The organism is Patescibacteria group bacterium, from assembly GCA_041659905.1.
Taxonomy (GTDB): Bacteria; Patescibacteriota; Kazan-3B-28; order Kazan-3B-28; family UBA10110; genus UBA10110.
This window is the reverse complement of the sequence record JBAZXK010000001.1, coordinates 29,704-260,389: the sequence shown is the minus strand read 5'-3', so window position 1 is coordinate 260,389 and position 230,686 is coordinate 29,704. Positions and strand designations below refer to the sequence as shown.

Below are 230,686 nucleotides of genomic sequence, written 5' to 3'. Positions count from 1 at the left end.
TGTACTGGAATGACGGCAAGTGGAACTGGAACTACAACTGGCTCGACAACGACTGGAATGCCAATAACCCGTCTGCGGTGCTCGCTACTATCTTTGTTTCTCTCCTGGACATCCGGGAGAGTTTTGTTTATTGAGTTGGCCTAACCAACCGCCCAACATTTTTCCGATTTCATCCAAAGGTGTAGACAGGGCTATATACTTTTTGCCATCTAATGATTCAGTTTCCCAGAGAATCATTAAAAACACCTTGATGGTATCCAGTTTACGAATTGCCAATTTTACATAAGGAGCTTTCTCAGTGCGCGGAAGAAAACCTGCTTCAGCTACCGCCTCAATTATGGCAGTAAATAAGTTATCCACCTTTATCCCCAAAGAGTACCGATGGGTTTTAGGCAAGGTGTTATGATAGCCGTGCCAGAGGATGTAAGCATCCTTCAGCTTTTGTAATACCGGCAACAGAAGTGTGTGTGTGTGTGTGTGTGATTGCTTTTACCAGGCATATCCATATGAAAACTATTAAAGATTATTATAACCGTATTATATCGTTAGAGAATCTCCTGGAAGCCTGGCAGGAGTTTGTGATAGACAAACGTTCAAGAAAAGATGTTCAGCAGTTCCAAAGAGATTTAATGGCTAATATTATCAAGTTGCACCGAGATTTAGCATCTGGCAAATATTATCATTCAGCTTATAGCCCATTCAAGATATCTGATCCGAAGCCAAGAAATATCCATAAAGCTAAGATCAGGGATAGATTGCTGCATAAGGCAATCTATAGAATGTTGTATCCGATTTGGGACAAAACTTTTATTTTTGACAGCTATTCTTGTAGAAATAATAAAGGTACTCATAGGGCATTTATTAAACTGGCAGATGTATCTAGAAAAATAAGCAAAAACTACACGAGGCCTTGTTTTGCTTTGAAGTTGGATATCCGCAAGTTCTTTGACAGTGTTGACCATAAAGTTCTAATAGATTTGCTTTCGGAAAGGATAGAGGATAAGGAGCTACTAAAACTGCTCCATAAAATTATCTCAAGTTTTGAACATTCGCCTGGCAAGGGTATGCCATTAGGCAATCTTACTTCTCAATTATTTGCCAATGTTTATCTAGACCCCTTGGATCAGTTTGCCAAACATTGCTTAAAAGCTAAGTATTATCTCCGTTATGCCGATGACTTTGTTTTCCTGTCTAATAACCCAGATGAATTATTAGGTTATCTGGTGGAAGTAAATCAATTCCTCAAAACCGAGCTAAAACTCAAGATGCACCCGGATAAGATATCTTTCAGAAAATTGAATTGGGGTATTGATTATGTCGGTTATATTGCCTTGTCTCATTATCGGTTGCCTCGGGCAAAGACCGTAAAACGTATAGATAAGAAGATCTCCCAAAGTTTGAAAGCTGGCGATCTGGATTACATCGCTAAAGCCATGCCCTCATATCTCGGCTATCTTGGCCACGCTGATGCGCATAAACTTAGTGATAATTTGCTAAGAAAAGTTATGAAATGGCATAGTTTAGATACCATAAATTAGTCTGAAATCTAGCCCAAAAACAGCCCCCTCTGCCACTGTCTCATTTGTCTCATTTCCTCCTTAGGTTCTATAATGAACCTGTCCCCCTAAAGACCTATCTAAGGTACTCTAATTATCTCCTTTGGGGGAGGGTCTGAACCCGTCTGTCCTGCCAGACTGTGACATGCCATTCGTCCAGCAGACCTAGGGCGACTGTGCGTTTGTCATCATTCCCGCAGGCCTTCTAAAAATCAGCGCCCAGAGCGTAGCTCTTCGCAGAGTTTGGTTTTATGCTATGATTTAAGTGCTTAATTAAGCTGGTAACCTATTAACAAATTATTTGCCTAAACCTTACATTTTTGTAGGGCATGGCATAGAGAAAACCCATCCCTGATACTGAACCCCGCATTCAGCGACTCAGGGATGGGTCATACCCGAAAGGGTGTGGAGCCGAAAGGCTCAGCTGGTGCGGGGCTTTGTGTTCAAAGCCTGCATCATACAGGTGAGTTTTGGTGATGCTTAAATCTTAATTTATTAAAATATATTAATAACCAAAATAAGATGAAGAAAAATATGTTTTTGAAAATATCGTTGTCGTTGTTGCCTGCGCTGTTGTTTACTCAAAACTATGCCTGGATGACCCAGAATCGTCTGGTTGGATGGGGGTTCATACTTATCTGGTTATTGATGGTAGCCACCGTTTGGAGTCTTCAAAACAGCACACAAGTGTTGAATCGGTCATTTAGATTAACTGAGATATCATTGTTCTTAATGCCTATATCAACAATGATAATGTCTCTAGGGCTGGGCAGCAGCGCTATTAGTTCAACAACGGATGCCGCAGAACAAGCAGGAACTGCTATTGGCACAGCTATCGGAGGAACACTAGTTACTATTCTGGCATTTATCTTTGGAATTACCGGTGGTATCATCTTTCACATTATTGCCAATAATTATTCCAAAAAATTGTCTACTTCGGGGACAGAAAAACCCAGGGACTTCTTGGGCAAACACGGATTAGTGACCGGATTTATTGGTGTTATTCTACTTGCCATTATCTTGGGTAGTATTGGTGGTGGGATGAGTGGTCAGAAGAATGCAGCCAACACATTAGCCCAATCTAAGGCTACAGATACTAAATCAGAGGAGGCAATAAAAGTCACAGCAGTTGCTTTGTATAATGCTTATAAGAACAATGAGGTAGCTGCTAATCAGCAGTACAAAAATAAACTAGTTGAAATTACTGGAGTTGTAGATACCATCGGAGAAGATATTACTAGTAACCCATACATTAGTTTTAAGGTTCAACAGTATCAGATCACTTCTGTTCAATGTATGTTTGCCAAGAAGTATGCCGATCAACTAGCTACGGTTTCCAAGGGCCAAAGTATAAAACTTAAAGGCACAGTTTCGGATAGTTTGGCTGGTCAAGTGATTGTAAGGGATTGCCAAATTCTAAGTTAAGGCATTTGTATTTTACCTGATCAATATTATAAAAGGTTAAAAAACACTATGTTTACATCAACTCAGATAAAAAATTTTGCAGTCAAGCTTAAAACTTACAAGAAAAGGTACCTGAAGAAACTATACGAAGATTTAGATGAATCAGCCACCCGAATAATGGTTAACAGCTTGCTTACTGATGTACTGGGGTATACGGAATTAGAAGAGATAAAAACAGAATATCGAATTAGGGGTGAATATGCAGATTACATTATCCAGGTGGGCAGACAAAAACATTTTGTTGTAGAGGTGAAATCTATCCAATTGGATATTAATGAAAAACATCTTCGTCAAAGTATCAACTACGCCGCCAATGAGGGGATAGACTGGATTATATTAACTAATGGCAAACAAATAGAATTATATAGGGTATTGTTTAGTAAGCCCATTGAAAGCCGAAAGGTTTTTGGTTTTGATGCTGACAACCAGGAAGATTTTCTAAAAATGCCAGAATTTCTAATCTATTTGACGAAAAGAAGCGTGCAAAAAGGTGAACTAGAGAACTTCTGGAAGAGATTTGAAGCGCTTGAGCCTAACCAGCTTAGTAAGAATTTGTATGATACCCATGTGATCAAGTTTCTCAAGAAAGTTCTAAAAAAGAAAACTGGCTTGTCGTTCGGAGAGGACGATATCCTCGAGTCGGTTTATAGGATAATTAGTACTAAGATAGAAACCACTAAACCAAAATTACCTACGAACATTTTTAAGAGCAAGGTGAGCAATCAAGCTATTGCTTCGTTAGATAAGCTGGATCCTTCCGTTATCCAAAACTAATTTATGATCTATACAATTTAGGATCTCTCGCTTTTCTTCGGGAGATCCTTCTCGTAGGACGTATTTAGCGTATTTTCTCACATCGATCTTAGGAGTTTTGAGTTGTTCTGGATTAAGCTTTAATACTCCAAAGGCAAACCGATTAAATCGATCTATTTCATCTTGTAACCTCTGTCTTAAGTTATTCTTGTCCAAAGCCACCATATCTAGAATATCTAAGAACTGTTGAACCAATGACTCTTCTCTGATGAATCCGCTTTTACATTTTCTATTCCTTCCACCGGTGCAGTGGTAATATACATATCGTTTGATAGTTCCATTCTTAAACTTCTTGAACTTCTCTTCAGCCGTGATGCCAGTCCCGCACTTAGCGCAGGTCATTAGACGAATAAAGGCGAAGTCGACCCTGCCGGTACCTTTTCTAACCCCAGTGGCAATTCTAGCCTGTACTGCATCAAAGCGTTCTTTGGTGATGAGTGGTTCATGCGATCCGTCATACCATTTACCACTATCAGCTGGGTATTCAAACTTGCCATAGTAGAAAGGATTTTTTAGCATTAGATATACTCCGCTCAATGCTAGAGATTTCCCAGTGCGAGTTTCAAATTTAATATCATCTTGCATCCAATCAAAGATCTCCCGGCCAGTGCAACCATCTTCCGCTATTTTACGGAAAGCTTCTTTAACTATTTCAGTTCTCTCTTGATCAATATAGATAGTGTGCTTTCCTATGTCGTTCAAATATCCGATAGGAGCTGTACCTGGTCTCCATCCCATCTCCACTTTATTTTTCAGTCCTCGTTTGACATTAACCCCTCGGTTATCATTCTCGAGCTTGGCTTGGCTACAAAGGATCATCAATAAGAACTTCTCGTTAGGGGAGTTATGGAATATTTGTCCGGGGGTTCTGATCTCGGTTAGTTTGCCAGCATCCATTAGGTCTACCACTGTGCCCAAGTCTCCTGCGTTACGGCTGATCCGGTCAGCTGCCCAAGTCAAAATGCCGTTAAATTTACCTGCCTTAATTTCCTCCATTATCTCGGCAAAAACCGGTCTTTGTCCCGAATCCTTAGCCGAATGGCTCTCCTTGAGCGTCTCCACGACCTCTAAGCCATCTCTTTTGGCTACAGCCAGCATTTCCTTTATCTGTGAGTCGATAGATAGTGCTTGGCGTTCGTCTACCTCCGATGATTTTCTGGCGTAAAGGCAGTATTTTATGCCATTTAAGGTTTGTTCAGTCAAGTTGGCCTCCCGGTGAGGTTAAGGGTATATACCAAGAGGAAGGATGCCTGAAGTGGTTGATAAGTCCAGACTCAGTAATCCGAGTGTTAACCTGCTAATATAGGGATATGAGCAACAAAAACGCGTATCTCTTTTGGGTTTTCCCGGTTGTTGTCGGTGGGTTAATAGCCATCCAAAGTCTTGTATTAAGCCATATCCCAACGGGGATCATAGGTATTAGTTGGGAGGCAGTTTCAGATTTGCTGGTATTCTTGCCAGTATCTGTGTATTTCCTTTGGCAAATGAGTCGGATAATAGATCCGAATAATAAATATTCAACCTGGTTTCTGATATTAATCGGAGTGTATATAGTTGGAATTGGGATTCATCTTTCCTCCAATCAAATCCACAATGTTCTAGATATTCCGAGTATTTCGGGAGATGCTAGTAAAGCCGCCTATGTCTGGGATGAGTTAATCGGACATTGGCTAATTCATTTAGGGTTAGCAGGTTCTTTATATTTATTGGCTAAAGTTTCGCAAATCAATCTCTCTGGTGGTAGGATAGTTTATGGTATTACCGGTTTTCTACTTGGTGTGTTTTTGGCAGTAGCTGCTATAGAGGGGCATAGCATTTGGATATATGCGGCTTGTTGTTTATTGGTCTGGAAAACTTTCTACAAATCCCAAATAAACGATATTAAACTTTATATTCTATCTTCTACTGCCGGAATTGTTATTTTGCTGATTGCCTGGTATTTAATTTTTAATTCATTTATAGAACCATCCGTATTGCTTAAATAGGTATGTTAAAATCATTATTTTCCGAACCGACAATTCAATATTGCGAAGTTGCTACCAAGGGGCTCATAAAAAGACCCTATTATGCTTTTTCCAATCTGGCCTTCCTTTTTGTTGGGATAGCCATTTTATTAAAAGGTAATGGGTCAGCATTATCTAAGGCCTTTGGATATATAGCTATATTAGTAGGGCTACTTTCCTTTGCTTACGACTCAAGTTATTTATATATCACCCAACTAATTGACCTGACTGGGATGTTGTTGTTAATAAGCTTTCTGCTGTATCTTAACCTCTCTGTGTTATATAAAAACAAAATATTAATTACTACCATTCAAGTGATAGCAATGTTGCTGGGGTTAATGTCTATAATAGTTTTTCAAGCGTATTCGGGAGATATTGTTTTTGGCATATTTGTGTTGTTGTATGTGATATCTGAAATATATTTACTAATGGTAAACAAGCATAAAAATTATATGATGTGGGTGTTGCCGCTTGCAGTCTTTCTGATTGGATTTACTTTCTGGATATTAGATGCCTCCAAGATTTATTGCGTAAACTTTGGTTTGCTGAATGGCAGGGCTATATTCCATTTTCTGAATGCGATTGTTATCTATCATTTGTATGATTATTACAGGTCGCAAGAGTTGCAAGGTAGTTAATTTTTACCATCAATCATGGAATTAGAACCTGATAAAATCAATTTATGAAATATCCAAGTTACATAGTGATGATCGGCTTCTCGCTATCTGGCAAAACTACAGTAGCCAAACTGATTGAAGCTAAACTTCCCAACCCCAAGATCAGGTTGGATACCAGCAGGGTTCATGATTTTCTTAATTCGTATCCGATATTTCAAGATGACAACACCATCACTGGCAAGTCTTTCGATTTAAGACAGAGCTGTAGCAAAGCTATTAAGAAAGGATTATTAACTGAATTAGCTAAAGCGTCAGTCAATATTATTGATGATGCGGCTAATCTAACCAGGAAGGAACGACAAGATAAGGTTAAATTAATTCATAAGATAAACCCTAGTTACAAATTTATCTATATTACAATCGATATTTCTGAACTAGATTTATTAAAGCGTCTGAGCAAGTTTGACGCCAAGAATATCCAGAAAGGTCATAAACCGGCTTGGGGAGACCTTTATTTTAAGATTCAGAAGCCTCAATATCAGCCGGTGAGCAAAGACGAAGGGATTAGCCATACAGTGTCAGACACAAGAAATCCTAAACTACCAGGAGTATGAAGATAGTGCAAGCCAAAGAAGAAAATGGCCAGACATTAACTAACCTGTTTAAGGTACTCTACAAACCAGAGTCGCGTTGGTCAGAACAGGTTATTCGGCAAAACATTCAGAAAGGAAAGTATGAATATTGGATTATTTTTGACGATGAACCAGTGGGTGTAATTTCTCTGAAATTCCCTGATAGTACCTGCGAAGTTGAAGCAATTGCAGTCAGTGATCCCTGGAAAGGGTATGGTTCTAAATTGATTGAGTTTGCAGAAGAATTGGCCAAAAAACGAGGGTGTGAAACTATCTGGTGCCATAGCTTAGAACTTTACCAAGCAGGAAAATTCTATAAGAAATTGGGTTGGTTAGAAGAATATTTTATGCCGGATTACTGGGATGGGCAGCATTGTTACAAATACTCAAAGTCATTGGCGAGCAAGTAAAATATAAGTATGAGTAATCCAATAAGTTCGCAAAAATTCAAAGAGCATGTGAAACTACTTTTGCAACAATATAAATGGGGCTTATTGAGCCAAGAGGAAGTAGCCCGGGAGATTATGGCCATTCCTAGAGAAAGGCTGGTTAGAGAGGACGCTAAGTATATTTATGACGATACTGATATTGGCAGGATTTTTGATATCGCCTGGGAATACGATGTTCCTCCAGAGCACAGAAAAGAAGGTTGGGGAGATGAATGGAAGGAGTTAAATCAGATTATAGATCAATGGTAATGAATTTATGAACCCAGGAGAATATTTAAATACTCTAAGACAAATTTTTACTAGCTCTGGTGATTCTGTTGGAGAATTAAACTATACTTCTGGCAATTATGATGATAAAGGCAATCTGATTTCTGGTTCAATCCCAACTATTACTACTGACGCCTGCGAAATAGGCATATATGACGATACAATTTATTTCACTTTCATTATTCTAGCCAGTGATCTCAAAAAAGAAGTGTTCGATCTGTTGACCCAATACAATAATGTACAGATTTATCCGTTCGAGGATTTTAATAACACCCTGTATCCCAAACCAGACTTTAATTATCCAGAATTTGAGCAACAACTCAAAAATGACAAATACCTACAGATAAACTTCAACGATAACTACAAAGGATATTCTGTGGAGGAAATTATGAAGAGATATTTGGAGTATAAGGATATATTTATAAAGGTTGATATTAAGCCAACTAACCAACTTAAAGATAAAGTAAATCTATGATAATTCTTAAACAAGTTCTGCCAGAAGATTGGCAACAAGTATTAGCTATTGAGCAAAGTGCAAATTCTCCTCTCTATTTTCCTTGCACCGATGAAGATATAGTCAAGAAGTACATGGATAAGAGTTTGGTCTATTTCATTATCAATAATGATAACCAGATTGTTGGAACTATATCTTTTGAAATTAAAGGAGACAATGATTATTACTGTGACGGTCTGGTGATTATGCCTGAATACAGAGGCAAAGGTTATGCTCTGGAAGCAGTCAAAGAAATGTTAAAGCTTATAGGGGGACATAAACATATCCATCTGGTCGTACATCCCCACAACACCCCCGCCATCATCACTTACCTTAAAGCTGGCTTTGTAGTTTCTGGCTGGAAGGATAATTACTTTGGTGACGGAGAACCCAGAATAGAGATGGCAAGATAAACTTATGAATAACATTTCTAAATATCAAGGGGTTAGTCAATTTGGGTCAGCGTATAAAACCATGCTTGAAAATGATACACATGCACCCGGCTCGATAGACCGAGTTTTGACAGAAGGTATGATTCGATTATGTCCGGAGACAATGGCCTATCTTTATGGTGGATATACGCCAACAAAGAGTTTATATATAAAAGGATCAAGGCCCGAGCTAGAACAGTATCTGGATCAAATGATCTTAGTCAACCATTCCAAAGAAGAACAAATTCAAGAGATTATGAAATTTATCAGTAATCTGCAGCATAAGATTAGCGACGATTTGGATTTAATACAATTTGGCGGTACTGAGGAAGAGATTATTGCTAGGGGTTCTGATTGGTGCACCGATTTGGCTAGAGTCGGTTGCGTACTCTGCCAGATAGCTGGATATCCTGCTCGAGTTGTTCATCTGTTTGATTTAGAGAAGCCATACAGTGGGCATGAGATCGTAGAAGTCTATAGAGACAAGGTTTGGGGTGCTGCAGATCCATTGAGAAATGTTGTCTATCATAACTCAAAAGGAGAACCGGTTTCTGCTTTGGACTTAATGAACGATCGTCAACTTATTGAAAATAATTATTTGAATGATCAACTAACTGCATTGAGAGCAGTGGGTCAGTTCAGCGGAGCGGCAATATCCAATTATTATGTGTGGCAGTGGAAAGACATGACTATACAGTCAGTAAACTAAATGGTTACTGCCGTCCTATACTAGAAAATGCCAACCAAGGATGGCCAGGTGGGCTAAGATGGCTTCATGAAGAGGATAGGTAGGATTAGCAAATTTCTAAGACCTGTTACCTAATAACTGTTGTCATCCCGCCAGATAAAAACCCATGTAATGTCGTACCAGTCAATAATATGATTGGGAGTTGTAGTACAAGCATGTTAAACAAAAATATATCGAAAGGGAAAAACTTCCAAAAGAATAATGTAGAGAAACTTAATGTATAAAGAAAGTTATAGATAAGCATCTGGATCAAAGGATAGTGCTCTTTCCAGTATGTCTTAAACAGAATCATTCCCAGGTCTCTCCCATTATTAAAGAAGATAAATATCAACCCATATAAAAAGAATAATCCGATTATAATTAATTTCTTTTCCAGGACAGATGATTTCAAGATAAGTATCGGCGATGAAATCAACAATACTATCGCGACATTAATTATTGATGGCACTAATTTCTCTATAATAGATGTGTCTTGCATGTTCATATTATAGCCCAGAGGATTAGTATTAGACCTTCGATAAGGCCAGCACACAATAGAAATGCCTCTCTTTACAAGTAACGATATTGTCCTATAATCTAGGGGCAATGACTATTGGTCGATGCTTCTTCTCACAGGGTCTTAACCACTCTGTGAAGGTACTGTCTTGGTGACACGAGTAGTACCAGCCCCTGGCACACAGCCGGGGGTTCTTTTTTCAGAGTATTTACATCTTCATTTCTTGGCAGGGGATATAGATTGGATTTTTCTAGCATAGTATTGTTGCAACTCGCTATAGATTTTTGGGCTTACACCAGCCAATTTATCCGTAATGTTCTTGAAGTAGCTCTCTTCCATTTCAAATAGATGTTTAGATCTGACCATTCCGAACCAGTAGTTATAGAAATTATCACTAGATACCTTGTCTGTTCGAGGGATCAAATCCATGAAGGCCAAAACTGCAGAAAAGGGATATCCATAGAGTAAACCTGCCTCCATTGAACTCATGGAGGTAGCATATTTATTCACGAATCGGTCGATCCTCTCGTTCGCTGACACCTGTAACCATTTAATCTTCCCTTTCTTGGAATGAATTCGACTCTCCACATGGAACGGCAACCCCAGCTTTAGAAGTAACTCTGTTTTTTCCTTTTTCTCAGAAAATTTTAGCTCGATTGTGAACTTATAGCCGAGAAGCATCAGAAGCAACTCCTTTTTCTCGGGGAGTGTTAGGATAATACTGTCTTCAATCAACCTGATCTTTTTAGTTGTTAAAACTGGCAACCCATTTCTTAAAGAGGTTGTTTTCTTAAGTAACCAGTTATCCATGCGATTTATTTTTGTCGGCAACATAAAATAGATATTAGTAATCTATGGCATTTAAAGCATAGCATTAAACTCCGTTTCGGCGAGGACAAATAAGGAGTTAAGGGAGGCAGCTAGGCAAAGAAGACATTTGGGAGGGGCTTATTTTTCTCCATGGCTTTAATAACTAACATAGAAAAAGAATCGGCCAAGTCGTCATGCTTCTCTACTCCAAAACCAATTATTTGTTCGATGAGTCGCTCACAGCCTCGTCTAGGGAAAAGAACCTTTCCTGAGTTTACCATCACGCTGGTTAATGCTAAGCGGGTTCTTTTGTCTTGAGTGCCCGGATTAAATCCTTCTATATCCGCAGGGATGTCCTCATACCTAACTTGTTGACCAAAGGCAGCTTGGTAAGCTACTTCCTCGAACCAGACATATTGGTTAGACCACGAGTAACCGAAATGAAAGCTGTTTTGAAGATTCTTAGTTATTTCACCAATCAGGGCTACGGCTTCAGGGAATTCCAATCTAGCATTAATTGGATTTGGCAATATGTAGATTTTCATATTTTCTTCGCTGCCAGTAATCACGGCCGACACCATGGCCGTAAAATCAGCGGATGTTTTAGTGGAAATGGCCAAATCGATGCTAGTAGCAGAATATAGGGGATTCTCTGGTAGCTCATCATAGAACTGGATCCATTCTGGATGAATCACTCTTTCTTGATCAGAAATAATATGCAAAAGATATTCCCGATGCCAAGATATATTACTACCGATGCTCGATTTCAACCTACTGATCTCATCCTCGTTGGGATATTTCCCGGGCCAGTTGCATTCCCCACTATCTCGCAGTAGTGGATAAGACCTAAAAACACCATCCATAGCTCCACTCTCGATTCGTTCTTTTAGTCGAACAATTAAAGAATCCTCATGCAATAGGTTACCCACTACTACAATCTTGGTATTCTTGTCACCAACTGGAAAAACTTCGCTAGTTAGCCAATCAAAAGTTTTATTACGGCTTTCTCTGGTTTTAACAGAACTTGAGTCCTCGATATCATCGCAGATAATTAAATCTGGTCGATACTGACCATGCCGGATACCCCGAATACTCTGATCCATCGATACGGCTGTAATTCTGGCATTGTATTTAGGTAGAACAATAGTGCCAGCACTCCAATCCTCATCTCGCTCTTCGAAGGGTCCAAGGTCAGCTCTTAGAATAGTATTGGCCTCTAATTCCCGCTTGATATTATCCAAGTGCTGTCTGGCCTGGGGTTGGGTTTGGCCCACGATCAGGATGTGTTTCTTTTGCAGTTTTCCCAGCACGGCCCAGATTGGGTAAGACAGATTCAGGATGGTAGATTTACCCGAACCTCTAAAGGCACAGATAACTGCTAATCTTACATCCTCTCGTTCGCTCAACAGAAACATCTCTTTTTGGAAAGGAGCGGTCGGGTAGGTAACATAATGGGAAAGATACAAACTAAAGAACCATTCATGGCTACTTTTAGCCACAGTTGATCTTACCCGAGGGTCTTTAATAATGTTGTTTATTTCGTTAATGTTAGCTATGTTGTTCTCCATTTTCTGGTTTATTAGTTACTAAGTCTGCTTGATGTAACGATGCCAATTCCAAAGCTTTTTTAATTAACTCTTCTTGCTCGGGCGTCAAAGGATCCTGATTATGTAGTTTAGCAGTCACTTCTACTCTGGTGGCATATTGCGGATGATGATTTTTGAGCCAAAAGATAATTGCTCCCAGATTCTTATCTTTAATGGCGGAAATTAGTTGAGATTCAGCCATATCGTTGATTAAGCTGGATCCTTCTTGGAGAGATTCGTCGCAAGCCAAAGCAAACTCCGTATCTTCTTTTCGCCACCGGTAGTAGGTAGCTCTCCCTACTCCAGATTTTTCACAGGCGACATGAATAATGGGGGTTTTCTTCAGCTGTTCCAACAAACTTTCTTTATGCGTATCTCGTTTCATAACTTTATCGCTTTTAATCCAGTAAGTTTCTCCCAGCGGTTCATTATAACTTCAGCATAAACAGGGGATTTCTCCATCAGACAGCATCGCCGGTTCATTTTTTCGCAAGCAATCAAGGTGGATCCAGATCCCCCGAAAGGCTCAACTACTAGGTCTCCCCGCTTAGTTAGAACTTTGATGTAGGGGATTAGGATTTCTAATGGTTTCACGCCGAAGATAATGGCTTGTCCGGAACTTTTTTCATCCGCCGCATTAAATTCGATAAAATCCGTCGGTTGATATTTCTTCCCGTGTTTGTATCCTTCCCATTGAGGCTTGCCAGATATGGCATACAAAGCAGTTTCGTATTCATTTTGGAGCAGATCTTCTTCGGGATTTGAGTTCTGTTCTGGGTTGCCACCTTGCCCAACCATTGCTATATCATGTTTACTAAAGAATTTATATTTCGCCGAGAACCCTTGATTTCTGTTAGGCAAATGCCACACAATCATATTCTTTACGGACCAATGCTTTTCTATCTCTGACCAAATAATCCGGAGGTTCTTCCAGTTCTCATAAACTATAATGTTGAAATCTGGTTTGGCAATCTTGGCTATATTACCTATCCATAGTTCAGTAAAGTTATCTGGCAGTTCATCTGTCCCCAGGTATTTCCGATCTCTTTTATATCCGAACCCCTCCGTTGACTTACCATGTTTCTTTTTGCCCTTAAGGTAATTAAGGATGTAGGGTGGATCAGTCAGACACATATCCGCTTTTTCCCCATTTAGGAGTTTAAGCATATCCGCTTCCACCATGCTGTTTCCGCACATGAGCCGGTGATTTCCTAGTTGGTAGATATCTCCGAGTTGAGTTTTAATTTCTGTGATCTGAAGTTTATCCAATTCTTTTTGTAAATCAAACACCTCTGGGGTATCGTCGATCCCAAAGATGTTATCCATTTCTTCACTGGAAAACCCGACATCAGTAAGTAGGGAGCTATCGAAGTTGGCCAGCAGATCCCAATCAAATTCCCCGAGATTGCGATTTAGTCTTAAATTGAGCTCGCGTTCTTTCACAAGATCAGGAATATCCAGATAGACCACGGGTACTGTCTTATATCCGAGTGATTTTGCTATTTTTAAACGGAAATGACCACCGATTACCACATTTTCTCTATCGAGGGCAGAATTACAGATGACGGGATCGACCATCCCAAACTTTTGTATACTTTCAGTTAATTGTTTGGTGGCTTCTTTGCTCCATTTTCTGGGGTTATACTCACTGGGTTTGAGTCGGTCAATCTCAACCTCTTGGATTTGGATTTTTGCTCTTTGTCCTACGTTTCTCATAGTAGTGTTATTTAATAAATATCGGCCTCATAATATGGCCGATATTTGATGTGGTCTAAGAATTAAGTGACCTACACTTAACTTCTTTTCTTGGATTCCAGGGAAATAATTTTGCTGACAGCTCCTTCGTCCATGAGGTCACCTCCAAACTTTTCTTGAACTATGTCAGCAATTTTTGCCAATGGCAGATTTTTGTTGTCATAAATGAAATCATTGCGTTGGCGCTGTCTTTTTTTGCGCACGGGCTTTATCCATCGGCTTCCTCCCTTGTGTTTTTCTTGGGCGGGTTCTATCTCAGTAGAGTATAATTTCTCTATATAGTCCAAGATATCTCTTTTACTGGCATGAGGGCTAATTAATAAGGCTATTGGGTACATCTTAGTAAGATCGGTTGTCAATTCATTGCCCAGCGAATCCTTATGAGTCGCCAAATCTGTTACATAACATAGGTTATGAGAGTTGGGGTCGATACAAAGGAATGCTTGGTTATATAGTGCATAGGTTTCTATAATCCATCTCCAATCTCTTAATGGTATGAGGTCTAGTTTCTCACACAATTCTTTTATTTGTTTGCTAAATTTTGTCCTTTCTTCAGAGCCATAACGCCAATTCTCTGGGTAATGTGACCAGGTGTCTCCTTCAATCTGAAACCCATTTTTGGGTATGCCCAGATCGTTTCTAATTTTTTGCACATCGTCTTGAAATTCTTGTGTTTTTACATAATCTAGAAAGCTATTCCAAAGTCGCTTGAAGCTCTGTGTTGTGTAAAATTTAGAGGTATGCCTCTCCCTGTGGAATTGATCTAGAAAGTTGCGGTAAAACGCTGGCATTGGTTTAGGTGATATTTTGTCGGCCATGGTGTAAAATTATAGGTTATAACAATACATTATAAGTCGATTCTTTTAATCACAAAGCAATATGCCAGTTCCTACCCAGAATAATCAGAGTAAAAGCATAAGAGTTGTATTGGATGCCAATATCTATCTTAGCTTTTATCAGACTGGAGAGGGGTCTTTAAAATCATTAGAGGAACTAGGTAAGCTGATAGACAAGGATAAAGTGACTTTATTGCTTCCCCAGCAGGTGTTAGATGAGTTTAATCGCAACAAACCAGGCATCATTCAGGCACATTATCTGGAATTAATCAAATCTAAACCAACTTCCGTAGGTGTAGCAGTGATGATGAAAGGTCTTAGTGAAACAGAAAGAATATTGCAGAGCTATAAGAAACTGGCGACAGCTGTCACTAATCTAGCCGATAAATACAAAAAAAGATCTTTATCAAATCGCAGTAAAATTAATAAGTTAATATTAAATTTGTTTTCCAAAGCAGAACTGGTCGAACACGACGATTCAATTGTACAGACTGCGTATGTAAGATATCTCAAAGGCAACCCACCCCGTAAGGGGCGGGATGATTTATCGTATGGAGATGGGATTATTTGGGAAACATTATTGGCAAATTATAGCATATTTGACTTGGTGATAATTTCAGCAGACCATGATTGGGAGGACCTCAGCAATGAAGGCACAATCCATCCGTTTCTTGCCAGCGAGTGGAAGAAGAAGGGGTCCAAGATGATTACTCTCTATCCTAGCTTAGGTAGATTAATAAACAAGATAAAGAAAGCTCAGACCATTGAGCCTGAGGAGATATGCAGAGAGGAGAGAGCATCTGCAGTAGTTACTAGGATAATTTCTACTTCACCCAGCGCCTCAGCTGATATGGGCATGTCATATTTAAATAATACATTATCAGTCATTTCATTCGAAGGTCGCCAGTGTACCATGTGTGGCAATAATTTTTATGATAATTTTGGTATTAAAACAATGGTTTTTAGAATTAATTCTGATTGTTGCGAAAACTGCAATACAAAATATGGGTACACTACTGATTATTCTGTAGCCCAATGTAATAAGTGCTGCCGTAATTTTTACGAAAAAACAGATAAGTATAGTATCTTTGTCCCTGCGTATTCTCCCGGAATTTCCTCTGCGGTCGACTCGGGGAAAATCTGTCCTTTGTGTCGAGGTGAATGTAGCAAAGATGCAATGTGTTAAATTTATGTAGTGACCATCCCCAATAAGTCGTTATGTGTCTTAAGTATTTTATGAAATGAACATTTGGTTTTATACTCTCAGCTCTATTTCACAGGTAATGGCGGCAATAGTTGCTTTGTTCGGTGTATTCTCGGTGTATAAACTTGGAATTATAGACAAAGAAATTAATGATTACCGCAATAGGGCGGTTGAACTAATTATGGCTACGGGCGTCACTAATCAATCAGATGCTCAACTCCAATACCTTAAAAGCAATAAACAGATATTAAAAGAATTTGAGCAGGCATTGGAAAAGGCTAGCCAGGAAGGTAAAGTTAGTCTTTCTTTTGGCAGAGATCATGTGAATCAGAATACTTATAATTTATTCGATACCTGGGTTCAACTTCGAGACCTAGTCTTGTCTAGGTTAGTTAACTCTATCAAGCTGACCCTGCTTCCTTTGGTCTTCTCGATAATGCTTTTAGCTATTCCATTAGAGTTGATACAAAATCCATTAAACATATTGTGGGTGATTGCGTCCCTAGCTGTGATAGGTGTTCTATATATTGGGGTCAGTATTTGGGAAATAAGTCGTTAGTGGTGTTTTAATGAAACCAATCCATAAAATCCACCAATGGTATGAATGTAAAGAAGAATTATATCGTGAACAAAGCGATTCTTACGATCGGGCTACAGTTGAAGAATGTCGTCGTTGGCTGAGCCGACTTATCGAATCTACTGCAGATATCAACAACAAGCCCTGGCCTGAAGAAGAGAAAAAGAGGTACCGCAACATGTTTATCGATCTCGCCATGTATTACATCACCGGCGAGCGCTATGCCAATAAAGAAGAAACCATCCAAGATATAATTGAAGATCGCCAACGCCGAGCGGATTGTTTGGAAACTGCTACTCCACCCCGCGGAGTTAATTGTTTAATTTGCCGAACGGAAATGACTGAAGCCGATCGCACTTCCATGGGACTGGACGATGAGAAGATCTTATTCACATATTCTTGTTCCACCTGCAAGCGTCACCGAGCTTTTTGTGAAGATGGGGAAGAGTATTTAGTAAAGAGACCCAAGTGTGAAGATTGTCATCAGCCACTCAAAGAAGTGAGTTCGTGGGAGAAAGATATTTTAACTGTCACCCAGACTTGTTCGGCTTGCGGTAAAATTACCACGGAAGTCCATGACTATACTTTTACCCCCACTCCCGATCCAGTCATTGATGAAAACTATGAAGCTGACCGAGCTAGATTCTGTCTGTCTAAAGAAAAGGGCCAGGAGTATCTGGCCAGCCGATCCAGGATGGAACATTCAGCTTACTTTGCTAATAAAGATATTGAGGAAGAAGAAAAACGCACCCAAGAGAAACTTAAAGAGATTGAAAAGTTGACTCTTCAACAAATTGAAAAGAAACTAGACCTCATCCTAGAACCCAACAATTATTCCAATCTGATTTTTGGCAAAGCCCAAATAGAGAGGGATATTCGGGTTGGATTTCAAATCCAAGATAAATTAACTCGTTCTGACGATGAATCCCGCCTTAATCTCCAAAAGATGATCATTAAAACTCTTAAAGGCACAAACTGGAAACTTATGACTGGGGGAGTTAAATATAGATTAGGCATCTTAACCGGTCGTCTCAGGGGTTTTGATAATGAAAAAGACCTATTGGAATTAGCCAAACATATGTAGGAGATAATCAGCTCTGGGAGCCAAAAACTCTTGACCAAAGATAGATTTTGTGATAAGCTAAAATCATTGACATAAGCCACTTTAGACACCGAGTTGAGAACCTATCTCGACCGGATTACAGTAGTGGCAAAGAGAGGAGCTACCTGATGGGTAAGAACGATCAGCGTACTTCTGCAACGGTTGAGCCAGTTAGCGAAGGTCAATCTGACCTGCTCGTGCTGGCCACGAAAAATTATCCCGGCGGTAAGGACAAGCTGGAGTTGGCCAAGGGGCATCCCGATTTCCGCAAGGACATCTGGGCCACCCTGGATCGCCTCGCAGCTGATCAGGCTTTGCGTCTTCCGTTGATGCAGCGACCGGCCTGGAAATCTGTAGAACTCGGCACTCAGCCCAATGCTGACGGTTACCGTTCTGCCCTGAAAGACAAGGGATTCAAGATCGGCGACTGGGCCAATGACATTATGGGTAAGCCTGCCTTCACGGTCAGCGATCAGCCCATAAGTGTTGATCTGGTGCTGGTTACCGTAGCCGAGCTCGGTTTCCCCAAAGGCGCAACTCGTGCCAAGATCTATGAGCGGGCACTCGAGCTTGGTTTTCAGCTTTGCCCTCCCGAGGTCGGACCGGCTCTGCGCCTGCAGTATCCGGATCAGCCCAACGGCGAGTGGCTGCTTATCGGAATGGAACCCATTGCGGATTCCGATGGCGATCTGCACGTGTTCAACGTTGGACGCGACGACGACTACCTTTGGCTCTACAGCCACTATGACAATCCCTACTACTTCTGGCCTGGCAGCTGCCAGTGGCTGTTCGTCCGTGGCAAGTAACTTCTTGCTTAGCGCTTTGCTCTTTAAGCTTTGATCCTTTTGGACCCTTTGACCTTGATTTCAACCCCTGTTCGCCAGAACAGGGGTTGTTTGTATCCGGTAAACCACAAAGTTTTTCTGAAGATTAATATATGACCACAGTTGATGAAATAATCAGCTTCGGGAGCATAAAAACACTTGAATATAAGCGACTTTCATGTTATGATTTTAACAAATGGTGGTGCCTTTAATTTCAGGCAAATCCAACCACCTAGCACCCTGAAAAGGTGTATCGAGGAGCTATCTGATGTCAGATCAGCGTACTTCTGTTAGCGACGGCCTAGCCAGAGAGTTGGGTCGTATGACCGAGGATGCTGCCAGGAACTATCGTGGTGGCACAAAAAAGGCGGACCTAGCCAAAGGGCACCCCAACTTTGTCGAAAGGACCTATGAGTTGTGGGACCAGTTGGCTACTGAACAGGCTCTCCGCTTGCCGATCATCGAACGACCGGCCTGGAAGGTAGTCAAGCTCGGTGCTCACAAAAATGCCGATTCCTATCGCCAGGCACTCAAGAAAGCCGGTTACGAGATTGGGCGCTGGGCGAACGACATGATGGGCCATTCCAATTTCAAAATCATCCCCAAGCCGGTGGATGTTGAATTGGTGTTGGTCACCGTGGCTGAACTCGGTTTCCCTGATGGAGCCACCCGAAAAGACATTTATGAGAAAGCCCTGTCTCTGGATCTTCAGCTCTGCCCTCCCGAGGTCGGTCCGGCTCTGCGTCTGGATTATTTAGACCAGCCAGCAGGAGAATATCTACTGGTAGCCATGGAACCCATCGCGGGTTCCGATGGCGCTCTGCACGTGTTCAACGTTGCGCACGACGACGGCCCCCGTTGGCTCGGCAGCTACTATGGCAATCCCGGCCACGTCTGGGATGGCAGCTACCGGTGGCTGTTCGTCCGTGGCAAGTAATTCAGTACTTTGCCCTCGGAATTTTTGTTCTTTTGGATCCTTTGACCTTGATCTCAACCCGTGTTCTCCGGAACACGGGTTGTTTGTATCTGGTAAAATAAGTTTGGAACTAGGCGAATATGCCAGAGATCAAGGTTTCTGGCTGCCGAACCCAGTGTCCATACAGCGAGAGTATTCCCGATTAAGGTTTGGAATAGAGTACTGTATGTAGAAACTTCAAAAAATGAAGATACTTGGTGCGAGACATTCTGGCATTAGAGATGCCGCATAAAATACAACTCTAAAATCCTGTAAGAGTTAGTGGATCAAAGAGTGGTGGTAATGGATAATGTCTGGCACAATGCGGATTCCGATGGCGATCTGAACGTGTTCAACGTTGAACACGACGACAACAACCGTTGGCTCAACAGCAACTATGACAATCCCGACAACGTCTGGAATGGCAACAACCAGTGGCTGTTCGTCCGTGGCTACTATCTTTATTTCTCTCCTGGGCATCCAGGAGAGTTTTGTTTAATCAATTGACCATTCCACCCACCCAACATCTTACCAATCTCATCCATTTGCACGGATAATGCTACATATTTCTTATTGTCCAGCGACTTAGTTTCCCATAGCACCATTAAAAGGATTTTTAAAATATCAGTTTTGCGGATCGCCAGCCTAACATAGGGCTGTTTTTCTGCGCGGCTAAGGAAACTGGCCTGGGCAATGGCTTCCATAATCTCGATGAATAAGGTGTCTAGCCTCTGCCCCAGAGAATGGCGGTGAAGTTTGGGGATAACTTGGTAATAGCTATACCATAGGAGGTAAACCTGTTTCAGCTTCTGCAGGAGGGGGAGTAACTCTCTCTCTCTCTCTCTGTGTGTGTGTGTGTGTGAATCTCTTTACTTACCATCATGAAAATCGCTAAAGAATATTATAGAAACATTATCTCACTCGAGAATCTGCTGGAGGCCTGGCAGGAATTTGTTGTGGGTAAGCGCCACCGGAAGGATGTTCAGCAATTTGAAAGGGATTTGATGGATAATATCATCAAACTGCATAAGGATCTAGAGTTGGGTGGATACAGGCACTCGGCTTATAGTCCATTCAAGATATCTGATCCTAAGCCCCGAAACATTCATAAAGCTAAAGTCAGAGACAGATTGCTGCATAAAGCAATTTATCGGGTGCTGTATCCAATTTGGGATAAAAACTTTATCTATGATAGTTATTCCTGCCGGAATAACAAAGGAACTCACAAAGCATTTATTCGGTTACAAGAACTAACAAGAAGAATAAGTCGTAATTATACTCAACCTTGTTTTGCTTTGAAATTAGATATCCGCAAGTTTTTTGACAGTGTCGACCATAAAGTTCTAATAGATTTGCTCAAAGAGAAAATTGAGGATGAAAAGTTAATTGGGTTACTGTGGGATATTATTAATAGTTTTGAGCATTCTCCTGGCAAAGGTATGCCGTTAGGCAACCTCACCTCCCAACTCTTTGCTAATGTTTATTTAGATCCTCTAGATAAATTTGCCAAGCATAAGCTCAAAGCTAAGTACTATCTCCGTTATGCGGATGACTTTATATTTCTCTCTGATAATCCCGATATCTTATTGGGTTATCTGGTTGAAGTAAACCAGTTTCTTAAAACTAATCTCAAGTTAAATGTCCATCCCAATAAGATACATTTGAGAAAGTTTAACTGGGGTATAGATTATGTTGGTTATGTGGCTTTGCATCGCTACTCGATCCCCAGAAGAAAGACAGTCAAAAGGATATTCAAGAAGGTCGCCAGACTCTTGCGGGAGAATGATTATGAAGAATTAACTAATGCGGTGCCATCCTACTTGGGTTATCTTCAACATGCCAGTTCGTATAGACTAAGATGTCGGTTAGAGGAGCTAGTGGGGTATGCCACGAACCCCCTTGAAGTCAAGAAATGAGACACTAAACTCTCTTTTATAGACCGTCTCATTTGTCTCATTTTATCCCAGGTTCTATACTAAACCCGTAGACCTAAGTTCATTACCTATATACTGTCTTATTATCTCCTTTGGTCAAAGGTTATGAACCCATATGGTCTGCCAAGCAAAAATAGAATTTATGAAATTACCGCTAAATAATTTAAATTACCCTATTCGTCTAGTGATCGGCATCTCTTCCGGGTCGGGATTTTTTATCAGCTATAAATCAAATATATATTTAGTGACTGCTAAGCATGTACTGTACCAAGAAGACCTCGTTACTAAAGCCTCTGTGGCTTACGGGGATAAGCTCAGAATCCTCTGTTATACACTGTCGAAAGAAAAAATTTCTGATATACCTCGGATCTATGAAGTAGACGTCCAGCAAGTAACAAAAGACAAGAATCTTCTCGTGCACGACTCTGTAGACCTGGTCATATTAAAATTGGGTTATCTAAATGATGATAATAAGGGTGTTAAATTTTCGACAGGTATTACTAAAGTACAGGATTCTGAAGGTTCCATCGTAAATTATGATATGGATGGATCTAGAAAATTTGATAGTGTGGAAATTACTAACGATATTTTTGTATTAGGGTACCCATCTTCGGTGGGGGTAGAAAAACAAATAGATCCCGATTTTCCACTGGCAAGGAAGGGTATAGTCGCAGGAAAGAATCTTCTTAATAGGACCCTTATATTGGATTGTCCAGTTTATGGCGGTAACAGTGGAGGGCTGGTGCTTGAAATTAATTATGAAGCTCATTGCATTCATCTAATAGGGATCGTAGTACAGTTTGTCCCTTTCGTGGATATCTGGGAAAACAAAAAATTTCCGGGATTGTTGAACAAGACTCTACAAAATTCTGGTTATTCAATTGCAATACCCGTGGATTACATATATGATCTCATGCAGAAAATGGCTCAACCCTTTCTCGCGGAGCAAGAAATCCCATCTTTAGCCGTTGGGTCAATCCCGACATCCGGAGTTTCACAATCACCAATCGTAGAGGCAAAAATAGCTTAAAAAGTCCCTCGTTTTTACTCCTTTGGGGGGATTCCCATAAGTGTCGCCGAGTTTGTCATATCTGGAAAAGTAGCTCCCAGAGCATAAAATCATTGACAAAAAGTGTTTTTTGATATATGATAAAAATATAACCTTGAAAATTTCTGTTTGCTATTTTCAGAATAAAAATAGCGGGTCTATATGACCCATGGAGAGTGCCATGTGCACACCGATAATTATTGACCTAAGCAATGTTGTTAGCGCTAAAGAGGCTCTCAAGGCTTTCTTGGTCATGCTGAGCGAAAAACATTTCCAACTTTTCTTTAATGGAGAAGAAGTGGAAACGAGCGATGTTGTGAGGAATAGCGGATATATTGGATATGGATTTAAAGAAGGAGTACTTCCTAGCCACATCAGGAATATATACATCGCCGAACCACCCATTAAGGATATAGTGACCGCAACAAAAGAAGGCAAAGAATGGGAATTACTCATTTGTGTGAGTTATGCAGAGAAACGTGACTTGCAAGCACTCAAGCAGGCCTTGGAAGAAGAAGGTTTCAAATGTGAGATGAAGAAAAGGTCATTTTCTGTTGTTGACACCGATGGGAATATATTGGCTATTTACGGCCCAAACGTTACCAGGATTATGAAATCAAAAGTTGATTTTTTCCTTCAGCACATGGTTTAATAAACACTTATTAATTTGCACATACAACGCCACCCGAAAGGGTGGCTTATTTTTATATATCCTAGCCATTGGAACATCTGGTAAAATAAGGGTATGAAAAACACAATGTGTCCACACCCAGTTTCTAGTGCTGTTTATGGTTTGGGGTTGATCGGAGCGGCAGTCTATTTCATTAGCACTGCTACCAGTTTTGGTATGGGGGTGCTCGGTTTTCTGAAGGCCCTGGTCTGGCCGGCCTTTCTGATCTATCAAGCCTTCCAGTTCCTAGCCCGCTAAATATGTTTTCTAAAGCGCTATTTGTAGATTTCAACCAAGCGGATGTTCCGGCTTTAGTTTTAGATAGATTAAAGCAGTTAGTTTCGGCTTATGAGTTTGTTTCTAGCGACGAGCTAAAGAATCCAGGCGTATTAGCTACTGCGGATATAATTTTCTGCAGGATTTTTACCAAAATTGATAAGTCAACTATTGATGCTGCACCCAATCTTAAATACATCGGGGTGCTGGCGACCTCATTCGACAAAATAGATATTGAATATACCAAACAAAAAGGCATTGTAGTTTGTAATCTCGGCGGATATTCCACCGAAGCTGTGGCCGAATTTGTCTTCGCAATTCTATTCGAACACATCAGAGATCTAGAAAGAGCTAAGCAACAAGCCCGATCTGGCGATTATAGTTTTGACAAATTTATGGGTGGGGAATTAAAAGGCAAAACTCTCGGGGTAATTGGCGCTGGCAGAATTGGTTCCCGAGTTGCGGAAATCGGACTAGGCATCGGGATGAAAGTAATCTATTTCGATCGGAACGATAAACCGGCCATCAATCAATTAGGAGCCGTCAGAAAGGAATTAGATGAAGTACTGGTACAAAGTGATGTTATATCTCTGAATCTGGCTCTCAACGATCAGACGGAGAGAATTATTACCCGAGACAAGATCAATCTTTTAAAACCAGGGTGCATATTGGTTAATACTGCCCCATCCAAACTAACTGATATGGAAGCGATTGTGGATATGGCCGAAAAAGGTGAGATAGTGTGTATTCTAGATCATTCGGACAGTATGGATGCGGAGTCAGCAGAGGCATTACTTAAGACGCCTAATGTTGTTGTCTACCCACCCATTGGTTTTAGAACCAAAGAAGCTGATGTTGCCCGTTGGGAAGCCTTTATTTCCAATGTAGAACAATTTGCCGCCGGCCATCCCCAAAATGTAGTAAACTTGCAGTAGAAATCTCTATTAAGGAGGTGCACATTGAGAACCTGTGCCCTAGCTGATAAACCTGATATTCGGGAAGTGAGGAATTTATTCCTTGTCGGAGTTAATGTGGGGGGATATGCCTTATACCCCGGTCACTGGTGGAATAACCAGTATTATGAAGAATTCGCCTTCGATGATGACGAGATTAACGAAATAGCATCCATACTGGGCGAAGACGCGGATGTGTTGAGATTAAAGATGGGTGCCAACGCATCAGAAATGACTCTGCTGGAATTGGTCACTATTATCCAGTTCATCGAGAGTAAATCTGATGATGGTGATCAGAGATTTGAACTCGAAATCTCTAAGATCGATGAGGGGGCGGATGATCCTAGTCAATATTATCCGAGAAGTAATATTTAGGGTGCGGACCTGTTAGCCGGAACAATCCAGGGCGCTTTATTTGCGCCCTTGTTTTTTTATATCCTATAGCCGTTGATATATCTGGTAAAATATAATAAAGGCGTTATTAATTATTAATTGCAATTCATTATGAAGAAGCGAAACAAATTAGAGATTCGGAGCGCCCAGGGTATTGCTCTGATCTTGGTTGTAATTATTGTTGGTTATTTTGGCTATAATTTTATAACCAAAATTTTGGCATATTCTGCTTTGGTACCAAAAGATTATGATATTTCTCAGCAGTTACCAACCAATGAGACAGTGTTATATCAAAACATAAACAAAGAAAAATACGGTAATTATGATTATATAGCAGGCAGAAGAGGTGAGCTGATCGTTCGATTGAAGGACCGGGTGCCGCTATACAGAATTGCCCAAATTGCCGAGCAATATGGTTTACAAGTTGAAGCAAAATATTCAGCCGATGTGCCCTCTTGGATTTTAAGAATTATCGATCCAGGTGATGATATTGGAAAGATGCGGATAATAGATCCAGGAGATGACATTGGAAAATACACTGCGAATTATCTTAGACAACAAGGGTATAAAATTGATCCAAACGTAAGATATGATACCCTGGTTTCTAACGGATACTTGGAAAATATTTGGCGAGCCCTAGAAGCACATCCGGATATTTATTCAGTTAATCTAAACACCGTTTAACGCTGAAAGTAAACGAAATTGAAAACGGCTCAACAACAGCGGTTGTTGAGCCGTTTCTCCTATGTAGGCATACTATTTGCAGATCGGTAATAGTGGTTTTTGTTGACACAGAGCCTAATTTAGGATATAGTAGTGCGGTACGATTAAAAGGTAGGCCGGCCTCTTTAATGGGGCTGTATTTAATTGATACAGTCAGGCTTATCTAAACTAATTAAGACTCTATGTTCCACCATTCCAATAACTCAACTTCATCCAGCCGTTCCTCTTCAAGGAGTAGCGGTTTTGGTAAATCCAAATTTGGTCGCTCCAAGAGTAATTATTTTAGTAGGACAGTGGCTCAAAAGCCAGCTTTTGGGCAAAGCGGGGCTCGGGGCGGACGCAGTAATTTTTCCCGCTCGGCAGGGAAGTCAACTCTCAATATAGACTCCTTTATTAATAAAACAACAGCTAAACAAATTGTGACTGAGTTTCATCCCGAACATCAGTTCACAGATTTTGGATTAGATAAAGTGTTGGAGGAAATTGTTAATAAGAAAGGCTATTCAAATCCAACTCCCATCCAAGACAAGACGATCCCTTTTATTATGGCGGGCCGTGATGTAGTGGGTATGGCCAATACTGGCACTGGCAAAACGGCTGCTTTTTTATTGCCACTGATCCATAAAATCAATCATCAACGCCATGAGCGGATCTTAATTCTGACGCCAACGCGTGAACTCGCCCTACAAATTAATCAAGAATTTAAAAGTTTCACTTATAATCTTGGAATGCATTCCGTCGTTTGTGTTGGTGGTACAAATATTAACCCACAAATTCGCGAGTTGCGTCTTCATCACCAATTTGTGATTGGTACACCGGGACGGGTGTTGGATTTGATGCAACGCGGCGTCTTAAGACTTGATGATGTTAAAACTATTGTCTTAGACGAGGCCGATTGCATGCTGGATATGGGATTTATTAAAAGCATCCGGTTCGTCATATCAAAAATGCCCCAACCGAGGCAGACTCTGTTTTTCTCTGCTACTATGTCGTCAACGATCAAAAAATTGATTGATGAATTTTTACATGAACCCATGACCGTTTCAGTGGACACCCAAACCACTCCGACCAACATCGAACAAGATATAGTGCAACTCCGGGGTCGAGATCGGGTAGATGTTTTGCACGATTTATTGCAAGATCCCACCTACAAAAAAGTCTTAGTGTTCGGCCGGACCAAACATGGAGTAGAAAAGCTTTCTAAAGTTTTATTGGCTCGGGGGATTAAAGTCGAATCAATTCATGGTAATAAAAGTCATGGTGGTCGGCAGCGGTCGCTGAAGCAGTTTAAGGAGGGTGCCGTCCAGGTTTTAGTGGCCACCGATGTGGCCGCTCGGGGATTGGATATTAGTAATGTTAGCCATGTGATCAATTACGAATTGCCTGAATCTCGTGAAGATTATATTCACCGGATTGGTCGGACTGGCCGGGGTATTTGCCTTGGAAAAGCCCTGACTTTTATTAGTTAATTGCTCTGGACATGGAAATTAGAAATATCGCTATTATTGCGCATGTCGATCACGGCAAAACCGCTCTGACGGATGCTATTTTAAAGCAAACCGGAATGACGGAGGGTGACGTATCGATGGATTCCAATGATTTAGAGCGCGAGCGGGGGATTACGATCTATTCCAAAAATACCTCCGTCTTCTACCCTTCGGCAAGCTCAGGGCGTCCCGTAACTAAAATCAATATCTTAGATACCCCCGGCCATGCTGATTTCGGTTCGGAAGTCGAGCGGGTGCTGCGCTCAGTCGATTCGGTGCTACTAGTAGTGGATGCCGCCGAAGGGCCAATGCCGCAAACTAAGTTTGTGCTCAAAAAATCTCTGGAATTAGGGCTGAAGCCGATTTTAGTGTTGAACAAAATTGATAAGCCGGCAGCGAATGTGCAGACAGCAGCCGAAGCGGTTTGTGAGTTGTTTCTAGATTTAGGGGCGACCGACGATCAATTTAATTTCGAAACTATTTATGCCGTCGGTAGGGATGGGGTGGCCAAAAAGAGTATGGATGACGAAGCTACCGATCTCACCCCGATTTTAGATACTATTTTAGCCCAAGTCCCGGCTGCTTCGGGCGATAATTTAGCGGCCAAACCGCTCCGGATGCAGGTATTTAATTTGGCATACGATAATTTTTTGGGTCGCATGGGGATTTGCCGGATTTATGAAGGCACGGTTCGGGATGCTCAAAAAGTATTTGTGAAAGACGCTAATGGCAATGTATTTACCGGCAAGGTCAGTAAACTATATACCTTTGAGGGAATGGCGAAAAAAGAAGTGGCAGAAGCCAGCGCTGGTGATATCGTAATGTTAGCCGGTCTTCCCGATATTTATATCGGTCAAACTTTATTGGATAGCGACAAAACAGAACCGATGCCAGCGATCGCCATCGACGAGCCGATCTTGTCTTTATATATGTTTGTGAATACCTCTCCCTTTGCCGGTCAGTCGGGCAAGTTTTTGACTTCGCGCAAGATTAAAGAAAGATTAGAAAAAGAATTACAAGTGAATGTCGGCCTCAAGGTGGATTTTATGGATGCTAAGTTCAAAGTCAGCGGCCGCGGTGAGTTACATTTGGCAGTTTTGATTGAGAATATGCGCCGAGAAGGTTATGAATTAGCTGTGTCTCAGCCCGAAGTAATTTTTAAAGAGGAGAATGGGAAAAAGTCAGAGCCGTTCGAAGAAGTGTCCGTCTTGGTGCCCGAAGAATTTTCTGGAGTCGTGATTGAGAAATTAGGCAAACGCAAAGGCAATATGACCAATATGGGGATAGAAAATGGCGAAATCAGAATGTTGTTTGATGTGCCTACCCGCGGATTGTTAGGCTATCGCAACGAATTTGTCGTAGATACAAAAGGCAAAGGAATTCTCACTTCGATGTTTTTGGATTTTCGACCATATGCTGGCGATATTGTTAAAACTGAGCTGGGTTCGATGACCTCAATGGTAACCGGCAAGGCGCTAGGGTATGCGTTAAATAATTTGCAAGAACGCGGCACGCTCTACATCAAACCTGGCACGGAAGTGTATGAAGGCATGGTGATCGGGAACACCGCCAAGGGGGTCGATATGCCGGTAAATCCGATTAAAGGTAAACAATTGACCAATACGCGGGCATCCGGGACAGACGAAGCCATTCGATGCACTCCGCCGATGGAATTAACCTTAGAAAAAGCGATCGGGCTAATGCGGGAGGATGAATTTTTAGAAGTTACTCCCACCGATATCCGTTTGCGCAAGCAATATCTGACCGAGATCGAACGCAAGAAACACCTCCGCGACAAGTAAATTTTTTCTGTTACTTTCCCGAAGAAAGTAACCAAAGTCTTCTCGTAGTCACTCTCGCTTGGTATTAGAACCAAAAATATACCTTTCCGTTCTCGCCAGTGTTACTGGCTTCACGAAGCGGTAATTTTTGGAATACCTGTCGCTCGAGCTCCAATACTCGATCAAGGGAAAGAACGCTCAAACTCCAATGGCGGGCTATTGACGCAAACCCGACGATTCATCAATGAATTGTTGATAATATGATTTCAAAACTCTGTACTTGACAACTATGTTAGAAATATCTAACATAGGACTTAGTGATATATTTCTAACATGAAAAGGTATGACCATCAAACAGTTTCAAGTCGTAAAGATAATTGCTGCAATAACAGTGGGAGGGATAGTTGGCTATAGTGTGACTGTTAATAACTACATAGCTCCGGCCATTATCGTAGCTGCAGCGGCAGTAACTCTGTTTTATCTGCGCAGTAGGGTCAAAGGCATACTAGCGGATGAGCGGGACTATGAAATCGGCGGCCATGCCGCACGGTGGTCCATTCAAATTTTTAGCTGGATAGCAACTATCGCTATGTTTGTGTTGTATGCAGAGCGGGCACTCAATCCAATTTTTGAAATCGTTGCCTTTGTATTGGCCTATTCAGTTTGCACGCTTTTGATTCTCTATTCCGTTTTGTATAAATACCACGATCGCATCCGTTTCGCTAAAAATAAAACTTACTATATTATATTTGGGCTGATTTTACTTGCCGGTTTCACCCTAGTCGGCATTCGCTTATTTAGTGGGGAAGATAGTTGGATTTGCAGTAACGGTGAGTGGGTAGAACATGGCCATCCTTCCGCCGCTATGCCGACCACGCTTTGCCAATAATTATTATTCGAACAAAGTGAGAAGTTATCTTAGATAATAGTTCTCAGTTCATTCGAACAGTAAAAATTATGAAAAATCGGATTAAAGAATTACGCACCCATCTAAAAATCACCCAAGAAGAATTGGCTTATCGGGCGGGAGTGCGCCGAGAAACCATCGTTTTTTTGGAACAGGGCAAATACAACCCATCGCTAAAATTAGCCCACGATGTTGCCAAAGCTCTTAAAACCACTCTTGATCAGTTGTTTTTCCTCGATAACCACTAAAATTTAGATAACAATTTCTTATTGAAGAATCATTTCAGCTCCTCTTTTAGTTTTTGTTATAATTGAATCATCAAGCTTTTGGCTTCGGAGGTGTTTATGAAAAAACGCCAAGTCAGAATGGCTCGTTGTGGTAGTTCTCACTGACACTATGATCTCGGGTCAGCATGTGGAATAGAAGATCCACAAGATATTATCGCAACGAGGCCAACGCAACCGTTCAAAGGAGGTAATCTTATGAACGGAAAAAGTATCAATCTTTGCGAAGGAGCGGGAACGTCAGCCTGATTGTCAATGCGGCGATCTGTCGTTGATGGTTACTTGCTTATCGCGAAGATGGGGGGCCTAGCGCCCCCCTTTTTTTTATATACTAAAGATAAGGCATCGGATTTTCTTATTTCCACGCTAGTTTTAGGCGATGTGGTACAATAACTTATCACCGTTTTTTTGGTGTGCACATTACTAAAATATAAGAAGGAGGCCGATCTGCTATGGCCATCACTCGTTCAGCAGTATCTGCTAATTATGAATTAGCAGAAGAGATCTTTAGGATACTGCTGGAGGCGTTACGCCAGGGCAGATATCCTTATAACCTAAATGGGACTCCCCAACTTGAGGAGAATCTTCCATCTGAAACAGTTATGCCACGAGGAGGCATTGAGGAGGCGATCTTCTGGTTTGTGTCTTGTTTCTATATGCAAGGAGGCATAAATAGCCACACAGCGATTCAGGCACTTTTCCGGGTTTATGCTGTCTGTCCGGAGTTGTTTCAACCCAGCACGTGGCTTAAGGAAACTACGATGGCAGATTACAGCGAACAACTCAGGCAGGTGTTGAAAAACAATGGATTAGGCTTTCGATTGGAAGATACTGTTAAAAGCTGGTCATATGATTTGCACAAATTGGCGAAATACTGGGACGGTGATCCCCGTAAATTAGTCGAAGAAGGAGAGTTCGCTGATCTCTGTGCTAAGATCATTCGCAGCAATAAGAAAGATGCTGATCCTGCCTATGGTTTTCGGGGGTTCCAAGAAAAAATGGTTAGCATGATAACCTTTTTCTTGATGGATCGAAATCTGGTGGTCTATCGGCATATGCCGCTTCCGGTAGACTTTCATGTTCTACGGGTGCTAGTGTCTACGCGCATTCTGGAGGGTTTTCCAGAAACAAACTGCTACAGAAGAGAAGATTTTTTGGATATCGCCCGTGAAGTCACCTACAACTATTGCTGTCAGCATGAAAAAGAATGCGACAAAATTTGGCTACGTTTGTGCGATGCAATATGGTTGCTTTCGCGCAATGGTTGTTCGAAAAGCCCAGGCAACAGCAGCAAGCGGGGAGAATACCAAGCTCGTCAAACTAAGGTTACTCCTAGTCACCCCGAACCTAAATCTGGTAGCTCCTGGTGCCATCTTTGCCCGCTCAACAAGGAATATTGTCAGTTTAATGTTCCCGCTGCCAGATATTACGTAAATGACTTAGTAGAAACGAGAGGATCTCGAGAAAAGGAACCGTACTTTGATTTCGAATTTAAATAGCGTCTCACGACGCTATTTTTTGTTTGTTATACTAGAGGTGGTTTAATCGGTAAGATTATATAAAATTAAATGTAAATATATGAAAGGATATGTTGCAGATATTGGGCAAGAAACAAAAACCAATACTAATTTTAGGAAAGTGCTCTATACTGGGCACCACAGCCAACTAGTTTTGATGAGTTTAAAGCCAGGCGAGGATATCGGTGCAGAGGTGCACCCTAATGTTGATCAATTTTTCCGATTTGAACAAGGAACAGGACAAATAGTTATCGATGCGAGCGTTCACGAAATCAAGGCGGAATTTGCGGCCATTGTTCCAGCCGGAGCAGAACACAATGTGATCAACACTGGCACCGAAGATCTGCGGCTGTATACTATTTATTCACCGGCTGAACACCAAGACGGCATAGCCAGGGTAACTAAAGCGGATGCTATTGCCCAACCCGAAGAATTCGACGGCAAAACTACCGAATAATCATTAGGTGAGAGGCTATTTAGTTGATCTTTTCGAGAATATTGATTTCCTCGTTGGGTTGCAATTTCACAGAAAAATCAGTAATCCCTCCTTTAATTTCCAACAAGTCCGCTATCGGGTTAGGACAATTTTTACAGATCTTTTCTAAGGGGATCATGATCTTGCTTTGGAATTCGTTGCGGTCAGCGGCATAGATGGACTCGGGTAAATGAATATTTTTAACTTCTTGGCCGGCCCGAGGCAATAAAAATTCAATTATCTCAATAGTGGCAGAAGCTGATTTCAACTCTTTGGAAGTGAGTTTTTGTCCACAGATATAAATCCTTTTTTCAATTTTATCCAACAAAATAGAAGCAGTTTGCTTGATAGTTCTATATTCTGTTTCTGAAATTAAAGTTTTTTGCAATTGGCTCTGCCGGTCCAACCGGTGCAATTTATAAGAGCTACTGGATATCCAAGGTGAGTAAATTTTTTGATCGAAATCCTGTTCCAGTCTAACACCGTCAGTTTCTAAGCCATCTTCCCAGGAAATATAATCAATCGCCACAGATTTATTGGGGTCTAGTTGCTTTAACCTATCCATTAATCCGGGCAATTTATCTCTTAAGTCATCGTGGGGAGTAACTACCAACAAATCGCCGCCTTGGCCCCCGCCGGTTAATTTGATCCCAGCCTTCATACTGCAAAAAGTTTGCGTGTAGTCGCGAATGGCAATGCTCAATTCCTGAATACGCGGTGTGGTTAAAGTTAGTAGACGCAAGCTGTAGTTGTGTTTACGGACGGCGCGAGACAAATTACGAATAGATTCTTCGCTATATAAATTAAAAACATGGTGCAATGAGTTTAGTATTTCAATTGCTACTGTCGATAAAGCGTTCAGATAATTAAACCACAGAAAATCTTTAATGGAGATGTTATGCAAAAAGTTATGTCGCTTGTCATTAACTACCGATTCGAGATGTTGTTGGATTTCTTGGGCCACAGCATCCAGACTATAACGGACTTCTCCAGTGGTGTTACTAGTCAACCCGGTGGAGCGGTTTTCTCCGGAATTGATCAATAAAATATCTATAGGCCAATTGAGAGTGTGCTGTTTAGTGATGATTTCTGATAAATCTCCGCCCCAATATGATAATTGGTTTATATCATTTGTCACGTTGTTTTGGTCCGTAGTTTTAGGTGAACAACAGAAAATAGGCAAGGCAGTGCGTGCAGCGGGGCTGAAAGTGCGAATGGCGGGGTAGGTTTTGCCATGAATGATTGAGTTAATCTTCCAAGCCAAGCGGAACATTTGGTTAAATCGAGTATTTTTAGATAATTGCGAAGTGGTTATCTGAGACCATTCCAAAATGTCTTCAGAGGTTAACTGTTTCAAGGCCATAAAAAACACTGTGGCTAAAGCGACCGAAAAGGCGCCTACGGTATTCAGTCCGCATGACATCGGTATTTCACTTAGGCCATAAATCTCATAACCGACGAAAGTACCCTGCGGAGAGATTTTAATGGCTTCTTGGTATAAGAGTTTAGTCATCTCTGAAAAGTCATAGCTTTGCGGGTTTATCTCGCTAAATTCATTTTTACGGGGCAAATGATGTCGAAAAGATTTCAAGTAGAACCCTGGCTTATCGGCCGGTCGTAATCCGGCGTAACTGCGTAAGGGGATATGTTGCGTGATGCCAATTCCGCCGGAAAGTATGCAATGTTCGCCGCCCCAAAAAAAATCGCCCGGGGCGGAGGCGACTAGCGAACATTTGGCAAAAAATTCCCCATAGACAGTGGGTAATATCTGTTGTATTGCCTTGGAGTTCATATTTTTTTACTTATCCTGCTTCCAATATAAGGCAGATTTAATTGGCTGTCAAATTGATTATTTACCTCTGGAAGCCAGTTTTTCTAGATTTTTTCCATATTTTTCTGTTTCAGTGAAAACTAGTCTTATGGTAAGTACCTTTACATATTGATTGGCTCTGGAGGAACGACATGCCTGTCTACCAAATGGATTTATTTCCTGCCAGTTTAATACTTTTTGCCTTTTTCCTCCCTCTAATTGTTTGGGGAATTGGGCGATGGCTCGACAAATAACACAGCTGGAGGTTCAACATGGTTGGACATACTGTACTAGCTCATTGTTCTGGATGCGGCCAGCTTTTGGCCATAACGGCTCATCCAGAAAGTGCTACTCGTTGTAGTAACCGTGAGTGCAAGACCCGACCGTGGGTCTATGCCAAAGATATTATGGGACTTCCTATAGGCGGCTTAGTTAAATTATTTTCAATCCAGTCTAAGCCTACTGGCAAGGATTCCTATAAAGAGTAGCATATAACACAAAAAGCGCGAGAATTCTCGCGCTTTGTTTATTGAATGTTCACTAAAGTTTTATTTGGCTCGGCCCAACTAAATACGGCTTGAGCATTTTTTATCGACATCACAACGCAGCCTTGACTCATCGGCGTGCCTAATAAATTATACCCGGTATATAATTTACCGTCAGAATAATACTTATACCCGTCATAGGTTTTGCCTTCTTGGTAATAGGCCGAGTTAACCTGCTGGTAGGGGACGCCATGAAGGCCGTAACCTTCGTAGGTGCCATTAAGATCCCGCAGTTCCATCCAATAAGGCAGTTGTAAGTTGATAGCATCGGACAGCACATCAACCAATTTTTTATTAATGACATACCGGCCGGGGGGAGTTTCGGTGTTGGTTTTACCGCTGGAGATAGTTAATTTGGCAACTGCCAAAGGTCCTGCAAAAAGAGTAGCAGTTTGATCGGCTAAACTCACTTCAATCCTTTTTTCCGGTAGCACTGACCAAGAAGTGGGAGGATGGCCTACCTTTAGATCGACAATAATTAAATCAGATAAAGCTTGTCCCGCTACGACTGGCTGCAAATACAACCGATAGCGGCCGCTACCAGCCAGTGCATCGTCGGGGGCAGTGAGTGGAAGTCGAAAATCAAAGCTTTGACCAAAACCGATTTGTGTCCAAGCAGTTTTATAAGACAGGGTGGTTGCTTCACCCGACCATAACGGCTGCGGTATTACGGGAGCAATAGCAAGATTATCTTGGCTGGGCAGAATAGTTTGCAAATAAAATTCTCCGGTGCGCCAACTAGTAGTGCTCCAATTGGTTATTTTAATATTAATTATAGTTTGTTCGGCTGGCGCTAACTGTAACTGGAAGTAGCGAGGTTGGATATTCAATACTAAATTACTGTCAGTAGCCGGCGCCCAAACTAGTGCCGTAACGGAAGAGCCGGTGTTGCACGCCGCAAAAATAATTAGCCAAATTAATACCCACCAGCGTCGTTCGGCCGTCATCGCAAATCACCTCCTACATTTATTCTATGGGGTTATGCGAATTATTCAAGAGTTCTGTGATTTTGTGTTAAAAGAATTCTATGGTAGTTTACAGGTATCTTGTACCACAAAATTGAGGTGGTTTTATGAAAGACAAAGATTCTTTCACTGGCGCTTTAGACGTTGTCTTGAAAGCGTTTTTAGTCGCCGTCGCCTTATGGGTGATCGGTTCTACCATCTGGCGTTATTTATAGTAGATTGATTTTGCCTCTTTTTTCACCCCGTTTTCACGGGGTTTTTCTGTAAGGGGAGTAAAGAGTTGTTATAAGGAGATAATCAGCTCTGGGAGCGGAAAATCATTGACAAAAGGGCAGGGGAGTAGTATAATAACAATACGTAAATTTGACATAGAGTTTCTTAGAAATCCAGAATCTCGACGAACGGAGGAAGAAATGAAAGCATTAATTCCTTGGAGAGTTATTATGCTAGGGTTACTTGTCATGGGTTTTGCTGGGTGTATATATGTTCCCAGCCGAATCGGTATTGATGTGGTTAACCCATTAGAGCGAGCAATTGAATGCTATACTGCAGCAGAAACAGTGTGTTATCTAGAGAAATCTCTTTACCAGCTGCGAATTCGTGGCTGGAATGAAGAGATTCTCATCACCGAGGAGTTTATTAATCGTCTTCAGAATGGAGCTGACTTGGAGGGGGTACAAGAGGAAGTTTCATCTCTTGTTTATAAAATGAAGAGAGAAGACACTCCCCCTCAGCTCTCAGGGATTGGGCTTTGGGAGAAGTACAATCACGGTGATTGGGTGCGTTTCATTTGGGTCGCATTTCTAGCCGTATTTATCTTCTCTCACCCTACTAATCTGAAAGAGAGAGGTAAAAGGATTCGGATTCGACGAGGATCTTAGAGAGGGTATTTCCTATAAAGGAAGGAGGCCACTATGGCTATTACCCTCGAGCAATTATTATCCTGTGATCGGGACAATCGGCTTCGAGGAGTCAGGAGACTCGCTCAACTTCGAGAAACCAAGCGGCTGACCTGGCTTGCAGAAGTCATGCGGCGCGCTTCGCTTAGAGAAGTTAATCGATTGTATGCTAATCAGGCTTGCAAAAGTATGCGAGCAGTTGACGCACATATAATTGATGCCGATGTATTACAGGATGCACTTTCACGGCCTTCCCAGGAACGGGGAGACTGATCGCAGAGTAATATCAAGCCCCCATAAAATGGGGGCTTTTTTGTATCCAGAAATTACCTACCAACAGCCGATGGGTCCGCCATTAATCTCTACCCGTTTTTGTAAATCAAATTCTTTAGTAGCATCTAAGATCTTTTGACGAAATTCGACATACTCAGGGCAAGAATGAAAAGCAACCCCTCCGGACATATCCAGCCGACGAAGTTCGCGCATATTGCTGAGTGCCGCTGTGAATTGTTTAATATCATCAATTTTAGCACCGCTTAGTACCAGCCAGCGCATTTTCGTGAGCGATGCCAGCGGTGCTACATTGGATATTTTAGTATTAGCCAAACTAAGCATATGCAAATTACTAAGCCCACTTACAGCAGCCAAACTTTCGTCAGTGATGCCAGTGTTGCTTAAATCCAACTGTTGCAATTTAGATAATTTACTCACAAAAGCAATATCAGTTAGTTTAGTAAAATTAGCTAAACTTAATTGAGTCAGGCTAGTTAGTTTGTCAATTCCGGCGAGCCTGCTTTTAATCCGCTCTTCTCCCCAACCTTTATTGGTAGCTGAATCGAGAGATAATACTTCCAAACAATTAAGGCCGTTCAATTCTTTGACGTCCCCTAGGTTGGTAGAAGGGTAATAGAACCAATTCAGCCAATTGGGAGGCGCTAGATTTAGAGTGGTCTTTTTGATGTCATAGCCGAGTAATTCATTATAAAAATCTCCCTTAACTCGAGGGGTTTTCCCTTGATTAGTTAAATCAAGCAGTTTGGTTTGTAAGGCTATCAGCTTGCCAGAAGTAGAGTCTGTTACAACCACTTGGCAAACATTGCCGGAAGTAATGGAATTAGTCTGATAGGTATTATTAGCGGGACTATTTTGCGTGTCCTGATAAGCGCCAAAAACTATCCCGCCAACAATTAAAACACCGCCAGCGGTTAGCCAGAATTTCCGAGAGCGGAGCAATAATCCAAGCTCCATAAGCAATAAAATTATTTCTAAATGATATTGTCTTTATTATAACATTGGCGGCAGTTCACTGAGGTTTGCTATAATGAAGTCACTAGAAATTTGTGGGGTAATTTTTTACATGGGGTTTGATGTTATTGCGCATTATTTAGAGTCCGGTTGGCAAGCCTTAATGGGTGAGGCGGCTTTGAATTGGGTTAGCCTAGCTTCCGTATTGAATTTGGCAGCATTGATCGACATAATCCTGGTAGTGCTACTGCTATGGTGGGTCTGGTCTAAAGTCAAAAATACGCCCGCATCACGGATGCTGTTAAGGGTGTTGGGAATTCTTCCGATTATGTTTTTAGCTAAATTATTTGGGTTGGCAGCGTTGTTTTATATCTCTGCCATCGGTTTTGTGGTTATGGTGATCGCTCTGGGAGTGATTTATCAACAAGATTTTAGAAATATTTTAGATGGAAAAACTAGCTATGCTAGATTAGCCCGCAAAAATTTAACCAGCGGCGAATATAATGCTAAGAAATTTCTCACTGAGCTGACAGATGCAGTTACTTTATTAGCTAAGTCAAAAATCCCCTCTCTGATTATTGTAAAAACCGATTTGCCTTTAGATAAATTAGCCGAGAAAGGTACTTATTTGTGCACCCCATTTAGCAAAGAGTTCGTCTGGGATATATTTTCGCATCGGTCTAAACTCTCGGCCGGAGCCATGCTGGTCGATAACGGCGTAATCGTTGCGGCGGGCTCGACTCTGACGACCAACGCTCCGAAGCGATTCAGTTTTAATTTGAGCAATGCCGCCATCCAGCAGGTGGCAGCTCAGTACGAAGCAATTATTATAATTACTCATAAAGACAAGGAAGATGTGTCAGTTCTGCATAGAAAAAGTTCTTATGCCAAATTGGCACCGAAGAACTTAGATCGCGTACTTAAGACAATTTTGCTCGGCTAATTATGAAATTAACTTCCGTAGCCCAGTTAGGGTTATTCATCTCCGCGGCGATTTTGATATGGTTGGCGGTGTTTAGTTTGAGCTACCACGCGTTTATTTTGGAAGTCCCGATTAAAATTACCAATCTAAAATCTGGCTGGGCAGTAGCCGAAGATTTAACTACTGTTCAGGCCACCATTCGGGCAAAGAATATGGCATATTATCAGCTGAAAACCGCTAAATCATTAGAGGCGATCATCGACTTGGATTTTGTGCAGGGGTTGGGCAATTATAACGTGAAACCGCAGCTCACCTTGGGCGTGTCAGATGTTTGGCTGATTGGCTACACGCCAGAGATCATTACTATAAATATAGTTCCGGCAGTGGCCGTTACGGTACCGGTACTAATTGACCCGCAGGGGTTTCCGGCCAATGGCTATGCTCTGGAAGATACGACCGTGAGTCCAAGCGAGGTAACTATTATCGGACCAGCTGATTTAGTTAATACATTGCAACAAGCCTATGTGGTGGTAGATATTTCTAATAAACAAAATTCTTATTCGGCCAAGGGTAATCCCGAAGTGCGCGATACGGCCGGCCGGAGCCTGTCTAATATTAAATTTAATCCCGCAGAGGTAAATGTCAGTGTTACTATCGTTAAAGGCGAGATGTTTAAAACCGTCGGATTAGTCCCGGCTTTTGCCGGATCTCTCCCGGCTGGTTATTGGATTGCCGAAGTTACATTTGACCCGCCGGCTGTTACTCTGCGCAGCAGCGTGAAAAGGCTGGAAGCTATTAACAGTGTGACAACAACGCGGATTGATTTGACTGGTAAAACTACTGACTTTTCTGACCAGGTCGGGATCGAAGTACCCGCTGGCGTGTCACTAGTGGGAGAAAAATTAGTTAATGTTAATGTAAAGATCGGCAGTTCCCCTTTCAATCGCAAATTGGTGTTAGTGCCACACGGTGTTAATGTCACCCCCGGTTTTAAAGTTGTATCAATGAGCCCGGCCACTGTTAATGTAAATCTGGCTGGCCCGGCAGAAGATTTAAACAAAGCTGATCGCAACACCGTCGTATTAGATTTAGATTTGCGCGAGGCCACCAGTGGAGATAATGTGGTCAAGCTGACAGCAGAAATGTTCCGGGTGCCGGAAAAATTGTCGGTGATCAGTTTTGATCCGCCCACCCTGCAAGTCACCCTCACCAAAACCAATTAGTTTTACCCGTCATTCCCGACCCGATTACCTATTGGTAATCGGAATTATTCGGGAATCCAGGCGAATTAAATGTTTTGTTTGTTTTTCTGTCTGGATCCTCGGGTCAAGCCCTAGGATGACAAAAAAAGAACCAGAGGAAGGCCTTATGGGGTAGTAGTGTATGATAGATTTATGGATTTAATAGTTCTAGACACCGAAACTACCGGGGTAGAGGCGAGGCGGGATAGCATCATTGAGATTGCGGCTGCCCGGGTTTCGGATGGGAAAATTGTGGATAAATTCCAGACTCTCATCAAACCGGCTAACCCATTGAATGTAACCGTATCAGTGCTGACAGGTATTCAACCGGAAGAGTTGGAAACTGCCCCGGATATTTCCGAAGTCAGAGAAAAATTGCTGGAATTTGTGGGCGATTTGCCGATTGTGGGTCACAACATCAGTTTTGATACGGATTTTTTGAAATCGCACGGGATTGATCCGGCAGGGCATGATATGGATACTTTGGATTTAGCCATCACGCTCCTACCCAAAGTGCCATTTCATAGTATGCAGTATTTATCCAAATATTTAGATTTACCAAATCAGCCGAGTCACCGGGCGATGAGCGATGTTCTAGCTACGGTGGATTTAGTGAATGCGTTAGTAGGTTTGGCCCAAAATGTGCCGGTAGATATTCTGAAAAGTATTCGCGAATTGTCCGCCAAATCAGACTGGGAATGGTCCTGGATCTTTGACGAAAACATCTCCTGGCTCTTCTCCACTCCCTCTGTCATTCTGAGCGGAGCCCAGCAGGGCGCAGTCGAAGAATCTCGAGACACTAGAGCCCAGAGATCCCTCGACAAGCTCGGGATGACAATAAATCCCGGCTTCAACGTTTATGAATTATCGCCCGAGATGCCGCAAATGGCTACTAATATTAATTTTGCGGTTAACGATGAAAATGCGGTTTTGGTTGTCAGTAATGATGTTTTTCAAAAAACTGATTGGACTAAATTTGGCCTCAATCCCTATTTTGGATCAGTTTTGCAATTAGACCCCGAGCGGTTTAATTTCCTCATCAATAAATCGAAAATCAAATCTACAGAGTTCAAATTATTAGCCAAAATTTTACTGACAGGTTATCCCAAGAAACCATTCAATCCGGCGGATACTTATCTCACCAAAGACGAGTTTTATTTGTGGGAACAAAAATTAGCGCCCTTACAGTTTAAGGTTGCCGACTTACCGCAGAAAACAGTGATGAATTTTGCAAGTTTTTATGAAATTTTAGACAACAATTCAGACGTTTTGAATAAAAAACATATTTATCTGCCGCAATGGGTGGAGTTTGACGAATGGGCGACTAATAAGTCCGCTAAAATGTTTACTTCGCTGTATGTGAATGCACTGGTAGCGAGCCGGCGCGATTTTGTGCACGATTTTGTGACAGACAACAAAACAGCTGATGAATTATTTAAACTGCTAAATAATCTAGGCAGCGAATTGAATGATTGGTGGAAAAGTGTGGAAGAATTATGGGGAGAGCAAGCCGCGGGGTCGGCCCTGGAAATTAGCGGGCTGCTGGTGGCTGATAAAACCGGCAAGGCCGTAAAAACTAAAGCCGAGATGGTAGTCACAACATTAAATCAATATTTGGAAAAGGTTAAATCTTTTTCTTTTGCCAACCCATCCGCCCAGCAAAGACAGGTTGAACACACGACAAACTTGTTAGAGCATCTAGAGCTGTTCGCTCATCCAGGTCAATCAGTTAAAAATTATCTAAATGGTTACAACGACCGCGTGATTTTAAATATAGTCAAACAACCCGTCCCCAACATCTGGCAGCGATTAGTTCCTCCTATTTCTAAGGGGGGCAATCGCATAATTCCTCCCCTGCCGGAGGGGAGGATAGGAGGGGAGGGAGTAAAGAATTTATCTATTATAATCGCCAGCAACGGGGTATTAGTGAACAGCAAACCCGACTTTATCTCCGATATCATCAGTGAGCCCATTGTGGTGTCATCCCGAGCGCAGTCGAGGGATCTCGGAGATTCCTCCACTCCGGTCGGAATGACAAAAGGCAGGGAAGGATCTAAACCCATCACCTTTGTCTCTGGCCTGCCAGATCGCAATCGTGACGATAATTATCAGTCAGAAATTTTCGAATATATCACCAAGAAAGCTATCAGCCCGCAAGAAAAAATCCTGGTAGTCTTTCCGAATGTGGCAATGATGGCAGAATTCTTTGAGATGTATAAACCAGCCTTGACTAACATCAACCTATTCAGCCAGAACGTGGCAGGAAATGTAGAAATGCTTCACGACAAATTGTCAGCCTTAGATGGCTTTACTTTATTAATCAGCGGCACCAATTTGCCTAAATTCTTACCAGTAGTGGACGGTTTAGACAAAACTGTTTTTCTCACCATGCCGTTTGATATCCCCGGGTCTCTAAGTAGTTTGTTAGCCAAAGATCGGTTCCGCAATGAATTTGCCGATTATGGTTTGCCAAAAGCGATTGTAAAATTCAGGACTAATTTGGCTGAGCTTTATAGTAAAACCAATGCCATCTGGATGTTGGATAGCCGGCTCATCTCCACCGACTGGGGCCAAACTCTTCCTAAATCCCTCTCCGGCTTCCACATCCTCAAAATCTAACCCTCTCATTGTCATTCCCGCGTAGGCGGGAATCCAGGCCTAGACACTTTTATCTCTGTCATCCCGACCGTAGTGGAGGGATCTGGCTTTTATTTTTCCCTCTTCGGGGGGACATACGGATTCGGGCTTAGTTTGCCGATTTGCTGGGCAGTTATCCAAGACATTTCAAAGAAAGATCGTTGGGTTCTGGCGATAGCCTCGCTTTCGATAATCAAAGTCAACTCATCTTTAAAGGAAACAATAGAAACTTTGTTGCCGTAGATATTAACTTCATCCACAAATGGAAAGGTTTTTTCATCTACTAAAATAGTATTACGCAATTGGGCTTTATCATCGGCCTGAAATTTTTTGGCAGCAACAGGAGAATCATTAATAATCGCTCGCTGGTAAATACCTTTGGCAACCCGACGACTAATATAATCTAGAATGTATTCTTGGTATGACAAAGAGTCTAATTGGTAAGCGCTACCATAGGCTAATGTTTCGGTGTTGCGGGGGAGTTCCAACGTTTCTTCAAAAGCAGTTTTAATGCCTTCAAACCCTTCGTAAAAACGAATTTTGGGTTTTTTGTCATGAGCATTAAACAGGGAAGAGAGCTCCGGAATTATTGTTAAAAAATTCTTTCTTTTTTCAGCTAATTTTCTTTCTTCTTCCGCAAGTAGGCCATCGATTTTTTTCGGGTTTTCGGCGTGGTACGATCTCTTATTACCTTTTTCGGTCAGAGTAATTAGTTTCTTGTGGATTAATCCTTCCACCACATCGTACATCGTAGTGCGCTTGATCCCGGTTTTGTGGGATAACTTTAAGACCGTTGCCGATCCGATCTCTAGTAAGGCGAGATAAGCCTTGATCTCCATATTGCTGAGTCCGAGGGTAGACAGCTGGTCTTTGTAGCTCATAATGGTTGGTTGTATTTATGTGTCGCTAAGTTACGACATTATTTACATTATACACCCTAATGCCCATCCCTGTCAACTATAAATATCCTATAGAAAAACTAACAAGGAGCATAATCCGGTAGTAAATTATGACGCTAATCATTGACACAAATCAGGTTTGGGAGTACCCTAAGCTTACGGTGATGGCAAATAAGTAGCTCTGGGAGCGCAATTATCATCATCAGCCCAATATTTTATTAAATATCTATTAGTAGCGAGGAAACATATGGGTTCACTAAGTAAGAATTATTGGTTCTGGTTAGGCGGGTTAGTGTTGGTTGTCGTGATAGCTTTATCAATGAGCTTTAGTTTTGCTCGGGATGATTCTAAAGCCCAAGACAAGACGTTGATTAAAATCGGATTTGTGGCTCCTCAAACTGGTAATGCCGCCAGCTACGGTGAATATACGACTAAGGCTTTTAAATTGGGAATTGATGATTTTAATGCCACCCACAAGATAAATTTTGACGTAGTCTACGAAGATGGCAAATGTGATGGCGCCAGTGCCACCACGGCTATTAATAAATTGATCAATGTTGACAAAGTCCAATATGTGATTGGCGGGCTGTGCAGTGGAGAAACTTTGGCGATGGCTCCGGTAGCGGAAACCAACAAAGTGATTTTATTTTCACCAGGCTCCGGGAGTCCCGATATCACTAATGCGGGTGATTATATTTTTAGAAACCTAGCTTCCGATGATTATACTGCTAAAGAAATTGCTAAGGTTGCTATTAGTAAAGGAGATAAAGATATTGGCACAATTTCGGAAAATATTGATTATCCCCAAGCTCTAAAGAAAGCATTTAGCAGTTACTTTATTTCTCAAGGCGGGGAAATACAACTAGATGAGACATTTGCTTCTGGGACAACTGACTTCAGAACAATATTGGCTAAGTTTAAAAGTCAAAATATAAACACAATCTATCTTGTCATCCAATCATATAAAACCTCAGCGCTGATTTTAAAGCAGATGAAAGAACTCGGGTTTGAACCAAAAATATATACCAGTGAAGCCATTATTAACCCAGAAGCGTTAAATTATTACGATGACGCTTACAAGAATTTATTAGAAGGGGCCATCTTTACTCAGCCGAAATTTGATGAAGCCAATTCAAAAACCGCGACAGTTTTAGCTGAGTTCAAGGCCAGATACAACACTATCGAAGGTCCTATGCCAACTGTTTATATTGCTACCTATTATGATTCGGTATATTTACTAGGAGAAGCGATTGAGAAGGGTGGTGATGCTCCTGATAAAGTAAAGAATTATTTCAACAATAAAATTAAAAATTGGCCGGGGGCGGTGGGTAATTTCAACTTCGATAAAAATGGAGATGCAGTCACCGATGTCGAAGCCAAAACGCTCAAGAATGGCCAAATAGTTTCCCTTTAATAAGCTTTAAATACTAGATTTAACCTCTTCGCAATTATTTCTCCATCAAAGAGAAGGGATTACGAAGGTTAAAATAAATTCTTTGACAATAAAAAATTGCCTCCCTGCAGCGCAGGTCGAAGGCTTTTGGAGGAGAAAAATGGTAGATTGGGACAAAGTGTTAAATCAGGGATGTGAGCGACGACTAATCGGGAATCCCGTATTCCCAGTGTGGGTAAATAGTAGTGCATTTAACTCGACTCCACGGTTTGACAGTATAGTTAAGCCTGGAATGGTGTGCAAAGAAGCCAGCCCGGACATTATGGCGGAACTAATGAGCTCCATATTGCCGGCCAATGATGTTCCTGCGCCGCCAGAAATAAACTATGGCGATAGGGCTGCGATGGTTCCAGTGGTATTGATGAATTTTTCTAGCCCACTGAGCTATATTTCAACTAACGATGTGTTGGAATTTATGCGATCTCTTGGATTACTGCCAGCAGATATCCGTATAACGGATATTCTGTTACGAGATTACCCGTTATTGTCTGACGGGAGACAGGAATATGAAAGTTATCATAACATTTCTGTTGCATCTAAAGAGGTAGTATCGCTTGGTTGTACTATGCAAGTACAAGTGAGTGATGATGGCACTATATGTAGTTGCTATCCAGCGATTAAGTTTGATGTATCGCTGGGATATTTCCGTGCATCCCGAACAAAACACCTGGAGCTTAAACCAGTTAGTTGCCATAATGAGGTCTCCAAGAGCTGGTGGATAGAAAACTGTTTATTTACTGCCGTTCCTAAGGAGTTCTATGAGAGATGATTAGATTATTTGTACTTAGCTTTCTCGTTTTATCTCTGCCGTTTAACCACGGCAGTTTTTAGATTTTGCGAAAGTTAATTTCCGCCTAGATAGATATTCTTGATTTTAGGATGGGAGAGAATTTCTTTGCCGCCAGTGAGGGCGATTTTACCCTCCTCTAAAATATAAATTTTGTCGGCGATAGCGATGGCTTGTTTAGCATTTTGCTCGACAACAATAATAGTAATCCCTTCCTGGTTGATCTCGGTTAGTTTGGCGAAGACTTCCTGAACCATCTTAGGAGATAAACCCAAAGAGGGTTCATCCAGCAACAGTAATTTGGGGCCTTGCATAAGAGCTCTCGCAATAGATAGCATCTGTTGTTGACCGCCTGAGAGGGTGTAGGCGTAATCGTGCTGTTTTTCTTTCAGAAAACTAAAGCGCTTGAATATGGCATCGATCCGTTGTTCAACTAATTTACGGTCGGAAAAAATAAAGGCGCCGATTTCCAGATTTTCCCGGACAGACAAATTACCAAAGACTTGGCGACCCTGCGGAACGTAACTAATCCCCAGTCGGATTAACTGATGGGTTGGGGTACGAGTAATTTCTTGGTTCAGGAATTTAATTTGGCCAGAATAAATATCACAGAGGTTGAAAATACTTTTAAGGATAGTGGATTTACCTGAACCATTAGGGCCGATAATAGCCGTAATTTCTTTAGTACTGGCGTTAAAGTCTATCCCTTTTAGGACTTCCATGCGGTTATAGCCGGATTTTAGATTAGAAATGGTAATCATTCGCCTAAGTAAGCTGATAATACTTTCGGGTCATTGCGGATTTCTTCCGGCGTGCCATCGGCCAAAACTTTGCCTTCGTCCATCACAATGACACGGTCAGAGATTTTAAGAGTAAAGTTCATATCGTGTTCGATTAAAAGAATCGTATCTCCTTGGGCGGCGAGGCGGGTTAAAACTTCTGTGATCTGACTTCTTAGTTTGGGGTTTACTCCTGCCACTGGCTCGTCCAGCATCAATAAAACATGGGGATTAAGTAAAACCCTAGCCAGCTCTACTAATCTTTTTTGGCCAAAACTTAAATCGGAAGCAAACTGATCTTTTTTTTCTTTGATGCCGACATCATCCAGCACCGCTTCTGCCTGTTGGATCTTTTTGTTATCGGTTGTCGCGGGACTAAGAAAATTTTTCCAGAATTTAGTATCCTCGTTATCGACAGCTAATAATACGTTTTCTAATACAGTTAAATTGTTAAATAGTCTGGGTTGTTGAAAAAGACGAGACATTCCTAGGTTAGAAATCTGTTCCGGTGACAAGCCAGCAATTGGTTGACCGTTAAATTCGATCTTACCCGAATCAATCTTGTCTAATCCGGAAATCAGATTAAAAATAGTGGATTTTCCGGCTCCGTTGGGCCCGATAAGAGCAGTAATTTTTCCGGGTTTAATCTCAAAACTGCAGTCATTCACTGCTTTTACTCCACCAAAGTATTTTTTAACGTGAGTTAGTTTTAACATGTTTACTCTAGTTTCACTTTTCCGTAAAAGCCTTTAGGTCTATAAATTAAAATAACTAAGAGGGCTAAGGCATAAATCACTTGTCGGATGGGGCCGATAATTGTTGACGGAAATCCAATAAAGCGCAATGGTTCCGGCAGTAGTGTGAGAACTACGGCAGCTAAAATAGTGCCTTCCAGAGAAGCCGCCCCGCCAATAATTACCATCGACAGAATCGGGATCAGCTGCATAATTGTAAAAGATGAAGGGTCAATAAAGGTGATGTAGCTGGCGTATAATGCTCCGGCAATTCCTGCAAAAAAAGCAGCTGTACCTAGAGAAATCAATTTAATTTTAAATGTGGGTTTCCCCAAGATTTTAACAGCAGTTTCATCGTCTCTAATAGCTTCCAGAACCTTGCCAAAGCGAGAGGTGGTAATTTTTTTGAGCGTGAAATAGGTGATTAATATCAGCACAACAGTTAATAGCAAAAAAGAAACATTGGAAGAAAATTGCAGACCGAATATCTCTGGTCGCGGGATGCCTGGAATTCCCAGGGGCCCCCTGGTTAATTCTGACCAGTTAATAGCTAGTGCGTAAACTACAAAGGAAAATCCGAGTGTGGTTAAGGCTAAATAATCACCCTTGAGCCGGTGGGTAGGGAGCCCCAGTAGAAACCCAGAAGCCATAGCCAGCAACCCAGCAACCAATAGTGATGCCAGAAACGGCCAGCCATGCAAAAGCAACAATGCCGAAGTATAGCCGCCGATAGCGTAGAAAGCGATATGGCCCAAATTCAACATGCCGGTGAAGCCGATAGATAATTGGAGAGACAACGCCAAGATAATATAAATACCGGCCAGAATAAGCAGATGAATAAAATAAGCACTAATCATAAGAAAGGATTATTTGTTATCATTTTTGGAACCCAGGATGCCTTTAGGCATGAAGATTAAAAACAAAAATAGAATCACAAAAGCGATCGCATCTTTATATCCGGAAGGGAGAAACCAGATGCCGAAGTTTTCGGCGAGTCCTAAAAGTAATGAACCCAAAATCGCTCCTGGAACCGAACCAATACCTCCGATAATGGCACCGGTGAACCCTTTAATAATTAAACTAGTACCCATAGTCGGTTCGATATTTTGTTCTAAGCTGACTAAAATCCCAGCTATGCCTGCGACAGCCGAACCAATAATAAATGACCAGGAATAAATGGCTCTTGAGGAAATTCCCACAATTTCTGCCAGATCTCGATTGTTTGATACCGCTCGTAGAGCTTTGCCTAAATGAGTGTTTTTCATAAACCAGAATAAAAATATCAGCAGAACCAGCGCTACCGCAATAATTACTATTTGCAGAGGGGTAATGATGGCGGCACCGATATTTAATCCTTGAGATACCTTTAAGAAATCAATGGTTTTAACATCCGCGCCGAAAAACAGTAATAACAACGATTCCAGAAGGATTAAGATGGCGACACTGGCGATCAGCAGAATGACATTACTAGCTTTTCTTTTTCTGAGCGCTTCGTAGACAGTGGCGTTCATCAGCCATCCGAATAATCCAGTCAGGAGCACAGTTAAAATTGCAGCCAGCCAAAAATTGAAACCAAGTTGGTGAAACAATAAATAAAGAATATAAGCGGCTACAGCGACGGTGGTACCGTGGGCAAAATGAACAAATCGGCAAGTAGAATAGATTAAAGAGAACCCGCTTGCGACTAAGGCATAAATTGCGCCGGCAATTAAGCCATAAACCAGAATTTGTATGAACATAATCTATTCCAGAATTTATTTGTTCTTATTCACAATTTATCACAAACTGAGGCGGTTTTATTGGTGATAAGATGTATTTATGGGAGGGGTGCCATTAGGAAAAAATTTGTGGGGGATCTGGGCAGCGTCGATTATTGCGACAATTGCCTTTTGGATTATTATTTGGAAATTTGACCCTTACAATTCGCATTGGGGAGTATTTGCGCTTCTGTTTGCCAGTTTTTTGATATTTTGGGCGGGAGTCCTGACTTCGTTAATTTATTTTTGGTATTTAAAACGAGGCTTGCTCGATTTCTCGGTACTGTTCTCATCCTCCTTAAAATTAGGTATTATCGGTAGTGTAGCGCTAACGGTGTTTTTCTTTCTCCAGACCATCCATGTCTTGGCATGGTGGAATGGATTAATCATCGCCGTCATCGCCTTCATTTTAGCTCTATATTTTAAGGATTAGTCGACAATGATTTCATTACATTGTCATCCTGGCTTCGTCCAGGATCATATATAAGATTCTGGAGTCGTCCCAGGGACTCCCCAGAATGACGAACAATTAGCGAATGGAACAAAAAATTAAACAATTATTAGAGGAAGCCAGAGTTGCAATTGCCACTGCGGGAGTTGCAGATTTACAGTTGGTAGAAGCAAGGCTGTTGGGACGAAAGTCGCCCCTATCAGAAATCATGGCTGGACTGGGCAATTTGTCACCGGAAGAGCGCAAGCAAGTTGGGATTTTGATCAATCAGGTTAAGGCGGAAATAACCCAACTTTTAGAAATTAAGAAACAAGAAGTTTTTACTATCAAACAGAAGTCAGCCACGGAGCGCGATACGACCATTCCGGGAATCAAGCCGGAAGTGGGGCACCTAAGCCCGCTCACATATATAAATAGGGAATTGGTGGATATTTTCAAGGAATTGGGCTTTGAAGTAGCTGAAGGGCCGGAAGCGGAAACTGAACAATACAATTTCGATATGTTGAATATCCCAGCTAGCCATCCAGCCCGAGACGAGTGGGATACTTTTTGGTTGCGCCACGAACCGGATGGAAAAAATAATACTCTACTACGGACGCATACTTCGCCGGTCCAAATTAGATATATGTTAAGCCACAAGCCGCCGATCAGAATTATTGCCCCAGGGCGGACTTTTCGGTTTGAGGCGGAAGATGCTACCCATGCGGCGGTGTTCTCCCAAATCGAAGGATTGATGATTGATAAAAATATCAGCGTGGCGCATTTGAAATCAGTTCTCCTACATTTTGTGCGCAGAATATTGGGAGATGATCACGATATAAGGTTGCGTCCTAGCTTTTTCCCTTTTACGGAACCCAGTTTTGAGGTAGATATTTCTTGCGGGTTATGTAAAGGTGTTGGGTGCAAAGGGTGCTCCAATAAAGGTTGGTTAGAATTGATGGGCGCCGGCATGGTGCATCCGCAAGTGTTGCGCAATGTGGGAATAGATCCAAATGAATATAGTGGATTTGCTTTTGGTGGAGGGATTGAACGTTTGGCGATGTTGAAATATGGCATTGATGATATTCGGTGGTTATTGAGTGGGGATATGAAATTTATCAAACAGTTTTAAACCCTGTCATTCCGGACTTGATCCGGAATCCAGGCCTGGATCCTGAATCCGAACTTGGCCTTTGGCCAGTCGGTCCAGGATGACATGAAAAACGAAGTAGAAGATGAAGTTCTCGTATAATTGGTTGAAGGAATTGGTTGAATTCAAAGAAAGCCCAATGGCGCTCGCGGATTTAATCAACACGCATATTACCGAAGTGGAAACGCTATCGGGGGAATCCAGCGGATATATGGGGGTAATTGTAGCCGAGATTTTACAGATCGACGCCCATCCCAATGCGACCAAATTGCATTTAGTCACACTGGACATTGGCTTAGGTAAAAGAGTCACAGTGGTCTGCGGAGCCGGCAATATTGAAGTCGGCCAAAAAGTGCCATTAGCTCTCGTCGGAGCAAAGCTCCCGGTCGGAGAAATTAAAGCAACTGTAATTCGCGGAGTAGAATCAACTGGCATGATTTGTAGCGGCGAAGAGTTAGGGATTGAAAAGAAATCCGAGGGGATTTTAGTTTTAGACAAGAAAGCTTCTGTTGGCCGGCCGGTACAAGAATATTTGAAAATTTCGGAAGATTCAATTTTAGATTTAAAAATTTTATCTAATCGGCCGGATTATTTATCGTATGTGGGATTGGCGCGAGAAATTTCGGCGGTGTTAAGCCAAGGTAACTCCGATGCTGCGATCGGAGTCCCTGCGGGAAATTTGGATTATCCGGAAGATAGCGCTATTAAAACATCAGACAAAGTTGTAGTGGAAGTGCCAGATCAAAAGATTTGCGCCAAGTATCTAGCGCACTATGTTGCCAATGTAGAAGTGAAAGAATCGCCTGATTGGCTACAGCAAAAATTAATTAGCAGCGGCATCCGGCCGATCAGTAACATCGTGGATATTTCTAATTATGTGATGTTGGAATTAGGTCAACCGGTGCATGCGTTTGCGGCTGATAAATTGGCTGGCAATAAGATTGTAGTTAGACGGGCGAAACTAGGTGAAAAGATTTTGGCGTTGGATGGAAAAACCTACGAATTAAATCCGGAAGTGGCAGTAATTGCCGACGAGGATGTCCCTATTGCGTTGGCAGGAATTATGGGCTCGGAACCGAGTGGGGTCACTGATATCACCCACGACATTGTCGTAGAAGTCGCCACATTTAATCCGGTAACTATCCGGCGGGGTAGCAAGAGTCTGGGGCTTCCCACTGATGCTTCTATTAGGTTTGAGAGGGGATTGCAACCGTATTTGGCTGACTTGGCAATGAAACGGGTACTAAATCTAATCCACCAAATTATTCCGGAATCTAGAATAGCCACTGGTAATGCAGAAGTATCCCAGCCGGTCAAATCCAATCAGTCGGTTGAATTTACTGCGGAAGAAATTTCTGATTTTGTGGGAGCTAAAATTACCGGTAGCGATATTACAAAGATTTTACAGCGATTGAGTTTTGAGGTTAAAACTAACGGAAAAAATATAGCCGCGACTCCGCCGCCGTGGCGCGCAGACATTAAAGAAAAGGCCGATATCGCCGAAGAAGTGGTGCGAATTTGGGGAATAGATAAAGTTGAGCCCACGATGCCTAATGTGGCGATGTCAGCGCCGGCGGTTAATCAAAAAATTGTTGAGTTTAATGAATTAAAAGATACACTGGCCAAATGTGGTTTTTCTGAAACTCCGAGCCACTGTTTTATCGGCGAGGATTGGGCCAAGAAACTGGGCATTCAATTGGATGATGAATTGAAAATCAACAATCCATTGAATAGTCAATGGACGCATTTATCATCCAATATTTGGCCAAGTTTATTAGGATTTGCAGGGAAGGCTGGTAATGAACCAATTAAGATTTTTGAGATCGCCAATGTGTTTTTGCCGCCGGCCCCTCGTGGTAAGTCCAGTGCCTCTATTCGTCATGCTGAATTTAGTTCAGCATCTCCAGTAGAGATCCTGAAACTAGTTCAGGATGACGGGAAGGGGATTGTCTTGGATGACAGTGGGTTGCCGGTAGAAATTCCGTTACTTTCTATGTTGATTTCTGGAAAAAATAAAGAGGCCTATCGGACATTGCGGGGAATAGTTGAATTGGTAGTTGCCGGTACGCCGAAATTAAAATTCGTGGCTATTCCAGGAAGCCCGGAGGATAATTTTATCAATGTTTTGCGCATTATGTCAGATCGGGAAATCATCGGCACGATCGAAGAAGTCAGCCCGCGCTTAGCTGTCTCAATTGATGTACCAGAAGGCACAGTTTGGGGAGAAATTAATTTGCAAGAATTAATGGTATTACAAAAGGGAGGCATAAAATATCGCGAGATCAGCAAATTCCCTTCTTCGCAATTTGATATTTCCGTGGAATTACCTAATACAGTTTCAACCGGCATGATGGTTGATGAAATTTGGCTGGCTTCTGCACTCATTCAATCAATAGATGTTTTTGATGTCTATCAATTACCCACAGGTGGTAGGAGTATCGGTTTGCGAATCACTGTCCAAGCTATGGATCGCACTCTTAATGACGCGGAAATTAAAACTTTGGAAAGCAAAATCATCAATTTAATCACCACCCAATATCGCGGCCACCTACGATAGAGAAATTTTATCTCCCAGAGCTGATAATTTGGTTAGTCTTAGGTGTTGCGCAGGGGAGGGGAATCAGATAAAATAATAAGGCAGGCAGAGAGAGGCAAAGACCTCGTGCTCTCGCTTAGAAATTATGCCAAACAAGAAAAAACCAATTAAAAAATCTGTTGCTGAACCGACTAAAAAATTAGTAAAAAAGTTGGTAGTTAAATCCCCTAAACCGACCAAGCCGGCGGTGATTAAGGATGCTAAGCAACCAGATGTCAAAACGAGTAAAGCCACCCAGAGTTATGGGGCCAAAGACATTCAAGTGCTGGAAGGCTTGAAACCGGTGCGCAAGCGTCCCGGGATGTATATCGGCTCCACTGGAGTGACCGGTTTGCATCATTTGATTTGGGAAATTGTAAACAACTCGATTGATGAAGCCATGGCTGGTTATGGCAAAACTGTTAAGGTGAGTATCAATAAGGATTACTCTATTACCGTAGAAGATGATGGCCGCGGCATTCCGGTCGATATTCATCCGGTGACTAAAAAATCCGCTTTGGAAACAATTATGACTACCCTGCACGCCGGCGGTAAATTTGGCGGCGGCGGATACAAGGTTTCTGGTGGTTTGCACGGAGTCGGGGCTTCGGTCGTGAATGCCCTCTCCGAATATATGAAAGTTGAAGTCGGCCGGGACGGCTACTTATGGATGCAAGAATATCATCGGGGCGAAGCGGTGGCGCCAGTCAAGAAAGCCGGAGCCACTAGTTGGGTCGGTACCCGGACTACTTGGAAAGCTGACCCGACAATTTTTGAGACTACCACCGATTATAATTGGGACACCATTATTGATTATTTAAGCCAGCAGGCTTATTTAACCAAGGGCGTTATTATTGAAGTTAATAGTGCCCTGCACGATAAGAAAGAAAAATTCCATTTTGAGGGCGGGATCCGGCAATATGTGGAGCATTTGAACGAAAAGAATACTAAACTGAATGAACCGCCGTTTTATGTCGATAAGCAAGTTGGCGATAACCGCGTTGAGATCGCTCTACAATATAATAATGATTTTTCCGAAGCCTTATACGCTTTTGCTAACAATATTTATAATGCTGAAGGCGGCACGCATGTAGTGGGTTTTCGGGCTGCTTTAACACGGGCGGTGAATGCTTACGCGAAAAAACATAATTTTATTAAGGAAGGGGGTGAAACTTTAACCGGCGACGATGTCAAAGAAGGTTTGACGATCGTTATTAGCGTGAAACTCCCTGATCCGCAATTTGAAGGCCAGACCAAAGCCAAATTAGGCAATACTGATATTCGGACAGCAGTGGAATCGGTGTTTGGAGATTACTTTATGAGTTATTTGGAAGAACACCCTGCCGATGCCAGACGGATTATTACAAAAATTATGTTGGCGGCTAAGGCTCGCTTGGCAGCTCGAGCAGCACGAGATACGGTTATTCGCAAAGGCGCCTTAGAAGGTATGACCTTGCCAGGGAAATTAGCTGATTGTTCCGAAAAAGATCCCGATAAAAGTGAAATTTACATTGTCGAGGGCGATAGCGCCGGAGGCTCAGCCAAACAAGGGCGTGACCGGAGTTTTCAGGCCATTCTCCCCTTGCGGGGGAAGATTTTGAATGTCGAACGAGCTCGATTGGACCGGATGTTAACTTCGGAAGAAATCAAGGCTCTCATTATCGCTTTAGGTACCGGCATCAGTGAACAATTTAATATCGACAAGATCCGTTACAAGCGAGTGATTATTATGACAGATGCCGACGTCGACGGCGCCCATATTAGAACTTTGCTGTTAACTTTCTTTTACCGGTATATGCGCGACATTATCGACCGAGGTTATTTATATATTGCTCAACCTCCGCTCTATGCTATCAAAAAAGGTAAAGACGTGTGGTATGCCTACAGCGATCCGGAAAAAGAAACTATTTTAGATAAACTCAGAAAACAGGAAGCAGAAAAACCTACTAAAAAAAGCAAACTTAAATCGGAAGAAGCAGAAGAAGAAACTGAAGAAACTCCGGCTGAAACGATTGAAGGAGAAGGAGAAGAAATTGTGGCAGTGGCTGGAGGCAAAAAACTGGCCGAAATTCAGCGCTATAAAGGTTTGGGAGAAATGAATCCGTCGCAACTTTGGTCGACGACCATGGATCCAGCTAATCGGACTATTCTTCAGGTTAATATCGAAGATGCTATTAAAGCCGAAGAAGTATTTACAACTCTGATGGGCGATGAAGTTCCTCCGCGTAAATTATTTATTCAGACTCACGCTCAATCCGTAAAGAATCTAGACATCTAGGGCCAGCATCTAGGGATTAGCTTATAGGATGGGTTGTTGTCACTAGATGCTAAATGCTATACGCTGAATGCTGAAGGTTCACTTAGGAGGTGAAAATTGAAGGCTCCCCTAGCATGGCTTAATTTAGACTTGCGGGCGATTGATCATAATATTAGGCAGATTCGACAGCTTCAGCGGCCGGGGACTAAGCTGATAGCAGTAGTGAAAGCGAATGCCTATGGTCATGGCATATTCGACGTGGGTTTGCAGGCCTTTAGAAGCGGTGCAGATGCCCTGGGGGTGGTGAGTGCCTCTGAGGCTCTGGCTTTGCGTAAGAAGGGCATTATCAAGCCGGTAGTGGTATTGGGACCCACTGCCAAAGAGGAAATGTCAGAGCTGATTCGCCAAAAAGTCGCTTTCACAGTCTTTAGCGAAAGATCATTCACGGACGCCAGTCGAGTGGCTACTATTTTACAAAAACGGGCTAGCGTCCATGTAAAAATAGAGACCGGGATTAATCGGCTGGGTTTTACAGTAGAGGACACTCCGACTATCATTAAAAAAATTAAACAGCATCGTTGGTTAGAATTAGAAGGTATTTTTACTCATCTCGCTAGCGTAGAAGAATTAAATAATAGTTATACTAAAAATCAATTATTCCAATTCGATAAAGTGCTCGCCCGCATCGGGAAAAGCGATATCGGTATTGATTGGACTAAAATTCCCTATGTCTCAGCCGCCGCGTCAGCGGCAGCCATGTTGGTACCGGAATCGCGCTACAATACTGTCCGCTTAGGAGTCGCTATGTACGGACTCTGGCCGTCTCGGGGGGTAGAAGCCTGGGCCAAACGATCTCTCAAAACTAAAAAAGTAAAATTAAAACCGGCGCTCAAATATAAAACTCGACTCGTGGCGATTAAAAAAATCCCTGCCGGCAGTTTTGTCGGGTATGGCTGTAGTTTCCAGGCACCTAAACCGATGGTACTGGGGGTGGTTCCGGTGGGTTATGCCGAAGGCATTGACCGGAGCTTAGGCAATATGGGGTTTATGCTACTTAACGGCGCGGTAGTCCCGGTGGTCGGGCGCGTCTGTATGAATATGACCATTTTAGATATTACAAAAAGGCCAAAAGCCAAAGAAGGGGACGAAGTAGTGATTATCGGCACCAGTAAGAATAAAAAAATCACTGCTACTGATATTGCCGATTGGGCGCACACGATTAACTACGAAATCGTTACGCGAATCCCCGAACATTTGCCGCGATTATTCACTAAATAACAATTAGGGTGGTTGAACAAGAACGCAAATACATTTTCATCACCGGCGGAGTCCTCTCCGGTTTAGGCAAAGGCATCACAGCGGCTTCCATCGGCAATATTTTGAAAGCCCGTGGTTACAAAGTATTTATGCAAAAACTGGATCAGTATATCAACTTTGATGCCGGGACATTAAACCCGGGTGAGCATGGTGAAGTCTTTGTGACTGATGACGGGGCCGAAACCGATCTGGATCTGGGGCATTATGAAAGATTCACGGATGAAAATTATTCGCAAGCCAGCTCGGTGATGACAGGGAGAATTTACAGTGAAGTGATTGCCAAAGAAAGACACGGGGATTACTTAGGTAAAACCGTGCAAGTGATCCCCCATCTTACCGATCATATTAAATACATCATTCGGAACGCCGGAGAGGCTTCGGGTGCCGATATTGTTATCACGGAGGTAGGGGGGACAGTAGGAGATTTTGAGGGGATGCATTTTTTGGAAGCTATTAGGCAAATGGAACATGATTGCGGTGATGACAATGTGATGTATATCCATGTCGTGTTTTTGCCTTGGCTCGGCGTGACTCGCGAAATCAAAACGCGACCGGCGCAATTTAGCGTCAGAGAGCTGCAGGGGTTTGGTATTCAACCAGATGCGATTATGTGCCGCTCGGACTACTCAATCAATGAAGCAGCTATTCGTAAAATTGCCCTCGCTGCCGATCTCCCCGCCAGTGCGGTAGTGCCGATGGAAACGGCGCGGACGGTCTATAATGTACCGATTATTTTAGAAAATTATGGTTTTGGCCAGTTTGTGGCTAATAAGTTAAAGCTTTCTCTGGGTGCGGTTGATCTGACCAAATGGCGCGAGTTAGTCAGTCAGATTTTAATCGACAAACGCAAAGTGACCATCGGCTTAATCGCTAAATATACCACCATGGAAGATGCGTACTTAAGCGTTTTTGAGGCCTTAAAAGCGGCAGGTTGGCACCATAATGCGGATGTAATAATTAAACGCATTGAAGCGGAAAGTTTAGAAGCAACCGGAGCCAATATCGCAGAGCTTTTGAGCGGTTGCGATGGGCTAGTTGTCCCAGGGGGATTTGGTGCCCGGGGGATTGAAGGCAAAATCAAAGCTGCTCAATTCGCTCGCGAAAATCATATTCCCTATTTAGGACTGTGCTTGGGCTTACAAATTGCGGTGATTGAATTTGCCCGGAATGTTTTGGGTTGGGCAGGAGCCAATAGTACTGAATTTGATGAAAATAGTCTTTATCCAGTCATTCATATTATGGCCTATCAAAAACAAATTACCGATAAGGGCGGCACGATGCGATTAGGCGCCTATCCCTGTGCGTTAACAGAGGGGACCAAGACCTATTTGGCTTATGGGGAAAAACAAATTTTCGAACGGCACCGGCACCGATATGAATTCAATAATAAATATCGGAATGATTTTAAGCAGGCCGGGATGATTTTATCGGGCGTGTCGCCAGATGGAGAATTGGTCGAAATGATGGAACTCCGAGACCACCCTTGGTTTGTGGGGACGCAAGCCCATCCGGAATTTAAATCGCGGCCTAATCGGCCGCATCCCTTGTTCCGCGAATTTATCGCGGCAGTCATTCGCAATGCTTCGTTATTGTGAAAAACTGATTTTTGCTATTCCTTAAAGTATTTTTTTCGATTAGGGAAAAGGGTTGCATATTTGTCGTACTCTGCGTTGGTTAATTCGACTCGATAATGCCCATACTGCTCCAGATTGTTTTCGTCTAGAGCAAAGGCAGTGCCGTTCTTGACGAATTTGGCATAATCGGCAGCCAAAGACTCGCCGGCAGTTGTTTCCATGTCAATTTTAGTCAATACGGCACACATCGTATCGCAAGTGACTAAATGGATACCTAATTCATTAACTTTTTCTATTGCTTCTGGTTTAATCTTTTCTGTGAGCGAGTTCCAAATAATGACTAATTGGCGCCCAGGCTGTTGTAGGTGGGGAGCATAAGTACGATAGATCTCTTTCACATCCTCGACAGTAAAGTTCTTTATCCAACTTTTAGAATCGATCAGTATTTCTTGATCCCCGACGGTGACTATAAAATCTGGCCGTGTTTTTTTTCCTTCCGGATGTTCTAATGCTAATCTGTTTTCCCAAATCTTATATTCGGTTATCGCTGTTCTGATGAGGTCGGCATAGACAAGCTGACAAGGCTGGTCAGGATTTTTTATTGCTCCCTTTAATAGTTCTTCCGGCCGTTTTTCGAGGACTAAGTGCGTAAATATTTCTCCCACATCTCCGGCGTCTTTGGCGTGTTCCCGGGCATTGCGGCAATACGCCGCATAGTCGAGAGTTTTTATGAGCAGTTCCTTGTCTGGTTCAGTGGTTGCCACTACCTCAATGAATTTCGAAGCATATTCTATCGCTGCAGATAGAGATATTAAAGAAGATTCTTTGTGTTTGTGTTTGCCAGGAGTTCTATGCAATTTCCGTCCGAGAGTATACATATCCCGACCAGTGATAATAGTGCCCCAGGGAGTTTCCCGGGGTTGAGTGTCATTCCACATAAAATGAGAACTGAGAGCCCCGCCTTCTCGGGCTAGGCTAAGAGCATAAAAAGCCATGTTTTTGGCTAACATGTCTTGATAAAATTGCAAAGATTCCATTTTAGGGGAAATGTCAAAACCGACAATTTTCCGAGGTTCTTTAGAGAGTTTTACATTTGACCGAGAGAGTTTACCCTGTAATTTTAGTGTTCCATCCATTGCTATGGCCAACTGGTCTTTTTCTAATGCGGGAAACTGGAGATGAGGGTGGTGAGGTCCCTTGATGGGACCGGAAACATTAATTTGGTGAGCAGTAGAAATGAGTTCTGCTAATTGCATATAGGCACTGTCGGTAGTCATTTTCGCAATTTTCGCCATAGATGATTGATAAAGGCTATCAAGGTAGTTTTTATCTTGAGCGAACCGGCTTTTTTTCTCAGCTAAAGCTTGGTTACGCTGGAGAATCGCTTGCCAGATTTGTTCAGCTCTTTCATTCCCCCGGGAACCGTTCGGGCCTAATAAGGCTTCGATTTGGGGGTCGGGATCGGTTTCAAAAAAATATAATAAATAAGCTAAATTATTCTGGTATTTATCATTAAATAAAATGTCGATATTGTAACTACTGCGCGTGAGTTGCCGGGCCAATTCTGATATTTCTCCATGAGAAATTAATCCGGTCTTAAATGCGGGATAAACCTCTGTGGTAAAATGCTCTAATTTACGGGCCCGGCGGTTCAAGTGAGTCAGTTCGGCTTGGTTTCGGAGCACCTTTTCTAGGTAGCCGCCGGCTTTGACATTCAGTCTCAGTGGCCGAGAAAAATTGACGGCGGTATCGGCTTTCTCATGTCCCTGACCGACAGGTTCTTTGTTTTTATTCAATATAAAAGTTGGTAGATAATGGTTCTTCAGTAGATAATTGTTTTTATCGAGAGTCTGGTCTAGCCAAGCAAATAAGCCTTCGCGAATCCATCTTTTGTCTTTTTTACTCAACCCATTCTCAAATAATTTTCTAGGTTGATTATGCAAACGATCTATTTCCGGGAGACCGGGTTCCCCGTTTTGGTTGCGGTTTATTAAACTGGGCAGGTCACGGCAATAATGGAGAGGCACTTTTCCGCCCATCCAAGGCAATAATTTTTCTCCTGACCAGGAACCGGTTTTGGTACCGACATTGATTTCAGCCATCAATTTTTCAGTAATGCAAAGTTCGGCTTTGTCGTTGTAGGTCAAAATCATTTTAGTGAACGCCGCGTAATTAGCTCCTGGGAATAAACCGCAAACAGCTTTTTGGGCTGAATCGGGAGTCACATATATGGCCGGCGAATACTTTCCATCAAATTTAGTGATCTTTTGTTTAGGGCCATAGATAAAACTAAAATGAACCTGTTCTCCATCCATAAAAGATTGTTCCAGCTCTTTCCGCTGTTTGTCGGATAAATTATCTATGATAAAAGCCATTTCATTATTTCTCCAAAAGAGGTTGTCACCTTCTTCTTGGGGTTGAAATTTTTCTTCCCATTTATCTTCCGGAAGACCAGTTGGTACAGCCGGATCATGTTCGTATAACAGCCGTTGATCGGCAGGAGTAATGGTTGACTTATGTTTGAATAAAATCCCTTGGTCGGTCGTGACCAAAGTAAAATTCAGTCTCATTTGCCGGCGAAAGAGCAGATCCTTGTCGAGAGGTGGAGGTATTATGGGCAACCCTTCCATGGGAGGACGATGGAATAATTGCTCTATTTGATTTGCGCGCTCCTGGGTTGTAGATAAAATTGGTTTTATCGGGCGTTCTGGGGGTTGGCGATTTGGTTTAACTTCATTATCAAAACTCTGGGGTGCTAAATCATTTGGCTCTTCCGGCGGCAGCCCTGTGTCTTCCAGCAGATCTAGGGGCATATCTTCAAAAGCGTCGTCGATCTTTTCATAGATTTTAGCTATTTCTGCCGAAGTCCGATCTTCTAAATCGGCCGCTTGAGTCGAAATCGGAGGGGCCTCGTCATCGGAAGGAATATAGTCCGGCCAAACGGGTTCATCTGTAGACTCAAAATAGCCTGCAGTTTCGATGAGTTGGTTACGGTCGCCGTCATATGATGGCCGGTGTTCAGTTTCCATCCTAATAAATTCGAGCCAATATTGTTTAGCCCCCAACCAATCATTTTAACAAAATAAAAAAACTGGCCTATACGGCCAATCAGTAATCAGCTACCAGCTTGATAAATAGTTTAGACGATACTGATAAAAGTGGCTGATTTAAGGTTAATGCCAGCCCCACGGACTTTTTTGGTGGAGAATTTCACTTTGCCATCCTTTTTGGCAAATATAGTATGGTCTTTGCCCATTTCAACACCGGCCCCAGCGCGGTATTTTTGGCCTCTCTGACGCACGATAATTTGGCCCGTTTTGATGGCTTGATTACCATAAATTTTTACACCCAACATTTTGGGCTTAGAATCTCTAAGGTTTTTAGCTGTTCCGCCAGCTTTAACGTGGGCCATATTTTAGCTAATTAGTAGATTAGTTGATTAGCAGGTCAGAAATAAAGGGGATAAGGAAATACCCTGATAGAGTATAAGAAATCCGCAGGGGAGTCAAGCCCGAGAAATTTATATTAAAAATAGAGCTTCCCTCAAGTGAAGGAAGCTCTGTAATTTGCGTGTCTAATCGGTAAATATTATCCGTGTTGTACTGAAAAAATTAAAAGTACATATCAGGGCAGAACTGCCCCTGACAATGAGCCCGATACTGGGGGATTAGCTTATGTAGCTATCAACCCCAGGTGAATTAGGCAGTCGAAGTACCTCGCGATCATGATAACGAATCCACGACGGCGGGGTCGGGCTGCCCTTATCAGCCTCCTCCTGGTTAGGAGAAAGAGGGGGTAATATTGGGCCGGACCTGGCTATGGCCAGGACCGGTGCCGCTTCTGGTGTCAGATTTGATAAGGTGCGTTGAGTCGGATGAGTTTGTAAATTCAGCCGACCAATCTTTTCCGGAGACCACCCTGTCAAGTTAGCGATCTCATTGTTGTTAGATTCCCATTCGTTCCTGAATTCCGGTGTCCACGATTTATTGAGGACCGGGTGGGTGAAACCTATTAAGATTAGGCTACCCAGCATCATCAGGACTACCACATTTCTTGGGTCCACGCGTTCACCTCCCTGGTGGTTTTGTGGTGAATATTTCTATGTTATCAAGTTAAAAAATATTTGAAAAGAGGAGTTCATATGAGCTCCTCTTTTTCGGATTAGTGTTGGTTAGATTACGGGATACGGAAATTATACTGCATTTCAAGTAGATCATTTCCGTACAGGATTGCCTCGACAGATGAATTAGGGCCGATCTGGTATGCCAGATATGGTCCGTATTCCGTTTGCAATGCACTTCCTGCAATTCTTCCCTTCAATCCGAATCCGATCGTCCAGTCATCCAAGGTCAATCCTAACCTATTGCGGGTAAGAATAGTACTTGGGTTATTACCCAGATATTGTGTTATCGGGAACTTAGCCGACCAAGTTAGATTATCTGTCAGACTCCCCGCAAAGACTGGACAAACAGTCAACAATAAAGATAAATCCTGATTTGTTCGATGGGATAGAAATGCCTGGCAGAGAACTGTTCCTCCATTGAAAGGAAAGATTCTTCCAATTCCGAAGTTGGCCTCAGAAATCTCGTTTGATCGGTTTGAGTAAACGACAACGAGATCCGGAAAAATAAATTCGGAATTTGTTTCAGCCCCCTCTATTCTGGTGATTCCAGATGTTGTGTACCGGAACGACCCTGTTTCGGTTGCTGACACGGCTGTCGGCGCGATCAATGCTGCCATTGTCGCTACCAACACTACTAATGTCAAAAAAGTTCGTCTGGTCATTTTTTTAACCTCCTTCAGGTTTTTTTGACCAAGATAATGAATTAACATACCATAAAATCAGCTCCCAGTCAATACTTTTATGTATGTGTAAGAGGGAAATTAGTCAGTTTTTATGTTCAACATGATGGGGCAGTGGTCGGAGCCGAGTGTTTGGGATTGAATGCTAGCTTCAGATAATCTAGGGGTTAGTTTCTTCGATGAAAAAGCGTAATCGATGCGCCAGCCCAAGTTACGCTCCCGGGCGTTGGCGAAATAGGGCCACCATGTGTAATAATCGCCCTGTTTATGGAACTCCCGGAAAGTATCTGCAAAACCTAAGCTTAATAATCGATCGATCTGAGTTCGTTCCGCGGGGGTGAACATAATATTGTTCTTGTTATTTTTGGGGCGGGCTAAATCAATTTCTTGGTGGGCAATATTAAAATCGCCGATCAATACTATTGGCTTAGCTTTGATTTTACCCAGATAAGTAAACAATTTTTTATAACAAGCTAATTTATAATCCAGATTTTCTTTTTGGCGTCCCCCGTGAGGCAGATATAAATTTATCAGAATAAATTTGTCAAAATCCAATCGCAAAAATCTACCCTCGTTATCGAAGCGGCGCAAACCCAATTTTGCGGTTACTTGCGTAGGTTTAATTTTGGTATAGACAGCAGTCCCTGAATACCCCTTTTTCTGGGCAGAGTTAAAATAAGCACTGTAGCCTGGAATCTCTCTTAGAGGTTCAGGAATTTGAGTAGGCTGAAGTTTAGTTTCTTGCAGGCACACTATATCGAAGCGGTTGGTCTTAAACCATTTCAGCCAATCTTTACGGGCAGCCGATCTTAAGCCATTTACATTCCAAGAAGCAATTTTCACTTTTTCTCGAAAACAAATAATTCGCGGAGAACTAATTGATCAGGGCGAGAGTAAAGAAATCCGCCGCGCTTGCTAACGCTCGGATCTTTTTTGATTGATTCTAGTGGTAAAACCTGTTTGGGCGTATAGCCCAATTTGGTTATTTCGTCCAGAATTTCCACATACCGCAGACCATCCCGAGTTTTGAAAATAGGAAAAACCATCCCGATCCGTTTTATCGAACTGAAATTTTTCTTAAGATTAACGAAAAATTGATAATACAGCTGGCCGAGATCTCGGCTAATTTGTTCGGCATCGCGCCCAAATAAAATCCGTTTTAAAGGCGGACCGAGATAAGGCTCTGTAATAATGGCTGTTTCCGTCGTGTTTAAGCGTTCCCATTTAATGTGAGTAGCATCAGCTTCTTTAATATGAGTTTGTAAGTTTATTTTTGGCAGCTTTTTCAATTTTAAAAACCAATCCAGATTGTTAATTGTGTTTTTGACGGCATCTTCAGAAATATCCGATCCGTAAACATCTAATCCCAGTAAAGCTGCTTCTTGCAATACGACTCCGCTGCCGCAGAACGGATCATAAATAGTCTGTGTGCGATTACTGCGCGTCAGATTAAGTAACATCTGGGCGAGCTTGGGGGGCAACATGCCGGATTTAGCATCGGGCGAGGGTTTATCCCAATCGCGTTCTGAGTAAGCCTGGTAATCCTGGACGCTTAATGTCCGACCGACTAAATAAGTATCATTATTGCGGATCAAGGCGATTTCGGCTCCGGTATCGATCAGTTGATTGCGTTCGACTTGGACGCTGCTGAGCCTCATGGACCGATCTTCCACGTAACGGATGCTATAAGTATCTTTGAGTTTACGCTTAATATTGTAAGCAAAATTATTCAACCAATTTAATTCAGCATAGGTTGGATCAGGCTCGGAATAGACACTGATGCCGAAATTAATTTTTTTATCTTTTTGGGCAAAAAATTCTTTAATCAATTTTTCGGGAGTAAGAATTTTTTCCAGTTCAAAAATTTTGCCGCGGAACTCTGCTTTAATTAAAAGAACTTTAATAATACCGCCTAGCTGATGATGGAGCTGAGCAATATTGCTCGGCGAGCGCTGGATGTCGATTATTAAAATATCGTTGAGCAATTGATATTTGCCAAAAATAATTTTATGGTTGGTCAAAAAACTCAAGAGCTCAGCGAGGCTCAAAGTGGGATGATTGCCGAAGAGAAAAGCGTATTTAGTCATCAAGATCTATAGGAGTAGTAACTTTAGTATAATTAAGCAGTATGGAAGTGATCAAGCTCACATGTGGGAATGTATCGAGAGGAGCAATGGCCCGGATCGGCCAGGTCTTGGCGGCGGGCGGAGTAGTAGTTTACCCTTCGGATACAGTATACGGCCTGGGAGCCATAATTAGCTGCCAAAAGGCCGTAGAAAAGATCAAATACATCAAGGGCCGCTATCACGATAAATCATTGTCTATTTTAGTGCGAGACATGGCGATGGCCAATCGTTATGGATATATGACAGCTACAGTTCACCGATATTTGCCCGGGCCTTATACGGTTTTAGTCGCTAAAAAACCATTAGTGCGGGAATGGGTGAGTAATAACAATCTGGTGGGTATGCGGTGGCCGAAATTTTGGTTCACTGAGGAACTTATGCATAATGTAATTGAACCGATCATCACTACTTCCGCTAATTTAAGCGGTTATCCGCCGGCCTATTCTGTTTATGAATTATTAAGACAATTAGGTGCGCGGGCGCAAATGATTGATTTAATTGTAGATGCGGGAGTGTTGTTGCGTAAACCCGCCTCAACCATTATCGATTTGACCAGTAATAAAATTATGCCGCGATGATAGAAAAATTGATCAAACAAGAAGCTCGGCGCCAGCAAAACACGCTTAGCTTGATTGCTTCGGAGAATTATGTTCCCAAAGAAATTCGCGAGGCGGTGGGATCAGTTTTGATGAATAAATATGCCGAAGGTTATCCAGGCAAGCGTTATTATGGCGGGAATGAAACGATCGACACAATCGAAAATGAAGCCATCCAGGCTGCTAAGAAGTTATTTGGCGCCGAGCATGCCAATGTGCAGCCCTATTCCGGCACCCCGGCCAATCTAGCGGTTTATGCGGCCTTACTCAATCCTAATGATACTTTAATGAGTTTGAGTTTGCCGCATGGCGGACATCTATCCTTCGGTCATAAAGTCAGTTGGGTGAGTAAAGTTTACAAGGTAGTGCAATATGGAGTGGACCCGAAAACCGGTTTACTAGATTACACCGAGATTAGAAAGTTAGCCAGAATTTTTAAACCTAAATTAATTGTCTGTGGGGCGACGGCTTATTCCCGGAAAATTGATTTTGCCAAGTTTGCTGCCATCGCCAAAGAAGTAAACGCATATTTTATGGCTGACATTTCACATATTGCTGGATTGGTGGCAACCGGAGAGCACCAGAGTCCGATTAAATATTGCGATGTAGTGACCACGACTACCCACAAAACTCTGCGGGGTCCGCGGGGGGCGATCATTCTTTGTAAAAAAGAATTGGCTGAAGAAATTGATAGAGCAGTCTTCCCGGGACTACAAGGCGGTCCGCACGAAAATACCATTGCCGCTATGGCGATTTGCCTGCAAATAGCCCAGGCCCCAGCTTTTAAGAAATATATTCAACAGGTAGTAAAAAATGCCCAAGCCTTAGCGGCGGCTTTACAGAAAGAGGATGTAAAAATTTGTACTGGCGGTACGGATACGCATTTAATGTTAGCCGATTTATCGTCTCTGAAAATCACTGGTAGAGAGGCCGAGCAAGCGCTAGAAAAATGCGGTATTATTCTTAATAAAAATATGATTCCCGGCGATCCTAGGAAGCCTCTGGATCCTTCGGGTATTCGCTTAGGCACTCCGGCGACGACTACGCGCGGAATGAAAGAACCGGAAATGAAACAATTAGCTAAATTGATTGCTCTAGTTGTTAAAAATCCTGCCGATAAGGTAGTATTAAAACAGGTTTCCGGAGAAATTAAAAAGTTGTGCAAAAAGTTTCCTATTAAGTAATACGTTGTCATTATCGGGCTTGACCCGATAATCCAGACAGAAAAATAAACAAAAAACATTTTTCTTTTTTCTGTTTTTGTCTGGATTCCCGCCCCTGCCTGCCGGTAGGCAGGGTGCGCGGGAATGACGACAGATAAGGCCAAGTGGCGGAACTGGCAGACCTGCCTACCGGCAGGCAGGCGCGCACGACTCAAAATTTTGTTAACATCTAAACAAGGCCAAGTGGCGGAACTGGCAGACGCGCACGACTCAAAATCGTGTACCCAAAAGGTGTGTGGGTTCAACTCCCACCTTGGCCACCATACGGATTAGCGTAAGATGATAATACTATTTACTAATTGCAAAATATGAACATCGTCAGATCATCCTGGTTAAGCGTTGCTTTGATAGTTTTAATTATGGTTTGGCTAGGTATTTACGGAATCAATAAAAATGTGGGCGTTAATTCGGAACCAACCAACTCCACTTCGGACATTTCCACAGGGGATACTAAGGCTTTAGCGCAATGTTTAACAGACAAAGGGTTTAAGTTATATGGGGCATATTGGTGCGGCCATTGCAAGGAACAAAAAGATATGTTTGGCGAAGCAGTTAGTTTATTAAATTACGTGGAATGTTCTAGTCCTGATGGCAATAGTCAAACTGAAGCCTGTAAAGCTGCGGGTATAGAATTATATCCCAGCTGGGGCTTTCCGGACGGAACGATTGTGCCAGGAGTGATGACTTTGCCAGATTTGGCTAAAGCTAGTGGCTGCCCAACTATTTAAATGGATCAACCTTATCACATTCCAGTTGAGTCAGGGCATTTAGTTATGCCAAAGACTAGACACAAAAGTAAATTTGTCCGCTTTTTAGGCGAAGCGATCAAGTTTATCGGCTTGTTTGTATTTTTCTTTACCATCTCGTCGTTAGTAGTGATGGGGCCAACTGTCTATTCCAAGATCAGTTATTACTTTTTTTCTCCCAGCATTCAACAAAAAAACAGCAACTTAGGTTTACCGGTGGCGGCTCCTGACTACAAAACTATCGCTCCGACGATAGAAACCCAACCCAAGCCAGCTATTACGGAAAACAAAGTTATAATTCCTAAAATTAACGTAGACGCTCCGATTGTGTTTCCGGCCACGGCTGACAACCAAGTTATTTTAGAGGCGATTAAAAACGGCGTAGCCCATTATCCAGGCACAGCCCTACCCGGTAAGGCAGGTAATGTATTTATTACCGGACACAGCTCTTATTATTGGTGGAGCGGCGGACAGTATAATCGCGTATTCACTCTCTTGGACAAATTAACTGTCAATGATTTAATATACATCCATTACGGCGGGAACGAGTATGTTTATAAAGTCCGTGATAGCATCGTGGTTTTGCCTAGTCAGACGGAAGTGTTAAATCCTACTGCCACAGCCACGCTTTCTTTAATGACTTGTACACCGGTAGGAACAAATTTAAAAAGACTGATTGTCCGAGCCGATTTAATCTCGGCACCGCCCGCCGACACCAGCAAACTCAGCGAATTCGCCGATATTCCCAAGATCCCAGTTTTCTTACCGCTGTAATAATGAGTCAAATTGTCCGCATGTTGTTTTATAACAAAAGCAAAAGTGGCTATGTTTGGTTTGTGGTATTATATAGCGTTATCACACGGATGGATCTAATACTGGAGGTGATGAACCTTGTCACTAAAGAAGGAGCTAGCTGTATTGTTGAGAAGAAAGCTCAAAGCAGCTCGTAAGCAAATCAAAGACACCGAAAAATACATCGATCACTTGATTGAAGCAACCACAAATCTGAAGAAGTTCGATATGAATCGAGCACGGTACAAAGTGGGGTTAATGTCGATGTGGAGCGACCATGGAGAGGAAGATGTGACATTTCTCTACACGGGTAATTTGGCAGACGCGATCGTTAAAGCTGAAGCCGAATTTATGCGGATTAATCAACGCTCCAATGTGTCGGCAAATTATTCGGTTGCAGTTTTCTTGAGCGGAGTGTGGGTTATTGTTCCCCCAGCGTATTGGCAGGAGCTGACTCACACTAAAGACTGGAAGCCAGAGGATCACCTTTCCTCTAAAGAAGGGTAAGTATCCTAAATATCGATCAGAAAATATGCCATCCGGCTAAACACCGGATGGCTTTTTGATACCTGTCGACCTGGCTAGAAATTAATTAATGAATTTTGTTTTTCTCGGAGGGTAACTTCAGAAAGATACCTTGTTTTAGTGTCTAGTAATAACCACTTGCTCATCTGAGGTTCCACGATGGCAAATTCGTCAGCGGAGCTCAAGGATAATAAATCGTAATTATTCTGCCCAGTCAGGTCTATACTGTGGAGTTTTTGAATATCCCAATATAAAATAGTGTCAAAACTAAAATGCACTAAATCTCCCTTAAAATGGTCGGCGATGATTTTAGGTTTAGTTACATCCTTCCACTCCAGAGTTGTAAGTTTGCCGTCTTGGGCGAAAATAAGATAGGTATCGTCCCATAAAACTTTACCGGTAACCTTGTCGGCTAAAGTTTGCCAGACCAGACCATCGCTAGACTTGTCGCTGAGCAAGATGGTTGATAGGTTACCGGTAGTCGCAATGACCAGCCAATTATTCTTGATTTTACCCAGATAATAATTAGAAGCAGGCCGAAGCTCGCTGATCTCTTCAGAGGGGATAAAGCCGCCGCGATCAACTTTGACTAAAGTAAATTTGCCAGCTTTGTTTTTATTGACGGCGTAAAGATTGCCGTCAATCAATCCGTAATCAATTATATTAGTGGCTAGCGTTTTGATTTGTTTCGAGGAAGTAATAATTAAATTCAGCTGATTATTTTGCAGAAAACCCAGCTCGGTATTATTGATCCACTTCCAATTAGTAATATTTTTGCCGCTCGCTAACCAGGTAATCCGACCATTATCCGAATCAACCGACAACCAATAATAATTTCGGGCTCCGCGCGATTGAACTAGTAAAGTTTTGTTATCGGGAGCAAAGCTGATCGGGACCAAACTACCCTTAGTAATATCAGTAATATTGCGGTCTTTGATTTGCTGACTCAATAAGGTAGGACTAAGAATAAGAGCATCCTTTTTATTTTTGACGTCCCATAGCCAAAGTTCGTTTTTAACTACCAGGGCTAGGCGGGAATTATCTCCGTTAGCCATTAACCGATCGATCGGATGTTCCCATAAAACAGTAGTTGGTAAATCTTGCAGAGTAAGCAAGATGTTGCGTTGTTCTGCGACTAGGCCTGATTCTACCACGACATCTCCTGTCCAGGGACGGTAAGTATCTTTAGTCAACTCAATTTGGTAAGTTTTCGGCAGTAGCCTTTTGATGGTAGTGGGAGTGACTTTGTCGATTGATTTGCCAGCCAATTTAATGCTAGCCCCTTTCGGGTAAGTTTCGATTAAAATAAACCCGATCTTTTTTAGGGACCAGTCTTGCCAATCGATTTTATAGCCCGTGGCATATAAAATAGCCCAACTGGCAGCTATAAAAAATACCAGAACTGCCGAGGCATAACTAAATATAGTTGACCAATTACGACGCATTTTCTCTCTCAGGTTTTGCTGGTAAGATAGAACTACTAACTCGTTAACTTATGAGTCAATTTATTATCACCGGGGGAACAGCTCTGGAAGGAGTGGTTAAGGTGAGCGGAGCCAAAAATGCTGCTCTGCCTATTTTAGCATCAGCCCTGTTGATTACGGACACCTTAGTAATAAATAATGTGCCGCATATTCAAGACATTCGGACGATGCTAGAAGTCTTAGAAAGTTTGGGCTGTACTGTAATCGACTTCTCCAATCATAAGGTAATTATTGATAGCAGTAAAGTTGACGGTCGCGACCCTGATTTTGTAAAGGTAAAACGGATTAGGGCTTCCGTGTTAATCTTAGGACCTCTGTTGGCTAGATTTCATCAGGTTAAAGCTACCCATCCGGGAGGGTGTCATATTGGAGCCCGGCCGATTAATACTCACTTAAGAGCCTTCGAATCTCTGGGAGCGAGCGTGAGATCTGACGAACAATTCTATTACGTAGAGGCTGCCCAAGGACTCCGGGAAGCTAAAATTGTGTTGGATGAAATGAGCGTGACTGCTACCGAAAACGCCATTATGGCGGCAGTGCTTACCCCAGGTAAAACCGAGATTCATCTAGCCGCCGCCGAACCGGAGATCGGCAATCTCATTACTAGCCTCAATCAAATGGGAGCGAAAATTAGCGGGATAGGCACCCATAACTTGATTATCGAGGGAGTAGAGAAGCTGCATGGAGCAGAAGTCACTATTATCCCTGATCGGATTGAAGCCGGGACTTTTGCCATCGCCGCCGCCGTGATGCACGGGGAAGTCTTGATAGACGGTTATAATCAGGATCATCTGGAGCTGTTTACTAATAAGCTTTTAGCAGCCAATGTTAAGATTCAACTGTTGCCAAATATGCAAGCCAAGATTTCTCGAACCACTCAACTGCGGGCAGTCGATATTCGGACGGATATTTATCCCGGTTTTCCGACTGATCTGCAAGCTCCGTTCGCGGTTCTGCTGACTCAGGCCATCGGCAACAGTAAAATTTATGAAACTATGTACGAAGGTCGGTTAAATTATTTCCAGGAATTAGCCAAAATGGGAGCCAGCGCCCAGATTCTTAATCCTCACGAGGCGGTGGTGTTTGGTCCAACGCCGTTATTTGGCAGGGAAATTGACAGTTTGGATATCCGGGCGGGAGCCACTCTGATATTGGCAGCTTTAACAGCTCAAGGCACCAGTATTATCACGAACGCAGAAATGATTGATCGGGGATATGAAGAAATTGAAAAAAAACTTAGCGCCTTAGGGGCGCACATAGAAAGGAAAGCATAGAATGATTATCGGAATTGATGCGTCCAAATTAGCATTTCATAATAAAACCGGCGTCGAAGTGGCAACGCAGGATCTAATCCAAGCCATTTTGCGTAATGATCCTATAAATCAATATTGGCTTTATTCGGCAACTCCCCTAGATCAAAACTTACTCTGGGATGAACGGATAAAAAATATAGTAGTGCCGGGCAAAAGACTTTGGACTCAGCGTTACCTAAGCCAAGCCTTGCGCAAAAACCCCCCGGATATTTTTTGGTCTCCCAGCCATATGCTGCCTAATTTTTTGCCCGCAAAGTCCGTAGCCACTGTTCATGACATTGCTTTTAAAATTTTCCCGGAAGTTTATGCCTGGAAGGATTATTGGTTATCGAATTTGGCAGTGCGCAAGGCCGTCCGCCGAGCCAGCAAATTAGTGGCAGTCAGCCAGCAAACCAAAAAAGATTTGAAACGGTATTTCCACGTTCCCGGTGAAAATATCGAAGTTGTTTATCATGCTTTGCGTTCAGATTTTACACAAAAGGAATTTAATTTTTCAGCTACCTACCCAGCGCTAGGCAAATATTTTTTGTACGTCGGTCGGATAGAATTAAAAAAGAATCTACCTAATTTGCTCCGAGCTTTTGCCGAATTTAGCCGTGAACATACTGAGGTCCAGTTGGTGTTAGTGGGAAAACCTGGCTACGGTTATATTAAAATTAAAAAATTGATTAAGAGTCTGCATTTAGAGCATCAGGTAATCTGTTTGAATTTTATGGCCACCGATCATCTGCCCTCTCTCTATGCGCATGCCTTGGGCGTGGCACTAGTTTCGCGTTATGAAGGTTTCGGCCTCCCGATTTTAGAAGGCTGGGCCAGCCAGGTGCCTGTGCTGACTTCTAATACCGGTGCTACCGCGGAAATAGCCGAGAAAGCCGCGTTATTAGTTGATCCACAAAATATCAAAGCTATCCGGCAAGGCCTGGCAGATTTGTATATCGACACGGACTTGCGCCAGGCATTAATCGCTAAAGGTAAACTGCGCCTAGCGGAATTTAATTGGGATAAATCTGCCCAAAAAATGATTGAGCTATGGAACAAACTGTAAAAGAACTAGCCGGACTAAAAGTAGCGATTGTTCATGATTTTTTGACTAAAGCTGGTGGGGCGGAAAAAGTTACTCAAGCCCTTTGCGAGATTTTTCCGGGAGCGCCTATTTATACTCTGCTATATAACCGAAGAGTAGATAATCTGTTCCCGCATAAAAAAATTATTGTGTCTTATCTGCAACGGTGGCAGCAAGTTTTACATATCCCTGAAAAATTTTTATTTCCATTTATGGCTCAGGCCATCGAAAGTTTTGATTTTACCGGCTATGATTTAGTAATATCCAGCAATAATTCGTTTGCCGGCGGCATTATTACGCCTCCCCAAACCATCCATATCTCTTATTGCCATTCGCCGGCGCGCTATCTTTGGGACGCCTATCATACTTATATTGCCGAACAACGTTTAGGTCGATTTGGTAAGTGGGTGTTGAATAATTTACTGCATAATTTGCGAATTTGGAATAAATTAAGTTCTGGCCGAGTCACAAAATACGTAGCCAATTCACAGTATGTCAAAAATCGGATTGAAAAATATTATCGCCAGCCCGCCGCGGTGATTTATCCGCCCATCGATGTAGAAGCGATCCAGCCCAAATCGGGCCATGCTGATTATTTTCTGATTGTTTCCCGATTAACTGCCTATAAACGAAACGATTTGGCCATTAAAGCTTTTAACGATCTGCGACTGCCCTTAGTAATTATTGGCGCCGGTGAAGATAGGGTCCGCTTGCAAAAGCTGGCCAGTTTTAATATAGATTTTATGGGGTGGCAATCGGATGCTAATAAAATAGAATATATGAAAAATTGCCGAGCTTTGATTTTCCCCGGTGAAGAAGATTTCGGCATGGTGCCGGTAGAAGCGATGGCGGCGGGCAAGCCAGTAATTGCTTATCGCAAGGGAGGTACCTTAGAAAGCATCGTCGACGGAACCACTGGTCTGTTTTTTGATCAACCGACGGTACCAGCGTTAATAGAGGCTGTGCGGCGGTTTATAGCCACAGAGGATACGTTTGATGCTAAGATAATTTCGGCACAGGCCCAAAAATTTAGCAAAGACAAATTTAAAGCCGGAATGATAAAATTAATCAAAGAAGAACTGAAGGCATGCGGAAAATTATAGACATTTTGGGTATCAAAATAGATACTTTCACTGCCGTGGAAGCGTTGGATTATATTGTACAGCTGGCTAATGATGGCCGGAGTCATTATATTGTGACGCCGAATCCGGAATTTGTGATGCAATCGCAAACAGATACCGATTTTCGCGATGTGGTTAATGCCGCCGATTTAGCTCTGCCGGATGGCGTGGGCGTACTCTGGGCGGCTAAGTATCTGGCCTTGCCTTTGAGTAAGTGGCGCCCATTGGCTCTCGTGCAGGCCTATTGGCAATGGCTCTGTTCAGGGATAAATATAATCATTAAACCGGCCGCATTGACCGATATCATTCCCGAGCGCGTGACAGGAGCCGATATGGTGTGGGAAATAAGTAAATTGGCAGCAGAACGGAATTGGAAAATATTTTTAGTGGGAGGAGCTCCCGGTGTCGGTAATGAAGCTGCTAAATGTTTGCAGTGGCTCTATCCTAATTTGCAGATTGCCGGAGTGATGGCAGGTCCGCCTTATGACAGCGAAGAGCAGGTGATTCATCAGATCAAATCGGCTCAACCAAAATTTATCTTTTTGGCTTTGACTGCTCCCAAGCAACTCCAGTGGATAAAAAATCACGCAGGGGAATTTACCGACACAATAGCTATCGGTATCGGTGGAGCCTTAGATTTTATCGCCGGAGGAATCGCCATTAATGCGCCGGCAGGGGAGGCTAAACCAGCCAAACGGGCTCCGCTTTGGTTGCAAAAGAGGGGATTAGAGTGGTTTTGGCGATATTTGACGCAACCGTGGCGCCGAACCAGGATCAAAATCGCCACTCTGGATTTTATGAAAAAAGTTGTGAAATTTAAGTTAGCACAACTCAACAAATAATTAAAGCAGTATTTTAAAGTGGGGCATCATCATGCTCTGGTTTTTGTTACAATAGAAGCATGGAGGATATAAGTGTTGGCAATCAGAAGGCCGTCAGGGTGAGGTTTGCGCCTAGCCCGACCGGGGCGTTGCATATCGGCAGTGTACGCACGGCCTTATTTAATTATCTGTTTGCCAAAAAACATAATGGAACCGTAATCTTACGCATCGAAGATACCGATAAAGAGCGCAGCCAAACAATTTTTGAAAAAGACATTAAGGCCGGACTCAAATGGGTCGGCTTGCATTGGGACGAAGAATATAAACAGTCAAAGAGAAATTCTTTCTATAAAAAATATTTAAAGCAACTGATCAAAGAAGATAAAGCCTACCTCAAAGATGGGGCTTATTACTTCCGCACTCCCACCAGCGGACAAATTATCGTAGACGATTTAATTAGAGGAAAAGTTGAATTCGAGGCGAATAGTTTTGACGATTTTGTCATCGCTAAAAGCAATGGAGATTTTGTGTTTCATTTTGTGAATGTCATTGACGATTGGCAGATGCAGATCAGCCATGTGATTAGGGGTGAAGATCATCTGTCTAATACGCCCAAACATATTTTATTGTTTCAGGCTTTCGGGGCGGACATACCCAAATATGCTCATTTGCCGATGATCCTCAATCCTGATCGGACCAAGATGAGTAAGCGTTCGGGGGATACGAATTTTGCCGATTATATCACTAAAGGCTATTTGCCGATCACTCTGATTAATTTCTTGGCTCAGTTGGGCTGGTCCGATCCGGGCGCCAGAGAATTTTTTAACTTAGATGAGCTTACTCAGGCTTTCGATCTGTCCCGAGTGCAAAAAGCCGGTGCCGTTTTTGATTTAAAATACCTCAACCACATTAACCACCACTACTTAGCAGAGCTGCCTTTTGATGAATATTACCGATTAGCCAAAAAATTCATTCCTTTTACGGGTACGCCTACTTTCCACAAAAAAGTACTGCATTTATTGCAAGAACGAGTGCAATTCTTAGCAGAACTGCCGGATTTAACAGATTATTTTTATCAAACTCCCGCGTATGATAAAAATTTGCTGGTTTTTAGCAAAAGCACCCCGGCTCTCACTGGCCAAGGATTGCAAATTGCCTATAAAGTCTTGGCAGCCACAGGCAAATCGTCTTGGGAAATCAACAAGCTTCAACAAATTCTAGATGCTACAATAGCAGCGGAGGGGATTTTAAAAGGAGACTTATTTTGGCCCTTAAGAGTAGCCTTGTCGGGACTAGCCGGCAGCCCCAGCCCGGTAGAATTATTGGCCACATTAGGCAAAGTAGAATCTTTAAAGCGTTTAGAAACAGCAATCACTAAACTCAATGGCTAAAAAAAAGATTAGTATCATTTATGTCATTGCTGAAAGTGCCATTACTGGCGCCCCGCGGCATTTATTATCACTGGTTGGCAATTTGGATCCCAAAGAATTTAGCGTGTCAGTGATCTTGCCGCAAGGACCTTTAGCTGATGAGTTAAACCGGCTGCATATCAATACCTTTCTTGTTCCGATGCGATCCCGCTCAGATATGGCAGCGGTGAGTGCCATCAGAAAACTGTTAACTAAGTATGACCCGGATATTTTGCACGCTCATGGACAGCGGGCAGGGTTACTGGCGCGGTTGGCGGTGCGCGATCTTCCTATTAAGGTGGTTTATACCGAACATACCTGGACAGAAGATTTTAAATTAGACAATCCGCTCTTGCATTGGGCGCATATTCGTTCACTCAGGATGTTGGATAGATGGACAGATATGACTATCGCTGTTTCTCAGGCAGTAGCAGATTTTTTGATTGCCACCAATATTACTAAGCCAAATAAAATCAAAGTGATTTATAACGGTATCGCCATTATCAATGATGGTCGAGCGGACGATGAATGTAAGTTGTTAGAAAAGTATAATTTATGTAAAAAAGATGTCGTGATTGGCACTATCGGCAGTTTAAATATTCAAAAAGATACCGCCACCCTACTGCGCATTATGCCCTATATTCTTAAAAAAATCCCCACTGCCAAACTGGTGATTGTGGGAGCCGGTCCGTTGCAAAATTGGCTGCAGACCCTGGCTAAAAAGCTCAGAGTAGAATCGGCAGTTATTTTCACTGGCGCCTTACCGCGGATTGAAGCAATCTTAAAAACCTTCACAGTTTTTGTGCTGTGCTCTAAGTCGGAAGCTTTCGGTATCTCGATTTTAGAGGCGATGAAAGCGCATATCCCAGTCATTGCCACCAAAGTCGGTGGCATCCAAGAAATCATCACGCATAATCGGAATGGCATTTTGGTCACTCCTGGCGACTCGAAGAAGTTAGCAGTAACGATTATGAAGTTATTAAATGACAAGAAATTACAAAAAAAGTTGACGGTGGGCGGGGATGAAACTCTGCATAAATTCACCGTTACTACCATGGTGCATGAAACCGAAAAACTCTACAAACAACTAGTCAACAAATAACCCTACATCTGTCATTCTGAGCGGAACGAAGTGGAGTCGAAGAATCTCGAGACACAAGCGCCGAGATCCCTCCACTATGGTCGGGATGACAGGGATAATGTAACAAATATCATTAACATCAATCAAATGAAGCACATCAAAGAGTTAGTCTGGTTCAGTTTGGCGCAGGCCGTCGCGGCATTTGTAGTGGTATGGTTGTGGGCACAATTGATGACACACGGCGAGGCTTGGTTTGGTGAAGCACCTGATTTTATGGGTATGCTGGCCATGCCGCTCATTTTTATGATCGTAGCCGTGCTATCAGCTGGATCCGTATTGGGTTACCCATTATATCTCGCGCTCAATAAAAAGGATTGGAGTAAGGCTATTACCTTACTCTTGCTGACAGTAGCCTGGTTGGCTATAATAGCGGCCATAGTGGTGGTGAGTTTCGCTAAATAAGATAAAGTTCGGAAGAATCCCCTAAAACATCAATGGGACGTAGCCCCTGGCCAGATTCATTGGTAATTGGTGTTACATTGGTGACATTGGATAAATTAATCGCGTAGCGATTTAATGGGACGTAGCCAAGTGGTAAGGCAACGGGTTCTGGCCCCGTGATCGTAGGTTCGACCCCTACCGTCCCAGCCAATTCGTGGTAGGTTATCCCGCACGATAAGCTAAGTTAGATAGAAACTATAGTTATAATCCCGCGAAGAGCATTAAGGAGATACAGATGACACATGAGGAGTTCGTTACCCACGCGTGTGAGCAGGTGCTCCGCTTCACGCAGGTGGAGAAATGGGATGATTTATCAGAAGAGTTGAAGGTTCAGCTTGGATTCAACATGGGTGTGCTGGCTCTCGGCTTAAGTCTGACGAAGGATGAGGGCTTTTTGGCACTCTCAAACGCATGCCAGGGCAACATATCCATGCAGGCGTTTCGAGAGCACTTGGAGGCTCTGGTCACTTCCCACAAGGTCAAAGTAGACGAGGCGAAGATTTCCAGGCCGTTTTAGTGTGTCAGAGAACAGAAGCCCTACCTCCCCAGCCAATACATTTATCCGCTTCGGTTGCGGAGATTTTGATATTAGAATATAATCAAACCATTCCACGGGGCCTAGGTGCCCTTTGATAAGGAGCTAACAGATGTTAATAATCGGTATTGTCCTAGCCGTTATAGGTTTTGTTACGGCGGTGGGAATGTGCGCTGCCACATTTGTTATAGTTAACGCGAGAATTGAAAAAGATCGCTGGGACTATAACAATATTGTGGGTAGAAATTGTATGATAATACTTGCTGCGCTGGTGCTACTTCTCATCGGGCTTATACTTATTGCCGTGAATAGCTTTCTTTGAGTACAGAGTGGAAGTATAATAAAATCACAAAGTTTTCGAACCTTTTAGCACCTTCTCTTAACTTGACTTACTGATGCCCGCCCTGCGGGACTATATCAAACAAACACCCCATTAGAGGGTGTTTTTTGGTATACTATCAAGACTGCACAGTCTTGCTTTTTAATTACATACCTAAGTATATATTTAAATATATACTTCTTTTTGGGTCCTAAAGAAGTTCAATAAAACTCGTATCGCTTAGTGAGATCGCTGTAAGCGATATAATTGAAACATGAAAGAACATTTAGATTTCCAGCCCATCAAAGATCACTCCGAACTCGTTAGCGAATCGGTATATAGAGCTGCGGCAGATTCTCCTGGTGTCTTGGTTGGGCAGATTGACCCGCAATACATGAATGGGGTGGCGCTGGCTGATCACTATGATGTGAGCTTAGAAGATGGGGCGAACTGCATCGTTGTACGAGGAAAGCGCGGAGAAACAATAACGACGGCCGCTGTTCTGGTTCCAGTCGGTTATCGCGCCGATCTCAATGGTCTGGTCTGTGAACTGCTGGACGCAAAAACGGTTTCCATGGCTCCTCTTGAAGAGGTAATTCAGGAAACTGGTATGGAGTATGGCAGCATTACGCCTGTCGGTCTTCCGGAATCGTGGAAGATCCTAATCGACAGTCGTCTGATGGAAAAAGAAACCATCATTGTCGGCGGTGGAAAACAAATATCAAAATTGCGAGTTTCTACCGCTTTTCTCAAACATTTGCCAAATGTAGAGGTGGTAGAGAATCTCGCAAACAAGGTTGCAGAAGCATAAGTATGTCCGAATATTAGCGCTCGAGGAGGCCAGCCAGATGAGATATTTAAATACCCCGGCGTATAGACGGGGTATCTAGTTTTCGAATAAGGTGACAACCAAGATCTATTTGACCTCGATCATAGTTGAACTGACTCCGTGCATAATAAGCAGTCCTTTGTATGTTGGTCTGATATCCAAATGTATGGCATCCTTGTTTGGCAGACCCTTGACGATAGTCTTTGGTGTCGATAAGTCGTATGGTGCAAGAAGGATATCGTCTTCCTGCTGGATGAATATTCCTGCATTACAACTTCCAAGTGCTTCCCCTGGGCTGTCAAATTGCCAGACAGGTCGGGGCTGATCTTCTTCAAAAGGAACAACCAGTAGTCGATTAGGGAGAAACACAACGAGTCCTTTTGGGCATCCCCCAAAAGACTGGTAACGCCCAGAGTAAGAGGCGGGTTTCCTGCCGTCGAATGGGATAAGATGGTAGTGATTGTTATAAACAGCATGAATGCCGCTCCAGCTGAAACCATAGGAAGGGGCTAACCAGTTTTCTCCAACCGGGGGTTTAAAAATTTCTCGTTGCGTTCCATCTGGTTCGATCAGTAGGACAGAGCCGGAGTTTTGGTAAGGGTTGCTCTCAGTACATATCAGTAATCCCTGGTCAACCACATTACTGAAACATCTCGGACCTTCATAGAGCGTATTGCTTTCACCCTCGAAGGAAACAAATACAAACTCCCATCTTTCATCGTTTTTCTCTTTTTCGGGGCAAGAGAAAAAGTGAAAGATAGGCCCTTTACTACAGGCGCGCAGGGGAGAAAATCTTAATCTACCCGAGCTGCTGTAGAGAGGCTTTGTCGTCCCATCGAACGAGACAAGACTGAAGTTATCTTTGTGGTTAATGATTACCGCATTGATATTCGTCGTGGCCCAACCTGAACCATAAACTCCGTCGAAGTTGGGTCTTTCGCAGAGCGGTTGAATCTCGCCGTCGTAGCTTATGCGCACAACGCGATCGGATTGGTCGAAGACCATCCCTTCATTGCAAGGGACTGTGTGATTGTACAGACACTTTTCTCCCCCCGTGTAGGTTATGTTCCTGAAATCAGGATTTACCCAAAAAGGCGGAGAAATAATAGTGCCGATACCACTAATTTGGATTTGCTTTCTAGCTTTCATGTCAAGTTCCTCTCTGTGTCTGGATTTATACACAATAGTATACGCTAGAATGCGAATGGTCAATCTGGGCTTGCTCTTCTAAAAGTTCTAGCTCGAGAAGGTCAGCCAGAAGGCGTCTGAGTTAAATAACTAGCCCACTCAACTAGATCTGATAAATAATCATGCTGGATATAATCAGTCGAGATATTATAATTGAAGGATCGAATAAAATCAGCGGGGGGTTAATGTTAGCTATGGATAAAGAGGTAGTTTCAACTGCAGCGGTACGTCAGGTGCTAAATGACTATGGGCGTCAATATAAACAGCATCCGTGGCACACGGTAGTGGCTTTGTTTGCGCCAGCCATAGGGAATATTTTTGTATTCTTTATTCCGCCGCTTATTATTGGCCGCATCATCAACATTTTAGTCCAGCAGAATGAGATTTCTCTGGGGGCGGTTTTGAACCTGGTTATATTATTTGGCGGCTTGTGGATGTTAGGTGAAATGCTCTGGAGGATTGGGGTGTATTCTCTAATTGCCGTTGAGGCAAAAGGGTTAAACACACTGAGCCGAGAGGCTTTTCGCAAACTGGTCAATCGAGATTATGAATTTTATACTGACAACTTTGTTGGCTCGTTAACCAAAAAAAGCTTAGCTTACGCCAGGAATTTCGAAATTTTTACCGACACATTGTCAATGAATATCGGGACAAGTTTTATCCCGATGATATTTGCGATAGTGGTGATGTGGGGGTATTCTCCCTGGATTCCGTTGGCGTTGATCTTCGCGCTACTAATAACGCTGACTATCAGTATTCCAAAGATTCGGCATCGGGCTCGGTTAGTGGCATTACGCCACGAAGCTAGCAGTAAGATGGCTGGCCGACTGTCTGACGCAATGACTAACATACTGGGGATTAAGTCGTTTGCCAAGGAGAAACGGGAGTCCACGACTTTCGGCAAGTATGCCGATGATTTTGCGGCTAAGTTTAAGCGGGCGGCGGATCACCATAATCTAAAAATAGATTTGATATTATCACCTATCTACGTTGTGACTAATGTACTGGGTTTAGTTTTGGCGATCTATTTTGTGCATAAACTATCACTGCAGGCCGGAACGATTGTGGTGGTATTTTCTTATTATATGCAGGTGACGAGAGTCTTTTGGGAGATTAATCGGATTTATCGCCATATCGAATCTTCTTTGGGTGAGGCGGCCGAGTTTACCCAAATGTTCTTGCATCCTCCAACAGTCGAAGATGTGCCAAATGCGCGTGCTTTGAGGTTAGAGGACGCCAAGATTAGCTTCGAGTCGGCCAACTTTCGGTATACCGATGACTCAGAGAAGAAAAAATTGTTCCTGAAAGATTTTAGTTTGGATGTGCTTGGTAAGCAAAAAGTGGGGCTGATTGGGCCGAGCGGTAGCGGCAAAACGACGATTACCAAGTTGTTGTTACGATTTGTGAATTTACAATCTGGTGCAATCAAGATTGACGGGCAAGACATTAGTCAGGTGACACAAGAATCATTGCGCAGGGCTATTGCTTATGTCCCACAAGAACCAATGCTGTTTCATCGGTCGCTGATGGAAAACATTGCTTACAGTAATGACAAGGCGACTAAGGCAGAAGTGATGAAAGCAGCTAAATTGGCGCGGGCGCATGAGTTTATTGTTACCCTGCCAAACGGATACAATACTCTGGTGGGTGAACGAGGCATCAAGCTGAGCGGCGGTCAGCGGCAACGGATTGCCATCGCTCGAGCCATCTTAAAAAAAGCGCCTATCTTGGTGCTGGATGAAGCAACTAGCTCGCTTGACTCCGAATCGGAGAAATATATTCAAGATGGATTGAAGGAGTTGATGAAAGGGAAGACAGTCATTGTTATTGCTCACCGATTGTCGACAATTAGGCATTTAGATCGAATAGTCGTTTTAGACAAGGGAAAGATTTCTCAAGATGGAACTCATGAGCAACTAATGAAAGAGGAAGGCTTATATTCAGCCCTGTGGAACCATCAGTCGGGCGGGTTCATGGGCAAGAGTTAAGGTTTATAATGATCGTCGGCTTGTTTGTCTTTGAGTTCTACAATAAAGTTCTAAGAGAACATTGGCACTAGGTATATTAAGCCAGTTTTGGATTTAGATTGTTGTCAGAAAGTATATGAAAACTTATAGGTTTGTAGTATTCTTGAGTATTCTCGTAATCTTGAAATAAAGGAGAGATCAAACTAATGGGTGCACCAAAAAAAGTGTACAGCAGTTCAAATGCGGCTGTAACCAATGATCCCGATGATATGTCAGCTAATTTTATACCAACTTTCCCGCCTTCCGATCTCGACAATGCGCTCTTACAAAGAGATAGATTGACCTATGACATCGGAGTAATCACTCTAGACATTTCAAATCCAGATAAGACCGATAGCTTTGGCAATAAAAGGAGTGGTACTAAATATCAAGAGTGGAAATTTCGGGCCGAGAAAGCAAAAAAATCTAAACAAAGACAGGTTCTAAGAATCGACAGGTGGATGAAAGAAGAAAAACAACGGCAAATGCTGGTGCGAAAAGGACTGAAGATAAGAGATGGGGTTGTTATGCAGGGTGTGGGCAAGAAGAGAACGGGTTTATTGCATGATATTTACAAAATGTTATGGCGCAGAAAAGATGAATTAGATTTTACCGAAAGAGAGTTTGAGCAGATTGGACATGCGGAGAAATTTTTAAGAGAGAAGGGGTTTGACATAGAAGACCCGATAAACCCAGAAAGTTTAACGCTCAAAACAGAAGAGTGATTTTAGCCTCTCGAATTCATAACCGCCATTCCGGCGGTTTTTTTATACTTCAAACTGTCTTCTGGCTTTGAAACCGCTAATCTTTTATAATGATGCCATGCAAAAGATACACCATTATTTTATAGGCGAAGCATCTCAGCCGTTCCAGCTTTCGGTAGGGGCGGTCGTAATGAATGATAAAAATCAGGTATTGTGCCATCATTTTTCAGGAGTCCGCGGCTCACTGGATATTTATTCGCTGATGCGTCAGACCGTCGAGCCTGATAAATCTCTTGAGGAAATGGTTACCATAGGGTTAGCAGAAGAATTCGGCGTAAAAGTAAAGATCGAAAGTTATCTCGGTTCCATCGTCAGCAACTTTACCAATTGGGAGAAGGCGGATATCGAAAAGACCACAGTCTATTTCCTCTGTAAATATGAAGGTAATATTGAGAACCCTCAAATCAAAGACGAAAAATTACAGTGGGAAAATGCTAAAAGCACGGTTGAGTGGGTGGCCTTGGACGAACTCATAACCAAGATAAAAGCACAAGCCGTTGTTTTTGAGAGAACCGATTACAATGAAAGTTCCATATTACAAAAAGTCAAATTAGGTATATAAAGTAACAATATGAATAAATACGCATTGCCTCTATTGATTGTAACTATAGGCCTACTGGCTCTGTCTGGGTGCGCCGTTAAACCAAAAGACCAGTCCATGAATGGGATCGGCAATACTACTAGCCAGATGGATCTAGACGCCATCAAACAAGCCCTGGCGACTAAAGCCAACTGGCCGGCAGATAAAACTGTTATTACCGTATTGCAAAATACCGGTGATCATGCGCGGGGCGGAGTGATGTATCAGGATGAGAACGGTTCCGGCGGCGGTTACTGGTTTGCCGTTAAAGAAGCTGCTGGCTGGAGAATTGTCTTGGACGGGAATGGAGAAATTCCTTGTTCAAAAATGCAAGATGAAGGTTTCCCGGAAGCCATGATCCCGGATTGTTGCGCTGAATGCAAGCCATCCAAGTAACTTCTTAAAAGTAGCTCCTAGATTGTTTTAGGCATTTTTTTTGCTATGCTTTAAGTATCCTAGCAAAGGAGGAACTTTAAAATGTTATTTAAGCGTTTTTGGGGCGAATGGGGGTCCCTAATTATCATTGTTGTGCTGGCAGTTATCACTGTGATAGGGATATTCTTTCCACCCACTTGTTTAGTAAGACATGATCCGCCCGTATCTATTCAAACCAGCACAGCCGCTGGCGAGGCAGATCCCTAGCCATTGTCTCTAAACCTTTGAGATTGAACCACAAGCAAGACCACCACGGCCTTGCTTTTTAATTACATACCGAAGTATATATTTAAATATATACTTCTTTTGAACAACTGAACGGCTCAATAGGTTGAGCCGTTGAAAATGGTGGTAAAAAGTACCGGATGAGGAGTTAGATAGCCTTTCCGGACGGTTTCCCTTGTATTCTATTGTGGTAGCAGTACAATGCGGGCAATAAACATGTGATTTTATGAAAATCACTCCATTAGTCCAAAAAGCTATCACTAAAATAAATGAGATTCACCAAGGTGAATCCCGAAAAGCCGAGCAGTTTCCTTATGTGGTCCACCCTTATGCGGTGGCCATTTTATTATCACGCTATACTGATGACGAAAATACTATTGTGGCCGGATTACTGCACGATGTTTTAGAAGATGTGGACCCAGCTGTTTACAGCCAAGCCGATATTTGCCGCGACTTTAGCCAACTCATCTGCCAAATTGTCCAGGAAGTAAGCGTATTAGAGACCGCCCACCGGCGGTCGAATTTTAAATTAACCTGGCGAGAGCGCAAATTAAAATATCTCGATCAATTGACCGTTGCTAGCCCGGAGGCTTTAATGATTTGCGCAGCCGATAAAATTCATTTTATCCAATCTATCACCACCTCTTATTTGGAAGAGGGCGAATCCTTGTGGTATAAACTTAATCCTAGCGTGACACCGCAGGAACGATTCTGGTTTTGCCAAAAAGTGCTGGCTATTTTGCGCTCCCGATTGAACAACCCTATTGTAGATAAATTGGCCCGCACTCTTGAGGCAGCCACTGCTTCAATTCGAATTGGCGCCGGCGCTGCCCAGTAGAAGAGCGCGGGTTTAATCTGTATAATAAAACGGTGAAGAAGTGGTGGCCAGCCGTAGTGACAGTAACTTTCCTGATTATTTTATCGGGTTGTTCCATTAAACCGCCGATCACGCAGGAAAAGATTTTAAATTCCTGGCTTTATCAACGCTTAGCCGAAAACAAAAAATTATTATGCTCTAATTCGGATTACGCTACCGAATACGTTAAATACAATCCTCTGCTTCATCACGAAATGAGCACGGAACTCACGGATTTGTCGGGGCAATTTAAAGAAGACGGCCTGTTTAGTAAGAGATTAATCGGTCTAGACGGCCCCAGTAAAATAAAGTTTTCGGCAGCGGTGTGGTGGGAGAATTGCAAAAAGAAATCTTATTGGAAAGAAGAAACTCATACCAAAAAAATTACTGATCCCATAACCGGCGAGATCACGGAAACTTCGTCCACGGAAAGGGTATATTATCCGGCCTGCCGAGCTTTCTATGAATTGCCCGATAACAAAGGTTACGGCGAATATTATCCTAATGACACTATTAAACTAACATCGGGAGCTAGGAGTTCTTCTGGCGATACGGTTTCGGAAATATTTTATATCCCGGCTGAGGTGTCCGAATATCCGCAGACCTTTTTGCCATTCGGGCCTGGAACAGATCTAGGTAATTTACTTCCCAAAGCAGGAGATCTCTCTCTTAAAAATTACAGTGGCCCATCGATATTACCGGTTTTTGTAAATAAAAATTCTTATAGAGTAAAGGAACAATCCAGGGTAAAAATTCCCGGAGATTTTCGCGACAACAATTATAGCGCTCTCGCTGCTATCAAAAATCTGACTTGCCTGGAAGCGCTGCAAATCCCTTCTGTGAGCGCCCAAGGCTCCAGCATAAATCAGGGCGGCAATGTCGGGGGGTATGGCAGCTACTCGTGGATGCCGTATGCCGATAGCGCTGCGGCCGGGTTTGAAGTGAGTCAAAAACTAATTTATACATTTACCCCGAAAGTTAACTTATTTCCCATATCAGCGCTAAGCAAGTTGCGCATTCTGACTATCGGCAATGTGCAAGCCGTGGATAATTTTGGACACGTTGATTTTTCTGCCCTAAAACCGCTGGAAAATATCCAGATTTTGTCGATGTCATCTACCAATGCCACTGAATTGGATGTAGTCGAGAATCTGCACAACCTGTTGTGGCTAGATGTCAGTGGCAATGATCTCGATTCTATTTCAGCGACGCTCTGGTTTAAGAAACTGCGATATTTGTTCGCTGATTGCTTAAAGAGCCCCGTGGGTCTGGATTTTACTGCCAGCCTAGCTCCTAATATGAACGACCAGTTAGAAGTTAAAGATTTGCCTTTCCCGCAGATGAATACCGTTTCATTCCGGGGATCACCCCTCACCTCTATCCGATCTTTTCTTTATTCCGCTAAATTAAAAGCGGTTGACCTGAGAGAGTCCGGCCCTGGCTGTTTGCGTTTACCGTCAGGAACCAGCAGTTTATTGCCAGCGTTAGATATTTCCCCATTATTTAATTTGAAACAACTATCCACATTAAAACTGTCTGGACGGGGAGTAACTACGGAGGATTGCGACCAGCTAAAAGAAGATTTGCCAGGTGCTGACATTACCTGCACCGGCACTCTTCCGAAAGACTAACCTGCCGCTGGCTTTTTTAGTGTAAAGCTAAGTATTTATTTAAATATATATTTAATTACGTAATTCTTCTCGCTTTGTTTTGTCTGTATTCTGTATAATGAAGGTGCGAAGATATGAAATACGCTCCGATGCTTTGCCGGTTGGTTGATAAACCCTTCAAGAGCAAGGAGTGGGTTTTTGAGCATAAAATTGACGGGATGCGGATTATTGCAATTAAAACCGGAGAAAAAGTTAGACTGCTGACGCGAAACAATAAAGACAAGGCAAAACAATTTCCGGAAATTGTTGCAGCCATTAAGAAATTATCTCCCAAACAGTTGGTGCTAGATGGTGAGATCACCGCTTTTCGCAAAGGTATTAGTAGCTTTCAGGCTCTGCAGCCGCGCATTGGTCAAACCGATCCTCATGAAATTGCCAAGCTGACTAAAAGGGTTCCGGCAGCCTACTTGGCCTTTGATTTGCTAAATTATGACGGCAAGAATTGGGAAACTAAATCTCTGCTGGAGCGTAAAGAAAAGCTTAGATTACTATTCAAGCCTCACCCACCCTACATACTCGGGGTTTTATATTATTTAGCACCATTATCTAGCGACGGCATCTCTCTTTTTAAAAAAGCTAAGCAAAAACACTGGGAGGGCATTATCGGTAAAAGAATAGATAGTCGCTACCAAGAAGGTAGGCGGAGCGGTGATTGGGTGAAGATCAAAACCCACAACCAACAGGAATTTGTCATCGGGGCCTACACTCCCGGTCAGGGTAAGACTAAAACTACTTTCGGAGCGGTTTTGGTGGGTTATTACCGGGGTAAGAAGTTAGTTTATGCCGGAAAAGTCGGCACTGGTTTTACTGATACAGAGCGTGGCGAGCTCAAGCAGAAATTCTTAAAACTTAAATCCACCAAATCTCCATTTGTCGACATCTCCAAAAAATCCTCCCCTGCAGAGGGCCAGCCTCGCCGGCTAGGCGAGGAGGTTAGGAGGGGAGGGAGTATGGTAACCAGAAATGAAACTGTTATCTGGCTCAAACCGCGGCTGGTGGGGGAATTTGCCTTTGGCGAATGGACTAAAGACAATATCCTGCGCCAACCGGTATATATGGGATTGCGAGTGGATAAACCATCTAGATTAGTTATTAAAGAGAACTGATATCTATTATTGTCATTCCGAGCGAGGTCGAGGAATCTAGTGGAGGAGATCCTTCGACTCCACTGTTGTTCCGCTCAGGATGACAAAAAGAGAAGAGTTATGCCGATACCTTGGTTAGTAGATTATTGGGGAAAAGCGGTGCCAGCAGCATGGCCATTTTTGCGGAATCGAAAAATCGCTGTCCAACAGGTTTTTGACAAGAATATTTTATATCGCCGGCATGGCGCCAAAGGTCTACCGGATAAATCCGGCTGGATTACTCTAAATAGTCCGAAAGACATTATCGCTTGGGCGAAATTACACACTTATTCATTCCATCCGCATCTATTAGGAGAAAAAGATGTTTGGTTTGTGATGGATTTGGATGCGCGCACAGATAAAATGTTTGATTTGGTTAAATTGGCCGCTTACGAAATGGCGAAATTATTGGATAAAAAGGGCATTGAATATCTACTGAAGTTCTCCGGTAATCGGGGATTTCACTTTATGTGGAGCCTAGGTGATGTGAAGCCGGACTGGCTGAAATTCAGGAAACAGATTAGACAATTTGCAGCAGAATTGGAAACAATCTTACAAACAAAACATGCTGGCGAATTTTATAAAATTATTCTAAAGAAAAATCCGATTATTACCACCAGCTCCACCGACAAAACTACCGCCAAGTCAATCTTACTCGATGAACAAATTATTCATAAAAACGGGATGATCCGAAGCCCCTATTCCGTACACCCGGCTACTGGCCTGGTTTCTATACCCCTGACTATTAACCAACTCTTAAAATTTAACCCCACTTCCGCTCTCCCCACCAAAATCAAAATCCGTGAGGTTGTTTTACCAATAAATAAGCTCTAAAAAGTACTTCTCGATTTCACTCCCTGGCCGCTCAAGTCCGGCACGGGCAGGCGAAGAATAATATTACCCTCCGAGCAAAATCGCCTCTGGCCTGGAAGGAGAAGTTACATTAAAATATTGACTGGGAGCGGGTTTTATACTATTCTAACTCTGCAGGCAAATGCGCCTGACACTATTGAAAATTTTGCCCAGCGGGCATAAAACGCAAGGAGTCAATTCATGCTCGAAAACATAGAATTTAGTTTTTTCTACATCCTATGGATAATGCCAGTGGTATTCATTATTATTGGTGTGGTAATGCGCGATCGGGGTTGGCGAGGCCTAATGTTTGCACTGACTGGATTATGGGGATATGCACTACTGTTCGGTGGTTCACTTTCTTTGTTCCAACCTGATAATTCTACTAAGGCCATCCCTATTATCGGGCTACCCTTATCTTCAGCAGCTCCTCTATCTATTGCTGACACATCAACGGTACTCGGTTATGTTTATCAAAGGAACAGCCAAGGGGTAATGATATCTAACCCCATAGAGCCGGACCATTACATTAAGCGCTATGCCACGGTTGAAGTGACTCGCAGATTTCTCCTCGAAGGGACATCAGAAGATCCTTACTATGCCGAGATAATAGTTACTTTCAAACCATTTTCCCAGCGACTCCTTGAAGGAGATGACTCCTTTGTTTCTCTTGCTTTAGAGGAACACCAGCGCAGTGGTTTTCAGTGGTTGCCTTGGGAACGATTTCGAGATAATCAACAATGGTACGCCAAGGAAGAACACAACAATGACCTCGTGGTTATTCAAGAAAATATGTTCTTCAATCAAGCAACAGTGGCATTCCAAGATTATCTTGGCACAACAATTACCCAACCCACCACTGAAGCCGCCAAGCAGGCTATCATAACAAGCTTGAGGCACGATTGGTATATGCCAGATTTTACGCTCGTGAGTAAGAGCAATAACTGGTAATATTTGCACATCACTACTAGCAGTATAGAAGAAAACCTCGCCTTAACGGGCGGGTTTTTAATTGGGATTGAGGTGTTCTATCAACTGGCTGAGTGGTGCCCCTCCAATATAGAAATTTAAGATCTCAGATCTAGCCTGAAACAACGTAATATATACAAAACCTTGACTGGGAGCGGTTTTTCTGCTATTCTGACCCTACAGGTAAATGCGCCTGACACTATTGAAAATTAAGGAGGCACGCTATGAATAGCGATGTCCTATTTTGGAGTTACTGGGTATTATCGTGGCTGGGTGCTATTACGGTCGTTATTATTACGATTGTCATAGCGCGCCGCATACTCCCCAACGAAATCCGCCGGATTTCTGGCGCTGTTAATTCTCTTGGTACAACCGACAGAGAAGATCGTCCGTATCTTCTGTTAGAGCTTGCTTGGGTTTTGTTCCGCGACAGCACTGTATTATTGATATGTTTAATCCTAGTTAGCGCACTTAGTGTTATCTCGTTGGAGTCAGGGGCAATCAAGCCTCCAACTCAGAGATATTACACCAAACTCAACGGAAATCCTGAGTTATTTGTTCGCAATTCCAATCATAACGGTGTATCATTTCCTGCGTTGCAATATGCGGATTTTCGCATGGTAGTAATCCCTAATGCCACAGTGCCCCATTGTGTAGTTAATACAGCGATCAGTGACAAGGATTTGCTTAATTATTACCCCACTTTTGAGGAATTGCCAGCAGGATATAGTGATTATACAAAAAATGTAATGATAACCGGTATAATTTACCATGTCTTGGGCAGTCCCTTGGGATCTTTGGAAGTGAGCGACAATTTTATTGTTCCTTCTTCTGCAGAACTTACTAAAGATCTTCAGTTGCTACCCTTTAACCGACAGATGTGGCAGTGGCTGCCGTTGGACCGACTCTATGATGATAGGGCATGGAGACAATACTGCCATAACACAAAAGAACTTCCCGCTAGGCAAAGAGATCACTTCTTCAGTGATGTAGATGTAATTTTGACAGAATACTTTGCAAACAATGCAGAGCCATCGATTTTTGAGGCCGAAAGATATCTTACTGCAGAATTAAGAACCGACTGGCAGGCCGGCTGGCCAGATCTACGGCTAGTTGATTGATTCATAGTTGCTCGCCCTACCTAGGGCGAGTTTTTAGTTTTGACAAAACCTGACCTGATACTATGATATAGAGTTCCGTCCTTCGCTCTGCGAGCTATGGAGGACTATCGCAGATAATTAATAGGTTAATCTAGAGGTGAGACATGTTACAAATAGGAGACAAGGCGCCCGATTTTATCCTTAAGGGATATTTCAAAAACAAAGTTAAAGATTACAGTCTAAAAGAGTTCAAGGGTAAGTGGATAGTGCTATTTTTCTATCCCGGCGATTTTACTTATGTCTGTCCCACCGAGATTACTAGCTTAAACAGTCAGGCTGACGATTTTAAGAAAGTTAACAGTGTCGTGCTGGGAATCAGTGTGGATAGTGTATATGCCCATCAGAAATGGGCGGAAGAATTGGGCGGGCTGGATATTGTCCTTTTGAGTGATTTCCATAAACGGACTAGCCGAGATTACAACCTTCTTATAGAAAGTGAGGGAACTGCTCTGCGCGGTACGGTTGTTATCGATCCTGAAGGTAATATCAGATATAGCATGACCATAAGTGAGAATGTCGGCCGCAGCACTCAAGAGTTGTTACGAGTTTTGGCCGCTCTCCAGACTGGGAAAATGTGCCCAGCTGATTGGCAGCCCGGAGAAGCTACTTTATAGTCCCTTTGACAATGGGGAAAACTTTCTCCTACACATAGGAGGGCTAAGGTGTTACAATTTAAGTAGTAATATATTGGTTAATCAGGAGGTCGTATGTCTTTTAGCTATCGCAACAGTAAGGGCAAAACCTATTTCTTGCACGGCAAGAACGTCACCCTTAAAGGTGGACGCAAACAGATGATTTATTACTTTGCAAAAGTTGCTGGCGTTGGTGCCCAAAATGAAGTTCCCGCTCTTTATAAAGTAGTAGAGAGCTCTCGTACTGGTTTGCCAATCCTAAAGAAGAAGTAACTCCGATTTCGATATAAAATCAAAACCGCTTCACAAAGAGGCGGTTTTGATTTACGGCTAGTTTCTTATAATTAAGATAGGAGTGGTAGCGCCACGGAGATTCGAACTCCGGTTACCAGGATGAGAACCTGGCGTCCTAACCACTAGACGATAGCGCCATTAGGATGCGTTTATATAATACAATATCGGCCCGATTTATTTTGGTAAACTAAAGGTATGAACATGGAAGGGCCACCACACCAGCCCGATCAGAACAACCCAAGCGATGATTGCGTATGGGTCACAGGAAAACCGGGCCGATGCGAGATAGCTTCGGATGGTTCCATAAAAACCGAAGTAGAGAGTGACCCGAATATATGGCAATTGCCAGCAATAATACCCGGTATAGGATTAGATAAGAAAAAAGATCCTGTGAATTCTATTAAAGAGCACATAGAAAAAGAAGTAGAAATAGTGTCTCCTTTAACTAATGACAATGGGGAATAAAATCAAAGCTGGTTACCAGGTGTCTATCGCCGGCGGGCTGCCTGGCGCATTTGCAGAAGCTGAATTATTAGATTGCGATGTTATTCAAATTTTCGTAGGCCCACCCCAAAGATGGGAAACACCGGAAATCACCGATCAGGAGGCAGCCGATTTCAGGACGGCCTGGCATCGCTCGGGCGTAGAGAAAGTTTTAGTCCATGCCGCGTATTTACCCAACCCGGCCAGCAACCGAGATGTTTTGCGCAATCTCAGCCTCAAAAAACTCAAAGAAGAGGCTAAGATCGCTTATCAAATCGGTGCCGACGGTTATAATTTTCACTGCGGCAGTAATCAAGACGGGGATAAGCCGGGTATCAAAAACGCTGTTGCCACTCTTAATCGTTTAGCTGAATTAACTGATGAAAAATGGCCGGTTCGGCTGATTATTGAGAGTGATGCCGGGGCGGGGAATAAGATCGGGGATACTATCGAAGAGCTAGGAGCTATCTGGAAAGGCTTAAAAACTAAAAAAAGATTTGGATTCTGCTTAGATACCTGTCACATGTTTGTTTCCGGGATAGATTTGCGTACTCCCAAAGATGTTTCCCAGATGCTCGATAAATTTGATAAACTAATAGGTCTTGAACATCTTGCCTTTATCCATATGAACGACGCCATGTTTGATCTGGGCTCTAAAAAAGACCGGCACGAGAATATCGGCAAAGGGTTTATCGGCGAAGAAGGAATTAGGGCCTTACTGACTAATCCAATCATCAGGGAACGTCCACTGATTCTGGAAACTCCCCGGACGGGGGATCCCAGACTGGACATTCAAGACATTAGATTACTCCGCGCTTTAGCCAAGTAAACCGCACAGCATCTAGGGGTTAACATCTAGTATTTAAGGGGTAGGGGTTTAGTGTTAACTCCCCTCCTAACCTCCCTGCCTACCGGCAGGCAGGCCCTCCGTAAGGGGAGGAATCTATCACTTTCAAACGCTTTAACTAAATGAAAATCTGGAATCAATCGGATATCTACGATCTAATTAAAAAATACCCGCAGCAATTCGAGCGGGGATTTCGGATGGCTGAATCTATTCAATTATCTAAAGATAAGAATATTGATCAGATTATTATCACGGCTTTTAGCTACAATGCTGCCACAGCCGAAATTGTCAAGAATCTGTTCGAAAATGATACTACCGTTCCTATTCGTATTCACACGGGTTATGGTTTACCTGCTAGAATTACCCCTAAAACCTTGGTGATAGCCATATCGCTCTGCGGTAAACGGCCAGAGGTCTTATCGGCCACCAAAATGGCCTCTGCGGCTCATGCTCAGGTGGTGGCCATCACCACTGGCGGCGAATTAGAGGTGTTTGCTCGCGAACACAACTTGCCATTCGTTCTCATTGATAAAACTATCTCCGAATTACGCGCTCCGACCAACGGAAAAATGAACGGGGGCATAATGTTAGCTGTTCTTGTCCAGATTCTTATTAACGCCGGAGTATTATCGTCCAAAGCTCGGCAAAACATATTGGCAGCGGTTACTGAAATCGAAAATATGTATCTGCCGAAATTGGGTCATAAAGTGGCCGATCTAGTAGCGGATACCCATTTGCTAATTTACAGTTCTAATACATATATTGGCTTGGCTCATCTTTTTAAATCCTTGTTGAACATTTTTGCGACTATGCCTTGCTTTACAGGCACTATAGCTGAGGCAATGGGAAATGACGTGCAGGGATTTCCGCCAAAAACATCGACAAAATATTTTGTACTGCTTTTTGAAGACACTACCGAACCTGATTTTATTCAACATAGCCTGATTAAATTAGAAGAGAAGATCGTCGCCACTAAATTAAAATATTCTACCCTAGAATTACCCGGTTCCAATCAATTAGCTAAAACTCTGGCAGCTATTATGTTGCTATATTGGATAATTTACGGACTCGGCCAAGAATCCAAAAATTGACCCAGCTGCTCGCTTTTGATACCCTAAACTGTCATTGCTGTTTTGACATATTACAAAAACATAAAGGAGTTGGCTAAATGCCTACTAAACCTTATCATCCACGTCCCTATCGGAAGCAGGTTTTGACAATTGAAGCCAACTCTAGTGATTGGCAAATGATCGCCACCCGCTACCGCATGACCTATGATTATGGGCACTACGCCCGTTGGTTCGGCTTGAGCGCTCGATTAGACAACGGCAGAGTAACATATTGGATAGAAATACCCTCCTCCCCCTGTGGGGCAATCTTTAAACCCACTGTTTATATCGGAAAAACTTGGAGCCGCCGGAAACCATGGAATCGGAAACATGAATTCCAATATGTGAGCAAGCGCAAATATCCTCTCCCAATAAAATATTTTTTACGGGATGTGGAAAAAGCTAATTTTAGGGGTTACCTGACAATTTGGGTCAGTCCTTACAAAAAAATCTGTAGAGTTAATATCCCAACTACTGTTGAATATCTGGAAAAAATCTGCAAACAAAAGGGGTTTGATTCTACTTCCTCGCCAATCCAGCTTGACACTAACGAATGGGGAAACACCCAAGTTTATTATTCTATCAGTTCAAAGGATATATTCTTGGTTGCCGAAGCCTGGAATTACTGGGCAGCCCAAAATAATCTGCCTTTGGCGGTTATTAGAGATAGCCTAAAAGTGTCTTTGCCCTTAAAAGCGGTCATAGTTCTTAAGGAGTATTTCGGTGTTGTCCATCTAAGAGCGACCGAGAGAAGTACTGGTGCCTTTAACTCGATGGTTTGTCAGGACAAATTGTTTAGACTTCTCAAGAAACTAGCTTCAAGCTATGAGGTTAGTGTAAATAATCCAGAAGGACTACCAAAAGACGATTTCGGTTTTAAATACCTCAAAAAGCTTATGACTGGTTATATCCCCTTAATTAGAAATAATCAGTCTCTGGAAAGTCATATAACTTTCTGCTATATCTGGGGTCCCTATACACATGGGTGGCAGATTGATCTAGATTTAACTGCCCATCTTCCAAACAATGATTGTGAACTTGAAGCAGCACTAGAGCTGCTCAAAAAAGCTGACGTTGACCAAGTTGAAGTCACTATGAATAATCATAAAAGTTAGATGTAAACAAAAACATTGCTTGGCTGAAATCAATTTTACCCGCCCTAACCGGCGGGTATGTTTTAATTATTTAAGTTTTCTGGTTAAATGAAAGTGTTAGTGCTAACTTTTTAATATGGAAAACGAAATTGTCAATGTTATAGCCAATAAAGTTACCGAAGAAGCTACTGCCGGGATCTTTGAGCGGATTTTTACCATCTATAATCAATTTATTTCGGTATTCCCGGTGCAGTATCAGTGGGTTGTTTCGGCGATCATCTTTTTTGCTGTCGCTGGATTTATGTGGAATCTCATCAAACGCAACTGGTTATGGCTGATTCTGTTGGTAGTAGTGTTTCCTGGCATTCTTCCGGTGCTACAAAACATCTTTAATTCACTCTCCCGCATGTTCATCGGCAAGTAACTTATAAAACTTAAGGCAACGCCCCGGGATGGGGCGTTTTCTGTTAATGCAAGGTAAGAACAAGGGATACGGTTTTTCACGACGGATAAATGAGCTCGAACATTTCCGATGTGAGCAGAAGCATGTCTACCGGGGTTTGGATTTTCTCGCCAAGCATGGTGGCTTCCCGAGTTTTACCGACTGTTGCCAGATTCTCTTGGACCTCTGTGGCATATACTGTGGCTACTACTCCCGGAAATTCAGCTACTTCCGCAACCTCTTCCATGAGAGATTCGCCAAAGAAGACACCGCTTACTTCCATTCCTCGCAGAGCTGTTTGGACTTCGTCTGGCAAATCTGGGTCACAGAAATTTTCAGTTAATCTGATCCTTTGCCGCAAGGCTGGATAGAGATTATTTATCTCGCCCAGGGGAGCATTCACTATTCCGATCATAAAGCCTGGAATAGGATATGTTTTTACCAAAGTACATTCACCTCCTTCTTGGTGAAGAATAGCATCGTGATAAATTATCCTAACAGATATGGGTAGCTTTGTATATGTTATGATTAAAAAGTAAAAATAATCGGTATGGAACGAGTTTTAGCCAAGGAAGCATTAAAACACACTGGGGAAGTTATCACACTCAAAGGTTGGGTCCATAGCATCCGCAACATGGGCCAAATTGTGTTTATGGACCTCCGGGATGTGACTGGCCTCATCCAGGTAGTTTTTGATGAGAATAAAGCCAACTTAGTTAAAGACATCAAACCAGAATTTGTGATAGCTATTACCGGCAAAGTGGTCAAACGGGGAGAAAAATATCGTAATCCCAAACTAGAAACCGGCGAAATTGAAGTACAGGCAGACGACTTACAAATCATCAACGCGGCGGAAATGCCGCCCTTCGAAATCGATCAAGAAAAAGTGACTGACGAAGAGCTCCGCCTGAAATACCGTTATTTGGATTTGCGTCACGAACGGATGAAAAATAACCTTCTTTTGCGCCATCAGGTTATTACTTATATGCGCACTTTTCTTAATGAACGTGGATTTACCGAAATAGAAACTCCCATCATCACTTCGGCCACACCAGAAGGGGCTAGGGACTATCTGGTGCCCTCTAGAATCTATCCTGGCAAGTTCTACGCTCTCCCACAAAGCCCCCAGCAATACAAGCAGCTTTTGATGGTAGCCGGGCTGGATAAATATTACCAAATTGCCAAGTGCATGCGGGACGAAGACAACCGCGGCGACCGCCAGCCTGAGTTCACCCAATTAGATTTAGAGATGTCGTTTGTCGAAGAAGAGGACATCTTAAAGTTAACCGAAGAATTATTTACCGGCCTGATCGAAAAAGTGGTTCCGGAAAAAGAAATTACTAAAACGCCCTGGCCTAGATTAACTTACGCTGAGGCGATGAAAAAATACAAAACCGATAAGCCGGATTTACGCAAAGACAAAAACGATCCCGATGAATTAGCGTTTGCCTGGATTATAGATTTTCCTCTCTTTGAGAAAAACACTAAAACCGGCAAGTTAGATTCTTCCCACCATCCTTTCACTGCTTTTAAAGAAGGACAGGAAGACCTTTTGGACAGCGAGCCGGAAAAAGTGATCAGTTGTTCTTATGATTTTGTCTTAAACGGATTCGAAATTGCCTCTGGCAGTATTAGAATCCACGATCCCAAAACTCTTACCAAAGTATTTTCGATTTTAGGATTATCCGAGGAAGAAATTCAATCTAAATTCGGCCATATGTTGGAGGCTTTTAAATACGGCGCTCCGCCTCATGGAGGGATCGCCCCCGGCATTGATCGCTTGGTGATGATTTTAGCTAACGAACCGAATATTAGAGAAGTGATCGCTTTCCCCAAAACTGACAAAGCCCGCGATCCGATGATGGACGCCCCGCGCGAAGTTGACGCTGCTACATTAAAAGAATTAGGCTTAAAAGTTATTAAGTAACCGCTATGATCTTCCCCTCCTGCCCGAGGAGGGGTGAGGGGAGGTGGGAGTTTAGATAAACACTCCCCACCTAACCTCCCCTCCGTAAGGGGAGGAACCATAAATATGAAAACAGTTGCCATATTATTAGTTATCTTGAATTACCTCACTGGCTCCACTGCCGTGATGAAAGACAATCTTTGGGGGATTCTGACGGATCCGCAAGCGTATTCTTTACATACTCTAGCGGCTCAATTTTTACATACGGAACCGGTCCGGGATGTCCTTTACCCCGATCCGGTGATCGATTCTACTTCCGCTGTCCTAATGGATCTAGATACCGGTAAGATTCTTTACGCCAAAGATCCCGATAAACAAATGGCGATTGCGAGTATCACTAAAATAATGACTGCATTAGTGGTATTAAACAGTAAATCAAATTTGGATGAAGTCTACACCGTATCAGAAGCGGCTAACGAGGTCAGCGGCTCGCGGATGTATTTAGTAGTCGGGGAAAAAATGAGCATAGATAATCTCTTGCGAGGCGCTTTAATCGAGTCAGCTAACGACGCCGCCTACGCTTTAGCGGAAGGAACTTTCGGCAGTGAAGAACAGTTTGTTGTCGCTATGAACGCGCTGGCAGCTTCGTTAAAATTAACCGGTACTCATTTTACTAACACCTGGGGAGCTGATGAACCAGATCATTATTCTTGCGCTCGGGATCTGGCTAGATTAACCGGTATCGCCCTCAGTAATGAAACTTTTCGCGATATTGTAGCGGTTAAAAAAACTACCGTTACCGATATTTATGGAAAATTGCAACATAATTTAACTAACACCAATAAATTAGTCGGACAGTATATGAATATCATCGGAGTAAAAACCGGCACCACCGATAACGCTGGCGAATCGCTGGTCGTCGCTGCCAAGGGAGAGAGCAATCAGACTGTTATCGTTGTACTTCTAAATAGTCCAGATAGATTTACCGAAGGAAAGAATTTACTAGACTGGGCTTTAAAAGCCTACAACTGGATCGAACCCCTGTAGGGTAGCATCTGGGGATAGCGTCTAGCATTTAGGGGGATGGAAAACTCTTTACAGGAGCTAGTATTCTGATAGATTGGGATTATTCTGACACAGGAGTGCGCACCTTATGAAAAAACGTTCAGTTTCAGTTATCGGATATTTCCTGATTGTATGCGGCATTATTCTAGGTCTTGGCGTGATGATAGTAGGAGAATTCATCTGGGATCCTGCTAGCTCAGTAAGGCCGTGGGTTAGTTACTATGCGGCATGGACCATAGCAATTATATGTCTGGTCACAGGCATGAATCTGCTCGAACAGAGAACTGACAACAATCGGCCCTCACGCAAGTGAGGGCATCGCAGTTAAATAAGTTAAAATAAATCTAGTGAATAATATTACATCAAATTATGTGGTGGCGATCGTGGGACGGCCGAATGTGGGCAAGTCCACTTTGTTTAATAAAATTATCGGACAAAATCGGGCGATTTTAAGCGACATCCCCGGCACCACGCGCGATGTTCTCTACGAAAACACTACTTGGAATGGAATGACTTTTATTATTGCCGATACCGCCGGTGTTGAGCTGGACGCCAAATCGGAATTAGAAAAAGATATTTTTCTGCAAACTAAAGTTGCCCTAGAAGGGGCTGATTTAATTATTTTTATGGTTGACGCTCAGACTGGCCAACAAACTGAAGATTTGAAAGCCGCTGAATTGATTCGTAAATTGAGCAAACCCGTAGTGCTAGTCGTCAATAAAGCTGAAGGGAATAAATATGACAATGCCCTGCATGAATTTTACAAACTCGGGTTGGGTGAACCTATTCTGATCTCAGCCATTTCTGGCAAAGGCGTCGGAGACACTCTGGATTTGGTGGTTGCCCAATTAACCAAGTTGCCTAAACCAAAAATATCGCCATCCGCTCGGAATACTATGGCTACGCCGACAGTGAAGGTGGCGATCGTGGGACGGCCGAATACAGGCAAATCTACTTTAATCAATCAGTTAGCCAAGAAACGGTTAGCTCTTGTCAGCGACCTGCCCGGCACTACCCGAGATATTGTAAGAACAGTGGTGGACACGGGAAAAATCGACCTAGAACTGACCGATACCGCCGGACTGCGGCGGCGCGGTAAAATTGATCGGGGCATCGAAAAATTCAGCTCTTTATTGGTGATTAAAGCGGTTCAAGCTGCTGATCTAGTTTTGTTAGTTATCGATGCTGCCGAAGGAGTACTAGCGCAAGATCTTCATGTCGCTCAGATTATTGAAGAAGAAAAGAAAGGCGTCATTCTGGTAGTTAACAAATGGGATGCGATCGAAAAGAACCCCCGAGTAACTGCCGAATTTGATGTTTATCTGGACGATAAATTTAATTTTCTTACCTGGATGCCGCGTGTATATATTTCCGCCCTCACTGGCCAACGGACCGATAAAGTTATCGGCGCCATTATGCAAGTCTGGGAATCTTTAAATACTAGAATTCCCAGTAAAACTTTGAATAATATTATCAGCGACGCTTATGCGGCTAACCCACCAAAAGGTCGGCGCAAACCGCCAAAAATTTACTTTTCTAGTCAGATCGCTGTAAATCCGCCTACCATTAAATTAAAAGTAAACTACCCCGAAGAATTACATTTCTCTTATTTGCGCTATCTTGGAAAGAAGCTGCGCATTAAATATCCCATGACCGGCGCTCCTATCCGCTGGGAAATCATCAAATCCTCCACATCAGATATGGCATAATCAACCTCAAGCCTGTGCTATAATATATTCGTCATATCCTAACCCATGGGAGGAGGTAAAATGGCTAACCAATTGATTGGTACCGTCACTCACTACTACGACAAGATCGGAGTAGCGATAATTGAATTACGGGACACGCTTAAAGTGGGCGATGCCGTTAAGTTTGTTAAAGGTGGCGATGAAACCACCCAAACTATCAATTCTATCCAGATTGAAAAGGCTCCGGTTGACTCAGCCAATAAAGGTGATATAGTAGGCATCAAAGCTGACCAGCCCACTAAGGAAGGCACTGAAGTTTATAAAGCCTAATTGGTTATTCTCTTCAAATGGAAATGCGCATAGAGAGGGGTCTTTTTCCTGTTCCCCACGGACGCAAAGTAGAATCAACGGCTCGTACCAATCGTGTACGAGAAAATCAGGATACGTATGACAAAACTAATGCTAGCGGTCAACGCGAAGCAAGGGAAAAAAGTGCTCAAGATAGTTTAAGAATCAGCGAAGAATATAAAAAACTCAAAGAAGCTCAAGACGAAAAGTGAAACTGATAGTCGGATTAGGTAATCCAGGGAACCAATACGCCAAAACTCGCCATAATATTGGATTTATGGTAGCGGATGCATTGGCGAAAGAACTGGGACTAGAATTCAAAACCAGCAAAAAATATAATGCTCTTTTTACTAAATCCGCTGATTGGGAATTACTTAAACCCCAAACTTTTATGAATAACTCCGGCACAGTTGTGCAAGCTGTTTCTCGAAAGCACGGCATTCCTCCAGAGAACATATTAGTAATTATGGATGACCTGGATATGGAAGCCGGCAAGTTGCGCTATAGAGCCGAGGGAAGCAGCGGGGGACATCGCGGCCTGCAATCAGTTATAGATAATTTAAAAACCGATCAAATTGCCCGCCTTAAGATCGGTATTGGATTTCCGATAAGAGCTAGGGCAGCCGCTGGAACTAGCGCTGCACGTGCAGCTAGTTTAGAGCGGAGTTTGACCAGCGCACATGTGCTAGGGAAATTCACAGCTGAGCAATTAAAACAAATAAAAGTTGCCATCCCAGCAGCCATCGAAATTATTAATAAAAATTTTCTAAATTATTAAAAGATCCTGGACGAGGCCAGGATTACAAAGCAAGGAATACTTTGTAAGCTAAGAGGGACGACTAGCGCCCTCCTAACTCCTTTCCCCCCAAGTATCCATGGTGCCGAGCTGTAAAGCTTTTTGCCAAACCCCAAAAAAAATATTTGGGTTGGGGCGCCACGAAAGAAGCCGGGAGAATCCTGCCTGCGACGATCCACCCAAGGAGGGTAGGGTGAGAAAAAGTCGCAAGCAAGATTCTGCCAACTTCTATATCTGCTGCTCATTTGGAACAAACAGATAATTATACCACAGCAAAAAATTCAAAGAACTATCTCTTAATTATACCATATAATAACATAAAGGTCAATAAGGAAGTGGATCCGATTCTCTCTGCTCTCGCCCAAAAATTCAGTAGTCTAGAAGCGTACAAATCCTTAATTAGCCGTTCGCGCAAAGACAAAGTTTATATCACTGGCCTGACTAATTTAGGGAAGTTGTTTTTGTTGTCGCGCACTCTGACCGATTGTCCAAAAAAAGTTATCTACATTGTCAAAAATGAGAGCGATCAGATCGCCATCGAACGAGGGCTCCAACAATTAACCGATCGTCCCGTTTATGGTTATCCGGATCTAAAATCAGAACAAATCAATCGTCAACAATATATTCATAATTTTCAAAATCGCACCCTGACCGCCCATGCCTTAAAAAATGGCGAACCCGGTTTGTTCATCTTCTCCGTGCAGGCGCTGATCGAACCTCTGACTAATCCGGCACAGATTCTCACTCTCGAAATTAATCAAAATAAAAACCCAGAAGAAATCCTAGCTGCCCTCATTGCTGCCGGTTACGATCGCCAGCAAAAAGTTTTTCAGGCGGGAGAAATTGCCATGCGGGGTGGAATTTTAGATATTTATCCGGTTAACTTTGCTTCCCCGGTGCGCTTAGAATTTTCCGGAGATACTATCACCAGTATCGTCGATTTTGACCCAGTAAATAACAAAACTGGATCGGCCCGCACCGAAATTACCGTATCCTCATTGAAAAATGAAAAGATGAGCAATTATTTACTGGATGTGATCGAAGCTCATTCGACAGATTATATTTTAGTTTTCGATCAAGCTGACGAGTTATTCCAATTATTATATGAGCTTTACCAAAGCAATGACAGTCAACGCGACAACGGTATTTTAACCACTATCAGTAAACAACTCGAGGGTTTGGCGGCCTGGCATCTTGTTAATATAGCCGCTGACGAAAAAAACTCAGTCCGGTTTGATCTAACTGAAGCCCCCTTATTCGCCAATGATTTAAACCGACTAATTCATGAGGTAACTAAATATACCGACGAGGGTTGGCAAATTATTCTTACCACCAACAAAGAAGCTCAGATCTTACCCGCCCTAACTGATAATGATATTAAATTTGATCGCGAAATTTCTGATCAGTCGGTAATCATCACCCCGGCTTTGCATGTCGACGGATTTATGAGTCCGTCTTTAAAAACTATCTTATTGACTGATAAAGAAATTTTTTCTCCGATTGTGGAAAAATCTGCTACTACCAAACCGACACCAAAAAAACGACAGCTGGCCTTTTTAGCCCAAATTGAAAAAGGCGATTACGTAGTGCATGTCGATTATGGTATCGGTAAGCTCATTGATATCTCGACAATGACGGTAAACGGCGTCGCCCGAGAATATTTAATCATTAAATATGCGGGGGCAGATAAAATCTATGCCCCGATGGATCAGATCGATAAGATCAGTAAGTATATTTCACCGGCCGGCGAAAAACCGACTTTATCCAAACTGAATTCGCAAAGTTGGAAACGCTTAGTCAGCCAGATCCGCAAAGAATCCCAAGAGTTTGCGAAAGAACTACTAGATTTGTACGCCAAACGGGCGCTGAAAGAGGGGATTTCTTTCGACAGTCCGGAGTTTTGGGAAAAGGCTTTATCCGATTCTTTTTCTTATCAAGAAACCCCCGACCAAGAACAAGTTATCCAAGAAATTTTGGGTGATATGGAACAGTCTAAACCGATGGACCGGTTACTGGTAGCCGATGTGGGCTTTGGTAAAACGGAAGTAGCTATCCGGGCCGCCTTTAAAGCAGTTACTTCCGGATTCCAAGTGGCCTTCTTGGCTCCTACTACCATTTTAGTAGAACAGCATTTAAAAACATTTACGGAACGATTAGCGCCTTTTGGCGTTAACATTGCTGCGCTGAGCCGTTTCCGCTCACAAACTGAACAAAAACGCGTCTTAGTAGGATTAAAGACTCGCGAAATCGATATTGTGATCGGCACCCATCGGTTGCTTTCAAAAGATGTTAAATTTGCCAACCTAGGATTGATTATTGTCGACGAGGAACAGCGCTTTGGTGTCCGCCATAAAGAAAAGTTAAAAATGATGCGAGCGGAAGTGGATGTTTTAAGTATGACGGCTACCCCGATTCCGCGCACGCTTAACTTGGCCCTATCCGGCATCCGCGATATTAGTACGATCGACACTCCGCCGGTTAATCGCCTGCCTATTCAAACTACGGTGGCGCCTTTTGATATGGATGCGGTGAAGGATGCGGTTTTACAGGAAATTAAACGCGGCGGACAGATTTATTTTGTGCATAACCGCGTGGCAACCATCGCCTCAATGACTAATAAACTTGAGGAAGTTTTGCCGGAAGTGCGGTTTGTATATGCCCATGGACAAATGCCGGAACGCCTACTCGCAAAAATTATGGAAGATTTTAGCGCCGGCAAATATGATGTTTTAGTGGCCAGCACTATTATCGAAAACGGGCTAGATAATCCGAATGTAAATACATTGATCGTAGATAATTCTAGCCATTTCGGCCTATCTCAATTGCACCAGCTGCGCGGCCGGATCGGGCGCGGTAAAGTTCAGGCTCACGCCTATTTCTATTACCATCCCGGGAAGCTGGCCGGAAAGGCCCTGGAACGGCTTAGAACCATTGCAGGACACACAGAACTAGGGAGCGGGTATCAGATAGCCCTCCGGGATTTGCAGATCCGGGGAGCTGGCGGAGTGCTGTCGAAAAAACAGCATGGCCATATCAGCGCCATTGGGTTAACGATGTACACTAAACTCCTTAACCGAGCGATTGAAGAATTAAAAACCGGCTACAAACCGCGAGTAGATACCATCACAGTAGATTTGCCCATTTCGGCCTATCTCCCGGCTACCTATATCGACAATGAGGCTCAGCGGATCAAAACCTATCAACAATTGGCTTTAGTCGAAACGATCAACGAATTAAAAGACGCCGCCGCAGAGTTAGAAGTCAAATTCGGCAAACTGCCAAAAGAAGTGTTGAATCTGTTCGAATTGATCGATTTGAAAATCACGGCATTAGAAACCCAAAAAGTTGTCTCGATGTTATCGCGCAACGAAGCGGGGATTAGACGAACCCCCGAACAGATTATCAGTGTCATTTTAAATACGGTAGTGAAAGACAGCAACATTCTGAACGCTATTAGTAATTTGAATGGGAAAATAACCGAAAAAACTATCAAAATTCCTTTATCGGCTTTAGGCGAACACTGGTTATCTTCCTTAAAAAAAGTTATTCAGTTGTTAAAATAAAAAGCCCACATAGTGTGGGCCTGGAAAGAAAATAAGCGTTTTTGGGACATTGCTTTCTATTCGACAGACTCAAATAGAATAGCCAATACGGGACTAGATTCTACTACAGTATAGGGAACGTTCAAGTCTGTCGTCTCCATGGTGGAGCTAACTGTATGGCTCAGGCTAATATCCTTAGCAAACCATTGTGGATTATTTTTTATCCAGTGATTGGCTTCGCTTTCCACATGGTCACCATGAAAAACCTCAATGTGTTGTTTTTTGGTCGCATTCGCGTTTTGATCTTGCGACATAAAATCATCACTCCTTCTGGCGGATTTGTTTAGGAAAAGGTTCGGGAGGCTTGGCTCCAGGTTCGGGGTTGATTTTGTATTTGCACTGCCTCGCGTTGGCGTCCTTGATTGATTTCCGCTGTTTTGCTTTTATAAGCAAATACCAACCGAACCCCCAGATGATCACGATCGCCATCGCGGCAATAATACCAATATGAACAATGTCCATTCACCGTCTCCTTTTCATCCCAGCAGTATCGCTGCTAGTATTAGCAGTAAAAGCACAAATATCCCAAGAATATCGGTCATACAGCCGGACGAGCGGCAGGGTGACAAGTTTTTGTGACCTTTTGGCCTGCCAGGTTCGAATTGGTCAGGATTATTTTGCGTGAACATTTCGTCACACTCCTTCAAAAAATTTTGCTGTCAAGAATCAGTGATAAACAGATAATAAAACAATTTGGCGGAAATATCAATATTTTCATTGACTGGGAGCTGGTTTTCTGATAAGGTAGCTTCTTATGAATAAACGGCTGTTAGTTACATTTTGGCTAGCTTTGGGCATAGTTTTCTGGCCCAATTTTGTTTTACCTTCCCAGGCCAGCCAAATTAATGCAATAACAGAATTACCTCTACTGGAACTATCCTTGCCTTTTAACACAGCTTCTCGTTGGAGTAGTGTAGATGATCAGACCCCTGGAATAGTTTGGACTGCAGGCATAAGCGAAATTAAATTCGGCATTCAGAATAGCCAATTTGTAGCTGGAAATCCCGAAACCGATACTTGGTTCGTTTATGGCTGGTTCGGGGCGTTAGAGGCCATTAAACAGCCTTACAATGTGAAATATCCCGAATGGGGCGACCGCCATAATGGGATTGATTTTGCCGGGAGAGAGGGGATAGAAGTGGTTTCTGCTTCTACCGGAAAAGTCATTTTCGCCGGTAAAAAAATTGGAAATACTGTAATTATCGATTCTGGTGATGGTTACCAGATTACTTACGGTCATCTGCAAAATATTTCCGTGAAGAAAAACCAACAGGTTAAAGTAGGGGATCTACTCGGCCATTTAGGCAAAACTGGTACAGTCAATCCGCATTTGCATTTTCAAGTAGATTTAATTAAAAAAGCTCGCCTCGCTTCCGAGTCGAAGCAGGATAGTCGCACTGCCATAAATCCCGTTCCACTTTTTGACACGGAATGGGGGAATGTGATTATTCCGGCGGCTCCCGCCAACCAATTTTATACCGACAACCAAAATCCTTTAGAACAACCTGACTTTAATTGGTAATCCGTTTTCCGGTTATCTAAAATTTTTTAACAGTAATATACATGATGTATACCGTCAAGTTTTGATTTTAAAAACACCCTGTCGCAAAGGATGCGACAGGGCCCCATTATTTGGGTGGGGGTGGCTTTGTTTAGTTAGGGGCACCTCGGAGGGAGTAAGGGGGGATACAGGGCCTCCCTTCTCCCTACCGAGGCTAAGTTTTTATTTGTACTGCCAAACCGCGTACAAGGTTCAAGGGCGAAGGGCGCGCCTGATCGGATTTCGCTATTCCGATCAGGCTGCTAAGTCCCATCGATTTATTCAATCACATCATAATCTACTTACCCAAAATAAAGAAAGGGGGAATGAATCTAACATGTCGCACAATGTATCTTGTGCGACATTAGGTCTATTTGATATCTATTACGGGCTTAGGCGGTTTTAGTCGGTTCGATAATGGCACTTTCGATCGCCGCCCATTCTGTATCATCTTTTTCGGGCACTAAAATCGTTAATTCATCTCCCGGATTCAATTTAAAGTAAGTGACCGAAGCTAAGAGCACCTTGTACGATTTTCCGCCCGCGACCACTTTGTATTCATCATTTTCATGCAGTAAAGTGCCGATAATCTTCTTGCGGGCTATTGGCCCGATTTGTTTATAAATAAACGAACCATCGTCTGCAATAGTTAGCTTCAGCACGTCTCCAGCCACTAATTTAGACTTGCTAGCATAGTTAGCCGGCACTGGGTACTTCTTGCCTTCTTTATCGATCATATACTGGCCGTCAAAGACGCCCTCGATCACTTTGCCGTCCGTATTCAAACCGCCAGCCTTATTTTGATAATCCAATTCCGAAACCGAAGTTCCTAATAAATCTGCTAAAATCTGTTTTGCGGCGGCAATATTAGCCGAAGCTGTTTCTACGAGTCCCCTCAGTTTTTCGAGCTGTTTGTTGGCAGTCATATCTTTAAAATGTTTATTTTTATGCTCTCAGACTATATAATTATACACCCTTAGGTGATTTTTGGCAATATTTTTACTTAGACAGAAGTAGGTTTATCCCCTGTTTTAGGTGGATTAGCTGATTTGGGCGGAAGCTGATTACGCCGGATAATTTCTGTCTCTACTATTCTCCGATCCCGGCCATATTTCAAGCGGGACAAATTCTTCAGGGCTTGCGCCACTTTTGGTCTGGCCTCCCCCATCGGCGGCAGCGCAGTTAAGTTAAATGGCTTGCTGACTGCCCCATCAATCAATAATTTAATATAGGCGTTGCGATTTTCGATGTTAATCAGGTCATTGGCGCTCACTTCCGGGGCAAATTGCTTGCCGACCACCTCCACATCCGTAGCGCCAATAGTAAAGCTTACCATAGTCCCCACATTTCCCAAAACCGCCTCACGGATCTTTTCATCCAACTGTGCCACAAACTGATGCGCGACGATTAAATTTAAATGATATTTGCGGGCTTCTGATAAGATAATGGAAATTGAATCCGTGGTTACATTTTGGAACTCATCAATATACAAATAAAAATCTTGGCGCTCACTTTCCGGAATATCTGCCCGTGATAAAGCGGCCATCTGAATCTTAGACACCAAAATAAATCCGAGCAGGTTGCTGTTGATATCTCCCGTCAGGCCTTTGGCCAAATTGATTAGCAGAATTTTCTTATTATCCATAATATCGCGCAGATCAAAGGCCGACTTAGTCTGCCCGACAATATTCCGCATCATATCGTTACTGATAAACCGGCCGATTTTGCTAACCACATAGCTCAACATATCCGCCGACTGCTGACCGCGTTGCGATTGGGCATATTCTTGCAACCAGAATTGTTTAACCACCGGATCTGTCACTTTAGCCAGCTTTTGATTGCGAAATTCGGTGTCTGTGAACATGCGCGGGATTTCTACGAGAGTAGTTCCGTTTTCGTCATCCGCCAAGAGAGCGAGCATGGCATTACGCATGTAATGCTCGAACATCGGGCCGATGATTTGATTGCTGCCAGTAGGATCGAATAATTTATAGAAAATAGCAATCAATTGGGCAACGACTTCCTGTTTTTGCGCAGAAGTTTTGGCTTCTAACATATTGAGTCCCATGGGACGATCAAGATCAGGAGGATAAAACAAGATCACGTCATCCACACGTTCTTTCGGAATACGCGCCAGCAACCAATCAGCCATATCGCCATGCGGATCTACGACACAGACGCCCTTGCCGGCCATAATATCTTGGTAAGCTAAATTCTGCATCCAAGTAGTTTTCCCCGTCCCGGTTTTACCAATGCAATAGATATGCCGGCGCCGATCATCATCTTCCATTTTAATGATCGCTTCTACTCCCCGATAGACGCTTTTTCCTAAGGTAATCCCCTCTTTTGGTAAGTTACTGGGCGGCGGTAGTTTCTTGGCGCGCATCCAGCGGATATTTGGCGTTTCTAGCCGGGCTGTCGGCAAATGCCAGAGTGAGGCCACTTCCTCGGTGTTGAGAATATCCGGCTTACCTAAACTGAATAACCGGAAAATAAACTGTGTCATCACTTTTTCTTCTGGCAACTTGGCGATAGTAAATCTGTTGGTCTCGGAAGTAAATTGGCTAAAACTACTCAGGATATTATTTAAGTTAATTTTGGCATTTTCGGGAGTAGCTGCGGCTGTGACTAACCGGATGACTACTTCAAAACCTGGCTGAGCCGCTTTTTCGCCAATCGTTTGAATAATTTTTTCTTGGGCCGATGTCAGCGGTTTAAGCTCTTCTGGTTTGGATTTATCGTTGGTTTTACTTGCCCCGGGCACTAACAATCCTCCAATCCCCTTCAGCACGCCTTGAGCCAACGAATCATCAGAAAATTTGCCTGCCTTCATTTGGCTAGCGACAAATTGTCCCTTCTTTTGCCATTTATCGTCCACCGGACGAACTAAAATCTGCACTCCGGCCCCCTCGGCGCTCTCGTTTAATTTACTCAAAGCATTAGTCAGCGCATTGAGCGTATCAGTCTCGAAAGTTTTGTAAGTTCGAATAGGAAAAACGAAGTCTTTCTTCAAAGCTAGCTGCACAGCGGCGGTAGCGCATTGTTTAGGGAAAATATTGGGATCGTCCACTTCTTCCACTGTGGCTTCAGAATACTGAGCTGTAATTTGTCTCTCCAATAACGATGCCAGTGCGCCCGGTACGCTGGCATAGAATGAGATAAATCCTTGGGTAGCTAATATTTCTAGGGTAAGGTACTCGCCGCGCAAAGTTTCTTGCATCGCATGCAAGTTGCGCAATAACACCTCGACTGGGGCGATCAGGTCTTTGAGTTCTTTGGCTTTGTCTGTTTCCGGATCGCCCTTGGGAACAGTAATCCGAAAGAGTTTTCTTTTCAGAGCGGCAGCTGCCTGTTGGCGGACAGAGCTTTGCTTACGATTCTTCGATAAAAAATACCCGCCTACAGCAAGTCCGGCTAAAATTAGAATGGTGATAACTACTCCCCAGAGCATTTTTTGTTTTAGTTAATCCCTACTTTTAGTTTAACAGATCTTCTTCTTGATGTTTTAGTTTAGTCAACAAATCTGTCATTTTCTGTGGCGTTATATCGATTAGACCAGCTTCACTCAATATAAATAATTGTTCTACATCTAAATCTAGCCGGCTGGTTTTGTTTTTATGAAAACGGGTGGCTAATGTTTTGGCCATTTCCCGTTCGTCTGCGTCATCTGAATGGATTCCCTCTTGGATCGTTTCATCTTCCGGGAAAACATTTTCTCCATCTATATCGATTGGGGCAGCTTCATGTCGAGATATTTCTGTTTGTGATTCCGAAACCAACCCGTTATTGCCCGCTGGTTCTTTTGATCCAGAAAATTCAGGAGTGATCGGAGAATGGTAAGGATTTTCGTTTCCAGAAGCCATCTTTTCTAAATTAGCCAATAAAGTTCCCTCCTTTTTGACTCCCTTTAATTATACCACAAATGATCTATTCCGTCAATTTAGCCTCTAAAACAGATTTTATGCTCCCAGCGTCACCTTTTCCGTGTAATTGAGCCATAATTTGACCCATCAAAAACCCAACTACCTTTTTCTCTCCAGCTTTATATTCCACCACTGCCTCCGGGTGTACCGCCAACACTTCAGCTACCGCCTTTTCAATCGTAGCGGTATCAATCTTTTCAATTTGACCAACTAACTCTCCTGGAAGTTGACCGGATTTGTTCGCTAAACCGTATAATTGATTGGCTTCACCGGTAGATAAACTATGTTGCTCGATAGTCTGCAAAAAATTGATCAGTTGATTATCATCCGTCCATGTTTTGGCTATCCAATTAGCTGCTAGTGTGGAATTAATATCATCAACTTGTAATAAATTGATCAAGCGCGCCAATTGGCCAGCTTCTTGCAATTCAACTGTCCTGCCATAGGACAATCCTTTTTCTGCTGCCGCTTGGCGCAAAGCCGCCGGCAAATTAACTAGTTCAGTCTGCCATTTTTTAATGTCCAGCTCCATCAACACAATGGGAGGCAAATCCGGTTCCGGGAAATAGCGATAATCGTTGAATTCTTCCTTGCTGCGCTGGGCCAGAGTGGTGTTATTCTTTTCGTCCCATCCCCGCGTTTCTTTAATGATTTTCCCGCCTCCTTGAATCACTTCTGTTTGTCTGTTCACTTCATAGTCGAGAGCTTTTTCAACAAAACGAAAAGAATTCATATTTTTTAATTCGACCAGGGTACCTAAAGTTTTACTACCAATTGGCGCCATGGAAATGTTTGCATCTACGCGCAAATGACCTTTTTCCATATCCGCCTGTGAGATTCCCAGCGCTCGCACGATTCTTTGCAGTTCCTGGATAAAGGCTTTGGCTTCCCTAGGACTATGAATATCCGGCTCCGTCACGATTTCTAAAAGCGGCGTGCCGCAGCGGTTAAAATCAACCAAGGTGCTGTCTTTGGCATGGACTAACTTGCCGGCATCTTCTTCTAAATGCACGCGTTTGATTCTCGTAGTAAATTCTGCCTTGTCCTGGCCGGTTTCCGGCAGATAATCAATAGTAATTTTACCATTCTCGCCTACCGGGAAGAAAAATTGCGAGATTTGATAGCCCTTGGGCAAATCGGGATAGAAATAATTTTTACGATCAAAGCGTTGGAAAGCATTGATTTGGCAACCCAAAGCGAGCGCCGCTTTCGCTCCCCACTCCACCGCCACGACATTGGTTACCGGCAGAGTGCCCGGAAACCCCATACACACCGGACAAACCACGGTATTCGGGGCTTTGCCTTCCGCATTATTATCACACCGGCAAAACATTTTGCTTTTAGTCGCCAATTGCACATGAATTTCCAGACCAATTGTAGGAACTAATTTATCCATGACTAACTATTTAATTTTCGGATAGCCCGCGCAAAAGTAGCGATAGCTTGCTGGGCTTCGTGAAGAGAAGGTTGAAAATCTATTTCGTGAGCGAGTTTATTTCTTAATTTATGGGCTCCCCAAATATCTTGATAATTGGGTAGAAATTTTTCCGCCGCTTTCAGGCGATCAGCAAAAGTTTCTCCAGAAAAATTCATCTTACGAAAAATAAAATCTAGCAGTTTATCGGCATCGAAGATAGCTTCTTTGCTGCGACCTTGTTCCATCAATTTCTCCACCTCCCGCCATTTAGCGGTTACTAAGGCCTGATCCTGGTGAGATAACCCTCGCCGCGATTTTAATCCTCGGGTAACTAGCCACAGCAATGCTAAACCGACCACTAAGATAATCAATAAATACCATATTGTCATCGCCAGCTTTGTTGTTTAATAATTAGTTCTTGGCGCCACGGCATATCCTGAGTGGATTGCTCAAAAGCGTAAGCCGTTCGCATAATTAAACTCTCGCTTAATTGAGGCCCCATAACTTGCAAACCCACCGGCAAGCCCTCAATCATGCCACAAGGAACGGAGATGGCAGGAATGCCGACAATATTAGCGGATACGGTTAACAAATCCGCCATATACATCGCCAAGGGATCGTTCACTTTTTCGCCTAATTTAAAGGCAGTAGTGGGGGTGGTTGGCGTGATAATTACATCCACTTTTTTGAAAGCTTCGTCAAAATCTTGTTTGATCAATGTCGCAACTTTGCGGGCTCGATCATAATAAGCATCGCGAAATCCGGCCGAAGTGGCATAAGTGCCCAACATAATTCTCCGCTTTACTTCCGGGCCAAATCCCGCCGCCCGAGTTTTTCGATACATTTCAGTAATGGTTTCTATTTTGTCATCACCACCCGCGGACAATCCATATTTTACTCCGTCGTAACGCGCTAAATTAGCCGATACTTCTGCCGGTTGAATAATATAATAAGTAGCTAACGCTTGCTTGGTGTAAGGCAAATTAATATCAATAATTTCCGCTCCCAAAGATTTCATGTGCTGGATAGCGGATTGCACAGCCGTACAAATGTTTGCATCAATGCCGGTATCAAAACATTCAGCTGGAACGCCGATCCGGAGTCCTTTAATATCCTGTTTAATTTCTTGTACATAATTAGGCACGGGGGCATCTAAAGAAGTTGCATCTAGTTCATCCTTACCGGCAATCGTTTGTAAAACTAAAGCACAGTCTTCGACTGTATTAGCCACAGGGCTGATCTGATCCAGAGAACTCGCCATCGCCACTAATCCATAGCGACTAACACGGCCATAGGTGGGTTTAATGCCCACTACACCGCAAAAAGCTGCTGGCTGGCGTACCGACCCAGCTGTGTCGCTCCCGAGGGCAAATGGCACCACTCCTGCCGCCACAGCGGCCACAGAACCGCCCGAACTGCCCCCCGGCACTCGAGTTATATCCACTGGATTCTTAGTCGGACCAAACGCAGAATTTTCCGTCGATGCACCCATGGCAAATTCGTCTAAATTTGCCTTGCCGGCTACCCAGACCCCGGCTTGTTTCAATTTCGTTATCACAGTTGCTTCATACGGAGAATGAAAATCCTTGAGTATTTTAGAAGCACAAGTGGTCGGAAAATCCAATGTTGTGATGTTGTCTTTTATTAAACAGGGTACATTTAAAATGCCTTTGTCCAGCTTACTAGGTTTATCAGCTACAGAAATTAAAATATTTAGCTTATTTTGAGCTAATTTAATGTCAGCTAAACACTGGGTTAAATCTATTTTTTTCGCTTCCGCAATATTCATATATTACTCTGTGTCATTCCGGACTTGATCCGGAATCTAGGCCTGGATCCCGGATCCTGATTCACCTCTGGCAATCCGGTCCGGGATGACAATTTTTAATTCTTTATGTGGCTCTGCCAAAAATACTTTTTACTTTAATGTAGCCTTTTTCTTGCGCTGGCGCATTCACCAATAGTTTTTCTCTCGGAATACTACCCTCCCTCACTTCATCTTGAGCCAGTTGGTTAGTCAGCCCGGTGATTTGCCCGACGGCCTCAACTTGACTGATGTCAACCGACTGCAACTCGGCCACATACCCCAAAATGGCTGATAGTTGGTCGGCATATTGCACACTTTCAGCGTCAGTCAGCTCCAGTTTGGCCAAATTGGCCACCCACTGGACTTCTTTTTCATCTAAACTCATAAGATTATTATACCTTGAAGTTTTGACTCTCCCAATGATACAAAAAAGGCCTGGTAATTCCCAGGCCTCGATCAAAGCGCTTTAGCAGTCTGTGTTTTAATTTACTGCCCATCTTCGAGCAACACTTGCTCTGCTACTTTCCACAAGTCCTGAGCATATCCAGGAGCAGAAATAATGTGTGCCAGACAGAACTCTTCTCTCTCCGAACCATCAACGCTAGATAATGCCAGAATAATAATACCCTGGAATCCACCAACTTCATTGATAATCTTCCAGGCAGTCTCTCCGGCATTTTCAGATTTGCGCATATCAATGGTAGTGTAATTCTGCTTGCAAAGCCGGACATAGGAGAGTAACTCTTCATGGAGCGTGCTTGCCAGACTGGTATTGATATTACCGATGGGAAAATATGTTCCCGCAGCTTCCATTGGCAGAACTAGACCCATTCCAGTCCAGCCCGATTGATTTTGAAGAAATGTAGTGATCCGGTACACCGATGGGGCCACTGTTGCGGCAATTGTCGCTGGATCGTCGTAATTATTATTCTTATTCACAAGGTTCACCTCTCTCTTTTTGAGAAATTTGGTAATTTCAATATACAGACTCTAGAGAAAAAATCAACTCTAGGACTAGTAAATCTAATTTATAGAGGCTTGGTTACCTGATCTCGTATCTCAGATTAACATTCACGATAAATTCTTGAGAACCAGGTTGCACGTTCACATCTACGGCTGGGGTCGGGGATGAAATAGTTTTTTCTCCTCCCCCCATACCATAGCCATACATCGGCGTTACACCGCCTGGAGAATATTCATCAATCGAAAGCAAGCGACCCAATCTAAATCCACCGGCTTTAGCCATTGACCGAGCTTTGTCGGTGGCTTTTTTCATCGCCTCTTCCCGAGCTTGATTTTCGACGGCGGTTTTGTCATCTACAGTTAATTCGAGACCAGAAACTTCGTTGGCGCCTTTTTCGGTCACCCCTGAAAGTAGCGCACCGGCTTTGTCTAAATCTTTAGTTTTAACAGAAGTGATGTTTCTGACTTCATAACCATTGATCTTAGGCGGAGGACAGGCTCCTTCCCGACATACCGGATAGCTATATTGCGGATTTAGATAATATCCTTCTGTTTTAATATCTTTTTTATCAATACCTTGATCTTGTAGATATTTGATGATGGCATTGACTTTAGTGGTGTTGTCTTTCTGTAATTTCACCGGGTCAGTACCGCCCTGTGTTACTACCGTAAAGGTAAATTTAGCGGTATCTGGCACCATCACCACCTTGCCTTCGGCACTCACACTAAAAGCCGAGGCCGGCTGCATCGTCCGCGAATAAGCATAGACATACGCTACGGCACTAAGCGCGAAAACGATCAAAGCCCCAATAATTGTCCACTTGAAGTAATCTCTATTCTTCCAATCCATAATCCCTCCACATCGTTAGATGTGTCCCGCTTCCCGATACTTACTGGATCGGGACATCGGGACAACTTTATTATTATCACTCCCATTCTAACAGATTTTATTGTTGATGAGATTAAAGAATATCGGTCAATTCAGCAATATCTTTTAAAAGATAATCCGGCTTTTCTTTTGCAAGTTCCTCTGCTGAATAAGAACCGCTTGGTATGGCAACTGATAAACAACCTGTTTCTTGGGCACACTTAATATCCAGCGGCGTATCGCCGATAATGTAAGTGTCATTTAATTGAATCTCGTAGTTTCTAACTTTTTCTAAAGCTTTTACTACTAAGTCCGTTCTTTTTAACGCCTCGTTACCAAACACACCTGTCTGGAAAAATTTCCTTAGATTTGATTTTTCCATCTTCATCCAACCTATTTCCTCTACATTGCCAGTCAAAAGGCCAAGAATTAAATCTTTCCTTCCTTGCAACTTTTGTAAAGTGATTACAACATTAGGTAAAACAAATTTTTCTAAATCTATAGAATTCTTCTTAAAATACTGAACCATATGTTCGAAAAGCAAATCTAATTTTCCCTTGCTTTCCGTGGAACTAATACCTTTCGTCCCCAAGAACTCAATCAATATTTGTGAATCGATTTTCCCGGCAGTTGGTACCTCTTCTAAATTAACAGCCACACCAAAAACTTTTTCTGTCGCATATGAAAAAGAGGCCCGATGAGCACCATCAGCACCGCTCTTTATGAGTGTGCCATCGATATCAAAAAGGAGTAATTTCATATCCTTAAGAGCACTATTAAATCAGGTTCGGAGAGAATTTTGACGCCAAGTTTTTGGGCTTGGGTATATTTACTGCCGGGGTTCTCCCCTGCCACTACATAATCAGTTTCCCGAGACACTGAACTACTCACGCGTCCACCTAAAGCCCGGATTGAATCCCTTGCTTGTTCGCGAGTGTAATTCTGCAATGTTCCGGTTAACACAAAAGTTTTGCCGGATAATTTTCCGGGAGCGGTGGATTGAACATTCTTAACCGTAATCCCGGCCTCCAATAATCGGTCAATAAATCTAAGGTTATTTTTATCCTGAAAATAATTATAGACGCTCTTAGCCACTACTTCCGCCACTCCTTCTACCGCTATCAACCGATCTACGGTAGCAGTCTTCATCTTTTCTAAAGTGTGAAAATGATTAGCCAGATCTATCGCTGTCTGTTTGCCGATATTTCTGATGCCTAAGGCATATAAAAATCTGTCCAAAGAAATTTTCTTGCTTCCCTGAATACTTTTAATAATATTTTCGGCGGATTTCTCGCCATGCCGGTCTAATCCGGCAATATCTTCTGCGCGCAAATCAAACAAATCAGCCGCATCTTTGATCAATCCCAACTGCAGAAAAGCTTCCACATTTTTAACACCCAGCCCTTCCATGTCAAAGGCATCTCGCGAAATAAAATGTTCGATACCGCGAAGACGAATAGTAAAACAACTCTTATTTACACATCGATGCGCCGCTTCACCATCTACACGCTCGACTTTTCCGCCGCAAATAGGACAAATTCGGGGCATCCGCCAGGCCGAACTATCTTTACTATGACGAATCACTTTGACGATTTCCGGAATGATATCGCCCGCTTTTTGCACCACTACACTGTCTCCGATCCGAATATCTTTCCGCTTAATTTCGTCTTCATTGTGCAAAGTTGCTCTTTTCACGGTACTGCCTGCCAACCTAACCGCCCGGAGCTCCGCTACGGGCGTTAAAACGCCTGTCCGGCCTACTTGGACAACTATATCCTCTATGGTTGTTTCCGCCTGTTCGGCTGGAAACTTATACGCGGCTGCCCAGCGCGGCGATTTAGCCGTCACTCCCAATTTATCGCGCAGAGCAACGTCATTCACTTTGATTACGATACCATCCGTAGCATAAGCAAGTTTAGTGCGCTTTATCCCCCACTCTTCAATAAATTTTTTAACTTCGGCCAGACTCTCACACAACCGAAAATTCTCATTGATTTTAAACCGCAAAGTTCTCAATTCCTCAAACATTTGAACTTGGTTGGCCACGGTAATGTCGCCGGATAGATCATAAAAGAAACTGGATAATTTTCTGGCGCTAGCAATCCGAGGGTCCAGTTGCCGGACTGTTCCCGCCGCCAAATTACGCGGATTGGCATATTTTTCTTGGCCCAATTTAGTTTGTTCCTGATTGATTCTAATAAACTCGTCTTTTTCAATATAAATCTCTCCACTAACTGTGATATCCAAGGGCCGGACTAGTTTTAGGGGAATGTCGCGCACAGTTCTCACCGTATGTGTAACATCCTCTCCTACTTCCCCGTCACCGCGTGTGGCGGCCTGCACTAATTCACCGTTTCTATATGTCAGAATCATCTGCAAACCATCGATTTTAATTTCACAAGTATACTTCGGTGATTTACCAAGTAATTTAACAACGCGGTCGTTAAATTCATCCAAACCATCCCAACTAAATACATCATCCAACGACATGCGTTTCTTACTATGGCGCACTTCCTGAAAACCGGCTTTCACTTTATCCCCGACCCTTTGTGTGGGCGAATCGGTTAATAACAGCTTGGGGAATCGCTGTTCTAAATCAACCAATTCCCGGTAAAGTGTATCGTAATGCTCATCGGAAATCTCCGGTTTATCTAAAACATAATACCGGTAATTATGGTAGTTGATTTCCTCTACCAATTGTTTTATCCTGTTTGCCGCCTTTGAACTATCCACTCTTCTATTATAAGGTATAGGGCAGATTACTGCTGAGGGGGCTGATTTTTGTCTGATTGTTTTTTAAGATTTTCCAAAGAAATCCATTCGTTTTCTTTGAGTTCGTTCGCTTTCGGAGCAAGAGGTGGCGGAGTCGATCCGGGCTTAGTTCCGCTGGCTTGCAGATCATGGATCAGATTAGATTTAGGTTTATTCTTCTCAATAGCAGAAATCAAATTCTTGAGTGTTGCTTCTTGAGGTTTGACTCTACCTCTAGGGTAAACTCTTTTCACTTCGCGCCGTGGCTCTCGAGCCTGACTAGGTACTGGCGGTACTACTACTTCCGTTTGAGCGGATTGAATAGCTGTTTTCATGTCAGTAGCGCCCGGCAGATCAACCTTTAAGGCTGGCCGAAATGGCACTGGCCGATTAGGCAAAGGTCGGCTGCCGCCGCTGTTGCTAGTATAACCACTGCTATTACCATAACTACGACTAGGTGTTTCCCCTCGCGGGACATAGGCACTGCCTGCCGCCGTTTCTTCCAATAGCTCTTTGATTTTTTCTTCCACAAAAATGGCTGGCTTGGTGTAACGTTCATGCGACAGCGCAATGATTTTTTCCGTATTATGATTATGGTCGGCGGGAGGCGGCAAGGTTTGTGCAGAAAATGCCGGCATCGTCATTCCATCGACTGACAATTTCAAATAAATATTATAAATGTTTAAATTAACTAGATCGTTAGCATCAAATATTGGTGCAAATTCTTTCATCAAACCATCCGCATCATCCGCCCCGACCCGGAAAGAAATTAATGTTCCGACGTTGCCGAAAATGGCATTTTTGACTTCATCCGAAAGTTGAGCCATATACTGATTAGCCACCGTGAGCGATAAATTATATTTTCTCGCCTCTGAAAGAATCGTGGCAAACGAATCGGTAGCAAAGTTTTGGAACTCATCCACATATAAATAGAAATCCCGACGCTCACTGGGTGGAATATCGGCCCGGGACATAGCAGCCAACTGGAATTGGGTCACGATCATCGATCCCAATAAATTGGAATTGTCGTCGCCGATAATTCCTTTAGATAATTTAACCAGCAGGATTTTGCCTTCGTCCATTACTTTTCTAAAGTCGATGCTGGATTTCGGCTGACCGACAATGTTTCTAATAACCGGGGAGGACAAGAATTGTCCGACCTTATTTAAAATCGGGCCAATGGCCTCACCCTGGGCTTTCGGATCTAATTTGGGCCATTCGTTCGTCCAGCGCGATTTAATCATGGGGTCTTGGATACTTTCTAATACCTTGCCGCGGAATTCCTTGTCGGTAAAAATACGCGGCACCATCAACAAAGTGGCGTTAGGATAATCCATCAGTGCCAAAACCGCCGACTTCAGCCAATATTCCAAACGTGGGCCCCAAGAATCGGCAAACAAGTTTTTAAAGCTGCCTACGATACCGGAAGCAGTTACTACTTTATATTTCGGATCAGCTAGTTCAAACATGTTAAACCCGACCGCAAAATCACGGTCGCCCGGGTCGAATACAATCACATCGTTCACTCGATAATTAGGTATAAAGTCTAATACATCCGTGACGTCTTCTCCGTGCGGGTCAATCATGGCCACGCCGCGATTTTCTCTAATATCATCAATCGCCATATTCTTTAAAAGCACGGATTTACCCACGCCGCTTTTACCAATTACATAAACATGCCGACGCCGATCTTTGAGTTTAATACCAAACTTTTCCTCACTACCCCGGAAGTTAGTTTTAGCTAGCAGTGTTAATTCGGTGGATTGAATACTGGCTTCCAACGGCAAATTAGACGGGGGTTCGCCTTTTTTAGAGCCAGCCCAGACAATATTGGGTGTGGTTACCGACACATTCGGCAAATGATAAATACTGGCCAATTCTGTCACATTTAAAATAAAATTAGATACTCCCGGACTTCTTTGGCTGTAGGCCGACAAAATCCCAGCTTGATCATTTACAAATTGCCCCACTTCAAAATAATTGAGGTTGTTAGTATTAAATTGTTTGAAAGCTCCGACTGCCAGTTGTAACTTACTTTGCGCCAATTCTGGTTGCCGATCTAAAACAATTATCCGTAGCGTAGAGCTGAAACCCAACTTAGAACTCTTGGCTTCCACTTCTTTTAGGGCCTGTTCCATGCCTGCCGATAACTCCACTGGTTTAGCTACTTTTTCTGTGGGTTGATAAGTCCCGCCTTTAAAGATAGTCCCCACTACTTCACCCATCAGTAAACCGATCTCTTTCAATACGGCTTTAGCAAAGGTAGCCCGTTTGTTCCCAGTTCTGACATCATTAATAAATCGGACGGCCCGATCGCGCCATTTATTCCCTTCCGGCCACACGATCAACTGAATCCAAATATGCTGATGTTCTTCTAGTTTACTCAACGTACTGGTAATAGCGGCCAAAGGGTCAACGTCGAAGTTCAGAAAAGTCTTAATGGGATATAGATCCGACCTACCCAATTTTAATTCCGTGGCTACCGCAAAGAGATTTTCCGGTAATTTGGTCGGATCAGCATAATCGCGCATTTCCATAATATTTATATTGGGGTATTGGGCATACAGCTGACTTTCGACATATCCGCGCAAGGCCAGCGGCACCCACACATAAAACCGGATGGATTTTTCTTTAGCTTCAATTTCGAAACTTAATCGGCTTTCACCAATACCGTGCAAACTGGAAAATAAGGCTTCGGCTGCCAAAGGGGTTTTATCATTTTCTTTCGGTACATCAATGGCTAACAAAACTGCGCCAGTGGTAGTATCTACCCGAGGCCCTTCTACGCGCCGAGGAGTCATCAATTTACGTCTAAACAGCAACCACCAAGCTACCAAAATAACCACTATCCACCCTAGGGCGAGACCGACCAATAAAATAATTCCTGACAGATTTTCCATCAGTGTGTCTCCTTAATTAACATGGGGTTCGGGGTTAGATGGATCACCCGACAATACATAAGTAGATTTAGCTACCTTTTTGAACAAGGCGTGATTCTGTAAGTTGGCAATAATAGTATTCTTTTTCACTTGTCGGCTCTTCAGCACTTCCGCCACTATTTCTCCTACCGTTAGCGGCCGACCTGCTTTTTGTAATATTTGCTTGATAACATCCGCCACGACTCCGGGTTGATATCCCCAGACTCTCAGGGCATAAATCCCGCGCCCTACTAGGACAAATCTAGCGTCGCCAATCAGTTCATTATGAACAGTCCGATTCAATACTTTTTTCTCGGATGGATATCTTTTTTGGATTAAACGAGTAATGTCTTCAAAGTGCAGCGGTTTGCCAGCTTCTTCTAAGACAATAAACACTTTATCGCGGATCCGCCGCGGCATCACCAGCGGCCAAGCCGATAAACCCCAAGCTCCTTGATGATCTAAGCCTAGCTTATGGCTGACTTTGAAAACCCCGGCGATCAAAGCGCTATCAATATTGGGTAATTGTTGATTGATTTGCCGCACTAATTCTGTTTCGGATATAGCTTTACCGGAGAGTTCTAAAGTCTTTTGCGCCTGAGCTTCAATTTGAACTAATAAATCTTGAGTGATAGTCTTGGCTACCCAGCCTTCTTTAAACAAAGGTTGTTTTTTGAGCGGGACTACTTTATCATAGGCATCCATTAATAACCGTAAAGCTTTGGCATCAAGCTGAGCATCTAAATTGTCTGGCTGCAAATGAAAATATTGAGCCAAGTGTTCCATTTCAGCAATATTACCATTGGCCAGAAGATAACTCTCAATAGCTTTAATAATTGGTTTCAATGATCCGGAAAATTTCTTGCTCACCTTTTTTAAGGCAGCGTGTTCAATTTGGCGGACTCTTTCCCGGGTCACAGTAAAACGCCGGCCGATACTTTCTAGCGTTTCCTTACTGGCTTCACTATTAGATAAACCGTAGCGCATAACCAATACTTCTCGTTCGCGCTCGCGCAGATCACCCAAAACCCCACTAACCAGTTTGAACGGCTTGAGAATGTTCATTTGGGCAGTTTCGCTTTCAGACAGAAATCTTTTTAAAAGAGAGCCGTCTCCTCCGGGTTGGGCTGAAGCATCTGATTGGATAGGGTTAATTGTGTCCATCTCTTACTATTTATTATACCGACTTTACTAATTAAATTATATCACATTACTAAATTTATGTCAATATATAAATAATCCCCTTTCCATCCAGAAAGGGGCTCTAGCAGCTTATTTCCTACAACTTGACACTAATTGACCTGGGCCGATTCTAACACCTGTAATACCTCTTGTATTATTTGTTCTCTTGTGTTGTTATCTGCTTCTTGATAGCTTTTTAATTTAATAACGGCATCTTCCCAAACTGGCTTAGAAATCAAAGCATAGCCTTCTAAGGAAGGTTTCTCCCCAATATCAGCGCTAATCCCACTAATCCCGTCCGGAGTGAATACTAGTATGCTTAGCACTCCTACCACTACAATGACCCCTGCTACTAACCCAGCTAATTTTAATTGATGTTGATGCATAGATTTATCATAAACCTCTGGCAGAATCTGACAAATTATCTTTGATCAGGCGGGCTTTTTGTCCAACTATTTTTTCTAGCTCACTTAGACTGGCCTGGCGGGCGGCCCGCAAGCTTCCGAAGACTTTGACTAGTTTTTTCTGCGTGGCCGGGCCGATGCCGGGGATCTTGGTGGTGCCTCGTAACTCCCGGCTATGCAACACAGCTTGGTAAGAAATCGCGAAGCGATGGGCTTCGTCACGAATTCGTTGTAATAGTTGCAGTTCCGGCGAACTCAAAGATAATTTAATCCCCGTAGCTTGATCGGACGCAAAAATTTCTTCTTCCCGTTTAGCTAAACTTATAATCTTAGGGAGATTAGGTAAATTGATTTGATTGGTTTGGCGAATGATAGTGTTTAATTGCCCTTTACCGCCATCAATCAAAATCAAATCGGGCAGATTTTCGGCAAATCGTTTGTCGGCTAAGCGCCGCGGACGCAGGCGGCGATAAATCATTTCGCCCAAAGACGCATAATCGTCAATCCCACGCACGGTTTTAATCCGAAACCGCCGATATTGCGCTTTGGCTGGTTTGCCATCCACAAATACTACCATAGAACCCACGGTGGCCGTCCCGCCCAAATGAGAAATGTCATACGCTTCAATCCGCTTGAGGCGTTTGATCTGCAATAACTTTTGCAGCCGGGTGAGGGCAGTTTTAATTTGCAAATTGGCGCCAACTTTAGCGCTGGCTTGTTCTACGGCATTTTTTTGCACCAAGAGAGATAATTGTTTTTTAATCCCCTTTTGCGGCACGGCAATTCTGACGGTATGACCGGCTAAATTACTCAACCATTTTTCTAACGCCACCCTATCTTTAGGCAAATGCGGCAATAAAATTTCTTTCGGCCAGTTATCCAGGGTGGCGGAATAAATTGACCGGAGCGCTTCCCCGACAAATTCGTCTAACTTGATTTCCATCGGCAAACGCAACACAAATGTTTGATAATCGATTACTTTTCCTTGTCTGATCTTCGAAATAGTCACCACCGCCTGTTCGGAGGTTACCAGCCAGCCCCAAATATCCTGACTAATCAATTCATCCGGCTGGGCCACTTTTTGCTTGGAAACAATAATATCAAGGGCGGCAATTTGTTCGCGGAGCTTCAGCGCGTCTTCAAAGCGTTTGCCCGCCGCAGCCGCTTCCATCCGCTCTCGCAAATACTTCCGCCAATCTTTGGCCTTACCGCTCAAAAAATCGATTACTTCATGCACCACTTGATGATATTCGGCACTGGAACTTTGTCCGACACATACACCCAGACATTTGCCCAGATGCCAATTCAAACAGGGTTTCACCCCACCTTTTCTTTTGTCATCCCGAGCGCAGTCGAGGGATCTCGAAGTTGGTGCTCGTAGATTCTTCGACTTCACTTCGTTACGCTCAGAATGACATGAAGTTGGCACATTTTTATTTAAAATGGCCGCATTAGCACACAGCGGAAAAATTTTATTGATCAACTGTAAAGTATATTTTACCGCCAATCCGCTGGTATAGGGCCCAAAATAGCGCACCCGAGCCTCTTTTTTAATTGTGCGTGGATTGCGCACCACCTCAATCACCGGATAGGGCTGATTAAGATCAATCCTAATATACTGATAGCTTTTATCATCCCGCAGTAGAATATTGAATTGGGGCATGTGCTTTTTGATTAACTGATTTTCTAGAATCAAAGCTTCGGTTTCGGTATCGGTGATCATAAAATTCAGTTTGGCTACTTTTTCCAACAGTTTACTGGTCTTAATCGGCTGGTTAGTTTTGTTCCAATAAGACGCCACTCGTTTGCGGAGATCTACCGCCTTGCCCACATAAATTACTTTGCCAGTTTTGTCAGACATCAAATAGCACCCCGGCTGCCGCGGCATCTTCCCCAAATCTGGTTTAAATCGTACCTGAATCATAACCAACTTTCTAGAACTAATTGAGCAACCATCAACCTAAAACTTTTTTTAGATACTGGCCGGTGTAACTTTGTTTAACCTTAGTAATATCTTCTGGAGTGCCTACGGCGACAACTTCGCCGCCTTTATCCCCGCCCTCGGGACCTAAATCAATAATCCAGTCGACCGTTTTAATGACATCCATATTGTGCTCGATCACTAAAACCGTGTTGCCCTTATCCACTAATTTATTCAGTACTTCCAGCAGCCGTTTAATATCATCAAAATGCAGTCCGGTAGTGGGTTCATCCAAAACATAGAGGGTTTTTCCAGTACTGCGGCGAGACAGTTCAGCGGCTAATTTAATTCTTTGCGCCTCCCCTCCGGATAGCTGAGTAGCCGGTTGGCCCAACTTGATATAACCCAAACCTACTTCTTGCAGAACACTCAGTTTATTTCTGATCGCCGGAATGTTTTGAAAGAAACCCAGCGCTTCAGTCACTGTCATTTCCAATACCTCGGAGATATTCTTTCCGTTAAAACAAATCTCCAATACTTCATGATTGTAGCGTTTGCCCTTACAGACATCGCAAGTCACATACACATCGGGCAAAAAATGCATCTCAATTTTGATTACCCCATCGCCGGCGCAATTCTCGCAGCGACCGCCTTTGACATTAAAACTAAATCTACCCTGTTGATATCCGCGGATTTTGGCCTCCGGTAATTTAGCAAACAGATCGCGCACATCCGTGAATACCCCGGTATAAGTCGCCGGATTACTGCGGGGACTGCGGCCAATCGGCGATTGATCGATCGTAATAATCTTGTCTATATAATCAATCCCTTCCACTACCCGATGTTTACCTGGTAGTTGATGAGCTCCATGCAAAACGTTAGTCAATTTTTTGGCCAAAATTTCATTCACGAGAGTCGATTTACCAGAGCCTGACAAACCCGTCACTCCTACTAATAACCCCAAAGGAAATTCGACATCAATGTCTTGGAGATTGAATTCGGCGGCACCACGGACCACCAGTTTTTTCCCATTACTCTTACGCCGCTGGGCCGGTAAAGGAATACTCTTGCGACCCGACAAATATTGTCCCGTTAATGATTTCGGATTTTTCTTAATTTCTCCTGGCGTGCCCACGGCAATAATTTCTCCCCCAAAATCACCCGCTCCCGGCCCCATATCCACCACGTAATCGGCTGCTAAAATAGTTTCCGCATCGTGTTCTACCACAATTACCGTATTGCCGAGATCGCGTAAACCTTTTAATGATTGGATCAATTTATTATTATCATGCTGGTGCAAGCCAATTGATGGTTCATCTAAAATGTAGATCACACCCGACAGGCCAGAACCAATCTGGGTGGCTAAACGAATCCGTTGGGCTTCTCCGCCCGACAAAGTGGTCGCGCTCCGATTTAAGGTCAAATAATTTAAACCGACTCGTTCTAAAAACCTAACTCGCTCTTTCAACTCTTTGAGGATCTGTTGGGAAATAAAAGTTTCTTGCTGATTCAATTGCAATTGATCGAACCACTTGACCATCTGTTCCACCGACATGGCCGAAACTTGCACAATCGATTGGTCTCCGACGGTAACCGCGACTGATTCTGGGCGCAAGCGGCCGCCCTTACAGACCGAACAAATGCGCTCAATCATGGCCTTATCAATTTCAGCTCGCACAAAATCGGAATCAGTTTCTTTATACCGCCGCAATAAATTAGGAATGACTCCTTCAAATTTAACTACATATTCATTAAGCCGACGCCCATGCGTACTTTGATGATGTATCACGACTTCTTCTTCGCCAGTACCATACAAAAGCGCTTGCCAAGCTTTGGGCGAAAATTCTTCTACCGGCCGATCTAGTTTAAAACCATACTTTTTCCCGACTCCTTCCAAAATTTTTTGCACCCAACCTGTCCCGCTGCTCATACTAAAACCTCCTGCCCGGATGGCTCCTTCGTTGATGGACAATTTTTTATTCGGAATCAATAGCTCAGGATCGATCTCCTTGGTAATGCCTAATCCCGTGCAAGCCGGACAAGCACCCTTAGGATTATTGAAAGAGAAACTTCTGGGTTCGAGCTCCGGAATGCTCACACTGCACTTAGGGCAAGCTAAACTTTCAGAAAAAAACCATTCTTTATCTTTTTCTATGTCCCAAACTATAATTGTCCCCTCACCCAAACGAACAGCCGTTTCTACGGATTGGGTAATGCGACTGCGATTAGAGTTATTATTTATTTGGGCCAGATCTAGCCGGTCTATCACAGCTTCAATAGTATGATTTTGAGTTTTAGCCAATTCGATTTTGCTATCCAAATCTACCATTTTTCCATCAATTCTCGCCCTTAAAAATCCTGTTTTTTTAATATTTTGTAAAACTTCTTTCCCTTCGCCTTTTTTGGCAGATACCATCGGGGCCAGAAGAGCAAATTTGCTTACAGGTAATTTTTGGATCTGATCAACAATTTGGTCCACCGTCTGCTTGGCCACCACCGCGCCGCATTTATAACAATGTGGTAGACCAATCCGGGCATACAACAGACGGAGATAATCATAGATTTCTGTAATCGTTCCCACGGTTGACCGAGGGTTAGAAGAAGAAGATTTTTGGTCGATAGAAATTGCTGGCGACAACCCGGTAATGCTTTCTACATTAGGCTTTTCCATTACTCCTAAAAACTGCCGAGCATAAGCAGACAGCGATTCGACATAACGGCGCTGGCCTTCGGCATAAATAGTATCAAAAGCTAACGAGCTTTTGCCCGAACCAGACAATCCAGTAATCACAATAAATTGATTGCGAGGGAGTTTAACATCAACACCTTTGAGGTTGTGTTCACAAGCCCCTTTAATCTCAATAAATTCGTTCACTAGCGCCACAATTAGCCAAGCTTAGGACCAAACATCACCCAAGCAATGTTAGTTAAATCGGAGAAATAATCAGTAACTGTAGTACCTAAAAGTTGCATTAACCATTTCATAAGAATATATAGTATCAGGCCGTAAATAGCTGATAAAATAACATTTTTAGCCATTTTAACTCTCCCTGGTTCCCCGCCGGAAAGAGCATAAATAATTCCTCCGGCTACCACCGCCGCAACGGCGATCACCCCCACCAGCGGCCCTGCTGCTTCTTGAATCAGATCAGCAAAAACGTTAAAACCGGCTGCCGTATCGCCAGAAGGGAGATCTTCAGCTAAGGCTCCTCTAAACCAATATTTTTCTGCCAAAACTAGCAACAAAACACTGCCGGTCATAATGAGCCCAGGTGGAGCCAAGAGCCTTTTAGGCAAAGAATTGGCCTGGTTAGACTGATCTTTACCCTTCTTCATAGCTTGTATAATAACTTAAAACTCAGAGAAAATCCAGACTTTAAGCCTTAATCTCCTTATCGACAAAACCACAACTCTGGCATACTGGAGCCTTTTTAGTCTTAGACGCTGCCATCCAACCGCCACAAGTTGGGCATTTCTCTGGCACTGGCCTGTCCCAACTGGCAAAATCGCATTTCGGATACACGCTGCAACCATAAAAAACCTTTCCTCGCTTGGTGCGCCGTTCTACGACCTTACCGCTACTGCATTTAGGACAACTCCCGCCCACTTCGCCATTATTAGGATTGAGATTTTGGATATAATCGCATTTCGGATACCCGCTACAGCCCAAAAAATCTCCGTATCTGCTTTTGCGCTTCACCATCGGATTGCCGCATTTAGCGCATTTTACGTCGGTGACTTCTACCGGCTCTGGTGCGCCGCTTTTTTCATCGAGCGGTTTAGTGTTTTTACATTTAGGAAAGTTGGTGCAAGCCATGAATTTACCAAATCTGCCCCGTTTGATCACCATCGCCCCTCCGCATTTTTCGCACACCTCGTCTGTTTTTTCACCTTCATTTTGCCGGGATAATGTTTTTTCCTTCTCGGTTAGGATTTTAGCAAAAGTCTGATAAAATTCCCTGATCACATCTTGCCACTTGCGTTTGCCGTCGGCGATTTCGTCTAGATCATCTTCCATCCGGGCGGTAAAATGAACATCAACAATATCAGGAAAATGTTGTGCCAAAAAATCATTCACCAAAAAACCAGTTTCTTGGGGAATTAAATAGCGTTTTTCTTTTTTAACATAACCCCGGGTAGCAATAGTCGTTAATGTCGGTGCATAAGTGGACGGCCGGCCAATCCCTAGTTTCTCTAAGGTTTTAACTAAAGCTGGCTCGGTGTACCGCTCAGGCGGTTCGGTGAATTTTTGTTCTGACATCACTTCCTGGGCCTGTACTGGTTCATTTTGGGTTAAGGCTGGCAGGGTGATTTCTGACACCGGCGATTTAGTGAGCACAGTAAAGAATCCCGGGAATTTGATCTGCACTCCCTGGGCAGTTAAAGTTTTATCTGTCGATGTCACTATCACATCAGTTTGACTCAAAATGGCCGGGGCCATTTGGGAAGCCATGGTTCTTTCCCAGATTAAACGATACAGCTTGGCCTGATCTGGAGATAGAAAAGGCGATAGGCTGTCTGGAGTCCGAGACGGCACCGATGGACGGATCGCTTCGTGCGCTTCTTGGGCAGTTTTGCTTTTACTTTTGTACGTATAGGCTTTGGTCGGTACATATTGCGGGCCGAATTGTTGATCCACCCAACTGCGAATATCATCAATCACTCGCGAAGAAATATTAACCGAATCAGTACGCATATAAGTAATTAAACCAGCATGACCGCCTTCACCCAAAGCGACTCCTTCATAAAGCTGTTGAGCTAAGAGCATGGTTTTTTTAACACTGAATCCAAAGCGCGTTCCGGCTTGCTGCTGCAAGGTAGAGGTGGTTAAGGGCTCTCCGGGGTATCTTAGCCTATCTGCAGTAACTAATTTAGTAATTTGCGAGGGGTTTGCTTTAAGATCGGCCACAACCTGGTCGGCCGTAATTTGATTATTTACTACTGCTGGCTGATCACCAATGGTAGCCAACTCGGCAGTAAATTTTCCCTGCTTGGCTTGATAGACAACTTTGATCTTCCAATATTCTTCTGGAGTAAACTTTTGGATTTCGCGTTCGCGGTCGACAATCAACCGCACCGTGACTGATTGCACTCGGCCAGCCGATAACCCCCTAAATATTTTTTTCCATAACAGTGGGGATAATTTATAACCGACTAATCGATCCAAAATGCGGCGGGCCTGTTGGGCATCCACTAAATTAAAATCAAGCTGCCGCGGATGTTCCAGCGCTTCTTTAACCGCCTCCCGAGTAATTTCATGGAAGGCAATTCGCGGAACTTTTACCGGATCAATCCCGAGAGCTTGCGTGATATGCCAGCCGATCGCTTCGCCTTCCCTGTCTTCGTCAGTTGCTAAAATAAGATCCGGGTATTGTTCATACAGATTTTTTAATTTAGTTACCACTTTGCGGCTGGCAGTAGGAATAATGTAATCAGGGGAAAAATCGTGTTCTACATCGACGCCTAATTTAGCTTTAGGCAAATCGCGCAAATGTCCCATCGATGCCTCTACCACGTAGCGGTTGCCTAAAATATGACTGATAGTGCGCGCCTTGGTGGGCGATTCCACTACTACTAATTTTTTTGATTCAGACATACGAATTTTAATTTATATACTCTATTGATTTCTCTGGTTCAGAGATGATATTTCTAATTGCCTTTAATTCTTCTTGACGAGCATCAGTTGCTTCAGAAATACTATTTTCTATAGCTCTAGCAAGTTCATCTTTTTTGTTTGTTATTGGTATTAAAAGATACTCTTTCAAATATTCTTCGTTTAATTCCCGTTGAGTATAACCGCTAGATAAATGAAGCAACTGGACTTGTATCAAGTTTGATTTGAATATACTCCATAATATACAAGCTTCTTCGCGATTTGAAGGACGAATGCCGTAGAAGCCACTACTAGCTAATTGTTTGTCTAACGACAACGGAATAATAGCTACTTTTTTCAATGACCTAAATGGTTTCGAAAAAATTATGTCATTTTGTCTAACTAGAAGCTTAGCCCTATCAGGCAGTTGTTCCCTTGTGCCTTCATCGCAATCATCCTCCATAATAAAACCTCTCTCCTTATCAATGGTGCTGATATCAATATATTTGTATATCGCGTCTGAATCATCTGTTTCTTCTGTGTCTATGTTCGGTATTTTTTCAAAATCAGACAAGGTCTTTATTTCACATTTGCCTTTACTGCTCAAAGAGCGAAGTTTACTTAAAAGATTGTGATAGCTTGGTTGGTGAAAAAAGACATCTAATCTGTCTGGAATCTTTTCGGCTGGGACCAGAAAGAGTAGATCGTGTTCATAATCCTTCAATGGTTTTTCACCTTTAAAATAGAGTTTCCCCTCTAATTCGTATCTTTTATATTCCTTCAGGACATTATCAAAATCATCTACGGACAATTCTTTCCCTGATGTACTGTGACCTACATTTTCTATTTCCCTTGCAAAAACAGGGGGCTGTTCTTGTACTGCTGATATTCTCTTTTCAAGATATAGAATTGAGGTGATACCACCCGCCTCTTGATTAACAAAAGTATGAGTTGGTAATTGAAAAATGGCTTTAATAATGAAATTATTCCTAATATAATCTCTGTATTCTTTATGAGAATAACTGTTAAGAACAGAGTTGTCCAAAATAATTAGTAATTTTCCACCTTTTCTCAATAAACTGTTGTACCTAGCAATAAATAAAACATTCGATTTTACTGAAGATTTTAGTTCCGTTGTTCCACTTTTTAAGGTCAGATTTTGTGTATAATCTGAATTTGCATATTGTAAAAGGACTTCTTTTTCATCCTTATCTTTTTGGCTGTAAGACATACTAAAAGGTGGATTAGTAAGAACCACATCAAATTCAACCCCTTCTTCCACGAGAAGTTTCTTTAGTTCTTCTAATTCTTTCTTAATAATTGGATTAGTGCCTTTAGTGATAGAAATGTTTTTATCTAATGAGTCGGCACAATAAATCCTACTTCCACCATCACCATGCGCATACATGTTTATTCTGGCCACCCTAGAAATTTTGGGATTGGCTTCTATTCCCCAAAGAGCCTCAGTTTTTATTTGAGTAAAAAGTTCGTTTTTATATGGTATAAGGCTATTATTGAGTTCGACTTTACTGGTTAAGTCTGCCATTGCATCAATGAGAAAACCTCCACTACCACAACATGCGTCAAGAACTCTATCAATTTTGTTTTTATCGTTCTCTCTTACAATCCTCAGATTTGCGAGCTTAGTCATAAACTTAACGACTTTTCTGGGTGTGAAGTATTGACCTAATTCCTTACCTCTGATTGTAGCGTTTAAGAATGTTTCAAACATACGGCCATTTAAGTCTTCGTCTATGGCATAGAGATCGTAGTTTTGTAACACTCTAACCACCTCTTTGATTGTTGGGGCTTTTAACTCTATTTGACCTTCTAGGAAAATTTGTTTCTTTTTATTTTTATCAATCTCCTCTTGAAGCTTGTCATAAATATCTTTAAACAAAATTGAACTTAGTGGATTTTCTGTTTCAATTTCCCGCTCTTCAAGCCAGTCTGTTGAAAACTTAAAATCAGTCCGTCGAAGTTCTTTATTTTCATTCTTTAATCTGTGTATACGAGCATCTTCACTAAGCTTTACGAAAATTATCTTAGAAAATTCATAAAAAGCATCTGTTGGACTGATCTTTTCCTTTTTCCAAATAATATTATGACATCTATTAAATGATGATTTTACTTCTTCTACAGTTGGTTTACTCAAAAAATTCTGAAGCGAGAAGTCTACATTGCCAGCTAAATGTTTTACATGTTTTACATCCAACAAGGAAATGAGTTTTTTAAAGAGTACACTATTCTCATTAAAATCTTCAAAATTACAAATTAATATAGGTTCTTCCTCATCCCAATTATAAAGGGCAAATGCCACTCCATTAGTCAAAACTGTATACCGAACTGGGTTTTCGTTTCTGAATTTTTTATTTAAGGCTAAAGCATAACCCGATACTTGGTAAACATAATTATTAATATTTTCTTGGGGGGATTTTGCGTCTATTACAATCTTTGGTTTGTTGTTCACAAAACAAACATAATCAGGTTTATACTTTTCGTTTTTAGCCCCTTTTCCGATAAGAAATTCATCAAGCGATGTTTTGGTTTTTATTTGATTATCAGAATATCCAAGATATTGTAATAATCTGATGACAAAGAATTGTTCCACATCGCTTTCATTTGAAAGAGAAGAAATATCACAAAAGATGTTTTTTTGACTGTTCATTAATTTTATGATATATACTTTTTGCTAAAAACACAAGTAGTGGTCTTTCTGCTTATCTATCCAACACAAAATTATATTTACACTAACTTACCAGGCAGGTAAATTTGCCGGCCCCCAGATTCTTCACCACTCCTTTAATTTCCATCATCGTCAGTGTACTACTGACTTTCTGGGTGTCAAGCTGAACCCGGCTAGTTAACTCATTCACTGATAGCCCCTCTGCTTGAGTAGCCAATATATTAATGATGGTTTGTTCGACAGTTGATAAATCCAGCCTTGGCTGGATAGGAAGATCTGCAGCAGAGATACCCAAACTAGTTAGCACATCGCTGACCTGGGTAATAATTTGAGCACCGTCTTTAATTAACTTATTAGTACCCACTGCTTGTGGAGCAAAGACGCTCCCGGCTATAGCAAACACATCGCGATTGAATTGCAAAGCCAGATCGGTAGTGATCAGGGCTCCGCTTTTCTCACCAGCTTCTACTGCTACCACGCCTAACGCCAGTCCAGCGATAATCCGATTTCTAGCCGGAAAGTGATGTTTCAGGGGAGGCGTGCCGATGGGATATTCTGAAATAATGGCTCCGCCATGCTCAACGATCCGCTGGGCTAATTGCCAATTACTGGCCGGATAAAAACTATCTCTGTCTAGTCCGGAACCGATCACCGCTATGGCTTTGCCTGGATCGGCCGCCTCCGTCAGGGCCACCGTATCAACGCCATAAGCCAGACCGGAAATAATATAGGCATGAGGACTTAATCCCCGGGCTAACCACCCAGCTGCCCGGACACCATAATCGCTCGGTTTACGTGAACCCACAATGGCTATGGCCGGATTATTTAAAATTTCTGGATTGCCCCACACCCACAATCGCTCCGGAGGATCAAAAATCTGCTTTAGTAATTCAGGATAAATGGGATCAGATAAACTAATTTCTAAAAATTCCAATGATTTTTTATCAATATTATGTATAATGTGGGCGATAGCATCATGTTCGCTTTACTCTACTTCCACTATAACAACAATGAATCAAAAAACTATTCTAGATATATCAACTGGCTCCATTTTTAAAGTTATTCTGGTTTTATTGGCGCTGTGGTTTTTGTATTTTGTGCGCGACATTATCGCTATTATTTTTGTGTCGGTTATTATCGCAGCGGCCCTTTCTCCGGTGATAGACAAATTATGCCGTCGTAAGTGTCCGCGAGTTATCGCTGTGATTATGGTTTATTTATTTATCTTGGCTCTCATTAGCGCAGTGGTTTATTTCATTGTGCCGCCACTGATCATTCAGATCCAACAATTGGCCGCTATGTTGCCTGACTATCTCAAGACTTTCGGCAATTTGATCACTAGCCTCAAAAACCTCGGCAACGACGCTTGGCTCAATGCTTCCCAAGAAACTCTCAACTCATTATCTAATTTTTTGGGCGGATTTTTGCAAAACATCTTTAATACTACTATCGGCTTCTTCAACGGAGCGGCGGCATTGGCAGTGATGTTTATTTTAACTCTTTATCTAGTTTTGGATGAAGATGGGATCAAGAAATTTTTTATTTCCTTGTTCCCTATTAAACAAAAAGCTCGTTTAATCACTATTGCCCATAAAATTGGCGTAAAATTGGGCGGCTGGCTCCGCGGCCAAATCATTTTGGGCATTATCGTCGGGCTGTTGGTTTATGTCGGCCTCTGGTTGATGAATATACCTTATGCCCTGACTTTAGCTATTTTGGCGGGAATATTAGAGATTATCCCCATTATCGGACCGATTATTTCAGCAGTGCCGGCCATTTTGATCGCCTTCACTATTTCGCCGACAACTGCCTTGATGGTAACTATTTTTTATATTTTAGTGCAAGAATTGGAAAACAAGCTGCTCGTGCCTAAGGTGATGCAGCACACCGTCGGTTTAAACCCTATCAGTATCATTATTATCATTCTGATTGGAGCCAAACTGATGGGCATCTTAGGTATGCTTCTGGCCGTGCCAGTCGCTTCTGTGTTTTTTGTCATTCTCGAAGAATGGCCCCTGATGGGCGGCCGATCCAGCAAGTAAAAACCACCCTTAGGGTGGTTTAGTTGGTTTTAGAAGTTAAGAGCGAGGGTCCTCGCTATCAACATAGGATTTGCCCGCCTTGTAGGCCTTAAGTTCTGCGTCTGTAAAGTGCTTAGTGCCAAGCACGGCTTGACGCCATAATGGCCATCCTTTCACCTTTTCAGCCGTTTTCTGCATATCGGCCAATGTCTGGATGCGCTCTTCTGTTGTCACTTCTTTCACCTCCTGGATGTTAAGTTACAACAGCTCGTTAATAAGCTGTTTTATTTTATCTGATTTTTGAGAAAATCGATTTCATCGCGAAGTTCAATGGCAGTTTCAAAATCCAAATTTTTGGAAGCCAAATCCATCCGATTCTCCAAATCGGCAATTAGCAGTTCAATCTCTCCACTGTGAGCAGTTTTGGCAAATTTGGTTAGTTTACGTTTTTCTTCAGCTTCATGCTTGGCTGCTTCAGTTTCTGCTTCCGAAGCAATACTGACAATCTTGCGCACAATTGAAGTAGGGGTAATATGATGTTCTTGATTGTAGGCAATTTGTTTTTCGCGCCGGCGGGCAGCTTCTTCCATTGCCGCTTGCATGGAGCCGGTGATCCGATCGGCATACATAATCACTCGACCTTCCACATTCCGAGAAGCTCGACCGAAGGTTTGGATCAGCGAGGTGCGGGATCGCAAAAATCCTTCTTTATCGGCATCTAGAATAGCGACCAGCGCCACCTCCGGCAAATCTAATCCTTCACGAAGCAGGTTGATACCGACGATCACGTCAAACTTGCCTAAACGCAGATCCCGTAAAATTTCGATGCGATCAAAAGTGTCCACATCGGAATGTAAATACTGGACTTTGATCCCCTGTTCGTTCAAAAAATCGGTTAAATCTTCCGCCATTTTTTTAGTAAGGGTGGTTACTAACACTCGGTAACCCTTGGCAACTACTTGGCCAATTTCTTGCATCAGATTGTCGATTTGGCCAGTGATTGGCCTTACTTCTACCTCGGGATCAATTAAACCGGTTGGACGCACGACCTGTTCCACTACTTGCCGGCTTAATTCTAATTCATATTCATTTGGGGTAGCTGAAACATACACTACTTGGTTAATATGCTGACTAAACTCGGGGAAGCGGAGGGGACGATTATCGTAAGCACTAGGTAGGCGGAAACCGTGTTCAATTAGAGTCATCTTGCGCGAATGATCGCCTTCGTACATTCCGCGGATCTGGGGAATAGTCATATGCGACTCATCGATAAACATCAAGAAATCTTTCGGGAAATAATCCAACAGAGTAGACGGCATTTCGTCAGCCGTTCTGCCTGCTAAATACCGGGAATAATTTTCAATACCAGAAACATACCCGACTTCCCGGAGCATTTCAATATCATAACGAGTCCGCTGTTCTAAGCGCTGAGCTTCCACTAATTTATCGGCTGATTTTAGTTCCTGGAGCCGCTCCTGCAATTCCTCTTCAATTTGGATAATAGCGTGATCAATTCGTTCCTGGGGCATCACAAAGTGTTTTGCTGGATAAATTTCTAGCACATCCAAATTAGCCAAAATTTCGCCGGTTAAATAATCTACCTGCTTAATTTTTTCCACCGTATCGCCCAAAAATTCTATGCGATAGGCCGTATCACTATAAGCCGGGAAAACTTCCAACACTTCTCCTTGAATGCGGAAAGTTCCCCGCACAAAATTAACATCATTGCGTTTATATTGGCTATCCACTAATTTACGCAACAGGGCTTCGCGAATATATTTTTTATTAGTCCGGATTTCTATAGCAATGCTCCGATAATCTTCCGGCGAGCCTAACCCATAAATACAGGAAACGGAAGCCACAATTAGCACATCCGAACGGGTGAGTAACGATTGAGTGGCCGCATGGCGTAATTTATCAATTTCTTCATTGATGGATGCGTCCTTGGCAATGTAGGTATCAGTTCTCGGGATATAAGCTTCCGGCTGATAATAATCGTAATAAGACACAAAATAATGCACGGCATTATTGGGAAATAAATCTTTAAATTCTGCCGCAAGTTGGGCAGCTAAAGTTTTATTATGAGCGATCACTAAAGTAGGCCTCTGAATTTCTTCCACTACTTTGGCCATTGTGAAAGTTTTACCCGAACCAGTCACCCCGAGTAAAGTTTGATGTTGATAACCTTTACGCAAACCCTCCACCAGTTGTTTTATGGCTGTCGGTTGATCTCCTGCCGGTTTAAATTTTGATACTAGCTTAAAGTCCATCCCTCTCGTCATTCCGGGCTTGACCCGGAATCTAGACATAAAAATAAAAAGGAAATGTTTTTGTTTATTTTTCTTTCTGGATCCCGGATCCTGGTTTGCCTTTGGCAATCCGGTCCGGGATGACAGGAGCGCTATGTTGCTTCCGCCATAATTCGATTTTTTGATGGTGGCCGGACAAGAGAACCTTGGGCACTTTGTTGCCCTCAAACACTTCCGGCCGAGTATATTGCGGATATTCTAAATGAAATTTTTGACCATAACTCTCATCTGTTAATGATGGTTCATTGCCAATAACTCCCGGGAGTAACCGCGCGATAGATTCTAATACAGCCAACCCAGCCACTTCGCCACCCATCAACACAAATTCACCGATACTGATTTTAGCATCGATATATTTCTCCACTCGCGCATCTACCCCTTCGTACCGGCCACAGACAAAAACAATATGCTGATATCTTTTGGCAAACTGAATCGCTAACTTTTGTTGCCAGACTTTTTTACTCGGCGATAGCAAGATTACTAATGTATCCTTAGATTTTTTGGAGCCGACTGCTTTCCTGATCGCCGCGACCAACGGCTCAACTTTCATAATCATTCCGGCTTGGCCTCCGCCGTAAGGCAAGTCATCCACAGTGCGATGCGGATCAGCGGTAAAATCCCGAGGATTGATCGTCTCGACCTTGATCTTGCGAGTCCGAACCGCTTTCGCTAATAATCCTTCTTTACAGAAGTCTTCAATCAACCCCGGAAAAATTGTAATAAATGTGAACCTCATTTCATTCTTATTATACGATTCTTCCCCTAACCCCTGCTAATCCGGGCATTGGAGCCCGAATGTCCTGAATTTAGAAAATTCCCGCTGTGAAGCCCGAAACCACTCGGGCGAGAACAGAAAGGGAATTTTCTTAAATGAATAATGAGGGCGACTGCCCGAAGACTTTGGTTACTTTCCTCGGGAAAGTAACTCAACAGCTTTATTCGGCAGTTAATTCCTGCAAATCCTCTTTAGTGGTAGTTCCCGGCGCACTGGCGCTGCGAGATTCACTTGCTTCTGAGCGCCGACCAGAGCCGCCTTCTGGCTCGATAATCTTGAGATTAATACGTGCGTTAATTTGCGCTCCTAATACCCGAAGTAAGGTCCGCACGGCTTTAGCGGTTTGACCCTCTTTGCCGATAATCTTGCCCATATCTTCTGGAGCCACTGTTAATTCGATCAACACGCCCATTTCGTCAACCTTGCGCTCTACCTGAACTTTGTCCGGATTATCGACGATGGCTTTCACCACGTATTCAACGAAATTCTTATCTTTATCGCCCATGTTCCTCCAAAACTTTTAACTGATGACGCTTTCCTTGCGTCATCATCCTGGCTTCGACCAGGATCTTTATAAATTACTCAGTTTTCACGTCAGCGACTCCGATTCCTGCATCAGAATTACTTTCAGTCGCGTCTTCAGAAGGTGTTTCTGTTGATTCTGTCACCGGGGTTTCTACTTCCGGGGTTGTTTCAGTAATTACTTCTGCCGCCGGTTGCTCTTCAACTGTTGGCTCTGGCACTTCCTCGGTCGGCTTTTCAGCCACTGTGACTGCCGCTACCGCTTCTGCCGGCTTCGCCACCTTCTTTGGCGCCTTATGATACTGCACCACCCCCAAATTAAACCCTTGCTTATTCAAAAGCTTAGCTACAGTATTAGTAGGCTTGGCGCCTTTAGAAATCCAATATTCCACCCGATCTTTTTGAATGACCAGGGGTTGGCCTAAATCAGTGGGGTTATAATTCCCTACTATCTCGACAAATTTTCCATCCGTAGGCATACTATTTTCCGCGACCGTAATGCGGTACATCGGTAGGTTGCGTCTGCCTTTACGGGATAATCTGATAACTAGCAATTTCTTCCTTTTCTTGGCTTACATTTAAAGCTCCTACAAGATATGACAAAAGCTGGAAAGTGTCAATAAGAGCCATATATAGGTGACAAGGGCAGGAAAAAGCCTTATAATCTGGCTATTCAATATTTTTAGCATGAAAATCGAAGTAAAAAACCTGTTAAATCAGCCGGAAGGCAGCACCGAAAACTACCCTTTAGAGATAACTGCCCTACCGATTGATGAAGCCAAAGCCCAAATAACCGGCCAAGCTGTTTTGACTCATCTGGATGAATTTATCTTGGCCCAGATTAAAGGAGACGCTCACATCATCCAGCCCTGTAGCCGATGTCTGAAAGAAGTAATTTTGACTATCCCGCTGAATTTTTCCAGAGAATTTAAGACAGAGATTCCGAGTCCCGCCCAGAATAACGAAAACATAGACGAGGAGGCTTACCCGATTGAAGATGGACAAATGGATCTTGATCCTGTGCTCACCGAAGAAATTATTGCCAGTATTCCCCTCAGAGTGCTCTGTCAAAAAGATTGCCAGGGTCTGTGCCCAAAATGTGGAGCTAATTTAAATGACAATCCCTGTAAATGTGATAAAGTAAAGTTTGAAATACACAATAAGATAAATCTATAAGATTATGGCTGCTCAACCAAAAAAGAAAATCAGTCATGTGAGAGGCAAAACCCGCCGGGCCCATATCGGTGTTAAATTTAGCAATCTACCGCTCTGTCCTAGTTGCCGGCACCCTAAACCCGGTCATATCGTCTGCCCTGAGTGCGGTTATTATGGTAAGAAAAAGATCCTTAATACCAAAACCGACAAAAGAATAGCCAAACAATTGCGCGAAACTAAAAAAGCGGAAGCGGCTAAAACTAAACTCCAAGCCAAAAAGGATTCTCAACCCGCCAAAACAACTAAAAATAAGGTGAAAGCAAAAGGTAAAAGCACCCGGACAACCGATGAGGTCAAAGCCTCTAAAGTCAAAAATAAGTAAGTATGGCATCTAACCGACATTTTGCCCGCATCATTACGATGCAAAGTTTGTACGAATTCCTCCAGCGCGGAGGCGATTTGGCGGACATAGTAAAACGAAATATGGCTAATCATGAATTTGACGAAAACAACACTAAATTCATTTTAAAAATCGCCGTTGGCGTCCAAAAACATTTGCCAGAAATTGATGAGATCATTACTATTTCTGCTCCGGAATGGCCCCTACCGCAAATTGCGCAGGTCGATCTGTCTATTCTGCGCCTAGCTATTTTTGAATTATTATTTGATGATGAAGTACCCCCGAAAGCAGTGATTAATGAAGCAGTTGAACTGGGTAAAGCTTTCGGCGGAGAAAATACTAGTAAATTTGTGAATGGAGTTTTAGGCACGGTTTATCGGAATTCGGCTAAATATCAGGAAGAAGAAGCCAAAGCCGCCGCCCGCTTAGCAGAACAGAAAAATACAGAGCAATCCCCTCCTGCCGGAGGAGGGGTTGGGGGAGGAGGGAGTATTAATTAAACACTCCCCACCTAACCTCCCCTCCGTAAGGGGAGGATTTATTTATTGACTATGGAAGCCTTACAACAATTACAAGAAAAATTAGGTATCAAGTTTACTGATTCCAAGTTATTGGAACAGGCTTTTATCCATCGCTCATACTTAAATGAACATTCGTTTCCTTTAGGCCACAACGAACGTTTAGAATTTTTAGGCGATGCTGTACTTGAGCTTATCGTTTCAAATTATCTCTATAAAACTTTCCCTGAAAAACCTGAAGGCGAACTTACTGCCATCAGGGCCGCTTTGGTCCGCCGGGAAACTCTCAAAGAAGTAGCCGATGAACTGGAATTTCATAAATATCTAAAACTGAGCCGGGGCGAAGCAAAAAGCGTAATTAACCAAGCGGCAATTCTTTCCAACACGGTGGAGTCGGTTATCGGGGCTATTTATCTCGACCAGGGTATTACTTGGGCAGAAAAATTTATTCAACAATATTTGATTCCCAAAACTCACCCGATTGTAGCAGCCCAGAGTTATGTAGATGCCAAAAGCCACCTGCAAGAACTCGCTCAAGAAAAAGACAGTTTTACGCCAACTTATCAAGTAGTGAATGAAAGCGGACCCGATCACAATAAAATTTTTGAAGTCGCGGTGCTGATCGGCAAGAAAGAATGGGGCCGGGGCACCGGCAACTCCAAACAAACCGCCGAAATGGCCGCCGCTGCCGACGCGCTCACAAAATATTCTGCATAAGTACTGTTCGAGAAGCATAGCGACGAGAACTAGTAGGTCGATAGTTCTCACTACCGTTCGAACAGTATTAACAAATACAAAACAACCCCGGGATTAACCCGGGGCATTATTAAATCCAAATGCACAAATGTGCTAGACAAGGGCCCACTTTCTCATCTTGTAAGCCAATGCCTCTAAGTATCGGGATGGATCTCGGATGTCCTCATCGACAAAGAATGCAAGAGATACTGTCTGAAATCTGTATCGCATAATTACGACACATTCCTTAGAGACATGTTGATTCAGGCCGTTAATAATATTGTCAAGCTGGCTCCCGCTTACCTCAAAGTCGTATGGATTGAATCTTATTTCAATTTCCAATCGTAGCGGCTTTTTCTGTTCTTGTTTGAATGTCTTTGCAATGTCTGTCAGAACAGCAGCTTTTTTGGGACTGCTATCAGCATAACCCATCGCCATATTACGCTCTTCCCTCTCCAGATCAAAGAATAATTCATTTCTGGAGCTGAAAGAAAACTCATTATCCCCCGTCCAAACTACCTCGCCAACATTGGGTATATTCGGCATATCGGTCTCCTTCGCACCTGTTTTAACAGGTGGAATAGTATGTTTACCGAGCACTTCTGCTCCGACCATAATCTTGTTGTCAATAATTTAACCATACTACTTTTTGGAGGTTTTGTCAAGAGTTTTCCGCTCCCAGAGCTGATTTTAACAGGTCAGTAGGTTAGTAAAAAATTGTCATCCCAGACCGGATTGCCGGAGGCAAATCAGGATCTGGGATCCAGACAAGAAAACAAACAAAAACATTTTTCTTTTTTTATTTTTCTGTCTGGATTCCCGCCTGCGCGGGAATGACGGAAGGGGCAACAGAAATAACAACATCTGATGTCGGCATAGAAAAGCCGGAGGCTTTAACATGGCCGCCTCCGCCAAACAAGGCCGCTAACCGGCTCACATCCACATCTAACGCCTCGGTGCGCAAATTAAATTTGAATTCAGCGCCGCGTTCGGATCCTAACAGTACCGCTTTAACATGCGGAACTGTCCGCATCAGATCGACCACCCCTTCCAAATCCGCGTCGGTCGCTTGGCACTCTTCCAAGTCAGCCGCTGTGATCATAGCAATAAGCACATTCCAGCGCCGGTTCCGCCGCATTTTTTGGAGTACTCGTCCCCACAACTTCAATCGGGCAATGCTTTTATCGGCATAAACATAGCGGGTAATTTTACCTAAACTGGCTCCCTTCTCCATTAACTCCCCGGCTACCTGTAACACTGCTCGGCTAGTATTAGTGTGCTGAAAACTCCCTGTATCAGTAGAAATCCCCACCAACAAGCAGGTGGCGATATCTTTGGTGATTTCTCTTCCCCAAGCAGTCAAAATATAAAATACTAATTCGGAAGCGGAAGAAGCGGTGGCATCGACAATATGCACTCCGGGAGTAAGTTTTTGAATCTTATGATGATCGATCACGGCCAAGTTTGGCGGCCAATCGATATTCAATTCCGTATCAGCAAAAAAACCCGTGCGCGACCAGTCGCCACAATCAATTAAAAAAACTAGATCAAAATCTTGAGGAGAAAATTCACCCTTAATACTGAAAAAATGCGGCAGGAATGATAGCCGCTCGGGAGGAGCATCCAAAAAAGCTACCTCCACGCTCTGTCCTCCGGCTTGCAGAGCTAATTTCATCGCTAAACTGGCACCGACAGCATCGCCATCCGGTTTACTATGAGAAACTATTAGAATCTTTTTAGCTGTTTGCGTCAGATTCTTCAGATCCCGGATTCGTTCCTGTAGTTGGGCGGATATCATCTAAAAGTTTTTCTATGCGATAGGCTGCGTCAGGTTTGGTATCTAATTGCCAAACAACTTTAGGTACTTTTTTCACTGGGAAATTTCGATACAAGAAGGTTTGAACCTGATTAGCATGGCGCAATAGTTGATTAAAGGCTTGCTCCTGATCCTTCTCGGCGATAAAACTCACCCAAATCTTCACCGTACTCAAATCCCGACTTACCAATATATCATTTATAGAGATAATGCCAATGCCAAAATTACCTTCTTTTAACAAGAACTCGGAAATAAGCCGATGGATTTGCTGTTGAACTTGCTCGAGGCGATGGCTCATTTGATTAGTTGAGATTGAACGTTTTCTACGCGCACAAAATCTACCCGGTCGCCTTCTTTGATCTTAAAGTTAATATCAACCATGAAACCAAAATCACCGCTGGCAGCACTAGCCACTTCTTCGGCTACTGATTGGATTTTTTTTATCGCTCCTTCCCCTATTTTCTCTTCCTCGCGATAAACTCGGAAAAGATAATCTTTTTTAGCTTCGCCTTTAGTCACCTTAACTCCGATGATTTTGCTTTTAGCCGTACTCATAAACACTTTCAAAACTTTGCCGGTAGCTTCAATGGTTTCTATCCGCTCCCATCCTCCGGCTTCTACTAATAATTTACTTAAATCATCGGTTAAATTGTAAATAATATCATAGGACAATATATTCGTGTTTTCTTTTTTGGCCATTTTAGCTGCACCCGGCAAAGTTCCGACTTTAAATCCGACGACAAAAGCGTCTCCCCCTTGCGCTGTCAGCACATCTGATTCGCTGATATTTCCTATCCCTTCGTTGATAATATTGATTGCGCCGCCTCGATTGGTTTTGAGATTAGCCAGTGCTCCTGTAATTGCTTGTAGCGACCCTTGCACATCGGCTTTCAAGACCACGTTTAAATTGCCGCCTTGGCGTGATTTCATCTGTTCTACTAACGCTCCGAAATCGGCTTTACCGCCAGTGAGTTTACGCCCCGCCGCTACTTTGCGGCTAGCCGCCAGTTGACGAGCAGTTTTTTCGTCAGTTGTCACAACCAACATCTCGCCGACCTGAGGAGGGTCCATAAATCCAATCACTCGCACTGGCATAGAAGGGATAGCTCGCTCAATTCTCTTGCCGGCATGATCATACATCGCCCGAACTTTGCCATAGACAGATCCCGCTACAAAGGCATCAGCTATCTTTAAAATACCTGATTTGACAATCACGGTGGCGGATTGACCGACTTTAATATCTTGCTGCGCCTCGATAATTATTCCTTTAGCTAAACCGGTTACAGGCGCTTTCAGTTCAGCTAAATCAGCGGTCAGACAAACTAACTCTAAAAGCTGATCGACACCCTCGCCGGTTTTAGCAGAAACGCTGACCAGAGGAATTTTACCTCCCCATTCTTCGGTTAAAATATTTTGCTGAGCCAGTTCTTGTTTTACTTTTTCAATATTGGCTCCTGGGCGATCAATTTTAGTTACTGCCACGACTACCGGAACATTGGCGGCTTTAGTCAAATCAATCGCTTCGATAGTTTGCGGTTTTACACCTTCGTCAGCAGCGACTACTAAAATAACAATGTCCGTTACTTTAGTTCCTTGCGCTCGAATGGAACCAAATGCCTCATGCCCAGGCGTATCGAGAAAAGTTATCTTTTTGCCGCGACATTCTACCTGATAAGACCCCATATGTTGAGTGATGCCACCCGACTCTTTCTCAGCCACTTTGGTTTTGCGGATGTAATCTAGGAGTGAAGTTTTACCATGATCAACATGGCCCATAATTGTTACTACTGGCGCTCGGGGGACTAATTCTCCCGCTGCTTCCTCAGTTGCATCGGCAGTAGCGGTATCCTCCCCGCCTGATTTAGCCTGGAAGCCGAAATCATCCGCCACAATAGAGGCAGTATCAAAATCGATATTGTCATTTAGCGTAACTAACAATCCATTTTTAAGAAGATAATGGATAACTTCCGTAACCGGCTTATCTAATAGATGCGCCAGCTCAGTGACTTTGATTACCGCCGGGATAACTACCTCAGGCCGTTCAAATTGAGAAATATTTTCTTCCATATAAATATAAATAAAGCTGCTTGCTGCAGCCATCTTCTTCGTTGTTTCCCTAACTTTTACCTTGTCCCATCTGTCATTCTGGACCGACTGGCCGTAAGGCCCAAGTTCGGATTCAGAATCCAGGCCTGCCTGCCTGCCGGTAGGCAGGGATTCCGGCTCGGAGGCCGGAATGACAAGGCGAATAGGTGTTAACTACACATTTTTGAGGGCTTCCATAATTTTGGCTGCAGATTTTTCGCCGATCCCGCTTATCGCCTTAATTTCCTCGAGGGATTTGGCTTTGAGTATGGCTGTATTATCGATACCGGATTCCTTGAGTTTGCGGACCAAAGCATCCGATAAACCTAACTTATTCAAATCAGACGCGGACGATTTTTTAGCTGGAATCGCCTCGTCTGGCAATTGTAAAGCTTTAATGGACAGGCCGAAACGATGGCTTTCCGGTTCGATATCAATAACTTTTAATTGTAATTTGTCTCCTAATTTAACGATATCGTTGGGGTCGGCCACATGTTCAAACGACAATTCCGAGATATGAATCAGTCCATCTACTTTATCCTCGACTTTAACAAACACGCCAAACGGCATAATTTGAGTCACTACCCCTTCCACTACTTGGCCCACTTTATATTCCTTAATCAAATCCAACCAGCGATCTTCCACTAACCGTTTCATGCTTAAAGAAATCTTATCACCTTCAATACCGATCACTTGCACGGGAATCCGATCGCCCACCTTAGCATAATTTCTAGGATCATCGACTTTGTCCCAGCTAATTTCTGAAATATGGATCAGCCCTTCTAATTCTCCAAAATTCACAAAAATACCGAAATCTACCACTCCGCTCACGCGGCCAGTCAATACCTCTCCGACCTGAATATTGGCAGTGAGAGCATCGAATTCTTCTTGTTTAGCGGCCTTCTCAGAGAAAATCAGTTTATTTATATCTTTATCTAGACCGATAATCTTAACTTCTAAGTTTTGGCCTTCAAATTTAGATAATTTACTTAAAATTTCGTCTTTATCGTTACCTACTCTCGGATAGTGCGTCGGGGTTAATTGAGAAACCGGCAAAAATCCGCGCACGCCATCGGCTTCCATAATCAGACCGCCGCGATTAGCTTCGACTACTCGGGCAGAAATCATCTCTCCGGTTTTGTAGTGATTTTCTAATGAAGTCCAGCCCCGGTTGCGCAAAGCTTCTCTGATGCTCAAGATGACAAATCCTTCATCGTTTTCTTGTTCGACAACTGAAGCCACGATCTTATCGCCCACTTTGAAGTTTGGCATGGAGATGCCGGCTTCCGCCAGCTCTTTACTAGAAATTATTCCGGTAAATTTACCATCCGCAATATCGATCCAAACCCGGTTGGAAGTTACGGCGGTGACTATACCCTCGACCAAATCCCCGGTTTTCAGAATACCTAAATCCCCGGCTGTCTCTAGCAGCTTAGCCATAGGATCATCTGTCACCACTGGTTTGGCTTTAGTAGCCATAATTTATAGGATATAACTTAATAATATAGCGACGCCTATCTAATATAGGCAAATTCGAGCTCCTGGTCAAGTTTTTTACTTTTTGCGTCTCCGCCGGAAATAATAAGCCTGGCTTTTCTCGGCTTCCTGCTCAAGGCGTTGTTTGGGGAGTAGCCTGCGTTGATAAGCTAAATAAGCCAGCCAAATCAATATTCCTAATATTAACAAAGCGGGCCAGAATCGCCAGTTGAAATAAGCAATGCCTTGGTAACGGAAAAAGAGCCAGATTAGCCCCGTGATGCTCAAGGTATACCCCATATTTAACCAATGCGCCCACCAGAACTTCTTTTCTTTGTTTAGTTTTTTGAATAATTTATTATGCCTTGTCTGTAAAATGATCGAGAGCACCAAAATCAGAGCTAATATAATCACCATCGCCCAAAATCCGGGAAATTCTGAATTTATAGACGCATCGAAATAATAAGTATAGTGAAAAATATTTTTAATAGCCATTTTTTTATCCTTTCTTTCTTTTACTGCTCAGCCGACTAGTGGCTGCCTTAGTTTCCTTGTCGGACAGAGAAATCTTTTTCTTTACAAACCCCCGACTTTTTTCGGCTAGTTTGGAAGTCTTTTCTCTTAGGCCGCCGCCGATTATTTTACGTTTAACAAAGCTGTCTTTTTTAGTTGCTGATAGCATAGCGGTAGCCGGCGCCGGTTTAGTCGGGGATGATTTGGGAGCGGATTCTTTTTCCGACTTACCCTCTTCTTCCTCTTTAGCAATAATACTGAAGGAAGCGACTTTATCCCCGCTTTTCAGGCGCATCAGAGTTACTCCTTGTGTCACCCGTCCTAACATCGGGACAGAATTAAGCGGAGTCCGGATAACCTGGCCGTTTTTGGAGGTAATAATGAGATCGGCCGTAGAGACTTTTTCTACTAATCTGCCACCCACAATCTTGCCTGTCCGATCGGTTAGATGCATAGTTTTGACACCGATACCGCCGCGCCGTTGAATCGAATACTGATTTAGATTGGTCCGTTTGCCTAATCCTTTTTCTGCGATAACTAAACAGGCATAGTCTTCGCCCGGCCTCACCACATCGGCTGAGATAACTTCATCATGCGGCCGCAGCTTAATTCCCCGCACTCCGCGAGTGCTCCGGCCCAAGAGCCTGGCGTCGCTTTCTTCAAAGTGAATTGATTGTCCTTCCTTAGTCAAGATCACTACCGTATCTTGCTTGCGGGACTTGCGCACCCATCTTAATTCGTCACCGGGATCCAGTTTAATAGCAATCAGACCATTCGCCCGGATATTGGCATATTTTTCAGCTTCAGTTTTCTTGATCACTCCTCTATGCGTAATCATAACAAGATTATCTCCCGGCTTATAAGAGGGCATCGTCAGTAAAGTAGTCACGGTTTCTTCGGGCGCCAGTTGAATAACATTAACTACCGCCGTGCCTTTAGCGATCCGAGATGCCTGGGGAATCTCATAAACTTTCTGCCGGAAAACCCGACCGCGATTAGTGAATAAAAAGATGTCATCATGATTTTGCGTAGATTGAATAATCTCGATTTGGTCTTCTTCTTTAGTGGTCATACCAATAATACCCTTGCCTCCCCGATGCTGAGAACGATAGACCGCTACTGGCTGTCTTTTGATATAACCCCCTTTAGTTAAAGTGACAATTACTTCTTCATTGGGTACAAGATCTTTTTCGCTGAATTTACCGAGAGTCTGATTAGTAATTTGTGTTCTGCGAGCATCACCATGCTTGGCTTTTAATTCTAGGGATTCTTTCTTGATAATCTCCAAAACTTTCTGCGGATCCCCTAAAATGCTCTTTAGATCTTTAATGAGGGCTAATTTTTCTTTATATTCATCTTCTATTTTTTGCCGCTCTAACCCAGCTAAAGCCGACAGACGCATTTCTAGAATAGCCGTGGCTTGTGCGTCGCTAAGTTTGAATTTTTTAACTAAATTAATATGAGCAGCCTCTTTTGTATCAGATTTTCTGATGGTACTGATTACTGCATCAAGATTATCTAGGGCAATCTTCAGTCCTTCCAAAATATGGGCGCGTTCTTGGGCGCGAGCCAGCTCAAATTCTGTCCGCCGCGTGATGACGGATTGCCGATGAGCAATAAATTCTTCCAAAACCGACTTGAGACTGAGCACTTTAGGCTGCAAACCGCCGGCTATTAAAGCCAGAATATTAGCATGGAAAGAAGATTGCAGTGGTGTGAGTTTAAATAGCTGGTTTAATACTTTTTTAGGGTAAGAATCGGCGCGCAATTCTATAACAATGCGGATGCCTTTACGATCCGACTCGTCCCGTAAGTCAGAGATGCCAATGATCTTCTTGGTTTTAACTAAATCGGCGATCTTAGTCACCAATTCGGCTTTATTCACCTGATAAGGAACCTCAGTAATAATAATGCGATATCCGCGCTGAGCCTCTTCAATTTCAGCTACGCCCCGTATTACGACACTGCCCTTGCCGGTGGCATAAACGCTTTTAATTTCTTCGGGATTATATAGCACTCCGCCCGTGGGAAAATCCGGACCTTGTACATACTCCATCAGATCGTCTACGGAACTGTCCGGTTTATCTACGAGTTGGCAAACCGCATCGACTATTTCTCCTAAATTATGCGGCGGGATATTACTGGCCATGCCTACGGCAATGCCCATAGAACCGTTCAGAAGGAGCTGGGGCAGGCGGGTAGGCAGAACCTTGGGTTCTTGCCGCGTAGCGTCATAATTGTCTTGGAAATCGACCGTATTCTTATCTAAATCCTGTAACATCTCTTCGGCAATCCGAGTCATTCTGGCTTCGGTATAACGCATAGCGGCCGGATTATCTCCATCAATCGAACCAAAGTTACCCTGACCATCAACCAAGGGATAGCGCATACTGAACTGCTGCGCCAAGCGCACCATTGACGGATAAACAATAATTTCACCGTGGGGGTGGTAGTTGCCTGATACATCGCCGCAAATCTTGGCTGATTTTCTATGCTTGGCGGCATGGCTCAAATGCAGATCATTCATAGTTGTCAAAATCCGCCGATGCACTGGCTTAAGACCGTCGCGCACATCCGGCAAAGCCCGGGAAATAATTACGCTCATAGCGTAAGCTAAATAGGATTCCTGCATTTCCTGTTCGAGAATGCGTGGATTTACCTTCCCGATATGATCTTCGATAATATTTTCGTCTTTTTTCATAGATAGAACTGATTACCGCTCTTAGCTACGGCCTATGGCTTTAAATAATTATTATATTATTAACTTTCTACCCCTTAGACGACTTTCCAGGAGTCGATCTGCCATTTGTCGTCTTTTTTGATCAAAACAAACCGCCGCTTTTCTATTTGCGTTCCCTTGTCGGGAGTTTCTTTGTTAATTTTAGCATCAATTTCCATGCGCGTATCGGTAATTTTGCGCGTATCGGTAATTTCAAAACTTTTGATTTCCGTGGCATCCTCGACAATCCCGCGGTTGAATTCCGATTTGGCTTGTTCGGTTAAATACATCATCATGCTGTCCGGATCCTTATTCATATATGCTTGCATGAATTTCCGGGCTATTTCCTCCGCGGCTGCCTTAACTGCATCATCAACTTTGCCTTGCTCTTTCTTGTTGTCTAGATACTTTTGAATAAGATCCTTAGCTCCATCCGATATTTTAAACAGATTCGCCGGCAAAGTGGATTCAATAGTTTTAGACTTGTCGGCAATTAGCAGATTATCATAAGACTCGTTCATGGCCGTGCTGAGTCTATCCAATTCATCCAATTCAGTGATCTCGTTAATCAGACCGCTACGCCCCTTGTCTATCACGCTTTGTAATTCTCGCAAATAATCCAAATAATCTTCTACAAAACCCTGCATCTTAGTAACAACCATATTGCCGGAAAAAGCATATCCGCTGATACTTTGCAGATTATAAGATACATCTTTAAGAACACGGTTGCTAGAAGTCAGGGTTTCCTGAAAGCTTCCCTTGGTATCATCAAAGAAAGCGGAAAATTCTGTGATTTTATCAAAATCATTAGTCAGATTGGTAGTAGTTACGACCACCTCATCCCAGTTTTCTCGAATAATTTGTTCGTGGCTACTGCCTTGTTTTTGCACGCTGTAATAGTAATACGAAGCTAATCCTCCGATCATAATCACTAAAATCGCCACGAACACTGTTAACATTACTCCGGTAGTTCTGGGGCTATTAGCTCGTTGCATTCTCTCGATTTCCTCATCGCTCACTGGCGCATCATTATGGGAAAAATCCCCCATATCTTTGTCTTCCATCTGTAATTAAAATATAGACCGATAATGGTCTTATTATATCTAAAAAAATGCCTGTTTTCAACCTAAAAAGAAGCTTATGAGTTAATTGATTAGCCGGGCTTCTTCTGTTAGGTAAATTCCTGTCTGGGAGCTAACTTTTTTTTTAACTAAACGAGATAGTTTGACAATGTCTGTCGCGGTAGCTCCCCCACAATTAACCAAGAAATTAGAGTGTTTGTGAGATATTCTGGCTTTGCCTAAGGTATAGCCTCGCAAACCTGCCTGATCAATGAATTTCCAGGCCGGTACGCCCCGCTCGGGGTTTTTAAACCAACTCCCACAAGAGGGACCTTGCGGATGTTTGTCTAAACGCGACTGTTTTTCGGCGGCGATTTCTTTAAGCGCCTGTTTTGGATCAACTTTGGCTAATTTAAAAATTGCGCTCAAGACGATTAATTCTGGGTGCTCTTTTAATTTAGAGTGGCGATAATCAAATCCTAATTTACTTGGTTTCATTATGGAAATTCTACCGGTTTTGACATTAAAAATTTCGACCTCTTCTAAAAAATCTTTCGTTTCTTTGCCATAACAGCCGGCATTACCGACAATTGCCCCGCCGACACTCCCCGGGATATTCGCCAAAAAATTAAATCCGCCTAAACCCTGTTTCAACAATTTCCGCACCATCTCCCCCAACATCGCCCCCGCCTCCACGGTCGCGCAGATGCGCGACCGCTCCGATCGAAGCATCGGTCCAATGACTCCATATGAGGACGGAGTATCCGGACTCCATCGGAGAGCAACCTTCCCGTCATTCCGGGCTTTTTTTCTGTCATCCCGACCGAAGTGGAGGGATCTCCGAGCTTTAGTGTCTCGAGATTCTTCGACTTCGCTCAGAATGACAAACCGATTGGCTGTATACCTCACCACCAACCCCCGCCAACCTTTATCCGGAAACACCACATTGCTTCCACCGGCCAACACAAAATATTTGATGCCTAATTTATGGGCTAACCGCAAAACTTCCATCAATTCTGTTTTAGTTTTCGCTGTCGTAAATAAATCCGCCGGTCCCCCCACCTTCATAGTGCAAAACCGCGAGAGTTTTACCCCCCGCGCCACCTTAATTGGACTTTTCAAAATGAATTGCGAGTAATTCTTTTTCACCCCGTTAGAGATAGGAAACAATCGTGTTTCCGCAAATTAGTAATAAATATTTTAACTTATTTATCGATGGACTAAACATACTTATAGTGCAAATCAACCGCAGTGGATCTCTAACGGGGATCAAACGAGGTAATAAATTAATAACATGCCGAATATTAGAACAAGCATCTGGCCTAACCGCAACATAATATTTTTGCCGCCTTTAAGTTCGGCGAACAAATCCGTCAGGGCGATATACAAAAATCCGCCGGCGCCGATCGCCACAATGTAAGGAATACTATTTTGCACACTATTTAAGGCAAAATAAGCCACCAATCCCCCAGCGACAGCGGCGAGCGCAGAAATAAAGTTAAAATAAAGCGCTTTGGTGCGAGAAAATCCGCTGTGCAGCAATACACCAAAATCTCCCAACTCTTGAGGAATTTCGTGGAACATCACCGCCATAGTGGTCGCTATCCCCACTGGGACACTGGCCATAAAGGCCGAGGCGATTAACACTCCGTCTAAAAAGTTGTGCAGGCCATCGCCCAACAAAACTGAATAACCCACTGCTTTGGGCCTAGAACCGCATTCGTCACAATCGTGGCCGTGTTCGTGGTGCCAATGCAAAACTTGTTCAAACAACAGAAACAATAAAATCCCGGCCACCACCCAAATAAAAGCACTTTCGCCTAATCCGACTAAACTTTCCGGGATCAAATCGAACCAAGCGGCCGCGAGCAGGGTGCCCGCCGCAAACGCCACCAGCCAGGGTACGATTTTGGTAACAAATTTCTGATTCACCCAAAAGAACACTACCCCGATCAGGGAAATTAAACTGACAACTAAAACGGCGCTGACAATATATCCTAAAATCGGCATAAGTTTATTTTATTGGACAGTCAGATCGAAGCATTTGCGGCCAACCGGGTGAGCGAATGAATTTGCTCCCACAAATTTCGGCGTGCCAGCGGGCTGATTAACAGCAGCGGCATCTTTGGTGTTATCGGTGGCAAATGTCGCGCACAACTGATAGCTTTTTGCCGCCAACACTTTGTATTCAAATTGCTGTTTAGTGACCGGATCCACCAGACCATCAGTTTCGATAAAGATTCTGGTATCACTGACTAATTGCTGTAAACTGGTTGGCAAAACTCGATGTCCAATCACGGCATCGCCGTAATAGGTTTGGATGGAATAGCTGATCGTCGTCAACCTCTGAACGCGGGTATCGTCAAACCGCTTATTGCGGATGACAGTCGGACTATCAATGACAAAGAATGTCCAAATCACTCCGGCCGTCACCACAGCGATCACTGCCCATTCAAAAATCTTGAAATTAGTGCTGATTTTTTTGGCAGTGCCGTCAAAGAATTTTAAATGCCACCACTGATAACCCAACACCACAAAAGCGATAATTAGCGTAATTACAGCTCCCAGAGCCGACCTCAAAACTAAATTACCCGAGAAATAAGCGATAAAGAGTGAGATCAATTGGGCAATAATAACCAGGATTACAACTACCAAAGTAATATACAAGAGCCATCGGCGCACTCCCGTATCATGGATTATTTTACCTTGGCCTAATAATTTATTAGCGGAGTAATTGACATAAAGAAAGATTGGGAAGGCAATCACTACCGCTGCCAAAAAACCGACTAATTCCGAACTGCTGCCCAAAAAAGTGGTTCGGTCCAGCGCATCTGGAATATAGTGATTTACCACCCCCCGCAACAGATAATTCATCGCCACACTCGAAACCAACAGAGTGGCATAGCTTAATAAATACATAAACCCATCTCGGGCAAAATTATACGTCTTTTCCATATGGTTAATATTAATGATAATACCTTTAATATTATATCCTATCTTGGCATGCCAAAATTAACTAGCCCCAGCAATCGCCAGGGCCAGTTAATTTGCAGTTTTTATCCAACAGTTATTGCTTCCAGAGGAAGTTATCTTTTATGATAACTGATTGTTTGTTTTCATTATGGTAGGCTTGTTCGATATGGGCACGACTAACCACATCTAAACCATCGAAAGTTGAAAAATCATTATTAGTAATTTCCACGTTACGAGATTCGTAACAAGTAATAATGCCAATGTTATGTAAATTCCCAGAATCTAGTAAGCCACCGCCTATTTTGTCAACGAAATTATCTATTCCGGTAGTTTTGAAAATATTACCAAATATTTGAGCTGGACCAGTCATAACCAAGATGCCGGCTGATTGGGTTATACCACTTCCCGGCGTATATGTTTCACTATAATCTGCCGGTAAAATAAAAGTGTTTTCCGTAACCCTTATAGAAGTCGGTTTGTTATCTAAAGCTCCCAGTTTTAGGCTAGGCATCACTCTGTTGGCATTATAACTACCGATTATTGGTTTAGATAGTTCAAAATAATTGCCAATAATCTCGGCATATTTACTGGTTGTTACCTGTAACTGGTAGTGGTTAGACGGACTAGTTGCACCCGTAAATCTACCTTTCTTCACAATTACTTGTGCTTTAGCTCCAACTATCTGCAAACCGATGTTGTTACCTCCGATTCTATCAAGAAACACACTTTGAGTAACTACAGGTGTCGGACTATCCGCATAAACTGCTACTGTAATCAAAGCATTGCTACTATATGGCGCTTTAATAGAAACACTTTCAATCGTATCATTTGGCTTAAAAGCGATCGCCATCGGATTATATATTGAGATTTTCGAATCGCCAGGATAATTATATAAGTCGTTCGGTGTTGCTTGATATTGGCTTTCCATGAACTTAACAGTAACCAGCTTGCTACTAAATTGGTTGGCTACTGCAACCGCTTTTCTTATATCTCTAACGGGGGTTTGTTGGGTTAGACCCGTATTGTTATTGTCCCCGCTATTAGATATATAAACTATTTGCGTACCCAAGGAAGACGGACCATTGCCCGGTTCAATTATGCCAAAAGCTGAACTTTTATTGGCAAACGATACCCCATAATAAATAACACCTGCAATTACTACAACACCAATCAACTGCAACCATAGCTTCTTTGAAGATAAGATTAACCCTGACTTTCTCTTTTTCCCCATTTGATTAAACGATTAAAGATAACTACTTTTATTATATCTCAAAAACCTGACCACCGAGCACCTCCTCCGCTGGCTCCGCCAGAATAGCATCTAAGGGTTAGCGGTTAGCATCTGAGAGAAGTCGTACGCGCAACTAAAATACCCACCAATTCTTGGTGGGTATTTTTAAAGTGCGAGGCGACTTCTTTATCTCGGTGATTACCACCAGCGAAGCCAGTTACTCAGGGTAGAAGATGCTCACTCGCGTGATCGCTCTCTCGTGAGGTGTGTTTACATACCACACCTCAAGACTAGTAGCATCGTAATACATGAGCCCAAACTCTTTTCCATCCAGGGCCGCTCCCACAACCATGTGGGTAGGAGCATCAACGGCATAAACAAATCCGTCGTCGTGAGTGGCAATATAACTATTAAGATCTTGAAGCCCTTCCAGTGGCACAAAATCCTTTATAATTTCGGCGTCATTGCCATGAAAGTACTCCATCGCTTCGCTCTGTAGCTTGTCCAGATCAGAAGCAGATAGCCAGTAAATTTTCTTCCTGGTCTTAACCATTTTCTCCCTCCTTAGGAGATCCCGACCGATTTGGCGGGGACGATTTTTAAATCAAGTAGCAAGTTGGTTACTAAATTCTCTTGGTTAATAATTTAACCTATCCTAAGAAACCTTGAGTTGGTAATCTTTAATAGCACCGTCGGCGAATGACTTGATATCGAAAACTGCCTGTTTGAGATCGCCATTAGCATCGAAGCTAATTACTCCGCTTTCCCCTTGATAAGGGGCCATTTTATACAAAGCATTTTTGAAGGATTCTGGATCGGTACCAGTTTTTTTCAAGACTTTAGCCCAAATCATCGGAATATCATATGCATCTGGCGCGCAAAGAGATACACTGCCCCCAATCTTTTGTTTAAAAGCCTCGGAATAATTTTTAGCTGGCGTCGTAAAAAACTTATCACCGCCAATACCGGCAATATTATTCGCTAAAACTTCATCCAACCACACATCTCCGCCAAAGATGGGCACATTAATGCCCAATTCTTTTGCTTGCCTAAACCCAGTTAATGCCTCTATGGGATAACTCGGGAAATAAATTAGTTCCGGATTAACAGTTTTGATTTTGGCTAATTCCGTCCTAATATCCTTGGCGCCTGATTTAATTTGCTCCTCGATCACTACACTACCGCCCTGCTGGACAAATCTTTCCTTGAAAGCATTCTTTAGCCCCACACACCAGTCATTATCACAGTTGAGAACAGCCACTTTCTTTATTTTCATTTGGTTAAAGATATAATCAGCAGCCACCTGGCCAGCGAAGCTGTCTGAGGGAGTTGTTCTGAACATATAGTCTCCGAGAGTAGTAACAGTCGGATTGCTGGCACAACTAAAGTGCACTACCTTGCCTTGTTCGGCTATCGGATGAGAAGACATGGCTACGCCTGAGGCAATCGAATAAACTGCAGTTACTTTGTCGATATTAACGAGTTTTTGCATAGCAGTGGCCCCCACCTTTGGATCGCAGCCTTGACTATCTTCTACCACTACCTGAAAAGGACGACCGTTGACACCGCCTTGAGCATTAACTTCTGCCACAGCCACTTCAAAAGCCTTTTTATTGTTAATCCCTATATCCGATCCGTTGCCGGTTAAGGGAGCTAACAAACCGATTTTGATTGGTTCTTTGTCAACTGACTTATTGGTGGATATCAGACTTAAACCCACGACTACTATCACCACTAATAATACTCCCCATACCCAAGTCCAATTTTTCATTTGAGAAAAAAATTAATATATATTCCTGAGCCATGTGCTTACTGACAATGATACTGATTGTTATTGTTTTCGTCATTATTTATAAATTACATACTCATTAATAAAATGTTCGTATTATAAGATATAATCGCATTGACTAGACTGTTCAATAATGGTATAATTGAGATGAATGATGACGAAATAATCGTCTAATTATGAACAAAGAAACCACCTTACATAATCTGGGCCTATCCCCTAACGAAGCCAAAGTCTACTTAGCTGCTTTAGAGATGGGCACGGCTTCTGCCCAAGATATTTCCCATAAAGCCGGTGTGATCAGGACTACCGGTTATTCCATTCTAGAGCGACTAGCTATCCGTAATTTCGTCTATAAAACTAAACAAAAAAACAAGACTCGTTACGTGGCCGAGTCCCCTAAAAATTTGGTTCATCGCTTTGAGCACTACCAAAAAGAACTAACTAATAGCCTGCCCGAATTACAAGCTATCTACAATAAGAGTCAAATCAAACCTAAGATTGTTTTCTATGAAGGTAAATCTGGCATCGAAGAAATTTATGCTGATACCATTAAAGAGAAGCCACGTGAAATTCTAGAATTTAATACTTTAGATATTTTTGCAGCCCTTCCCGATTTCCCGGCAGAATATCTGGCTCAGAGAAATAAACATCATATCTATGCTAAAAGAATAGCTACGGATGAAAAAAGGACTCGCGAACATGCCGCCCGCGACAAAGAAGAATTAAGCCATACCCTACTACTCCCCAAGGAAGAGTTTAATCCGCCAGTCGAAATTAATATCTACAATAACAAAGTAGCTTTCATGTCTTATCCTGATGAGATCGGTATCATAATTGAAAGCCATGGCATTGCCGACACCATGCGCCAGATTTACCACCTGCTCTGGAAAAAACTAAAGAAATAAAAATCTTGGCTCGCTGTCTTTTAGGCCGGGCATTGGAGGAGAGGCGGTAATGGAATGAGTAAAATCTCTGTGGGTTAAGGCCATGTTTGAAGCCGATGGCATTATCGGGCAAGTTGGGCCTATTAACACCCAGAGATTTTTGCCATTTCATAGCCTCGACGACTGCCCGGGACTTTGGCGTTACCTTTCTAGAAAGGTAACGATGTTTTTGTTTATGTCTGGATTCCCGCCTGCGCGGGAATGACAACGATTAAACTTTACGGGGTTTGAGTTGGCTCCAAATAAAACAGAGGGCAGCTAAAACAATCACTCCCAGAATAACTTTGTCGACGATGTGGAAATACGGGGTAATAGTGGCCCAGTTGGCGCGAAGGCGGAATCCGGCATAAGTTAAAATCCAGTTCCATAGCCCCGCCCCAACTGCTGTATAAATCACAAAAGGAATTAACGGCATTTTGCCCATGCCAGCCGGAATACTAATAAAATGGCGAACTACCGGAATAAATCGGCTAATGAAAACTGTGATGTCTCCCCTTTTGCGAAAGAATTTTTCTGTCACATCTAAATGATGCTCATTTAACAAAAGATATTTACCGACTTTCAGAACTAAAGCGCGACCGCCCCAAAGTCCGATGTAATAAGAAATTAAACTGCCGATAATTGAGCCGATAGTGGCCCAGATGACTACGGATAGCATGCTCATCTGGCCTTCGGCCACCAAGAAGCCGGCAAAAGGCATCACGGCCTCGCTGGGGATAGGTGCAATCATGGATTCCAGCGCCATCAACATTAAAACTCCCGGATAACTTAAAGTCCCGATCATCTGCGTCGCCCAAATTGCGATCTGCTCAAACACACTCATAAATATATGATAGCAGGTCAGTTAGTTAGGAGCTCAGTAGGTTAGTCAAAAAATACCTCCCTTAGTTGAGAGAGAGGTATGTGGGTGGCAAACTTTGCAGAGGCGGGATTCGAACCCGCGGCCTCCAGATTATGAGTCTGGTGATCTACCAGCTGATCTACTCTGCGCAGAAAAGGTGCAAAGACAAGGCGGTGGGAGGAATTGAACCTCCGATCACATAGGATCCCAAGTCCTTATGATGTAACCTTTCACACCGCCCGGTCCCCGCCGGCGACCCGGTCGGGGCATGTGGTTTATATTCTACCAATCCGCTATTTCGTATGTCAATCTTGATTTTGGATTATAACTTTTCTTAAATTACAACCACTCAATAGTCCGCTGGCTAACAGGAAATCCGCGGATGACACCATAGACACATACGAAAAAACCTCCGTTATATCCGGAGGTTTTTTCGTATTACAACTTAGTTAACCTTCATCAAGATCATGGGTGGGTTAATTTCCTCACCAGTAATTCCTGTGATCTTACCTGTGATCCCATCTACACTAGTAGTTTGAGACAAACAAGCCTGGATATTTGAACTTTTTTTAGCACAGGCGACAATTAGTTTGCCCATATCGTAGCCAAAGGCGGCAGCGAAGTTCGCATTAGCCCCATAGGCACTCTTGTAGAGGTCCTTGAACACCGAATTATCATCCGGCAGAGAGAATTTGAATCCCGTTGTATAGAAGGTCATGGCTGGGGCTTGTTTTTGTACCGCTGGGTCAGAAAAAGCCGCCCCTGTTTCAATAAAGATTGCATTTACTTTTAACTCATCGGCTTTTTTCATAATAGCAATCGCTTCAGCTGGCATAGACGGAACAAATAAAACTGCTTGCGGCTTTGCGTTCTTAATTTTAAGCATCACCGTAGAAAAGTCAGTTTCATTCACTTTGAAAGACTCATTGATGACTATCTTTTTATCTTTTTCTTTAGCCACATCGACAATAATGTCGCTAATAGACTTCCCATACTCACTATCCTGATGCAGCACAGCAATATCAGTCAGCTTGTTTAACGGGGAGCTGGGATCGGTAAAAGCTGGGATAACATAGCTGCTGGGTTTGGCATAATACCGATACGCATATGTATTTGTCACATTGCTGGCCGCAACTATCGACATGATTAACGGAGTTTTATTTTCCAAAGCCAACTTAGCTAGAGGTATACTGACACCACTGTAGGCCGAGACTACCACATTCACCCCCTGGGCAATCAACTTTTGGTAGGCCGTCACCCCATCGGCTGGCACAGCTTTACTATCTTCGTAAATAATCTGAATATTTTTATTATCTTTAATGGCCATGTCTAAACCATTCTTCATTGGTTCGCCAAAAACTGCTGCTGGACCAGATAATGGCAAAATTGCTCCTACTTTTACTTGTTCTACTGTTGCTAAATTAGCAGGACCTTTAAACACAAAGTAGCCAACAATTAAAACAACCATGATACCTATGACTGACCACACAAATTTAGAACTTATTTTATTGGTATTCATATCTATTTATTAGATTTATAATTATTCCTATTTATGTGCTTTTCGGTCAAAATTAGCACACAGGTAATGTTATATAACATTATCCTTTTCTGAATTCAACACTTGTTTGAGTCATAAACTCAGAAAAGGAGGAGAATTAATCTCCTGCTGATTAATGATTTATACTTTAGTCTGACACGACTTCAATGGTGCCGTCTTTTTCTACAAACTCTGTGCAGGCAATACATTCGTAAACACCTTCTTTATTTTGATGCCAAATATAAACCGCCCCTTCAGTAATTCCTTCGACAATGCCGATTACTGAGTTCTGGCTCATTCGCACAAACTTTTGGTCGGGAACTCGTTCCATTTTCATTGCATTTGGAGTGAATTCATGTGCGTGAACCATTATGCTCGGTTTTATTGTTATTGCCTCACCGACAACACATTTACTGCATTTTATTAAAGTAACTTCGAGGTTTTCCATTTTGGCTCCCTGCATTTTTTAGTCTGCCGACTATTTTTTAGGTGCTGGGATGAGTATTACGCTCTGGGAGTAGAATATTTCTCATCCCGATACGGACAGTATACGCCTACCTTATTTTATTGTCAACTATTTTCGTCATATTTTATATAGTCACCTGCAATTTCGTCACAATCAGTTCAGACCACCTTATTGACCCCAGATTAAAGGTGTGCTATAATGTATCTGTCGGTATTTCCGTCAACATAAAAAATCTTTCTACCAATTATGTTAACCCAAGAATTGCAGCAATTAGGACTCAACGAAAAAGAAGCCAAGGTCTATTTGTCAGCTTTAGAATTTGGCCCCACTACTGTCGCCAAACTAGCCCAAAAATCTGGCGTTAAACGCACATCGATTTACGAATTTTTGGCCGATATGGTGGCTAGGGGGTTGATTGTTGCCACCGTGGTCGGCAAAAGAACTTTATACGACGGCATTGACCCGGAAGGACTAAATATATTAATCGATAGGCAACAAAAAATAATTAAAGAGTTAACCCCCGAACTTTTACTCCTGACTAAACAAAGTCCCCAAAAACCTAAGATCAGGTTTTATGAAGGCGTTGAGGGATCGAAATATGTGTTTAATGATACCTTAAATCAACCTGATGGAGCAGAGATATTATTTATTGGCACCTGGGCAGGAACTTTTGATGTCGTACCCCAGACTTTTGTTAATCAATATATCATTCAGAGGAAAAAGAAGCATATTAAAGTTCGCTCGATCGTCCCCTATGATAAAGATGCCGTGGAAGGTAAGAAGAAAGATGCTGAGGAACTCCGCGAAACAATAATTGTGCCGGAGAGCAAGCTCCCGATTAAAACCAAGATTAATATTTATGGCAACAAAATCGCTATTCTGTCGTTTGGCGATGAAAAGATAAGTCTAATTATTGAATCGCAACAAATTTCCGACACCCTGAAGGCAATTTTTAACCTCCTTTGGGAAAATCTCAAGCAACCCAAGGCATAGATGAATACAGCTCAAGCTGGAGATCCTGAATCAAGTTCAGGATGACGAAGAAGACAAAGGCCTGCCTGCCCGCTGTTGCGGGACGCGGCCAGGGGATTCCCAATCCCGCCGGGCCGAGCCCTCTGGGCGGAGGCAGATCGGGAATGACCCGTCTTCGCCTTTGGCTACGCCGGGCTTCGCAGGATGACGGTTTAAAGGAATCCAAATGAGACAATGGGTTCGCCGGGGAGAGCCACGGAAGAATCGGCATGGCCTAAGACAATCCCATCCCGATCGGCCGCGAGCGTCTGCTCTAATTTACCGAATACATTATAGATCTTGGCAATCGGCTGATCTTTTTTAACTAATTGGCCGGGTTTGACTTTGAATCGGATAATCCCCGAACTGGAACTAACCGGCTGATGTGAATAATGCAGCACTTTGCCTTTTAATTCAGCCGGGATGGGATAGTCCATTTTTTGTTCCACCGGATTAACCATGCCTAATTTCATCAAAATATTCCAGATGGCTTTAACGCCTTCTTCCACATTTTGCTCGTTCACAATATAGGCTTCGCCTAATTCCAAAGTGATGGCAGGAATGTTCTTGAGAAGCAAACTACCCGAGAGAGTCCGCTTTAAATCGTCTTTATCATCAACCTCTTCTTGTTCGTTAATCACCACCAAGCCGGTTTGCTCGGCATAGGTTTTCACTTTTTCATAGGCCTCTTTATGTTCAATTCCGGGATAGGGATCGATCAGAGTATACGGAATCGATTGGGTCCAATCATTGTGCAAATCCAACACCAAAGTGGGATTAGTTCCCATAATGGTAGTAAAAATTTTATCGGCAATCCTCTCAGCAAGAGACCCTTTGAGATTTCCAGGAAAAGATCTATTTAAATCATCCGAGCTCACACCAATGCCGCGAGAACCCATTTCAAACCCCATCGGATTCATTAAAGGAAAGGCATAAACCGATCCGGCAATTAGCGGCTCTTTTTTTAATTTCTTGAAGATTTCTTGAATAATAGCAATCCCACCCACCTCTTCGCCATGCACGCAACCGGTCAGCCAAACTACCGGACCAGAGTTTTTACTCTTGGCTTCCATAATTGCCAAACGACGAGACGATAAATCCGAACCCGTTAATACATTAATAAACGAGTAGTGAATTTGCTGGCCGGTCAAATTGTATTTAGCTAAAGCATTCATAGTAATAGCGGTTAGCATCTAGGGGTTAGTGAGCTACTCCTCCCCTTATTGAGGGGAGGCTGGGTGGGGTGGATTAATTATTTATCCACCTCTCTCCGAGTCAGAGACTCATCCGAGTCGGAGACCCCTTACCCCTCCCTGCCTACCTGCCTACCGGACAGGCAGGCCGGCAGGCAGGCTCGGTAAGGAGGGGAACTTTCTGACTTGCTATCCGATCTAATATGTAATTAACATCAATCGAACCTAATCGATTGTTTTGATATCCCCCAAATGTATTAACACTTATCCTTTGTCATCCTCAGACTTGATCTGAGGATCTAGACAGAAACATAAACAAAAATGCTATCTTGTTTGTTTTTTGTCTGGATTCCCGCCTTCGCGGGAATGACGAAAGAAGTGCGGGAATGACGGCTGGATTTGATGTTCAAACTGGCCCTAATTTACACCTTTTTACTCCTTATGTCAACCTTAAAGCCGGGAACAAAAAACCTGCCATCCGGCAGGTTTCCTGTATTATTCCATTAAATATCAGGTTCGGCTTTTCAGTTTTATTAGCCAAGCATAAACTGGCCACATCAAAGCCGATAGCCAACCCCAGATTCCCAGAGCCGCTAATACGGTAAACACTATTTGAGCGATTTGATAACCGCGAGGCGGTAACCCCAAAGTAGTGTAATCATCGGCTAAAGCAGCCGGCATCAGTCTTTGTCTTAGCAAACCATCTCTAATATCGTCATAGACTACTAACAAAAGACCTCCCGGCGAGTTATTGATGGTGGTTGCTTCATTGTATTGGCTAGGCCAATCGTTGCCCTTATCTTTAGCTTCCAAGTTATTTATTTCTAAAGCCGGGGTAAATAAAGACACCGGGGGGGCTGTTCCGTCTAAGTTATCGCCTAGCACGTTGGCAAAACTGGCTAAAGGCTTAATAACGGCAGCGGGAGTCAAATCGAGTTTAGGTATCAGTTCGCCAAAATGTTGCACCACAAAAGTAGTTAAACGCCCATCCAAATAACCCTGGGTAATTCCTACTCCAATCTCGCGATAATTAGAATTGAGCAGATTGGCATAATGCGTCGGACTGTTCACCCACGCCGCTACAGTGCTTTCTGGACTGCTGAATCCTTTGGCTAAATTTTCACCTGCCCGCAAATAATTATAACCAGCCGCCTTAATCCAATAAGCCATCCGGTTACCTAATTTATCCGCGTGTCCGAAATAATTATTCGCTGCCATATCATTAGCTTTGGCCAAAGCAGAAGAATTTAATTTATTATTTACTATGAGTGCCGGCAAACCTTGATCTTGCCGTAATTGATTAGTTAGGCGGATAATCTCGGTTTCTTCTCCCAGTAAACCCTGCGCCAATACTGGCTGATAGGCTGCCGCCAATAAAACGGCTGAACTGGCTACTAAAAACACTTTGGCAGCTAAAAGAAGGCCTCTGCCCAATTTAGGATAAACTTCTGCTGATGTTTTTCTGTTTTGATTTTTCACTTTTGTTTTTGTTTTATCGTTCGACGATAGGAGAACTCTTCTGTTTAGTTATCAGGCTCCGCCAGCTGGCGGAAGTTTCGAACAGTATTATGTTATTATACCAGTAAAATCTTGATTTGTCAACTATAAAACTATGGTTATTTATTCCACTGCTGACATCCTAAAACCAGCCCTTGCGGGCTGGTTTTAATTTGTTACCTGATTAACAAAGAGTTATTTACTCCCCATCACATTATTCTTGCGAGTCAATCTATAGATGATGTAAAGAATTAAGAGTAGCAATAAGAGAGATAAGCCGCTGATACCTAGGATCTTCCAAACATTGCAACTCTCGCATGTATTCTCATCATTTTCTTCGTTGGTGATCTCATCACCAGCCACATCGCCTTGATCTTCCAGGTTGCCTTGATCACCAGTACCGAGAGCAAGTTGCCGACCACCGCCAGAACCGCCACCAGTTAAGCCGCCAGTGTTGTCAGTTTCATCGCCAGCGACTTCTCCCCCACCAACTCCGCCTTCATCGTTAGAAGATCCGCCAGTTGGATTTGTCGGAGGAATAATGGTACCACCGCCACCGCCACCGCCAGAACTACCACCGCCACCAGAACTACCGCCGCCACCGCCAGAACCGCCTTCGCCTTGACTATCAACACTTCCTTCATGGTTGCCAAAGTTGATACCCGCCCAAATCCAAGTGCCATCACCAATAACTAGCGTATGCACTGACGAAGCAGGATAAGTTTGTGTCCAACCGTTATTACCTACTTCGCGCACCGCATAAGTGTCTGCTACTAGATTGATAAACTGATAAGTACCGTCTTCAAGGGTGAGATAGGTTGGCTCACCCACATCCAAATCACCATCACCATTAGCGTCAATATATATCGTCCAATCGGCCAATGGCCCATCATTAACATCTTTCACGCCATCGCCGTCATGGTCGTTGAATTTCATCCCGGAAATAGAACCAAACTGTTGGTCGGGCCCTCCACCAGGATTTTGTTCGCTGATATCATGATTGCCAAAGTTAATCCCTTCGGTTAACCCGTCAGCTGAAACCAAATGGTAACCTAACGGCATTGGATAAGTTTCTATCCAGCCATTTTGCGTTTCTTCGGCTATCACTAAGTCACCCGTGAGTTCATCAGGAATATTCAATTGGTAACTACCCGATTCGTCAGTAATATCTTCGGCTACTACCCGGTAAATCTTAACGTTCAGTGAGCCTTGATTATTACTAGCATAGATATCATGGATATGAAGACTTGTGGTATTACCGTCACCCGTTAATGTATGCCAATAAAGATGGGCAGGGTTGTAAGAACCCCAAAGACTAAAGTCGCTACCAATCCATAAATCAAGTAGTTCTACGCCCCAACCACCATAATTCTCTACTAAATCAGTCCAAACATTTGGATCTGACCGAGTAGAATATTGAGCATCAGCGGTAATACTATCACCCGCGGAGAAAGTATCGGAAGCGCGAACAAAGTATTTTTGACCGTTAGTTAATACCACATTTGATTGAATAGTGTTGCCATCGCCATCTTCATTATTGCTGTGGGAATCAACACTGAGTTCATCAACTAGTTGACCAGCATAAATTGTCCAACCCTGGAGCCCGCCATCATTAACATCTTTCACACCATCACTGTCATGGTCATTGAATTTCATGCCAGTCACAGAACCCGGTAATTGCACGGTGTAGTGATTACCGAAGTCTTTATCGGTGTAATTAAGACCGGTGGATACTAGGTAGTAACCTTCCGGACTAGGCATGGTTTCTAACCAACCGGATTGCGTCTGTTCGGAGATCATTACTTCGCCAATATCTTCCAGGAAAGTGAAGTGATAATTACCATCGCCATCCGTAAGTTCACTATCAATCACTTCGTAAACATCCACGGTTAAGAAGCCGCTGTCGTTCTGGGCATAGATTTCATAAATCTGCAATTTAACTTGCGCGCCTGTTCCCACAATCGTGCGCCAATAGACATGCGCGGGATTAAAGACGCCCCAGTCTGGTGCCACATTATCGATAAAGAGATCCAGCAGGGTCGGACCGTAAGCTCCGTAGTTTTCCACAATATCCGTCCAATCGGGGCCAGTGCGGATAGAATACTTGGCATCAGCAGTGATGCCATCGTTAGCATCGTAGGTTCCGGAAACGCGCAAAATATATTCTTTGCCATTATCTAGTGCATTGGTCCAAAATTCAGGACTGGTCGGAATATCATTTTGAGCTGCAACCTGAATGCTATCAACTTTTTTACTGGCATAGATCGTCCATTTCGCTAAACCATTATCATCAGCATCCTTCACCCCGTTACCGTTATGATCGTTGAATTTCATGCCGGAAACAGAGTGGTTCAGCGATTCAGCGAGTACATTAAACCCGACGCAATTATAAGTTTTACCCATTTCGATCCCGTCAATCCGATCATAATTGTCGTAATTTAAGACATCCGCATGGCAGTACATCTCGGCGCTGACTGGATTGGCGTTAGTATCGCCATTTTGATCAAAGGTGAATGGAATATAGCCCTCTTGCAGCACTTCGCGGAACCAAAGATAACTGCTGCCGGCAATATTTTCCGGAGTCAGCGTAACTGTGGTCTTACCGTTAGCATCCGTTGGCGGCATAGTTTGCCATGGCGCATTGGCTGGTCCGACGAGAGTATCTCCCGGATCATAAGCGCTTTGGGGTCCCCATTGGAAATCCCAGCCTTCCACAAACCGGCAACCAGGATGTTGCGCCACCCAATCTTGGGCAGTATCGGCAGTAATATCTGGTCCGCCATTGCCCCAATTGGGCAGATCGGCTTCCGAGTCACACACAATTTTATGCGCCACTACCGTTACATCCTTGGCGCAGGCAATCTGATTGAGAGTCAGCGTAACAGCGGCATCGGCAGTTACCGGCTGCTGGTTGTAAGCCAAACCGGTGATGTGAGCTGCGTTATCGAGCGCACACTCGGCAGGAGCTGAATGTAAGGCCTGGACCGCTGCCACATCATAACCATCGGCGTCGCTCCCCCAACCCGCCCAACTAGCATCGGTTTTATCGACTAATTTTAAATACTTAGCCCAAGGGAGTAACCCGCTAAGATCGAAATCATTATCGTGATTTATATCACTACGGGTTTGCGTACCCAAAGACGTCCAAGTCGAGCCATTTTGGGAAGCAAATACTTCTAACTTTTCTGGATAACTCGCTGCTGACGGATTGCCCCAGCTGGTTTCAATCACATGAATATCGGCGCCAGTGCCATCTAGAATGTAATTATTAAATCCTAATACTAAGTCGCCGCCAAAACCTAAGCTGACAAAATTGATGGGAGCGGCATCGTCATCCGTGTCTGCTCCAAGCGCTTCGGAGGCATCAGTTCTGTCGCCCGGCAAGGCCCCGCCGCCCTTTTGCAACCCAGGATTATAATCTATAACCGTATCCGCCCAGGGTTCGTAAGAATCAACTGAAACGACCAGATGAACCGTCCCGCTGGCCGGCGCAGTTTTAGGACCAAGGGACCAAGTAACTACACCGCCAGATTCGGTTCCGCTATTATCGGCGGATACAAAAGTTGTGCCAGTCGGAACTGCATCGGTAATTGTTACATTAGAGAGTGTGCCAGCGCCAGTAAGTTCCCAATCAATTGAGTAGTCAATTTGACCGTTCGTTGGATTATATATGCCAGTTTTTTCGAGAGACAATTCTGGCACTGGCTGAGGGCAAGCCCGATTATATGGAACTATCTGCGGGAAAATATCGCCAGTAAATGCGAAATACATGTGCGACTGCACTGTGTGCCGTTCGGCAAAATACACATCCAAGATTTTCGGAGCAGTGGTGAGAGCCATAGAACCACTGATGGACGCTGGCGGATGGATACCAGAATTATCTGCCGCTAATACGCCGTCCAGATATACCCAAGCATCATCATCAGTCGTTAAATTAAAACTGTAATTACCATCGGCGGGAGCGGTAACTTTAGCCGACCAATGGGCGCCAAAGTGATAATCCCTGCCGTTGTAATTATCTTCCTCTAAAGGCGTCGCACCATTGGTGCCATCAAACGGGAAGAAATCACCGCCAAAAGCAAGATTGGCATCTACCCGAGAGAACCGGAAATATGGCTGGGTGTACCAATCCGCTGTCCAAGGCGCAGCGTTCCCCATGGGGTCGCCATGGGTTTGGTCAGGCCAGTTTCCCTGCGGTAAATTCATATCGGGATGGCTCTGGGAATAATTGAAATATTCACCATACCAACCGGTCTTGTCACCGAAATCGCATGGGTCTGGTTCGGGCTCTTCACAAATCCGCGACACGCTAACTTTATCTACCAATCCGCCTAATGAATTAGCCGTGCCCAGGTCGGTAAACATCAACCGTGTCACTGCCGCAGTAGCCGCTACTGTGTAAATATGTTCTGTCCAAACTGTACCAGTATTAGCAGTACCGTCAGTAGTAAAAGTCCCTAGAACCGAGCTGCCAAATTTTGCTTCTGTGTTTTCTTCATTAATTCCCGGCCGGGGCGAAGTCCAAAACTTAATTTCGTAATCAGCTCCCGGGACCGTAGTAATGTCTTGCCAGAGATGAATAGAAGCCGGTTCTCCGTTCAGAGGCCCCGCGGGACCATCCCAGTCGGTATCCAGCTCTGTCCACTGCGCACCTTCTTCAGCTGTCCAACCATTTACCCCCTTTTGGAGCTCTATCTGCGGAGCTGGCCTCTCCTGATCATTCCAAACTGTCGGCACATCCGCCCGCCAATCAGCTTGCCAGCCCGGGATAAAAGCGGTGGCACCAAAAATATCCCAATTGGCAGCTGCCCCCACTACGGGATCTTCAAAACTGCCGTTAACAATTAAATCGGCTTCGCTGCATTTATCTTCACAGGCTAAGGCGGCTGCCCCACCTGGCATAATGCTATTGAATGCCAAAGATAATCCCGCCAGAAGCGAGATCAGTTTCGACCAGTGCAATCTCTTCATCTCCATAAATAATTAATAATAAAACACCGGAAGCAAATCCGCTGCCGGTTTATTTTTTAAACAAATTAAAAATCTTATCTCCACCCACAGCAAAAGCGTAGCTCCCTGGCGGGTTTTTGTCAACCTGGCCTTATCCCCAATGGTTTTTGATTACCTCCCTAAATAGCTTTTATACTTCCAGGAACTGGCAAATTTCCGGGAACTCCTCTGATAGGAGATGGCCCTGCCCGGGCAGAACAGTTAATTTCCCGCCCAGCGCCTGGACCCATTTGGCGCCATCATCAGGCCGTAGATAAGGATCATTGTCGGATTGGAAAATTACAAACTCAGTCAAATTTTTAATTTCAAATAAATCTTGGACTGTCGGGAAAAACCCATCAATTTCCGGAGCCAACGGAAATTTGGCATAAGGCGTAGCGGCTAAAATAACTTTCGGTGCTTTCCCGCCCGAGAGTAGATATTGCACAGCCAACAACCCTCCCAAACTGTGCCCGATCAAAATACCTTCGCCGTATTGACCCATCACGCTATGCAATACTTGCAGCCATTCGTCCAGTTTTGGCATAGCCGAACAAGGAAAATCCGGCACCGCTACGGTATAGCCTTTATTTTTTAATTCTTGTTTTAACCACGGAAACCAATTCGCATGCGAATCCGCCCCTAAGCCATGCAGAATATAAACTACCTTATTCATTAGTGGCTCTCAAATATTTAAACCGCGGCATGATTTGGCCGTTAACTTCAACATTTTCTAAAAACATTGCGAGCGGTCGCACCCAATAACTATCATCGTCCAAGTGTTTGTATAAAACTAGCTCCTCCAAAGTTTCGCTGTGGTGGACTACTCGCAGCGCTGCGTACTCGGGCCCTTTGTAGTGTTGATAAAAACCTGGTTGAAAACTTTTTGCCTGTTCTGATAATGTTAATATCTCCATTTGCTAATTATAACAATTTTCCCTACAATTTAACTGCTCATTCCATCGAAACGCTACTGGAGGCTACAAAAATGGAAATATCTGATGTTCTTTTTTATGTTATCTTGTTCTTGCTTTTAATCATGGCTGAGTGGGTGAACTTTGGAATAAGGGCACGTACTGAACAAACATCTTCTCCTGCCACTCCTCCTGTTCTTCCTTCTTCTTCCGAGAATAAATGGGAAGACACCGAAGACTTGTGCCAAATAGCTCAAGTTTACAGTTCTCATTCCCAGCCTTAACCAAAATCCCATCCCACCAAAAATACCCCTGAATCACCGGGGTGTTTTTCTTGTAATCACACAAAAAAGGCGCCCCACCGGGCGGTGGGGCTTAGGAAGGTAGTGCAGACTAGATTATGAGGTTGCCTGGAATCGAACCAGGGACATCTCCAAAAAATAATTGGAGCACTCTACCAGCTGAGCTACAACCTCAAAGAAATTCATGGAATCAATCCAAGGTACCGGAATTATTTTAGGGTGCCTCTAGGCAGCTGTCAAGAGATAACTCTCAATAGTGCGTAGCTGAGTGGTAGTGAATGCGCAGAACAACTGCTCGGCTAAACACTTGATTACTTTCTCTCCCTCATCAGGAAGAGCGTGATGCAAGGCTTCATGGATTAGATATAACCCCTGGTTGCACGTGTTGGGATTTCTTTTAATGGTAATTACACCATCTAAATACCATCCTCCACAAGATTGCTTTCCATCCAACTTAGGCGAGCGCGACAGGCGAATTTCACACTCATTGAGAGCCCTGATCACTTTCCTATAATAGAAATTCCTCTTTTTTATATGCATACTCTCTTCCTCCTCAAGATGCAGACGGTTGAGATTTATCTTTTCCTTAAATTTCCACCACAGAAAAGATAACCGCCTAAGTGGCTCTAGGATATCAAAACTAGTTTTTTTGTTAAGAGGAAATTAATTTAAATAAAAAGGTGCCCCCGCCGGACGACGGGGGGCTAGGAGGTAGTACCGAACAATACTATTAAAATGATCGAATTTATTTGGGTGGGAAGGTGGAATCGAACCCCACCATACAAAGAACAAATATTACTTTGGAATGAAATTATCTTAGCGTTTATTTAGGTGCTTGTCAATATAACAAACCCCCTCAAATGGGAAAAGGGGGTTTAGATCTGGCTGGCAGGTGCTGGCAGTAAGTTCACGGCTTTTTATCTTCTTTCGGATTATCTCCCGCAACCTCTTTTGGAAGAGAATCAGTCCCGCCGGTTCCACCGCGCTCTAATTTCTTAGCTTTCTTGAGCTGTTCGTCGATAGCATCTTCATAGCCAGAAGTGGGTTTGAATTTGTTCGTGGCATTATCAGTTATCGATTTTTCTGATGAAGGTTTCCTATGAAGATTGTCGCCGACAGACGCCCGTGGTGCCTCTTTCCAGTTTTTAACAACCCTTGGTGTATTAGTAGGCGTTGGCTGGAAAGACGCTTGAGTGGACATAGAAGAGGAAATAGAAACTTTTCGGCTTTTCTTGCCCCGCGATACTGCTACAGCTGCTAGTACAAAAATAATTAAAAGAGCGATGATAAAGGTGCCAGGCATTGGCTGAACCTCCTTCGAGATTTTTTGAAAACTGAGCCCAGAGTAACAGAAAGACACTTCCCAGGCAAGTTATTTCAGAATATACGAGTTACTTATTTTTAGCTGACCATGACACCTAGGTGGTCATAGACCAACCGGGACCAATTTTCCAACCGCTCTCGCCGTGCGCCGATTTCATTTAAAGTCAGGTACTCCCCGTCCATTTTGTCGGTTTCGCGAATGGCGATTGGTTCAGTTGTTTCCCACAGCATCACCACGCCCAAATGTACTTGTTCCAATTCATTAACATCATCGCGCAACAAGCCGAGCAGTTTTAGTTCATCAAACTTCGGCGGATTATCGGTTGCTAATTCTTCACTCAATTCTCGGCGCAATCCGGCATCTAAAATATTGGTTGTATCACCATCAATCGGGTTGATATGTCCTCCAATCCCAAAGCTAACTTTGTTATGTAATCTGACTTCCGTTTGCGTGGTCCGGCGAGTGACCGTTAAATACTTATTCTGATATTTTACTAATATATATGGAATAATTTGCCGGAATTTTGGATTAATTTCGGCGGCTGGCCGATCCATAAAAAAAGCTATTTCTGGCAATTTAGCCAAAAAATTTGGATGAATATCCGAAGTAAAGCCCGGCTGGCATAAATTATTTGCCCACTCGGCTGGCACCACTAAAATTTTTTCTACCTCTTCTGACATATTTAGATTCTATCATAAAGAAGAAAACCCGCCTTGCCCTGACAAGGCGGGTAAGAGCAATGCCCCACAAGCTCGTCCACCTCCAGGTTTGTTAGTAGTGGGATAGTTTTAAACCTCGCGCGCGATACTTCGGGCGCGGGTATATTTATTGTACATGATATAAAAAAGAAGCCTGTCACATGACAGGCTTGCATTTAACCAATCCGGAAATAAATTAACTCGCTAGCCGCTGTTGGAGGTGAAGTTGTGGTAGCAACTTTAGCTCGTGCGGTGGGAACTCCCTGACGTGCGCCGATTGCAATGCTGATCGGGGTGACGAAGAGAAGAAAACTATTTGCAATAATTTGTCTGCAGAGTATTTTTGTTTCTCCGCTTCTGTCCACAGCCGTCGGCATCCAACCACTACTCCCGAGAGAGGTTTACCTCCTATTGAAGTGACTTCTGCCCCCAAAGGAAAGAATGTTGATCGCAAGATATCTCCTCCTTGCGAGATAAGATATAAGGTACTTGGGCTATCCTATCAAAAAGAAGAATAAAGTCAATATCTTTGCTCTAGGAGCTAATTTAAACGCCCTGCCGACACCGGCAGGGCGTTTAATAACACGAAAGATTTAAATTATTCTGCAGCTGGTTCTTCTCCCCCTTCTGCAGGCTTTTCTTCTGTCTCTTCTGTTTCGGTAGGTGTTTCTGTTTCTGCTGCTTCTTTGCCACATCCACACTTTTCGCAGCTACAATCGTCCGGGCAAGTTTCAGAACAAGTACACTTGGTCTCTTCACCCTCTGTGGGTGGATTGGTTGTTTGGTCGCACATAAGATCTCCTCTGATTTATTAATAATGCTCATCCAGACTAACAGATATCTCCTATATCACCTAATTATTTATAAGAAATCTCTCACGACAGACCCGATAATTAAGAAAAACCCCCGGATTTACGGGGGTATTCATTTGATAAAGAGGAGAAGTGGTACAAAAAATTGGGCACTAAGGCTGGCATTGGATCAGAATATTACTAGCACCACTTTTAGCGCGCACCCAGGTGTCTTCGAGATACTCGAAAGCATCTGGATTTATGACAACTTCCACTTCTTTAGTCTCTTCCCAGGTGCCTGCAAACTTAAGAGAAACGGACTCTTTGGCGTTGACCTCACGGGCTAACTTGATCGATTTGCCAGTCGGCTCCTCGCCGAGAGTCCCGTTTTCGTTGCTTAGCAACAAATCCCCACTGACGGAAGATTTCCGCAGTGTGTTGTATTCATCACGATCGATAGTGATATCAAAATTGCGATGCTTCGTGACCAATGCTTTCATAGCAGCAAGTCACCTCCGTATTTTTTATTTTCAAGATTGCAATAATTGGATATTTCAGAATACTCCGAACCTCCGCACTTGTATACAACTGCTCCTTTCAACGGCTCAGCCCATTGAGCCGTTGAAATTTATCACATAATTTAATTAAATTTGGCTAATATTCAAGATGCAACATCAATTCCTAATGCAGCCAAGTCTTGCTCAAGCTGTGGAGGATTCTGATAAACTATTCCCTTCATTCCAAAGCTCTGAGCCGCATCAATATTATTTTGTTTATCATCTATAAAAACACATGCTTCCGGATCGAGAGCAAACTTATCAATTATATAGTTAAAAATCCGTCTATCTGGTTTATTGATACCAACATCGCAGGACCACACAACTTCATCAAACCAATCGGAAATATGAAATTGCTCTTCTCTCAGTTTGACCCAGTCCCGGCCTAAATTAGACAGAATAATGAGTTTATATTTGTACTGCAATTTCTTTACAAACTCCCAAACTTCCGGGATAGGATTGAGATGCGTAGACCTTTCTTCTAATAAAGCTACCTCCGCGGGAATATTGAATTTATTGATGATATCCTTAAATAATTCCTTTTCGGTCATTTCTCCTAGCATCACTTTATCAAACAGTGACCAGGAATATTCTTTTAAAACAGCATAGTCCAGATCATATCTGTTGGCCAGCTCATTTAGAATGGGGTTGAATATTTTCTCAACCAAGACTCCGCCCACATCAAAAATAATAGTTTTTATTTTCATATCAATAGCCAGCTCACTATTTTTTGAACCATTTCCCTTTCATGACTAAAGTAACTGTGCGGAGCACTGGGGATAATATCTATATCAAATATCGGAGCTTGTGTAGCTTTGCTCTTCATAATCTCTAAAGCTTCTCGAGGGGACATTATTGCTGCATCATCTTTCTCGCCCAAAAAAGCTAAAGTTGGAATTCTAATTTCACTAAGCAGTGATAGTTTAGCTTTGTCGTAGGTATTGAAAATATCAATAGGGTTATCCCGGACACTAAAATTTAGATAGGTATTGGCCGATAGGTAATACCAACCCCACAGCAATCCGGGCAATAGTTCGTTACCTTTGCCCTCGGAAACCATTTTCTTGGCTTGTTCCATTGTCTTTTCAGAATCATTTTCTTTCTCAGTCAGTCCAACCATATCTGGAGGGGACATTAGAATAAGTTTATTAACCCTCTGGTCTTGGGTTTTAGTTATATAATAAGCAACTTTTACGGCTCCTAAACTATGACCACAGAGAATGATTTCCTTATAGCCATGCTTTTGTAGATAATCTATTGCGGGTTTGATATCCAGCAGGCATTCCTCGAATATTTCATAGGCATCCCCTATTTTTTTGGACTTTTCTTCAGGTCCAGCGATTGGGAAATCAGCAATGTAGTCGTGCCCCCTGGTGTTGATGCTCATAAATGCATAGCAATTATCTGTTAGTTCTTTTGCCATAGCATCCAGAAATCTATTCTCATAGAAATTACCTGCCATGCCGTGAATATGCAGATAGGCCTTTTCGCTGGAGTTGTTCGGTCGATAAATAATCCCCTGTAGGATCAATTTATCTTCGGTAGTAAATCTGATAAATTCCGCATTCATAGTTATCTCTTGAATGAATTAACTTCTAATTTTATCCTGTCGGGGTCTTCAAAGAAAACAGCGTAATAATCGGGAGTGTATTGAGGAAAAGCTTTGGGCCCTCCATTGAATACCCTAACATTATTGGGTTTTAGATATTCTTCGTGAAATCGATCAACATCTTCTTTAGAAGATACCCTAAAAGCTATGTGGCCTAGCCCTGTATTATTTACACAAAAACCATGAGGTATGTGTTTACTGTCTGTGGGATAAATCCAGAAATCGCAGTCACCTTTTTTTCTTACTGCTAAGGAGTCTTTCTTATCCTTTAGAAAGTCATATTCAAGATACTTAAATAACGACCTATAAAAGGGGATGGATTTTTGAGAATTAGAAACATTAATAGAAATGTGGTCAAGAGAAGATTTCATAATTTACCATTTGTTCCAATGTATATTCTTGGGATCAAATTTGTTTTTCGGTTTTACTTTTGACTTAGGATGGCCGATCGAGATAGTGCATAATGGCTCGATTTCTTTCGGGGTATTAAGAACTTTCTTCACGTTTTTAATTCTAACTTTATTAGGATAAACAGCAGTCCAAACTGCCCCTAAACCTAATGATTCGGCTGCCAACAAAATATTTTCTGCAGCAACAGAACAATCAAACATCCAGTATTGATCACCGTCAAAAGTAGATTTTTTGGGATTGCCACAAACTACAATCACAGCTCCCGCTTCCCGGATCATGTGACCGTATTTTAGAATATCCGACAATTCCTTCAACAGCGCCTTATTTTGAATCACGAAGAAAGACCATGATCGAGTGTCACCCCCGCTGGGAGCAGCCATAGCCGCCTTTAAAAGCAAGATTAAATCTGCTTTACTCACAGGTTTATCCGTGTAATCCCTAATGCTTTTCCGATTAAGAATAGTTTTGAGAGTTTCGTTCATAAATTTATCTTATCAAGTTCTAGTGTAGCTCTTTAGTCATCCATCTGAAGGAACCGCCCTTCTGATACCCTAGTTTTTCATAATACCCCAGCAACTCTGGGTTGGCTTCTCTAACTACAATTTGAACTTCCTTATAGCCCTTATCTTTAAGATAGGATTCGGCAGCTTTTAGTAGTTCGGTGCCAATACCTTTATGCTGATAATCTTTTCTAACAGCAAGATGAAATATTAGAGCCATCCAGCCATCGTCCATAATAAAGACATTACCCACTGCTTTACCATCCAACTCTGTAACTAAGATGGAATTAGGGTTATTTTGAATTTTCTGATTTATTCTGCCTTCGTTATCTAACTCCTCGTAAAACAAATCCCCTTCAATAAGGTTTTGTTTAATATCTGGATAATCAATGGGAATGTATGGTCTTATTTTCGTCATAATTTCAATATTTGGGATAAAGCATTTTTACTATTATTTTTGGACTTTAAACATTTTCCCATGGCCAGGGATTATATAATCTGCGTGTTCTAAAAGATTTCGTCTACTTTCCACTAACTGTTTCATATTCATTCCTTTTGCTTGAGAATGATCCTCCTGATCTATATCAAACTTTTGTTCTTCTCCATCTACCCACCAGATAACATCCCCGGCAATCGCCACTCTGCCTTGAGATGTATTAACTATTAATGAAAGGTGTTCCAGTACGTGTCCGGGCGTCTCAACAATCTCAATATCTTCACCTAATATATGTATATCAAATTTAGAGAGATGGTCTTTATCGTAAAGTAAGTTGGAGTCAAAGGTTACAAACTTTGCCTTCTCAAAAATTCCTGCTAAAAGAACATGGTCAGGATGACAATGAGACAAAAAGACATAATCTATATCGCCCGTAGCTAAGTTCTCACCTTTAAGTGCTTCTAATAGTTTTTCTCGATTACAGCCTGGATCCGTAATTATTCTCTTATCCCCCGTAGTAACCAAACAGACGGTAGAGCTGGCTATCCAGCCATTTTCCAACTCCTTCGCATATCCTTCGATTAAAACTTTTACTTTTGCCATACAATATTGATTATTGTCCCCAATCTATCAGTTCGGTGAATCTTAAATAGAAACCAAATGGGTCTCCTACCCGAAAATCTCGCCAAGCCATATCCCCGTCTTTCTTATCTTTAATCTCCTGCATAATATGGTCTTTAATTTTGGGTGAAATTTGATTAAAGAAATCATCAACATTAGAGATAGGCATCGTCAACTCTGTGGCATAGCCTCTTTTGGTAGTAGAAGGAAAGTTTTTGAAATATGATTGTTGATAAACTTGCTCGTTACCGCCATAAAAATTAATGATACTATCCCCTAATACATCTGGTCTTTTCATCACCAGATAGCCAGGTTCGGTAGTTGTAATAGGATGTTCAAGAATTACTCTGAAGCCTAATATCCCATAAAATTCCTTGGCGACATCAAAATCAGGGACATGAAGTTCTATAATCAGATTATTGCGGATGGGTTGTTTGCTCATTGATTTATCCTGTTAAGACCGGTCATACTGAGCGATTTCAATAAGGTTGCCTTCGGTATCTTCACATAAAAACATTCTATAAAAGTAATCCGTATATTTTAAAGTTTCTATGTCGTGGATAATCTTTACACCCATATCTTTTAACTTCTCGTAAGCCTCATCAACATTATCAGTTGCAAAAACAGAGATAGAGTTATTCCCGATTTTTCTCTCCTTACTAACAATGTCGGGGTTGATTAAGCCAAAATAACACCCTTCCCCTATGTCAAAATCAGCCCAGATATTCTCTTCACGACAAGAAACCTTTTTATTCAAAAGAGTTTCGTAAAAGTTTATAGCCCTATCCATATCCTGGACAGAAACGTATGTGTGGTCAAAATATAATTTGCTCATAAATTTATTCTACTGATTCAGGTGCGGCAACTGGTTGGAATTGTTTTATCCAGCCGAGTTTTTGCCATTTAGTGAGTTCATCCGAATACGGCAAATTGTCAGGAATCGGATTTACACAGAGTATCTGGATATTTTTGTTAAACACCATATTTAAACCGATGGTGAAAGCTATTTCAGCAAAAACGCTCGCTCCAATATAGCCAGGGATACCTTTCTTTTCTAAATTTAGGATAAATACGATATCACACTCTGCCATTTTGGCGTAATGCTCCTGATGAGTTTGCCGGTACTGAAAAATATCGCTTTCATCGATGTCTTTTAGGGTGGTAGTAACTCTGTAACCTATTTCCTCTAACCTTTTCTTCCATTCCTGGGCTTCCGTATAAAAAGCCGCACTGGCGCAGATAACAACTTTTTTCATATTAGAATACATATTCTCCCATATCTAATTTCACACCGTTGATATAGTTCTTGATCGAAACTTCCATTCCAGTCGCCAATGGCAACTTCAGGGCTTCTTCCGGGGTTACCCAAACTAATTCCGTAGTTTCTACAGAATCAGTATTTAGTTCGCCGCCGACAACCTTGCAGGCCACCCGATGATAAACAAAGTGGGCTTGTTTTCTAAAAAACTCTGGACTGTTAATCATTGTCCCGGCATCCACAAGATAGAGAGCCTTCACATCTAAACCACTTTCCTCTTTAGCTTCTCGTTCTGCAGCTTGAGAAAGAGTTTCTCCGTATTCTATATGGCCACCCGGTAAGGTATATTTATCTCCCCATTTGGGCGATGTCATCAGTAAAATTTTGCCTTCATCATTGACGATAATAGGAGCTACCACTGATTCTACTTGTCCGTCATATTTATTCATAAATCTATCTTATCAGGTTCTAACTGATGGCTGATGATATTTCTAACTTATTCAAGGTGATACCTGTATCATTAGCGGCTTTTGTTATAACTTCTACATATGGTTTCCATGCCGGATCATTGGTTTTAACATAGAAATCTATTGATTTCCAATTGCCGCCTTTGAGTTGCACCTTTACTATCTCTGCTAGATGTTCTACCTCATCTGCCAGTAATAAATGATCATAATATGGAATCGATTGGTTGGCATTTATCAGGCCGTACTTCCCCGACAGGATAAAGAATGGCAATTTTTGCTGATCAGAAATTGAGTGCACCAGATCTATTCTAGATGAAGCGTAGCGCAAATAAGCCGGAATCAATCCTGGCAAGGTACTTTTATGACCACTACAGATCGTGCAGACTATTTTATTCGGTAAATCGCTCATTGATTATCTCGAGTAGGCCTTAATACTACGTTTACTGTACTTTTGGCTCGGTTACCTCTCCGCAATAGCTCGTTTTCATGGCTTTAGAATAATCAGAAATAGTGGAACAAAGCCCATTTCCCGCCAGCCAACGAACTTTTATATCAATGGCGATGTCGGTAGTATCGTAACAGGCAATAGCGCCAGCATTAATCGCCGCTGCGCCGCTGGCATCCACCGCCGAGTCAGCATTACCGCCAATAAATTTCGATGCCATAAAAATAGGCGTCATATATTCACCCGTGATCTGCTTGATTGCGGGAATCATATTGTAAGCCCCTTCACTGCAAACATTGCCTTCTCCAAGAGATTTTAGAATCATCGCCGACATCCCCCCGGCTGTTATAAAACTAAGCAGAAGATTCGGATCCAGTCCCGGAGTTAGTTCAAAACTGATCACCCCCCGAGCAAATTTGGGGGCTAATTGGATTTTTGGCAAGGCGTTCTTTGCCAGTCTGACCCGTTCAGGATAAATAATCACTCCTCGGGAGTTAATTATCCCCGCATTCAACACCGCCGGAGTCTGCATAGCATCAAAATCGCGTTCACTCACCTTGACTGTGCGGCAACCTAACAGCACGCGATTCCAAAAGTTGATCAAGACATCACCCACGCCCACATCCATACACTGCTCGATGGTCCTGAACATATTTTCAAGATTAAACCGCCCATCACCGCCTTCCATATACACGGGGTTTTGGGAACCGGTTAAGCAAATAGGAATACGCAAACCGCTTTGACTCGGATTGACGCCATGCAGAGCAAAACTAAGAGCTGTGGCCGTATAAGCCAGCGTGTCAGTGCCATGAGCAATACCTACGGCATCAAAATTTTCCTCGTCCTGGGCTTTTTTGATGCGAAAGATAAGTCTTTCCCAATCCTGAGGAGTCATACTGGATGATTCCTTGGTAGTAACGACTTCATAAACAATATCGAACTTATCACCGAACCGCTCAATAATCGGGTCTACGGCGGCCTTAAAGATGCTCGCATCTTTTGGCGGAGCCGACACAATTACCCCATTTACTTCAGTGGGGACTTGGCCGATAGTGCCGCCATTGTAGAGAAATAAGATTTTCTTCTTCATATTTTATATTATACAAAACTAAATAGACGGCTGGGCCAGTGTTGGGGTGACTCTCGAATAAGAGCTTCGGTCGAAACTACAGGATTTCCATAGTATAGCGAAGCCCGGTCCTACCAGTTTTCAGTGGGTTTGGTTCTAACCTACACGCTGGGTTCAGATTATTTCCCCAACAACCCGTTTAAGACAGCAGCAATAATAGCCAAAACGATACTAAAGATTAATGCCGCCCAAAAACCTTGAACTATAAATCCTGGGACAATAGCGGCAGCGAGCAAGATTAAGGCTGCATTTATGACAAAGGTAAACAAACCGAGAGTAATAATATTGATCGGCAAAGTTAATAAAATTAGAATAGGTCTAATTACTGTGTTGATTAAACCTAAAACTAATGCCGTAACCAAGGCCGCGGCAAATCCAGTTAGATTAACGCCGGGCAAGAGATAAGTCGTGATGATGATAGCTAAGGTATAAACCAACCAATGCGCTAGGAATGTCATTTATTTAGATGTTAACTATTAAACTACTGCATTTTTAGTTTATCAGATTTTAACTCCACGCGAGGATTCAAATTTAGATAGTAAAACAGACCCATTATTAAAATTGGGTCTGAATTGATCGGGTGCGTTTAGACTACCTCTGATGCACTGGATTATGGGTAGTGGATGGTGTCTAATAAATTCCTTTTTTGATCATGGAGCGAGAATCTACCCAGATCGCTCCGATGCCAATCACAAAGAGAATAAGCTTAACCAACCAACCGATGAGCGGGAATGACCCGACAATAACATACACTAATGCCCCAATGGCCAGCGCGCCAAATTGTTTCGCCTTGTCGCCTTCTTTGTATTTTAATAGATAACTCCCGATCGCCATCGACACAGGTACGCTAGCGAGAATTGCCAAAATAACAAAACTCAGCATCATGATTACTGATATAGGTATGCCAACTCCAGTGAAAGCAATCAGCAAAGCTAACACCGGGGCCACAATAATAAACAGTAACCCTTGCCAGAGCGCTGTCCAGTAATCTTTTTTAGTCGTTTCGACCATCCTGGGAAGATATTTAGGCAACAATAGAATCAATAACCCCCCTAAAAGTAAAATGCTGATAAACGGCCAAAACATTCCCATCAATATGACCGTGGGAACAAAGATGGTAGCGAATATTGGCAAGCTAGATCTGGAGCTGGTCATTTTATGATATGTGATAGTCCCTGCGATCTTATCAAAGGAATTATTCTCACTTTTTGCCCAATAATCTAACTGGCCACGGATCTTAGCCCCATCAGCAAAAATGAGCTTCCCGTCGCCGTAGCGCAAATCGGCGTTACCATTGATTACCCCAGCAATTTTAGCATTGCCAAAACCGGCTTTGACATTGCCTAGAACTGTGCCATACAAGTCAAAATTGCCTGTCCCGACCAAAAGATCTCCCCGCACAGTTGCGGTGTCGGCTATCAGCACCGTTCCGCCACCAATCATCAGGTCGTCTTTGATCTCTCCGTAAATGGAGATATTACCTCCCCCTATGTGGACGTCATCGCCGACTGAACCGCGAATAGAGATGTTCCCACCGCTAATAAATAGATCCCCAGCAATGTCGGTATTAATATCAATGGTGCCACCGGCCACAAATAAGTCACCCCAGATATCCTGATCAATCGTTACATTCCCGCCGGCAATATACGCATCGTCATTGACAGGTTTGGATAGGCTAACTATGCCATTTTCATCAGCTATTAAAAATGTCGGCGCAGCCATGACTGGTGCCGAAATAGACATAATTAAAATAACCACTAAGGCACTATAAAATATTCTTTTAAACATATACAAAAATTATAAATATACACTGGGATTATATCACGAGCTGACCCGCCAGTAACGCTAACGATTTTCAGGAGGTTGGACAGGTGTGTTTATATGCCTGAACTAACCAATGCGCTAGATATCTAAGACTGAATGGTAACAGTCTTCATTCCCCTCTTAACCAACAACACTATCCCTAATATAACAATCAACCCTCCTATAAACTGAATGGGCATTGGTATCTCACCTATCAAAGAAGCAAACAAGGTGGAAAACAAAGCTGTAACTGTAAGTAATGCGGTTGTATTAGAAGAACCTATTTGTTTAATACCTACGTGTGTTGCGAATACATAGAGATAAATAAACAGGGCACTGAATATAATCAACAATGGGAATTGAAATAGTGCTAACACAGAACCCGACCCCAATATAAACCAAGCACTTAATATGACCAGAATATTCCCTACTAACATTCTTATGTTACTTAATGTCAAGGGCGACATTTTAACAGAGAATGTTTGGGCGATTGTATTATAAGCTCCAAATAAAAATGCTAATATCAAAACCATAAGGTCGCCTAACGTAGGAGAGCTAACGCCTCCTTTGGTAGTTAAAAAGAATAGTCCTGCTAGGATTATTATTAGACTTAACCAGAAATACAACCGTGGTCTTTCTTTTAAAAAAATTATGCCCAACAAACCAGCAAATAAGGGAGAAAGTTGAAATATAAATGCACTGTTAGTGACAGAGGTCATAGTTTGCCCGTAAAAGAGCAATATCGGGCCGATACCCGATACGGCAATCCCAGCAATTAATAACGGACTAATTTTATACCAATCTAACCTGTGCACTTCTTTGGCAAAATTTCTATCAAAAAACATAATAACTGTTATATACACGGTGAGGACAGTGGCGACAGAAGAAGCAATTGCAAGGGGGTGAATACCTTGAAGCAACATATACTTCGTGGAAACAAAATAACTACTGTATAACACAGCTGACAGAAACAGGAGTGTTAAAGTCAATGTATTGTTTTTATTCATAATCTTATTTCTTTCTCCAACCAATCTATCTTTTGGGTCTTTCGCTTCCAAAAAATGTCTTCCCAAATATAATGGGATGCCAGTTTCTCCCACCCTTTATATCTATTGCGGAAGAATTTTAGAATTTTATCTACAGGGACCAGCTTCTTATCAAAAATGAGTTTAGAAAATATCTTCTGTTCCCAAGGTGGTATGGTTTCCAGCCCTTCACAATGATAGAAATCCTCAAATAATAAATATTCTACCGAAGCTGGACCAATACCATATAGCTTAAGGGTTTGTTGTTTTAGGGCTTCCCTGCCCAACTCCCTCATAGCAAACTCGTCCATTTCTCAACTGGCGAACTGTTGACTGATTTTCTTGATAAATTTTGCTCGGTAGCCAAGCTTTAAAACTCTTAAGTCTTCCTCTGACACCTTTTCAATATCTTGCGGCTCCCAAAAAGTATACAGAACTTTGTTACCAAAAGACACCTGCTTACCGAATTTATTAAAGAGATTTTCTAACATCTGGGCTGTTCTCCGTACAGTCGCATTTTGCAAGACAATATATATCATCAAAGTTTCATAGAGTGAATTAGCGGCCACAGGCTTCATTCCCTTCCATTTCTTCAATACTGGACCTAACACCTCATCATCTTCAAACTTATTAGAAAACTCACTGATATCTGATTTTAAATTAAATCTCCACTCTATTTCTGGGATAAGAGTGGCAATAAAATCTTTGGTCAGCGGCTTTTGAGAATAAACATTCAGCTTTAGCTTTGGCTTCTTAGTAGTCCCCTCATTTTCTAATTTCAAACCCAAGTTCTGACCTTTCCACCGCATAGTAATCCAGTATTTGCCCTTTTCCCACTCATTGTCTGATGATGGAAAATGAGATGGCTTATGGATAGTAGCATCGAAGTTATATGGCGAAACAGGGACAAGCTGAACTATAGTCCTATGATTTAGTGGGATTATTTTAGCCATATTATTTCTTCCTAAACCGCATCTTTATACTCACCCTCATAGTTTATGAGCTGACTTGGTGTGGTTCCAATAGAAATACCATACTGCTCTGCCTCATCATATTGCTCCTTGCTTTTTCTATCTACCTTAAAGACTTTATCTCGGTAAATAATATAGTGGTACTGGTCATTCTTGAAGTCAGCATACCAAGTTCCACCATTGTTAGAATCAAGGGAATGGCTAAGTTTCTCAGCAATTTCATCTGCCTTGTCTTCAGGAACTTCAATATTGTGTATTGTCCACTGGGATAGCCAAGGTGTTTCGTGCTCTTTTGTAACTTCTTCAACCCTGGTATCTATAATTTTGATGTCTTTAAGAACATCCTTATTCTCCAAGCTTTCCTTAATAATTGCTCCCTTATAATCCATGGTTCATTAATTAATTTCTTTCAATTCTATCTTATCAGGTTCTACTTCAACTCTTTGGTCATCCACCTGAAGGAACCGCCTTTCTGATATCCTAGTTTTTCATAATACCCCAGCAGTTCAGGGTTGGCTTCTCTAACTACAATCTGAACTTCCTCGAATCCCTTATCTTTAAGGTAGGCTTCGGCAGCTTTTAGTAGTTCTGTGCCAATGCCTTTATGCTGATAATCTTTTCTGACAGCTAAATGAAATATTAGAGCCATCCAGCCATCTTCCATAATAAAGACATTACCGACTGCTTTGTTATCTACATCTGCAACCAAAATAGAATTGGGGTCTTTCTGAATCTTCTGATTTAGTCTATTTTCGTTATCTAACTCCTCGTAGAACAAATCCCCTTCAATAAGGTTTTGCTTAATATCAGAATAATCGGTTGAAATATACCGCCTTATCTTCATATTTTAATTTTGCCAATAAGTAATGACCATGCAGTTATGTCGATAATGCCAACTATTATTGATTTTATGTCGGAGAATAGTAGAGATCAGATTGCTTTATCTAAAACTTCTTGGGATTCAGGCAATAATTCAACGGTAGCGTTGGCATCAACATCAACTATCTCTTCAATAGAACTTATTTGCTTATCATCTGATAACTTTGAATCTTCAAATATATTATTAAGGTAGTCCTCTTTTAAAACGTCATAAGAATCACATTCGTCAATAAGTTGCTTATTTGGGTTGGTATGTTTAGAAAGATGGATCAAGCTTACATTAGTACCGAAATCTTTTAGGGTTTTACAAAGAGGAATAAAGTCTCGGTCGTTAGTAAAGAAGAACAACCGGTCCATTTTTCCCATAGAGGCTAGTCTTAAGGCATTACAGCATATTTCTATATCTACTCCTTTCTCACTTTTGACACACCTATCTCTCCATTGTGGAGGCACTTCTTCCTCCAACCATTTTTCATACGCTACAGAACGATCTAATTTTTCCCCACAGTATTTAAAATGGACATCGCGCACGAGTCCAGGTGCTGTGATTTCTGGTGTCAAAAGATATGTTTCTATATTTTGTTCTCCAGATGGAAAAAAGAATTCAGCTCTTTTATAGTTAGCTGAGCCAAGATCAGGGTATGAAAAAGCAAGATGTTTAATAAACTTCAGAGGATCAAGTCTACGCCAATTAAACGCAGGTTCTTTTTTCCAGAGAGTCCGTACTTGGGCCAAGAGAGCAGACCCATCAATAAAATAATAGTTTTGATCCATAATGTTTTTATCTGAGATCAAAAGTTACAGAACCACGACCAGCTGCTGCTATTTGAATCATGACATCGCTCAGAAGGATAGTTTTACCTAGACGAAATGTAACCTTGGCACCTGAGTGCGCTGCAGCTGCTGCTATTTGAATCATGGAATCAGTTAAAAGCATCTGCTTGTCCAGATCAATAATGAGCCCCCCTCCAGAGCCAACAATCTGAATCATTGTTTGTGGCAAAAGCATCATATTATTAGTTTGTTTAGCAAATAATGCCGCTATTATATCCCCCAATAGATCATTTTCATTCCGAATTTATGGCTGGGGCGGTAGGGGTCGAACCTACGATCACGGCTTCAAAGGCCGTTGCCTTACCACTTGGCCACGCCCCAATACTAAACTCTGCGGGTTAATTTCCAATTTATCCAATTGCCAATGTAACACCAATAGGATAATGAATAAACTCATTATAAACCAATAACCCATAGGAGAAAAATGGCCGAGATCCCTCGACTCCACTAGGGATGACAACAGGAAAGATCCTGAAACGAGTTCAGGATGACGAGTGAGTTGGAATGACAGCCCTAGAATATTGACAATCCAAGTATCTATTGGTAGTATTTAGATAGTTGTTTAAATATCTAAATATGACTATTGAATCTATCTCAGTTGCCTTGCATGCCTTGTCTGATCCTACGCGGAGAAGAATATTAAAACTGCTCCAAAAAAGAGATCTGACAGCTGGCCAGATTGCTTCCCGCTTCCCTGCTTTGTCCCTGCCCTCGCTGTCGCATCATTTTTCAGTGCTGAAACAGGCCAATCTGGCAACTTCCGAACGAAAAGGCCAAAAGATTATCTATTCCCTTAATACGACGGTTTTTTACGAGGTGTTAAATAATTTATTAGAAACATTTAATAGTAAAGATTCTGTGTATTAATTGTCATCCCAGACCGGATTGCCAAAGGCAAATCAGGATCTGGGATCTAGGCCTGCCTGCCTGCCGGTAGGCAGGGATCCCCGATCCGAACTGCGCCATGCGCGTCGGTCGAGGATGACAGAAGAGAAAGGTCGGGAATGACAAAGAGAGTAACTCAAAAATATTAAACAATAAAGGAGAATATATGGCGACAGAAAAATTCAAATTCAATATCCGCAATGAGTGGTTTTCTTGGTTGACTATTATTATCGCCGCAGCAGTCGGCTGGTGGGCTTATCCGAAACTGCCCGCGTTAGTGCCATCCCATTGGGGCATTACCGGCCAGGTTGATGGTTGGACCAGCCCTCTGGGCCACGCTTTGGGGATTCCAGTAATGATGTTAGGGATGTATCTGCTATTTTTACTGATCCCAGTCTTTGAACCTCGCCGAGAACATTTTCATCAATCCATGGGCTTCTACCAGATGATTAGAAATGTCATGATGGTATTCTTACTATTTATGTTCTTGCTTACAACTTGGGTAGCAGTTACCGGCCAGCCCTTAAAAATTGATGTAATTGTGCCCATGGCGGTCGGAGCTTTGTTTATTTTGATCGGCAATTATCTGCATCAAATCAAGTCCAACTTCTTTATGGGTATCCGGACGCCATGGACACTCAACTCGGATGATAACTGGAAAAAGACTCATCATTTGGGCGGATATATGTTTGTGATTGGTGGATTGCTATTCTTTACCACACCAATTTGGCCCACCCCGCTGAATTTTTACATCCCGATGGCTGGAATTATCTTGGCTGGGCTGGTACCAGTGATTTATTCTTACCTGCTATTCCGGAAAGAACAGAAATAAGCTATAATCTAAAAGACATGATCCGGTCAGATCGAAGGGTCACAAAATGGGACCAATCCCCCCATTAGCCTCTTCGGTCAACCTCTGTGACCCTTACCGCCAACGGCGGTGGGGGTCATTTTTTTTGACACCAGGAATAGAAATAATATACAATCTAAATAACAGTTATTTCATTTTCTGCAGCCGAAGGAACAACCGTCAACGGAGCTGCATCCGTGATCGGCTTTCGGTCAAACTCTTCGCGACAATCCCGTCCTCTAATGGCGGGGTTTTTCTTTTGACACCAAGAGTAAAAATGAACTATATTACTAATGGTCAAATCATGTTAGATAGACCGAGGGAGCAGTCCCCGCGCGTACATTATTATTCCCCGCACAATCTGGAGGGTACCAGATCGGGTTCCTCGGCTCTTTGCACATTCATTAAATTTGCAACAGAAATTCTCGTTAGAGTGGAAGGCTTTTAGCCATCAAAACCACGCCCCGCCCGCCTGCCGGGCGGGTTCTTTTTTGACGCCAAAACAGGGGTGGAGTATAATTTACCTGATATTCAAGGGATTGAGATGTAGCCTCCTGTCAATGTGAGCGTACAACCTCTTCCCCCCTCACCCCGTTTCTGAACTCTTTATGCGAAATGAACCTCCATAGGACAAAGAACGGGGTGTTTTTTATGTCCGTCATTCCGGCCTCCGAGCCGGAATCTAGAAAAGAACAGAAAAAATGTTTCTGTTTATTTTCTTGTCTGGATTTCCGCCTCCGCGGGAATGACGGTGGGGAGATCCTGAAATAAATTCAGGATGACGGACATTATAAAGTAGCCCCCTGCCTACCGGCAGGCAGGCTCGACTACGCTCGGGGAATATATACTCCCACCTCCCCCAGCCCCTCCTCCGGCAGGAGGGGAATTATTTTTCTCTCCCTTAGATGCTAAATGCTTGCCCTTCCGTAGCCTATAGCGAAGGAGGGCTAGTCCCTAGATGCTTTCTTGAGGGTGGGGCCGGAGTCGGTATCGAGAACCTGATAACCTTTAGCTTCAATGGCTTGGCGCAATTCGTCGGATTTAATCCAATCTTTGGCGACGCGAGCTGCTTCGCGTTGACGAGATAAATCGATAATCTCTCGCGGGATTAACGGCGGGCGATAACTTTTAAGCCCCAATCCCAACACCCGATCAAAATCTAAAATGGTAGCTTGTTTGTCGGCCAAATCCTCATCGGATTTTACAACCTTCCAAACTTCTTTGATCGCTTCCGGCATATTAAGATCGTCCCCCAAAGCCAACATAAAAGCTTTACGATGATTTTGTAATGATTTTCCCCACGGAGCTCGTTTAGCAAAAAACTCTCGTAATTTATTTAATGAATTTTGGGCCCCGTCCATGGCATCTTTAGAAAAATTTAACTTATTGCGGTAGTGGCTGGAAATTACTAGATACCGGAAAGCCAATGGTTCATAATTCTGTTTCTCCAAATCCGCTAAGGTCAAAAAATTCCCTTGGCTTTTGGCCATTTTAGCATTATTTACCAGTAAAAACATACTGTGGAGCCAATAGTTAGCGAGAGGCTTTCCGTAAGCGGCTTCGCTTTGGGCAATTTCGTTATTGTGATGGATAGCGATATGATCTTCGCCGCCGGTATGGATATCAAACGGCTGGCCGAGCTCTTTCGTGGAAATCGCGGAACACTCTAAATGCCAACCCGGGAAACCCACGCCCCAGGGGCTGGGCCATTCCTGCTGCCTGGTTTCATCAGACCGAGAAAATTTCCATAGCGCAAAATCTGCTTCACTGTGTTTTCCACTACTATGAGCTACTCTCGCCTCCCCGGCCCCAACTTTGGCTAATTTACCGTACTCGGGAAACTTGGCGGTATCAAAATAAATACCATCTGAGGTTTTGTAGGTATACCCCTTTTTCTCCAACTCCTGAACTAACTTGATCTGATCTTTTAAATACTCACTTGCCCAGGCGAATTTGGTAGGTTTTTCAATATTTAACGCTAACAAATCTTTTTGAAACAGATCGGCATAATGTTTGGTAATTTCTGGGGCAGTTTTGTGTTCCCGCTCTGCGGCCGCTTCTACCTTGTCGATGCCGGTATCGGCATCGGAAGTTAAGTGCCCCACATCCGTAATATTGATGATGTGCTTCACCCGATAGCCATCGTACTCCAACACCCGCTTTAAAATATCGACAAACAAATAGGTTTTGAGGTTGCCAATATGCGCCGCCTGGTACACGGTCGGTCCGCAAGAATACAGTGAAACTGTTCCGCGCCTAAGGGATCGGAAAATTTCTTTTTGCCGAGTAAGCGTGTTATAAAATCTAAGTTCGGCTGGATGCATAACGCTGGTTTAAGAGTTGTCGGTTGACTAAATAGACTCCCATCAATACTATTATCGCACCCAACCAGTGATACCAAACAATCGTTTCGCGCAGAAAAATCCAAGAGAGCAAACCTACCTGAATCAACATGGTATTTTGCAATACCGAAGCTTCAAACGACAGTAAATAATTTAGCGAATAATTCCACAAGAGCCCGGCAAAAGCAAAAATTAGGCCGACCGATCCAATTACTAGCCAAGTTTGCCAATAACCCAGGGCTACGCTGCTGCCGGTTAACCAACCGACAGGCAGTAGAATGGCTGCTCCCATAAACGAGCCGATTAAAGCCACTAATAATGATTGGTCGCCCGGTTGCCGCATGAGTAATCTAGTTAAAACAATATTAAAAGCATACGCAAATTCTGATAACACTAGCATAAATACGCCTAAAAGAGAACCGGTAAATTGGCCGTCACCCAAAAAAACATAAGCCCCCAGTACTGCCAATAAAATCCCGAAAGCTTGCCATTGCCGCGGACGCTCCCTGAGAATCCACCAGCCCAACAGCACTACCAAAACAGACCCCAAGCCGGCCACTAAACCGGCGGTAAGACCGGTCACATATTTTAGACCGATCACAGAAAACACGGGAGCGACCACAAACCCCATCATACTCAACAAAACAAGAGCGTAAATTTCGCTTGATTTAAGCTGTTGTTTTAATTTTATCGGATAAAACCGGCTATAAATTAATAGGCCCAAAAAAGCTACTGCCTGAATACAACCAATAAGCAGCCAAGGGGAAAGCAAACCCAGTCCCAGTTTTAAAATAATTTTAGAAGCTGACCACAAAAAAGTGGCGACCAACGCCTGCATCAAAAAGAGCGTGCGCGATTCTTTCATGCCGCCCGCCTCCCTTCAAAAGCTCGCGTTAGCGTTACTTCATCGGCATATTCGAGGTCGCTGCCCATCGGGAGCCCCGAGGCAATCCGGCTAATCTTAATACCCGTGGCTTCTAATATTTTCGTGACATATAAAGCCGTGGTTTCACCTTCGATATTGTGGTTAGTAGCAATGATTATTTCTGAAATATCAGAGTTCTTCACTCGCTCCACTAAAGAAGCTAAATTCAAATCTGCCGCCGCGATGCCTTCCAAAGGCGAAAGCCGACCGCCTAAAACATGATATTTGCCCTGATAACCGCCGGATTTCTCAATCGCTAAAACATCAATGGCTTCTTCCACCACACACAGAATCTGCGCATCGCGGGTTTTGTCTGTACAAATTGAGCAGGGATCGCTATCGGCAATATTGTGGCATTCGGCACAATAAACCAAATCACTCTTCAGATCGAGCAGAGCCTCGCCCAGAGATTTGATATCCATCCCCGGATTTTTAATCAAATAAAAAGCTAACCGGGAAGCGGTTTTTGGCCCAATCCCCGGCAACTTACTGAGCTCTTCAATCAACTTTGAAACCGATTTGGGTAATGAATACATATTGGTAGCATTTAGAGGATAGCATTCAGCATTTAGGGCTTGGCTTTAATTTCAGTTTGGCAATAATCGCGTGTAGCATCTTCCCTAATTCATTATAACTTTTCATGCAATCGCTAGATGCCAGATGCTAACCCCTAGATGCTACCCTTATAGTCCGGGGATGCCCAAACCACCCATAATCTCTTTGGTTTTGGTAGCCGCCGCCTGCTGGGCGCGTTTTATAGCAGCATTGGTAGCTTGGGTGACAAATTTAATTAAACTAGCTTTTTCTTCTAAATTAACCAGGCTGTCATCGATCTCGATAGCGGTAACTTTTTGCTCACCGGTAACAGTTACTTTGACTTTACCGCCCAACTCACTGCCCATAAATTCCATCTCGCGCAAAGTACCTTGCAGTTTTTTGGCCTTGCCTTGCAGCTCAAATAATTTTTTAGTCTTTTCGAACATAACCTTAGCTGGTGCTAATAATAATATCCTTGACGATAATATCCTGTTTGGGCCGATCATTTGCCGCATCGGTCGGGGTGTTGCCGATTTTATCTACTATATCCATTCCGTAAACCACCTGGCCGAACGGTGTATGTTTGCCATCCAACCAATCGACCGCTTCTTTGGTCACAATAAAGAATTGACTGCCATTAGTATCAACTCCCGAATTAGCCATCGCCACTATTCCCCGAACCAGTTTGGGGCTATCCTCGCTGATCTCGTCGGCAAAGGTATAGCCCGGCCCGCCGGTGCCATCGTTGGCCGGATCAGCATCTTTCGATAAAGGATCCCCTGTTTGGATCATAAAATCTTTAATCACCCGGTGGAATTTCACGCCATCATAAAAATCCTTTTTCGCCAATAAGACAAAATTAGCTACGGTTTTAGGAGAAATCGTATTGAGCAGCTCCACCTTAATATCGCCTTGGTTAGTCACAATGGTGGCAAATTTACTGTTATTCAGTTCTTTACGGCTAATCTCGCCAAAGGGGCCCGAAACTTTGCTTAAGCTACTCGCCCAGACGATTCCCCGAGGCACTAGCCAAACTAACAAAACAATCATGACGGTGCTGCCAACCGCCCAAATCAGTTTTTTCCAAGGGAAAGCCACTCGATATAAATTCCGTTGGGCTCTCAGTTCTCGGAGGGCCGCCCGGCGCTCATCAAGTTTCTGCTGTTTTCTTTCCCGTTCTCTTTTAGACATAGCTCTATTTTACCTATTTATGACAATACTTCAAAATCGCCCATAGCGGGGCTGCCAGTCAGTTTTAAGCTTCAACTTAAAACCACTTGAATTGGTTGGCAGCGATATTGGTTCCCCAGAAAATTATATAGGGCCCGACAATTTGAATAATAACAATCGAAACGATGATTACCGCGAGTTGCCGCCAGAACGAATTAGTAAAATCTCGCTGCCGGAGAGCTTCTTGCTTGAACTCTTGAATAAATCCTTGTGTTACCATTGTTGTCTATATTATCTCGCAGGGTTAAACATCGCGCCAAAGAATTGCGCCCAAAATCCTGGTCTTTTTTGGTCCGTTTCTCCCAGAACTTGCGCGGGAGGAGCGCTGTCTACCACCGTGCCAATTATACCGGCTTTGGTTAATTGAAGTAAAGAAGCATCTACTAAAGAAGTGGGTAGGGGCAGTTCTGACATCACTGGGATACCCGAGGAGGTAACTTGGGCAATATCGGCCAGGGAACTAATTTCTTGTCCATCAGGCAGCTTTTTCACTTCGAGCTTGGAATACTGATCAATGCGCACCTGGGCTTCCTGGTTAGTAATCGGAGGGAAGACAGGCACTATTTCAACCTCTTCTCCTGGTTGGGTGACCAACAGACCGATGTGTTTGTTGACCGTATAAGCACTGGGATCATCGCCTTTGCCTATCACCATCCAGCCGTAGCGAGTAGTGGCTGTAGCAGCGTCCACAGAAACTTCTAGAGCCGCTGTGAAAGGCGGAGTACCAGAAACGGGCGTGAACTTAGCGCTCATGCCGGTGGGCAAGCCGACCACCGACAAAACCACTTCACTGCCATAATAATTTACTTGGTCTACCGCCACCTGATATAGCGCAGTGCCTCCGGCCGCCACTTGATGTTCGGTCGGTTCAACTAAAAGAGTAAAGGTTGGCGAAATCGGAGGCGCACTCGCAGGCGTTAAAGTTAGCGCATTAATTCCCCAGAGATTTTTGCCTTGCCGGCTGAACAGAAAATCAATGGCCCCACTATTGGCAGTGACTTTGAACGTAACCGTCTGCCATTCTCCCGCAACTGAGTTGATTAAATAATTGGCACTGTTTACGACGATCTTAGTCGTCAGATCACTATTGAGTGCACCGCTGATAACAGTAACGGTGTAATAAGGGCTGGTTAGCCCGCTCACTTTAAAAGTATTGGGAGTTGCGCCTTGATTAGAATCGGTGGTCAGCAAATTATTCACCTGTGATCCACTGCTGTGCTCGGCCACATAAGGTGTTTGCCAACCATAAGTAATATTATTCAGGGTTTTCGGATAAACCGTGGCACCGCCATTAACCGGTAAAGCTCCCGGGAAAAGCTCTGAACTATTACCTGTACCAAAATCAAAAATAATACTGTCATCACCGGCCGCCAAACCAAAACCGACAAAAATAGCCAACACCAAGACTAGCGCTAAAATAGTGCGTAGTTCCCCTTTAAGAAACTCCCATATAACTAGCCTTGGCTGCTTACTCATAAAGAGAGTTACTGTTATTCTTCTTTTATTATAACAGTAAACTTTTTCGATTGCCTTGGGAGTACCGTTTAAGCGGTCTCTTCCATCGTGACTAGCGTTTCAATTTCTAATCCCCGCTCAGTTTCTAGAGTGCGGAAGGTCATAATTTCCGGTTTGAAATAAAGTTCGATTTGCCCAATCGGACCGTTGCGATGTTTGGCAATGATAATATCGGCAATATTTTGCCGTTCAGTATCTTTATTGTAGTAATCTTCCCGGTAAATAAACATAACGATATCGGCATCTTGTTCGATGGCACCGCTTTCCCGCAGATCAGACAGTTGTGGGATTTTCCGCGGCCGCTTTTCCACTTCACGCGATAATTGGGAAACCGCAATCACCGGAATATTCAATTCCCGCGCTAAGGCTTTTAGACCCCGGGAAATTTCCGAGATTTCTTGCACCCGGCTATCGGAATTTTTCCGTGCCTCCATTAATTGCAAATAATCCACCACCAGGAGATCTAGCTTTTTTTCGGCTTGCAGCCGCCGTGCCTTAGTCCGCATTTCCATAACATTCGACCCGGGTGAATCATCGATATAAATTTGCATTTCGGACAATTTACTCATGGCGTCAGACAACCGGCTAAAATCTTCTTCTCTTAAATTGCCCGTCCGCAACCGCCAAGAATCAATCCCTGACTGGGCACTAATCAATCTATCAACCACCTGATCTTTAGACATTTCCAAATGGAACATACCGATGGAATATCCTTCACTGGCTGCATTCAAGGCAAAATTAAGCGCCAAACTGGTTTTCCCGATACTCGGCCGCGCCGCTACCACAATGAGATCGGATTTCTGAAAACCAGACAAAATATTATCCAATAATTTAAAACCTGAAGGAACGCCTCGAGTCTGGCCCCGATGCTCGTGTAATTTATCAATTCTTTCAAACGCTTCGCCTAACACATCTCGCACAGACACAAACCCTCCCTTAAGGTAACGTCTTGCCACCATAAACAAGCGTTTCTCGGCTTCGTCCAGTAACGTGTCGAGTTCTTTATTTTCTGCATGACCAAATGAGGTAATATCGGCTCCGGCGGCAATCAACCCCCGAAGGGTAGCCTTCGAAACGATGATTTCCGCATACCGAACCACATTGGCACTACTCGGTAATCCTCCCGCCAGACTGGTCAAGTAGCTCGCGCCTCCCACCGCCTCTAATTTTTTCATATCCCGCAAAACATCCGTAACAGTGATTACATCAATCGGCCGCATTTTTTCATACAAATTCATCATGGCGCCAAAAATAATGCCATGGCGATCTTCGTAGAAATCGTCCGGTCGAATCAGATCTGCAATCTTGATAATGGCGTCTTTGTCCAACAATAAAGACCCCAACAGAGATTTCTCTGCATCGACATTTTGCGGTGGCATTAAATTGCTCGGCAGTTGCATAGTGTTTATGGGGTTAATCGGAAGACTTTACATTATATCAAACACCTTGGCCACTGCTGCCGCCGTTTCTAGCGACTCTTCCGCTATATATTCGATTTCTAAACTGCCTACCTGTAACTTAACCAATTGCTCCCGAATCAATTCTCGATTAGTAGATTTTTCCAGAGTATCTCTTAAAAACTTACTGGGAGCTTTGATGCGCAATTTACCGGTCGGATTTTCTACCTGGCAAGTTTTAAGCACTGCTCCGAGCGAGGGACTGGCAGCGCTCAATAATTCGCATAATTTTTCCTTAATCTCACTGCTTCCCGGTGCGGACAAAACTGCCGCACTCAAATCCGGCGACAACAGAGAAGAAGAAGGCTCTGCCACCGGTTCAATTATATTTGAAACTGGATGAGCTATCGGCGGTACTGCTACCGACATAGATTTGCCCTGGGTCGTTGCACTGGTTTCACTACAGCTTTTGGCCAGCACCATTTCTAAAGCTAACTGGGGCAAACTAGCTACCTTATATTGATTGATGGCTTCTACCAGCCGCTGCAACAAATTAACTAAACTGCTGACAGTAAAACCCTCCGCCTGTTTTGCCATAGCCATTTTTTCGTCTTCTGATTTTTGGACTAGTTGGCTATTCCCCAATTTGATCATTAGTAATTCGCGTAAAAATTCCAGCCAAAGTTTGCTCAACTGATTTAAATCGTATCCTTTAAAATAAGTTTCATTGATCAAATTGATGCCTGCCACAACGTTTTTATCCAGCAAAGCTTGAGTAAGCTCACCCACTAATCGCGTATCCACAATCCCTAAAAGGTCTTTTAAAGTAGTTGGATCCACCTTGCCGTCAGCAAAGCTCGTCGCCTGATCCATTATGCTAATGGCATCGCGGAGACTGCCTTCGGCATTGTCGACAATAATTCGGAGAGCCTCATCGTCGATATCCACTTTTTCCTGTTTGGCAATTTTGCGCAATTGTTCCGTGACTTCCGCATGAGAGAGAAAATGAAAATCAAAATACTGACAGCGAGAGATGACTGTAGGCGGCAATTTATGTACTTCCGTGGTAGCTAAAATAAAAATAGCATGCGCCGGCGGTTCTTCTAAGGTTTTTAGGAGAGCATTAAAAGCACTCTTAGAGAGCATGTGCACTTCATCGATAATATAAACCTTATATTTACCGACTGAGGGAGTAAAATTAACCCGTTCGATCAGATTTCTGACATCGTCGACGCTAGTATGGGAGGCGGCATCAATTTCGATCAAATCAATCATACGTCCCCCTGCCAGAGCTAAACAATTAGCGCATTTGCCGCAAGGTTCACCTTCTTTCAGGTCTAAACAATTAAGGGCCTTGGCTACCAATCTCGCCAATGAAGTTTTGCCAGTCCCCCGGGGCCCAGCAAACAAATAAGCATGACTGACATGCCCCTGTTTAATGGCGTTTATGATAGTTTGCTTAACATGGTTTTGCCCTACCAAATCCGCAAAGACCTGCGGCCGCCACCGACGGTAGAGAGCTTTGTTATCTGCCATTTTACCTCCTAAGTTGCACCTTTTATAATAGCATAGCCGACAAAGAACCACACCAAATGGTCAGCATTTAACAAACAGAACTTCTCCCCTTGCCGAGGGGAGATTGAGAGGGGTGGATTAATTATTTATCCACCTCCCCTAACCCCTCCCTGCCTACCATGCCTACGGCAGGTAAACCGGCAGGCAGGCTCAACAAGGAGGGAATCTAATTGTTCCTTTATACTCTATTTGTAATAAACGCGATCGAGAATACGAAGGTCGACATATTGGCGGGGTTGGGCGCCGCCTTGCAAAATTTTAGCTAAATTATTGAGCTGGGTGTCAGGACTTTTAGTGGTATCAAAGATAATTTTCCACCCTTCGTTAGTGACTACCTCTAATTCGAAAGTGGTTTCCGGAACAATCATCTGGCGCACATTCACTTTAGTCTTACGCGACAAATTAGCTGCCACAAAATTAACAAATTCAATAAAATCGGTGGTCAAAATCTGCTGTTTTAAATTCACCGGTACGTTTTTCAGGTCTTCTACTACTATCAGAGGACTTTCGGGCGGAGCTATGTCATAAACCACTCCGGCCCGATTGACCAAAAACTTTTCTCCGTTAGTTTGCCAGATCAGAGAAGTTTCGTGCTCTTCGATATTGATCAGCAGCTGATGTTGAAAAATCTGTTTCTGAAAATTTACCGCTTTGACTTGCGCCAGCGTCATTACTTGCGCATTGGCTTTGGCTTCATTAAACAGTAAAGCATTTGTTTTATGAAAACCGTTAGGAAAAACCGTTTTTTCGATAATGGCTGCATCCACCAAGCGATTGCCTTGGATAACCAAGTTTTCTAAAATAAAAAAACGGGAACCGAATAAAAAGTAGATCAGTAAAATCAAAATTACACCCAGACAAGTCCGAATCAGGGGTGTGGCTACGGCTTGCAATGGCCGATGTGATAATTTCGGCTGCCAGGCTAATTTTTTCAGCCGATGCTTGCCCGGCTGAACCAAAGACGGCTTAGTTGTATAAAAACTGACTGTCGGTCGCAATGATGTCCTGGTATTCGCTACCATTTTCTTAAATAACTTTTCGAAAGCAAACCCCCGTTTCATAGCTACTCCAATGTTAGATACTGGGAAATAAATTCCCGAACCCAGTCGCTATTTTTCCCTGCCCCCAAAGAAATCACTACATCCCCCGGCTGCAGCTTATCTTTTAGATAAGCACTGATCTCGGGAAAATCAGCATAAGCAGTAGCGTTGTGACTTACCTGATTGATCTCGCGGGCCAGCCTTTCTGTACTCACCGATTTTAAATCTTCTGCGCTATCGCGCACGGCTAAAATTGGGGCTAATAAAAGTTCATCCGCTGAGCCAAAACTCTTGGCAAAATCCGAGAGCAACAAGCGAGTCCGACTATACTGATGGGGTTGAAATACCACATAAATCTTTTTAGTCTTAAAATATTCTCTGGCGGCAGCTAAGGTGACGGCAATTTCCGTAGGATGGTGCCCGTAATCGTCGACAAAGGTGACTCCTTTGGTTTCGCCTAATATTTCAAATCGGCGGGCAGCGCCATGGAATTTATTTTCTAAAACCGTTTTAATCGCCGGGTCGCTCACCCCCAAATGTTTCGCGACAATTACTGCCGCTAATGCATCTAAAACCAAATGTTTGCCAGGGAAATTCAGAAAAGTTTTAATCCCGTCCACCTCAAACTCCATTTTTCTGTCCCGATAAACCACATTTTTCGCTGTCCAATCATTATTGGGACCAAATCCGAATTTGATAACTTTGGCTTTAGCTTGAGACAAAATGTCTAAAATATTAGGATCATCCCCGCAAACTACAATCAAGCCATCTTCAGGAACTAATTGGAGAAATTGCGCAAAAGCAGCTTTGATCTCATTAATATCCTGATAATAATCCAAATGATCGGCATCGATATTGGTGAGAACTGCGATTTTGGGTTTCATATCCAAAAATGCTCTGTCATATTCGCAGGCTTCTACTACTATGTATTCGCTAGTGCCCAGAATTCCGCAGCCCGATAGACTCCGTACTTCTGCTCCAATTAACGCCGAGGGGTCTAAGCCGCCTTCTTGCAGCATCAAAGCGATCATGGTCGAAGTAGTAGTTTTACCATGAGTGCCCGAAACGGTAATCCCAATTTTATCCTGCATGAGTTCGCCGATAAATTCCGAACGCTTCCAAACCGGCAAACCTTTGGTCTTAGCTATTTCGATCTCGGGATGCTTTTGCTGGCCGCGCACAGCCGCCGAAGTATAGATTAAACCGTCAATATCGAGTGGGATATTGGCCGCTATCTGAGCACCAATAATAACTTGGGCGCCTTTTTTCTCTAATCTCTCCCGGCCGGGAAAATCCTGAATGTCACTGCCGGTAATTTTATGTCCTAACCCTAAAAGCACGTCCGTCAGCGCTTGCATGCCGATACCTCCTATTCCTACCATAAAATAATGTTTGGGACTAGCATTTTTCACTCTCCTATTGTACCAAAAACTCCTTACTAGGCTTCAAAGATTGATTGACTATTTGACTGTCGAGCCATAAGTATATTATCTTAAGATGTGCGAGTCCTCGATCAATACCGCATCTGGGAGGTGAAATATTGACAACTCAACGCTTAGTCACAACGGATTACTATATTACTATCCGGATTAGTTCTCGCATGGACTTGAAGAGAATGGGTAACATATTTACCCTAATTCAGAATATTAAGCTGGATAAGTGGATTCTATATGACTTGAAGAATCTCCATCCGGCTTATTATGAACCTTATAGCACTCTTTGGGGAGTCTATTACCAATCTGCTGATCGGCCAGATGACAATCAGTTAACCAAGCAAACTCGCCAATTAGCGAAGAATGTGTTATCAGGGTTGCCATACCCTCCAGGATGGTTTATGCCTATATGTGTAGGCATTAATCATTCTCCGCTTCGTAACAGCAGCCCTGTCATAAAAGTGGCGGGATGCGCATCAGTGTTTCGTCCTTTTTATAAGTCTCCCGAGCTACATTTTTACTTGGAGACTTATAACAGCGGCAGCATTGAGCACTGCAAACAGGTTCCTCCGCTATGAAACCCCCTTCACGGGGGTTTTGCTTATTTCGCTTGGATTTCGTGGACGATGAATTGTTTGCCGTTGCAATCAATCGCGGGATCCGTCAACTTACCTCTGATCTCTACCAAGACATCTTTGTCGATGAATTCAGCAATTTTGGCCTTAACGCCGGGATCTTCAATCTTATTCTGTGTCAGCGGTGTGATGCCGAATTTATCACCATTGTCTGCCGCAAAACAATCATCAAATTGAGCGCCAACTGCATTGGCTGTAATTTTACCCAAATAAGTCACTAACCCGTCATCGCCCGGATTGCCGTTAATAGTCACCAAAAAATTATTAGCCACATCTAATTTGTCCCACGGCTTCAGATACTTCATCACAATATGCGATCGCTCGACTTTTAACACCCGGAAGGTCCAGATTTCCTCTCCCCCAGCCCCGACAACATTTTTTCCGTTCTCAACTACCCTATATTCATTACTGACTTGCTCTAAGACGCCAGCGGTTAGGTCATCTACTTGCCATTGATATCCGGTTGATTGGTTAGACGGCAAAGTAATTTGAAATTGCTGATCGATCGGAAAATCATAATTTTTCTGATTGTCGGCCAGAGTAAATTGGGGCAATTTAGTCCCTAGAGCACAGCCACCAATAAGCAACAATCCTAGTAATAATAGGATTAGTTTTTTCGTCATAATCATGATTATTTCCTCCAATCTTTGATGATCAGATGCCGGCCAGAAGCATTGACCACGACTTTTTGATGTTCTTGCCAACCCAATTTGCGCACCAGATCAATCGGTAAAGTCAATCCGATACTGGAGCGTGCGATTCTGGTCAATTTACGCACATTATTCTGGTTGGATTTGATTTGTGACATAAAGAATTACTTACTTAGGTACTTATCTTGGTACTTACCTAAATACTTACTTAAGTAAGTAACCCTCTCTGTAATTATTTTATCACAGTAGAATTAAATCTTTTTCAGGGATTGGATAGCAGCGCGGTAGGTGCAGAAATCGCACTCGGGCCCGGCGGGGGGAATTTTATCTGACAGTAAACAATCTTTGATTTTTAAGAGCGTGGGGGCGATCCAATCCGTGCTACCGGCATAAGGAATTAACTTAATATCGAATTCTAATTTGCTATCAAAAGCAACCCTGTCCCGCTTACCATTGCAATAAACAAAATATCCCTCCGGCGCCACCGGAAAACCATTCTGGCGGAAAAGCCACTGATAAATTTCCATTTGCCGTTTGTAACCTTTCTGCCATTCTGCATCCAAATCAACTTCCTTGTCCTTGCTGGTCGCTTTATAATCCACAATGATCAGATCGCCCTGAGGTTTGATCCAAGCATCGTCAATCCCTCCATAAATCAGCAAGTTAGTGGCGGGATCTAAATACTGAATACCGCTTCTGGCATTGCGCCAAGTATCTAGATCGGCATGGGCAAACGGGATGGCATCGACTCCGTAATGCTCCATCAAAGGATGACAACTGCCGGCGGCCCGATGAATATCAAATTCTTTTTTCAAGAGATGGTCTACGGCTGAGTTCAGACTAAACGGATATCCCGGCGGCTGGGCAATGCCTAAGCGCACATCAATATAAAAACAGCGGGGGCAATTACAGAACAGATCGATCTTGGATCGACTGATTTTGAACGGCTCGGTCGATTCTGGATCGAACAGGCCGCGAGTGCGTTTGCCGCGATAATATTCTGACATATTTTTTCTTTAAATTCCCTTTTTAATATAGTTTCAGCCAAAGGTTATCACACTTTGGCTGAAACAAAAAATCAACTTGAGAAACGCTGTTTACTTGACCATTTTCGGCAGCATCCAGAACAAGGCGTAAATAGCCGCCAAGCCGATCAGGTCGTAGATCACGGTGGTCAGAGTGGTCGCTTCGCCGAACAAAGTCGTCACGAGGTTCCAATTAAGCAAACCGACGAAACCCCAGTTGAGCGCTCCCACGATGACCAGGATAGCAGCAATCCAATTAACAATCTTCATGCAAAACCCCCGAATAAATTAATAATAACAGTTTTATTATACCAAACTATAGATGGTTTGTCAGAAAAATAATATCAATTACTGTCTTTTATAAAAAAGCCCTGAATATACAGGGCTTGCTAAGGCAGATAAGCTGGGATAACCGAGGCTATGAAATAAGGACAGGTGGAACAAGTTTTGTTTCATCACCTTTCCCCTCAACTGAGGCCAGAATAATTTCTTTGGCGGGGTCACAGACAGATCCATCCCTCTGGAGTAGAGAAAGATCTTTTAACTTATCTTCATCTTCTCGAAAAATGGGATGAGTGGGGTCTTTACACCTCATCACTAAATTGCAGATGAGCGATCGCCCCCGGGGATCTTTTTTCAACAAGGATGCGAGATTTTGAGTTATTTCTGCGACCAGATTGGGCGCTACTTCGACCCCGGTTTGCAACGTTACTGTTGCTGTGTCCATAACAACCTCCTTATGGTTGTAAGTTGAGATATGGTAAGGAGCGATTAGAATTGTCTAACTTTATTGTACATGGATAATTAGCTCTTAGCAATAATTTACTACTCTGGGAGCTAATTATCTTATTGACTATCGCTGTTTAGAGATGGGGTTAGGACAATAATATTTAAAGTGTTATGCTAATATATCTGCAGTGAGTCTTTCGGACTCAAATTTGCACATTACACATACGGAATACACGGAGGAAAAAAGATGCTAACTATCACTGTTAGCGGATTGCCGCAAGGGTTGTCTCCGATTGCAGTTACAACAATCGAAGCCCGACTACGAGAATATCTCCCCGCAGAAATCAAGAAATACGCAGAGATCAAATGCGAATCTTGCTTATCCGGGTCGGGTCCCCAATGGATCGACATTGCGGCTGATAACTTGCCCGAGACTGCCCACAAACCAGACATGCTCGTCCAGGATTTGGCTCTGCTGGTGGCCGTGAACATCCCTAAAACCAAACGAGGGAGTGTCGCCGGCATTCGGACTAATCTGTCTATTGGACTTATTGGAAATCCGCCGCCCAAAGTTTACCCGGCAGATAATTTCTGGGACAATTAACATCCAAACATTAGCTGTCGTCGCCCAACTGAACCGGTTTTTACGGCCATCGTGCACCAACGATGGCTTTTTTCAACTATAACTCTATATTGGGGAATACTGAAGTTAAAGGAAAGGCAGCTTCCGGGAAACTGCCTTTTTTGTTCGTGGATAGCCGTTTAACTATATGCGATTCCGACTTCCTTGCTAAAGTTGCTTGTCCTTAGATCTCATCCGCCCCTTCACAGAGCATTGTCAGTTCTTCCATGAGAGCATCTTCGGCAATTCTATTCCGTGCTGGAGAACTGGCACTGATTGTCGTAGGAGTAGTTACCTCGCTAAGGCGTGGCAACGGACGAATAGTAGGCTTAGTCCACAAACTTTTCTTTTCAGGATCCTCTGGCATAAGACACCTCCTATGCTAAAATCCTTCACTTACACTATGGCTCAATGTTACTGAAAGTCAAGATTTCGGTCTCTATGCCCAATCTGGAGATAGAACCTGATAAGATTGATTTGTGAGAATCTTAGTAATTTATGGTGGTTTTGGTTTATCGTCTGAAGCAGAAATATCAAAAGCTTCTGGTTTGGCAGTTTTGAACGCATGTAAACTGGCCAAATACGAGACAGAGGGTTTTGAGCTGAATGAGTTCAATATAGATTCCGTTGCTAATAGAGTAAGCGGGTTTGATTTAGTTATCCCAATGTTGCACGGCCAATTTGGCGAAGACGGCCGTATTCAAAAAATTCTCGAAGATATCGGAGTTCCGTTTGTTGGTTCGGGGTCTGTTTCGTCTCAACTTTGCTTTAATAAAGTATCTACTAAAAAGATCCTTGATGATAATAATATCCAAACACCCAAATGGGAAGTTATCAAAGAAGCCAGTGATTTAGAAGGCTGGAATTATCCATTAGTGCTTAAACCTATTGAAGGTGGTTCAAGCATCGGAGTGGCAATAGTTAAATCATCAGACGATTTAAGAAATATAGATTTTAGCCGCCCCATATTGGCGGAGGAATACATCGCCGGGCAGGAATTGACAGTGGGGATATTGGGCGATACAGCTTTGCCTGTGGTAGAGATCATTCCTCCAGAAAACAGATGGTTTGATTACGAAGTCAAATATAACAACGCTACTCAAGAGAATATCCCGCCAAAATACATCAGTACAGAAATACAAGAACAAGCACAGGCAATTGCATTACATATCCATAAACTTTGTGGATGTCGACACTTATCTCGCGTGGATATGATATTAAGAAGAAATCGGTTATTTATTTTGGAAATAAACACTTTACCGGGAATGACGCCCGAAAGCATTTATCCTAAAGCAGCTAAAGCTGTTGGTCTGGATATGCGCCAATTAATGGGAAAATTGGTACTATTGGCTACTGATTAAGGCTCCAGGTTGGCAGGGCGAGAACCATTATCGATGGTGATTTTTATTTCTTTGATGGTGGAAAATTGCGTGAGCGTCTTGAAAATTTGTTGGTAAATAGCTCTGACCCGTGCCGAGCCGCCCATCTGGAAATCAAATTGGCTATTGAAATCTACAGTGGCGACTCCGTTATCAATTCTGACATAATTTAGCACCGTACCGGCATTCATGGCTGTGGTCAACCCGGCAGATTTTTCAGTTTCGGTGGGCCCTTTCAATAATTCCTGTATAGCGGCTGTGGCTACTGCTACGGTTTTAACAATCGTGCGCTCCACTGCCACCTGCACAATATCGGTGGGTTCGCTTTTATTAAAGTAAACCAAAATTGTCCGGGTAACCGGGGTTGCTTGGGGGTGATAATATTGCCCCACCAGCCAATAACCACCCAAACCAACTGCCAGCCCCAATAAAAACCAAATAAGATATTTCATCATAATTTAATTATAACCCCCTCTACCCTCCCCCTTACCAAGGGGGAGTTGGTGGGGGTGTAGGTCGGCGGGAGATTTGACTTGGTATAAATCAATCGCCTGGGTTAAGTTATAATCTCCGATAGAGGTACGAACTAATTCCGACATATAGGCTCCCTTGTTCAATCTTTGCCCTAAATCATGGACGAGCGAACGAATATAGGTGCCAGAAGAAACTTTTACTTTGAATTTTAATATCGGGTATTGATAATCTAATAATTTAATCTCGGAAATAGTGACTGGCACAGCTTTTAATTCGACTGTTTTCCCCTGTCGAGCTAAGTCGTAAGCCTTTTGGCCTTTGATTTTTTTAGCGGAAAAGATGGGCGGCATCTGCTCCTGCGGCCCTATAAAACTCTGGAGTGCAGATTCTATTTCTGCTTGATTAAGTTCCACTATTTTGTCATTCCGGCCATCCATTCTGTCATCCCGGCCATCCATTCTGTCATCCCGAGCGCAGTCGAGGGATCTCGGCACTTGTGTCTCGAGATTCTTCGACTTCTCCGCCAGCTGGCGGATTCGCTCAGAATGACAAAAAGAGAACTTTTTAATCTCTCCTTCGGCGTCATAGGTGGTGCTGGTGGCACCCAGAGTTGCCTCGGCCAGATATTCTTTATCTAATTTAGAGAACTCGGAAATTCTCTTAGTAAATTCGCGGCCAATCGCCACGATCATCAAACCAGAAGCCAAGGGATCTAACGTGCCGGCATGACCGATAGTTTTTTCGCCGGTTACTTTGCGCAAATAACCCACTACATCATGCGAAGTGATGCCTTTAGGCTTGTTAATTAAATAGATACCGGGCATTAACGGAATCTGACCGGGATAATGAGTTGGGCGTCATTTTCAGGCAGCCCTGAGGGATTATCTCGGTTCAACACTAACTGGCCGGTGTCCCCTGCTGGGGTGGTAAAAGTTAATTCGGCAGTGAAAGGAACTAGATCGGTGGTCATCCAATCACCCTGCGCCGTAGCCACAACCTCGGCCAAACGCTTACTATTCTGATCTAATAATTGGATTGGGAAAGAAGCCTCAAAAAACCAGTTACCCCGCGCTCGCCCGGTAATTTTGAGAGGACTGCTGATTAAATCGTTCTCTTTGAGTTGATTAACACAAATGGTTTCAATCTTTTTCTCAGTATCACTATACAGACAAGTCATGGCCGGAGAGCCCAAGCGAAAACCAAATTTTCCCCACCAGATAATAGAAACGACTAGCACTGCAAGCACAACCCAACCCCAGTTTTTCATATATTTAAACCTATTTAATTATTATCACTATTATTATCGCTCAAAATAAGATCGGCAATTTTATCCGCCGCATCTTTTTGGGTAATCGATTTGATATTAAAAACTAAGCGCGGACCTAAATCGGAGTTAAGAATTTTAAATATCCTTTCTTGTAATGTGACCGGGGTGAGCTGATCTTGTTCCAATACCACCGCCGCTCCTTTGGCCGCCAAGTATTCGGCATTATGCAACTGATGATTGCTTGCCGACCCCGGCAATGGGATGAGAATAGCTGGACGAGCACTGGCAGCTATTTCGGCAATAGTGGTCGCTCCGGCTCGCGAAACAATCACCGCTGCCCGCCGCATTAAATAAGCTATTTGTTCATTAGGCAAACTCTCGAACAAATAATAATTCCGAAATCTTTCGATTTCTGCCCACTCTTTCAAATCAGCAAAATTATGCGCTCCGGCTAAGTGCAATACTTGATAATCTTGGATCAAATCCGGCAGGGCCGATTTTATCACTTGGTTAATAGCTTGAGCACCCTGTGACCCGCCAATAATCAAAATAAATGGTTTATGTTCAGAAAAAGGAATACCGGTATTGTTACTGATCTCCGGTTGGTAAAAAATATCGTTTACCGGTACGCCGGTATGCACCAGTTTTTTAGCTACCGCTTTAGTTACCCGATAAGCATCGAGCGGAAATGATACGCAGACTTTTTCCGCCAACGGCATCAACAAGCGATTAGCCAGGCCGATCCGGGAATCTGATTCATGGATAATCAATGGCCGCCGGAGAATCCAAGCCGCTAATCCAACCGGTACTCCAACATAGCCTCCCTTAATAAATATTTTATCCGGTCGAAAACGCAGAATTATTCCTAAGGCAGTTATGGTGCCAGCCAAAATGCGGAAACCGTCAATGAAGTTTTGCCAATCCCAATATCGCCGCAGCTTACCGGCCGGAATTCCCACAAATTTAAAACCAGCGGCCTCAATTATGTCGCGATGAGACAATTTACGGGAACCCACAAATAAAATCTCGTTATTGGGATTCTTTCTCAAGATAGCGTGCCCGACGGACAGTGCCGGCAACACGTGTCCAGAAGTGCCTCCACCCACTAAAAGGATCTTCATCATCTTTAGTATAAATCGTTTGTCTAGAGATATTTAATAATATACCAGAAGCGGCCAGAACAAAAACTAACGAGGATCCGCCTTGGCTGATAAATGGCAGCGGTACCCCTGTGAGCGGGATCAAACCGATGATGGCTCCGATATTAACGGCGGCTTGCCAGCCTATCCAAGTAGTAATGCCGATTGCGAGTAGTCGCCCGAAAGCATCCGGGGCCCTTTTGGCAGTCTGACACCCTCGCCAAATAAATATAGTTAAAGGGAGTAAAACTAACAATGAGATGCCGAGAAAGCCGAGTTCCTCGCCAATAATAGCAAAAATGGAGTCAGAAGATGTTTCCGGCAAAAAGTTGAATTTTTGGCGGGAACGACCGAAACCAAAGCCAGTGAGACCCCCCGACCCCAAAGCAATCAGGGCTTGATTGATATGGTAACCGGCTCCTAAAGGATCTGCTCCAGGATTAAAAAATGTCATTAAGCGGGCCATACGATAAGGCGCTGCTAAGGTTAATGCCCAAACTACAGCCGCTCCGCTCATAACTAATAAAGAAATGTGTTGCCAACTGCCCCCGGCAGTAAAATACATAGCTAAAGCGATCCCTGCAATGATCAAAGTGGTGCCCATATCCGGCTCGGCGATAATCAACCCGCAAATCAACAATAAGAGAGCGGCGAACGGCAAAAAAGTATAGTAAAAACTGGTAATTTTAGGCCCTTTGCGCTCAAACCAATAGGCTAAATAGAAAATAAGACCCATTTTCATTACTTCGGTTACCTGTAGAGTCAAATCACCCGCTCCCACCCAACGGCGCGAGCCTCCCGCAGTCACGCCTAAGCCCGGGATAAACACAACCACCAATAAAACTATTCCCAAAATCAACGCACTGGTGGCGATGGTGCGATAGTTATGGTAGTCCACGCGCTGCAGTACAAACCACAATCCTAAGCCCGCAGTAGCAAAGAGAGCCTGGCGAAAGAAATAGTAAGTATTACTCCCGGTGGCTTGGTAAGATTCCACCACGGAAGCCGAGGATACCATAATTAAGCCAAACAACACCAACACCAGCGTGGCTAAAATAAGATAAGGATCAGGTGAATGAAATCTACGCATTATTTACCGCTAATAATTTGCTCTACCAACTGTTTGAATTGAGCGCCGCGATCGTAAGCATCCCTAAACCAGCCGAAACTCGCACAGGCTGGTGATAATAACACCGTACCTTCTGGCGCAGCATATCGATATGCTTGTCGAACAGCAGATGGAAAATCTGCTGCCTTCATAAACGGAAATTTTACTTTGGCAGTTTTAAATGATTTTTCCAATACTGGAGCAGTAGCCCCGATTAAGACGACACCTTGAATATCTTTAGTTATTAGTAAGCGCACTAATTCCGTAAATTTTTCTTTTTTGGTTGACCCCCCTAAAATCAAACTGATCGGTCCCGTTAATGTCTGGATCGCTGCCATAGTGGCTACCGGAGTAGTGGCGAGAGAATCATCAATAAATTGCACTTTATGTTTATGTCCCACTAGCTCTAAACGATGTTCTAATCCTGAAAAAGTTTTAATTTGGCGCTGGATTCTGGCCAATGGCACCTCTAATAACAGGGCTACGGTTAAGGCCGCCAAAACATTGCCTAAATTGTGTTGCCCTAATAAAGGAACATTCTGGGCCTGAATAACTACCTGCCTGTGTCCTGTCCGCACATGCCGATAAATAATTTCTTCTCCAGCCAAATAGACACCCCGAGGCAATATTTTCCGGCTAGAATACTTTATTATTTTTCCTTTAGTAGTTTTGGCAACTACCGCGCTAATAGCTTCATCGGCACTAACAACCGTAAAGTCGTTTTTGTTTTGATAGCGGACTAAATTGAGTTTCGCTGCCATATATTTCTTAAAAGTTTTGTGGCGATCCAGATGCTCAGGCGCTATACCTAACAGCACAGCTACTTGCGGACTTTTAGTTAAATCTTCTAACTGAAAACTGGACAATTCCAGCACTATTACATCCTGTTTAGTTAATTTAGTAAGCAATTGTAAAGGTGGATAGCCAATATTGCCGCCAAAGTAAGCTTTGCCTTTGGTTTTGCCTTTTAATAAATGGTAAATCAGCGCAGCGGTGGTGCTTTTTCCTTTAGTTCCAGTCACGCCAATGATTTTGGCGGGACATAAATCAAAAAATAACTTAGTTAATGAACTAAGAGTAACTCCTTGACGCGCAGCTTGCTTGATAGCAGCTAAATCCAGCGGTACGCCCGGACTCCGGAAAACCAAATCAAAATCGGCTAATCCTTTAAGATAGCCTGTCCCTGTTCTGACCGCGCTGGCAAATTTTTGAATCTCACGATAAGCCGGATGCGTGGATAAAATTTCCGTATCATTCAAAACAACTGGCTTGACTTTTAACTTATGGAAAAAGCGGAGCAGGTCTAGCCCCTCTCTCCCAAAACCTAGGATAGCAATTTTGCCCGATTGGGTTTCAAAGCTCGTCATAGTTTAAGACGGTCCGCCCCCCACAATGCCAATAATTACACCCAGGAGCGCCGTGAATGCTCCAATAATCCAAAATCGCATAGTGACTTTAGTCTCTGGCCAACCCAGCGCTTCAAAATGATGATGCAGCGGAGCAATCAGGAAAAGTTTCTTGTGTCTAAACTTTCGATAACCTAATTGCAATAAGTCTGAGATGACCTCCACCATCGGCACAAAAGCAATTAGCGGCAAAACAGCAATCCCGACATTACTCTTGATTAGCATCGCCACTACCCCTAAAGTTGCCCCCATAGCCAGGGCGTACGTATCTCCTCCAAAGAAACGGGCCGGATAAATATTAAACCAGAGGTAAGCGCAGAGAGCTCCTGATACTGTAATACAAAAAACGGCTAAACTAATTTGATTTCCCAAAAATGCCAAAATACCAAAGGCAGTAAAAGCAATGATCAATAAACCGGCTGACAATCCGTCTAAACCATCCGTAATGTTTACTGCATTAGTGGTAGCTAAAATTACAAATATAAAAATCGGAATATACCACCAGCCGACCATAATATCGCCATAGGCTGGAATGTGCAGACTATTCATACCTAATTTAGTGTAAAACCACCAGGCACCAAAAGCAGCAATGGCTAGTAACCAGATCATCTTATGGCGAGCTCTGACACCCTTAACACCACCTATCCCACGAATATTAAACCAATCATCGACTGCTCCCAAAATTCCCACCGCTACCATAAAGAATAAGGGTAGATAAGTTTGATTGCGGGTCAGATTAAATACTACAGTAACAACGGCAATAGTCACCCATATTAACACCCCGGCCATAGTCGGAATATTCCGTTTATGTTTTTCGCCATGCAGTTTTTGAAAAACTGTGGCATAGCCACCGTACAAGGTTTCTTCTTTGGCCTGCTTCCAAAATTTATATTTATAGAGAATGTGGGTCCAGGCCGGAGTGAGAGCAAATGTAGTTAGAAAAGATAGCGCACCAATTACCAATATACGGATAAGGTTGCCGTGTTCAGTAACAATTTTAGTGAGATCGTTCATAGAACTCCTTTATTAGCGTAACAATTTGGTCCATACGGACAGCCTGTGAACCTTTGACTAGAACTATATTATTATCCTGCAAAACAGTCGGAATTGCACTTTCCGACCAGTTTCGCGCTTGCCCTAAAGGTAAGCCGGCTCGCACAGCCGCTTCTTTGATTAAATTGCCTCCTTCCCCTACTACCCAGAGTTGGTCCACCACTTTGGCCGCACATTCCCCGACGCTTTGGTGACCCTTGATATGGGCACTGCCTAATTCTTTCATATCTCCCAGAATAGCGATTTTACGCCGATTAACACCTAATCTAGCCAAACTTTTCAGAGCCGCCAGCATGGAGGCAGGATTGGCATTATAAGTATCGTCAATAACAATATTCCCGCCTAATTTAATAATTTCAAACCGCCGATCAGGCAACTGGTATTTACTTAGTCGATGCGCCATAGTTTCTAGCGGGACACGGAAATAATCACCTACCGCTAAAGCCATCAGAGCCGCATACACAAATTGATAACCATAAACCGGCAAACTAATTGGAGTCATGCCTTGTTTTGATTTATTAGACATGGCGTTAAACCGAATCCCCCCGCTGCTAAAACCGATATCGCTGGCCCACCAATCTGATTTTTCTTCAGCGCTGACCATAATCTTCTTGGCCGCTGTCTTGCGCGAGATTAATTTACTAAAATCATCGTCCTGGTTAAGAATGACGGTACCGCGAGAATCCACATGGGTAATCACCAGACTCTTTTCTTCCACTAGCTGAGCCTTGGAATAAAAGAATTCTAAATGGGCATCGCCAATATTAGTCAGAACGCCAACTTCCGGTTTAATAAAACTCATAAAATATTCTATATCGCCAGGCCGATCAGCGGCTAGCTCTAAAACTAATATTTTCGGATAGGCTACTCTCCGGATTGATAAATTGAGTGCATGCCAAGTTAAATACCACACATCCCGGATAGTCAGCTTGGTCTTAACACCAACCTGCGTACCGATAAAACCAGGACTAATAATAGTAGCGGTAACACCCAATTCGGTGTTTAAATTCCCGATCGTCCCAACTATATCCGGATTTTCCGAATGATTTTTTAAGACAGTTAAGATGGCTTCTCGGGTACTAGTTTTGCCAGTACTGCCTGTGATTGCCACAATGCGAGGATGATATTTACGCAGCACCAGTGCTGCCAAATACCGTAGCCACAATTTTAATAACTTTTTAGTCATATAATTTTATAATTACTTGTCAGGAGGAATTTGCCAATAATTAAATAAGAATTTAGCGATTTCGCCAAACAGAGGCGCCGCTGAGACCTCGGCAAACTTAGCATCTTTGGGCCGATCAATGCGAGTCAACATAACAAACTTAGGCTGATCGACCGGAGCAAAACCGACAAAGGTACCGATAGTCGCCCCTTCTTCGTAACCACCTGGCCCGGCGATTTGCGCCGTCCCCGTTTTACCAGCTACTCGATATCCGGCGACACCGGCTGCCTGACCGTGGCCCCGTTCTACTACACTCACCATCATTGCCCCGACTAGCTGAGCAGTTTGAGGCTTAATGACAGACCGAATCACTTGCGTATCAAAAGAGATCGCTCCGGTAGAATACATGATTTTATCCACCATATGCGGTTTTACTAATTGTCCTTGGTTAGCGATTACTCCAATAGCAGCTAGCATTTGTAAGGGAGTAACTGCAATAGCCTGACCAAAAGAAATAGTAGCCAAATCCATTTCTGCCCATTCTCTAAACGGCCGCATATGAGCGGCCACTTCTCCGGCTAACCCGGCTCCCGTCACAACATCAAAACCAAAATCTTTAAGATATTTATAGAAAAGTTGGCGTCCCAGTTTTTGCACTACAAATACCGCGCCGGTGTTTAAAGATTTTTCCAATACTTGAGTCATAGTCTGGACTCCGTGAGAAGCTAAATCAGAATTACGAATAATTTTATCGGCTACCTGCAATTCACCGGGGTCAAAATAAGTAGTGCTCGGGGCAACTAAACCGGCATCAATCCCGGCTGCCATCGTAATGGATTTAAAAACTGAACCCGGCTCGTATACCAATGACACACTCGGGTTAGTAAAATTAGCCAATTCGGCGTCACTATAAAAATTGGGGTTGAAATCAGGATAGGCAGCCATGGCTACGATCCGTCCGGTCGAGGGCTCCATAATAATCACTTCTCCTCCGGTAGCCTGGTGTTTGAGCGCTGTTTCTTGCAGTTTCTTTTCCACATAATATTGAATAGCCCGGTCAATCGTCAGCACCACATCTGCCCCGTCTTTCGGATCAGTTATTTTACGATCTCCCACGGTGATGTGGGCACCTAACGAGCTCTTTTCGACCTGAGCCAAACCGGCTTGGCCGCTGAGTTCTTTGTCAAAGTAGCCTTCAATGCCATACTGGCCCTTACCATCCTGGTTCACGAAGCCCAATACGTGTGACGCTAAACTATCTTCCGGATAATACCGATATTCTTCTGCGCGAAAATAAACGCCCTCCAAACCTAATTTTTGAATAGCCTCTTTTTCTTTTACTTCTACTCGCCGCTTCAAAGGCGATACGTAAACTTTATTGGATTGTAATATAGCTAAAAGATCACTTTCGGTGAAATCCGTTAAGTAGGGTAAGAGCTTGGCTACCACTAATTCAGGCTGGTGCACCTGGGTAGGTACCACATTAAGACTATATAAAGATACGTTGGTAGCTAAGGGATAATAATCGCCTAATTGTTGATCATAAACTAAAATTTTGCCCCGCTCGGCTGGTACATTTTCATTCACTACATGTTGTTCACGGGCCAATGCGAGAAAGGTATTGTGCTCAATTAACTGTCTTTGCAATAATTTCCCAACTATCAATACTAAAAAAATAGCAAAACCGATGGCTAATACATTTACCCGCCGCAACTGTAACGACTCGTTAGATACGTTATAAGCCATGAAACTATTATAACAAGCTATCCCACAGGTTTCGCCGATATAAAAAAAGCCCTTTTCGGACTAGTTGATAACCTTGTCAAATTAACTACTTTTGCGCGAGCGGACCAGAGGTATCTTCTAAGAAAGTGAGGGCGCTCATCTCAACCATCTTAGGCACATAGGTAGTTTGGTTATCGATAGTCTCATTTAGCGAATTGGTGGTGGTTTCCTCGGCAGCTGGTTTAGTCTTGCCGGTCGGCAAACCATTGTCGCCAATCTCAATCTGTTCCGTGGCCCCTTTCTCGATCACGGCCAGAGATTGCAACCGGGCCGCTTCGACGGCCAGTCTTTCGTTTTCAGCGACTAAACCTTTTTTGGTCATTTCTAGGGTGTTGATCTGAGCTCCTTTGGTCGATACCACATTGATAATCACAATATAAGAACCGGCCAGGACTACAAATAAAGCGATTGAGATAGAAGTGATAGAAAAAGCCCCCCAGCGGAATTTCTTAAAATTGCGTAATTGAATGATGTTTTTTGATCTTAGACCAGCTTGTTTTGGGGACCAATTTGCCATGGTTAACCTATTTTACTAATGACTCTTAATTTGGCGCTTCTCGCTCGGGGATTTTGTAATATCTCTGCTCGAGTCGGACTAATCGGCTTTTTAGTAATCAATTGTACCACTCCGGTTTTTGCCGCATCCCGAAAAATATTTTTAACGATCCGATCCTCTAAGGAATGGTAACTGATTACTGCCAGCCGGCCTCCGGGATTTAATAGCTGTATGGCTACCGGCAATGTCGTTCGGAGTAACCCCAGCTCATCGTTCACCGCTATCCGCAAAGCCTGAAAGGTTTGCGTAGCCGGATGAATCCGTCCATGTCGGCCGCCTTTAGCCTCTGCTACAATAGCCGCTAATTGCTCGGTAGTAGTAATCTTATGCCGATGCCGGGCAGAAAAAATTGCTTCGGCGATTCTTCGACTAGCTCGTTCTTCGCCGAACTCGTAAATCAGATTTGCCAATTTATCTTTCGGATATGAATTAACAATATCGGCGGCTGTGACTGGCGCATCTGGATCAAACCGCATATCTAAAGGTGCATCACGCAAAAAAGAAAAGCCTCGTGTGCCAGCTAACTCACGAGACGATAAACCCAAGTCAAATAATATTGCGTCAATTCCTCGGTATCCGGCAGTCTTAATGATCCCGCTAAGATTACCGAAACTGTCGTGGTTAATAACAAATTTAGCGTTTGATTTTTGATGAGATAAGTTTTCATAAGCTGCCTTGACGGCTTCCGGATCCTTGTCGATGCCAATAAGATATCCGCCGGGACTAACTTTAGTTAATAGTTGCTGGGCATGTCCGCCATCTCCGACGGTAGCGTCCACTACTAGTTCTCCCGGAACGAGATCTAGTAGCTCTACCACCTCCGTTGTCAGTACGGGAATATGAAGGGAATGATTATCCAATGGTTTAGTTAATATCTTTTCAATGGTAGGACCCCGCAGAGAGACAGGTTGGTTCCCTTGGGTGGAGGGAAAGTTTCACTTAGGAGGTGAAAATGTTGGCTAATTGTTGCAAATAATGACAAATTGTTGTCTCTCTGCAGCCTACCTCTGATTATTAAAATTAAATGAACAACTGTTCGGCCAGGGCTTCGCTTTCCTTTTCAGTAGCATCCTTGTATTCTTGCCAAACCTTTGCATCCCAAATTTCTAAGCGATTAAAAAGTCCGGCAACAATCACGTTGCGATCAATCTTGGCATAGTCGGTTAAGTACTTCGGCAAAATCATGCGGCCTTGCCGATCCAATTCTGCAGCAAAAGCCCCGGCCAACATCAACCGAGCAAAGGCCCGGGCATTCTTTTGTGATATCGGCATAGCGTTAAGCTTCTCGACTAGCTTTTCCCATTCATTGAGCGTGTAAAGGAACAAACAACCATCTAATCCTTTTGTCACTACTGCTCCACCGGTTAGTTCAGAGCGGAATTTGATCGGGACAGCCAGTCGGTTTTTCTCATCAATTGTGTGCGAATACTCACCAATAAACATTTATCCACTTTTAATTACCACTTATCCCCACCCTTCTCCACATCGCTATTATTATAATCCACTATTCTCCCTGCGCAAATTTACATATCCCCACTTTGCAGAAACACAGGCTGGTAGCTAAAAGTTTTCTCTGCCAAGCAATCATTTTCCCGTTTCTAGCATGGCGACTAGAAGCATTTTCATAAATAACAACAAGAGCGCCCTTCGGCGCTCTTAATTTATTTTGGATTTAGAGATTAGTTATTGGTGCTTATTGACCACTAAATCAAAATTAGCAATATGGTTAATAAAGCGATTGAATGAAATGGCCGAGCTTGCCGGAGAGCTATCCATTTTTTTGACGACGCAATCCATATCTTGATCGCATTGGCCAATTGCCTTCGCCATTTGTTTGATGTGGGTGTAAGCCAGAGCGGCTCCTTCGTAAGAGATTAGATCTTTATCGAGTTTTTGGACAAAGGAAGCATCCACAGGCTTAAAGCCAAATATTTCAGCATCTTTCAGCTCTTTGGCATAGATCTTCTCAATATCCGGAATAATAGCATCCGTTTCTGTGCCGTAAGGCACACTCCAATTAATGTCTTTAATGGCTTTCAGTGACGTGAGAGTTTCTGCCGGCAATGTAACGTTGACTACTGCACCCACATTTTGATTCTTTAGTTTTAACACTTGGGTATGCACATCAGCATCACCGAAGTTATAAGCCTCTGTCACTATCTTGTCTTTCTGATAGACCTCCTCTAACCCTTTTATGCAGATGTCCGTAGTTTCCCAGTTTAGTTTTAATAAGCCAATTTTATCAATCCCTTGGTCTCTGAATGTTTGAGCTAACTCATGACACCCTTTATGAAAATCTAGATATGACTTATAAACATAAGGTGATGTTTGCAAGGGCGATTCTGGTGCCGCATCATAAACAAACAAAATAGGTTTTTGTTCTTTTAGAAAAGAACTTATAGTGATGGCAGCTGGATTAAATTCAGCATAAATCGCATCAACCTGATCGGCATTAATTAATTTTTGAGCTGCAGTTAAGGCCTTGGCTGGATCCAGTTGATAATCCTCAAACACTAATTCGACCTTATATCCTTCTTCGGCTAATTCTGTTTTAGCTAGCTCTGCTCCCGCCCTGGTTGATTCGCCCCAATAACCTGCCTGGCCAGTTAAATCAGTCACGATCCCAATTTTAATTAGCTTATTTTCTGTTTTTGAATCATCTTTAGCGGAATCGAAGCTTAGCGCTAAAATTATTATCATAACTAGCACCACGACACCAGACCAAAGCCAATTGTTTTTATTCATTTTTATCTCCTTTTAATAACTAATTTTATATTCTGTTTCGCTCTTTTGAGCTCGTCAGACAGACAAGGGATGATAGTCTGTGACAGAAAGAGGGTTTTTAAGGAGGACCCCGCCTCCCTGGCCTCTTCTGGCCATACCTCACCTCCAAAAGTGCAAACCTTTCTCGCAATTGACTAAGTTAAAAATACGCGATATAATAAGAGTGGTGAATATCACCATGAGGTAGCGGTTATCACCTCTAAGGAATTTATACCTGATAAACACTTCGAAATACCTTCCAAAAAAGTCTTCTTTTTTTATCAATAAATGGCTCTAGGAGCTCATAAATGTATCTACAAGTTTTGACCGATTTAGGCCTAACCAAGAACGAAGCTCAAATCTATGAGACTTTAATTAAGGGAGGCGAGATGGCAGTAGGAGCCATCGCCGAGGAGTCAAAAATCCACCGCCGGAATGTCTACGACGCCATCAAACGCCTGATTGAGAAGGGATTGGTGTTTGAGATTTTAGGTAGTAAAGAAAACCATTATCAAGCCGTTGATCCCAACAAGCTTTCGGATATTTTAGGTGAAAAACAACAGGCTCTCCAAAAGGTAATTCCTGTACTGGAAAAACTCTATAAATCCGTCCCCCACCAAGACGAGGTGTTTATTTATAAAGGACTGGAAGGATGGAAAAATTATATGCGTGACATTCTGCGTCTAAAAGAAGATGTCTATACTTTAGGCGGTTCTGGTCAATTGGCCGATAAAAAAATCCGCGTCTTTTTGGAACAATTCGAAAGAGAAGCTAAAAAGAAAAACATTAAATTTTATACCCTGTTTGATCACACTGTAAAACATGGTAAAAGTGAGATGTTAAAAAATTGGCACAGTAAAGACTATAAATTTTTACCGAAAGAATTTTCTACCGATGCTAGTGTCGATATTTTCGGTGACCATGTAGTGATTGTGACTGTTGGCGAAGATGCTGCTATCGATGATAGCAGTTTAACTGTTATCGTGAACCCCAAAATTGCCGATGCTTTTCGCACCTGGCATAAATTAATGTGGTCCGTCAGCTCTAAATAACTAACCTAACTTGTTTTTCAGCCAATCCCCTAATTCGGCGATAGTCACTCGGTCCTGTTCCATACTATCGCGGTGGCGGATGGTGACAGTTTTATCGTTCAAGGAATCCGAGTCTACGGTGATACAAAACGGGGTGCCAATCTCGTCTTGGCGGCGGTAGCGCTTCCCTACGGTGCCGTCTTCGTCATACTCCACAAAGAAATCCGCTTTTAAGGTTTCATAAATTTCCTTGGCCATTTTCACTAATTCTGGATCTTTTTTAACTAACGGCAAAATCGCGGCTTTGATGGGAGCTAATTTAGGATGAAGCGAAAGCACTGTGCGCTTTTCACCCTTCACTTCTTCTTCTTTGTAAGCGTCCACCAAAAAAGCTAAAGTCGCTCGGTCGACCCCACCAGAAGTTTCTATAACATAAGGCACAAACTTTTCTTTAGCCTCATCGTTGAAATAATGCAAATCTTGCCCACTAAACTTCTCATGCTGAGACAAATCATAATCTCCTCTATTGTGGATGCCTTCCAGCTCCGACCAACCAAATGGAAATTCATATTCGACGTCAGTAGCGGCTTTGGCGTAATGAGCTAATTTATCTTCGGGATGATTTTCTAGCCGCAATTTATTCTTATTAATACCTAGTCCGATAAACCAATCGAATCTAGCTTGACGCCACTTTTCAAAATCAGCGTTCGCATTTTGGGGATAGGTAAAGTATTGCATTTCTTGTTGTTCAAACTCTAGGGTCCGAAAAGTAAAGTTACCTGGGGTAATTTCGTTGCGGAAAGATTTGCCGATTTGGGCGATGCCAAATGGCAATTTTACGCGAGTGGAATCTAATACATTTTTAAAATTAACAAAAATCCCCTGTGCGGTTTCCGGCCGGAGATATGTGACATTACTCGCAGTTTCAGTGGGACCGATATGGGTTTTGAACATCAAATTAAATTGTTTGGCCGGAGTTAATTCGGTGGACTTACAATTGGAACACTTATCTAATTCTTGCTCGGCTTTAAATCGGGCATGGCATTTTTTGCACTCCACCAGTGGATCAGTGAATTCGGTCAAGTGGCCGGAGGCCTCCCAGACTTTGGGATTCATTAATATAGCGCTATCCAGTCCAACAATATCCGAGCGCTTTTGCACCATATCTTCCCACCAGATTTTTTTGACATTGTTTTTCAACAACACTCCATAGGGACCATAATCCCAGGTATTGGCAAATCCGCCGTAGATTTCCGAGCTCGGGTAAATCAACCCGCGGCGTTTGCACAGCGCCACAATATCTTTCATTAAATCTTGGTTTGCCATATTAATAATTTAGTAATAAATTATTGTTCGAGGCTGTTGCCGAGAACTATTTTAGTTCTCACTATGTTCGAACAGTAATTATTCCGAGAGGACAGTTAATTTCAGTTCGCCTTGGATTTCGGGAGAAAATACTACTCTCGCAATATGCTCGCCAAGGCTTTTAACTGGTTTATCTAAAATTATACAAGCTGGATCAATCTTGATTTTGACCTGCTCGGCCAGAGCTAAAGCAATCTGATCTGCTCCCACTCCGGCAAACAACTTACCCAATTTAGAAGCTTTGCGTTTAAACACAGGGTGAATATCAGGAAGAGATTGGACAATCTCGGCCCATTTCTTGTGTAAAGATTCGAATTCTCTTTGCTGCTTCTCTTGCTGTTTCTTTAGTTGGTCGATTTTTTCTGGAGTCGCCATCTCAGCCAAACCCCGAAGCATCAAAAAATTTCTAGCATAACCATCGGCCACTTCCTTGACTTCGCCGCTATGCCCCAACCCCGCTACTTCCTTTGTAAGAATAACTTTCATTTATTTAATTAGTTTCTTTAATATTTCGAGGGCTTTATCTAGCTGGGTGTCCTGATCGCTCTCCTGGTCCGCCTCTATTAATATATCAGGCTTAATACCTGCTTGGCTAATAGACCGCCCCCTGGGGGTATACCAGTGCGCTATAGTGATGCGGAGGGTAGACCCATCTGGCATCTCCTCAATTTCCTGGACACTACCCTTGCCATAGGTGGGTTCTCCCACTACAGTGGCCCTTCCACTGTCCTGTAGGGCCCCGGCCACAATCTCGGCTGCCGAAGCACTGCCTTCATTAACCAACACTACTACCGGCAGTTTGATTAGCTTTCCGGCTCCGTCCGCATAAAAGGGAGTGACTTTGCCATCCTTGAACCGCTCTTCCACGATCATCCCATCAGGAATAAATTCATTAGCGATTTTCACTCCCACATCCAAAAATCCGCCGGGATTATTACGCAGATCTAAAACTATGCCTTTCACGCCTGATTTAATCATTTCCCCAATCAGTTTAGAGAAAAGCTTTTCAGTATCATTGCTGAATTTGGCGATTCCAACAACCGCCAACCCATCTGCGGAAGATAATAGTTTAACACTGGGAATTTTTACGATATCCCTAGTGATAGTTATTTCTAGCAGCTGATCTTCATCGGCCCGTTGGATTGCCAAAACCACTTTAGTACCCTTTAAGCCTTGGATTAATCTAACTGCCTCATCTAAAGTCAGTCCCATCGTACTGGTGCCGTCGATAGCTATAATCTGGTCTTTGGGTTTAATCCCCGCCTTGGCGGCCGGGGAATCATCTATAGGAGTAACCACAGTAAGGATGTCGTCCACATAGTCCATCTCTATACCGACGCCTTCATAAATGCCATTTAGACTAGTAAAAAAATCTTTGCTTTCGGCCGGCGTGCTAAAAGAAGTATAGTGGTCGCCCAAAGAATCCACCGCCCCCTTAATACTGCCGTATAACAAATCAGGATAATCGATATCGCCATAATATTTATCTTTCAATAAGTTCACCACATCTTCATATAAAGAAAAGCTGGGCGTAGTTTTTTTGTACCCGCTAATTTCCTGTTGCCAAGTCGCCCCCAGGTTTTGCATATTGATTCTCTGATGGTAGCCCTTGGTTACTCCCGCCCAATATCCCATCACAAAAACTAATGCAATTCCAATTACATAGAAAGTTTTGCGGGATGATAAATAATTCGGTAGGCGCATTTTAATCGATTAGATAGGCCAGTGGATTACGCGGTTGATCTTTGTACCAAACCTCCAAGTGTAAGTGAGGCCCTGTGGTCAACCAACCCGCCCCTGGCGTGCCAGGCGTACCGCCAGTATACCCAATTGTCTGCCCCCTGACTACATTAGCGCCAATACTAACCGCAAACCCCGACAAATGCATATAAACCGTGGCTAGGCCGTTAGTATGGTTGATTACCATATAACTTAAACCGCGAGCTCCTCCATTTTTAATGGTAGCTACCGTGCCGTCAGCTGGAGCTTTAATCGGCGTTCCCTGCGGGCAAGCAATATCTATCGCATTATGGGGCAAGCCAAAGGTTCGGGCATAGTCAGCATCTCGAAACGTCGCCGTAATTCTTCTGTAAGGAATTGGCCAAACCAGCTGCAGTTCTCCCACCGGAGCTGTCTTGGGCAATTGGCGTAGCAAGGCGGCAATATCGTTATTGATAGCGGTTTCTTCTGCTCGGGCCTCAGTTAATTTGCTTTGATATTCCGATTCGCTCAGCTTGAGATCTTTCATAATCTGCTCTTTAGCATTAGCCTGAATACCCAAGCTGTTTTCTTCTATTACCCGTTTTTGCCTAATTTCCAGTAATCGAACATTTTTATCTTCTAACAAGCCTTTTTTAGTAGCTAAATTTTGTTTAATGCCTTCTAAGGCTTGGAGATTGTTAGTAATCTTATTTTGCAAAGTGTCGACATATTCTACTTGGGTTAAAAACCCTGCTAAACTGTCTGAGCTCAACAAAATTTCGATCACGCTATCCTGGCTCTGCATATAAGAAGCTCGGATGGCTTCTTTAAGATCTAGCCGCCGCGCCAAAGCCTGTTCCTCTAAATCAACCAATTCATGATTGATCGCAGTTTTCTCTAGACCGATGGTAACCACTTCGGTATCAATCTCTGCCAAAGCTAGTCGCGCCGCTTCAATTTGTTGGTCCAGCAGTTTTATCTGGTTATTCAGAGTCAGCTTTTGTTTACGAATTTTAGCCAAGACATCTTCTTGTTCGGTGATTTTTTTCTGCAGATTTTTTAATTCTTGCTGTTTGTCCGATAACAAATCAGCCTGCGCCGGAAAAGCCTGGCTAACCAGAAATATGATCAAAAATGTTAATATTTTATGATTTAGTTTAGACATAACCTTTTCTTTGAAGCTCAAAAGCTAGCTTATATTTACTCCCCTCTTTTTGCATTAAACTCTCGTGACTACCTTCTTCAATAATCTTACCTTGGTCTAAAACAATAATGCGCTGAGCATTTCGCACGGTCGAAAATCGATGAGAGATGATTATCACTGTTTTTCCTTTAGTAAACTCAAATAGTCGCTCAAATATCTCAAACTCCGCCCTGGGATCAATCGCCGAAGTTGGTTCGTCTAATATCAGCGAAGGGGCGTTCTTAAAAAAAGCTCGGGCTAAAGCAATGCGTTGCCATTGGCCGACCGATGGGCGAGTGCCTTCTTTAAATGCCCGGCTTAAAATTTGTTTATATCCATGCGGATATTGCTCAATGAAACTATGGGCGCCGGAAGCCTTGGCCGCAGCAATGACCGCGTCCATCGACCGTTTTGGTTTATGAATATCGCCCATTTCGATATTGGTTTTTGCATCGAAATGATAATGATTAAATTCCTGGAATAATACGCCGACTAATTTATACCAACTGTCTAGGTCTAGCTTGGTGATATCGTGGCCATTTATCAGGATCTGTCCCGCATCAACGTCATAAAACCTCAGTAATAACTTGATGAGAGTAGTTTTTCCTGCTCCATTCTCACCAACTATAGCCAGATGTTCCCCGGGCTGGATAGTTAAATTAAAGTTTTTCAGCACTGACACCTGACTAGAAGGATATTTAAAAGAGATGTTCTTAAACTCGATCAGGGGCGCAGAAATCGTTGACGGCAGTTTAATTTTACCGGGAATGATCTTGGGTTGCAGTTGAAGGAAATTGTAAACATCTACCATATATAAACCATCCTCGTAAATTATAGAGGATGCCTGGAAAAATCCCGCTAAAGCGCTTTGTGTCTGACGAATAGCGGATAGATAGAAACTAAATTTACCAACTGAAATAACTCCGCGCAAAACATTATTAACCAAAAATAATAATGCGGCTGCGAAAGACCCACCCGATAAAAGTTCCAGCATAGATCCCAACCAAATCCGCTTATTTTCTACGCGTAATTGAGCCTGTTGAAAAACATGTAGTAAGCGGGTAACTCGCTTGATTAAAAATTCACGAATCCGGTATACCCGAGTTTCTTGCACTAAAGGAATTGTATTAATATACATTCTAGAATTACTATAATCGCGACGCACTTCCCCTTTGGCTGCCCAAATACTCCACTTTTGACGACCACAGACAATACCATTAATAAATTGCGGGAGAGTGGCCAATATCATCAGACCAACCAAAATAGGAGAAAATACGATTACTACTCCGATTGAAGAGATGATCTGGACTGAATAGCGCATTAGGTTGTGCAGATTGTTGATGAATCTAACGGGAGCGCCACCGTAATTTTCCTTTACCTTTTGAATCAAATTGTTGGTTTCGGGATCTTCATAGTATTCGTCATCCAGATAAGCGAACTTAGTATTGACGTCCTGTTCCAGCATTAAAGAAAACTTATAGAAAACATTGATATTAAAATAATTATTAATCTGGCCGATTAAGCTGCTAAATATAAACAATCCAGCTACTATGATAGTCAAATTCCAACTAAATAAAACGTCAGGAGTTTGATAAGCAGTGATCAATTCATCTACTAGTCGGCCGGTATACCAGGCTGTAATTATTGGTAGCACTGATACGATCAGCGCACATAGAAGGTAGCCAGCAGCATACCAAGGGCTGGCTCGCCAATAGCGGCGGATGGTTATACGAGCAGCCCGACTAATAGCCGAGAAATCCCGCCAATAGTTACTCTTTTTATTAGCATCACTAATGTTGTTTTTTGCAGTTGTTGGCATTACTAAACTCTTAAATATCTTTTAGTAGATAAATAGCTGCTGATGGAGCCGACCAACACTCCGAAAAACAACTGGAAAATAAATAATTTCGCCGCAAACGCGTATGTAAACAGATTGGTGGTGCCCGTCAAAGTCTGCAACGACCAATACTGACTACCGAGAGCTAAGGATACCCCCTGATAAACCCCCAGAGTCAGGAGAAAAGCTAACACAGCCCCGATAATGCCATAGAGCACCCCCTCTAAAATCAGCGGCCAGCGAATATACCAATCAGTTGCCCCGACTAGCTTCATGATTTCGATTTCTTCCTTGCGTGTGAAAATTGTGATTCTGATAGTGTTAAAAATGATCAGCAGAGCAATAATCATCAAAATAAAACTGATACCCAAATCCCCCCAGGCCAACAAGAGGTTGATCTTTCGCAATTTACTAATGAGCGCTTTATTTTTTTCTAAGCTCGTCTTAGAAATAATGCTATTTTGATCCTGTGCCTTGATCTGACTCTCGATCGTTTCTAATTTAGCCGGATCAGTAGTTTTGATTTCCAAACTCGCCGGGAAGAAATCCGGATCATTCCCGATGGCATCCAGTAATTGTTTATTGCTTTGGTTACTAGCGGTATAGCTGGCGAGAGCCTGTTCACGAGAAATAAATTTAACTTCTTTGATATCGGAAATATTTTTAATTTTTTCCTGAAAACTTAATATGTCCGCCTCTGGTACATAATCTTTAAAGAAGATAGCGACATCAATCCGTTCATTGATCGATTGGATGGCTTTATTTACGCCCAGATTGATAGTCAGAAACATCCCGACTAATAACAAAACCTGCATCATGATAAAGATCGCCACCAAGCTTAACCAGCCGTTGCGCCAAAAACCATGCCAAGCCGTTCTAATAATGCGCAAAAATATTTGCATATTTAATTTAATTTATATTTACCGTGTCGCTTGTCGCTAATTAACTTACCATTCTTGAGTGAGATCACCCGCTTTCCGATAGCATCCACAATATCTCGGTTATGAGTGGCCAGAATAACTGTTGTACCTAACCGATTAATCTTTAGCAACAATTGAGCAATTTCCCAGGCATTTTGCGGGTCTAGATTCCCCGTCGGTTCGTCGGCAATCAACAATCGCGGATGTAAGACGAGGGCTCGGGCAATGGCTACGCGCTGTGCTTCACCGCCAGAAAGTTCATTAGGAAAACTCTTGGCTTTATTTTTCAACCCGACCAATTCGAGGATCTTCATGGTTTCTGTTTTGATGGCATCATCAGTCGCCCCGGTGACTTCTAACGCAAAAGCCACATTTTCAAAAACAGTTTTGTTCTGTAATAGTTTAAAGTCTTGGTAAACTACTCCAATTTGGCGCCGATAATACGGAATGTAGGATTTTTTTAACAAATGGATGTCCTTACCATCGATAGTAATTTGACCAAATGTAGGATAATCTTCACAAGTCAGCAAGCGAATGACCGTGGACTTACCTGCCCCGGAAGGACCGACTAAGCTCACAAATTCTCGAGGCAGAATAGTAAAACTCGCCCCATCGAGAGCTCGGACTGTCCCGTAATGTTTGGTTACTCGATTAAATTGAATCATTACTTATTTATTATAAGACTACTTGAGCTTATCTTTGAGATTTAGGATGACACTGTTAATAATTTCATCCAAATTTCCCTCTTCGAGTACTTCTTTCACTTGGGTAGTCACAAAATCGCTGCGATGATCTTTAATTTGATGATAAGGGTGCAAAACGTAAGAGCGGATCTGATGACCAAAATCTCCCGACTCTCCTGCTCCTTTGAGTTGACGCTCTTCATTATCCCGTTTTTGTTGTTCCAGGAGATAAACTCGATGTTTCAGAATGCGCATGGCAATCTCTTTATTTTGCGTTTGCGAACGCTCGCTTTGAGATGATACAGAAATTTTGGTCGGCAAATGCGTAATCCGCACCGCCGAATCAGTCGTATTTACCGATTGGCCACCCTTACCGGAAGAATGGAACACATCCACGCGCAAATCCTTTTCAGGGATATCCAATTCTGCTATTTCGCCCAAATCAGGAATCACTTCTATCAGCGCAAACGAAGTCTGGCGTAAATTCTGAGCATTATAGGGTGATAATCTAATCAAGCGGTGCACCCCTTTTTCCGCTTTCAATAGGCCGTAAGCCAGATCGCCCTCTACTTTCACTGTAGCACTCTTTATCCCCGCCTCTCCTCCGACAGTTTTATCAATAATAGTAGTTTTCCAGCCTCGGCGGACAGTATACTTTAAATACATATTCAGCAGCATCTCTGTCCAATCGGCCGCGTCCACTCCCCCGGTTCCGCTATGAAGAAACAGGTAGGCATCTTTCCGGTCATACTGCTGATTTAGCACTGTTTCTATCTCTAAGCTGTCTAACCGTTTTTGTAATTTCTCCAATAAGATCACCGCCGTTTCATCGGTGCTGGCAAAATCCTCGTCTTTCATAATGGCCGACAGCGTTTCTAGTTGGCTATCCAGATCACTCACTTCATCGGTCAATTTCTTATTTTTTTCGAATTCAATAGTAAGCTGTTTGGCTTTGACTTGATCTTGCCAAAAAGCTGCATCACTCATTAAATCTTCTATTTGTTTATTCCGCGCTATTAGACCAGCCGGGTCAAAGATACCTCCGCAGCCTATCCAATTGATCAACGGCTTCTTCTACTGATAGTTTTAGTTCCTTCATGAATAATAATACTAACCGTATAAGATAGTTCTCGCTTGAGCTCGAACAATATATCCTTCGAACTTCAGTGAGAAGTTAACATATATACATTCTATCAAGAAAACCTCTCCGAAGAGAGGCTTTCTTGTAAATTGCGCTAGCCCTCCATAGCTCGAAGAGCGACGGACGGGTTAACTACTATATATTTTAGTTTAGAACATCAGATGAAATAACCATTTTCGCGTGACAACTGTGGCAATCAGCGACATCAAGCCAGCTAATCCCCAGCTCAAAGCACCTGTATTAGTCAAGGGGACATCATTATAAATGGCGCCGGTACCAGCTACATAAATATCATTAGCATAGACCCAGAAACTAGTGATTTCTGAAGCCCAGATGTTGGCCTTGGCCCGCAATACTGTATTGCTGGGTACGTTAGCATTCACTTTCACCCGAATAGTTACGGTTTTAACGGTGCCGCTGTACATAGTTCCGGCATTCCAAGTAATTGTACGATTGTAACTGGTGGGAGTCCCGTCAGCGGAAGTAGCGGAAATCAAAGTAGTGTAGGTAGGCAATTCAAAGGTAGCGTTAACATTGGTTAAAGTATTTCCGGAATTATTGTTTAAGCGCAAGACATAACTGATTAGGTCACCCTCGTAAGTGGTACCACCATTTTCATCCGTACCAGAAAGAGTAGCGGTCAGACCGTAATTAGTTTGCTGCGAAGACGAAATGATCACATCCGCGTAATCATTGCGTTCAATACCATTATGATAGGCTCGCACCCGCACGGCATCATTATAGGTACCTATACTTGCGTTACTATTAGCCACAAAGTAGCCGCTTTGATTTAATGTGCCAATGCTATTCATTAAATCCCAGGTATAGGTGGCAGATACGGCATGGCCATTGTAATCGTAGGCCTGCGCATCAAAATCGATAGCTGAACCAGGATTAAGATAAGCCGAGGAAGGCGTAATCCGGACATAACTAATGTCTTCGTTGTCGTAATTGCCATTTTCAGAAACATAGACAGTAGCTAAAGCATAGCGATCTATCCCACCTTGACTAGCCCGGACCTGGACAGTGGCTGTACCAGTCGAACCATCGGCACTAAATAAACCATTTTGATTAATCGAGCCGGGGCCAGAAATAACCGACCAATAATAAGTGACGCCACTGGAAATCAGTGTGTTGTTGTTGTCGTAAGCCTGCGCATTAAAATCAGTTTGCTGATTAATCAGAATATTCGCATAACTGGGAGTTAGCTCCACCCGATCTAAGACTGATTGATTAATTACCTGGTTGACTACTACCACTGTAGCGTAAGCAGATTTACTCACAGAAGATGAACTGGCGCCGCTTGGTCTCGCCGTAACCCGAACAGTATTCTGGTAAGTTCCAGTTTGGGAACCGGCTGTAAACCAACCAGTTTGATTGATTGTTCCCCCGCCATTAACTACTGCCCAGCTGAAATTGGCGTTAAATACTTGGCCGAATTGATCGTAAGCCGTAGCAGTAAACTGCTGGGAATGGCCAGTTTGTAAAGTTGTATAAGTAGGATTGATGACGACTGAGTTTAAGACCGGATTTTGATTGATGTTTGATTGAGTTACTGTCACTGAAGCATAAGTAGATTTGCTCACGCTATTACGAGTCGCGGTAACTTTTACCACATTATTATAAGTACCGAGATGATTGTCGGCGGTAAATAAACCAGTTTGGGTAATCCCACCCGCTTGGCTGTTAGTTACATTCCACTGGAAAGTGACACCGCTATTGATGACGGAACCGTTTTGATCATAAGCCGTGGCCGTGAATTGTCTTTGATGACCAACTTCCAAAGTGGCAGTAGTCGGACTGATTGCTACTGAAGTTAAAACGTTGGGCTGAACAACCGTATTAATATTTACAGTAACGGTATCTAGTAACGCCTTACCAGCAAAGTCACCGAGTAATCTCAAAGCTCCGGAATAGAGACCAGCCTTGGGACCACTAGTAAAGAGACCGGTTTGAGTAACATTACCGACTTGAGAAGTAGAATACTTCCCATCAATACTCCAGAGGAAACTGGTCTTGTTGGTAATGTCTTGGTTGTTCTGGTCATAAGAGCGGGCTGTAAACTGCTTGGTCTTGCCAGGCTCAATGCCGAAGCTAGAAATAGCCAAGCCATTGGCATCGACAATTTCGACCCGAGTTAAGATTTGGTTAGTTATAGGAGGTGTAATGGTGCCGGTGTTAACCGTAACACTAACAGTATCTAAATCAGACTTGTTATCGAAGGTTCCGAGTAATCTCAAAGCTCCGGAATAGAGACCAGCCTTGGGACCACTAGTAAAGAGACCGGTTTGAGTAACATTACCGACTTGAGAAGTAGAATACTTCCCATCAATACTCCAGAGGAAACTGGTCT

232 protein-coding genes and 6 tRNA genes are annotated in these 230,686 nt (G+C 43.0%); 96 read left to right on the top strand and 142 right to left on the bottom strand.

The features are described 5' to 3' along the window. Nucleotides 1-87: 87 nt before the first annotated feature. Entirely contained in the window at nucleotides 88-456 is a 369-nt protein-coding gene (locus tag WC805_01370; GenBank protein MFA5967154.1) for a four helix bundle protein, read from the bottom strand. A gap of 50 nt (nucleotides 457-506) precedes the next feature. On the opposite strand from WC805_01370, the gene WC805_01365 reads away from it, so the two are divergent. The 3 genes from WC805_01365 to WC805_01355 all read left to right on the top strand — a co-directional run bounded on the left by WC805_01365 (nucleotide 507) and on the right by WC805_01355 (nucleotide 3,794). Continuing rightward, nucleotides 507-1,538: a reverse transcriptase/maturase family protein gene (locus WC805_01365; GenBank protein ID MFA5967153.1), complete on the top strand. Its 1,032-nt coding sequence runs from the start codon at nucleotides 507-509 to the stop codon at nucleotides 1,536-1,538. Between the two features lie 540 nt (nucleotides 1,539-2,078). After that, the gene (locus WC805_01360; GenBank protein ID MFA5967152.1) at nucleotides 2,079-2,981 is read left to right on the top strand and encodes a hypothetical protein; all 903 of its coding nucleotides are present in this window, start codon (nucleotides 2,079-2,081) and stop codon (nucleotides 2,979-2,981) included. 48 nt (nucleotides 2,982-3,029) lie between these two features. Continuing rightward, complete coding sequence (locus WC805_01355; protein ID MFA5967151.1) at nucleotides 3,030-3,794, top strand: type I restriction enzyme HsdR N-terminal domain-containing protein; 765 nt, start codon at nucleotides 3,030-3,032, stop codon at nucleotides 3,792-3,794. Here WC805_01355 and WC805_01350 read toward each other — a convergent pair. Beyond that, a complete protein-coding gene (locus tag WC805_01350; protein MFA5967150.1) occupies nucleotides 3,759-5,036 on the bottom strand; it encodes a recombinase family protein in 1,278 nt (425 codons plus the stop codon). The two genes, WC805_01355 and WC805_01350, sit on opposite strands and share 36 nt — an antisense overlap. Before the next feature lie 107 nt (nucleotides 5,037-5,143). Between WC805_01350 and WC805_01345 the strand changes: the two genes are divergently transcribed. Genes WC805_01345 through WC805_01310 form a run of 8 tightly spaced genes read left to right on the top strand, consistent with a single transcriptional unit; the run spans nucleotide 5,144 to nucleotide 9,434 of the window. Beyond that, nucleotides 5,144-5,818: a hypothetical protein gene (locus WC805_01345; protein ID MFA5967149.1), complete on the top strand. Its 675-nt coding sequence runs from the start codon at nucleotides 5,144-5,146 to the stop codon at nucleotides 5,816-5,818. A 2-nt stretch (nucleotides 5,819-5,820) separates the two neighbouring features. Then, entirely contained in the window at nucleotides 5,821-6,474 is a 654-nt protein-coding gene (locus WC805_01340; GenBank protein MFA5967148.1) for a ceramidase domain-containing protein, read from the top strand. 44 nt (nucleotides 6,475-6,518) lie between these two features. Continuing rightward, a complete protein-coding gene (locus WC805_01335) occupies nucleotides 6,519-7,067 on the top strand; it encodes an AAA family ATPase (protein ID MFA5967147.1) in 549 nt (182 codons plus the stop codon). Beyond that, nucleotides 7,064-7,495 carry a GNAT family N-acetyltransferase gene (locus tag WC805_01330; GenBank protein MFA5967146.1) on the top strand — a complete coding sequence of 144 codons (432 nt, stop codon included), beginning with the start codon at nucleotides 7,064-7,066 and terminating at the stop codon, nucleotides 7,493-7,495. Before WC805_01335 ends, WC805_01330 begins: the two co-directional genes overlap by 4 nt. 9 nt (nucleotides 7,496-7,504) lie before the next feature. Further along, nucleotides 7,505-7,783, top strand: coding sequence for a hypothetical protein (locus WC805_01325; GenBank protein MFA5967145.1), 279 nt, complete (start codon nucleotides 7,505-7,507; stop codon nucleotides 7,781-7,783). Nucleotides 7,784-7,790: 7 nt separating this feature from the next. Further along, nucleotides 7,791-8,276, top strand: a complete 486-nt coding sequence (locus WC805_01320) for a hypothetical protein (GenBank protein MFA5967144.1) — start codon at nucleotides 7,791-7,793, stop codon at nucleotides 8,274-8,276. Then, on the top strand, nucleotides 8,273-8,707 hold the full coding sequence (locus WC805_01315) for a GNAT family N-acetyltransferase (protein MFA5967143.1): 435 nt from the start codon (nucleotides 8,273-8,275) through the stop codon (nucleotides 8,705-8,707). The genes WC805_01320 and WC805_01315 overlap by 4 nt, the downstream gene beginning before the upstream one ends. Nucleotides 8,708-8,711: 4 nt before the next feature. Next, nucleotides 8,712-9,434, top strand: coding sequence for a transglutaminase domain-containing protein (locus WC805_01310; GenBank protein ID MFA5967142.1), 723 nt, complete (start codon nucleotides 8,712-8,714; stop codon nucleotides 9,432-9,434). A gap of 751 nt (nucleotides 9,435-10,185) precedes the next feature. On the opposite strand, the gene WC805_01305 is transcribed toward WC805_01310, so the two are convergent. From WC805_01305 to WC805_01285, 5 genes are all read right to left on the bottom strand, one after another. Then, nucleotides 10,186-10,779, bottom strand: a complete 594-nt coding sequence (locus WC805_01305) for a hypothetical protein (GenBank protein MFA5967141.1) — start codon at nucleotides 10,777-10,779, stop codon at nucleotides 10,186-10,188. A 110-nt stretch (nucleotides 10,780-10,889) separates the two neighbouring features. After that, nucleotides 10,890-12,347: a hypothetical protein gene (locus WC805_01300; protein ID MFA5967140.1), complete on the bottom strand. Its 1,458-nt coding sequence runs from the start codon at nucleotides 12,345-12,347 to the stop codon at nucleotides 10,890-10,892. After that, nucleotides 12,328-12,750, bottom strand: a complete 423-nt coding sequence (locus WC805_01295; GenBank protein ID MFA5967139.1) for a hypothetical protein — start codon at nucleotides 12,748-12,750, stop codon at nucleotides 12,328-12,330. Before WC805_01295 ends, WC805_01300 begins: the two co-directional genes overlap by 20 nt. Beyond that, nucleotides 12,747-14,081: a DNA methyltransferase gene (locus WC805_01290; protein MFA5967138.1), complete on the bottom strand. Its 1,335-nt coding sequence runs from the start codon at nucleotides 14,079-14,081 to the stop codon at nucleotides 12,747-12,749. The genes WC805_01295 and WC805_01290 overlap by 4 nt, the downstream gene beginning before the upstream one ends. 77 nt (nucleotides 14,082-14,158) lie before the next feature. Then, entirely contained in the window at nucleotides 14,159-14,938 is a 780-nt protein-coding gene (locus WC805_01285) for a hypothetical protein (protein MFA5967137.1), read from the bottom strand. A 61-nt stretch (nucleotides 14,939-14,999) separates the two neighbouring features. Here WC805_01285 and WC805_01280 point away from each other — a divergent pair, with 61 nt between their 5' ends. From WC805_01280 to WC805_01260, 5 genes are all read left to right on the top strand, one after another. Continuing rightward, nucleotides 15,000-16,142 (top strand): PIN domain-containing protein, encoded by a 1,143-nt coding sequence (locus tag WC805_01280; GenBank protein ID MFA5967136.1) that lies wholly within the window; start codon nucleotides 15,000-15,002, stop codon nucleotides 16,140-16,142. Between the two features lie 55 nt (nucleotides 16,143-16,197). After that, nucleotides 16,198-16,719, top strand: a complete 522-nt coding sequence (locus WC805_01275) for a hypothetical protein (protein MFA5967135.1) — start codon at nucleotides 16,198-16,200, stop codon at nucleotides 16,717-16,719. Nucleotides 16,720-16,729: 10 nt separating this feature from the next. Beyond that, a complete protein-coding gene (locus WC805_01270; protein MFA5967134.1) occupies nucleotides 16,730-17,821 on the top strand; it encodes a hypothetical protein in 1,092 nt (363 codons plus the stop codon). Between the two features lie 146 nt (nucleotides 17,822-17,967). After that, nucleotides 17,968-18,645: a hypothetical protein gene (locus tag WC805_01265; protein ID MFA5967133.1), complete on the top strand. Its 678-nt coding sequence runs from the start codon at nucleotides 17,968-17,970 to the stop codon at nucleotides 18,643-18,645. Between the two features lie 286 nt (nucleotides 18,646-18,931). Further along, complete coding sequence (locus WC805_01260) at nucleotides 18,932-19,600, top strand: hypothetical protein (protein ID MFA5967132.1); 669 nt, start codon at nucleotides 18,932-18,934, stop codon at nucleotides 19,598-19,600. A gap of 479 nt (nucleotides 19,601-20,079) precedes the next feature. Here WC805_01260 and WC805_01255 read toward each other — a convergent pair whose 3' ends face one another. After that, nucleotides 20,080-20,433 carry a four helix bundle protein gene (locus WC805_01255; protein MFA5967131.1) on the bottom strand — a complete coding sequence of 118 codons (354 nt, stop codon included), beginning with the start codon at nucleotides 20,431-20,433 and terminating at the stop codon, nucleotides 20,080-20,082. Nucleotides 20,434-20,499: 66 nt separating this feature from the next. On the opposite strand from WC805_01255, the gene WC805_01250 reads away from it, so the two are divergent. The 13 genes from WC805_01250 to WC805_01190 all read left to right on the top strand — a co-directional run bounded on the left by WC805_01250 (nucleotide 20,500) and on the right by WC805_01190 (nucleotide 32,048). Then, nucleotides 20,500-21,534 (top strand): reverse transcriptase/maturase family protein, encoded by a 1,035-nt coding sequence (locus tag WC805_01250; protein MFA5967130.1) that lies wholly within the window; start codon nucleotides 20,500-20,502, stop codon nucleotides 21,532-21,534. 133 nt (nucleotides 21,535-21,667) lie between these two features. Continuing rightward, a complete protein-coding gene (locus WC805_01245) occupies nucleotides 21,668-22,582 on the top strand; it encodes a trypsin-like peptidase domain-containing protein (GenBank protein ID MFA5967129.1) in 915 nt (304 codons plus the stop codon). Nucleotides 22,583-22,781: 199 nt separating this feature from the next. Next, on the top strand, nucleotides 22,782-23,252 hold the full coding sequence (locus WC805_01240) for a hypothetical protein (protein MFA5967128.1): 471 nt from the start codon (nucleotides 22,782-22,784) through the stop codon (nucleotides 23,250-23,252). A 93-nt stretch (nucleotides 23,253-23,345) separates the two neighbouring features. Beyond that, nucleotides 23,346-23,528: a hypothetical protein gene (locus tag WC805_01235; GenBank protein MFA5967127.1), complete on the top strand. Its 183-nt coding sequence runs from the start codon at nucleotides 23,346-23,348 to the stop codon at nucleotides 23,526-23,528. Nucleotides 23,529-23,530: 2 nt separating this feature from the next. Continuing rightward, nucleotides 23,531-24,481 (top strand): NAD(P)-dependent oxidoreductase, encoded by a 951-nt coding sequence (locus WC805_01230; protein MFA5967126.1) that lies wholly within the window; start codon nucleotides 23,531-23,533, stop codon nucleotides 24,479-24,481. 24 nt (nucleotides 24,482-24,505) lie between these two features. Next, entirely contained in the window at nucleotides 24,506-24,874 is a 369-nt protein-coding gene (locus WC805_01225; protein ID MFA5967125.1) for a hypothetical protein, read from the top strand. Nucleotides 24,875-25,003: 129 nt separating this feature from the next. Then, complete coding sequence (locus WC805_01220) at nucleotides 25,004-25,576, top strand: hypothetical protein (GenBank protein MFA5967124.1); 573 nt, start codon at nucleotides 25,004-25,006, stop codon at nucleotides 25,574-25,576. Nucleotides 25,577-25,797: 221 nt separating this feature from the next. Continuing rightward, nucleotides 25,798-27,084, top strand: a complete 1,287-nt coding sequence (locus tag WC805_01215) for a DEAD/DEAH box helicase (protein MFA5967123.1) — start codon at nucleotides 25,798-25,800, stop codon at nucleotides 27,082-27,084. Between the two features lie 11 nt (nucleotides 27,085-27,095). Next, nucleotides 27,096-28,904, top strand: coding sequence for a translational GTPase TypA (gene typA / locus WC805_01210; GenBank protein MFA5967122.1), 1,809 nt, complete (start codon nucleotides 27,096-27,098; stop codon nucleotides 28,902-28,904). A gap of 322 nt (nucleotides 28,905-29,226) precedes the next feature. Further along, nucleotides 29,227-29,772 (top strand): DUF2178 domain-containing protein, encoded by a 546-nt coding sequence (locus tag WC805_01205; GenBank protein ID MFA5967121.1) that lies wholly within the window; start codon nucleotides 29,227-29,229, stop codon nucleotides 29,770-29,772. 68 nt (nucleotides 29,773-29,840) lie between these two features. Next, on the top strand, nucleotides 29,841-30,038 hold the full coding sequence (locus WC805_01200) for a helix-turn-helix transcriptional regulator (protein MFA5967120.1): 198 nt from the start codon (nucleotides 29,841-29,843) through the stop codon (nucleotides 30,036-30,038). Nucleotides 30,039-30,526: 488 nt separating this feature from the next. Further along, nucleotides 30,527-31,573, top strand: coding sequence for a hypothetical protein (locus WC805_01195; protein MFA5967119.1), 1,047 nt, complete (start codon nucleotides 30,527-30,529; stop codon nucleotides 31,571-31,573). A gap of 79 nt (nucleotides 31,574-31,652) precedes the next feature. After that, on the top strand, nucleotides 31,653-32,048 hold the full coding sequence (locus tag WC805_01190; GenBank protein MFA5967118.1) for a cupin domain-containing protein: 396 nt from the start codon (nucleotides 31,653-31,655) through the stop codon (nucleotides 32,046-32,048). 19 nt (nucleotides 32,049-32,067) lie between these two features. Here the strand turns inward: WC805_01190 and WC805_01185 are convergent, their stop codons facing one another. Both WC805_01185 and WC805_01180 read right to left on the bottom strand, forming a co-directional pair. Continuing rightward, complete coding sequence (locus tag WC805_01185; GenBank protein MFA5967117.1) at nucleotides 32,068-33,858, bottom strand: hypothetical protein; 1,791 nt, start codon at nucleotides 33,856-33,858, stop codon at nucleotides 32,068-32,070. Between the two features lie 544 nt (nucleotides 33,859-34,402). Further along, on the bottom strand, nucleotides 34,403-35,368 hold the full coding sequence (locus WC805_01180) for a L,D-transpeptidase (GenBank protein MFA5967116.1): 966 nt from the start codon (nucleotides 35,366-35,368) through the stop codon (nucleotides 34,403-34,405). 431 nt (nucleotides 35,369-35,799) lie between these two features. Here WC805_01180 and WC805_01175 point away from each other — a divergent pair, with 431 nt between their 5' ends. Then, on the top strand, nucleotides 35,800-36,267 hold the full coding sequence (locus tag WC805_01175) for a hypothetical protein (GenBank protein MFA5967115.1): 468 nt from the start codon (nucleotides 35,800-35,802) through the stop codon (nucleotides 36,265-36,267). A 348-nt stretch (nucleotides 36,268-36,615) separates the two neighbouring features. Here the strand turns inward: WC805_01175 and WC805_01170 are convergent, their stop codons facing one another. After that, entirely contained in the window at nucleotides 36,616-37,533 is a 918-nt protein-coding gene (locus WC805_01170; protein ID MFA5967114.1) for a leucine-rich repeat domain-containing protein, read from the bottom strand. A gap of 73 nt (nucleotides 37,534-37,606) precedes the next feature. Between WC805_01170 and WC805_01165 the strand changes: the two genes are divergently transcribed. The 3 genes from WC805_01165 (at nucleotide 37,607) to WC805_01155 (ending at nucleotide 42,312) form a co-directional block, all read left to right on the top strand. Beyond that, on the top strand, nucleotides 37,607-38,473 hold the full coding sequence (locus WC805_01165; GenBank protein MFA5967113.1) for a diadenylate cyclase: 867 nt from the start codon (nucleotides 37,607-37,609) through the stop codon (nucleotides 38,471-38,473). Nucleotides 38,474-38,475: 2 nt separating this feature from the next. Further along, on the top strand, nucleotides 38,476-39,675 hold the full coding sequence (locus WC805_01160) for a CdaR family protein (GenBank protein MFA5967112.1): 1,200 nt from the start codon (nucleotides 38,476-38,478) through the stop codon (nucleotides 39,673-39,675). 171 nt (nucleotides 39,676-39,846) lie between these two features. After that, on the top strand, nucleotides 39,847-42,312 hold the full coding sequence (locus WC805_01155) for an exonuclease domain-containing protein (protein ID MFA5967111.1): 2,466 nt from the start codon (nucleotides 39,847-39,849) through the stop codon (nucleotides 42,310-42,312). Between the two features lie 89 nt (nucleotides 42,313-42,401). On the opposite strand, the gene WC805_01150 is transcribed toward WC805_01155, so the two are convergent. Beyond that, nucleotides 42,402-43,211 carry a helix-turn-helix domain-containing protein gene (locus tag WC805_01150; GenBank protein ID MFA5967110.1) on the bottom strand — a complete coding sequence of 270 codons (810 nt, stop codon included), beginning with the start codon at nucleotides 43,209-43,211 and terminating at the stop codon, nucleotides 42,402-42,404. A 265-nt stretch (nucleotides 43,212-43,476) separates the two neighbouring features. Here WC805_01150 and WC805_01145 point away from each other — a divergent pair, with 265 nt between their 5' ends. Continuing rightward, nucleotides 43,477-44,643, top strand: a complete 1,167-nt coding sequence (locus WC805_01145; protein ID MFA5967109.1) for an ABC transporter substrate-binding protein — start codon at nucleotides 43,477-43,479, stop codon at nucleotides 44,641-44,643. Nucleotides 44,644-44,782: 139 nt separating this feature from the next. Further along, nucleotides 44,783-45,451 (top strand): hypothetical protein, encoded by a 669-nt coding sequence (locus WC805_01140; GenBank protein ID MFA5967108.1) that lies wholly within the window; start codon nucleotides 44,783-44,785, stop codon nucleotides 45,449-45,451. A gap of 74 nt (nucleotides 45,452-45,525) precedes the next feature. Here WC805_01140 and WC805_01135 read toward each other — a convergent pair whose 3' ends face one another. The 4 genes from WC805_01135 to WC805_01120 are packed head-to-tail and all read right to left on the bottom strand — an operon-like array spanning nucleotide 45,526 to nucleotide 48,721. Further along, complete coding sequence (locus tag WC805_01135) at nucleotides 45,526-46,230, bottom strand: ABC transporter ATP-binding protein (GenBank protein MFA5967107.1); 705 nt, start codon at nucleotides 46,228-46,230, stop codon at nucleotides 45,526-45,528. Then, the gene (locus WC805_01130; protein ID MFA5967106.1) at nucleotides 46,227-46,964 is read right to left on the bottom strand and encodes an ABC transporter ATP-binding protein; all 738 of its coding nucleotides are present in this window, start codon (nucleotides 46,962-46,964) and stop codon (nucleotides 46,227-46,229) included. The genes WC805_01135 and WC805_01130 overlap by 4 nt, the downstream gene beginning before the upstream one ends. 2 nt (nucleotides 46,965-46,966) lie before the next feature. Next, entirely contained in the window at nucleotides 46,967-47,839 is an 873-nt protein-coding gene (locus tag WC805_01125; GenBank protein ID MFA5967105.1) for a branched-chain amino acid ABC transporter permease, read from the bottom strand. A gap of 9 nt (nucleotides 47,840-47,848) precedes the next feature. After that, the gene (locus tag WC805_01120; GenBank protein MFA5967104.1) at nucleotides 47,849-48,721 is read right to left on the bottom strand and encodes a branched-chain amino acid ABC transporter permease; all 873 of its coding nucleotides are present in this window, start codon (nucleotides 48,719-48,721) and stop codon (nucleotides 47,849-47,851) included. Between the two features lie 88 nt (nucleotides 48,722-48,809). Here WC805_01120 and WC805_01115 point away from each other — a divergent pair, with 88 nt between their 5' ends. The 6 genes from WC805_01115 to WC805_01090 all read left to right on the top strand — a co-directional run bounded on the left by WC805_01115 (nucleotide 48,810) and on the right by WC805_01090 (nucleotide 58,063). Next, the gene (locus WC805_01115; protein ID MFA5967103.1) at nucleotides 48,810-49,172 is read left to right on the top strand and encodes a hypothetical protein; all 363 of its coding nucleotides are present in this window, start codon (nucleotides 48,810-48,812) and stop codon (nucleotides 49,170-49,172) included. A gap of 103 nt (nucleotides 49,173-49,275) precedes the next feature. Further along, nucleotides 49,276-50,301 (top strand): phenylalanine--tRNA ligase subunit alpha, encoded by a 1,026-nt coding sequence (gene pheS / locus WC805_01110; protein MFA5967102.1) that lies wholly within the window; start codon nucleotides 49,276-49,278, stop codon nucleotides 50,299-50,301. Between the two features lie 103 nt (nucleotides 50,302-50,404). Beyond that, nucleotides 50,405-52,876 carry a phenylalanine--tRNA ligase subunit beta gene (gene pheT / locus WC805_01105; GenBank protein MFA5967101.1) on the top strand — a complete coding sequence of 824 codons (2,472 nt, stop codon included), beginning with the start codon at nucleotides 50,405-50,407 and terminating at the stop codon, nucleotides 52,874-52,876. A 124-nt stretch (nucleotides 52,877-53,000) separates the two neighbouring features. Next, complete coding sequence (gyrB, locus tag WC805_01100; GenBank protein ID MFA5967100.1) at nucleotides 53,001-55,172, top strand: DNA topoisomerase (ATP-hydrolyzing) subunit B; 2,172 nt, start codon at nucleotides 53,001-53,003, stop codon at nucleotides 55,170-55,172. A gap of 96 nt (nucleotides 55,173-55,268) precedes the next feature. Further along, a complete protein-coding gene (alr, locus tag WC805_01095) occupies nucleotides 55,269-56,429 on the top strand; it encodes an alanine racemase (GenBank protein ID MFA5967099.1) in 1,161 nt (386 codons plus the stop codon). Between the two features lie 8 nt (nucleotides 56,430-56,437). Then, nucleotides 56,438-58,063 (top strand): CTP synthase, encoded by a 1,626-nt coding sequence (locus WC805_01090; GenBank protein MFA5967098.1) that lies wholly within the window; start codon nucleotides 56,438-56,440, stop codon nucleotides 58,061-58,063. Nucleotides 58,064-58,077: 14 nt separating this feature from the next. On the opposite strand, the gene WC805_01085 is transcribed toward WC805_01090, so the two are convergent. The 5 genes from WC805_01085 to WC805_01065 all read right to left on the bottom strand — a co-directional run bounded on the left by WC805_01085 (nucleotide 58,078) and on the right by WC805_01065 (nucleotide 64,932). Beyond that, on the bottom strand, nucleotides 58,078-61,071 hold the full coding sequence (locus WC805_01085; GenBank protein MFA5967097.1) for a hypothetical protein: 2,994 nt from the start codon (nucleotides 61,069-61,071) through the stop codon (nucleotides 58,078-58,080). 110 nt (nucleotides 61,072-61,181) lie between these two features. Beyond that, the gene (gene rpmA / locus WC805_01080; GenBank protein ID MFA5967096.1) at nucleotides 61,182-61,454 is read right to left on the bottom strand and encodes a 50S ribosomal protein L27; all 273 of its coding nucleotides are present in this window, start codon (nucleotides 61,452-61,454) and stop codon (nucleotides 61,182-61,184) included. Nucleotides 61,455-62,218: 764 nt separating this feature from the next. Continuing rightward, on the bottom strand, nucleotides 62,219-62,875 hold the full coding sequence (locus WC805_01075) for a hypothetical protein (GenBank protein MFA5967095.1): 657 nt from the start codon (nucleotides 62,873-62,875) through the stop codon (nucleotides 62,219-62,221). A 51-nt stretch (nucleotides 62,876-62,926) separates the two neighbouring features. Further along, nucleotides 62,927-63,688 carry an exodeoxyribonuclease III gene (locus tag WC805_01070; protein ID MFA5967094.1) on the bottom strand — a complete coding sequence of 254 codons (762 nt, stop codon included), beginning with the start codon at nucleotides 63,686-63,688 and terminating at the stop codon, nucleotides 62,927-62,929. Beyond that, the gene (locus tag WC805_01065; protein ID MFA5967093.1) at nucleotides 63,685-64,932 is read right to left on the bottom strand and encodes a DNA methyltransferase; all 1,248 of its coding nucleotides are present in this window, start codon (nucleotides 64,930-64,932) and stop codon (nucleotides 63,685-63,687) included. Before WC805_01065 ends, WC805_01070 begins: the two co-directional genes overlap by 4 nt. A 41-nt stretch (nucleotides 64,933-64,973) precedes the next feature. Between WC805_01065 and WC805_01060 the strand changes: the two genes are divergently transcribed. From WC805_01060 to WC805_01035, 6 genes are all read left to right on the top strand, one after another. Then, entirely contained in the window at nucleotides 64,974-65,549 is a 576-nt protein-coding gene (locus tag WC805_01060; protein ID MFA5967092.1) for an L-threonylcarbamoyladenylate synthase, read from the top strand. Beyond that, nucleotides 65,546-66,751: a serine hydroxymethyltransferase gene (gene glyA / locus WC805_01055; GenBank protein ID MFA5967091.1), complete on the top strand. Its 1,206-nt coding sequence runs from the start codon at nucleotides 65,546-65,548 to the stop codon at nucleotides 66,749-66,751. Before WC805_01060 ends, glyA begins: the two co-directional genes overlap by 4 nt. 216 nt (nucleotides 66,752-66,967) lie before the next feature. Beyond that, nucleotides 66,968-67,053 (top strand) — tRNA-Leu (locus WC805_01050). A gap of 45 nt (nucleotides 67,054-67,098) precedes the next feature. Next, complete coding sequence (locus WC805_01045) at nucleotides 67,099-67,518, top strand: hypothetical protein (GenBank protein ID MFA5967090.1); 420 nt, start codon at nucleotides 67,099-67,101, stop codon at nucleotides 67,516-67,518. A gap of 45 nt (nucleotides 67,519-67,563) precedes the next feature. Further along, nucleotides 67,564-68,310, top strand: coding sequence for a class D sortase (locus tag WC805_01040; GenBank protein MFA5967089.1), 747 nt, complete (start codon nucleotides 67,564-67,566; stop codon nucleotides 68,308-68,310). 117 nt (nucleotides 68,311-68,427) lie between these two features. Beyond that, nucleotides 68,428-68,835 carry a hypothetical protein gene (locus tag WC805_01035; GenBank protein MFA5967088.1) on the top strand — a complete coding sequence of 136 codons (408 nt, stop codon included), beginning with the start codon at nucleotides 68,428-68,430 and terminating at the stop codon, nucleotides 68,833-68,835. Nucleotides 68,836-68,909: 74 nt separating this feature from the next. Here the strand turns inward: WC805_01035 and WC805_01030 are convergent, their stop codons facing one another. Then, nucleotides 68,910-70,298: a PEGA domain-containing protein gene (locus tag WC805_01030; protein ID MFA5967087.1), complete on the bottom strand. Its 1,389-nt coding sequence runs from the start codon at nucleotides 70,296-70,298 to the stop codon at nucleotides 68,910-68,912. A 50-nt stretch (nucleotides 70,299-70,348) separates the two neighbouring features. Between WC805_01030 and murA the strand changes: the two genes are divergently transcribed. From murA to WC805_00980, 10 genes are all read left to right on the top strand, one after another. Beyond that, complete coding sequence (gene murA / locus WC805_01025) at nucleotides 70,349-71,611, top strand: UDP-N-acetylglucosamine 1-carboxyvinyltransferase (protein MFA5967086.1); 1,263 nt, start codon at nucleotides 70,349-70,351, stop codon at nucleotides 71,609-71,611. Between the two features lies 1 nt (nucleotide 71,612). Continuing rightward, a complete protein-coding gene (locus WC805_01020; GenBank protein ID MFA5967085.1) occupies nucleotides 71,613-72,695 on the top strand; it encodes a glycosyltransferase family 1 protein in 1,083 nt (360 codons plus the stop codon). Then, the gene (locus WC805_01015) at nucleotides 72,680-73,816 is read left to right on the top strand and encodes a glycosyltransferase (GenBank protein MFA5967084.1); all 1,137 of its coding nucleotides are present in this window, start codon (nucleotides 72,680-72,682) and stop codon (nucleotides 73,814-73,816) included. Before WC805_01020 ends, WC805_01015 begins: the two co-directional genes overlap by 16 nt. Beyond that, a complete protein-coding gene (locus tag WC805_01010; protein MFA5967083.1) occupies nucleotides 73,801-74,676 on the top strand; it encodes a WecB/TagA/CpsF family glycosyltransferase in 876 nt (291 codons plus the stop codon). The genes WC805_01015 and WC805_01010 overlap by 16 nt, the downstream gene beginning before the upstream one ends. Nucleotides 74,677-74,735: 59 nt before the next feature. Then, complete coding sequence (locus WC805_01005) at nucleotides 74,736-76,046, top strand: glutamate--tRNA ligase family protein (protein ID MFA5967082.1); 1,311 nt, start codon at nucleotides 74,736-74,738, stop codon at nucleotides 76,044-76,046. Beyond that, nucleotides 76,039-77,166 (top strand): glycosyltransferase family 4 protein, encoded by a 1,128-nt coding sequence (locus WC805_01000; GenBank protein MFA5967081.1) that lies wholly within the window; start codon nucleotides 76,039-76,041, stop codon nucleotides 77,164-77,166. The genes WC805_01005 and WC805_01000 overlap by 8 nt, the downstream gene beginning before the upstream one ends. A gap of 126 nt (nucleotides 77,167-77,292) precedes the next feature. Continuing rightward, nucleotides 77,293-77,607 carry a hypothetical protein gene (locus WC805_00995; protein MFA5967080.1) on the top strand — a complete coding sequence of 105 codons (315 nt, stop codon included), beginning with the start codon at nucleotides 77,293-77,295 and terminating at the stop codon, nucleotides 77,605-77,607. A gap of 115 nt (nucleotides 77,608-77,722) precedes the next feature. Beyond that, nucleotides 77,723-77,796 (top strand) — tRNA-Gln (locus WC805_00990). A gap of 85 nt (nucleotides 77,797-77,881) precedes the next feature. After that, the gene (locus WC805_00985) at nucleotides 77,882-78,163 is read left to right on the top strand and encodes a hypothetical protein (protein ID MFA5967079.1); all 282 of its coding nucleotides are present in this window, start codon (nucleotides 77,882-77,884) and stop codon (nucleotides 78,161-78,163) included. A 611-nt stretch (nucleotides 78,164-78,774) separates the two neighbouring features. After that, nucleotides 78,775-79,311, top strand: a complete 537-nt coding sequence (locus WC805_00980; protein ID MFA5967078.1) for a YbaK/EbsC family protein — start codon at nucleotides 78,775-78,777, stop codon at nucleotides 79,309-79,311. 105 nt (nucleotides 79,312-79,416) lie between these two features. On the opposite strand, the gene WC805_00975 is transcribed toward WC805_00980, so the two are convergent. After that, complete coding sequence (locus WC805_00975; GenBank protein MFA5967077.1) at nucleotides 79,417-80,478, bottom strand: hypothetical protein; 1,062 nt, start codon at nucleotides 80,476-80,478, stop codon at nucleotides 79,417-79,419. 161 nt (nucleotides 80,479-80,639) lie between these two features. On the opposite strand from WC805_00975, the gene WC805_00970 reads away from it, so the two are divergent. The 13 genes from WC805_00970 (at nucleotide 80,640) to WC805_00910 (ending at nucleotide 92,063) form a co-directional block, all read left to right on the top strand. Then, nucleotides 80,640-82,505 carry an ABC transporter ATP-binding protein gene (locus tag WC805_00970; protein MFA5967076.1) on the top strand — a complete coding sequence of 622 codons (1,866 nt, stop codon included), beginning with the start codon at nucleotides 80,640-80,642 and terminating at the stop codon, nucleotides 82,503-82,505. 185 nt (nucleotides 82,506-82,690) lie between these two features. Further along, nucleotides 82,691-83,248, top strand: a complete 558-nt coding sequence (locus WC805_00965) for a hypothetical protein (protein ID MFA5967075.1) — start codon at nucleotides 82,691-82,693, stop codon at nucleotides 83,246-83,248. 97 nt (nucleotides 83,249-83,345) lie between these two features. Further along, nucleotides 83,346-83,849 (top strand): NUDIX hydrolase, encoded by a 504-nt coding sequence (locus tag WC805_00960; protein ID MFA5967074.1) that lies wholly within the window; start codon nucleotides 83,346-83,348, stop codon nucleotides 83,847-83,849. 9 nt (nucleotides 83,850-83,858) lie between these two features. After that, nucleotides 83,859-84,263, top strand: a complete 405-nt coding sequence (locus WC805_00955; GenBank protein ID MFA5967073.1) for a hypothetical protein — start codon at nucleotides 83,859-83,861, stop codon at nucleotides 84,261-84,263. Between the two features lie 81 nt (nucleotides 84,264-84,344). Beyond that, nucleotides 84,345-84,509, top strand: a complete 165-nt coding sequence (locus WC805_00950) for a hypothetical protein (GenBank protein ID MFA5967072.1) — start codon at nucleotides 84,345-84,347, stop codon at nucleotides 84,507-84,509. A gap of 244 nt (nucleotides 84,510-84,753) precedes the next feature. Further along, on the top strand, nucleotides 84,754-85,365 hold the full coding sequence (locus WC805_00945; GenBank protein ID MFA5967071.1) for an HD domain-containing protein: 612 nt from the start codon (nucleotides 84,754-84,756) through the stop codon (nucleotides 85,363-85,365). Nucleotides 85,366-85,397: 32 nt separating this feature from the next. Continuing rightward, nucleotides 85,398-87,014 carry a hypothetical protein gene (locus WC805_00940; protein ID MFA5967070.1) on the top strand — a complete coding sequence of 539 codons (1,617 nt, stop codon included), beginning with the start codon at nucleotides 85,398-85,400 and terminating at the stop codon, nucleotides 87,012-87,014. 113 nt (nucleotides 87,015-87,127) lie between these two features. Next, entirely contained in the window at nucleotides 87,128-88,159 is a 1,032-nt protein-coding gene (ligD, locus tag WC805_00935) for a non-homologous end-joining DNA ligase (protein MFA5967069.1), read from the top strand. 99 nt (nucleotides 88,160-88,258) lie between these two features. After that, a complete protein-coding gene (locus WC805_00930; protein MFA5967068.1) occupies nucleotides 88,259-89,011 on the top strand; it encodes a DNA primase small subunit domain-containing protein in 753 nt (250 codons plus the stop codon). Nucleotides 89,012-89,230: 219 nt separating this feature from the next. Continuing rightward, entirely contained in the window at nucleotides 89,231-89,980 is a 750-nt protein-coding gene (locus WC805_00925; protein MFA5967067.1) for a hypothetical protein, read from the top strand. Nucleotides 89,981-90,222: 242 nt separating this feature from the next. Further along, the gene (locus tag WC805_00920) at nucleotides 90,223-91,119 is read left to right on the top strand and encodes a hypothetical protein (protein MFA5967066.1); all 897 of its coding nucleotides are present in this window, start codon (nucleotides 90,223-90,225) and stop codon (nucleotides 91,117-91,119) included. A gap of 143 nt (nucleotides 91,120-91,262) precedes the next feature. Next, nucleotides 91,263-91,772 carry a peroxiredoxin gene (locus WC805_00915; GenBank protein ID MFA5967065.1) on the top strand — a complete coding sequence of 170 codons (510 nt, stop codon included), beginning with the start codon at nucleotides 91,263-91,265 and terminating at the stop codon, nucleotides 91,770-91,772. A 93-nt stretch (nucleotides 91,773-91,865) separates the two neighbouring features. Then, nucleotides 91,866-92,063, top strand: a complete 198-nt coding sequence (locus tag WC805_00910; GenBank protein ID MFA5967064.1) for a hypothetical protein — start codon at nucleotides 91,866-91,868, stop codon at nucleotides 92,061-92,063. An 83-nt stretch (nucleotides 92,064-92,146) separates the two neighbouring features. Here WC805_00910 and WC805_00905 read toward each other — a convergent pair. Continuing rightward, nucleotides 92,147-92,221 (bottom strand) — tRNA-Glu (locus tag WC805_00905). A gap of 58 nt (nucleotides 92,222-92,279) precedes the next feature. On the opposite strand from WC805_00905, the gene WC805_00900 reads away from it, so the two are divergent. From WC805_00900 to WC805_00880, 5 genes are all read left to right on the top strand, one after another. Next, nucleotides 92,280-92,549 (top strand): hypothetical protein, encoded by a 270-nt coding sequence (locus WC805_00900; protein MFA5967063.1) that lies wholly within the window; start codon nucleotides 92,280-92,282, stop codon nucleotides 92,547-92,549. After that, entirely contained in the window at nucleotides 92,533-93,396 is an 864-nt protein-coding gene (locus tag WC805_00895) for a deoxyribonuclease IV (protein MFA5967062.1), read from the top strand. Before WC805_00900 ends, WC805_00895 begins: the two co-directional genes overlap by 17 nt. Nucleotides 93,397-93,536: 140 nt before the next feature. Next, nucleotides 93,537-94,505: an SIS domain-containing protein gene (locus tag WC805_00890; protein ID MFA5967061.1), complete on the top strand. Its 969-nt coding sequence runs from the start codon at nucleotides 93,537-93,539 to the stop codon at nucleotides 94,503-94,505. A 77-nt stretch (nucleotides 94,506-94,582) separates the two neighbouring features. After that, nucleotides 94,583-95,638, top strand: coding sequence for a hypothetical protein (locus WC805_00885; protein MFA5967060.1), 1,056 nt, complete (start codon nucleotides 94,583-94,585; stop codon nucleotides 95,636-95,638). Nucleotides 95,639-95,753: 115 nt separating this feature from the next. Continuing rightward, nucleotides 95,754-96,041, top strand: coding sequence for a hypothetical protein (locus WC805_00880; protein ID MFA5967059.1), 288 nt, complete (start codon nucleotides 95,754-95,756; stop codon nucleotides 96,039-96,041). Between the two features lie 76 nt (nucleotides 96,042-96,117). Here the strand turns inward: WC805_00880 and WC805_00875 are convergent, their stop codons facing one another. Further along, nucleotides 96,118-96,474, bottom strand: a complete 357-nt coding sequence (locus WC805_00875; GenBank protein MFA5967058.1) for a hypothetical protein — start codon at nucleotides 96,472-96,474, stop codon at nucleotides 96,118-96,120. Nucleotides 96,475-96,609: 135 nt separating this feature from the next. On the opposite strand from WC805_00875, the gene aspS reads away from it, so the two are divergent. From aspS to mfd, 7 genes are all read left to right on the top strand, one after another. Then, on the top strand, nucleotides 96,610-97,986 hold the full coding sequence (gene aspS, locus WC805_00870) for an aspartate--tRNA ligase (GenBank protein ID MFA5967057.1): 1,377 nt from the start codon (nucleotides 96,610-96,612) through the stop codon (nucleotides 97,984-97,986). A gap of 105 nt (nucleotides 97,987-98,091) precedes the next feature. Then, nucleotides 98,092-99,012 (top strand): D-alanyl-D-alanine carboxypeptidase family protein, encoded by a 921-nt coding sequence (locus WC805_00865; protein MFA5967056.1) that lies wholly within the window; start codon nucleotides 98,092-98,094, stop codon nucleotides 99,010-99,012. A 365-nt stretch (nucleotides 99,013-99,377) separates the two neighbouring features. Then, nucleotides 99,378-100,739, top strand: a complete 1,362-nt coding sequence (gene der / locus WC805_00860; GenBank protein ID MFA5967055.1) for a ribosome biogenesis GTPase Der — start codon at nucleotides 99,378-99,380, stop codon at nucleotides 100,737-100,739. Nucleotides 100,740-100,799: 60 nt separating this feature from the next. Continuing rightward, a complete protein-coding gene (locus tag WC805_00855; protein MFA5967054.1) occupies nucleotides 100,800-101,048 on the top strand; it encodes a U32 family peptidase C-terminal domain-containing protein in 249 nt (82 codons plus the stop codon). A 17-nt stretch (nucleotides 101,049-101,065) separates the two neighbouring features. Then, complete coding sequence (locus tag WC805_00850; protein ID MFA5967053.1) at nucleotides 101,066-101,278, top strand: hypothetical protein; 213 nt, start codon at nucleotides 101,066-101,068, stop codon at nucleotides 101,276-101,278. Continuing rightward, on the top strand, nucleotides 101,275-101,844 hold the full coding sequence (gene pth, locus WC805_00845; GenBank protein MFA5967052.1) for an aminoacyl-tRNA hydrolase: 570 nt from the start codon (nucleotides 101,275-101,277) through the stop codon (nucleotides 101,842-101,844). The genes WC805_00850 and pth overlap by 4 nt, the downstream gene beginning before the upstream one ends. Nucleotides 101,845-102,197: 353 nt before the next feature. Beyond that, nucleotides 102,198-105,425, top strand: a complete 3,228-nt coding sequence (mfd, locus tag WC805_00840) for a transcription-repair coupling factor (GenBank protein ID MFA5967051.1) — start codon at nucleotides 102,198-102,200, stop codon at nucleotides 105,423-105,425. A gap of 56 nt (nucleotides 105,426-105,481) precedes the next feature. On the opposite strand, the gene WC805_00835 is transcribed toward mfd, so the two are convergent. Continuing rightward, nucleotides 105,482-105,718 carry a hypothetical protein gene (locus tag WC805_00835; GenBank protein MFA5967050.1) on the bottom strand — a complete coding sequence of 79 codons (237 nt, stop codon included), beginning with the start codon at nucleotides 105,716-105,718 and terminating at the stop codon, nucleotides 105,482-105,484. A gap of 7 nt (nucleotides 105,719-105,725) precedes the next feature. Beyond that, a complete protein-coding gene (locus WC805_00830) occupies nucleotides 105,726-105,926 on the bottom strand; it encodes a hypothetical protein (protein MFA5967049.1) in 201 nt (66 codons plus the stop codon). 292 nt (nucleotides 105,927-106,218) lie between these two features. On the opposite strand from WC805_00830, the gene WC805_00825 reads away from it, so the two are divergent. Next, nucleotides 106,219-106,986 carry a M23 family metallopeptidase gene (locus WC805_00825; GenBank protein ID MFA5967048.1) on the top strand — a complete coding sequence of 256 codons (768 nt, stop codon included), beginning with the start codon at nucleotides 106,219-106,221 and terminating at the stop codon, nucleotides 106,984-106,986. A gap of 410 nt (nucleotides 106,987-107,396) precedes the next feature. On the opposite strand, the gene WC805_00820 is transcribed toward WC805_00825, so the two are convergent. From WC805_00820 to dprA, 20 genes are all read right to left on the bottom strand, one after another. Next, nucleotides 107,397-107,930, bottom strand: a complete 534-nt coding sequence (locus WC805_00820; GenBank protein ID MFA5967047.1) for a hypothetical protein — start codon at nucleotides 107,928-107,930, stop codon at nucleotides 107,397-107,399. A gap of 77 nt (nucleotides 107,931-108,007) precedes the next feature. Further along, nucleotides 108,008-110,455, bottom strand: coding sequence for a type IV secretion system DNA-binding domain-containing protein (locus WC805_00815; protein MFA5967046.1), 2,448 nt, complete (start codon nucleotides 110,453-110,455; stop codon nucleotides 108,008-108,010). Nucleotides 110,456-110,480: 25 nt separating this feature from the next. After that, nucleotides 110,481-110,885, bottom strand: coding sequence for a hypothetical protein (locus WC805_00810; GenBank protein ID MFA5967045.1), 405 nt, complete (start codon nucleotides 110,883-110,885; stop codon nucleotides 110,481-110,483). Nucleotides 110,886-110,931: 46 nt separating this feature from the next. Then, nucleotides 110,932-112,323 (bottom strand): Asp-tRNA(Asn)/Glu-tRNA(Gln) amidotransferase subunit GatB, encoded by a 1,392-nt coding sequence (gatB, locus tag WC805_00805; GenBank protein MFA5967044.1) that lies wholly within the window; start codon nucleotides 112,321-112,323, stop codon nucleotides 110,932-110,934. A 2-nt stretch (nucleotides 112,324-112,325) separates the two neighbouring features. Further along, entirely contained in the window at nucleotides 112,326-112,733 is a 408-nt protein-coding gene (locus WC805_00800) for a hypothetical protein (GenBank protein ID MFA5967043.1), read from the bottom strand. Beyond that, nucleotides 112,730-114,133, bottom strand: coding sequence for an Asp-tRNA(Asn)/Glu-tRNA(Gln) amidotransferase subunit GatA (gene gatA / locus WC805_00795; protein ID MFA5967042.1), 1,404 nt, complete (start codon nucleotides 114,131-114,133; stop codon nucleotides 112,730-112,732). Before gatA ends, WC805_00800 begins: the two co-directional genes overlap by 4 nt. A 103-nt stretch (nucleotides 114,134-114,236) precedes the next feature. Further along, the gene (gene gatC / locus WC805_00790) at nucleotides 114,237-114,536 is read right to left on the bottom strand and encodes an Asp-tRNA(Asn)/Glu-tRNA(Gln) amidotransferase subunit GatC (GenBank protein ID MFA5967041.1); all 300 of its coding nucleotides are present in this window, start codon (nucleotides 114,534-114,536) and stop codon (nucleotides 114,237-114,239) included. A 101-nt stretch (nucleotides 114,537-114,637) separates the two neighbouring features. Beyond that, nucleotides 114,638-115,099 carry a hypothetical protein gene (locus WC805_00785; protein MFA5967040.1) on the bottom strand — a complete coding sequence of 154 codons (462 nt, stop codon included), beginning with the start codon at nucleotides 115,097-115,099 and terminating at the stop codon, nucleotides 114,638-114,640. A 94-nt stretch (nucleotides 115,100-115,193) separates the two neighbouring features. After that, nucleotides 115,194-115,964 (bottom strand): SIMPL domain-containing protein, encoded by a 771-nt coding sequence (locus tag WC805_00780; GenBank protein ID MFA5967039.1) that lies wholly within the window; start codon nucleotides 115,962-115,964, stop codon nucleotides 115,194-115,196. A gap of 112 nt (nucleotides 115,965-116,076) precedes the next feature. Further along, the gene (locus tag WC805_00775; protein MFA5967038.1) at nucleotides 116,077-116,742 is read right to left on the bottom strand and encodes an HAD hydrolase-like protein; all 666 of its coding nucleotides are present in this window, start codon (nucleotides 116,740-116,742) and stop codon (nucleotides 116,077-116,079) included. Further along, entirely contained in the window at nucleotides 116,739-118,715 is a 1,977-nt protein-coding gene (gene ligA / locus WC805_00770) for an NAD-dependent DNA ligase LigA (protein ID MFA5967037.1), read from the bottom strand. Before ligA ends, WC805_00775 begins: the two co-directional genes overlap by 4 nt. A gap of 26 nt (nucleotides 118,716-118,741) precedes the next feature. After that, nucleotides 118,742-121,633 (bottom strand): TraM recognition domain-containing protein, encoded by a 2,892-nt coding sequence (locus WC805_00765; GenBank protein MFA5967036.1) that lies wholly within the window; start codon nucleotides 121,631-121,633, stop codon nucleotides 118,742-118,744. Nucleotides 121,634-121,645: 12 nt separating this feature from the next. After that, complete coding sequence (locus WC805_00760) at nucleotides 121,646-122,815, bottom strand: sigma factor-like helix-turn-helix DNA-binding protein (GenBank protein MFA5967035.1); 1,170 nt, start codon at nucleotides 122,813-122,815, stop codon at nucleotides 121,646-121,648. 128 nt (nucleotides 122,816-122,943) lie between these two features. After that, nucleotides 122,944-123,219: a hypothetical protein gene (locus WC805_00755; GenBank protein MFA5967034.1), complete on the bottom strand. Its 276-nt coding sequence runs from the start codon at nucleotides 123,217-123,219 to the stop codon at nucleotides 122,944-122,946. A 7-nt stretch (nucleotides 123,220-123,226) separates the two neighbouring features. Beyond that, nucleotides 123,227-125,161, bottom strand: a complete 1,935-nt coding sequence (uvrC, locus tag WC805_00750) for an excinuclease ABC subunit UvrC (protein MFA5967033.1) — start codon at nucleotides 125,159-125,161, stop codon at nucleotides 123,227-123,229. Nucleotides 125,162-125,192: 31 nt separating this feature from the next. Next, on the bottom strand, nucleotides 125,193-128,033 hold the full coding sequence (gene uvrA, locus WC805_00745; protein ID MFA5967032.1) for an excinuclease ABC subunit UvrA: 2,841 nt from the start codon (nucleotides 128,031-128,033) through the stop codon (nucleotides 125,193-125,195). An 11-nt stretch (nucleotides 128,034-128,044) separates the two neighbouring features. Then, entirely contained in the window at nucleotides 128,045-128,494 is a 450-nt protein-coding gene (locus WC805_00740; protein MFA5967031.1) for a hypothetical protein, read from the bottom strand. A gap of 40 nt (nucleotides 128,495-128,534) precedes the next feature. Next, nucleotides 128,535-130,754, bottom strand: a complete 2,220-nt coding sequence (topA, locus tag WC805_00735; GenBank protein ID MFA5967030.1) for a type I DNA topoisomerase — start codon at nucleotides 130,752-130,754, stop codon at nucleotides 128,535-128,537. Nucleotides 130,755-130,761: 7 nt separating this feature from the next. Then, on the bottom strand, nucleotides 130,762-133,419 hold the full coding sequence (locus tag WC805_00730) for an N-6 DNA methylase (GenBank protein MFA5967029.1): 2,658 nt from the start codon (nucleotides 133,417-133,419) through the stop codon (nucleotides 130,762-130,764). Nucleotides 133,420-133,501: 82 nt separating this feature from the next. Continuing rightward, the gene (gene dprA / locus WC805_00725; protein ID MFA5967028.1) at nucleotides 133,502-134,371 is read right to left on the bottom strand and encodes a DNA-processing protein DprA; all 870 of its coding nucleotides are present in this window, start codon (nucleotides 134,369-134,371) and stop codon (nucleotides 133,502-133,504) included. A gap of 76 nt (nucleotides 134,372-134,447) precedes the next feature. Here dprA and WC805_00720 point away from each other — a divergent pair, with 76 nt between their 5' ends. After that, nucleotides 134,448-135,479: an AI-2E family transporter gene (locus tag WC805_00720; protein MFA5967027.1), complete on the top strand. Its 1,032-nt coding sequence runs from the start codon at nucleotides 134,448-134,450 to the stop codon at nucleotides 135,477-135,479. 36 nt (nucleotides 135,480-135,515) lie between these two features. Here WC805_00720 and WC805_00715 read toward each other — a convergent pair whose 3' ends face one another. The 5 genes from WC805_00715 to rpsP all read right to left on the bottom strand — a co-directional run bounded on the left by WC805_00715 (nucleotide 135,516) and on the right by rpsP (nucleotide 139,618). Next, complete coding sequence (locus WC805_00715) at nucleotides 135,516-135,701, bottom strand: hypothetical protein (protein ID MFA5967026.1); 186 nt, start codon at nucleotides 135,699-135,701, stop codon at nucleotides 135,516-135,518. 41 nt (nucleotides 135,702-135,742) lie between these two features. Next, nucleotides 135,743-137,728, bottom strand: coding sequence for an excinuclease ABC subunit UvrB (gene uvrB / locus WC805_00710; GenBank protein ID MFA5967025.1), 1,986 nt, complete (start codon nucleotides 137,726-137,728; stop codon nucleotides 135,743-135,745). Between the two features lie 64 nt (nucleotides 137,729-137,792). Then, complete coding sequence (gene trmD, locus WC805_00705; protein MFA5967024.1) at nucleotides 137,793-138,503, bottom strand: tRNA (guanosine(37)-N1)-methyltransferase TrmD; 711 nt, start codon at nucleotides 138,501-138,503, stop codon at nucleotides 137,793-137,795. 199 nt (nucleotides 138,504-138,702) lie between these two features. After that, entirely contained in the window at nucleotides 138,703-139,047 is a 345-nt protein-coding gene (locus WC805_00700) for a KH domain-containing protein (protein MFA5967023.1), read from the bottom strand. Nucleotides 139,048-139,120: 73 nt separating this feature from the next. Further along, on the bottom strand, nucleotides 139,121-139,618 hold the full coding sequence (gene rpsP / locus WC805_00695) for a 30S ribosomal protein S16 (protein ID MFA5967022.1): 498 nt from the start codon (nucleotides 139,616-139,618) through the stop codon (nucleotides 139,121-139,123). A gap of 133 nt (nucleotides 139,619-139,751) precedes the next feature. Between rpsP and WC805_00690 the strand changes: the two genes are divergently transcribed. Genes WC805_00690 through rnc form a run of 4 tightly spaced genes read left to right on the top strand, consistent with a single transcriptional unit; the run spans nucleotide 139,752 to nucleotide 141,854 of the window. Continuing rightward, nucleotides 139,752-140,240: a DUF177 domain-containing protein gene (locus tag WC805_00690; GenBank protein ID MFA5967021.1), complete on the top strand. Its 489-nt coding sequence runs from the start codon at nucleotides 139,752-139,754 to the stop codon at nucleotides 140,238-140,240. 4 nt (nucleotides 140,241-140,244) lie between these two features. Beyond that, nucleotides 140,245-140,601, top strand: a complete 357-nt coding sequence (rpmF, locus tag WC805_00685; protein MFA5967020.1) for a 50S ribosomal protein L32 — start codon at nucleotides 140,245-140,247, stop codon at nucleotides 140,599-140,601. A 2-nt stretch (nucleotides 140,602-140,603) separates the two neighbouring features. Continuing rightward, nucleotides 140,604-141,119: a transcription antitermination factor NusB gene (nusB, locus tag WC805_00680; protein ID MFA5967019.1), complete on the top strand. Its 516-nt coding sequence runs from the start codon at nucleotides 140,604-140,606 to the stop codon at nucleotides 141,117-141,119. A gap of 51 nt (nucleotides 141,120-141,170) precedes the next feature. Beyond that, entirely contained in the window at nucleotides 141,171-141,854 is a 684-nt protein-coding gene (rnc, locus tag WC805_00675) for a ribonuclease III (GenBank protein MFA5967018.1), read from the top strand. Nucleotides 141,855-141,986: 132 nt separating this feature from the next. Here rnc and WC805_00670 read toward each other — a convergent pair whose 3' ends face one another. The 14 genes from WC805_00670 to WC805_00605 all read right to left on the bottom strand — a co-directional run bounded on the left by WC805_00670 (nucleotide 141,987) and on the right by WC805_00605 (nucleotide 157,517). After that, nucleotides 141,987-142,487, bottom strand: a complete 501-nt coding sequence (locus WC805_00670; protein MFA5967017.1) for a hypothetical protein — start codon at nucleotides 142,485-142,487, stop codon at nucleotides 141,987-141,989. Between the two features lie 184 nt (nucleotides 142,488-142,671). Beyond that, nucleotides 142,672-143,670: a bifunctional oligoribonuclease/PAP phosphatase NrnA gene (locus WC805_00665; protein MFA5967016.1), complete on the bottom strand. Its 999-nt coding sequence runs from the start codon at nucleotides 143,668-143,670 to the stop codon at nucleotides 142,672-142,674. Next, nucleotides 143,609-143,986 carry a ribosome-binding factor A gene (locus WC805_00660; protein MFA5967015.1) on the bottom strand — a complete coding sequence of 126 codons (378 nt, stop codon included), beginning with the start codon at nucleotides 143,984-143,986 and terminating at the stop codon, nucleotides 143,609-143,611. Before WC805_00660 ends, WC805_00665 begins: the two co-directional genes overlap by 62 nt. Then, nucleotides 143,983-145,788, bottom strand: a complete 1,806-nt coding sequence (gene infB, locus WC805_00655) for a translation initiation factor IF-2 (GenBank protein ID MFA5967014.1) — start codon at nucleotides 145,786-145,788, stop codon at nucleotides 143,983-143,985. The genes WC805_00660 and infB overlap by 4 nt, the downstream gene beginning before the upstream one ends. A 159-nt stretch (nucleotides 145,789-145,947) precedes the next feature. Further along, nucleotides 145,948-147,252 carry a S1 RNA-binding domain-containing protein gene (locus WC805_00650; GenBank protein ID MFA5967013.1) on the bottom strand — a complete coding sequence of 435 codons (1,305 nt, stop codon included), beginning with the start codon at nucleotides 147,250-147,252 and terminating at the stop codon, nucleotides 145,948-145,950. Nucleotides 147,253-147,327: 75 nt separating this feature from the next. Further along, a complete protein-coding gene (locus WC805_00645) occupies nucleotides 147,328-147,744 on the bottom strand; it encodes a hypothetical protein (GenBank protein MFA5967012.1) in 417 nt (138 codons plus the stop codon). 4 nt (nucleotides 147,745-147,748) lie between these two features. Beyond that, the gene (gene gyrA / locus WC805_00640; protein ID MFA5967011.1) at nucleotides 147,749-150,463 is read right to left on the bottom strand and encodes a DNA gyrase subunit A; all 2,715 of its coding nucleotides are present in this window, start codon (nucleotides 150,461-150,463) and stop codon (nucleotides 147,749-147,751) included. Between the two features lie 74 nt (nucleotides 150,464-150,537). Further along, entirely contained in the window at nucleotides 150,538-151,545 is a 1,008-nt protein-coding gene (locus WC805_00635) for a hypothetical protein (GenBank protein ID MFA5967010.1), read from the bottom strand. Nucleotides 151,546-151,626: 81 nt separating this feature from the next. Then, on the bottom strand, nucleotides 151,627-152,691 hold the full coding sequence (gene murB / locus WC805_00630; protein MFA5967009.1) for a UDP-N-acetylmuramate dehydrogenase: 1,065 nt from the start codon (nucleotides 152,689-152,691) through the stop codon (nucleotides 151,627-151,629). 120 nt (nucleotides 152,692-152,811) lie between these two features. Then, nucleotides 152,812-153,552, bottom strand: coding sequence for a ZIP family metal transporter (locus WC805_00625; GenBank protein ID MFA5967008.1), 741 nt, complete (start codon nucleotides 153,550-153,552; stop codon nucleotides 152,812-152,814). Between the two features lie 9 nt (nucleotides 153,553-153,561). Continuing rightward, nucleotides 153,562-154,497: a DUF5671 domain-containing protein gene (locus tag WC805_00620; GenBank protein MFA5967007.1), complete on the bottom strand. Its 936-nt coding sequence runs from the start codon at nucleotides 154,495-154,497 to the stop codon at nucleotides 153,562-153,564. 112 nt (nucleotides 154,498-154,609) lie between these two features. Then, on the bottom strand, nucleotides 154,610-155,746 hold the full coding sequence (locus WC805_00615) for a hypothetical protein (protein ID MFA5967006.1): 1,137 nt from the start codon (nucleotides 155,744-155,746) through the stop codon (nucleotides 154,610-154,612). A 217-nt stretch (nucleotides 155,747-155,963) separates the two neighbouring features. Next, complete coding sequence (locus WC805_00610) at nucleotides 155,964-156,299, bottom strand: hypothetical protein (protein ID MFA5967005.1); 336 nt, start codon at nucleotides 156,297-156,299, stop codon at nucleotides 155,964-155,966. A gap of 102 nt (nucleotides 156,300-156,401) precedes the next feature. Beyond that, nucleotides 156,402-157,517 carry an ABC transporter substrate-binding protein gene (locus tag WC805_00605; GenBank protein MFA5967004.1) on the bottom strand — a complete coding sequence of 372 codons (1,116 nt, stop codon included), beginning with the start codon at nucleotides 157,515-157,517 and terminating at the stop codon, nucleotides 156,402-156,404. Between the two features lie 194 nt (nucleotides 157,518-157,711). Here WC805_00605 and WC805_00600 point away from each other — a divergent pair, with 194 nt between their 5' ends. Then, nucleotides 157,712-158,440 (top strand): helix-turn-helix domain-containing protein, encoded by a 729-nt coding sequence (locus WC805_00600; GenBank protein ID MFA5967003.1) that lies wholly within the window; start codon nucleotides 157,712-157,714, stop codon nucleotides 158,438-158,440. A gap of 250 nt (nucleotides 158,441-158,690) precedes the next feature. Here WC805_00600 and WC805_00595 read toward each other — a convergent pair whose 3' ends face one another. The 5 genes from WC805_00595 to WC805_00575 all read right to left on the bottom strand — a co-directional run bounded on the left by WC805_00595 (nucleotide 158,691) and on the right by WC805_00575 (nucleotide 161,194). Then, nucleotides 158,691-159,302 (bottom strand): DedA family protein, encoded by a 612-nt coding sequence (locus WC805_00595; GenBank protein ID MFA5967002.1) that lies wholly within the window; start codon nucleotides 159,300-159,302, stop codon nucleotides 158,691-158,693. A 94-nt stretch (nucleotides 159,303-159,396) separates the two neighbouring features. Then, nucleotides 159,397-159,469 (bottom strand) — tRNA-Met (locus WC805_00590). Between the two features lie 19 nt (nucleotides 159,470-159,488). Then, nucleotides 159,489-159,560, bottom strand: a tRNA-OTHER gene (locus WC805_00585). 205 nt (nucleotides 159,561-159,765) lie between these two features. Further along, complete coding sequence (locus tag WC805_00580) at nucleotides 159,766-160,839, bottom strand: ABC transporter substrate-binding protein (protein ID MFA5967001.1); 1,074 nt, start codon at nucleotides 160,837-160,839, stop codon at nucleotides 159,766-159,768. Between the two features lie 166 nt (nucleotides 160,840-161,005). After that, complete coding sequence (locus WC805_00575; protein MFA5967000.1) at nucleotides 161,006-161,194, bottom strand: hypothetical protein; 189 nt, start codon at nucleotides 161,192-161,194, stop codon at nucleotides 161,006-161,008. A 375-nt stretch (nucleotides 161,195-161,569) separates the two neighbouring features. On the opposite strand from WC805_00575, the gene WC805_00570 reads away from it, so the two are divergent. Beyond that, entirely contained in the window at nucleotides 161,570-162,316 is a 747-nt protein-coding gene (locus WC805_00570) for a helix-turn-helix domain-containing protein (protein ID MFA5966999.1), read from the top strand. A 191-nt stretch (nucleotides 162,317-162,507) separates the two neighbouring features. Here WC805_00570 and WC805_00565 read toward each other — a convergent pair whose 3' ends face one another. From WC805_00565 to WC805_00545, 5 genes are all read right to left on the bottom strand, one after another. Beyond that, nucleotides 162,508-163,527, bottom strand: coding sequence for a succinylglutamate desuccinylase/aspartoacylase family protein (locus WC805_00565; GenBank protein MFA5966998.1), 1,020 nt, complete (start codon nucleotides 163,525-163,527; stop codon nucleotides 162,508-162,510). Between the two features lie 510 nt (nucleotides 163,528-164,037). Next, nucleotides 164,038-165,006 (bottom strand): CAP domain-containing protein, encoded by a 969-nt coding sequence (locus tag WC805_00560; GenBank protein ID MFA5966997.1) that lies wholly within the window; start codon nucleotides 165,004-165,006, stop codon nucleotides 164,038-164,040. Between the two features lie 213 nt (nucleotides 165,007-165,219). Continuing rightward, nucleotides 165,220-169,995, bottom strand: a complete 4,776-nt coding sequence (locus WC805_00555) for a PA14 domain-containing protein (GenBank protein ID MFA5966996.1) — start codon at nucleotides 169,993-169,995, stop codon at nucleotides 165,220-165,222. 169 nt (nucleotides 169,996-170,164) lie between these two features. Continuing rightward, nucleotides 170,165-170,689 (bottom strand): alpha/beta fold hydrolase, encoded by a 525-nt coding sequence (locus WC805_00550; GenBank protein MFA5966995.1) that lies wholly within the window; start codon nucleotides 170,687-170,689, stop codon nucleotides 170,165-170,167. After that, nucleotides 170,682-170,930 (bottom strand): DUF1653 domain-containing protein, encoded by a 249-nt coding sequence (locus WC805_00545; GenBank protein MFA5966994.1) that lies wholly within the window; start codon nucleotides 170,928-170,930, stop codon nucleotides 170,682-170,684. The genes WC805_00550 and WC805_00545 overlap by 8 nt, the downstream gene beginning before the upstream one ends. A gap of 71 nt (nucleotides 170,931-171,001) precedes the next feature. Here WC805_00545 and WC805_00540 point away from each other — a divergent pair, with 71 nt between their 5' ends. Continuing rightward, nucleotides 171,002-171,211 carry a hypothetical protein gene (locus WC805_00540; GenBank protein ID MFA5966993.1) on the top strand — a complete coding sequence of 70 codons (210 nt, stop codon included), beginning with the start codon at nucleotides 171,002-171,004 and terminating at the stop codon, nucleotides 171,209-171,211. A gap of 243 nt (nucleotides 171,212-171,454) precedes the next feature. Here the strand turns inward: WC805_00540 and WC805_00535 are convergent, their stop codons facing one another. The 27 genes from WC805_00535 to WC805_00405 form a co-directional block, all read right to left on the bottom strand. Beyond that, the gene (locus WC805_00535; protein ID MFA5966992.1) at nucleotides 171,455-171,769 is read right to left on the bottom strand and encodes a hypothetical protein; all 315 of its coding nucleotides are present in this window, start codon (nucleotides 171,767-171,769) and stop codon (nucleotides 171,455-171,457) included. A gap of 367 nt (nucleotides 171,770-172,136) precedes the next feature. Continuing rightward, complete coding sequence (locus WC805_00530; protein MFA5966991.1) at nucleotides 172,137-172,532, bottom strand: hypothetical protein; 396 nt, start codon at nucleotides 172,530-172,532, stop codon at nucleotides 172,137-172,139. Between the two features lie 98 nt (nucleotides 172,533-172,630). Beyond that, nucleotides 172,631-173,233, bottom strand: a complete 603-nt coding sequence (locus WC805_00525; protein MFA5966990.1) for a hypothetical protein — start codon at nucleotides 173,231-173,233, stop codon at nucleotides 172,631-172,633. A 616-nt stretch (nucleotides 173,234-173,849) separates the two neighbouring features. After that, entirely contained in the window at nucleotides 173,850-174,044 is a 195-nt protein-coding gene (locus WC805_00520) for a hypothetical protein (GenBank protein ID MFA5966989.1), read from the bottom strand. A 171-nt stretch (nucleotides 174,045-174,215) separates the two neighbouring features. Then, nucleotides 174,216-174,542 carry a hypothetical protein gene (locus WC805_00515; GenBank protein MFA5966988.1) on the bottom strand — a complete coding sequence of 109 codons (327 nt, stop codon included), beginning with the start codon at nucleotides 174,540-174,542 and terminating at the stop codon, nucleotides 174,216-174,218. Between the two features lie 161 nt (nucleotides 174,543-174,703). Then, nucleotides 174,704-175,306: an HAD family phosphatase gene (locus WC805_00510; protein MFA5966987.1), complete on the bottom strand. Its 603-nt coding sequence runs from the start codon at nucleotides 175,304-175,306 to the stop codon at nucleotides 174,704-174,706. Further along, entirely contained in the window at nucleotides 175,303-176,169 is an 867-nt protein-coding gene (locus tag WC805_00505; GenBank protein ID MFA5966986.1) for an alpha/beta fold hydrolase, read from the bottom strand. The genes WC805_00510 and WC805_00505 overlap by 4 nt, the downstream gene beginning before the upstream one ends. Before the next feature lie 2 nt (nucleotides 176,170-176,171). After that, the gene (locus tag WC805_00500) at nucleotides 176,172-176,579 is read right to left on the bottom strand and encodes a VOC family protein (GenBank protein ID MFA5966985.1); all 408 of its coding nucleotides are present in this window, start codon (nucleotides 176,577-176,579) and stop codon (nucleotides 176,172-176,174) included. 3 nt (nucleotides 176,580-176,582) lie between these two features. After that, nucleotides 176,583-177,101: a nitroreductase family protein gene (locus WC805_00495; GenBank protein MFA5966984.1), complete on the bottom strand. Its 519-nt coding sequence runs from the start codon at nucleotides 177,099-177,101 to the stop codon at nucleotides 176,583-176,585. Nucleotides 177,102-177,120: 19 nt separating this feature from the next. Continuing rightward, complete coding sequence (locus tag WC805_00490) at nucleotides 177,121-177,537, bottom strand: GNAT family N-acetyltransferase (protein ID MFA5966983.1); 417 nt, start codon at nucleotides 177,535-177,537, stop codon at nucleotides 177,121-177,123. A gap of 33 nt (nucleotides 177,538-177,570) precedes the next feature. Beyond that, nucleotides 177,571-178,158 carry an MBL fold metallo-hydrolase gene (locus WC805_00485; protein ID MFA5966982.1) on the bottom strand — a complete coding sequence of 196 codons (588 nt, stop codon included), beginning with the start codon at nucleotides 178,156-178,158 and terminating at the stop codon, nucleotides 177,571-177,573. 10 nt (nucleotides 178,159-178,168) lie between these two features. Continuing rightward, nucleotides 178,169-178,618: a hypothetical protein gene (locus tag WC805_00480; protein ID MFA5966981.1), complete on the bottom strand. Its 450-nt coding sequence runs from the start codon at nucleotides 178,616-178,618 to the stop codon at nucleotides 178,169-178,171. A 12-nt stretch (nucleotides 178,619-178,630) separates the two neighbouring features. Then, nucleotides 178,631-179,011: a VOC family protein gene (locus WC805_00475; protein MFA5966980.1), complete on the bottom strand. Its 381-nt coding sequence runs from the start codon at nucleotides 179,009-179,011 to the stop codon at nucleotides 178,631-178,633. Nucleotides 179,012-179,015: 4 nt separating this feature from the next. Continuing rightward, the gene (locus WC805_00470) at nucleotides 179,016-179,432 is read right to left on the bottom strand and encodes a hypothetical protein (protein MFA5966979.1); all 417 of its coding nucleotides are present in this window, start codon (nucleotides 179,430-179,432) and stop codon (nucleotides 179,016-179,018) included. 1 nt (nucleotide 179,433) lies between these two features. Further along, a complete protein-coding gene (locus WC805_00465; protein ID MFA5966978.1) occupies nucleotides 179,434-179,883 on the bottom strand; it encodes an NUDIX domain-containing protein in 450 nt (149 codons plus the stop codon). A gap of 19 nt (nucleotides 179,884-179,902) precedes the next feature. Further along, on the bottom strand, nucleotides 179,903-180,310 hold the full coding sequence (locus WC805_00460; GenBank protein MFA5966977.1) for a hypothetical protein: 408 nt from the start codon (nucleotides 180,308-180,310) through the stop codon (nucleotides 179,903-179,905). 31 nt (nucleotides 180,311-180,341) lie between these two features. Then, complete coding sequence (locus WC805_00455) at nucleotides 180,342-181,436, bottom strand: asparaginase domain-containing protein (protein ID MFA5966976.1); 1,095 nt, start codon at nucleotides 181,434-181,436, stop codon at nucleotides 180,342-180,344. A gap of 158 nt (nucleotides 181,437-181,594) precedes the next feature. Continuing rightward, entirely contained in the window at nucleotides 181,595-181,933 is a 339-nt protein-coding gene (locus tag WC805_00450; GenBank protein ID MFA5966975.1) for a phage holin family protein, read from the bottom strand. A gap of 172 nt (nucleotides 181,934-182,105) precedes the next feature. Then, nucleotides 182,106-183,263: a polymer-forming cytoskeletal protein gene (locus tag WC805_00445; GenBank protein MFA5966974.1), complete on the bottom strand. Its 1,158-nt coding sequence runs from the start codon at nucleotides 183,261-183,263 to the stop codon at nucleotides 182,106-182,108. Between the two features lie 122 nt (nucleotides 183,264-183,385). Continuing rightward, nucleotides 183,386-184,285 carry a DMT family transporter gene (locus WC805_00440; GenBank protein MFA5966973.1) on the bottom strand — a complete coding sequence of 300 codons (900 nt, stop codon included), beginning with the start codon at nucleotides 184,283-184,285 and terminating at the stop codon, nucleotides 183,386-183,388. Continuing rightward, complete coding sequence (locus tag WC805_00435) at nucleotides 184,282-184,614, bottom strand: hypothetical protein (GenBank protein ID MFA5966972.1); 333 nt, start codon at nucleotides 184,612-184,614, stop codon at nucleotides 184,282-184,284. The genes WC805_00440 and WC805_00435 overlap by 4 nt, the downstream gene beginning before the upstream one ends. Before the next feature lie 3 nt (nucleotides 184,615-184,617). Continuing rightward, nucleotides 184,618-185,256 carry a hypothetical protein gene (locus WC805_00430; GenBank protein MFA5966971.1) on the bottom strand — a complete coding sequence of 213 codons (639 nt, stop codon included), beginning with the start codon at nucleotides 185,254-185,256 and terminating at the stop codon, nucleotides 184,618-184,620. An 11-nt stretch (nucleotides 185,257-185,267) separates the two neighbouring features. Then, on the bottom strand, nucleotides 185,268-185,663 hold the full coding sequence (locus WC805_00425; protein MFA5966970.1) for a hypothetical protein: 396 nt from the start codon (nucleotides 185,661-185,663) through the stop codon (nucleotides 185,268-185,270). Between the two features lie 41 nt (nucleotides 185,664-185,704). Next, nucleotides 185,705-186,118: a GNAT family N-acetyltransferase gene (locus WC805_00420; protein ID MFA5966969.1), complete on the bottom strand. Its 414-nt coding sequence runs from the start codon at nucleotides 186,116-186,118 to the stop codon at nucleotides 185,705-185,707. An 86-nt stretch (nucleotides 186,119-186,204) separates the two neighbouring features. After that, a complete protein-coding gene (locus tag WC805_00415) occupies nucleotides 186,205-186,927 on the bottom strand; it encodes an NYN domain-containing protein (protein ID MFA5966968.1) in 723 nt (240 codons plus the stop codon). Nucleotides 186,928-186,934: 7 nt separating this feature from the next. Continuing rightward, a complete protein-coding gene (locus WC805_00410) occupies nucleotides 186,935-187,210 on the bottom strand; it encodes a hypothetical protein (GenBank protein ID MFA5966967.1) in 276 nt (91 codons plus the stop codon). Between the two features lie 24 nt (nucleotides 187,211-187,234). Further along, nucleotides 187,235-187,308: transfer RNA gene (locus WC805_00405), tRNA-Gln, on the bottom strand. A 255-nt stretch (nucleotides 187,309-187,563) separates the two neighbouring features. On the opposite strand from WC805_00405, the gene WC805_00400 reads away from it, so the two are divergent. Both WC805_00400 and WC805_00395 read left to right on the top strand, forming a co-directional pair. Beyond that, nucleotides 187,564-187,854 carry an autorepressor SdpR family transcription factor gene (locus WC805_00400; GenBank protein MFA5966966.1) on the top strand — a complete coding sequence of 97 codons (291 nt, stop codon included), beginning with the start codon at nucleotides 187,564-187,566 and terminating at the stop codon, nucleotides 187,852-187,854. A gap of 184 nt (nucleotides 187,855-188,038) precedes the next feature. Beyond that, nucleotides 188,039-188,704 (top strand): SdpI family protein, encoded by a 666-nt coding sequence (locus tag WC805_00395; protein ID MFA5966965.1) that lies wholly within the window; start codon nucleotides 188,039-188,041, stop codon nucleotides 188,702-188,704. A 965-nt stretch (nucleotides 188,705-189,669) separates the two neighbouring features. Here WC805_00395 and cysS read toward each other — a convergent pair. The 16 genes from cysS to WC805_00315 all read right to left on the bottom strand — a co-directional run bounded on the left by cysS (nucleotide 189,670) and on the right by WC805_00315 (nucleotide 203,753). Then, a complete protein-coding gene (cysS, locus tag WC805_00390) occupies nucleotides 189,670-191,046 on the bottom strand; it encodes a cysteine--tRNA ligase (GenBank protein MFA5966964.1) in 1,377 nt (458 codons plus the stop codon). Beyond that, nucleotides 191,027-191,929: a DMT family transporter gene (locus tag WC805_00385; GenBank protein MFA5966963.1), complete on the bottom strand. Its 903-nt coding sequence runs from the start codon at nucleotides 191,927-191,929 to the stop codon at nucleotides 191,027-191,029. Before WC805_00385 ends, cysS begins: the two co-directional genes overlap by 20 nt. Next, nucleotides 191,926-192,525 (bottom strand): recombination mediator RecR, encoded by a 600-nt coding sequence (recR, locus tag WC805_00380; protein MFA5966962.1) that lies wholly within the window; start codon nucleotides 192,523-192,525, stop codon nucleotides 191,926-191,928. The genes WC805_00385 and recR overlap by 4 nt, the downstream gene beginning before the upstream one ends. Before the next feature lie 147 nt (nucleotides 192,526-192,672). After that, complete coding sequence (locus tag WC805_00375; GenBank protein MFA5966961.1) at nucleotides 192,673-192,972, bottom strand: YbaB/EbfC family nucleoid-associated protein; 300 nt, start codon at nucleotides 192,970-192,972, stop codon at nucleotides 192,673-192,675. Nucleotides 192,973-192,976: 4 nt separating this feature from the next. Continuing rightward, nucleotides 192,977-193,717 carry a peptidylprolyl isomerase gene (locus tag WC805_00370; GenBank protein MFA5966960.1) on the bottom strand — a complete coding sequence of 247 codons (741 nt, stop codon included), beginning with the start codon at nucleotides 193,715-193,717 and terminating at the stop codon, nucleotides 192,977-192,979. A gap of 76 nt (nucleotides 193,718-193,793) precedes the next feature. Next, nucleotides 193,794-193,976, bottom strand: coding sequence for a hypothetical protein (locus tag WC805_00365; protein MFA5966959.1), 183 nt, complete (start codon nucleotides 193,974-193,976; stop codon nucleotides 193,794-193,796). 11 nt (nucleotides 193,977-193,987) lie between these two features. Continuing rightward, the gene (locus tag WC805_00360) at nucleotides 193,988-195,232 is read right to left on the bottom strand and encodes a hypothetical protein (GenBank protein MFA5966958.1); all 1,245 of its coding nucleotides are present in this window, start codon (nucleotides 195,230-195,232) and stop codon (nucleotides 193,988-193,990) included. 68 nt (nucleotides 195,233-195,300) lie between these two features. Next, nucleotides 195,301-196,650: a replicative DNA helicase gene (gene dnaB / locus WC805_00355; protein MFA5966957.1), complete on the bottom strand. Its 1,350-nt coding sequence runs from the start codon at nucleotides 196,648-196,650 to the stop codon at nucleotides 195,301-195,303. Between the two features lie 48 nt (nucleotides 196,651-196,698). After that, nucleotides 196,699-198,204 carry a DNA polymerase III subunit gamma/tau gene (gene dnaX / locus WC805_00350; protein MFA5966956.1) on the bottom strand — a complete coding sequence of 502 codons (1,506 nt, stop codon included), beginning with the start codon at nucleotides 198,202-198,204 and terminating at the stop codon, nucleotides 196,699-196,701. A gap of 224 nt (nucleotides 198,205-198,428) precedes the next feature. Beyond that, nucleotides 198,429-199,304 carry an FtsQ-type POTRA domain-containing protein gene (locus tag WC805_00345; protein MFA5966955.1) on the bottom strand — a complete coding sequence of 292 codons (876 nt, stop codon included), beginning with the start codon at nucleotides 199,302-199,304 and terminating at the stop codon, nucleotides 198,429-198,431. 2 nt (nucleotides 199,305-199,306) lie between these two features. After that, nucleotides 199,307-200,665 (bottom strand): UDP-N-acetylmuramate--L-alanine ligase, encoded by a 1,359-nt coding sequence (murC, locus tag WC805_00340; protein MFA5966954.1) that lies wholly within the window; start codon nucleotides 200,663-200,665, stop codon nucleotides 199,307-199,309. 652 nt (nucleotides 200,666-201,317) lie between these two features. After that, complete coding sequence (locus WC805_00335) at nucleotides 201,318-201,974, bottom strand: protease inhibitor I42 family protein (protein MFA5966953.1); 657 nt, start codon at nucleotides 201,972-201,974, stop codon at nucleotides 201,318-201,320. Nucleotides 201,975-201,982: 8 nt separating this feature from the next. Then, the gene (locus tag WC805_00330) at nucleotides 201,983-202,159 is read right to left on the bottom strand and encodes a hypothetical protein (GenBank protein ID MFA5966952.1); all 177 of its coding nucleotides are present in this window, start codon (nucleotides 202,157-202,159) and stop codon (nucleotides 201,983-201,985) included. Between the two features lie 93 nt (nucleotides 202,160-202,252). After that, complete coding sequence (locus WC805_00325) at nucleotides 202,253-203,008, bottom strand: PD-(D/E)XK nuclease family protein (GenBank protein MFA5966951.1); 756 nt, start codon at nucleotides 203,006-203,008, stop codon at nucleotides 202,253-202,255. A 90-nt stretch (nucleotides 203,009-203,098) separates the two neighbouring features. Further along, complete coding sequence (locus WC805_00320) at nucleotides 203,099-203,296, bottom strand: DUF378 domain-containing protein (protein ID MFA5966950.1); 198 nt, start codon at nucleotides 203,294-203,296, stop codon at nucleotides 203,099-203,101. Between the two features lie 148 nt (nucleotides 203,297-203,444). Further along, entirely contained in the window at nucleotides 203,445-203,753 is a 309-nt protein-coding gene (locus tag WC805_00315; GenBank protein MFA5966949.1) for a hypothetical protein, read from the bottom strand. Between the two features lie 249 nt (nucleotides 203,754-204,002). Between WC805_00315 and WC805_00310 the strand changes: the two genes are divergently transcribed. Further along, nucleotides 204,003-204,359: a hypothetical protein gene (locus tag WC805_00310; protein MFA5966948.1), complete on the top strand. Its 357-nt coding sequence runs from the start codon at nucleotides 204,003-204,005 to the stop codon at nucleotides 204,357-204,359. A gap of 202 nt (nucleotides 204,360-204,561) precedes the next feature. Here the strand turns inward: WC805_00310 and WC805_00305 are convergent, their stop codons facing one another. Beyond that, complete coding sequence (locus tag WC805_00305) at nucleotides 204,562-204,744, bottom strand: hypothetical protein (protein ID MFA5966947.1); 183 nt, start codon at nucleotides 204,742-204,744, stop codon at nucleotides 204,562-204,564. Nucleotides 204,745-204,856: 112 nt separating this feature from the next. Here WC805_00305 and WC805_00300 point away from each other — a divergent pair, with 112 nt between their 5' ends. Beyond that, complete coding sequence (locus tag WC805_00300) at nucleotides 204,857-205,738, top strand: D-alanine--D-alanine ligase (GenBank protein ID MFA5966946.1); 882 nt, start codon at nucleotides 204,857-204,859, stop codon at nucleotides 205,736-205,738. Here the strand turns inward: WC805_00300 and WC805_00295 are convergent. The 13 genes from WC805_00295 to WC805_00235 form a co-directional block, all read right to left on the bottom strand. Next, on the bottom strand, nucleotides 205,735-206,211 hold the full coding sequence (locus WC805_00295; protein MFA5966945.1) for a GerMN domain-containing protein: 477 nt from the start codon (nucleotides 206,209-206,211) through the stop codon (nucleotides 205,735-205,737). The two genes, WC805_00300 and WC805_00295, sit on opposite strands and share 4 nt — an antisense overlap. Nucleotides 206,212-206,214: 3 nt before the next feature. Beyond that, nucleotides 206,215-207,054: a tRNA pseudouridine(55) synthase TruB gene (locus tag WC805_00290; protein MFA5966944.1), complete on the bottom strand. Its 840-nt coding sequence runs from the start codon at nucleotides 207,052-207,054 to the stop codon at nucleotides 206,215-206,217. Further along, on the bottom strand, nucleotides 207,054-207,497 hold the full coding sequence (locus tag WC805_00285) for a Gmad2 immunoglobulin-like domain-containing protein (GenBank protein MFA5966943.1): 444 nt from the start codon (nucleotides 207,495-207,497) through the stop codon (nucleotides 207,054-207,056). Before WC805_00285 ends, WC805_00290 begins: the two co-directional genes overlap by 1 nt. Nucleotides 207,498-207,511: 14 nt before the next feature. Next, nucleotides 207,512-208,621 carry an undecaprenyldiphospho-muramoylpentapeptide beta-N-acetylglucosaminyltransferase gene (murG, locus tag WC805_00280; protein MFA5966942.1) on the bottom strand — a complete coding sequence of 370 codons (1,110 nt, stop codon included), beginning with the start codon at nucleotides 208,619-208,621 and terminating at the stop codon, nucleotides 207,512-207,514. Continuing rightward, entirely contained in the window at nucleotides 208,527-209,726 is a 1,200-nt protein-coding gene (ftsW, locus tag WC805_00275; GenBank protein MFA5966941.1) for a putative lipid II flippase FtsW, read from the bottom strand. Before ftsW ends, murG begins: the two co-directional genes overlap by 95 nt. Beyond that, nucleotides 209,726-211,111 (bottom strand): UDP-N-acetylmuramoyl-L-alanine--D-glutamate ligase, encoded by a 1,386-nt coding sequence (murD, locus tag WC805_00270; GenBank protein ID MFA5966940.1) that lies wholly within the window; start codon nucleotides 211,109-211,111, stop codon nucleotides 209,726-209,728. Before murD ends, ftsW begins: the two co-directional genes overlap by 1 nt. A 3-nt stretch (nucleotides 211,112-211,114) precedes the next feature. Further along, on the bottom strand, nucleotides 211,115-212,164 hold the full coding sequence (gene mraY, locus WC805_00265) for a phospho-N-acetylmuramoyl-pentapeptide-transferase (protein MFA5966939.1): 1,050 nt from the start codon (nucleotides 212,162-212,164) through the stop codon (nucleotides 211,115-211,117). Continuing rightward, nucleotides 212,148-213,389, bottom strand: a complete 1,242-nt coding sequence (locus WC805_00260; protein ID MFA5966938.1) for a Mur ligase family protein — start codon at nucleotides 213,387-213,389, stop codon at nucleotides 212,148-212,150. Before WC805_00260 ends, mraY begins: the two co-directional genes overlap by 17 nt. Nucleotides 213,390-213,401: 12 nt before the next feature. After that, nucleotides 213,402-215,114: a penicillin-binding protein 2 gene (locus tag WC805_00255; GenBank protein MFA5966937.1), complete on the bottom strand. Its 1,713-nt coding sequence runs from the start codon at nucleotides 215,112-215,114 to the stop codon at nucleotides 213,402-213,404. A gap of 85 nt (nucleotides 215,115-215,199) precedes the next feature. Next, a complete protein-coding gene (locus WC805_00250) occupies nucleotides 215,200-215,670 on the bottom strand; it encodes a hypothetical protein (protein ID MFA5966936.1) in 471 nt (156 codons plus the stop codon). Between the two features lie 2 nt (nucleotides 215,671-215,672). Then, nucleotides 215,673-216,569 (bottom strand): 16S rRNA (cytosine(1402)-N(4))-methyltransferase RsmH, encoded by an 897-nt coding sequence (rsmH, locus tag WC805_00245; protein ID MFA5966935.1) that lies wholly within the window; start codon nucleotides 216,567-216,569, stop codon nucleotides 215,673-215,675. Nucleotides 216,570-216,729: 160 nt separating this feature from the next. Beyond that, on the bottom strand, nucleotides 216,730-217,152 hold the full coding sequence (mraZ, locus tag WC805_00240; protein ID MFA5966934.1) for a division/cell wall cluster transcriptional repressor MraZ: 423 nt from the start codon (nucleotides 217,150-217,152) through the stop codon (nucleotides 216,730-216,732). A 240-nt stretch (nucleotides 217,153-217,392) separates the two neighbouring features. Further along, nucleotides 217,393-218,454 (bottom strand): ABC transporter substrate-binding protein, encoded by a 1,062-nt coding sequence (locus WC805_00235; GenBank protein MFA5966933.1) that lies wholly within the window; start codon nucleotides 218,452-218,454, stop codon nucleotides 217,393-217,395. 326 nt (nucleotides 218,455-218,780) lie between these two features. Between WC805_00235 and WC805_00230 the strand changes: the two genes are divergently transcribed. Further along, entirely contained in the window at nucleotides 218,781-219,524 is a 744-nt protein-coding gene (locus tag WC805_00230) for a helix-turn-helix domain-containing protein (protein MFA5966932.1), read from the top strand. On the opposite strand, the gene WC805_00225 is transcribed toward WC805_00230, so the two are convergent. From WC805_00225 to WC805_00185, 9 genes are all read right to left on the bottom strand, one after another. Next, the gene (locus WC805_00225) at nucleotides 219,525-220,829 is read right to left on the bottom strand and encodes a glycine--tRNA ligase (GenBank protein MFA5966931.1); all 1,305 of its coding nucleotides are present in this window, start codon (nucleotides 220,827-220,829) and stop codon (nucleotides 219,525-219,527) included. It lies immediately after the preceding gene. Between the two features lie 78 nt (nucleotides 220,830-220,907). After that, nucleotides 220,908-221,354 (bottom strand): 50S ribosomal protein L9, encoded by a 447-nt coding sequence (gene rplI, locus WC805_00220; protein ID MFA5966930.1) that lies wholly within the window; start codon nucleotides 221,352-221,354, stop codon nucleotides 220,908-220,910. Next, complete coding sequence (locus WC805_00215) at nucleotides 221,355-222,572, bottom strand: S41 family peptidase (GenBank protein ID MFA5966929.1); 1,218 nt, start codon at nucleotides 222,570-222,572, stop codon at nucleotides 221,355-221,357. A gap of 1 nt (nucleotide 222,573) precedes the next feature. Next, nucleotides 222,574-223,734: a peptidoglycan DD-metalloendopeptidase family protein gene (locus tag WC805_00210; GenBank protein MFA5966928.1), complete on the bottom strand. Its 1,161-nt coding sequence runs from the start codon at nucleotides 223,732-223,734 to the stop codon at nucleotides 222,574-222,576. After that, nucleotides 223,727-225,571, bottom strand: coding sequence for an ABC transporter ATP-binding protein (locus WC805_00205; protein ID MFA5966927.1), 1,845 nt, complete (start codon nucleotides 225,569-225,571; stop codon nucleotides 223,727-223,729). Before WC805_00205 ends, WC805_00210 begins: the two co-directional genes overlap by 8 nt. 2 nt (nucleotides 225,572-225,573) lie before the next feature. After that, the gene (locus WC805_00200) at nucleotides 225,574-226,491 is read right to left on the bottom strand and encodes a permease-like cell division protein FtsX (protein ID MFA5966926.1); all 918 of its coding nucleotides are present in this window, start codon (nucleotides 226,489-226,491) and stop codon (nucleotides 225,574-225,576) included. Nucleotides 226,492-226,493: 2 nt separating this feature from the next. After that, entirely contained in the window at nucleotides 226,494-227,174 is a 681-nt protein-coding gene (gene ftsE / locus WC805_00195) for a cell division ATP-binding protein FtsE (GenBank protein MFA5966925.1), read from the bottom strand. Nucleotides 227,175-227,192: 18 nt separating this feature from the next. Continuing rightward, the gene (prfB, locus tag WC805_00190) at nucleotides 227,193-228,257 is read right to left on the bottom strand and encodes a peptide chain release factor 2 (protein ID MFA5966924.1); all 1,065 of its coding nucleotides are present in this window, start codon (nucleotides 228,255-228,257) and stop codon (nucleotides 227,193-227,195) included. 225 nt (nucleotides 228,258-228,482) lie between these two features. After that, nucleotides 228,483-230,686: Ig-like domain-containing protein (locus WC805_00185; GenBank protein ID MFA5966923.1), on the bottom strand; the 2,204-nt coding region annotated here is incomplete at its 5' end.

What these genes read in the sequence shown, in the direction of transcription:
- WC805_01365 (MFA5967153.1), top strand. Translation starts at nt 507, where the DNA reads ATGAAAACTATTAAAGATTATTATAACCGTATTATATCGTTAGAGAAT.
- WC805_01360 (MFA5967152.1), top strand. Translation starts at nt 2,079, where the DNA reads ATGAAGAAAAATATGTTTTTGAAAATATCGTTGTCGTTGTTGCCTGCG.
- WC805_01355 (MFA5967151.1), top strand. Translation starts at nt 3,030, where the DNA reads ATGTTTACATCAACTCAGATAAAAAATTTTGCAGTCAAGCTTAAAACT.
- WC805_01345 (MFA5967149.1), top strand. Translation starts at nt 5,144, where the DNA reads ATGAGCAACAAAAACGCGTATCTCTTTTGGGTTTTCCCGGTTGTTGTC.
- WC805_01340 (MFA5967148.1), top strand. Translation starts at nt 5,821, where the DNA reads ATGTTAAAATCATTATTTTCCGAACCGACAATTCAATATTGCGAAGTT.
- WC805_01335 (MFA5967147.1), top strand. Translation starts at nt 6,519, where the DNA reads ATGAAATATCCAAGTTACATAGTGATGATCGGCTTCTCGCTATCTGGC.
- WC805_01330 (MFA5967146.1), top strand. Translation starts at nt 7,064, where the DNA reads ATGAAGATAGTGCAAGCCAAAGAAGAAAATGGCCAGACATTAACTAAC.
- WC805_01325 (MFA5967145.1), top strand. Translation starts at nt 7,505, where the DNA reads ATGAGTAATCCAATAAGTTCGCAAAAATTCAAAGAGCATGTGAAACTA.
- WC805_01320 (MFA5967144.1), top strand. Translation starts at nt 7,791, where the DNA reads ATGAACCCAGGAGAATATTTAAATACTCTAAGACAAATTTTTACTAGC.
- WC805_01315 (MFA5967143.1), top strand. Translation starts at nt 8,273, where the DNA reads ATGATAATTCTTAAACAAGTTCTGCCAGAAGATTGGCAACAAGTATTA.
- WC805_01310 (MFA5967142.1), top strand. Translation starts at nt 8,712, where the DNA reads ATGAATAACATTTCTAAATATCAAGGGGTTAGTCAATTTGGGTCAGCG.
- WC805_01305 (MFA5967141.1), bottom strand. Translation starts at nt 10,779, where the DNA reads ATGGATAACTGGTTACTTAAGAAAACAACCTCTTTAAGAAATGGGTTG.
- WC805_01300 (MFA5967140.1), bottom strand. Translation starts at nt 12,347, where the DNA reads ATGGAGAACAACATAGCTAACATTAACGAAATAAACAACATTATTAAA.
- WC805_01295 (MFA5967139.1), bottom strand. Translation starts at nt 12,750, where the DNA reads ATGAAACGAGATACGCATAAAGAAAGTTTGTTGGAACAGCTGAAGAAA.
- WC805_01290 (MFA5967138.1), bottom strand. Translation starts at nt 14,081, where the DNA reads ATGAGAAACGTAGGACAAAGAGCAAAAATCCAAATCCAAGAGGTTGAG.
- WC805_01285 (MFA5967137.1), bottom strand. Translation starts at nt 14,938, where the DNA reads ATGGCCGACAAAATATCACCTAAACCAATGCCAGCGTTTTACCGCAAC.
- WC805_01280 (MFA5967136.1), top strand. Translation starts at nt 15,000, where the DNA reads ATGCCAGTTCCTACCCAGAATAATCAGAGTAAAAGCATAAGAGTTGTA.
- WC805_01275 (MFA5967135.1), top strand. Translation starts at nt 16,198, where the DNA reads ATGAACATTTGGTTTTATACTCTCAGCTCTATTTCACAGGTAATGGCG.
- WC805_01270 (MFA5967134.1), top strand. Translation starts at nt 16,730, where the DNA reads ATGAAACCAATCCATAAAATCCACCAATGGTATGAATGTAAAGAAGAA.
- WC805_01265 (MFA5967133.1), top strand. Translation starts at nt 17,968, where the DNA reads ATGGGTAAGAACGATCAGCGTACTTCTGCAACGGTTGAGCCAGTTAGC.
- WC805_01260 (MFA5967132.1), top strand. Translation starts at nt 18,932, where the DNA reads ATGTCAGATCAGCGTACTTCTGTTAGCGACGGCCTAGCCAGAGAGTTG.
- WC805_01250 (MFA5967130.1), top strand. Translation starts at nt 20,500, where the DNA reads ATGAAAATCGCTAAAGAATATTATAGAAACATTATCTCACTCGAGAAT.
- WC805_01245 (MFA5967129.1), top strand. Translation starts at nt 21,668, where the DNA reads ATGGTCTGCCAAGCAAAAATAGAATTTATGAAATTACCGCTAAATAAT.
- WC805_01240 (MFA5967128.1), top strand. Translation starts at nt 22,782, where the DNA reads ATGTGCACACCGATAATTATTGACCTAAGCAATGTTGTTAGCGCTAAA.
- WC805_01235 (MFA5967127.1), top strand. Translation starts at nt 23,346, where the DNA reads ATGAAAAACACAATGTGTCCACACCCAGTTTCTAGTGCTGTTTATGGT.
- WC805_01230 (MFA5967126.1), top strand. Translation starts at nt 23,531, where the DNA reads ATGTTTTCTAAAGCGCTATTTGTAGATTTCAACCAAGCGGATGTTCCG.
- WC805_01220 (MFA5967124.1), top strand. Translation starts at nt 25,004, where the DNA reads ATGAAGAAGCGAAACAAATTAGAGATTCGGAGCGCCCAGGGTATTGCT.
- WC805_01215 (MFA5967123.1), top strand. Translation starts at nt 25,798, where the DNA reads ATGTTCCACCATTCCAATAACTCAACTTCATCCAGCCGTTCCTCTTCA.
- typA (MFA5967122.1), top strand. Translation starts at nt 27,096, where the DNA reads ATGGAAATTAGAAATATCGCTATTATTGCGCATGTCGATCACGGCAAA.
- WC805_01205 (MFA5967121.1), top strand. Translation starts at nt 29,227, where the DNA reads ATGACCATCAAACAGTTTCAAGTCGTAAAGATAATTGCTGCAATAACA.
- WC805_01200 (MFA5967120.1), top strand. Translation starts at nt 29,841, where the DNA reads ATGAAAAATCGGATTAAAGAATTACGCACCCATCTAAAAATCACCCAA.
- WC805_01195 (MFA5967119.1), top strand. Translation starts at nt 30,527, where the DNA reads ATGGCCATCACTCGTTCAGCAGTATCTGCTAATTATGAATTAGCAGAA.
- WC805_01190 (MFA5967118.1), top strand. Translation starts at nt 31,653, where the DNA reads ATGAAAGGATATGTTGCAGATATTGGGCAAGAAACAAAAACCAATACT.
- WC805_01185 (MFA5967117.1), bottom strand. Translation starts at nt 33,858, where the DNA reads ATGAACTCCAAGGCAATACAACAGATATTACCCACTGTCTATGGGGAA.
- WC805_01180 (MFA5967116.1), bottom strand. Translation starts at nt 35,368, where the DNA reads ATGACGGCCGAACGACGCTGGTGGGTATTAATTTGGCTAATTATTTTT.
- WC805_01175 (MFA5967115.1), top strand. Translation starts at nt 35,800, where the DNA reads ATGAAAGCATTAATTCCTTGGAGAGTTATTATGCTAGGGTTACTTGTC.
- WC805_01170 (MFA5967114.1), bottom strand. Translation starts at nt 37,533, where the DNA reads ATGGAGCTTGGATTATTGCTCCGCTCTCGGAAATTCTGGCTAACCGCT.
- WC805_01165 (MFA5967113.1), top strand. Translation starts at nt 37,607, where the DNA reads ATGAAGTCACTAGAAATTTGTGGGGTAATTTTTTACATGGGGTTTGAT.
- WC805_01160 (MFA5967112.1), top strand. Translation starts at nt 38,476, where the DNA reads ATGAAATTAACTTCCGTAGCCCAGTTAGGGTTATTCATCTCCGCGGCG.
- WC805_01155 (MFA5967111.1), top strand. Translation starts at nt 39,847, where the DNA reads ATGGATTTAATAGTTCTAGACACCGAAACTACCGGGGTAGAGGCGAGG.
- WC805_01150 (MFA5967110.1), bottom strand. Translation starts at nt 43,211, where the DNA reads ATGAGCTACAAAGACCAGCTGTCTACCCTCGGACTCAGCAATATGGAG.
- WC805_01145 (MFA5967109.1), top strand. Translation starts at nt 43,477, where the DNA reads ATGGGTTCACTAAGTAAGAATTATTGGTTCTGGTTAGGCGGGTTAGTG.
- WC805_01140 (MFA5967108.1), top strand. Translation starts at nt 44,783, where the DNA reads ATGGTAGATTGGGACAAAGTGTTAAATCAGGGATGTGAGCGACGACTA.
- WC805_01135 (MFA5967107.1), bottom strand. Translation starts at nt 46,230, where the DNA reads ATGATTACCATTTCTAATCTAAAATCCGGCTATAACCGCATGGAAGTC.
- WC805_01130 (MFA5967106.1), bottom strand. Translation starts at nt 46,964, where the DNA reads ATGTTAAAACTAACTCACGTTAAAAAATACTTTGGTGGAGTAAAAGCA.
- WC805_01125 (MFA5967105.1), bottom strand. Translation starts at nt 47,839, where the DNA reads ATGATTAGTGCTTATTTTATTCATCTGCTTATTCTGGCCGGTATTTAT.
- WC805_01120 (MFA5967104.1), bottom strand. Translation starts at nt 48,721, where the DNA reads ATGTTCATACAAATTCTGGTTTATGGCTTAATTGCCGGCGCAATTTAT.
- pheS (MFA5967102.1), top strand. Translation starts at nt 49,276, where the DNA reads ATGGAACAAAAAATTAAACAATTATTAGAGGAAGCCAGAGTTGCAATT.
- pheT (MFA5967101.1), top strand. Translation starts at nt 50,405, where the DNA reads ATGAAGTTCTCGTATAATTGGTTGAAGGAATTGGTTGAATTCAAAGAA.
- gyrB (MFA5967100.1), top strand. Translation starts at nt 53,001, where the DNA reads ATGCCAAACAAGAAAAAACCAATTAAAAAATCTGTTGCTGAACCGACT.
- WC805_01085 (MFA5967097.1), bottom strand. Translation starts at nt 61,071, where the DNA reads ATGGAAACTGAACACCGGCCATCATATGACGGCGACCGTAACCAACTC.
- rpmA (MFA5967096.1), bottom strand. Translation starts at nt 61,454, where the DNA reads ATGGCCCACGTTAAAGCTGGCGGAACAGCTAAAAACCTTAGAGATTCT.
- WC805_01075 (MFA5967095.1), bottom strand. Translation starts at nt 62,875, where the DNA reads ATGTTAATTCATTATCTTGGTCAAAAAAACCTGAAGGAGGTTAAAAAA.
- WC805_01065 (MFA5967093.1), bottom strand. Translation starts at nt 64,932, where the DNA reads ATGACTAAATACGCTTTTCTCTTCGGCAATCATCCCACTTTGAGCCTC.
- WC805_01060 (MFA5967092.1), top strand. Translation starts at nt 64,974, where the DNA reads ATGGAAGTGATCAAGCTCACATGTGGGAATGTATCGAGAGGAGCAATG.
- glyA (MFA5967091.1), top strand. Translation starts at nt 65,546, where the DNA reads ATGATAGAAAAATTGATCAAACAAGAAGCTCGGCGCCAGCAAAACACG.
- WC805_01045 (MFA5967090.1), top strand. Translation starts at nt 67,099, where the DNA reads ATGAACATCGTCAGATCATCCTGGTTAAGCGTTGCTTTGATAGTTTTA.
- WC805_01040 (MFA5967089.1), top strand. Translation starts at nt 67,564, where the DNA reads ATGCCAAAGACTAGACACAAAAGTAAATTTGTCCGCTTTTTAGGCGAA.
- WC805_01030 (MFA5967087.1), bottom strand. Translation starts at nt 70,298, where the DNA reads ATGCGTCGTAATTGGTCAACTATATTTAGTTATGCCTCGGCAGTTCTG.
- murA (MFA5967086.1), top strand. Translation starts at nt 70,349, where the DNA reads ATGAGTCAATTTATTATCACCGGGGGAACAGCTCTGGAAGGAGTGGTT.
- WC805_01020 (MFA5967085.1), top strand. Translation starts at nt 71,613, where the DNA reads ATGATTATCGGAATTGATGCGTCCAAATTAGCATTTCATAATAAAACC.
- WC805_01015 (MFA5967084.1), top strand. Translation starts at nt 72,680, where the DNA reads ATGGAACAAACTGTAAAAGAACTAGCCGGACTAAAAGTAGCGATTGTT.
- WC805_01010 (MFA5967083.1), top strand. Translation starts at nt 73,801, where the DNA reads ATGCGGAAAATTATAGACATTTTGGGTATCAAAATAGATACTTTCACT.
- WC805_01005 (MFA5967082.1), top strand. Translation starts at nt 74,736, where the DNA reads ATGGAGGATATAAGTGTTGGCAATCAGAAGGCCGTCAGGGTGAGGTTT.
- WC805_01000 (MFA5967081.1), top strand. Translation starts at nt 76,039, where the DNA reads ATGGCTAAAAAAAAGATTAGTATCATTTATGTCATTGCTGAAAGTGCC.
- WC805_00995 (MFA5967080.1), top strand. Translation starts at nt 77,293, where the DNA reads ATGAAGCACATCAAAGAGTTAGTCTGGTTCAGTTTGGCGCAGGCCGTC.
- WC805_00985 (MFA5967079.1), top strand. Translation starts at nt 77,882, where the DNA reads ATGACACATGAGGAGTTCGTTACCCACGCGTGTGAGCAGGTGCTCCGC.
- WC805_00980 (MFA5967078.1), top strand. Translation starts at nt 78,775, where the DNA reads ATGAAAGAACATTTAGATTTCCAGCCCATCAAAGATCACTCCGAACTC.
- WC805_00975 (MFA5967077.1), bottom strand. Translation starts at nt 80,478, where the DNA reads ATGAAAGCTAGAAAGCAAATCCAAATTAGTGGTATCGGCACTATTATT.
- WC805_00970 (MFA5967076.1), top strand. Translation starts at nt 80,640, where the DNA reads ATGCTGGATATAATCAGTCGAGATATTATAATTGAAGGATCGAATAAA.
- WC805_00965 (MFA5967075.1), top strand. Translation starts at nt 82,691, where the DNA reads ATGGGTGCACCAAAAAAAGTGTACAGCAGTTCAAATGCGGCTGTAACC.
- WC805_00960 (MFA5967074.1), top strand. Translation starts at nt 83,346, where the DNA reads ATGCAAAAGATACACCATTATTTTATAGGCGAAGCATCTCAGCCGTTC.
- WC805_00955 (MFA5967073.1), top strand. Translation starts at nt 83,859, where the DNA reads ATGAATAAATACGCATTGCCTCTATTGATTGTAACTATAGGCCTACTG.
- WC805_00950 (MFA5967072.1), top strand. Translation starts at nt 84,345, where the DNA reads ATGTTATTTAAGCGTTTTTGGGGCGAATGGGGGTCCCTAATTATCATT.
- WC805_00945 (MFA5967071.1), top strand. Translation starts at nt 84,754, where the DNA reads ATGAAAATCACTCCATTAGTCCAAAAAGCTATCACTAAAATAAATGAG.
- ligD (MFA5967069.1), top strand. Translation starts at nt 87,128, where the DNA reads ATGAAATACGCTCCGATGCTTTGCCGGTTGGTTGATAAACCCTTCAAG.
- WC805_00930 (MFA5967068.1), top strand. Translation starts at nt 88,259, where the DNA reads ATGCCGATACCTTGGTTAGTAGATTATTGGGGAAAAGCGGTGCCAGCA.
- WC805_00925 (MFA5967067.1), top strand. Translation starts at nt 89,231, where the DNA reads ATGCTCGAAAACATAGAATTTAGTTTTTTCTACATCCTATGGATAATG.
- WC805_00920 (MFA5967066.1), top strand. Translation starts at nt 90,223, where the DNA reads ATGAATAGCGATGTCCTATTTTGGAGTTACTGGGTATTATCGTGGCTG.
- WC805_00915 (MFA5967065.1), top strand. Translation starts at nt 91,263, where the DNA reads ATGTTACAAATAGGAGACAAGGCGCCCGATTTTATCCTTAAGGGATAT.
- WC805_00910 (MFA5967064.1), top strand. Translation starts at nt 91,866, where the DNA reads ATGTCTTTTAGCTATCGCAACAGTAAGGGCAAAACCTATTTCTTGCAC.
- WC805_00900 (MFA5967063.1), top strand. Translation starts at nt 92,280, where the DNA reads ATGAACATGGAAGGGCCACCACACCAGCCCGATCAGAACAACCCAAGC.
- WC805_00895 (MFA5967062.1), top strand. Translation starts at nt 92,533, where the DNA reads ATGACAATGGGGAATAAAATCAAAGCTGGTTACCAGGTGTCTATCGCC.
- WC805_00890 (MFA5967061.1), top strand. Translation starts at nt 93,537, where the DNA reads ATGAAAATCTGGAATCAATCGGATATCTACGATCTAATTAAAAAATAC.
- WC805_00885 (MFA5967060.1), top strand. Translation starts at nt 94,583, where the DNA reads ATGCCTACTAAACCTTATCATCCACGTCCCTATCGGAAGCAGGTTTTG.
- WC805_00880 (MFA5967059.1), top strand. Translation starts at nt 95,754, where the DNA reads ATGGAAAACGAAATTGTCAATGTTATAGCCAATAAAGTTACCGAAGAA.
- WC805_00875 (MFA5967058.1), bottom strand. Translation starts at nt 96,474, where the DNA reads ATGATCGGAATAGTGAATGCTCCCCTGGGCGAGATAAATAATCTCTAT.
- aspS (MFA5967057.1), top strand. Translation starts at nt 96,610, where the DNA reads ATGGAACGAGTTTTAGCCAAGGAAGCATTAAAACACACTGGGGAAGTT.
- WC805_00865 (MFA5967056.1), top strand. Translation starts at nt 98,092, where the DNA reads ATGAAAACAGTTGCCATATTATTAGTTATCTTGAATTACCTCACTGGC.
- WC805_00855 (MFA5967054.1), top strand. Translation starts at nt 100,800, where the DNA reads ATGGCTAACCAATTGATTGGTACCGTCACTCACTACTACGACAAGATC.
- WC805_00850 (MFA5967053.1), top strand. Translation starts at nt 101,066, where the DNA reads ATGGAAATGCGCATAGAGAGGGGTCTTTTTCCTGTTCCCCACGGACGC.
- WC805_00835 (MFA5967050.1), bottom strand. Translation starts at nt 105,718, where the DNA reads ATGTCGCAAGATCAAAACGCGAATGCGACCAAAAAACAACACATTGAG.
- WC805_00830 (MFA5967049.1), bottom strand. Translation starts at nt 105,926, where the DNA reads ATGGACATTGTTCATATTGGTATTATTGCCGCGATGGCGATCGTGATC.
- WC805_00825 (MFA5967048.1), top strand. Translation starts at nt 106,219, where the DNA reads ATGAATAAACGGCTGTTAGTTACATTTTGGCTAGCTTTGGGCATAGTT.
- WC805_00820 (MFA5967047.1), bottom strand. Translation starts at nt 107,930, where the DNA reads ATGACTGCCAACAAACAGCTCGAAAAACTGAGGGGACTCGTAGAAACA.
- WC805_00815 (MFA5967046.1), bottom strand. Translation starts at nt 110,455, where the DNA reads ATGCTCTGGGGAGTAGTTATCACCATTCTAATTTTAGCCGGACTTGCT.
- gatB (MFA5967044.1), bottom strand. Translation starts at nt 112,323, where the DNA reads ATGGATAAATTAGTTCCTACAATTGGTCTGGAAATTCATGTGCAATTG.
- WC805_00800 (MFA5967043.1), bottom strand. Translation starts at nt 112,733, where the DNA reads ATGACAATATGGTATTTATTGATTATCTTAGTGGTCGGTTTAGCATTG.
- gatA (MFA5967042.1), bottom strand. Translation starts at nt 114,133, where the DNA reads ATGAATATTGCGGAAGCGAAAAAAATAGATTTAACCCAGTGTTTAGCT.
- gatC (MFA5967041.1), bottom strand. Translation starts at nt 114,536, where the DNA reads ATGAGTTTAGATGAAAAAGAAGTCCAGTGGGTGGCCAATTTGGCCAAA.
- WC805_00780 (MFA5967039.1), bottom strand. Translation starts at nt 115,964, where the DNA reads ATGGATTGGAAGAATAGAGATTACTTCAAGTGGACAATTATTGGGGCT.
- WC805_00775 (MFA5967038.1), bottom strand. Translation starts at nt 116,742, where the DNA reads ATGAAATTACTCCTTTTTGATATCGATGGCACACTCATAAAGAGCGGT.
- WC805_00765 (MFA5967036.1), bottom strand. Translation starts at nt 121,633, where the DNA reads ATGGAAAATCTGTCAGGAATTATTTTATTGGTCGGTCTCGCCCTAGGG.
- WC805_00760 (MFA5967035.1), bottom strand. Translation starts at nt 122,815, where the DNA reads ATGGACACAATTAACCCTATCCAATCAGATGCTTCAGCCCAACCCGGA.
- WC805_00755 (MFA5967034.1), bottom strand. Translation starts at nt 123,219, where the DNA reads ATGCATCAACATCAATTAAAATTAGCTGGGTTAGTAGCAGGGGTCATT.
- uvrC (MFA5967033.1), bottom strand. Translation starts at nt 125,161, where the DNA reads ATGATTCAGGTACGATTTAAACCAGATTTGGGGAAGATGCCGCGGCAG.
- WC805_00740 (MFA5967031.1), bottom strand. Translation starts at nt 128,494, where the DNA reads ATGAAGAAGGGTAAAGATCAGTCTAACCAGGCCAATTCTTTGCCTAAA.
- topA (MFA5967030.1), bottom strand. Translation starts at nt 130,754, where the DNA reads ATGTCTGAATCAAAAAAATTAGTAGTAGTGGAATCGCCCACCAAGGCG.
- WC805_00730 (MFA5967029.1), bottom strand. Translation starts at nt 133,419, where the DNA reads ATGAACAGTCAAAAAAACATCTTTTGTGATATTTCTTCTCTTTCAAAT.
- WC805_00720 (MFA5967027.1), top strand. Translation starts at nt 134,448, where the DNA reads ATGAATCAAAAAACTATTCTAGATATATCAACTGGCTCCATTTTTAAA.
- uvrB (MFA5967025.1), bottom strand. Translation starts at nt 137,728, where the DNA reads ATGGACTTTAAGCTAGTATCAAAATTTAAACCGGCAGGAGATCAACCG.
- trmD (MFA5967024.1), bottom strand. Translation starts at nt 138,503, where the DNA reads ATGAGGTTCACATTTATTACAATTTTTCCGGGGTTGATTGAAGACTTC.
- WC805_00700 (MFA5967023.1), bottom strand. Translation starts at nt 139,047, where the DNA reads ATGGGCGATAAAGATAAGAATTTCGTTGAATACGTGGTGAAAGCCATC.
- WC805_00690 (MFA5967021.1), top strand. Translation starts at nt 139,752, where the DNA reads ATGAAAATCGAAGTAAAAAACCTGTTAAATCAGCCGGAAGGCAGCACC.
- rpmF (MFA5967020.1), top strand. Translation starts at nt 140,245, where the DNA reads ATGGCTGCTCAACCAAAAAAGAAAATCAGTCATGTGAGAGGCAAAACC.
- nusB (MFA5967019.1), top strand. Translation starts at nt 140,604, where the DNA reads ATGGCATCTAACCGACATTTTGCCCGCATCATTACGATGCAAAGTTTG.
- rnc (MFA5967018.1), top strand. Translation starts at nt 141,171, where the DNA reads ATGGAAGCCTTACAACAATTACAAGAAAAATTAGGTATCAAGTTTACT.
- WC805_00670 (MFA5967017.1), bottom strand. Translation starts at nt 142,487, where the DNA reads ATGGTCGGAGCAGAAGTGCTCGGTAAACATACTATTCCACCTGTTAAA.
- WC805_00665 (MFA5967016.1), bottom strand. Translation starts at nt 143,670, where the DNA reads ATGATATCCGCCCAACTACAGGAACGAATCCGGGATCTGAAGAATCTG.
- WC805_00660 (MFA5967015.1), bottom strand. Translation starts at nt 143,986, where the DNA reads ATGAGCCATCGCCTCGAGCAAGTTCAACAGCAAATCCATCGGCTTATT.
- infB (MFA5967014.1), bottom strand. Translation starts at nt 145,788, where the DNA reads ATGGCTGCAGCAAGCAGCTTTATTTATATTTATATGGAAGAAAATATT.
- WC805_00650 (MFA5967013.1), bottom strand. Translation starts at nt 147,252, where the DNA reads ATGGCTACTAAAGCCAAACCAGTGGTGACAGATGATCCTATGGCTAAG.
- WC805_00645 (MFA5967012.1), bottom strand. Translation starts at nt 147,744, where the DNA reads ATGGCTATTAAAAATATTTTTCACTATACTTATTATTTCGATGCGTCT.
- gyrA (MFA5967011.1), bottom strand. Translation starts at nt 150,463, where the DNA reads ATGAAAAAAGACGAAAATATTATCGAAGATCATATCGGGAAGGTAAAT.
- WC805_00635 (MFA5967010.1), bottom strand. Translation starts at nt 151,545, where the DNA reads ATGGAAGACAAAGATATGGGGGATTTTTCCCATAATGATGCGCCAGTG.
- WC805_00625 (MFA5967008.1), bottom strand. Translation starts at nt 153,552, where the DNA reads ATGCCGATTTTAGGATATATTGTCAGCGCCGTTTTAGTTGTCAGTTTA.
- WC805_00620 (MFA5967007.1), bottom strand. Translation starts at nt 154,497, where the DNA reads ATGGAAAAGACGTATAATTTTGCCCGAGATGGGTTTATGTATTTATTA.
- WC805_00615 (MFA5967006.1), bottom strand. Translation starts at nt 155,746, where the DNA reads ATGGGGAAAAAGAGAAAGTCAGGGTTAATCTTATCTTCAAAGAAGCTA.
- WC805_00610 (MFA5967005.1), bottom strand. Translation starts at nt 156,299, where the DNA reads ATGGTTAAGACCAGGAAGAAAATTTACTGGCTATCTGCTTCTGATCTG.
- WC805_00605 (MFA5967004.1), bottom strand. Translation starts at nt 157,517, where the DNA reads ATGAAAAATTGGACTTGGGTATGGGGAGTATTATTAGTGGTGATAGTA.
- WC805_00600 (MFA5967003.1), top strand. Translation starts at nt 157,712, where the DNA reads ATGAACAAAGAAACCACCTTACATAATCTGGGCCTATCCCCTAACGAA.
- WC805_00595 (MFA5967002.1), bottom strand. Translation starts at nt 159,302, where the DNA reads ATGAGTGTGTTTGAGCAGATCGCAATTTGGGCGACGCAGATGATCGGG.
- WC805_00580 (MFA5967001.1), bottom strand. Translation starts at nt 160,839, where the DNA reads ATGAATACCAATAAAATAAGTTCTAAATTTGTGTGGTCAGTCATAGGT.
- WC805_00575 (MFA5967000.1), bottom strand. Translation starts at nt 161,194, where the DNA reads ATGAAAATGGAACGAGTTCCCGACCAAAAGTTTGTGCGAATGAGCCAG.
- WC805_00570 (MFA5966999.1), top strand. Translation starts at nt 161,570, where the DNA reads ATGTTAACCCAAGAATTGCAGCAATTAGGACTCAACGAAAAAGAAGCC.
- WC805_00565 (MFA5966998.1), bottom strand. Translation starts at nt 163,527, where the DNA reads ATGCTAACCGCTATTACTATGAATGCTTTAGCTAAATACAATTTGACC.
- WC805_00555 (MFA5966996.1), bottom strand. Translation starts at nt 169,995, where the DNA reads ATGAAGAGATTGCACTGGTCGAAACTGATCTCGCTTCTGGCGGGATTA.
- WC805_00550 (MFA5966995.1), bottom strand. Translation starts at nt 170,689, where the DNA reads ATGAATAAGGTAGTTTATATTCTGCATGGCTTAGGGGCGGATTCGCAT.
- WC805_00545 (MFA5966994.1), bottom strand. Translation starts at nt 170,930, where the DNA reads ATGGAGATATTAACATTATCAGAACAGGCAAAAAGTTTTCAACCAGGT.
- WC805_00540 (MFA5966993.1), top strand. Translation starts at nt 171,002, where the DNA reads ATGGAAATATCTGATGTTCTTTTTTATGTTATCTTGTTCTTGCTTTTA.
- WC805_00535 (MFA5966992.1), bottom strand. Translation starts at nt 171,769, where the DNA reads ATGCATATAAAAAAGAGGAATTTCTATTATAGGAAAGTGATCAGGGCT.
- WC805_00530 (MFA5966991.1), bottom strand. Translation starts at nt 172,532, where the DNA reads ATGCCTGGCACCTTTATCATCGCTCTTTTAATTATTTTTGTACTAGCA.
- WC805_00525 (MFA5966990.1), bottom strand. Translation starts at nt 173,233, where the DNA reads ATGTCAGAAGAGGTAGAAAAAATTTTAGTGGTGCCAGCCGAGTGGGCA.
- WC805_00520 (MFA5966989.1), bottom strand. Translation starts at nt 174,044, where the DNA reads ATGTGCGACCAAACAACCAATCCACCCACAGAGGGTGAAGAGACCAAG.
- WC805_00515 (MFA5966988.1), bottom strand. Translation starts at nt 174,542, where the DNA reads ATGAAAGCATTGGTCACGAAGCATCGCAATTTTGATATCACTATCGAT.
- WC805_00510 (MFA5966987.1), bottom strand. Translation starts at nt 175,306, where the DNA reads ATGAAAATAAAAACTATTATTTTTGATGTGGGCGGAGTCTTGGTTGAG.
- WC805_00505 (MFA5966986.1), bottom strand. Translation starts at nt 176,169, where the DNA reads ATGAATGCGGAATTTATCAGATTTACTACCGAAGATAAATTGATCCTA.
- WC805_00500 (MFA5966985.1), bottom strand. Translation starts at nt 176,579, where the DNA reads ATGAAATCTTCTCTTGACCACATTTCTATTAATGTTTCTAATTCTCAA.
- WC805_00495 (MFA5966984.1), bottom strand. Translation starts at nt 177,101, where the DNA reads ATGAACGAAACTCTCAAAACTATTCTTAATCGGAAAAGCATTAGGGAT.
- WC805_00490 (MFA5966983.1), bottom strand. Translation starts at nt 177,537, where the DNA reads ATGACGAAAATAAGACCATACATTCCCATTGATTATCCAGATATTAAA.
- WC805_00485 (MFA5966982.1), bottom strand. Translation starts at nt 178,158, where the DNA reads ATGGCAAAAGTAAAAGTTTTAATCGAAGGATATGCGAAGGAGTTGGAA.
- WC805_00480 (MFA5966981.1), bottom strand. Translation starts at nt 178,618, where the DNA reads ATGAGCAAACAACCCATCCGCAATAATCTGATTATAGAACTTCATGTC.
- WC805_00475 (MFA5966980.1), bottom strand. Translation starts at nt 179,011, where the DNA reads ATGAGCAAATTATATTTTGACCACACATACGTTTCTGTCCAGGATATG.
- WC805_00470 (MFA5966979.1), bottom strand. Translation starts at nt 179,432, where the DNA reads ATGAAAAAAGTTGTTATCTGCGCCAGTGCGGCTTTTTATACGGAAGCC.
- WC805_00465 (MFA5966978.1), bottom strand. Translation starts at nt 179,883, where the DNA reads ATGAATAAATATGACGGACAAGTAGAATCAGTGGTAGCTCCTATTATC.
- WC805_00460 (MFA5966977.1), bottom strand. Translation starts at nt 180,310, where the DNA reads ATGAGCGATTTACCGAATAAAATAGTCTGCACGATCTGTAGTGGTCAT.
- WC805_00455 (MFA5966976.1), bottom strand. Translation starts at nt 181,436, where the DNA reads ATGAAGAAGAAAATCTTATTTCTCTACAATGGCGGCACTATCGGCCAA.
- WC805_00450 (MFA5966975.1), bottom strand. Translation starts at nt 181,933, where the DNA reads ATGACATTCCTAGCGCATTGGTTGGTTTATACCTTAGCTATCATCATC.
- WC805_00445 (MFA5966974.1), bottom strand. Translation starts at nt 183,263, where the DNA reads ATGTTTAAAAGAATATTTTATAGTGCCTTAGTGGTTATTTTAATTATG.
- WC805_00440 (MFA5966973.1), bottom strand. Translation starts at nt 184,285, where the DNA reads ATGAATAAAAACAATACATTGACTTTAACACTCCTGTTTCTGTCAGCT.
- WC805_00435 (MFA5966972.1), bottom strand. Translation starts at nt 184,614, where the DNA reads ATGGACGAGTTTGCTATGAGGGAGTTGGGCAGGGAAGCCCTAAAACAA.
- WC805_00430 (MFA5966971.1), bottom strand. Translation starts at nt 185,256, where the DNA reads ATGGCTAAAATAATCCCACTAAATCATAGGACTATAGTTCAGCTTGTC.
- WC805_00425 (MFA5966970.1), bottom strand. Translation starts at nt 185,663, where the DNA reads ATGGATTATAAGGGAGCAATTATTAAGGAAAGCTTGGAGAATAAGGAT.
- WC805_00420 (MFA5966969.1), bottom strand. Translation starts at nt 186,118, where the DNA reads ATGAAGATAAGGCGGTATATTTCAACCGATTATTCTGATATTAAGCAA.
- WC805_00415 (MFA5966968.1), bottom strand. Translation starts at nt 186,927, where the DNA reads ATGGATCAAAACTATTATTTTATTGATGGGTCTGCTCTCTTGGCCCAA.
- WC805_00400 (MFA5966966.1), top strand. Translation starts at nt 187,564, where the DNA reads ATGACTATTGAATCTATCTCAGTTGCCTTGCATGCCTTGTCTGATCCT.
- WC805_00395 (MFA5966965.1), top strand. Translation starts at nt 188,039, where the DNA reads ATGGCGACAGAAAAATTCAAATTCAATATCCGCAATGAGTGGTTTTCT.
- cysS (MFA5966964.1), bottom strand. Translation starts at nt 191,046, where the DNA reads ATGCATCCAGCCGAACTTAGATTTTATAACACGCTTACTCGGCAAAAA.
- WC805_00385 (MFA5966963.1), bottom strand. Translation starts at nt 191,929, where the DNA reads ATGAAAGAATCGCGCACGCTCTTTTTGATGCAGGCGTTGGTCGCCACT.
- recR (MFA5966962.1), bottom strand. Translation starts at nt 192,525, where the DNA reads ATGTATTCATTACCCAAATCGGTTTCAAAGTTGATTGAAGAGCTCAGT.
- WC805_00375 (MFA5966961.1), bottom strand. Translation starts at nt 192,972, where the DNA reads ATGTTCGAAAAGACTAAAAAATTATTTGAGCTGCAAGGCAAGGCCAAA.
- WC805_00370 (MFA5966960.1), bottom strand. Translation starts at nt 193,717, where the DNA reads ATGTCTAAAAGAGAACGGGAAAGAAAACAGCAGAAACTTGATGAGCGC.
- WC805_00365 (MFA5966959.1), bottom strand. Translation starts at nt 193,976, where the DNA reads ATGGTAACACAAGGATTTATTCAAGAGTTCAAGCAAGAAGCTCTCCGG.
- WC805_00360 (MFA5966958.1), bottom strand. Translation starts at nt 195,232, where the DNA reads ATGAGTAAGCAGCCAAGGCTAGTTATATGGGAGTTTCTTAAAGGGGAA.
- dnaB (MFA5966957.1), bottom strand. Translation starts at nt 196,650, where the DNA reads ATGCCACCGCAAAATGTCGATGCAGAGAAATCTCTGTTGGGGTCTTTA.
- dnaX (MFA5966956.1), bottom strand. Translation starts at nt 198,204, where the DNA reads ATGGCAGATAACAAAGCTCTCTACCGTCGGTGGCGGCCGCAGGTCTTT.
- WC805_00345 (MFA5966955.1), bottom strand. Translation starts at nt 199,304, where the DNA reads ATGAAACGGGGGTTTGCTTTCGAAAAGTTATTTAAGAAAATGGTAGCG.
- murC (MFA5966954.1), bottom strand. Translation starts at nt 200,665, where the DNA reads ATGGTAGGAATAGGAGGTATCGGCATGCAAGCGCTGACGGACGTGCTT.
- WC805_00335 (MFA5966953.1), bottom strand. Translation starts at nt 201,974, where the DNA reads ATGACGAAAAAACTAATCCTATTATTACTAGGATTGTTGCTTATTGGT.
- WC805_00330 (MFA5966952.1), bottom strand. Translation starts at nt 202,159, where the DNA reads ATGTCACAAATCAAATCCAACCAGAATAATGTGCGTAAATTGACCAGA.
- WC805_00325 (MFA5966951.1), bottom strand. Translation starts at nt 203,008, where the DNA reads ATGTCAGAATATTATCGCGGCAAACGCACTCGCGGCCTGTTCGATCCA.
- WC805_00320 (MFA5966950.1), bottom strand. Translation starts at nt 203,296, where the DNA reads ATGAAGATTGTTAATTGGATTGCTGCTATCCTGGTCATCGTGGGAGCG.
- WC805_00315 (MFA5966949.1), bottom strand. Translation starts at nt 203,753, where the DNA reads ATGGACACAGCAACAGTAACGTTGCAAACCGGGGTCGAAGTAGCGCCC.
- WC805_00310 (MFA5966948.1), top strand. Translation starts at nt 204,003, where the DNA reads ATGCTAACTATCACTGTTAGCGGATTGCCGCAAGGGTTGTCTCCGATT.
- WC805_00305 (MFA5966947.1), bottom strand. Translation starts at nt 204,744, where the DNA reads ATGCCAGAGGATCCTGAAAAGAAAAGTTTGTGGACTAAGCCTACTATT.
- WC805_00295 (MFA5966945.1), bottom strand. Translation starts at nt 206,211, where the DNA reads ATGATGAAATATCTTATTTGGTTTTTATTGGGGCTGGCAGTTGGTTTG.
- WC805_00290 (MFA5966944.1), bottom strand. Translation starts at nt 207,054, where the DNA reads ATGCCCGGTATCTATTTAATTAACAAGCCTAAAGGCATCACTTCGCAT.
- WC805_00285 (MFA5966943.1), bottom strand. Translation starts at nt 207,497, where the DNA reads ATGAAAAACTGGGGTTGGGTTGTGCTTGCAGTGCTAGTCGTTTCTATT.
- murG (MFA5966942.1), bottom strand. Translation starts at nt 208,621, where the DNA reads ATGATGAAGATCCTTTTAGTGGGTGGAGGCACTTCTGGACACGTGTTG.
- ftsW (MFA5966941.1), bottom strand. Translation starts at nt 209,726, where the DNA reads ATGCGTAGATTTCATTCACCTGATCCTTATCTTATTTTAGCCACGCTG.
- murD (MFA5966940.1), bottom strand. Translation starts at nt 211,111, where the DNA reads ATGACGAGCTTTGAAACCCAATCGGGCAAAATTGCTATCCTAGGTTTT.
- mraY (MFA5966939.1), bottom strand. Translation starts at nt 212,164, where the DNA reads ATGAACGATCTCACTAAAATTGTTACTGAACACGGCAACCTTATCCGT.
- WC805_00260 (MFA5966938.1), bottom strand. Translation starts at nt 213,389, where the DNA reads ATGACTAAAAAGTTATTAAAATTGTGGCTACGGTATTTGGCAGCACTG.
- WC805_00255 (MFA5966937.1), bottom strand. Translation starts at nt 215,114, where the DNA reads ATGGCTTATAACGTATCTAACGAGTCGTTACAGTTGCGGCGGGTAAAT.
- WC805_00250 (MFA5966936.1), bottom strand. Translation starts at nt 215,670, where the DNA reads ATGGCAAATTGGTCCCCAAAACAAGCTGGTCTAAGATCAAAAAACATC.
- mraZ (MFA5966934.1), bottom strand. Translation starts at nt 217,152, where the DNA reads ATGTTTATTGGTGAGTATTCGCACACAATTGATGAGAAAAACCGACTG.
- WC805_00235 (MFA5966933.1), bottom strand. Translation starts at nt 218,454, where the DNA reads ATGAATAAAAACAATTGGCTTTGGTCTGGTGTCGTGGTGCTAGTTATG.
- WC805_00230 (MFA5966932.1), top strand. Translation starts at nt 218,781, where the DNA reads ATGTATCTACAAGTTTTGACCGATTTAGGCCTAACCAAGAACGAAGCT.
- WC805_00225 (MFA5966931.1), bottom strand. Translation starts at nt 220,829, where the DNA reads ATGGCAAACCAAGATTTAATGAAAGATATTGTGGCGCTGTGCAAACGC.
- rplI (MFA5966930.1), bottom strand. Translation starts at nt 221,354, where the DNA reads ATGAAAGTTATTCTTACAAAGGAAGTAGCGGGGTTGGGGCATAGCGGC.
- WC805_00215 (MFA5966929.1), bottom strand. Translation starts at nt 222,572, where the DNA reads ATGCGCCTACCGAATTATTTATCATCCCGCAAAACTTTCTATGTAATT.
- WC805_00210 (MFA5966928.1), bottom strand. Translation starts at nt 223,734, where the DNA reads ATGTCTAAACTAAATCATAAAATATTAACATTTTTGATCATATTTCTG.
- WC805_00205 (MFA5966927.1), bottom strand. Translation starts at nt 225,571, where the DNA reads ATGCCAACAACTGCAAAAAACAACATTAGTGATGCTAATAAAAAGAGT.
- WC805_00200 (MFA5966926.1), bottom strand. Translation starts at nt 226,491, where the DNA reads ATGCAAATATTTTTGCGCATTATTAGAACGGCTTGGCATGGTTTTTGG.
- ftsE (MFA5966925.1), bottom strand. Translation starts at nt 227,174, where the DNA reads ATGATTCAATTTAATCGAGTAACCAAACATTACGGGACAGTCCGAGCT.